Here is a 230,686-nt window from a genome sequence, read left to right on the forward strand (position 1 = left end):
GATTTGTTCCTTGAACTCTTTTGAAAAAGTTCTCCGTTCCTTTTTCATGTTTCCGGTCTCCCTTGGAATAGTTGAACCAAGTGTACATGACCTTAAATTATTTGTCCAATTAATTGTAACCTATCCAATGCATTATTTGACGCGCTAACTGTGAAACATTAGCGTTATATTTAACTACTGTCTCTGCTATATATAAAAACATTGCCTTTTTTATGGACCTCAGGTTGTTTAGCTATATCAAAGTTCTTCATTAGTGTGATATTCTCTAATCTCTTTCTTTTTATTTGACTCCTATACTTTCTGGGAGATACTTTTTCATATCTTGTAAATAATTTTGTAAAATATGTTGCTTCCATCCCAACTTTGTTAGCAATCAGTTCAATAGAATCATGAGTATATTCTAAAAAGGATTTAGCTTGTTCAATTCGGATAATTTGCAGTGCTTGAATAGGCGTTAAATTAAGATTGTCCTTAAATAATTTAATAATATAATTCTTACTGTAACTAAATTTGTTGCTAAGATAATTTAAGGTGATTGGCTGTGAATAATGTTTTTGCATATAATCTAGAATGGTAAACTTTTTATTTGTTGACAGTACTTTTTCTCGCAACTCAAAACTCAGTTTGCGCTTAGTGTTCTCCTGCTTTTTCATATTTTTAATAAACCTTAAAATGAAATATTTTAAATAAGAATCTAACGCCATTAACGATATAGCACAATCAGGTGAGTTTTCATCCAATGAACGTGCTTCTGTTAGTAAATATTTTAATTCATCACCCGATTCCAACTGATATACATCTTTAGTAAGATATTTATTCAGCATGTGAGCTAATGAAGAATCGATAATAAATTTAATATCTACAACTACTGACTCACGAGTGAAAGAAAACTCGTGAGTTTTATTTTTTTTAATAATACAAATCTCATTGGGAAAAAGATGATAAGTTTTCTTGTCAATAATAGTAGTAGCTCTGCCATTTAATAAAAGCTGAAGTTGATAAAAGTTATGTTTGTGTTTATTTACAGTATCTTTGGGATTATATACCTTTCCGCTTATCCAAAGGATTGTCATCTGCAGGTCCCTTAAGTTCCTCGACATTTTTAATAGCCACCCATCGTTTTAATGTGATTAGAGTGATTTTGACCAGGAGTTGTGTGATTTTAGACGATAAATGAAACACGAACCAATGCTATATTATACACGCAGCCAAAACGGTACCGCTTACAGTAAGCGCTTACTCGTATGTGCATCATTAATTTAACACAATGGTTACCGGATTAAAAGTAGAGTATTAAGTTATCCAGCACCCTTTTCTAGACGTAGAAAAGTCAATGCGCATTTGGGTTATTACGAATACCCTCATCGATTTTTTATACCAGGATCGATTTGAAAAATCTCTATAGGAGATGAAATCATGGATAATATTGAAACACAAACCGTTAAAAAGGTTATGTGGCATGTTATACCATACCTATTTATTATCTATTTTGTTGCATTCCTTGATAGAAGCAGTATCACTTATGCTTCAATAGGCGGTATGGATGAGAATTTAGGCCTAACTGCGACAACATACGGTTTTATATCGGGATTTTTCTTTGTAGGTTACTTCTTGTTTGGTATTCCAGGAAACATGATACTTGAAAAAATCGGGGCTCGTAAATGGATGGGATTTATCCTCATTTTCTGGGGGGCTGTTACGGTCATTACTGGATTTGTGAACTCAATACCAGTATTAATCACATTGCGATTCTTGTTAGGTGTCGCAGAAGCTGGGTTATTTCCGGGTATGACGTTGTATATCACTTATTGGATTCAAACAAAAGATAGAGCACTTGCTATTGCTGCTTTTATGATAGCGCCTCCACTGGCAAATTGTATTGGAGCACCTGTTTCAACCTGGATTATTACGCAGGTTCATAATGTTATCGGTTTAGATGGTTGGCGTTGGTTGTTTATCATCGTTGGGTTACCTGCAGTGCTTCTCGGCCTTTTCACATTTATGTATTTGAGTGATAAACCGAAAAATGCGAAATGGTTAAGTAATGAAGAGAAGAATTGGTTAATTGATCAACTTCAGAGTGACTATAAGAAAATTGAGGAAAACAAAGTTGTGAGTGCTCCTTTTAAAGAAGCATTTGCCAATAAAAAAATTTGGAAAATGACCTCAATTAACTTCTTTTATTGCATTGGATTATATGGAATCACCTTTTGGCTTCCCAAGATGGTGCAATCTCTCTCCAATTCTTTTACAACGATGCAGATTGGATTAATCAGTGCCATTCCTTATCTATTGGGTACCATTGCATTAATTATCAATGGTCGTCATTCAGATAAAACGGGTGAAAGGATCTACCATACGGCGTTTGGCGCGATCTTAGGTGGTCTAGGTTTTATTGGATCCGCTTTAACATTTAATATTCCTGTCCTTTCGATTACGATGATTTGTCTTGCGGCTATTGGAATTTATGCTTATTCCGGTCCTTATTGGGCGATTACGACTGCAGTCGATCCAAGAATTGCAGCTGTCGGCTTAGGGATTGTCAATGCCGTTGGAAATTTTGGTGGGTTCTTTGGCCCTTACGCGATTGGCTGGCTCAATGATGCGACTGAGTCTATAACAATAGCCATGTATTTCTTAGCTGCTGTCTTAATTTTGACAGGTCTGATTGTTATCTCTTTAAGAGGGAAAACAACTAAAAATAAACCTGTAATGCATCATCAATCAAATTCTGGGAGGAATTTATAATGGTTAGAAAAATGGAAGTTCCGGATTTACAATTAGTTGACCATGGTGGCAAGGGGACACAATTAGTTGCGGTTATGGAAGACATCGGTAAAATTGATATTCGTCATGCATTAATTCCAAAGCCAAAAAAGAACGAAATTCGTGTTGATGTGAAATGGGTCGGGATCTGCGGTAGTGATCTAGAAGTCTATCGAGGAGCACGTACTCCGGAATTCTTAAGTTACCCAATGCGTCTGGGACATGAAGTTGCCGGTATTATTGATGCGGTTGGTGAAGATGTTGTTGGCCTGCAAGTGGGTGATCATGTTGCATTACGGTATGTATGGGGAGCATTTGCTGAATATATTACATGTGATCCCTTCTCAGCAGTCGTTTTACCAGAAAGCTTTCCATTGATGCATGGTTCTATGATTGAAATATCACCGACGTTGTTGACTGCCGCTGAACGCGGTGACATCTCTCAACATAAAAACGTTTTAATCATGGGCCAAGGTGTTAGTGGCTTGCAATTAACACAAGTCGTGCATCTATATAGTCCGAAGAATTTAGTTGTAACTGATTTGTTTGATGAAAAACTAGAGTTGGCTAAAGAGTTTGGTGCAACACGCACATACAAGATCCCAACACCGGAAACACCAACAATGGATGTTGTCGGAAAGGACTTTCCAGACGGCTTTGATGTTGTCATTCCAGCGTTACTTGAAGGTGATGGCATGACTGATGCGCTCGAATGTGCGACTCAAGATGGACGAATTGTGATGTATGGTTCAATTGGAAAGACAGATAAAACAATGGATTTCTTTAAGATGCACCGCAAGAGGGTCGATATTGTTACAACTGAACCAAAACGTGATATTGATAATCATCGTTTATTTGTTGAAGGGCGTGATCTTGTTTTAAATGGCTTAATTAATACAAAAAAAACCGTGACACAAGTTTTCCCTCTCGAAAAAATTCAAGAAGCATTCGATTTGAGGAACAAACGTCGGGGGGATGTCATCCATGTTATGATCGATTGCGATGTTAAGAAGAAGACAGATGAAAATAATTAAAAAAGAAGGAAATGTTATGAATCCGGATCGATACAACCGATGCTGTTTCTATTGTACCCACAATGAAACCTTACATGAACGGATGATCGAAATTAAACCATTACACGTTTCAACATTTTACTTGAATAGAGATCAGACCCATAGAGGAAGATCGATTGTCGCTTTAAACTGGCACGTGGATGAACTCTTTCAGTTAAGCAATGTTGAGCGAAACGAGTTTGCCGATGATGTTGCTCACGCTGCACAAACACTCGCGAAAGTATTCAGTCCAGATAAAATTAATTATGCCATATACGGTGACAGCGTATCCCATCTCCATGTTCACTTAGTTCCTAAATACAAAACGGATTTTGATTGGGACGATGCATTCGTTAACAATCCATCCGAACCTAAAAAACTGACTGAATATGATTACCAAAATTTGATTCAAGGGATAAAAGCCAACTTGGTATACGAGGAGGATTTAGAATGAGCCACCAAGTTAAAAACAGAGCATTAAAAATGTATGCCGATGCACATATAGCATTGAGCTCAGATGAAATCGAGAATATGGAGTTTGCTGATTTCGGCTTAGGTCGTATTGAAAAAGAGGGTCTTATTTTAGTGGTGTACGAGAATAACGACAGATATTGCTCAAAGGAGATGGTTTTATTGCCTGGAATGACTTGCCCGGAGCATCGCCATCCAGATCATGATGGTCAAATTGGAAAACAAGAAACATTTCGCTGCCGTCAAGGTCAGGTATATCTCTATGTTGAGGGTAAGCCAACCGATAACATTCAGGCCAGTATTCCTGAGGGGAGCAAAGACTATTATACAATTCGCCATGAAATTGTATTGTATCCTGGTGAACAATATACGATCAAACCAAATACGCTGCATTGGTTTCAAGCGGGTGCTGAAGGCGCGATCGTTAGTGAGTTTTCTTCACCAAGTGATGATTCAACGGATATCTTTACAGATCCAAACATCGTAAGATAATAAAGCACGATAGTGAGGGGATCGAGAAAAATCTTGGTCTCCTTTTTTAAAAAAGTGAAGAGGAATTGAATAAAATGGATAAATATGTGCTTGGAATTGACTTAGGAACGAGTGCAGTCAAGATTATTTTAGTCAATCAGTCTGGAAAAATCGTATCAGAAGCATATCATGAATACCCTCTGATTCAATCACAGTCTGGCTTTAGTGAACAGAATCCTGAAGATTGGATTTCCGCAGTCTATTCTGGGATTCAAACGGTTTTAAAAAAAGTAACTATCAAACCTGAAGCAATTGAAGGGTTGAGCTTTTCTGGCCAGATGCATGGACTCGTTTTATTAGATACAGTGAATACAGTTTTAAGGCCGGCTATTTTGTGGAATGATACGAGAACAACAAAGCAAAGTCAGGAAATTTTACAGAAAATGCGTGACTTTATCAGTATCACGAAGAACAAACCGCTCGAAGGGTTCACTTTGCCTAAGATTTTGTGGGTGAAAGAAAATGAACCGGAAACCTTTGCTAAAGTTAAAACCATTCTCCTTCCGAAAGATTATGTACGTTTCAGAATGACAGGAGTACTGAATATTGATTATTCTGATGCTGCCGGTACAGTAATGATGGACGTGGAAAAACACCAATGGAGTCATGCGATTTGTGACTTGTTTGGGATTCCAATGAATATTCTGCCGCCTCTTATTAATGCATCGGATGAAGTAGGTACGATTACGAAGGAAACAGCGGTATTAACAGGATTGTCGCCAAAAGTAAGAGTTTTCGCTGGTGGTGCAGATAACGCATGTGGTGCGATTGGTGCGGGAATCATAAACGAAAATGAAGCGATGTGTAGTATTGGTACATCAGGAATCATTTTGACTTATGAAAAAGGTATGCGAGATTATCACGGAGATATTCATTTCTTTAATCACGCATTAAACAATGCCTATTATTCGATGGGTGTAACGCTTTCAGCTGGCTACAGTCTCAGTTGGTTTAAACGTAATTTTGGCAAAACCCTAACTATGGAAGAATTTGTTACTTTAGCTGAAAAATCACCAGTTGGAGCGAATAGATTGTTGTTTACGCCATACTTGATTGGCGAACGGACACCTTATGCAGATTCAAACATTCGTGGCAGTTTCATCGGTTTAGATGCCATGCAAACCGAAGGAGATTTTATCAGAGCTGTTTTAGAAGGGATTGTTTTTTCTTTGAAAGATATCCTGTCTGTTTACATGTGCTATCAAAAATCAATTGAAACCATTGTGTCCATTGGAGGCGGAGCTAAAAGCAAATTATGGTTACAAATGCAGGCGGATATCTTCAATCGACGTATCATCACCTTAAAAACAGAAAACGGGCCAAGTTATGGTGCTGCAATGATCGCAGCTGTTGGCCTTCACTGGTTCAACAATTTCAAAGAGTGTTTTGATCAATTCATTCAAGTGGGGGATATTTACTTTCCACAAAAAGAAAATGTTGACAAATATAATGAATACTACGGACTGTATCAAGAAGTTTATAAGGATACGAGATCATTAAGTGAAAAATTATTAGAAATTGAAAGAATACCAAGATAATACTGAGCATTCCTTTCAACGTTTTGTAACCTGTCTAATTGTCAGTGAGAATATAGAAGCTATTGAAGAGTCTTAAATAATATTAAATTAGAACTCTTTTAAATGATTTAATGATCATGATTAAACTGTTTGATTAGTAATCTAACGAATAAAAAGGTGGAATAGAAATGAGTCGTTTAAACGTTAAGATTTACGCAGACGGTGCGCATCTGGAGGAAATGCTGGCAGCCTACAAGACGGGATTTGTGAAAGGATTCACGACAAATCCAAGCTTAATGAAAAAAGCCGGAGTCAAGGATTACGTCGCCTTTGCCAAAGAAGTCGTTGAAAAGATTCCGGATTTGCCGCTGTCGTTCGAAGTGTTCGCCGACGATTTCGAAACAATGGAGAAAGAGGCACAAAAGATCCACTCCTTTGGCAAGAACGTCTTCATTAAGATCCCGATTACAAATACGAAGGGCGAATCCTCGATTCCGTTGATCAAAAAGCTGGAGGACAAAGGTTATTCGCTGAACATCACAGCGATTTTGACCATCAAGCAGGTCGAAGAAACCGTCTCGGCGCTGAATCCGGAAGTGGAGAATATTGTCTCCGTTTTTGCCGGACGGATCGCAGATACGGGACGGGATCCAATTCCTTACATGAAAAAAGCTGTGGAAATCTGTGGAACGAAGAAAGGGGCCAATCTCTTGTGGGCAAGCTCGCGTGAACTGTTTAATGTGTACGAAGCTGATCGGCTCGGCGTCGACATCATCACCTGCACACCGGCAATCATTGAGAAGCTGAAAAAAGTCGGCAAAGCGCCTGAGCAGGTGTCACTCGATACAGTCAAAGGCTTTAACAAGGACATCCAGTCGCTTGGCTACACGATTCTGACCGATGATGAAATCGCTGCGAAGTGAAGTGAATGTTTTGATCCTTCGGTTAAAAGGATGCCGGAGATCAGGTACCCGTGTATACGTGTTCCAACATTATTGTAAGCGTTTCCTTCGTGGCGGGTGTTTGTCAGTGAACAAGCGAAAAAGGAGAGATAGAAATGCCAGTATCCATCGATGAACTGTCGATCAACACGATCCGAACTCTGTCAATCGATGCCATTGAAAAAGCCAACTCCGGTCACCCAGGCCTGCCGATGGGGGCGGCACCGATGGCCTATACCCTATGGGCGAAGAAGATGAAACACAATCCGGCCAATCCGAACTGGTTTAACCGCGACCGCTTCGTGTTGTCGGCGGGGCACGGCTCGATGTTGCTGTACAGCCTGCTTCACCTGTTCGGCTACGGGCTGCCGCTGGAGGAGCTGAAACAATTCCGCCAGTGGGGTAGCCGGACGCCGGGCCATCCAGAATACGGCCATACAGCCGGGATCGAGGCCACAACCGGGCCGCTCGGTCAGGGGATCGCGATGGCGGTTGGTATGGCGATGGCCGAAGCCCATCTGGCGGCGACGTACAACCACGACGACTATGAAATCGTGAATCATCATACGTATGCCCTGTGCGGTGATGGCGATCTGATGGAAGGGGTGGCCAGCGAAGCTGCTTCGCTCGCCGGGCGCCTCGCGTTGGGCCGGCTGGTCCTGCTCTACGATTCCAACAAGATCTCACTGGACGGCAGGCTGGACATGTCGTTCAGCGAAAATGTCCGTCAGCGTTTTGACGCTTATGGCTGGCAGACGCTGCTTGTTACGGACGGCAATGACGTCTCAGCGGTCAAAAAAGCGCTTGATGAAGCAGCCGCGGATGAGAATCGTCCGACACTGATCGAGGTATGTACGACAATCGGCTACGGGGCACCCGGCGTCGCCGGAACCAACAAGGTGCATGGCAATCCGCTCGGCGCGGAAGCTGCGGCGGGGGCAAAGAAAGCCTATGGCTGGACATCCGAGCCGTTCACGGTGCCGGAAGATGTGCGCGCACATTTCCAGGAGATCGCTTCAGACGGACAGAAAGCCGAAGACGCCTGGCGTCTCCAGTTCGCTGCCTATGAACAGGCGTATCCGGAGCTGGCAGCGCAGCTGAAACGAGCGATCAACGGCGAGCTGCCCGTTGGCTATGCCGATCAGCTGCCGATCTATGAACCGGGAACGAAGAAAGCGACGAGGGCCACATCCGGCGAGGTTATCAACGGGCTGGCAGGGACGGTGCCGCAGCTGTTCGGCGGGGCGGCGGATCTGTCCTCATCGACGAAAACGACGATCCAATCGAGCGGCGATTTTCTCCCGTCTGATTACAGCGGCCGCAACGTCTGGTTCGGCGTCCGTGAATTTGCGATGTTTGCTGCGGCCAACGGCATGGCGCTGCACGGCGGCGTGATCCCGTTCGGTGCGACCTTCTTCACTTTCTCGGATTACGCGAAACCGGCCATTCGGCTCGCTGCACTGATGGGCATCCCGTCCATCTTTGTGTTCACGCACGACTCGATTGCAGTCGGAGAAGATGGACCGACCCACGAGCCGATTGAGCAGCTCGCCGGTCTGCGGGCGATCCCGAACTTGAACGTGATCCGTCCGGCCGATGGCAATGAAGTGCGCGAAGCGTGGAAGCTGGCGGTGGAGAGCCGCAACCGGCCGACCGTGCTCGTCCTAACCCGGCAGAATGTCGAAACGATTGTAGGCGAAGCACAGGGCGCAGCCGAAGGTATCCGTAAAGGCGGTTATATTGTCAGCGAAACTGCGAGTGGAAGGCCGGAAGCCATCCTGATCGCGACCGGTTCGGAAGTGGCACTCGCCGCGTCCGCTCAAAAACTCCTGCAACAGCAGGGCACGGCGGTGCGTGTAGTCAGCCTGCCGTCCTGGGAGCTGTTCCAGAAGCAGCCGCAGGCTTACCGGGATGCCGTCCTCCCACCGGAAATTACTGCACGGGTCGGCATTGAAATGGCTGCCTCGCTCGGTTGGCATGAGTTCGTCGGGTCTGAAGGTGCGCTGGTCACCATTGACCAGTTTGGAGCATCCGCCCCGAGTGATCAGGTAATCGCAGAATACGGGTTCACACCGGAAAAAGTAGCTGCGATAACGAAGAAACTAGTAAAGGACCTGCATAATATTTAACTCAGTACGATGATGCTTGAGAGTGACAACGGATCAGCTACTGAGAAAGAAGGTGATCCTGAATTGAAAACCGCTATTGGTTGTGATCATACAGGTTTTGAACTGAAACCAGCGATCATCGAACACTTAAAGGAAAGAAGGAAAACTGCACTGGATAAAGGTGCCTTTTCTCATGAGCGGGCTGATTATCCAGTCTATGCGAAAAAAGTGGCGGGTGCAGTTGTCAGTTAAGAAGCAGATCTGAGCATTTTGATCTGTGGAACTGGAATCGGCATATCAATAGCGGCAAATAAAGTGCAGGAAACCATGCTTTTTTTGCAACGAAATTTTTTCAGTAGAAATGGGACGTGAGCATAATCATAGTGCGGGCAAAGGTCACAGATCAAGACGCCATAGGGTGCTCTTTACGAAAAGCAAAGTCATTCAGACCTACGAAAGGAAAGTGGGGCTCTCTGTAAACGGGTACCTATGTCAAGGACACATTAAAAAAGAGATTAAGCGACTAGAAGATGATTCCTATACTGAATGGGAGTCATCTTTTTTAATTTCACTGATAGCGATAATTATTATAGTAACCCATATAGTGAATGGTTTTCGCTCTAGATTCTCCTAAAAAAGCGGTGTCTAAATCTGGTATCCGCATTAGCCTTATCTTTTTAGTCTCAGTTTGAAAAAACGCTGAGACAGTCTTTTTTGCGTGATAAAATAATGAAACAGAGCTGAATAAATTAAGAGGGTTCGATGCCTTTATTTACCATAAAACGAGCAGCCTAAGTTCATAGAGTCAGCTGCTCGTTGTTTGGCATATTCACTTATTGATTATTTTCTTTTTTCATATCTTTACTGTTGACCGATTTCGTGTACTTATAGTTCGTCATTTTTTCATATGCGTGAGCAGCTGTTAAAAGTGTATCTTCTTCTCCATATCTCCCGATCAGCATCATTCCTACAGGCAATCCGTTCGAGTATCCGCATGGAACGTTTAGTGCAGGATGACCAGTAACGTTGAATACACCTGTATTCGTATCTACTCCAAACGATCTTTTGATCTGTTCTTCAAGACGAGCATTCTTTTGGGGCAGCCTTGTCGCTTTGTAAGGAACCGTTGGCATAATTAAAATGTCGTATCTTTGAAAGGCTCGATCATAGTCCATTCTTAATTTTCTGCCTAGATTTTGAGCCTTAGCGTAGTATCTGCCATGGTAGGCTTGCTGCATATATTGTCCGGTTAGGATGGTAATTTTCGCAGCAGCTGATAAGTCATCTGCATGAGCTGCCATACCTTTTGCAAATGAGTCCAGCAACTGAGTTTGGTGATAACCTTTCCAGCTTGTCCCCAGTGCGTTTCCACGAAACATTTGAACGGCAGTCCCTTCAGTATTAATTATGTTTGATAAGTGGATGCCTTCGCGATGCATCGCCACTGAAACATGTTCGACTCTGGCACCTGATTTTTGAAAGGAGTTGGCAGCGTCAAGCACCATTTGATCGACATCTTCTTCAGAAAACGACCAATTGAATCCCTCGGCAACAATTCCTATGTTCATCCCTTCAATGGTATCAGTTAAACGATTTATATAAGATTTTTTTTGAAAGAAATATTGACGTGGATCAAGACCATCCGGACCTGCAATCACTTCTAGAAGCGACGCCAAGTCCTCAGTCTTTCGTGCCATTGGACCCACATGATCTAAGGTGATATCAACGGGGAAAATACCCGTGTAGGGAACTAGTCCCCAAGTTGGTTTAAGTCCAAGAATACCACACCAGGCACTGGGCATTCGGATTGAACCGGTTTGGTCGCAACCGATTGCCATATCTACTTCTCCTGTTGCAACCAAGACTGCACTTCCGCTCGATGATCCGCCAGCCGAGTAGGCGATGTTATAGGGATTAAGAACAGGTCCTGTATCCGAAGTAAAACTACTGCAGTCACAGCAGAAGCTTTCGCAAACGGATTTTCCTAATATTTCACCCGCTTCATCTAGGATGCGAGTAACGATCGTTGCATCAATTTGCGGAATAAAGCCTTCAAGTACTTTAGATCCATTCATCATTGGTACGCCTGCAAGACTAACATTATCTTTCAGAGCGATTTTTTTACCAGCAAGTTTTCCTTGTTTTGCATGGTCGACTTCGGTTTTCCAATACCAAGCATTAAACGGATTTTCCTGTATAGAGGGGCGATACCCTGGAGAGCGTTTATAGTTAACTGGCAGATCCTGATCAATCATCTGATCCACTACTTCATAAGAGCCAAGCATATTTTCTTTAATTAACTGCTGATACGCTCTAATCTCGTCATCCTCCATCGTTAGGTGATACATAGTTAGGATGTTTTTCAACGTTTCTATATTGGGACTTCTCATATTGCCAAACCTCCAGTAACAAAAATAAACCAAGCATGAGTAGCCTGGTTTATTCTTCACAATAATTTGATCAGGAAAGATCATCCGTGATTTCTACGTTTTTACCAAAAATCTTAAGGAAAATCAGGTAAACAATGCCAATAGCAAGCCAAGTAAAACCAAGGGTCTTAGCCAGAGAATCGAGATTCCACCAAACGAAGCCAATAACACAGAATCCGATGAGCGGCATAACTAAGTACTTAAAATATTGTTTGCTCTGTTTCTTTCTTAAATAAAAGTTAATCACTGCGATGTGCAGGATTAGGAAAGAAGATAATGCTCCGAAATTAACAACCGAAGCAAGCTTACCGATCTGTGAGGCAAAGATTGTTGTTACAATCAGCGAAATTACGGCAACTAGAATGGTGCTGATATAAGGTGTTTTATACTTAGGATGTACTTTGGCGAGAACATGTGGCAGTTTTCGATCACGCGCCATGCTGTAGAGAATGCGCGAGATTGCTGTTTGAGCGACAAGCGCATCGGCAATTCCCCATGACACGGCTGTGGCAACGATTGTCACAATTCTGAGCCAGTCTCCACCTGCAATTCCTGCCACTTGGTAAAATGCAGTATCCGGATTTTTGAATGCATGATAGTCTGGGAATATGAGTGCAGCTACCCATGTTTGAATAATAAATAATACACCGACAAGAATTAGCGAGAGTACGGTTGCGCGTCCAACCGCTTTTTTTCCGCCCTTTGATTCTTCTGAGAGTGTTGAGATCGCATCAAAGCCAAGAAAACTCAATACAGCAATGGAAACAGCCCCCATTACGGTAGGTAGTGAAAATTCTGTAGGATTAAATAGTGGTTTGAAACTGAATGTTGCACCATTTACATGTTGTGTAATGGCAGTAATTCCGATGACTATAAAAATAGCCAACACGATAAATTCAAGTATGAGAATTATTTTATTGGTTTTTGCTGTAAAAACAATGCCGCGAATATTAATTAATGTATTTGATCCAATAAAAATGACGAGCCAGACAATAATTGGAATTTGCGGGATAATGTCGGCAAGTGCAACGGCGCTAACGAGATAAAGAAGTGCTGGAATAAAAATATAATCGAGCAGAATAAGCCAGCCCGCGATGAAACCAACATTATCGTTCAGTCCTCTTTGTGCATATGAATACACTGACCCGGCAATGGGGATGGCTTGTGACATTTTCGAATAGCTCAGTGCAGTGAAAAGCATACCGATCATGCCAATGGCATAAGCGAGTGCAACCATACCGTGCGATCCGATTGCAATCTGACCGTAAATTCCGAATGGAGCAATGGGGACCATAAAAATAAGTCCATAAACTAATAAGTCGGTAAATGAAAGCGCACGATTCAATTCTTGTTTGTATTCGCTTTTTCTCTCAATATTTGTTGCCAATATGTTCACCTCTTGTTTTAAATTGTATGAATGTTGTATAAGTCAAGGAACCATCTAGGAACGAAGAAACGAGCCGTACGTTTTGGATCGACAATCTGAGAAACTTGGACATCCCCGATGGCACTCATGAGCATGGTTAAATCGGCAAGAGTGAGATCGACATATTCAGATAAAAGATCAATCATTTTTTCAACGCTCTTTTGTGCAGCTGAATCCAAAGTGCTCTCCGATGCAATGAGAGCGATGCCCTTTTCATTTGATAGCAACGGGGTATCGATTTTCAGGTCATCCCTGACTTCGAAACGAACGGTTGCCGAACCAGCGATTTCTATTCCTGAGACGCCAATTTCACCGTCTCCCATAGCAGCATGCATATCTCCCAAGCCAAATAATGCGCCTTTATGGTAAATCGGGAAGTACAGTGTAGTCTTTTCTGTAATCAGCGTTGTGTCCATATTCCCACCATGTATGCCAGGTGTTCCACAATTAATTGAGCCTTCTGGTGGAGCTACACCAATGACACCAATCATTTTCCGAAAGGGAATCTTGATTTTTTCATTAAAAAGGACTTGGCCGTCCTGAATCGGAGCAATTTTGAACGAAAGTTCGTCTAATCGATGACCCAACGTGCCCAAACCTTTACCGGTTGCCAGAACACCTTTACTTTTTATCGTTATTTTGTCAATATGGACGGCTAAGACTTTGCCCGGCTCTGCACCATCGATATAGAGGGGCCCGGTTGCGGGATTGACTCGCTCCCAATCAATTGAATCGTAATTTGTACTTTCCGACTTCACTTGATCTTCAAAGCAGTCATAGGTTTCAATGATTACTTCTTCATTAGGTTTCACGTGTGCAACTGGCGCATTATCTTTGCTGAACGCATAAATCGGTTTGCCTTTCAGAATTTTTACAGTCATAACTACACCTCCAATCACTTGATACGTTTAGTATAAAAGTGAAAAAGAGCGAGAAGTTGTGATATATTATTCAGATTTTATAAAAATTCATCATTTATGTAATAAAAGCTGACATAACCAAATGATGCATTGCAAACAACCACTGAGAATCAAACAGGACATTATGCTGATCAATAGTGGTGTATGAACGATAATCAAACAAAATCCAGTAAGGAATCCAATGAGCAGGGGAGTCAAGGTCAGCATCGTGATTTTTTTTTTCGATAAGATAAGTAATAAAAAGCAAGGGATGGATACGATACATAAAATGGAAAACAGTTTGATACTGGCGAGCAGTGTGCTGTAGGAAGGGCGCAATGTGAAACATAGAAGCAAAAGGACACTTAATGTTGCCAGATGGACATTTTTAAAAAATGCAATGCCCGGATGTTTCTGTTCAGGCAGTATTAAAAAAGCAGCATCCATGATTGCTTTCATGCTGACCATCAAACTGATTAGCCCAATGGATAAAAGTGCTGAAATTAAGAATGTCATCGCGAGATCTGTGTAATTAGATAATATATGTAAAACACTATTGAATGGGTATGGAGGTATGACTGCGATACTTTGCGTAAAGACTCCGATGAATAATAAAGCAGTCACTAAGCTTGTAAAACAGAAAATTGCATTTCGATAAATGCTTTTTATTCTGTTCGCCTTCATGGAAAAATTGAGGTGCCAAAGAGAAATATTGGTGAGCATATAACCGAGATAGATAAAAATCATGATAAGAAACCACATGATTTGTTCAAGGATGTTTGAGAAAAGCTTCTGATGCAAATGATTTTGTTGAACCGTCCATACTTGATAAACCGTTTTGATCCCGTTGGTAAGATAGATATACAAGAGCAAGCAAGCGACTGTACCAAATGCAAATACAATCAGCACTCTGCTGATTTTCGATATGGCACCATAACCGCCCATTACTGAATAGACATACACAAGGAAAATCAAAGCAATGAGAATCACTATAATAGGAATCTGAAATGCCTCGGAAACGATCAAAGTGATCCAAGTAAGTTCGGAAATAAATGAGAAAAAAGCGATCAATGCCATAACAATGAGCAGACTGTTATAGGCACTCCGAGTACTCCGTTCTTTAAAAAAAGTAAGTGGAGTATGATTTGGATTACTTAAATGATCAGTCATAAGGTGGTGGATCCACTTTTGAAAGTATGTAGTGACTAAAATAAGTACAAAACAAAACCCAATAATCCAAAAAATCATTTGCTTCGAAATCACTTGGAACAAGATAAGAAAAAGATATCCTTTGAGTAAGTGCGATAAAAGAAGCAATGTTCCTTCATTTAAACCAATTTTTTTTCTTGTGATTAGGTAATCTGAAATCGAATTGTTTTTTCTCAAAAATGAAAGTGAAAATATAAGCAGTAAGAGATAAACAAAAAATAGATCATTTATAGTCATTAGAACCCTATCTTTTCTCGTTTGAATTGTGTCGGTGTCATTTGTTCATATTTTTTAAATGAGTTGGTAAAGTAGTTCTGGCTGGAGTATCCAACTGCATCTGAAATGTATTGTAAGGAGTATTCTGGATGCTCAATCATCAAACTTTTTGCCTGATTGATTCTTAATTGTGCTAAGTAATCATTAAATGAAGCATGCAGCTCATCGTTAAATTTTTTGCTCAAATAGTTTGCTGAAACATGAATATATTCTGCTACGTCCTGCAAGTGAATATTTTTAGTATAATTATTTTGTACAAACTTCATGCCTTTTTCTAAAAGCGGAGTTACAGCCGATGTACGGCTTTTCTTTCCTAATGAATCAAGCACTTCATAGAGTTCTTTTTGAATGATTGGTTTGACAATGTAATCGATCGCATTAAGCTTAATCGCTCTTTTGGCATATTCAAAGTCTTGATAAGCCGTGATAATAACAAATTTAATGCCTTTGGATAAAATTTGAAGTTTGTCAGCGAGATCTAATCCGGATTCTCCGCTTAAATGAATATCAAGTAATGCTAAGTGAATCAAATGCGTAGAAGCAATGGAAATCGCTTCGGCACCGTCTTCAGCAGAAAAGACATTCCAGTTTGGATAGCGCTTGTAAATGAGCTGAGTCAGTTGCTCTAGTTCGAGATATTCATCATCCACCATTAAGACATTCATTACTCACCCTCCATTGCCATATACGGCCAAACCACTTGGACAACGGTCTCGTTCTGTTTGTTTTTAGTGATGCTGATATCTGTGTACAGATCGAAAATAAGGCTTAATCGTTTACGAATATTTTCTAGTCCGATACCACTCGACGCATTAATATTCAGTGCAGTGCTTCCGTTGTCAATAACCTTCAGCTGCACCCAGTTCCCGAGCCGTTCAAAATAAATGGACAATTTTTTTTGTCCCTTTTTCTCATCAAGCCCATGCTTAAACGCGTTCTCTACAAGTATCTGCAGTGTATATGGCGGGATACCCGCAGGCATATCAATTGCTTCCACTTTAATTTTGATCTCTAGTTTCTTCCCAAACCTAAGTTTTTGAATACTCAAATAGTTCTTGACGTGTGTGATCTCCTCATTAAATGAAATAAGATCCTCTTTCTCTGTATATTTATATCTCAGATACATTGAGAAACTTTCAATACTTTCGATCAGTTCTTTCTGTCTATTAAGCCGGGCGAGCGAGAGGACAATATTCAGTGTATTAAACATAAAATGAGGCTGAATTTGCCTGCTTAACTGCACCAACTCACTCTCCTGCAAACGATTCTGCAAATGTATCTGCACATTCTCAAGTTCCAAAATATCAATTTCTTTTTCAAAAATAGGGAGAGAGAGCAACAAGAAAAACGAGAGGAAAATAATCAAAACACTCGTAAAAACTAACCCCTCGAATATCGAAAGAATCATAATGCACCTTCACCTACCTTTTTTCTATCATAGCATTTAATAAATTCAAAGAGTAGTTTGAGAATTTGAAAATTAGAGGAGTGTGCGCGCATCGATTTCTTTGTGGGCCTGACGCTGCTGAATGGTCTTCTGTCATCGTTCAAGCAGGCTTTCATCTCAATCCTTTTTCTCCCTTCCTTTTTGTGTTCTGTAATCCAAACAGGATAAACTGAAAATCCTGCATTGGGAGTGACGTGGCAAGCGATTGGCGTAGGAAATCTTGTTCTAGAGATACTTGGATTTTCATTGTTACTCTTATTGTCTGCACGAAAGTTTAATAGTATGATAGAAGTATCAATCATGCCAAGGAGCCGGTGCTTCAGTTGATTGACAGTTGTATACCACATCGGACTACCTCCTGAAATGGTGGTTGTCGTTACCAAGAGATTAAGAAATCTTTCGGCAACTCTTCCGGTTACTTCCAGTATATCTGTGACGGCGATCAAGCCGAGCAACACTGGATAAGGTATCATGGTAGTTTCATTATACTGATGGTTCACGCATATCAATCCACACATGCTGTCGCCGGACACTTGTGTGGGTAGTTTAATATAGGCATCCCGAATTACAGGCCGCGTGGCGTCTGGGGATGCCTATTTTAGTACAATGAAAGGTGGTGGTAGTCATGGAAAAGAACCTGCATCTTTCAAAAAAAAGACGGTTCACACTTCAGATTAGTGGACTTGGGGTGACTTATGTAGACAGAGATCGGCCATATACACAGTTCGATAGTGCCTACCCTTCAGTGGGGAAAGCTCTCGCTGCATTGGAACTGTTTAATGCAGACCCTCAACTAGTAGGTTCGCATCAATTTTTGCCTGTTGTGCTTCGTGAACAAAAGTTCTTGAAAATGTACTACGATAAGGATGCAAAGCAACTGAAGTTTCGGACGAAGGTAAGACCTATAGTAGAAGTGGGACACACAGACTCACTGATCTATTCTTTATATGCTGCTAAGTTAAGTCAAGCGTATGAAGATGGGGTCAATCAGTTAGGCATTGAGCTTGTCGCCACGGCATATCGTCGCGGCATAGGGTCTAATATCGAGGCCAGTAAGGCCGTAATTGATAGCGTCGTTGAAATGAATGACTGCTGGATCATAAAGAGCGACTTTGTGGGGTTCTTCGATCATCTTAACCATCAAGTGTTGAAGCAGGCAGTATCTGATCTTGTTGGAGAAAAGGATGAGACAGGTACTGGGTCAAAATATCAGTTAAAACAGGACTGGTATGCGGTTATTAGGTCATTGACGAAGTATCGTCATATTGCTGCAAGCAACATACCGGATCGAATGTTGGCCTTCGCCAAGGTTCATAAGCGATACGTGTTGCGAGTACGCGAGATCGATAATCAAATCAGAACTGGGGAATTGGTAGTTTCTGCTCAGCATCAGGTTGGAATTCCGCAAGGAACATCGATGAGTGCCGTACTCGCCAATGTCTATATGATTGCATTTGACAAGCAATTGCATAAGCTGACTACTTCTCTAGGAGGTCTGTACCGTCGCTATTCGGACGACTTTGTATTGGTTCTGCCAGGTACTTTATCCACTGAGAAGGTCAAGATGGTTGAACAACAAGTTGCCAATCTGGCACAAATGCATGCACGTTTGGAATTGGAGACAAAAAAGACTAAGATACTGCGATATCAGTCTGCTACCAAGAAGATTGAAAAACTGAGAGAGGACGGTAGCTTATCTGAATCGGTATTTGATTACCTCGGTTTTATCTTCGATGGTCGACATGTATCATTGCGAAGTAGAGGCCTCTTCAAGTTTACATACAAAGCGAGAAGTTCAATTCGAGAGACTGCATATGAGCAAGCCGAAGTAAGAAGAGGAAAAACGAAACTATTCTTACCATATCTTGAGGCGTATTCTCGGACGTTAGGTACGTACTTAGATATGAGAGAGGAAGCTGTATCTTTTCGCGGTTATGCGGCCCGTTCTCAACAGATCTTCGCTGATAACAATGGGGCATATGGAGTTGTGATCGATCGACAGGCACGTAAAGTGGTTGAAAAATTTCAAAAATATTTGCACGATCAGCGCAAATTATACAAACGCTAGCAAAAAAGTGTGGTGTAGTAATCACCGACTCGCGAAAATTCGCATAAAGAAGCCAGTGATCTTAAGACAGTGTATTTATTCAGCATGTGAGCTAATGAAGAATCGATTAGAAATTTAATATCTATAACTACTGACTCACGAGTGAAAGAAAACTCGTGAGTTTTATTTAATACAAATCTCATTGGGAAAAAAATGATAAGTTTTCTTGTCAATTTATCCAAGTTAATCACCGGTTCTAACCGAGATGAATTTACACACAAAAGAGGATTTGACCCAAAAGAAAATAAATTTAGATAATTTTTTATATTGCTATTTACAAGATAATGATCGTTATATATACTATTTATAGTGGTAATGACCAGATGGTGGTGGTTAATTTGCAACAGAGGACAGATTTAAAAGAAACAATCAGCAGATCAAGCGGTGTTCCGCTTTACTTACAACTGATCGATGTCCTTACTCATGATATTGAAAATCATGTATACAAGGCTGGCGATCAACTCCCTTCGGAGAGAGAACTTTGTGATTTATATCAATTAAGCAGAATTACGGTGAGACAGGCTTTGCAAGAGCTGGAAAGGGAGGGAACGATTACAAAAAAGCACGGTAAAGGAACCTTTGTTGCAGAGAAGCCTATTCAGCAAAACTTGGTGAATCTTTACAGTTTCACTGATGAAATGAAGCGGTTAGGGAAGATTCCAAAGACGAAGGTTTTAGATTTTGAAGTTATTCGCTTGAACAGCAGACTTGCTAAAAAGCTAAAGATGGATGCTGGTATTGAAGTTGTTCGTGTTACGCGTCTTAGACTTGCTGATGATCGGCCGCTTATGTATGAAACCACATACTTGCCAAGAACGATCTTTCCGTATCTAACTCGAGAGCAGTTTGAACAAAGATCAATGTATACGATTTTTAGGCAAGATTATGATGTTTATGTTACGAAAGTCGTCGAAAAGTTCACAGCGACTAAAATGCAGAAAAATGAGGCGGCACAATTAACGGAGGCTACTGGGACACCGGCAATTTTGATCAAACGTTATGGTTATGATCATGAACGATTGGTCGAATATACTTCGAGTATTGTGTCGAGTGGGAAATTCTATTATCGAGTTGAAATAACAAATTAATTAAAATTTTTTTGATTTTTAACTGGTTATGACGACATTACCACTTATTTGAAAAGGAGAGTCTTATGTTTAATTACACAGAAGAGAATCTTAGAGAAAAAAAAGCAACATGTACTGTACATGAAATTCTGCAGCAACCAAAGGTTTGGAACAAAATATTCGATTACCTGAAACAAAAAAATCAGAAAATACAAGATTTTCTTGATGCGGTTAAGCAAAAACATGGATCGGCTCGTGTACTCTTCGTTGGCGCAGGCACCTCGGCTTATGTTGGTGATACACTGACTCCGATTGTCAGAAAATATTCATCAAGATATGAACTCAACTTTGAATCGATTGCAACAACGGATATTGTTTGTGATCCTCTAGCCTATCTTAATAAAGAAGAGCCAACGATTATCGTGTCTTTTGCAAGATCCGGAAACAGTCCGGAAAGTGTAGCAGCTGTTGAACTTGCAGAAAAGATCATTGATCATTGCTACTTAATCACAATTACCTGTAATGCTTCAGGAGCATTGGCGAAAAGAATGACAGATGATAAAACTCATTTGTTAATTACTTTGCCGGAAGAATCGAATGATCGTGGTTTTGCGATGACAAGCAGTTTTACCGGTATGCTCTATGCGGCCTATTTGCTTTTTGTGCCTGAGAGCCTTAAAAATGAAGCGGCACATCAAGCGTTAGTGGAAGTGGCCGAAGCCTTTATGAAACAAAGCGAAACAAAAATACCGGAAATTGGGAAATACCCGTTTGAACGTGTCATTTATTTAGGTTCGTCTGCATTGGGGAAATTGACACATGAGGCTGCTTTGAAATGTCTCGAATTAAATGCCGGTAAGCTTGATACGTACTTTGAGAGTTCAATGGGATTTCGCCATGGGCCCAAGTCACTTCAGACCGACCGCACACTGATTATTGTATTTGGTTCCTCCGAAGAATACACAAGAGCTTATGATATTGATATTGTTCAAGAAGTTGCTGCCGAACCGTTGGCAAGTCACCTAATTGTACTGTGTGCAGAAAAGGAATCAACACTCTATACTTCCGCTGATGTACAGATTAACTTTGATCCGAAATCCTATGACAGTGAACTCTTACGCAGCTTGATTTTTATACTCTTTGCGCAAATGTTTGCATTGCATCATTCGCTTGAGCTTGGTATTACACCGGATAACCCAAGTCCGGATGGCAAAGTGAATCGTGTTGTCAAAGGGGTTAAGATTCATACACGAAACAACTAAGCCTAGGGAGGAAAGAACATGGGTACGCCTAATATTTTACTAACACGTATTGATAACCGACTTGTTCATGGACAAGTTGGCGTGACATGGGTAAATTATCTTGGTGCAAATTTATTAATTGTTGCTAACGATGAAGTAGCTCATGATGAAGTCCGCCAAAGTTTAATGGATATGGTCGTCTCTGATACGGTTGGCATGAGATACTTTACATTGCAAAAGACCATTGATATTATCTCAAAAGCCTCACCGCGCCAGAAAATATTTCTCGTGCTGAAAACACCTGAGGATGTGCTTGTTTTAAAGCAGGGCGGTGTTCCCATTAGCTATGTTAATGTTGGCAACATGCATTTTGAAGAAGGTAAAAATCAAATCACGTCTACTGTTTCAGTAGATGATGAGGATATAGCAGCCTTCCATAAACTGAATGAATTAGGTGTGACCTGTGAAATTCAAGGTGTTCCTGGTGAACATGCCAAAAACATTATGGAACTGATTTAAAAAAAGAGGGGGGAACCATATGCTAGTGCAAGCATTATTAATTGCGTTACTTGCAGGATTAGCAGGAATTGATCTTTATGTTGGGCAACTTCATTTTCATCGTCCGATCGTACTCGGCGGCATTGTTGGACTAATTATGGGCGATTTTACAACCGGACTCATAACCGGAGGAACCCTAGAATTAATCTGGATGGGCATGGTTCCTCTGGCTGGCGCGCAACCGCCAAATGTCGTTATTGGCGGCATCATCGGTACTGCGTTTGCGATTCTTACGAAACAAGATCCAAAAACGGCTGTTGGGATTGCCATTCCGTTTGCTATCGCGGTTCAAGGCTTAGTAACACTTCTTTTTACCGTATTTTCTCCAATGATGCAAAAAGTAGATGCTTATGCAAGCAAGGGAGACTACAAGGGTATTGAAAGAATTAATTACCTTGGGGCTACAAATTATTTTCTCGTATCTGCAGTCGTTGCATTCCTGCCAATCTATTTTGGTGCAAACGCAGCAAGCCATATTATTTCAGCACTTCCGCAATGGATCCTTTCTGGACTTTCAGTTGCCGGAGGGATCATGCCGGCGATCGGGTTTGCCATTCTTCTAAAAATCATGTTGAAGAAAGAATATATCATGTTTTTTATCGTCGGTTTTGTCTTGGTTGCTTATTTAAATATGACTACTCTAGCAATTGCTTTAATTGGCTTAGCAATCGCTTTGTATGACTATAATATTCAAAAAAATAAGACAAGTGGATCAAGCAAAATGCAAACGAATGGAGATGAACTGTCTGATGGCATCTAATGAAGCCTTTACTTTTGAAGACCAGAAACCATCATCTTCACTGACCAAGAAGGAATTAAATAAATTGGCTGTTCGTTCGTTAATGATACAGGCATCCTTTAATTATGAGCGCATGCAGGGGGCAGGCTGGCTTTATTCTATTTTGCCTGGTTTACGGAAATTTCATAAAAATGAGCATGACTTTAAGCGTTCACTCCAGGACCACACGGAATTTTTCAATACTCATCCATTTCTTGTTACGTTTATTATGGGTGTGGTACTCGCAATGGAAGAGAAAAAGATGAACCGTGACGCTATTCGTGCAATCAAAATTGCACTCATGGGTCCGTTAGGTGGTATCGGCGATGCTCTATTTTTCCTGACCTTACTCCCAATAACAGCTGGAATTGGTGCATCATTGGCGGTACAAGGAAATATAGCCGGGCCAATTATCTTCCTCTTGACTTTCAACATTATTCATCTTGGCGTTGTATTTGGGTTGATTCATGTTGGCTATAACACTGGCGTAAAAGCTGTTACTAAGTTAAAAGCAGGAATGAAATATATCTCACGTGGCGCTTCCATCGTCGGATTGACAGTTGTAGGCGGTTTGATCGCAGCCTTCGTTAACTTTAAAATTGCGTATGTCTGGTCAATGGGTAAAGCGAGCATTAAGGTTCAGGAAGGTATCCTCGATAAGATTATGCCAGCTATGATTCCGCTCGCATACACACTATTGATGTACTGGCTTCTTAAGAAGGGCTGGTCGCCAATATGGCTGATTGTCATCACCGTGGCTGTTGGATTACTTGGCTCAGTAAGTGGGATTCTATAAGACATAAGATTGAAGGTTAGAAACATGGCTCAGATTTTGATAAGCGGACACGGTAATTTTGCTAGTGGCATGCTTTCCGCAGCTCAACTCATTATCGGAAGGTCCGCTAAGATTGAAGCGGTTGACTTTGTAAACGGTCCTGAGAAGTTAAAAAAGGATCTTGCTGAAACAATAGAACGCCTCAACGATGGATCAGGATTTATCATCTTTACTGATTTATTAGGCGCTACTCCTTTTCAGACCGCGGTTGTCGTTATAAAGGAAACAGGTGTAAAAGCAAGAGTTGTAGGTGGAACAAACCTTTCGATGATTCTAGCAGCAGCAATTAATACAGGGAAAGTGTTAGAAGAAACCTTATCTCTTTCCCTTCAAGAAGGTAAACAATTCATTGATTACTATCGTTATTCAGAGGAAAAAATTCAAAATCGATCTGAATCATCTGAAGAAGGTATTTAACCATGTATTATTTGATTAAGGCAAGGGCCTTTTTGTTGGAGAACCGACAAGAAGAAGAGAAAAACTATCTGGAGGTTATTGACGGAAGGTTTGGGCAGTTGATCGAGACTCCGCAACCAGAAGCTGAAGTAATTGATTTTGGTGATTCAATCATTGCTCCGGGACTTTTCGATACGCATATTCATGGCGTGAATGGTGCCGATGTCATGGATGGAACACAAACCAGCTTTCAGGTGATCTCCGAGGCACTGCTCGGCGTTGGGGTTACTCGCTTTCTACCAACAACGTTGACTTCTTCCGTTGAAGAACTGACACGTGTAGTGAAAAAATTGAGAGTTGCTATTGAGAGTGGCCTAAATGGTGCCAAACCAGAAGGAATTTATCTGGAGGGTCCTTATTTTACACCAGAGCATAAAGGCGCGCAGAATCCAAAATATTTCACAGATCCAAGTCTGGATGATTTTCATGCGTTGCAGCAAGCAAGTGGAAATCATGTGGTAAAAATTGCACTCGCATCTGAAAGAGCTCAGGCGATAAATTTTATTAAAGCGGTATCTAAAGAAAATGTGAAAGTGGCTCTTGGCCATACAAATGCGGACTTTGATACGGCGAACGAGGCCATTCACGCAGGTGCTACAATTTTCGTACATCTATTTAATGGAATGAAGGGGCTTCATCATCGCGACCCGGGTACGGCAGGTGCTTGCCTGCTCAATGAGCAAACCTTTGCGGAGTTAATTTGCGACGGCTATCATGTGTGTGCCGACATGGTGAATTTAACGCATAAGATTAAGAAGGACCACTTGGTGCTGATCACGGATTGCATGAAGGCCGGCCTATTACCTGAGGGCCACTACAACTTGGGTGAATTCCCAGTTATCGTCAAAGACGGCGTCGCACGTACGGAGCATAACGGATCACTTGCTGGAAGTGTACTGAAACTGATCGATGGTGTGAAAAATATTGCTCAATGGGCGAATATCGATTTATTCGAGGCTTGGAAACTAGGTTCAATGTCACCAGCGATCAGTATGGGCGTTCAAGACCGAATCGGCAGTATTGCAGAAGGAAAATGTGCGGATTTTGTCGTGCTTGATAACGAACTGAACGTCACACACGCTGCAGTTGACGGGAAATTGAAGGATCTTCATCATTTATGATTTATCTGTATTAAACGAGTACCTATGTCAAGGACACATTAAAAAAAGAGATTAAGCGACTAGAAGATGATTCCTATACTGAATGGGAGTCATCTTTTTTTAATTTTACTGATAGCGATAATTATTATAGTAAACCATATAGTGAATGGTTTTCGCTCTAGATTCCCCTAAAAAAGCGGTGTCTAAACCCACCGTCTTAAGCGCATTAGCCTTATCTTTTTAGTCTCAGTTTGAAAAAAACACTGAGATAGTCTTTTTTGCGTGATAAAATAATGATTCCTACGCGGGATTAAACTAGGAATCAAGAGAAAACTGATTCGTGAGATTACTAAATTGCTAAAGCATCTAAACTATTAGTTTAGGTGCTTTTTTCTATGTTTTAATGCGGTAGTATTGAGAAACAACATAAGTCAGAAAATTACTCCAATAGAGAATAAAATCATAAAAAAGAATTGATTAAATTTATTAACGGTAGTATATTATTCATTAAGATAATATATTGTGAAATAAAAATTCATATTATGAAATGGGGTAGAATTCATGAAGAAAGTTTTTGCACTATTGATTGTTACCTGCTTGCTGGTGCTCACAGCTTGTGGTGGTAAATCAACAACTTCTTCAGATACAGGTAAGGCTACTGATGGTGGGACGTTGAAAATTGGTTTGTCATCCAATATTGCTTCGCTTGACCCAATCGGTTATACGTCTACATATGAATCAAATGTAATGAGAAGTATTTTTGATACATTGGTGAAATATAACCAAGACAACTCGAAAATTATTCCTTCTCTAGCAAAAAGCTGGTCAGTCTCGAAGGATAATAAAACGTATACGTTTTATTTGCGGACTGATGTTCATTTTCAAAAAGGAAAATATCAAGATGGTAGAGCAATGACTGCTTCTGACGTGAAATATTCTCTTGAACGGTCATTAAATAAGTCAGCGATGAATCGTATTCGTGATATTAAGAAAATTAATGTGATTAACGATCATAAACTTGAAATTCAATTGGAAACCCCTTATGCAGCATTTCTTGCGATGTTGACGGATATGGGTAATGCCATTGTGCCGAAGGAAGAAGTTAAAGGCTGGGGAGATAAATTTGGCATGCACCCAGTTGGGACAGGCGCATTCACATTTGAAAAGTGGTCAGCTGATTCCTACGTTCTCGTAAAGCGTAATACAAATTATTGGGGACCGAAACCGCATTTGGATGCTGTAAAATTCTCGATTATCGGTGATCCAAATACGATGTCGAATTCTCTAGCATCCGGTGATATTGATGTAGCAACGAACTTACAAGGTGCAAGTATTTTGACAGTGAAGAAGAACAAGAATTTGAATTTTGTATCCAATCAAGGGCTGCAAGTTTCTTATCTCTCCTTTAATTTCAAGAGTGGTCCAACGAAAGATTTGAAAGTACGCCAGGCTATAAAGCTCGCGATGGATAAGGATGAATTATTGAAAGGTTCGTTTAAATACGGTGGCGCGAGTGTTGCGGATCTGCCACTTCCACGCGCTTCATGGGGATACGATCAGAAACTAGCTGATCAAAATAAGGAAAAGATGGATATAGCAAAAGCAAAAAGTTTGCTTAAAGAAGCTGGTTATCCAAATGGTTTCACTACTGACGTCTATGTTGTACCGGCTCGAGTTCCAATTGCGACAATTTTTCAATCACAAATGAAAAAGATCGGGGTTAAGGTCAATATCAAGTCTGTCGAATGGGGAACATTCAGCGATACGGCATCTAAAGCGAAAGCGCCAATGTACATCATGAGTTGGTCTTGGTACCCGGACCCAGACTTCTTCCTTTATCAGATGTTTCACTCCAAACAAATTGGTGCACTTGGCAACGGCGGTAGCTACTCAAATAAAAAACTTGATGCTCTGCTTACAAAGGCGACATCAGAAACAACTGATCAAACGAAACGAAAAGAAATCTACGGTCAAGCACTAGAAATCATTAACCATGATATTCCTCATGTGAATCTGTTTGATCAAAATGTTGTATATGGAACGAGCAAAAAAGTTCATGGATTCGAAATCAGTCCGGATGGCTCAATTTCTGTTGCCAACGATCAAGTCAATGCTTGGTTAAGCAAATAATTAACGATTCATCCTGTGCCGGTACGTGTATGTCTGTATCAGCACAAAAATTATATAAGTACTTGTTGGTTGTCGTTCAATAAACCCATGATCAGATGTCTGGGGAGGATTGCATTTCTATGCTTAAATTTATCATTAAGCGACTAATTAATTTAATTCCAACACTGTTAATCGTGGCAGTTATTGTGTTTGTCATTACCAGAATCATACCTGGCGATCCTGCCAGTGTCATGTTAGGGCCTCAGGCGAGTGCTTCAGATATCCATCGTTTAAAAGAGCAATTGGGTTTGAACGATTCTATGATTGTTCAATTTATCCACTACTTAAACGGTTTGATTCACCTTGATCTTGGTGAATCCTTTGCATACAAACAGTCTGTTTTAACGTTAATTATTGAACGTTTTCCCAACACCTTGATCCTGACAATCTGTGCCTTTGCTTTTGCACTCTTGATCAGTATTCCGGCAGGTGTCATTGCGGCGACGCGAAAAGGTTCTTTGCTGGACTATGCGTTCACCGTAACATCTTTATTTGGGATCTCTATTCCTGTTTTTTGGCTAGGATTAATGTTGGTTCTTTTGTTTAGTGTGACACTTGGCTGGCTACCTGCAACCGGAATGGGAGAGGCTGGAGAAAGCATGTGGTCGTTCATCGCTCACTTAATTTTGCCTAGTATCACACTCTCAACCATTCCAATGGCTAACTTCTCACGAATCACACGAGCAAGTATGTTGGAAGTAATGAATCAAGATTATATTACAGCCGCGAAGGCAAAAGGTGTTTCAAGATTTTTTGTCACTATGAAACATGGATTTAAAAATGCATTAACGCCAATTTTAACCGTTGCAGGCATGGAAATATCTTCACTGCTTGGCGGTGCAGTACTAACGGAAACGATTTTCAGTTGGCCGGGTATGGGGCAGCTTGTGGTCGAAGCCATTAATAAAAGAGATTACATTGTGGTTCAAGGAAGCGTCATTTTTTTAGCAGTACTTTATGTACTAATTAATTTAATCGTCGATGTTCTCTATAAAGTTGTTAACCCTAAGATCAGCTATGATCAAAAAGGAGGAGAATGAGATGATTTCTCCTAAAGAACGAGTTTTAACGAAGGGCCTGCGAAAAAAAAGACAGGAGAATCTCTTTTTGAAGCGACTCTTTAACAATAAGTTAGCTGTGGTTGGATTGATCATTGTGTTGTTGTTTTCACTGATTGCTCTCTTTGCACCGCTCATTGTCCATATTGATCCTACGAAAATGAATGTAAATGATGCGCTCCTAGGCCCAGGTGAGGGCGGACATTTATTGGGAACGGATAATTATGGGCGAGACCTATTCAGCAGAATTGTGTATGGTGCGCGTGTTTCATTATTTGTTGGTGTCGGTTCGGTTGTAGTGGGGGGTGCCATTGGCATTTTTTTGGGACTCATTTCCGGTTTCTATGGCGGGATTGTTGACTCTGTGATCATGAGAATTATGGATGGAATGTATGCATTTCCATTTATTTTACTAGCAATTGTGTTGATGACTGCATTAGGCACAGGTTTGGAAAATGTTATTTTGGCTATCGGACTTGCGAATGTGCCTACATTTTCTCGAATTGTTAGAGGACAGGTACTAGCAGTGAAGCAAGAAGAATTTATTGAAGTGACCTGCTCATTGGGGGCCAGGGACTTTAATCTTCTGTTTAAGCATATTTTACCTAATTGCTCTGGTCCAATCATTGTATACGGGACAATGGGTATTGCCGGAGCAATCATCTCAGAAGCAGCATTAAGCTTTCTGGGACTTGGTATTCAGCCTCCAGATCCTTCATGGGGAAACATTCTTCAGGAGGGGCGGGACTATCTCCAAGTATCCCCGCATATTTGTTTGTTTTCTGGATTGGCCATTTTCCTTTCCGTACTCGGTTTCAACGTATTTGGTGACGGTCTAAGGGATGCTCTTGATCCGAAAACAAGAATCTAGGCGGAGAGGAGTTGATTTTAGTGAGTCAATTAACATCACTATTAACGATTAAAGACCTAAAGGTTGAATTTCATACAAATAAGAAAACAATCCATGCAGTGAATGGGATCAGCTTCCATTTAAATAAAGGCGAGGTTATTGGCATTGTTGGAGAATCGGGTTCAGGGAAGAGTGTCACCGCTGCGTCGATCCTGAAACTAATTCCTTCTCCCCCAGGAGAGATCATGGGAGAAATTCTTTATAAAGGCCATGATCTCGTTAAGTACAAAGAAAAGGATATGCGAAAGATTCGGGGCAACGAAATCTCAATGATTTTTCAAGATCCAATGACAAGCTTGAATCCGGCTTACACCGTGGGTAATCAACTCGTTGAAGCCATTCGTCTGCATAAGAAGATCAGTAAAAAAGACGCAATTCGACAAGCTGTTGAACTGCTTCAAGTGGTCGGTATTCATGAGGCAGAAAAACGTCTGAACATGTATCCTCATCAATTCTCAGGGGGCATGAGACAACGAGTGATGATTGCCATTGCGCTTGCCGGGAACCCATCATTACTTATTGCTGATGAACCCACAACCGCATTGGATGTTACGGTCCAATCACAGATTATGAAGCTAATGAAGCAGCTGCAGCTGAAATTTAACGCATCGATTATCTTAATTACTCATGACCTTGGTGTTGTCTGGGAAATGTGCGATAAGGTCATCGTAATGTATGCAGGGCAAGCGCTGGAAGAAGCAAGTGTAAAAGAACTATATGATCATCCCTATCATCCGTATACTTGGGGATTGTTTGATTCCCAAATTATAAGAAAAACGAATACTAAGAAACCGTTACATGTGATTCCTGGAAATCCTCCTGATCTAAGCCAACCAATAAAAGGCTGTCCGTTTGCGGAGCGATGTCCGTATGCTCAAGACATCTGCTTCACGGAGAAGCCAGAGTTGGTTGAAAAAGTTGATGGACATAAAGTAGCTTGTCATTTTCAAACAAAGAGCGAAAGCTTATCCAGAAAAGAGGGATGATCAGAATTGGATGAGAAACTCTTGCAGATACATGATTTAACCAAAGCGTTTAAACTTCCATCTAATAATTTATTTTTCAAAAAAAATAGTTACAACAAAGCGGTCAATCATGTGAGTTTAGATGTATTCAAGGGGGAATCGCTGGGAATTGTCGGTGAATCCGGATGTGGAAAATCAACACTGGCGCGATTGATTACGCAACTCATTCGCCCGACATCCGGTGAGGTTATTTATTCAGGGCAGGATCTGGCTTCATTAAATAAAAAACAACTTCGAATGGCAAGAAAAGATATTCAAATGGTCTTTCAAAATCCGTATGCAACACTTGATCCTAAGAATCAGATTCTCAATTTATTGATGGAACCGCTCGATATTCACCATGTCGGAACAAGAAGAGAACGCGAGCAAAAAGCTTTAGAGATGCTGGTTCGAGTTGGCCTTAAGCCGGAGCATGCGGAGCGCTATCCTCATGAATTTTCTGGTGGGCAAAGACAGCGCATCAACATTGCTAGAGCTCTAATGCTAAAGCCAAAATTAATTATTTGTGATGAGGCTGTATCAGCACTGGATGTGTCGGTTCAAGCTCAAGTGCTCAATTTGCTAAATGAACTGCAAGAAGAATTTGATTTAACCTATATTTTCATTTCGCATGATTTGAATGTGGTGCGTTATTTTTGCGATCGTATTGCTGTGATGTACTTCGGCAACCTCATTGAACTGGCAAGTGCAAATGAAATCTATAATCATCCTAAAAAGGACTATACAAAGAAATTACTGAAGGCGATCCCAAGAGAGTCACCTTATGAAACAAAGACAGGTATTCTTGATTAACCAACAAGGACGGAGGATTGTTAACTAATGAATGGTGAACAGAAGGACCAATTGATTCAAAAGGTACTTGATCGAAAAGATGAATTAATCGAATTATGTTCAAATCTGTTAAAAATAAATAGTGAAAATCCTGAGGGCGATTCTACAGAGATTACAAATTTTATTGATGAGTTTTTGAAAAAAGCGGGATTAGAAACGACCATCTACGAAGCTGCTCCTAAGCGATTCAATTTGATCAGTGAACTAAAAGGAAATGGAAAGAAGAAAATGATCCTTTGCGGCCATACGGATACGGTGCCAGTTGGTGATCGTTCGAAATGGTCGTTCGATCCATTTTCCGGTGTAGTGAAAGACGGATATTTATTAGGCCGCGGTGCGAGTGACATGAAAGGTGGTGTGGCGGGCATTATCTTTGCATTGGCTTTTCTGAAGCAAGAACGGATTACACCTCCGGGAGATTTGATCCTTGCACTGGTTCCTGATGAAGAGTGCGGCGATATCTATGGTGTTCCGTGGTTATTGAAAAATAGGTACTTGGATGCAGATGGGTCCATAATTGCTGAGCCTGCTTCTCCATTGAATCCAACTATTGGTCAAAAGGGCTCATACTGTTTCAAAGTTACTATTTACGGCAAGCCGGGTCATGGAAGTCTATCACCGTTTGCGGGTCGTAGTGCCATTGTTGATGCAATGCAGGCTATTAAAGAAATACAAACAGTGACTGATCTGGAGATCAATATACCTGAAGAACTTCTGCCATTAATTGACCTTTCCAATAAGTTTATTAAGGACGAAGGAATGGATGGATACGATAAGGTATTGAAGAAAATCACCTGCAATGTCGGTACAATCAAAGGCGGTACGGGTACGAATGTGGTTGCTGATAAATGTGAGGTGAAATTTGATTGTCGTCTTCCATTTGGCACGACTCAGGAGGAAGTATATGAGTATGTAAAAACAAAATTAAATGCGCTAGGTATTGAATATAGTATTGAACGTTTTGGTTTTCGCAGTAATGCCAATTATACATCTGCACAGGATCCCATTTGCAAGTCAGTAGTTGATAATATCAGCTATGTGAAGAAGAAAAATGCCTACGGAGTTCTGCAATGGGCATGCAGTGACGCGCGCCATTTCAGAGAATATGGGATTCCGGTCCTTCAATACGGACCGGCAGAAACAGAAACGATTCATGGTTTTGATGAACGCGTTAAGGTTCAGGATGTTGTGGATTGTGCGCTCGTATACATTTTGGCTGCTCTAGATTTTCTCGAAGATTAAAACGGATTGACTTTCATATTATGGGAGGGATCAACCTCTACTATGAGCGGTAAAAGGATTAAAATTAACGATTTGTTTCACTTAGCGTCGGTTTCATCGCCGACCATTTCATTAGATGGTAAAAAATTAGTTTATGTTACAACAATTCTTGATGAACAATCAGATTGTTACCAATCAGATCTTATTTATCGGGATTTGGAGACAGAAACCGAGAAGCGCTTGACGCGAGGTGGGGATCAAAATACATCCCCTTTATGGTCACCGGATGGAACCATGCTGATGTATTTGTCTGATCGTGATGGGTCGAAACAGGTGTATGTACAATCTGTGCCATATGGAAAGCCGAGAAAAGTAACGCAGACTGAGCACGGAATCTCACAGTTTTTCTGGCATCCGGATTCTGAACATATACTTTTCAGTACGAAAATTGATGTGTCACCAAAAAAAGGACAGATAGAAACGGATGTGTCTTCTGCTGATCGTCCCAATGTGCTCCGGATCACGAAAGTGAATTATAAATCCAATGCTGAAGGACTTTTTGAACCGAACTTAGAAGATAGGATTTGTATTCAGTCTATCAAGGAATCTAAATTTAAAATACTCACGGATTATTCAATTGGATACGGTCTTAAGAGGCTAGGGGATATTTCCCCTGATGGACGATATCTTCTGTGTGAAAGACAAATAGAAAAAGAGAACCCTTTCAATCAGGATACCGGTGTTTGGCTAATTGATCTCCAGACTGGTGAGCAAGAATGGGTGACAGAACCGTACAAAACAGGGGTTTTTGGAGAAGCTACATTTTCTCCAGATGGCAATTATATCGCAATGATTGGGAACGCAAAACGCTATGAAACTCCAAATCAGTTCACCGTGTATCTTTTTAATCGAGTTAATAACGAACTTGTGGATTTATTGCCGAATCAGGATATGCAATTAGGAGATTGGGCTGTTGGGGATTTTCAGCAGAACCGCACCACACCATGCCTTCAATGGGGCTTTGACAGCAAGTCCGTCTACTTTACAGCAAGTGTTGAAGGGGGAGTTGATCTTTACCAAGCAACGATTGATGGTGATTTCGAACAGGTCACTGAATTCAGAACCCATATTTTTGAATTCACAGTAAGTCCTATAGCTAATCAAGCGATTATTGGTTTGAGTGCACCGGACGTGCCCAGTGATCTCTATCCATTGAATCTCGGGAAGAAGCAATTAGGCGCTGCTCTTACTCATATGAATCAAGCGCAATTAAGCCAAGGAGAAACAGCAAAGTATGAGCCGATTCATTGCCGAACTCGTGATGGACAGAGTTTAGGTGGCTTTCTTGTGTATCCAATTGATTATGAAGAAGGCGGGAACTATCCATTAGTTTTGAATATACATGGTGGTCCGTATACAATGCATGCTGCGACTTTTTATCATGAAGTTCAGGTCATGGCTGCGTCAGGTTATGCTGTGCTGCTCCTTAATCCACGCGGGAGCTTTGGTTACGGACAGACTTTTGTCAGTCAGGTTACTGGACATTACGGAGAAGGTGACTATCGAGATCTGATGGATGGCTTAGATTTTGTGTTGGATCATTTCTCGTTTATTGACCATTCATCACTGTATGTCACAGGCGGTAGTTATGGTGGGTTCATGACCAACTGGATTGTCTCTCACACCAATCGATTTAAGCGAGCGATCACACAACGATCAATGTCCAACTTTGTAAGTCTCTTTGGTACGAGTGATATCGGCTATCATTTTATCAAAGATGAAATGCACGCAGATATCCATGATGTTGAAACATTATGGAAGAAATCTCCATTAGCTTATGTTCATAATGTTGTAACCCCCATTTTGATTATGCAAAGTGAGCAGGACTATCGTTGCCCAATGGAGCAAGCTGAACAATGGTACACGGCTTTAAAATATGACAGGAAAGAAGCAGAGTTCATTCGTTTTCCGAATTCAACGCATGAAATATCAAGAAGTGGTATTCCATCCTTACGTATAAAACGATTAAAATTAATGATGGAATGGTTTGGTAAATAATGTTATGAATCCTAGCGAATGAGGTGCGGTCATGTTAAAAACGTTGAAGACGGCAATGGAGATCCTAAATAAGTTTACAAGTGACAGACCCTCTTGGACAGCACGTGAACTGGCGGAGGAACTAGACATCCCCCAAGTCAACGTGTATCGAATTCTTGATTCCTTCGAAGTAGGAGAATACCTGTCAAAAAACGAGCTGACCAAGCAATATAGATTAGGCATACGTCTAGTTCAATTAAGTGAAATTGCGAGCAAGAACCAAGATGTTGTCGAGATCCTGCGTCCAGTCATGCGTCACTTAATGAAAGATACGGGAGAGGCTGTGTTTTTAGTTGGCTTAAATGGATTTCAAGGTGTCACTTTGGACTCTATTGCGCCTGAAAACAAAGTAGGTTTTTCAATCGCACTTGATGGTCGAGCTCCGTTATATGCAGGGGCTTCCTATTGGTCTATGCTGGCTTATTTGCCAGATGAAGTGATTAACCGTGTTAAGAAAAGTTCATTTGACCAATTACTCATGCCTTCTTCGCTAACTACGAATGTATTAATGGAAAAATTAACATTTGTACGAAAGAATCATTGGGTTGCAAGTCATGGTCAATTTACTCCGGATATCATTGCTGTTGCGTCTCCTCTATTCTTAAACGGAAAGGTGATTGGCTCACTCACCATAGCAAAGCCAATTTATCGAGTGAAAGAAAATGATGAGTTTATCATCGGAGAAGCAGTACAAAAAGCAGCTGAGAGGATTAATCAATTGATTGATCAATACCAAATAAACTTAGATTACTATATTTATTTTAGAAATAGACATTCAAATGAGCGTAACATGCACCACTGATACAACGTTCGACCGATTTATATAGATTATTTGAATAATGGAGGAATTCTTGTGATACTAAAACAGACCCTATGCGTGATTGATAAATTAGATGATCTACATATAACCGGAGAAAAAGTTGTTGCACTTTTTAATCAATATCCGAATGTGTCTGCTTCTTACGAGAGTGTTCAAGGCGATAAAGGGAGTACAGATTTTGTGAAAATTATTATTCCTGGGAAATCCGGAAAACGTGCATCTGGGAACGCTCCTACGTTTGGCATTATAGGAAGACTTGGTGGCATCGGTGCACGCCCTACACGAATTGGACTAGTGTCTGACGGAGATGGGGCGGTAGCTGCATTATCAGCGGCTATGAAATTAGCAGATATGCAGCTTAAAGGTGATCAGCTTGAAGGCGATGTGATTGTAGCGACACATATTTGCCCGACAGCGCCTACCTTGAAACATGAACCGGTGGATTTTATGGATTCGCCAATTGATATCCAAACCATGAATGAACATGAGGTCTCATCGGAAATGGATGTCATTCTCTCGATTGATACAACCAAAGGCAACCGCATTGTCAATCATAAGGGAATCGCGATCTCACCAACGGTTAAGGAAGGCTACATTCTTCGTGTAAGCGAAGATTTGTTACGTATTCAAGAAATGACAACGGGACAATTACCAGTTACTTTTCCTATTACAAATCAGGACATCACACCATATGGCAATAGCCTGTACCATATGAATTCAATTTTACAACCAGCAGTAGCCACTGTTGCCCCAGTTGTCGGTGTCGCCATTACGGCTCAGTCGATTGTTCCAGGATGTGGAACAGGAGCAAGTCATGAATTTGACATTTCGACTGCAGCTGCATTTGCTATTGAGGTCGCCAAAGAAACAACAAACGGCACCTGTAAATTCTATGATGAAAGTGAATTTGAAAGGATTCAGTCTCTCTATGGATCGATGAGAATCCTTCAAACCCAGGGGAATTCGGTAAGGAGTTGAGTGATGGTGGCTGTATTAGGTATACTGACAATTGGTCAATCTCCGCGCACTGATGTTCAACCAATTCTAGAAGAAATCTTATCCGAACAGATGTTCATTCAAAAAGGAGCATTGGACGAGTTCACAAAAGATTTCATTGAAGAACACTTGGCGCCTTCCGATCCATCTTGTGGGTATGTGTTAACGTCACGATTGAAAGATGGTAACTATGTCTCAATGGACCGCAGGAAGCTACAGCCATTTGTACAAAATAAGATTGATGAATTTGAACGTGAAGGGGTGCAGTATATATTGCTCCTTTGCACCGGTATTTTCAAAAAATTAAAAACAAATACTGCTCAGATTATCGAACCGGATCATATAATTCCACCAATTGTTAAATTGATGCTTGGTAACAAACGTTTAGGGGTCATTGTTCCTTTGAAGGAACAGATTAACAATTTCGATGATAAGTTTACTTGTGCAGGATTAGAACCGATATTCTCGTTCGCTTCACCTTATGTGAAGAATAGAGAAGCATTTCATAAAGCTGGATTAGAACTCAAGGAAAAAACCGACCTCATTTTAATGGACTGTATGGGCTATACTGAAGAAATGAGACAATGGATTGTCGAGGATACCAATAAACCTACCATCCTTTCGAATGCACTAATTGCGAAAGTAATATCCGTATTTATCTAAATGAATGATCAAATAAATAAAGAACGAGAGATGAAGAGTTATGACCGAACAAATGATTAAAGTTTGTCAAAATATCCTAGAAAAGTGTTTGCAATTGCAGGAAAAAGAATCCTTTCTTGTTGTAACAGATGAAACAAAGGAAGAGCTTGCACGATTGATCTATGAGGCAGGCCAGAAAATAGGGGCGGAATCCATGCTTGTACTGATGAAAAATCGTCAGCGCTCTGGTGAGGAACCTCCAGCTGCAATTGCTGCCGCGATGAAAAGCGCTGACGCAGTGGTTTGCATCACAGAATGTTCTCTGACCCATACAAAAGCACGAAAAGAGGCGGTTGCTTCCGGTACTAGGATCGCCACTATGCCAGGTATCTCTAAGGACATGTTTCTAAACGGTGCTATTACAGCCGATTACGATGAGGTTCAGAAGTTGACTTATCAAGTTAAGGATGTACTCGATAAAGGAAGAAAAGTGACTATTAATAAAGATGGCTATACGTTTTCATTTTCCATTGAAGGGAGGGAGAGCATCTCAAGTACGGGTGTTTACGTGAAACCTGGAGAATCGGGCAATCTTCCCTCTGGTGAAGCTTTCATTGCTCCAGTTGAAGGGACTGCAAATGGACAGCTACTTATCGATGGATCTATTGTTGGCATCGGGAAGATAAAATCTCCAATTATACTTACTGTTGAAAAAGGACGATTGGTAGAGGCTGAAGGAGAAAACGCCGATAAACTACTGGAACTTCTTGGAAACGAACTAGGCCGCTCCGTTGGCGAGTTTGGCATTGGCACAAATAAAAGTGCCAGAATTACCGGCAATGTTCTCGAAGACGAAAAAGTATACAAAACCGTGCATATTGCTTTCGGCAGTAACCTGACTTTCGGTGGAATAGTCGAAGCTGGCGTTCATATTGATTGTGTGTTTAATTGTCCGGACGTGATCATAGATGATCACATCATTTTTGAAAAGGGAATTTTCAAAGAGTAATCGACTAGTTCTGTTGGACAGTAGATGTTGTGTGGATTGCTCTATTAAGAAAATTCATATGAATATGCGAAATCCAATTACTGCGCAATTTATGCGTGGTTTTTGGTTTTTTATTCATCATCGTGGGGACTTCCCATTAACGGTCAAGAATTAGTGTACCTTTCATCATAGAGGGTAATTCTCTGTCCGAGACGAAGGTTTATTTTGTCCAATAAGATGGTTCTTTCAAAGTGAATATTCAGTAAAGTGCCGCTTCTGAAACCACGTGGATCAATCTAAAGTGGAATCATTGTCATGGCTTGCGTGTTTGAAGCACAAAAAAATCGACCGGTAGCGTGTGCTGATCCGGTCGATGATTTTTTAAGTATCATTTGCGTTTTCTTAATTCTTCTTTTAAAGGCTGAAGTTTTTTGCGCAGGCACTTTTTCCAGGAGCGGACGGTGTGTTCGGAGACGTGGGCGGCTTCGGCGATTTGTTGGGTGCTCCAATCGTGAAACAGGCTGAGCTTGAGGTACAGCGCTTCACGCGGGGTGAGGTTGGGTAAATGCTCTTCGAGAAGCCGGAGCATTTGCATGTTGAGCGGTTCGGTGGCTTCATCAGGAATGTCGTAGCTGCGATCGCTGTCCATGCAATAGGATTCGCGAGTCGTGTTTTTATAGTGCTTGCGCAGATGATCGGAGAGACGTCCGTTCATCGTTGAAGTTGCGAACGCAATGAACACATTTTCTGGATTCTTTTCGGGTGTGACCTTGGCGATATCGAATTTGAAATTGGCTTCCCAAAAGGCGTTACGCGCGATCTGCAGCGCTTCCTCGTAATCTGCATCACAGAACAAATAGTTCGTGTAGCGATCGGTATTCTGGCGTACGGTTTTTCTGATTTTCGGTTCGTACTTCCACATCAGTCTTTCAAAAGCGTCAGAGGCAGATTCGAATGGGGCAGCAAAATAGTCAGTAAATGGCATAATATGGAGCTCCTTTCGGGGATTAAGTTTTTTATAAAGGATTTGAACGGGGCAAGTGACGGGTGACTGATGTGGTTCGTGATGAATCATGCGCTATGTTTTTTATATAGGGCGCTTAAACGAAAAATGGTGGGAAAAATCTGAAAAAATATGGAGTAGCCCTGCATTTTGTTAAAAGGGAGCGTTGGTGAATGGGGCTGTACATGGTGGAAATGCAAGAAGCATTGCTAGTGATGCTTTCATTTTACGGAATATGGCTTGCTTTTTTACAATAAATAGCAAAAAAGGAAGGATTATTCGCTAAATTCCGAACAAACCGTGAACAGTATTGATTGATGGAGGAACGAATTGCTATACTTAATAAAGTCAGAAAATAATGATAATAACAAGGGGGTTGTTCCAATGATTCCAAAAGGCCTAAACACGAATCATATCTTGCTTGCTGTTGAAGAAATGGACAACGCGCAAGTGGTTCGGCTTCATGAAGATCCGGATCAATATGAAAAGCACCATCTCATGATGAACGGCAAATTCTATCCTTTGGGAGGCATTGTCATGCGGGCCATCTGGTACGCCACCCAAACCGAGTCGCAGCTTGGTGACTACCGGAACAGTGACGAAATCAAAAAGGCTGTTGAATCATTGGGCTTTGTCGTCACCTCTGCGCGCATAATCTATGGAAAAAAGGGAAATCAATACTCCGCCACATCGGCAGCTTACGGCTGGACCCTGTACAGCGATCGACCATTGGAGCTGTAGGGGTGGAGAAGAAAAAACGGCTGAGGACTGCAGACGTATAAATGATCATCTGATTAAGGAGCAGCCTTTTTGTATCAAACACAAATCTCCCAAATAGCGATGTACCGTTTGGGGGATTTGTGTTGTTGTTGCTATGAAATGATTTGGAAGTGCCGGTTAGCGCGTTCCCTGATTCATCGGATAGAAACAGGCAACGTCATGGTGTTCGGCAAGCTGGGTCAATTCAGGATCATGCGTTTTGCAGTAATCTTGTGCAATCGGGCATCTAGGATAGAACGCGCAGCCTGATGAATGAGTGATCAGACTCGGTTGGTCTTCTTTCACAAAGGCCCATGTTCTTGTTTTTGCTGTTTTAGGATCAGGAATCGGGATCACTGAAAGCAGCTTGTTGGTATAAGGATGTGAAGGATGTGTAAAAAAGGATTCGTTGCTTGCTAGTTCCTTCACTTGTCCCAAATAAATAACGGCAATTCGGTCCGCAATATTTTTGACGACGGATAAATCATGAGAGATAAACAGGTACGTGAGATTAAATTCTTTCTGCAAATCTTTCAGCAGGTTGATGATTTGTGCTTGAATCGATACATCCAAGGCGCTGACCGGTTCGTCACAGACAATCAGCTTCGGTTTCAGCGCGATGGCGCGGGCAATGCCGATACGTTGACATTGTCCTCCGGAGAATTCATGGGGCAGGCGATTGGCATATTTCGGATCAATGCCAACGAGATCCATTAATGTCCGGACGTTCTTTTTTATGGCTTCTTTTGGATAGCCAAAAGCTTTTAATGGTGCGGCGATGATTTCGCCGACGCTCATTCTCGGATTAAGGCTTGAGAATGGGTCTTGAAAAATCATCTGCACGTCTTTCCGGAATTTATGCTTTTCGGCATGCGTGTATTGAAAAATGTCCTCTCCCTTAAATAATACGGTTCCGGAGGTTGGTTTCTGCAGGGTCAAGAGTGTTCGTGCCAGCGTGCTTTTCCCGCAGCCGGATTCGCCGACAATGCCGAGCGTTTCGCCTTCTTTAACGGACAGGTTCACGTTGTTTACGGCTTTCGTCTCATCGCTATGATGCTTTAGAAAACCGCGTTTTTTCGTAAACGTGACGTTCAAGTTTTTGACTTGTACGAGTTCACTGCTCACTGGGTTACACCTCCTCAGGCTGCTTCTGTTCAAATCGATGTTTGCTTTCTTCAAACGCTTGCGCGGTTAACAAGCATGCTTTCTTGTGGTGAGCCCCAACAGCGGTCAGTTCAGGCTCCGTTTCCATGCATTGCGGTGTCGCAAACGGACATCTTGGACTGAAATTGCACCCGGCAGGAGGCGACACCAAGTTGGGTGGCTGCCCGGGAATGGACATCAGACGATCATGGCGCGTCAATTTCAAGCTGGGAATGGCGCGCAATAGTGACCATGTATAGGGCATCGCGGTCTGATAGAAGATGTCTTCCGCAGTGCCTTCTTCAACGATTTTTCCCGAGTACATAACTAAAATGCGATCAGCGAGTTTTGCAACAATGCCCAGGTCATGGGTAATGATGATGATCGCCGTCTTGTATTTCAATTGGATTTGTTTTAACAGCCCTAAGATCTGTGCTTGAATCGTTACGTCCAGAGCCGTTGTCGGTTCATCAGCGATCAACAGTTTCGGCTCGCCGGATAATGCCATTGCGATCACAATGCGCTGGCGCATTCCTCCTGATAATTCGTGTGGGTAACTTTTCATACATTGTTGAGGTTGATGAATCCCAACATCTCTGAGCAACTGCAATGCTTGAGCTTCTGCTTGTTTATGAGCGATCTTTTTGTGGCTTTGAATCGCTTCGATCAGCTGTCTGCCCACTTTGAAAATAGGATTTAAGCTTGATAAGGGATCCTGAAAGATCATCGCGAGTTCATTACCGCGAAGCGCGCATAATTCTTTTGTCGATTTTTTTAACAGATCCTTGCCCTCAAATAAAATTTCACCTTGAGGATAAAACACAGGGGGTGAAGGATTTAATTGCATTAATGATTGGGCTAAAACGCTTTTTCCGCTGCCGGATTCGCCAACAATGCCGATTGTTTCACCGCGCTTGATTGAGAAGCTCACATCATCAACGGCTTTTACGAGACCGTTGGATGAATCAATATAGGCTTTTAAATGGTTAACCTCGAGCATTAGATCACCTCCTGCTTTGTCGACTCTGTTTTTGCGCGTTTCAGCTGCGTTTTGCGCTTGAAATGCTGCATGGTTTTAGTCCTGTGCGGATCAAGGAGATCTCTTAATCCGTCTCCGAGAATATTTAACGAAAGCACGGTGATGACGATCGCAATGCCAGGAAAGATACTCAGCCAAGGCGCGATTGTGATATATTCCTGTGCTTCCTGCAGCATGTTTCCCCATGTTGGAATGGACGGACTGATGCCCAGACCTAAAAAGCTTAAGGCTGCTTCTGCTAATATTGCTTTTGCAAACGTAAAGGTTGCCTGCACAATGATCGGAGAACTCACGTTTGGCAACACGTAGCGAAACAAGATCGTGAATGGACCTGTTCCGGTGGTCACAGCCGCCTCAATAAACTGAAGCTGTTTGACTTTCAGTACCGCTGAGCGAATCACGCGCGTCATTTGTGGGAAATTGGCAAAGGTCAGGGCAATGATGATATTGGTCATTGATCCGCCGAGTGCAGCAACAAGAGCGAGCGCCAACAGTAAAGCAGGAAAAGCCATCATCCCATCAATCATGCGCATGATGATAAAATCAACTTTTCTATAGTAGCCGGAAACGAGCCCCACAAGAGTGCCTAAGACGGTCGCAATGAACGCAACGGCCATCCCGATGAAAAAGGAAACCTTGGCTGCAGCAATCGTTCGTGCAAAAACATCGCGCCCAAAGTGATCGGTACCAAACCAATTGTGGGCTGAAATGCCATGTAGGCGCTGCGTGGCTTCGATATGTGTCGGTGAATGCGGCAGCCACCAAGAAGAAGTCACCGACGCCAACAGCAAGACAATCAAAATGCCGGCAGCAATCCAAATTCTTTTTTTCAGCATGCTTTAAGCCCCTTAGTTATATCGAATCCGAGGATCCAATAAAGTATAAATAAGATCAACGAGCAGATTGACCAAGACATAAATCACAGCAATAAACAGAATTACGCCTTGTATGACGGGATAATCGCGTCGATAGATGGAATCAATTAACAATTGACCGATACCTGGAATCGTGAAAATTGTCTCCACGATAACCGTCCCGCCTAATAGTCCGGCAACCATCGTACCGACAACGGTTGTTGTAGGAATCAAGGCATTGACAAATACATGTTTTAAAAGCACGGCGCTTTCACTAAGCCCTTTTGCTCGAGCCGTTTTCGTATAGTTCTGGCCAATTGCTTCCAGCATGCCGTCGCGCAGCATTCTTGCGATCAACCCCGTCTCCACGCAAGCTAAAATAACGGCCGGCAGGAAGAGGTGGTAGAGCCCGTTGAAGAAATTTCTGGAAAGCGGAACATATCCTGCAACCGGGAAAATAGGAAACGTGACCGCAAAAATCAAAACAAGCAGTATGGCCAGCCAAAACGCAGGGATGGAGACGCCGAGTAAAGAAAGCGAAATGAAAATAGGATCTAGTAATGTATTGCGCTTCCAAACAGCGATGACAGCTGTAGGGATCGCAACAAGTAATGTTAAGACAAGTGCAAAGACCGTCAAATTAATGGTTGGTCCGATATGGGAAGCGATGATTCCTTTTACAGATTCAGATGAATACACCGATTGGCCTAAGTCTCCGGTTAAGAGTTTCTTCATCCAATCCAAATATTGAATAGACAAAGGTTCATTGAGCCCCAATTTATTCTCTAATTGATGAATACTTGCGCGGCTGGCGTCTTGTCCCAAAATCAGGGCAGCGGGATTGCCTGGGGTCAAGTGTATGATCAAAAAGACAATCAAGCTGACAATAAATAATATAGGGATTAACGATACGACACGCGTTGCGATATATCTAAGCAAGACTTTTCCTCCTTCATCTGATGGAACGACTCAGACGATGCACGGTCTCATTCACTTGTCTTCCAAGTGTTCCAGAATCGTTCACCTAACCAACTGTCATAGTGCAGCTTGGTGCTTCGCAGATCAAACGATGATTCGTTTGCGATCTTATAGAAAGGCAGTTCGCTGTATACCGTTTCGTTCATTTGTTTCAAAACGGCTTTTCTTTGAACATCTGTGTCCGCCTTTCCCCATTGCGTTAAAAGGGAAGACCATTTTTGGCTTTCATACCAGCCGCTATTATTCGAATTCAGCACCAACATGCCCAATTCACTTGGTGAGAAGCGTGTCGACCAGCCGACGACTTCCAGATCCCAGTTCTTTGGATCTTTCCATTTCGCGAGGAAGGTTGTCCATTCATAAGGCACCAAATTGACTTTAAATCCGACTTCTTCCATTTGCTGCTTGACGATTTCTGCAATCCGTTTGTAGTTATCGTTGTCATTCGAGTAAATGATCGTCAGCGGTTTGCCGTCATAACTTGATTCTTTCAAAAGCCGTTTTGCTTTGGCTTTATTATAGGCAAGGTAACCCGCAGTGCCTTCCTTGGTATAGAGCTGTTTTTGGGAAGGATCGAAAAGGGCGCCGTCCAGCTGATAGAACTTTTGATTTCCGTAAGTTGCTTGCGCAATTGCCTTTTTATTTAACGCTGCATTCAATGCTTGCCGCGCTTTTAGGTCATTGAACGGCGGCTCACTTTTATCGGGGGTCAGCGTCGAATAGCCATTGATATAAGTCACCGGTGCGACTTGTTTGGAATTCTTTAACGTGTCGTAGAGATCTGAAGGAATGCCTTGCGCATAGTCATATAAACCGGTTTTCAAACCATTTTGCCTGACGGTCGTATCTTTGACGATCAAATAGTCGATTTTGTCGAAATAGGCCGTTTTCTTCCCGGTCAGGCCGCCCCAATTTGTTTCTTTGCGTGATGCGTACTTTTTAAACCGTTTTAATTCAATCTTTTGCCCTTTGTCCCATTTTGCGAATTGGTAGGGACCGGTTCCGATGAGCTGCTTTGTATTTAAAGGTTGATCAAGCGCTTGTTTCGCTATTTTTTCAGGAATGATCGCCAATGCAGATTTCGGTGCGCTCATACTTTCGATAAAGGAGGAGTAAGGCGTTTTCAAATCAACACGAAGGGTCTGATCATTTAATTTGCTTACTTTTTTAATATAGCTGTTCGTGATTTGGCCTACAGAAGATACTTTTCTCCATCGGTCCAGCGAAGCAATGACATCATCGGCCGACATCACCGATCCGTCTTGAAACGGGACATGTTTGCGAAGCGTGATGGTGTAGGTTTTCTTATCGCTGCTTACTTTATAACCGGTTGCTAGTAACGGCTTAATCGTGTAATTTTTATCCAAAGCAAAAAGTGTTTCGAAAATATTCCAACCGATATCCCGTGTTGCGGTGGCCGAAGTAAACGACCAATCTAATGTATCGGGTTCTGAAGCATAGGCCACTTTCAAAGTTCCCCCTTTTGTAGGGGCAGAATCCGTTTGATCGGAAGCTTGCGATCCGCAGCCGACGAGAGTAAACACCAGAGTTAATCCAATAATTAAACAAATAAAACGATTCATTCGAAGATGGTTCACAGCAAAATACCTCCATTAAAAATATTAAATTTACCTTTTTACTATGAATTTACATGCAATTCATTCCAAAATGCAATTTTAAAGCGTAGAGCTAAAATCTCGAAACCTATGTAAAATTATTTTGGTAATTTTATAGGTTTACTAGGAAAAACGCCAACCTAACTTGCTTAGCAGTGAGCCATTCCCTCCTTTGTCTTCAGCAAACCCATTCATCCCAAATTAAAGAAATGAAAAAAGCGCTCTCTTAATGGTATAAGAAAACACTTGGTCGGTTTCCTTATCTTTCAGATTTCCCTGCTGGACTTAGCACCTTGTCGCCCTACAACGACGGTTGCTGAAGCTTCATCGGGCCAGTCCCTCAGCTTCTCTTGATAAGAAGTATGTGATTCCTGTATTCAATTGAAAACATTATATATTAATGTGTTTCTTAATTCAATACCTTAGGCGTAGCCTAGTTTTTCTAACAGGATAAGAAAGCATAAGATTTTGCGCCGTCTTTAAACCAATAGACCCGTGTCTTGGCAAGAATCCAAGCGGAGGTACTCTGGCGCCTGCGGGATCGCGCTTAGTTGATGCGTGCCAGCGAGTAACCGAAGCGGCGATTCAGCACCGAAAAGACACGAGACGATCACACATGGCTGGAGATTAAGGAACAAGGTAGCCTAGTTTTTCTAATGAAATTATTTTTCCTTTGTAAATGCTTGATCTATCAACATTTACAAGATTTTTATGTCAGATAATATAACAAAATGTTAAGACATATTAAAATATTATATTGACATTGCAATATTTAGAATATAATATTAAGTCATTGAAAGACATAACGTTATAATACGTATTAATATTATCTCACTATTCAAAATGAGCTGATATAAATCTATCGTTAAAGGAGATGTATTGAGTTGGGGAAAAGGGTATTTAAAATCATTTCAGCATTGTCTTTTACTTTCATTCTGATGTTCTCGCTAGCTGCTTGTGGAAGCAATGGGGACAAGAAGACGAGTTTGGAAAAGATCAAGGCGAGGGGAACACTCGTTGTTGGCCTCAGTGCAGCAACCCCTCCGTATGAATTTCATTACAGCAACAACGGCAAAAATGAGATTAAAGGTGCTGATCTTGAACTGGTGAAGCGCATTGCCAAGCAGATGGATGTCAAATACGAGATTAAGGATATGGATTTTGATGGATTGCTGCCGGCTTTGCAGAGCGGAAAAATAGATATGATCGTTTCTGCAATGAGTCCGACACCGGAACGTGAGAAAGCGGCGGATTTTTCAAAAGTCTACTATAAAAGCACCAATGTGTTTGTTGTAAGGAAAAGTGAATTGAGTAAATACGCGAAGCCTTCTGCGTTGAAAAATGCGACCGTGGCTACGATTAATTCCTCGACTCAGCAGGCGGTTACTCAAAAGTATTTTCCAAAAGCACATTTAAAACTCCTCGGGAAATCGAATGACTTGGCGCTTGCCGTTGCCCATAATAAGGCCGATGCTATGCTCGTTGACGTACCAACCGCTGAGCTGCTCATTCGAGCGAATCCGTCGCTTGCGCAAACAAATTTAAAATACAATGACGATACTGCCGGTGCAGCGATCGCAATGCCGAATCACTCAAGCAAAGATTTTAAGGATGCGGTAAACACTGCGATCACCAAATACAAAGGACAATATGAAAAATGGATTATCGAACAAGTGAAGTATGTTAAGGAATAAACAAGTGATTACACGCGTCAAATCATGAGCCATACGACATTGTCTTTTCAGTATTTATATAATTCCAATAATTGGGATTGGGGTTGGAATTCTTGAATTTCTCTTTTTTGGGATCATACTACAGCTTCTTTTTGCAAGGGGCGTATGTCACTGTATTGCTGGCAATTATTTCAGTGATTGCCGGTACGATTTTAGGAGTCCTATTAACCTTAATGAGACGTTCCAAAATCAAAGTGGTTCGCTGGATCAGTATTGCTTACGTTGAGTTTATCAGAGGGACTCCATTACTTGCGCAAGTGTATCTCGTCTATGTTGGCTTGCCAATGCTCACCCAGCTTAATATTCCCGACTTTACAACGGGGGCTATTGCGCTTACGATCCATGCCTCGGCCTATATTTCGGAAACGATGCGCTCAGGGATTGAAGCGGTGCCCTATGGTCAGTCGGAAGCCGCAAGAAGTCTTGGCATGAACAGCAGAAGGACAATGCTTGACATTATTCTTCCACAAGCTTTTAAAAACATTCTTCCGGCGCTTGGCAACCAGTTCATCGGCAACATTAAAGACTCATCGCTGGTGTCCGTGATCGGGATCGCCGAGCTCATGTATGAGACCACCACGGTGCGCGGGACAACCGCCCTTGGACTTGAACCGATTATCGTGTGCTCCTTGATCTATCTCGTCCTAACCTTAACGTTGACAAGATTGCTCACGTTCGTTGAAAGGAGGTTAAAAAGCAGTGATCACCGTTAAACATTTGTACAAGTCCTTTAACAGTCATGAAGTGCTGAATGATATAAACTGTACGATTCATGACGGCGAAGTGATTGTTATTATCGGTCCGTCCGGATCTGGAAAAAGCACGCTATTACGCTGTCTTAACTTGCTGGAAACACCAACTCAGGGATCGATCATCATTGATGGGCAGGATATTACGGATCGAAAAGTCAACATTGATCAAGTCAGGGAAAAAATGGGCATGGTTTTCCAGCAGTTTAACCTCTTTCCTCATAAAACGGTGATTAAGAATATCTGCCATGCCCCCATCCGTGTTAAGAAAATGAAAAGGGGTGATGCAGAACAGCTGGGCATGGATTTACTAAGTAAAGTTGGATTGAGAGACAAGAAGGATGTTTATCCAATTACCCTCTCCGGCGGCCAGCAGCAGAGAATCGCGATTGCGCGGGCACTGGCGATGCAGCCGACTGCGATGCTGTTTGACGAACCGACATCGGCGTTGGATCCCGAAATGGTAAGCGAGGTTCTGGCCGTTATTAAAGACTTGGCTAAAGAGGGCATGACGATGGTTATTGTCACCCACGAGATGGGGTTTGCCAAAGAAGTTGGTGATCGCATTCTCTTCATGGATGGCGGCCAAATCGTTGAAGAAAATACGCCGGAGCAATTATTTAGCCATCCGCAACATGCACGCACGCAAAATTTTCTGTCTAAAATTCTTCATTAACTAACTGTAATTCTTGGGAGGAATAACCATTGGAACTTAATCAAATCATTCGATCAATTCAGAGCAAGCAAAGTGAAATTAGCAGTGTCTATTTTGTAGGATGCGGAGGATCGAAAGCGGATCTCTATCCGGGCTTCTACTTTCTGAGAAAGAATGCAAAGAAGCTGATTGCCGGCCATTTTACAGCGAATGAATTCAACTATGATACGCCTGCTGCAGTTGGCGAACACAGTATCGTGATTACGTGCTCGCTGGGTGGAACAACTCCGGAGACCGTTAAGGCAACGGGCCTTGCTAAATCACTGGGTGCGCACACGATTGCAGTGACCCATGACCCTCAATCGCCTTTGACGAAAGATGCAGACTATGTGGTCACGCACGGATTTCATGAAAGCTATTCGGCTAAGGTATCAAAACCGACCAAAGTATTGACGCTGGCTGTAGAAATCTTGAATGCTTTCGAAGGGTATAACGCCTACGATCATTTCATCGAAGGTGTAGGAAAAATTTATGATGTGATCGATGAAGCAACCGAATTACTGCTCCCTCAAGCGAAACAATTTGGTGAAGCGTACAAGGATGCTCCGGTCATTTATGTCATGGGCAGCGGAGCGACAGCAGAGGTCGCCTACTCCTTCTCAATTTGTCTGCTGCTTGAGATGCAATGGATCAATTCAAGTTCATTCAATAGTGGCGAGTTCTTCCACGGTCCTTTTGAAATCGTTGAAAAGGATAAACCATTCCTGCTGTTGATGAGCGAGGGCAGCACGCGTCCGATGGATTCACGAGCATTGGAATTCTTAAATCGTTTCGATGCGAAAACAACAGTCATAGACGCAAAGGATTTCGCGTTGCTCAATTATATTGCCGAAGATGTCGTTGATTATTTTAATCCGATTCTGATCGAGGGTGTGCTTCGTATTTTTGCAGAACAATTAGCGATTGCTCGAAATCACCCGCTGTCAAAAAGAAGATATATGTGGAAACTATCCTATTAATCTTTTTGCAAAAACAGAAGTTGACGCAGTTTCACGGGAACTGTACGGATAGACAATAAATTGTATAAGGATCATCGCGTTCCTCATTTCTGATCGGACCGGTGATCTTTTCTATTAAAAAACGGAGTTTGACGACCTGACACAAAAAGAGTGTGATGTGATGAGCTATGCTATCATTATAAAATAGAGTTCATTTCAAACTATTAAACGATTGGAAGTCGGACGATGCTAAACAAAGATAACCTATATCCACTCTATATCCAAGTCAAAAGAAAGATCATTGAGGAGATTCACAATGATACGTATACGGAAGGCTCACGGTTACCCTCTGAAACCGAGTTGTGTGAAAAATACGCGGTCAGTCGCATTACGATCAGACGATCTCTACAGGATATGGTGGAAAGTGGTTACCTCGTTCGCAAACAGGGGAAAGGCACCTTTGTAAAAAGGGGAAAGATCAAGCGAAGCTTAATTTCGCCGGATGGCTATACAGAGTATATGAAAGAGACGGGCCAGAAGCCGGAACGTAAGATCGTTGAGAAAATGATTAAACCGTGTTCTCCGTTTATTGCGAAACGATTAGCGATTCCGCCTGAAAGTGAAATCTTGGAACTTTGCCGCATTCTCTATATTAAAGATGTTCCGCTTGGCTACGAGGTGAATAGCTATCCAATCAGTCGTTTTCATGGTTTGGAAGCGTATATCGATGACCATGTTTCAACCCACGAAGTCTTGCAAGAGAAATATGGCGTAACCTTAAAAAGCACTTATAAGGTGTTGAATGTTTTGCTTGCAAATGAAAAAAACGCGAATTACTTGAATTGTAACGTCAGCACTCCCGTCTACCAGCTGGACAAGACGGCCTTTAACCAATACAACACAGCGATCTATCATTCACTGATGTACTATGATGTCAATCGGGTTAGCTTCGTTATCGAAGATCAGAAAGACGAGTGATTCTGAAAAGAAGCACATGAAGTCGTAAATGGAGGAAGGTTTCAGATGTGCGTTTTTTAGGACTTGGCGATAATGTTGTTGATATTTATGAATCGAGACAGACGATGTATCCCGGCGGCAATGCCTTGAATTTCGCAGTATTCGCGAGAAAGCTTGGCTTTGAATCCGCTTTTCTCGGCGCTTTTGGGACGGATCAGATTGCTGAACATGTCCAGGCATCCGCTAAGGCTTACGAAGTGGACCTCTCTCACTGTCGCATTTATGAAGGCGAGAACGGCTATGCCCGAGTAACGCTCAAAGACGGTGATCGCGTTTTCTTGGGAAGCAATCGCGGCGGCGTCCTAAGCCAATATGGCTTAACGATTTCTAACAAAGATGTGGAATACTTAAAAAGCTTTGATTTGATTCATTGCAATATCAATGGCTTTTCTGATGATGCGCTCCCATTGATTCACCAACTAGGTATTCCGATGTCTTATGATTTCTCCAGTGAATTTACGGAAGAAGATATTAAGCGCGTCGCCAAGTACATTGACATTGCTTGTTTTTCATGCAGTCATTTGACCGAGGACGAACTGAAAGACCTAGCTTCACGCGTTTCCGGTTACGGCTGCGATGGTGTGCTCTGTACCCAGGGCGAAAAGGGCGCATTCTTTTTTACAAAAGGTCAATGCTATCGTCAGCCGGCCCATTACATCAAAGCTCGAGACACCATGGGAGCCGGAGATGCTTTTCTCACTTGCTTCCTCGTTCACTATTATACGGCGCTTGGCAATGCTGCCGGCAAGAATGAAGCGATAAAAAAAGCCCTGGATTTGGCCGCTGACTTCTCAGCGCAACAGTGTCTAGTTGAAGGCTCCTTCGGTATGGGGAAAAAGATTGACATAACTGAGGAATAACAACTGTGAAGGAAGAATTTGAAGCGAAAAGAAGCTGATTGCACAATGCATCAGCTTCTTTTTTCATGACGAACTTTCCTTGCTAGGATTGTTAAACATAACGTTATGATATAGGTAGTATTTTTTTATACAGGTATGGTTAACGGTATGATGATAGAATCAAGCAATAGAGATTCAGCCGTTGATCGGCTGTTTCAGCAGCTTTTCAATATCTTCAGCGATTTTTTCCGGCTTCACTGTGGATGCGTAGCGCTGAACGACTGCCCCGGAACGATCAATCAGGAATTTTGTGAAATTCCATTTGATATTGGAGCTGAGTATGCCGCCCTTCTGTGATTTCAGATAGGTGTAGAGTGGGTCGGCATGTTCGCCATTGACGTTAATCCGAGCAAATCTGGGGAAAGTCGTATGATAGCGCATGGAGCAGAATTGATTAATTTCTTCGTTTGTTCCCGGCGCCTGATGCCCAAACTGATCACAAGGGAAATCAAGAATCTCGAAACCCTCTGGTTGATAGTTCTCATACAGTTTCTGAATCCCTTCGTATTGAGGGGTGAATCCGCATTGTGTCGCCGTATTGACGATCAGCAGTACTTTTCCTTTGTAATTAGCCAATGATACTGAGTTTTCATTCAAATCTTTGACACTAAATTCATAAATACTCATTTTCGATCATCCCTTTATTTGTAAATTAACCGCCAAAGGCATTCAGTGTTCTGCCTCCATGTCCGCAATCGATTTCCTCAGTGCTGCATTTAGATCCTGAATCTTTTTCAGATCGAGTCTGTACTGATCTTCGGTTAGGTCCGTTTGCCGACCGCAGTGTTGCACTGCCTGAAGGATTTCGGATTGTTTTCGTCGTCCAAAATCAGTCAGATGGACGAATAACTGCCTTTTGTCCTCAGGTGACCGCCGGCGTATAAGCCAGCCAGCGGTTTCCAAACGCTTAAGAAGCGGCGTCAGCGTGTTGCTTTCTAAATGCAGTCTTCGTCCGAGTGCATGCAGCATCAGCCCATCCTCTTCCCAAAGCGCCAGCAGAACAACATACTGAGCGTACGTCAGATGAAAGGGCGCGAGTGCGAGTTGATAGAACTTGTTAAACAGGCGATTCGCATTATAAACCGCAAAACAAAGCTGATTATCCAATCTAATGGATTCATTAACCGGAATCGTTACCGCTCCCCCCAGTTATGCAGCTATTTCAATCGTGCACGATTGATTTTAAATTTACTTTAACACAGCCCCTATTTTCCGACAAGTCATCTGCTTATAGTTAGATGATTTTTATTCAATCGGTAGCGCGGATAAGGATGCTTTCTCACATTTCGTTGAATAAAATGGGAAGAAAAAAAGTCATTCCGGCGCATCGATCACGCAGAATGACTTTTTTTATTGATCTACAGTGGCTGTTTGTTAGTGTTGAACGGTTTCTCCGGAGGGAACAACGGCATCTTCTTTTTTGCGAAGCCGCTCGCTGATTTCAGCATAGGAACCTAAGTGCGGTCCTTTAAAATGACTCTTTGCATAGGCAAAGAAGTAGATGGTCAGCAGCAAGAGAACGGAAATAAAGATTTTTCCCGTGGCATAGTGAAGCGTGTAATGGCTTGTTATGGTCACGTCGCTCGGCGAGATTACCATCAGGACAACTAAGAAAATAATCCAAGCACAGGCGATCACACTCACGGGACCGCTCCAACCTTTCAAGTTCCACGGACCGTCATCTTTCGCCGTCCAGGCGCCTTTGCTCTTTGCCCGCAACTTAAGAAAGATGGGAACAAAGTAGGAACCATAGAGACCAATCACACTAAGCGAAGTGATTACAGCGTAAACATTATTGAAAATTGCGGACAGAAAGGCGATCACGGACACCAGCCAGATTGCGTAGTTCGGTGTATAGAATTTTTTGGATACATGGGACCAAATTTTAGAAAACGGCAGCCCTTTATCTCGGCTGAATGCAAAAATCATGCGTGAGGATGAGGTAATTGAAGACAGTCCGCAGAACCACATCGCGATTGTGACCATCCAGAGCATCGCCTGGCCGAACCATCCACCGACCGCTTGTTGAATCGCGACGATAAACGCATTACCGCCGGCTTGAGCAACCGCAGAAGGGTCCTTAATGGACATCGTAACGATGGCGAGAAGAATAAACCCAAAAATTCCTGATATGGCAACGGACAGATAAACACCCCAAGGAGCTCTAACTTTTGGATCAATGGTCTCCTCACTTGTATGCGCAGAAGCATCATACCCGGTAAGTGTCCATTGTGCCTGGAGCAACCCAACAAGAAAAGCGAACCAATAAGGGGTGCTGCCGCTTGTTACGGTTGAGAAATCAGCATTGAAAAGGTAGCCGACATTATGGCGTGGACCAAAAGCAGTCAGCACGCCGATGATGATGAAGACGCCAATAATATGATAAATGGCTGAAAAAGAGTTTAGTTTGGAAACAACATTGATCCCGATGTGATTGAGCGTGGCGTGCATGATGAGAATCACAGCATAGGTGACCAGGGTCTGTCCATGCGTTGGATTGCCGAACAGCAGAGCTGAGGCAAAACCGGCACAGCCAAAATCAATCCCCGCAACAATAGTCACCTGACCGATGATGTTCAGCCATCCCGTAAACCAGCCCCATCTTGGTCCACCCAGAATCGATGCCCAATGATAAATCGCGCCTGATGTTGGAATGGACGATGTCAGTTCTGCCATGGCTGCAGCAATGAATAGAACAAATAGAGTAACCAGCGGCCAGCCGACACCCATGATTGCCGGTCCGCCTTGATTAAATCCATAGCCATAAAGGGTTACGGCTCCGGTAAGGATAGAAATAATTGAGAACGAGACCGCAAAATTTGAAAAGCCGCCCATATCACGTAACAATTCTTGTTTATACCCGAATGACTTAAGATCTTCTGACGGCGCATTTTTCGATCGCGCACGGACGATCGAACGATTAGCCTTAAGTATAATGGCGAACATGACAATGAGAAGAAGAACGTTCACCACAATCCCAAGTAATAGCATAGAAAGGATCTCCTTTATTATGAAATAAATCATGACGGAACAGTCATTGAAATGATGAAATATAATACAAAAAATTCAGAATTTAATACATGCAATCTAGGAGTTCGTTCTTAGATGAAAACCCTCAGTGGTTAAGTCGGGGAAGAAAACGTCGAGATGAGCCATCAATAGTCGTTTTTTTGTCGCATCACCTTACATTGATTTTGAATAAAAACAGGAATAATTGCACCAATCGCAGATAAAAGAGTTAAAATGATCTTAATACGTAAGGAATTATAACATGTAGTAAATCATAGCACATCTTAATCTTTCTGCAACCTATTTGTTCAGGAATTGGGAGAAGGAGGATCGAAAATTGGAATCTGTTGTTTTGAGTGTGGGTATTGACATTGGCACATCCACAACACAATTAATCCTCTCAAGGTTAACCATTCAAAATAAGGCATCTCTCTTTTCGATTCCCAATATCGTCATCGCAAAGAAAGAGATGATTTACCAAAGCGACATTATCTTTACGCCGCTTTCGCAAGGCTATCAAATTGATTATGCAGCGATTGCACGATTTGTTGGTCAACAATACATGTTGGCGGGGGTAAGCAAACAGTCAATCGGAGTGGGTGCCATCATGATCACCGGTGAGACTGCCAGAAAAGAGAATGCTGATCGTGTTGTACAAACGCTGAGTCAAGATGCCGGCGACTTTGTGGTGACAACCGCCGGTCCTGACCTTGAAGGCATTTTAGCGGCTAAAGGATCAGGAGCGGGAAAGGTTTCGTTGGAAAGAAAAGTGCCGATTATAAATCTAGATATTGGTGGCGGAACGACCAATCTTGCTGCTTTGGATGGCGATCAGGTCCTTGACACGGCCTGCTTTGATATTGGCGGCCGATTAATTAAAGTTGATCCAATGACGCTGCAGATCAGCTATATTGCTCCGAAAATTCAGCAGCTCATTCATCAATTAAACCTCAATCTTTTTGAAGGAACCATCCTGAGATCCACAGAACCGCTAAATCCAATTCTTGATGTCTTTGTTCAAGTATTGGAAAACAGCATCGGCATTGGCGAGAGAACCCGTTTTTTTGACTTGCTTGTCACGAATCATTGTTTTACGCGACGTGATACGGATCGGATTCGATCCATTTCCTTTTCCGGCGGTGTGGCCGATTGTATGATGCAATCGGAAAATCGTCAGCCTTTTGTCTATGGGGATATTGGCCTGTTACTGGGAAAGCGGCTGCGGCACTCAAAGATTTATCGATATAAACAGGTTGTGACGCCGCAAGAAACGATTCGAGCTACGGTGGTCGGGGCCGGATCTTATTCGATCACTGTCAGCGGAAGTACGATTGCTTATACGCCGGATGCGCTCCCTGTCCGCAATGTGCCAATGATCAAACTGACGATTGAACCGATGAACGGCAACGCGCTTGGGTTAGCGGATCAAATCAAAAGCGGTCTTGAAATCTTTCGTACCCATGGAGAACTCACAAATGTTGCCCTATATATCGTCGGTTTAAAAAGTCCTTCTTTTAATCAATTACAGCACTGCGCACGAGAAATTGTTTCGGGGGCCCATGCATTGCTTGACCAAAATCTGCCACTGATTGTGATTACGGAAGAAGATATCGCCAAAGCATTGGGGCACAGTTTATTTTACAATCTGCCGCAAAACTATTCTTATATCTGCATTGATCGCATTAATGCTAATCACGGCGATTATATCGATATCGGAACACCTGTGCCACATACGACCGTTTTGCCGGTTAGTGTCAAAACACTTTTATTCAGCAATTAGGGAGGTGCCGCTTTATGATTTTAAAGACGATGCTGGAGGGGCAGCTGTATGCGTTTGATTCGATTAAAGAGGTTTTGGCAAAAGCCAATGAACAAAAATCGGGGGATCAGCTGGCCGGTGTTGCTGCGCAAAGCGCGCAGGAACGTGTCGCGGCGAAAATTGTCCTTGCTCAGCTGACACTCAATGATCTCTTTAACCACCCGGTTGTTCCCTATGACGAGGACGAAGTGACGCGAACCATTATTGATGGTGTGAACACGCGGATCTTTCAATCAATAAAAAGTTGGACGGTCGAAGAACTTCGTGAATGGCTGCTCTCCTATGCGGCAACAGACAGTGAGATCAAACGTCTATCAAGAGGACTAACCGCTGAGATGATTGCCGCTGTCTGTAAGCTAATGACTAATATGGATTTGATCTATGCTGCGAAAAAGATACATATTGAGAAAACGGCAAATACAACCATCGGACGCCCAGGAACCTTTTCTTCACGGCTGCAGCCGAATCACCCGACCGATGATTTAAATGGAATTATGGCTTCAGTCATGGAGGGACTCAGTATGGGTTCCGGTGACGCAGTGATCGGTCTTAATCCCGTAAATGACTCTGTAGAAAGTGTGCGAAACATTTTAAATAAATTCGAAGAGTTCCGAAGCAAGTGGGAGATTCCGACGCAAACTTGTGTGCTTGCGCATATTACAACACAAATGGAAGCCGTCAGGCAAGGTGCTCCTACCGGTTTGATCTTTCAATCCATTGCCGGTTCAGAGAAAGCCAATACGGCATTCGGCATAAATCGCGGCATGCTGGCTGAGGCGCGCCAGCTTGCAGAAGAGCAGGGTCAGGCATGGGGCCCGAATGTCATGTATTTTGAAACCGGCCAAGGCTCTGAATTATCGTCTGACGCGAATTTTGGAGCAGATCAGGTAACGATGGAAGCGCGATGCTATGGTTTTGCTCGTACATTTGATCCGTTTCTTGTCAATACGGTTGTCGGGTTTATTGGTCCGGAATATTTGTATGATGCAAAGCAAGTGCTACGCGCCGGGTTGGAAGATCATTTTATGGGTAAATTGACAGGCCTCTCGATGGGGTGTGATGTTTGCTATACCAACCACATGAAGGCTGATCAAAATGATGCTGAGAATCTCACCGTTCTGCTTGCTTCAGCTGGATGCAATTATATTATGGGTGTCCCGCATGCAGATGATGTGATGCTCAATTATCAATCAACAGGATTTCAAGAGACGGCGACCATCCGTGAATTATTCAATCTGCATCCGATTCGAGAATTCGAAAAATGGATGGAGAAAATCGGCATCGTCGAGAACGGGCGGTTAACGGAACGCGCCGGCGATGCATCTATTTTTCTTGAATGAAAGAATACGAGGATAAGCGGCATTTCTTCAATAAATAGAGTGCGAGACAAGGTTCTAAATGAAAATAAATCGAAGGAGATGAGTTCATGGAAAAAGAGATAAATCAGTCAAGTGAAGGACTAAGTGATATCTCGGAAATTAATTTGAGAGAGCAGCTCTTGGTTCCGAATTCGCATCATTTGGACGGCTACATGAAAATGAAGTCCTTCACTCCGGCAAGGCTCGGACTTTGGCGCTGTGGCCCGAGATATAAAACACAATCAATTTTACGATTCAGAGCGGATCATGCAGCTGCTCAAGATTCGGTTTTTTCTTATGTAGATCCCGACTTAATCAAAAAAATGCATTTTATTGCCATCCAGACACGCTGCTGCTCAAAAGACGAATACCTGACACGTCCGGACTTAGGACGCCGATTTGCAAAAGAATATATAGAAAAAATCAAGAAACGCATCACTAATCATCCGAAAATCCAACTCGTTGTTGGTGACGGGCTAAGTTCTGCCGCGATCGAGGCTAATATAAAGGAAATTATTCCAGCGATCAAGCAAGGGTTGAATTATTATGGCCTCGATTGCGAACAGCATATTTTCGTCACGTATTGCCGGGTTGGCGTGATGGATCAAATTGGTGAAATTACTGATGCTGATGTGGTGTGCATGCTGATCGGCGAGCGGCCGGGATTGGCCACGGCGCAGTCCATGAGTGCCTATATCGCCTATAGGCCAACCATGGGGATGCCGGAAATGAGACGTACGGTCGTGTCGAACATCCATGCACAAGGAATCCCCCCCGTTGAAGCAGGAGCTTATATCAGTGAGCTGCTCTATAAAATGTTGCGTTATAAAAAATCTGGACTTGATTTAAAGGCCGTCGAAAATACGGATTAATTTTTCGTTTATAAGATTGAGAAAAGAGTGAGCAGATTGGCCGATCAAGGGATTCAAATGCTCCAGAGTATGTGGCCCCAGAATTATTTGAATTTTGGTTCTATACACGCTTAAGAAAATCCGCGACAATAGCTACTAGGACAAGCGGGCAGCTGCTTGAAATTGGTACCAGTTATATGGAGGGGATACAGCGATGGACAATATTAAGGGCAAGGTCATCGTCATTACCGGAGCGTCGAGCGGAATTGGCGAAGCAACGGCACGCAAGCTTTCGTTAGAAGGCGGCAAGGTGGTTCTTGGTGCGCGGCGCACCGAACGGCTTGAAAAGCTGGCTGCTGATCTTCGCAAAGCGGGAGGCGAGGTCGCTTTCCAGCAAACGGATGTGACCAACAAAACGGATGTTCAAGCGCTTGTTCAGACAGCCGTTGAAAAATATGGCCATGTAGACGTGCTTTTCAATAATGCCGGTTTGATGCCGCTATCGCCGCTGCGCGATTTGAAAGTGGAGGAATGGGAGCGGATGATTGACGTCAATATTAAAGGGGTGCTCTATGGCATTGCTGCTGTACTGCCTATGATGCGCGAGCAAAAATCAGGGCATATCATTAATACGGATTCGGTCGCAGGTTATGCCGTGAGCCGGGGCGGCTGGGCGGTTTACAGCGGGACCAAATTTGCGGTTCGAGCTATTGCTGAAGGCCTTCGCCTTGAAGAATCGCCGTACAGCGGCATTCGCGTCACGAATGTATCGCCGGGAGCGGTACAAACCGAATTGCCGAGCACCATCACCGATCCCAAGATCAAAAAGCAGGTCGAAGAAAAGGAGAAGTTCCGCGGAATTAAACCAGAAGCCATTGCCACTGCAGTTGCCTATGCAATCAGCCAGTCCGATGAGGTCGCAATCAATGAAGTGATTGTCCGACCGACGGCACAGCAAAACTGACTCGGAAGCATGTTGCAACATCAATTAGTACCAAAACAAACGCAAACCATGGTATGTATGGTATGCGCTTGTTTTAGTGTGTGATCCTCAGATATGCTTTATCAGTTTTCCACAAAATTAGTACTAAGAGCTTTTAAGAATAGGTGGTGTTTATGTATGCAGGATAAAAAAGGGGAGAATGAAAAAATGGCAACCGAACTCGAGACGCGAGAGCATGACTTTACGATTAGTGTCGATGCCATAAGAAAATTAGAGTCAATGACACCAAGACATTTTCCGCAAACAGGTACGAAAAACTTAAACGACATGTCCCCTGAAGAACGTGATTATCATCTTGCACGAATTAGGGAGGTATGGAGTGAGAAATAATGCTGGTTGTCCGTTTATCTTAATTGAGGAAGGGAGGGTTAAAAGCGCCCTCTCTTCTTTTACATGTTTTGATAAGCGTTACAAGATTTTATTCGAATCAATGCATTAAAGACGGATGCGCAGAGTTTTTCAAGAACGCATTTATTTCTCGACAATGATTATCAAATAGCAGGTTTTTTTACACGGATGACCAAGACTTTTCAAATTGCTGTTCATCGTGATCAGAGAAAAGACTTTGCAAGTTTATCTAATTCTAGGAGAAAATCATTAGGAATTCGTAAAGTTAATGATACTTATGTTCTGCATAGTTATTTGATTGCTCAACTTGCTCGTAACTTTTCCGTGCAATCCGATGTATCCGGGAAAATGATTCTGAATCAGGCGCTGCAGTATATTCAGGATGCCTATTATCGGATTGGTGGAATTTGTTGTGCTACGGTAGAATATCATCCAACGTCCAAATTACAGAACTTCTATAGTGAAGCAGGGTTCACATGTATTTCTGAAAACCCAACGACAAAGAATATTTTAGGTGCACTGACACTAATGTGAAGGAATCAGTACTTTAATGCTGAGATTCTGGGACAAGTCAATAATTGAAACTATGGTTAATGGAGAGCGGACGGATGGGCGGAAACCTTGATGCTTCTGAGAGAATTAAAGAGGGTTGGAAATGTGATGAACGATCATAACGGTAGTGAACTTATTTCTATGACTTTAAACGCCGATGATGATAAAGTCGTCCCTTCACAGAGCTGGTCCTGATGCAGAAAGACAAACCGTTATTCAGCAATCCAATGACTTAACAATGAAGATTTATGTCGACACATCATCCTTTGAATTGGGTCAGTGAATGAATTTGCATAAACTATGCCCTCTTTGGGTGACCGATTTAATGATTATAGTCTGTTGGTTCAAAGGGTGTTTTTATGGATATGTCTAAAGTCCTTTGATTTCCTCGTAGCCCATGATTTATTATGTCCTATACTGTGGGTTCACGCCCACTAATTTTGTGCTTGCTTTCCCAGGTAAGGGAATGGCAGGCTTTTTTTCGATCCGTAACGCGTTTGCTTTAGAATTGGCTTCAAGCAATAAGAGCATGCTGGATTGAAAAGATAAACGGTTTTGACGATAGTAATAATAGTGTAGGGTGTAACCTGTGAGGGAGGACCAGTAAGGATGTCGCGAATGAAAGAAATAAAGACTCATCTAAGTCTAAAAGTTTTTTTAGCTATTTTTTTTGTTATTGTTATTATTGTCCCAGATATACTGATTGGGGGTATTATTCACTATACAGTGAAAAACTCCAGCCAGAAACAAATGAATAGTAGTACGGAAAACAGCCTCAAGCTGCTAGATAAAAATTTGACCCAATTCTTTGAGGGCAAAATACAAATGGTCGCAACACTGAGCAAGAAGTTGTCGGAAAATAGTAATCTGCATGATTCACAATTGGTGCTGGGAGCGATTCAAGCTGGTGATCAGGATGAAACGGCATTGTACCTTGCAAATAGAAAAGGCGATTTGACCTTCCTGCCGTCGTCCGTTAAAATTCCAAAAACGCTTGATTCACGCACACGTCCGTGGTACAAGCTTGCGATGAAAAACCCCGGACATCCTGTTATTACGCCCCCTTATCGTTCATCAGATGGGTCTAATGCTATGACGGTAACGATTGCGCAGACTACGAGCGATGAAAAGGCAGTTATTGGTATGGATCTTAAGCTTAGTAAATTGAATACGCTGGTAAATCAAGTGAAGCTGGGTGATTCTGGGTATGCTTTTTTACTTGACGGCGCCAATACATGGGTGGTTAATAAGAACGCCAAAGTAGGAAGCAAAGCTTCAACCGAGTTGGTACATCAATTTGCTAACAAGACAGCTGATTCATTTACCTATCAGGATCAGAATGTCCGCAAAATTATAAATAAGCGCACCGGATGGACAATCGGTGCAAATATCAATCGTCATGAGATTGATCGCATTGTTAATCCACTCACAATCAGTATTGTTCTGATCATTCTCATCAAAGTGATTCTTATCGTTATTTTGGCCGGGTGGCTCAGCAATAGATATTTCCTGAATCCGTTTAAGATTATGGTCCGTCTCTTGGATAAAGTAAGCAATAATGATCTTAGTGAAGAATTAGATACAACGATGCGAACAAATAAGGAATTTACCCAGTTAAGCGATAGCGTGAATAAGATGATTCATTCTTTAAAAAGTGTGATGAAAAATTTAAGCGGCAAATCTGAAACATTGGCTGCATCTTCTGAGGAACTGACTGCCTCTACGGAGGAAAGCAAAGCAACAACAGATGAGATTGCACATTCAATTGAGCAAATTGCTGTAGCTGCTGAACAACAGACTACGGGTATTAAAAAACTGACCCAAAATGCTGAAGAGATTAATCAGTCCATTGCTTCTGTGACCGATCAGACCAATCAGCTGACTCAAAAGTCACAAGCGGTGAGTCAAGTTGTTGAAGAGGGACAAAAGAAAGTTACCTTAACATCCGATCAAATGGGTACGGTCAAACAAACGGTTGCTGGTTTGTCAAAAATGATTAATAAATTGAGTCGGCAGTCTGAAGAAATCGATGGAATCATTCACGTGATTAATGATGTTACCGAACAGACACAGCTGCTGTCTCTAAATGCATCGATTGAAGCTGCACGAGCAGGCGAACAAGGTAAAGGCTTTGCAGTGGTCGCTCATGAAATTCAAAAACTGTCTGCGAAGTCTTCGGGAAATGCCGATAAAATTAGCGCCATTGTCGCAACGATTCAAGAAGACACAAAGCAAGTCGTTCAGTCGATGAAACGAGGTGCTGATGAAGTGGAAAAAGGGATTGGTGCTGTAAAGGATAGTAACCAGTCATTTGAAGAAATCAGAGACTTCGTAAACGAAACAATAAGTGAGATTGAGACAATGTCTAAAAGTATTCAAAAAGTAGCCGATTTTACAAAGCAATCGACCGCATCCTATCAGCCGATTGAATCGTTCGCTGAGCAAACGGCTGCACAAACACAACAAGTATCGGCTGCAACCGAACAACAAGCGGCCTCTATAGAAGATGTAGCGAAAAATTCTACTGAACTAAGCAAGATTGCTGATGAACTCAATCAAATCGCTCAGAGCTTCAAACTGGAAAAGTCTGTTGGACAGGAATTGCAGGATCAATAATCGTTGGAGCCTGTCCTCGACTTGTGTAAACAGCATGCATAACGCAATAAAATGGGAAAGCCTTCCGATGATCACAAAAGGCTTTCCCATTATTGTTGCTTGGCAGCTTAGATAGGTTACACTTGATTCAACGCGTTCCAAAGGAAATAGGTCACGGAATGAGATCAGTTGAAGAGAGCCGCATTCGGAGAAGGGCTCGATAGCTCATTGTCTATGCATTCACCCGTTACCAAATATAACAGCCCTTCAATTCGCTTTTAACTCTTGCGTTTTGTAAAATGGTATCATTGTTTTGGGATCAAGAAGCTTTATTACTGACTCCGGCACATCGGGCAGTTGTGCGGCTAAGGTTTGAATGGGTATGTCCATTTCCAGTGATTGTTTGACCAGCTTGCATGTTTTGCTGTATCCGATATAGGGGGTCAATGCGGTTGCGAGTATGGCGCATTGATTCGCTTCTTTTGCGCATTGCGCACGGTTGGCTTGTATGCCGTTGATGCAGTTGATTCGGAATGTTCGTAATGTTTTTTGTAGCAGCTTAGATGCGCTGATTAGGTTGCGTACGATAATGGGTTCGAATGCATTGAGTTCCAGTTGCCCGGCTTCTGCGGCGAGCGTGTTGGTTGTGTCGAAGCCGATGACTTGGAATGCGACTTGATTGACTAATTCAGGGATGACGGGATTGACTTTGCCGGGCATGATCGATGATCCGGCTTGTTTCTTGGGCAGAAAGAGTTCATTGAAGCCGAATTGCGGGCCGCTGGAGAGCAGGCGAAGGTCGCTGGCCATTTTTGACAGTGTCACCGCTAATAATTTATAGGCATGGGAGAGCTGGACAAACGCATCGACATGCTGGGTTGCGTCGATTAAGTTATCTGCTTGACGGAGCGGCTGACCAAACTGTTTGCTGACTTCGGGAACGATCCGGCCAACGTAGTACTCGGAAGCGTTGACGGTTGTGCCGATAGCGGTTCCGCCAAGATTTAACGTTTTTAACGCATCACGGCTAGACTTGAGTTCATTAAGATTGCGAGCAATTGCCGATGCAAATGCCTGGAATGTGTTGCCGACCGTTGTGGGTAGTGCGTCTTGCAGTTGCGTTCGCCCAAGTTTGACCACGTCTTGCAGCTCGTCTGCTTTTTGTATCAAGCTATCAAGAAATTGATCGATTTCCAAGGCAAGGCGTTTGCTCAGACGCAGCAGGGCAAGCTTGCTTGCCGATGGAAAGACATCGTTCGTTGATTGGCAGCGGTTGATGTCATCATTGGGATGTACAAGGGTGTAGTCGCCTTTCGTTCCGCCAAGCAATTCGATGGCGCGATTGGCGATGACCTCATTAGCATTCATATTCATTGAGGTGCCGGCACTTCCTTGAATGGCGGGCGCAATGAATTCTTGATTAAGTTTTCCTTCAAGGATTTCATCACAAGCGCGGGTAATCGCTGCAGCTTTTTCTTTGCTGAGTGAACCGTCTTCATGGTTGACGATTGCGGCGGCTTTCTTTATCAGGGCAAGTCCATGAATCAGCTCTGAATCAATCGTTTCTGCAGCCACACTGAAATTTTCTTTCGCGCGCAGTGAATGTATGCCATAATAGGCGGATTGCGGGATTTCTTTTGTGCCGAGTGCATCGGTTTCCGTTCTCATAGGGGTGATGATTCCTCCTTGTTTATTGGATACGACTAAGATAATCCGAAATGAATGAAAAGGCGACGGCTTTTGAACAACTCGTTCGATAAAAATTTTTTTCGCCCGGATTCTTAATTAAATAATTTAATGAGTTAAAAAATATAACAAAAATAAACTATGTATGTCATGTAATCTAACAATAATTTTTGCATTCTTTCGGAAGTTGCATATAATGAAAGTCGAATAAGAAGGAGTGACTTATCGGAATGGATTCTATAGATCGGAAGATTATTAACCGGCTCCAGCAAAATGCTCGCGTTTCCCTTAAAGCGCTGGCAAAAGAATGCTACATCTCTCCACCAACCATCTCCGCCCGAATACATCATTTGGAACAATTAGGCATTATCAAAAATTATTATACATTGATTGATTATAAGAAAGCCGGTTACCATATTAAAGCCTTTGTTCATGTCAAAGTCGATCCTAAAGACAAATCGAATTTTTATAAATATATTGAATCGATTCCCAATGTCCTTGAATGTGACTGTGTGTCCGGCGAATTCTCGATGGTAATAAAAGTCATTTTCGAAAGCACGGAACTCCTGGACTCATTTATTAATTTGCTTCAGCGGTTCGGCAAAACGAATACGCAAATTGTTTTTTCAACCCCGGTGGACGTACGCGGCGTGAGTCTGAGCGAGGAAAAGGCGTGAATTCGGGGCAAAAAGTGAAGGTGGGTTAGGGATCGCAAAGGACCATGTGGCCGATGCGGTTCCTTTTTTTATTATAGGTGCTGAATGGCGCTGATTATCACAAAGTTAAACGGCTTAGCCGTACTCCCCAAGTCAATGATTAGAATAAGTCGATTGATATAAATAAAAATATTATGTTCGGTTATCTGACATGTTTGTTTTGTTATGAGGAAAGTATGCTACAATATGAAATGAATATTTCATTATATATTAATAAAGAAATATTTATTTTGTTTTGTGTAGGAATGGAGGGTGAGACAATCAAAAATTGATGCGTTAATTTTTTTATCAAGGAATTTTAATTATGGGAGGGTGTATGCATATGTCAATTGAAGTTCCAGAAGGGCTTGCTGGAAGAACGAAGAAATCGGCTGAATATTTTAAACGGGCCACTCAAGTGATCCCTGGGGGTGTGTCTGCCAATATTAAGTATTTTGCACCGTACCCACTTGCGATGGAAAAAGGTAAAGGCAGCAAGCTGTATGACTTAGATGGGAATGAATATATTGATTATCTGCTCTGTAACGGAGCACTCATCTTTGGCCATGGCAATCAGAAAATCAACAGCGCAGTGACAAAACAGATGCAAGAGTCAGGAACCACTGTTTTTGGGACACCGCACCGTCTGGAAGCGGAAATGGCTGAAACAATCACCACTATATTTCCGAGTATTGAAAAAGTACGTTTTACGAACTCAGGCTCAGAGGCAACACTACTCGCAATTAGACTGGCTATGGCATATTCAGGAAAGAAGAAGCTTGCCAAATTCGAAGGACATTATCACGGAGGGTATGACCGCGTTCTTCTAAGTGTTAATCCAGAACTTGGAGAAGCCGGTGAAGAAGAACATCCACAAGCGGTCCCGGATTCAATGGGTGTTCCCGATTATTACGTCAGAAATACAATTATTCTCCCATTTAATGATATTAAAGCGACAGAATCAATTCTAAGAGCACATTCAGAAGAGATTGCCGGAATTATAATGGAACCGGTGCTCGGCGGCTTTATTCCGGCAGAAGCAGTATTCATGAGCGAACTTCGTAAATTAACGTCGGAACTGAACATTTTGTTAATTATGGATGAGGTTAAAACCGGATTCAGACTGACCATTGGTGGTGCTCAGAATCTTTATGGTGTAGAACCGGATATAACGACCTTGGGAAAAGTCCTTGGAGGAGGATTTCCAGTCGGTGCAGTGGGCGGTAAGAAAGAGATTATTGATCTTTTATCACCCACACATGGCTCAGATATTTTATCAAGCGGAGCTGCCAGCGGTAAAAAAAATAATGTGCTTTTCCACAGTGGAACTTATAATGGGCATCCGGTCATTCTAGCTGCAGGTTTAGCAACCGTTCGTGCTTTGAAACGGCCCGGTGTCATGGATCAGCTTATGATCAATACCCAGCTCTTGAGGGATAAACTAGAAGAGGTATACGCAAAGCATCAAATTCCTATGAAGACGGTCGGAATGGGAAGTATCTTTAACATTGTGCTCACGGAAAGAGCGGTTCAAAACTATCGTGATTTAAAGCATGCCAACATGAATTTGCGCGAAAAAATAGACTATGAACTTTTGAATCTGGGCATTTATACCAAACCGATGACTCGCTATTCGATGTCTTGTGTGCACACGATTGAAGACATTGAACGAACGGCGGCGGCACATGATCAAGCACTGACGTATGTCGAAGAACAAGAAAAATAATTACCCGTTTTTTCTTTTCTTTGCAGATAATCGTTATGGTACACTTACCTATACTAATAAGCGTGGAACGGCTTGACTTGAAACAGGGAGGATTTTAACAGCGATGCCGAGTGTATACCATTATATTGCCGAACAAATGCCGCAAATGAGCAAAGCACAAGAGAAAATTGCCCGTTATATTCTAGAAAATCCGCATACGGTTCCGTTCTTAACCGTTGAAAAGTTAGCAAAGATGGCCCAAGTAGGAGATGCGACCGTTTTCCGATTTGCAAACTATCTAGGTTTTTCCGGATATCCCGAACTTCAGCAGGCGATGCAAGCCTCTGTTCAAGAGCAGCTGACCACATCAGAACGACTGCGTTTGTCTGGAAAAATCTATGATGAAAAGGAGCGCGGTATTCGCGAGGTTTTTCAAGATGACATCAATAATATTAAATCGACGATTGAACATCTTGATATGGATGCCTTTTACAAAACCGCTGATACATTGCTGCAGGCAAAGAGAATTTATATCATTGCCCATCGAAGTGCAGTATCTATCGGTCTCTTCCTTCAATACTATTTGAATATGATGCTCGATAATGTCGAACTTATTCAATCTGTTGAAGGAACCGCAGAAAAGTTAACTGATTTGGGTGAACACGACGCAGTAATTGCTGTTAGTTTTTCTCGGTACACGAATGCAACGATTGATCTGTTTGCATTTGCTAAAAGGACTCAAGCCGTAACGATTGCGATCACCGATAACTTACTTTCACCATTGATTCCATACGCCGATATAGCATTAACAGCGCCGAGCCGTATACCAACGTTTATTGATTCGTTTGTTGCGCCGCTGAGTCTAATTAATGCGTTACTTACATATATCGGAAACGAAAAAAAGGATGTTGTTTTCGACCGCCTTGATTCAATGGAAAAAATATGGAAGCAGTTCAATGTGTTTCATAAATAATCAAACCAAACGTTATTTGAATATGTTTTGGTCATTAAATTATCTGAATTCATTAAATATTTGTGAGATAATGTGACATCTTCAAGCGTTTTGAACAAGGGACATGCTATACTTTTTATGAAATAAATAATTCGTTTTTTAATAATAAAGAAATATATATTTTATAGAAAACCAAATCTATTAACAAAAGGAGAAATCACATGAAAAAAATAGTTATGTATATGTTTGCTGTTTTTTGTCTCTTTGGTTTTATTCTTGCCGGTTGCGGTACGGATAAAGGCGGTTCCAGCAAAGCGGTTTCAAAAAATGGCAAGGATATTGTCGTGGGCCTTGATGGAAACTTTATTTCGCTTGATCCGCAAGATACGAATGATAATCTCTCCTATACTGGTGAAAAAACGATGTTCGAAGGTTTAGTCGGTTTTGATAAAGATATGAAGGTCATTCCTGTTTTAGCCACAAGTTATAAAGCGTCCGACGATGCAAAGACATTTACGTTTAAATTAAGAAAAGATGTGAAATTTCAGGATGGAACGCCATTCAACGCCGAGGCAGTTAAATTTAATTTTGATCGTGTCTCGGATCCAAAGAGTACGTTAAAGCGTCACAGTTTGTTCGCAATCATCAAGGAAACGAAAGTGATTGATGAATACACGGTGCAATTTAAATTATCGGATTCTTTCGGTGCCATGATTAATACATTTGCCCATCCTGCAGGGATGATTGTCAGTCCCACCGCTGTTAAAAAGTATGGAAAGGATTTTATGAAACATCCGGTCGGTACAGGTCCATATAAGTTTAAATCATGGACACAGGGCGGTGACTTGAAGGTAGTAAAAAATACCGATTATTGGAAGAAAGGACAACCGAAACTAAACAGTATTACATTTACCCCAATTCCTGAGGACGGTGCACGGGTAGCCAAACTTCAAACGGGTGAAGCCGATTTGATTTTCCCGGTTCCCCTCGTTCAAGCAAAGAAGCTCGATGGAAAGAATGGAATCGATATTCATATCACCGATTCAATCCGTCAGTTGTATATGTCCATGAATACAATGAAAAAACCGTTTAATGACGTAAAGGTTCGACAGGCGTTAAATTATGCGGTTGATAAAGAGGCCTATCAAAAGGTTGTATTGAATGGAATTGGTTCCGAAATTGATTCAGTAATTGCGCCAAAAGTTCAATTCTATGAAAAACAGACACCGTATGACTATGATTTAAGTAAAGCGAAACAATTGCTGAGGGAAGCGGGTTACCCAAACGGTTTTTCTGCAACAATCTGGAGCGGAAACAGTTCCGAACAGATCAAAGCAATGGAATTCTTGCAGCAGCAATTAGGCAAAATCAACGTGAAATTAAAGGTTGTTCCTATGGAGACCGGAACAATGGCAAATAAGATTTGGAGTGTCAGCAACCCAGATAAAGCGGAAATTGAATTGTATTATGGTGGTTGGTCTCCATCAACGGGGGATGCTGATTGGGCAATTCGTCCGTTGCTCGGTGGTAGTTCACTTCCCCCGGCATCTTACAATACAGCTTATTACAAAGATACAAAAGCCGATGCACTGATTAATCAAGGGTTGCAATCTGCAGATTCGACAATTCGTGGGAAAGCCTATGCAGCGTTGCAAAAAAAGATTTGGAACGATGCACCATGGGTTTATCTAGCAACACAGAAAAATGTCGTTGGCGTGAAATCCTATTTGAAAAATATGTATGTCCTTCCTGATGGCACCATGAATCTTAATAATGGAGAAATTGTTGATTAGACTGCTTCATTGAAAAATGTCGGCGATGCTGACGTTTTTCATACATAAAACTGGTCAAAAGCATCGAATATGGAAATCCATGGATATACTTCAATACTATTGAATGCAAAGAAAACGATAAAGGGGGGATTCAGGTGTCTAGATACATCGTACGAAGAATAGTTCAGTTAATTCCTATTTTGATCATGATTTCACTATTTGTCTTCTTGTTTGTACATCTCATTCCAGGCGACCCAGCACGACTCATTGCTGGTCAGGATGCAACGGCTAAGGATGTTGCGGTGGTTCGACAGAAACTTGGGCTTGATAAACCACTTGCTGTTCAATACGTCATTTATATGGGTCAGCTCTTCCAAGGCGACCTTGGTTTGTCGCTAAAAACGCAGCAACCGGTCATTCAACTTATTTCTGAGCGATTTATGCCAACGTTCTGGCTTAGTCTGTTTAGTCTACTTTGGGCACTTGCGGCTGGCTTAGTCGTTGGTGTTATATCCGCAACGAAGCGAAACAAATGGCAGGATTACTTGGGCATGGTCTTTGCTGTTTCCGGACTGTCATTACCTTCGTTCTGGCTCGGATTAATGCTCATTCAATTATTTGCTGTAGTCCTTGGCCTTGTTCCAACGGGCGGATTGGATTCTTGGACGAGCTATATACTGCCTTCATTTACCCTTGGGACAGGTATTGCGGCCGTGATCGCCCGATTTACGCGATCAGCTTTAATGGATGTACTGAAAGAGGATTACATTCGAACAGGGAAGGCAAAAGGGTTGCCACGGTCCAGAATTGTTTGGGGACATGCCTTAAGAAATGCAATGATTCCGGTTGTAACGATGACCGGCATGCAATTTGGATTTTTATTAGGAGGTTCTGTGGTCGTAGAAACAGTATTCAGTTGGCCGGGATTAGGAAGGCTGCTTATTGATTCAATCTCGTATCGGGATTATACGGTGATCCAGGCCGAGATATTATTATTTTCATTGGAATTTCTTTTAATAAACTTAATAGTGGATATCATCTATGGTTTCTTAAATCCACAAATTCGCTATGATTAAGGGAGGAACGTGCGAGTGGAAAAAATGAATCAAGTAGTTGGTGTTCATCATTCGGTTGCAAAGAATCAGAAATCCCGTTCCTTTTACAGCTTATTTTTTGCAAAACTTAGAAAACAGAAGCTTTCTTTTGCCGCAGGAATCTGTATCTTGGGACTGATTCTTGTCGCAGTCATCGGGCCGTTATTGATTCCCTATAAAATCACAGATGTAGATTATGAGGCGTCTCTGCAAGGGCCGACACTGAAACATTGGCTTGGAACAGATCCATATGGCAGAGACATTTTCAGTCGCATCATTGCTGGCACACGTATTTCACTGTCCGTTGGATTTTTCTCAGTATTGATTGGAGCAGTTATTGGGTCTTTTCTCGGCCTCATTGCCGGTTTTTACGGAAAATGGATTGATAGCATAATCATGAGAATTAGCGATGTGCTGTTTGCATTTCCTGGAATGATCCTTGCGATCGGCATTGTTGCGATCCTTGGTCCTGGTATAAATAATGTTGTAATTGCCGTTTCAGTTTTCAGTGTACCGCATTTTGCCAGAATTGTTCGAAGCTCAACGCTTTCAGCAAGGACAGCTCTGTATGTTGAGGCGGCGCAGTCAATCGGTGCCAAAAATAGACGGTTAATTTTTTATCATATTTTTCCGGAAACACTATCAACGATTATTGTTTACTTTACGATGCGGATTGGAACGGCAATTCTAACCGCAGCGAGTCTCAGTTTTCTTGGGCTTGGTGCACAGCCGCCTTCTCCGGAGTGGGGGGCGATGTTGAGTTCAGGACGCGATTATCTTGAGACTGCCCCGCATATTACTATTTTTCCTGGGCTGGCCATTTTTTTTACGGTGCTTGTATTTAACCTCTTTGGCGACGGACTTCGAGATGTTCTTGATCCTAAGATAAAGGATTGATGGGTGCATTAGATAATGATCCAGGAGGCGAAACAAATGAACGATCCTTTATTAAAAGTAAGTCATTTGCAAACTGCATTTGTTCATGATAATCACGTGTTAAAAGCGGTTAATGATCTATCTTTTTCCATCCGAAAAGGTGAAACGGTCGCGCTTGTTGGCGAATCGGGATGTGGAAAAAGTGTCACATCGCTTTCAATAATGCGCTTGCTGAGCGAAGGAGCTAGAGTCTTGAATGGTTCGATTTGGTTCGATGGAGTCGATTTGCTCACTCTACCCGAAAAAGAGATGAGAGCGATCCGAGGCAATGACATGGCCATGGTCTTTCAAGAGCCAATGACATCACTGAATCCGGTTTATAAGATTGGCAAGCAAATTGAAGAAGCGATTATATATCATAAAAAAGTGTCAAAACATGAAGCACGTACCCGAACGATCGACATACTGAGACAAGTGGGTATTCCTAGGGCAGAAGCCGTTATTCGCGAGTATCCTTACCAGTTGTCCGGCGGAATGCGGCAGCGAGTAATGATCGCGATGGCAATGGTATGCGAACCGAAATTGCTTATTGCCGATGAACCAACTACAGCCCTCGATGTGACCATTCAAGCACAGATTCTTGACCTAATGAAGACGTTAAATCGTGAGAAAGGAACGGCCATCCTGCTGATTACGCATGATTTAGGCGTGGTAGCTGAAATGTGTGAGCGTGTTTTCGTTATGTATTGCGGTAAAATTGTTGAGTCGAATGATGTGAAGGCATTATTTGCCGATGCAAAGCATCCTTATACAAAAGGTTTGCTGAACGCGACCCCAAAACTAGGGCAGCATGTCGATCATCTTGGATCGATTAAGGGCAGTGTACCGAATCTGAACAATTTACCGGAGGGGTGTTTATTTGCTCCTCGATGCCCAAATGTGATGGCTGTATGCCAAGAAAAAGTACCTGAGCTTGAATTAATAGAAGGCGGAGGACTTTGCCGCTGTTTTCTCCATAAAAGAGAATCTGTTTTTCAAGGAGGCGACTTCTAATGAGGGAGCCACTTGTAACGGTTCGTAATCTAAAAAAATACTATCCGATACGCTCGGGATTTCTTGGGCGTAAAAATAAGGCGATCAAAGCAGTTGATAATATTAGTTTTGACTTGAAAAAAGGCGAGACATTTGGGTTAGTTGGCGAATCCGGATGTGGAAAGTCAACAACTGGACGGATGCTTATGATGCTCACGGATCCTACTGAGGGAACAATTACTTTTGAAGGGAAGAATATGCTGAATTTGAAGGGGGAACAGCTCCGTAAAGAACGCCGAAGTTTTCAGATGATTTTTCAAGATCCCTATGCTTCGCTTAATCCGAAAATGACCATACGCGCAATCATTGAAGAACCGTTGATCATTCATGGATTTAAAGAAAAAGAAGAACGTAGTAACCGTGTCGATGAACTGATGAAACTTGTAGGGCTGAATCAAGACCAAGCAGATCGTCACGCGCATGAATTCAGCGGTGGTCAGCGGCAGCGTATTGGGATTGCACGTGCATTAGCGTTAAATCCGCAATTGATCATCGCTGATGAACCTGTGTCTGCTCTTGATGTATCGATTCAAGCACAGATTGTGAATCTCTTGCAGGATCTGCAAAAAAAGCTGGGACTGACGTATTTGTTCATCTCTCATGATCTGAGCATTATTGAACACATCAGTGATCGAATTGCAGTGATGTATTTGGGAAATATTGTTGAGCTGTCCACAAAAACAGATCTTTATGCGCAGCCGCTCCATCCATATACACAAGCACTAATCTCGGCCATTCCCAGACCTGATCCACTAGACAAAAGAGAAAAAATTGTGCTCAAGGGCGACATACCCAGTCCAGAAAACCCACCTGCAGGTTGTCCGTTCCATACGCGCTGTCCTAAGGCACTCGATAAATGTCGTGTTGAAAAACCGATATTAAGCGAAAAACAATCGGAACATTTTGTTGCTTGTCATCTCTATACACAGCCTTGAACGATAATAAACGACTAATATACGGTAAATACTGAATAGACGACTATTCGCTCTTATTTCAATAGAGCGCTTAAATGATCAGAATGCATACAAACGTTCAACGTGCCCACGGGTTCCTTGATCACTGCGAAATGATACGCGCCGGATGTGCGTTTTTCAAGTCTTATCGATATGTAAAAAATTGAGCAGTCATCTCTTCACAGGGATGGCTGCTCAATTGATTTGGTTTTCCATTTGTGACTGAGATGTTCGCGAAAATTTCTATGTGTGATCGCAATCGTAGAAGAAGGTACTGAATGGTTTGTGGGTATGCGTGACGTGGAGGCTGCGGATGCCGGATCCGATGCTTCATCTCGGTCCGGTCTGTTCACGCTTAGTGAACTTGCTTCAAACTTCTGATTTCGCCTTCTTGGGCAATTGAGCGTAACGATAAAGTGGCTAGGATTTCCGCGTGTTCATCCATTTTTCCACTAAGTGTGGTGATGCCTTCGGAGTTCTTAACCACCTGTTCTTGGACGCCATCGACTTTTCGTTCAATGCGATCCAAACGCTTGTCAACACCAGACAGATGTTCATCAATGCGATCCAAACGATCATCAATCCTATCGAACCTTTGGTCAACTTGGACAAGTTTTTGGTTAATCACATCAAACTTGTGATCCATTGCGTCGAACCTTTGGTCAATCACATCGAACTTTTGGTCAACCGTATCGAACTTTTGATTGACTTCTTTAAATCCTTGCCGCATTTCTGTGAGGATTAACTCGAGGTCTTTATTCATACGTTCACGCCTTTCATGGAATTCGTGTCTTTACCCCTATAATTATACAGGGAAGCTTGGGAGTCGTATATATTTTTTGACGAAGATTGTTGGTCTATCACGCGCGGTGACTGTGGGCAGTTTAGCCTTAGGAGACATCCACGATCAATTTCTGATTTAAGGTCACCGTCTCTTAGCCGATTTCACGGGAACGTCTATAAACACGCGACGGTTTTTAAACAGCGACTGAATCATTGATCGCATCAAAATGCACCGGCTGCACGAATCGCGGTTACCAGCAATTTATGATGAGACGATCATGCTTGCATGGCTGCCTGCACCTCTGAAACCGCTGCGGCAAATAAATCGATCGCTTGATCCAGTTCTTCTTCTGTGGTTGTTTCTCCGAAAGATAGGCGCACGAGCTCCCGTGCTTCTTCAGCGGAACGGCCGATTGACCGCAGCGTTGGGGAAGGCTGATGCGCGGTGCTGCTGCAGGCGCTTCCTGTGGCAATCGACAAGCCGCGCTGATTGGCGGCGAGCATGATCTGCTGCCCTTCAATGCCGGGAATGCGTAGGGCAAGAATATGCGGCAGTTGATGATGCGCAGATGCTTCGACAAGAAAAGAAATACCTTTCTTTTGAATGCCGGCAATAAACCGCTGCCTGAGCTCATTGACATGGCAAAGCATCGCCTCAGCATACCGGTAGGCGTCCTCGGATGCTGTAACGAAGGCGGAAATGCCGGGGAGATTGACGGTACCCGGGCTAAGCCCCTGTTTAGGCGCCCCGGGCAGCTGCGGCTGAAAAGCTTCGCGCGGATCCACGTAGCAGAGTCCGACTCCTTTGGGGCCGTAGATTTTATGGGCGGAGGCTGACAAAGCAGTGATGTGCGCTGCTTCGGCATCAATCGGCAATTTTCCATAGGACTGTACGGCATCGCAGTGGAAGGCAATTTTTTTGTTGAACAGCAGCTTACCGATCGCGTTGAGATGATTAATGCTCCCAATTTCATTATTGACATGGTCAACACTGACAAGAATGGTGTCTTCTCTGAGCGCATCTTCAAGTGTTGACGGATCTACTTCACCGTCCGTGCGGCGCTTTAGTTCAGTGACTGAGAAACCTTCCTCACGCAGTTTTTCAAAAGCAAGCACTACGGATGAATGTTGCCCCTGTACATAAATTAAATGATTTCCTTTTTTCCTCCGCGCATGTGCAATGCCAGCAATCGCCAACAAATTGCTATCCGATCCTCCGGAAGTAAAAAAAATGGCGTTTGCTTCGACATGAAGATGACGGGCGATTTGCTTTTGACAAGAAGCGAGCAATCGGTCTGCTGCGTCACCAAAGTCATGAGGGCTGTTGGTGTTGCCGAAACAGTGCTGAGCGACCTCTGTATAAGTTTCAAGGGCTCTTGAAGACATGGGCGTTGTCGCTGCGTAGTCAAGATAAATCATCGTTACTGTGCTCCTTTTATGGTTAAACTTTTATTTTTGGTCCTCAGCGGCTTTGCAACGGTTTTATCTGTTAAAAAATGGTGGGCATCTTTGCACATGTCGCTGTAAAGCATTCCAGCGAAGCAGTATCGTTAGTAAATTTTAACACGAGGTGTTTTTCTACTTGCTGTTAGTTTAATAATGTGACAATATAGTTGTCAAGACAAGTGTAAAGACAGGTGTAAAAATTGAAAACATATCAATCAGATGTCGTTATTATTGGAAGCGGTCTGGCTGCGCTCTACACAGCGGCGAAGCTCATGAAAAAGAAGCGCGTCATTGTCTTGACAAAAAAAGGATGGCAAGCAAGCAATTCCTTTCTAGCTCAAGGCGGGATCGCAGCGGCCTACGCTCCGGATGATGACTGGCATCGGCAGCTAGAAGATGCGATGAGGGCCGGACGCTATCACAATGACGTCAACGAAACGGCTTATCTTGCACGAGAAAGCAAAGTTCAAGTGGATGAACTAATTCGATTGGGCATGAAGTTTGACCGTGATCGAAACGGGACTATTTTACTGGCAAGAGAGGGCGGGCATTCTGCCGCGCGCGTCCTGCACGCGCACGGCGACGCGACCGGTCGCGAGCTTACGAGCTTTGTTAAGCGCTACGTCGAGCAGCAGATCACCATTCACGAACAGACGCAGGTCGTCGAATTGCTGGTGCGAAACGGCCGCTGTGTCGGCGCGCTCGCCAAGGATCCTTCAGGAGAAACGGTGCTTTATCAAGCACAGAACATCGTGCTTGCGACCGGCGGATGCGGACAGCTTTACGCACCGACTTCTGCAGACCCTGCAGTAACCGGTGATGGGCTGGCACTGGCTTATCGGGCAGGTGCTGCGCTCAAAGATATGGAGTTTGTTCAGTTCCATCCGACCTTGCTGATTGAGAACAACCATGTTTATGGGCTGGTTTCAGAGGCGGTTCGCGGCGAGGGTGCGAAGCTGATCGATCAGGATGGTAATCGGCTTCTTGCTGGAAAGCACCCACTCGAAGATCTGGCGCCTCGCGATGTGGTGTCTCGGGTTCTGTTTAAAGCGAAGAAGACCGGTCAGGCCAAAAAGATTTATCTTGATATCTCAATGATTGACCATTTTTCCGACCATTTTCCGACCATCACTGGACTGTGCCGCAAGGCCGGTGTCGATATCGCAAAAGGAAGGATTCCGGTTTCGCCAGGTGCCCATTTTCTTATGGGCGGAATTGAGACGGATCATGAGGGACGCACAACGCTGCCCGGGCTGTATGCCGTTGGCGAGTGTGCATGCACCGGAGTACACGGCGCCAACCGAATTGCCAGTCATTCACTGCTTGAAGCGATTACTTATGCAGGGACAGCCGCTTCCAGTATGATGGACGAGAAAGCGATTCCCGCGGAGCAGGTTGCTGCTGAATCAGGCAGCAGGTCGGTCCCAGCGCTCCCGGCTAAAGCGGAGATCCAGAAGATGATGTTCGCGCATGTTGGGATTTGGCGTACCAAGCAGTCGCTCACCACGGCGATCGATTGGTGCCGTTCTTGGAACATTGACTTTAATCGGTCAGAACGGCTGGACGGTACGAAGGATGAAATGGAGCGATTGAACATGCTGACCGTTGCTTGGCTGATTGCCACCTCAGCATTGGAACGCACCGAAAGCCGCGGCGGACACACACGGATTGATTATCCGGAGGAGATTGAAGATTGGCGGACAAAAAACATCCTGCGCGAGGTGACTTCTGTTGAACAAAATTAAATTACGGCAAGCGCTCGAAGCGTTTTACAACGAGGACATCGGTCATCAGGATCTAACCAGTGAAACGATTTTTGCTTCTGAAGACATGGCGGTCGGTACATTTACTGCGAAAGCGGCGGGGATTGTCTGCGGGTTTCCGGTATTGATCGAAGGGTACAGGCTGCTCGATCCGGAAATTACCCTTCACTTTCACGTCTCCGAAGGCGCTCACGTTCAGGTAGGTGTTGATCTGCTAACGGTCAGCGGTCCGGTGCGCACGCTGCTCAGTGCGGAACGTGTGCTGCTTAATTTGTTGCAGCATATGAGCGGGATTGCAACCATGACGGCTGCGGCAGCGCACCTCATGAAGGGCAGCGGAACGCGAATCTGTGATACGCGAAAGACAACCCCCGGCCTGCGTTTGTTTGAAAAATATGCTGTGAAGATCGGCGGCGGTTATAACCACCGGTTTGGTCTCTATGATGCGGTTATGATCAAGGACAATCATATTGTCCATGCCGGCTCGATCGGCAGCGCAGTACAGAAGGTTCGTGCTGAGCTTGGCCATACCGTAAAAATTGAGGTGGAGACGACATCGCTTGAGACCGTCAGAGCGGCTGTTCAGGCAAAAGCAGACATTATCATGTTTGATAATTGTTCGCCGAGTGAGATTTGCACGTTTGTTCAGGAAGTTCCGGACAATATCGTGACGGAAGTATCCGGCGGCATTGATTTAACGACCTTGAAGGATTATGCCGGATGCGGTGCGGACTATCTTTCACTTGGATGCCTGACGCACTCGGTTAAAGCGCTCGACATCAGCTTTAATCTACACATGGATGACCAATAAAGAAAGGAAAGGAATGAGTGAACAGTGGGTCTGGCAGAAACCTTTTTAAAACAGACGCAAATTCCGGAAGCCTATCGATATGCATCTAAAGATGTATTGACCGAAGAAGGATGGCGACTCAAAGAACAGCTCGGTTCACGGATCTATATTCCCGGCCATCACTATCAGCGTGATGAAGTGATTCAATTTGCGGATGATCGCGGGGATTCACTTCGGCTGGCACAGCTTGCAGCTGCAAAAAAAGAAGCAGACTATATTATTTTTTGCGGGGTTCACTTTATGGCGGAAACCGCCGACATCCTCACGGATCAAAGGCAGAAGGTCATTTTGCCTGATCGCCGCGCAGGCTGCGCGATGGCCGATATGGCGACGATTCATCAGCTTGAGCGCGCGTGGAGCCATCTGCAGACGCAGTTCGGCGATACGATCCTTCCAATGACCTATATCAACTCGACTGCGGAAATCAAAGCGTTTTGCGGTAGGCATGGCGGGGCAACGCTGACTTCATCCAATGCGGGCAAAATGATGCAATGGGCGCTTTCGCAGAAGCAAAGAATTCTCTTTTTGCCCGATCAGCATCTGGGACGTAACACCGGCGTTCAGCTTGGGATTCCGCTGAACGATATGGTGGTCTGGGATCCGGTGCGGGAAAGCTTTGAAGGCGATACAGGCGAGCATACACAGGTTATTCTTTGGAAAGGCTTCTGTACGGTTCATGAGCGATTTACCGCAGGGAACATTGCCGACTGCCGGCGAGAGGATCCGGATGTGCAGATTCTTGTTCATCCCGAATGTGACTATGAGGTTGTAAGTCAGGCAGATTTTGCCGGATCAACCAAATATATTATTGATGTAATTGATCATGCAGCGGCAGGGTCGCATTGGGCGATTGGCACGGAAATGAATCTGGTGAATCGTCTGAAGCACAGTCATCCGCATTTGCACATTCGTTCGCTGAATCCGATGATGTGTGCGTGTCTGACGATGAATCGGATCGATCTGCCGCACTTTGTCTGGTCACTGGCGCAGATTGCAGCAGGCACAGCGGATAATATCATCTCTGTCCCTGATGCGGTTGCGCGCGATGCCGTCTTAGCGCTTGAACGGATGCTTGCACAATCTTGAGTTCGCATTGCATCTCATAGGATCCGGTATTGCTCGTCGTGCGACGGAACACTTTGGAACCTCATTAACAACGAAAGAAGTTTTTGACCTAGCCAAGAAAGACAAAGCATAGCGTGCATTCGTTGATGAAGCGGCGAGCGAGAATGGTTATCCGATTGCCAATTTTTCAATTTTCTAGAATCCGCAGAAAGTGATCATGGGAGGCGGGGACCGTGTCAAAAGCACCTGAAGCAGTGCGCGTCCTATCCGCCAAAACGGGTACACTCGCATTTCCAGCAAAACGCCGGATTACACGGTGCAGTGGCACTCGGATTGATCACAGCGGGGGGTGCGAAGTGAACAGCAATCAATCATATAATGATGAAGACTAGGGGGCAATCTTGGGAAAGCGCTGCCCATGCAAGCAAAAAAAGCGGAGAGAACGTTTTATTTCTCTCCGCTTTTTTTTTGCCGTCAACAAAATCGAGCATGCGTGTTGATCTCCCGCATCAGAAAGTATGGCGTGTGTTCGTTTCTTAGCACGATTTATCAACGAAATGTTTTTAGCTCTCGATGGATAAAACGCCAGTACCGGTCCAAGGCGGCAATATTCTTTTCAGGATTAGCGGTTAGTTCTGAAAAGAGTTCGGGATACTTTTTAAGTTCTTCTATGAGTGCTTGATCCTTTTCCGATGGGTTGTCTGTGTAATTGTAGGCAGAGGAAGCCATCTTTTTGTCGGTTTGTCCAATTAAATAGTCTGTACTTGTATCGAATAGTACCGACAATGCGAGCAGTGCTTCAATCGAAGGTTCGTTCCTTCCCTGCTCGTAGTAGCCGTAAGCGCTTGTACTGATGCGGAGCTTCTTTGCCACATCTTCCTGCTTTAATTGTGCTGCTTCTCTTAATTCCTTTAGACGCTCAGAAAAAGTAGCCAACGGGCAACACTCCTTATTAATGCGTGAATTATACAATAACGAATTGTGAAATAATTAAAATACAACAAAATATCTGAAAATATGTTTACATACAACAAAAAGTTGTTTATAATGTTCCTTGTGAGCAAAGCTTACATAATACAGACTTGGGCATTTTACTAGATGAGAGAGGGTGAAGGGTATTAAGAGAGTGATATAGAGAATTTCTTGTGGGGACTTAATTCTGAATGTTCCGATTAATTATTAGTTAATTCTGGGGAGGATCAACGATTAATGAACAATCGAAAAAAAAGAAAAAGTTTGTCTTTGCTTTTAGTTTTTGTTTTAGTACTCGCGGGCATCTTATCAGGTTGTGGGAAGAGTTCAGGGAGCAATGATGATAGCAAGACAATTAAACTTGGTGTGCTGGAAGATCGTTCGGGAGATTTTTCTTTAGTAGGCATCCAAAAATACCATGCTGCTCAACTTGCTGTTGAGGAAATTAACAAACAAGGCGGTCTGCTCGGCAAGAAAGTACAAATGGTTGCCCCGGATACTCAGTCGGATAATAAACGCTATCAGGAAATGGCGAAGCGACTTATTTTGCAAGACAAAGTCGCAGCAATCATGGGCGCATTTTCGAGCGCCTCTCGTGAAGCGATTCGCCCGATCATGGATCAGAATAAAATGCTTTATTTCTACAACAACCAATATGAGGGCGGCGTTGCCGACAATATGACGTTTAACACCGGCGCGATTCCGGAACATCAAATGGTACCGTTGATTCAATATATGATCAAGAAATTCGGACCGAGGGTGTACACAATTGCAGCGGACTACAACTTCGGTCAAATTTCCGCCCAGTGGGTGAAGAAGACGGTTGAGGCAAATGGTGGGAAGTTGGTCAATGAAGAATTCATTCCGCTTGGTGTGTCTCAGTTCAGCAGTACGATCAGTCGAATTAAGAAAGCGAAACCAGATGTTCTCGTAACCCTTCTTGTCGGTCAGGACCAATCGTCGTTCTATGAACAATGGTCAAAATCCGGAGATAAGAGCATTCCAATGGCATCAACGGTAAACATGGCTCAAGCTTATGAACACAAACGTTTTGCGGCTCCAGCGCTTGCTAACATGTATGTTACCGCAACCTTCATGGAAGAATTAGATCAAAAGTATCCAAGTGCTAAGAAATTCGTGGACAAATTCTATAAAAAATTCCCCAATGATAAGTATGTGGGGATGGAAGCGGAGTCAGAGTATACAGGAATCATGCTTTGGGCAAAAGCAGTGAAGAAAGCGAAATCGACAGATACCGATAAAGTGATTAAAGCATTGGAGTCGGGGATCAGCTATGATGGTCCAGCAGGTCCAGTAACGATTGATCCAAAGACCCATCACGCGATTCGCAATGTGTACCTCGTTCACACGGATGCAAAACAAAAGGTTCATATCGATACGGAATGGAAAGATGTGAAACCGGATTGGCTATCTAAAGAAAAGAATGTTGATCTAACAAAGAAGCAAGAAGCAAAGCAGTATACACCACTTAAGTGAGTGGATGTTGTCTTGACTGATCTTTTAAAAAGCTGCTCAAGTTTTCTTGGGCAGCATGTTTCTAGGAGGATTTTATGGAAGATCTTCTCTATCAATTTATGAATAATTTTGCATTCCTAATCTTATCGGCAATTGGACTTGCGGTGATCTTTGGAATGATGAAGATCATTAATCTTGCGCATGGAGAGTTTATTATGCTCGGCGCCTACATTGCGACATTAGCCACGAAGGCTGGTATACCGCTGTTGCTGTCGATTCTATTAAGTGTGGTCGGAGTCGGTATCTTTGGACTGATTGTCGATCGACTGATTATTAGCAGATTATACGGGCGGACGTTGGACTCAGTTGTGGTTACTTGGGGCGTGAGTCTCGTAATGCAGCAGGGGATTTTGATACTGTTTGGTCCGTCTTTAGAAACTTTATCGACACCTTTGGGATCCATTTCCATTGGCGGAAGCGACTATTCATTGTATCGTATTTTGTTATTTGTTACAGCGATTGTACTGCTGATTCTGCTTTATCTTCTTTTTACAAAAACAACATTTGGCCTGCATTCGCGTGCAGCGATGCAGAATGCAGAGATTGCTCGGAGTATGGGTGTGAACACGAATCGGATCTATTCCTTCACGTTTAGTATCGGTGCGGCGCTCGCGGGATTGACCGGCGCACTTTATGCACCAACGATGGCGGTGTCGCCAACTTTTGGCGGCGGATTCCTGATGCCAAGCTTTGTTACCGTCATTGTCGGTGGGGCAAATCCATTAATTGGTCCGTCACTTTCCGGCGGAGTACTCGGTGTTGTGAGTACCGGACTTGATGCAACATGGGGAACCTTCTTTGGACGACTTGGCTTGCTTGTGGTTGCCATCCTTGTGATTCGTATCATGCCGCTCGGTTTTTCAGGATTGGTTGAGAAATTGTCCGTAAGAAAGAGCAGGGGGTGATGCTCGTGAAACTCAACACGGAAAATATAGTAGCGGTTTTGATTTTCTTGTTCTTTTTTGTTTATCCAGTGCTTGTCGATGCATATAGCGTTATGAATCTTGCTTATTTTCTTTCGATGGTTTTTCTTTCCTTGAGTTTGTCGTTGATCTGGGGTTATTGTGGTATTTTCAGTTTCGGTCAGGCAGTGTTTTTTGGGATCAGTGGCTATTTCTATGCGGTATTTACTTTAAATAGCGGGATAACTACGTTAACGCCGCTAGGGCTCATTTTAGGCGTTTTAATTGGCGGGGTCATTGCCTGGATTCTTGGTTATTTTATGTTTTACGGTGGCGTCAATGATGTATTTGTCGGCTTGATTACGCTTTGTTTGACGCTTGTTCTTGAGACGTTTATGGGACAGACTGCAGGTGACCAGTGGATGATCGGCCAAGTGAATTTAGGTGGATTTAACGGGATTAATAGTATTCCCTCACTTCAAATCGGATCGTTCATTCTAACCGGAAACAGTTTTTACTATTTTGTACTCTTGATTCTTCTTGCCGTATTTATTTTCTTGAAATGGTTCGAGTTCTCAAAGCTTGGTATTGCGGTAGTGGCCATTCGGGAAAATCGTGAACGAACGAAACTCTTGGGTTACAATGTCCCGTTTATCCAATCACTTGTTTTTGCAATGGGTGGCGCACTTGCTTCACTTAGCGGGATTTTCTACGTATTATGGGGCAACTACATTACACCGTCAGCATTTGGATTGGCATCGGCAACAATTCCGGTTGTACTTGTTGCAGCAGGTGGACGGAAGAACGTAACAGCAGCGCTTCTATTTACGGTTTTATACTACTGGTTCTCGCAAACGTTGTCGGCGAGTGGTAGCGAGTATGCGCTTATTATTCTTGGACTTGTGCTCATTGTTGCAATCCTCTTTGTTCCGAAAGGCTTGATAGCCTCCTTGTTTCATGCTGGCGATCAGCTTTTCTTTAGAGAGCATTCGAAATCGCTTCTACGAAAGAAAGGAGTGAAAACGTTGTGAGTAAAGAAGCTGTTCTTTTAGAACTAAGGCATGTTGGCAAATATTTTGGCGGACTGCGTGCTGTTGACGATATCAATATCAAGGTTGAATCGGGTGATCTGCACTGCTTGCTTGGTCCGAACGGTGCAGGAAAAAGTACCATTTTTAAAATGATTATGGGCATATACAAGCCAACGAACGGAAGTGTTTTCTTCAACCAGCGTAATGTGACCCATCTCAAAAGCTGGGACAGAGTTAAGTTAGGCATTAGCATTAAAATGCAGACACCTGGGGTATTTGGTGAATTGACTGTATATGAAAATATGAAAATCGCGGTTCAGCATTTTACACGGCATGCAGAAGTTAAAAGCGAGGTATCGAGACTTCTTGAGCTCCTGATGATCCGAGATTTGAAAGATGAGTTGGTTGATAACTTGTCTCATGGGCAGCAGCAGTGGCTTGAGATCGGCATGGCACTTGCATGCAAGCCCAAGTTACTTCTTCTTGACGAGCCTGCTGCCGGAATGGGACCGGAAGAAACCGATCGGACTGCAGAGCTGATTCGGCAGTTAAACCAGCAAGGGATTACGATTTTGTTCATTGACCATGACATGGCATTCGTCAAGAAATTAGCACGAAATACAACCGTTCTTCATCTCGGAAGAAAGTTTGCGGAGGGGACAGTTGAAGAAATTGAAACTAATCAACAGGTGGTTGACATTTATCTTGGTAAGTCATGAAAGGAGGGTGAAGGCGCATGCTACTCACAGCTGATCGTGTGTTTTCGGGTTATGGCAAAGTAGACATTGTCCGCAGCGTATCGATCACAGTCAATGAAGGAGAGATTGTTTCGATTATTGGAAGAAATGGCGTCGGGAAGAGCACATTCGTGAAAACGGTAATGGGCCTTTTGCCGGCTCATTCTGGAAGCATCCGATTTCAAGAACAGGATGTGACGCGAAGTAAAGCCAATGACCGTGCACGACAGGGTATGGGCTACGTTCCTCAGGGCCATGGGGTTTTCCCTACCTTAACTGTTGAAGAAAATCTTATGATGGGAACACAAATTAATAAGAAGAAACCAAGTATGAATTTGCTGACGATTTATGACTATTTTCCAAAATTGAAGGAACGCAAAAGGCAGAAAGCAGGCACATTAAGCGGTGGAGAACAAGCGGCGCTCGCTATTGGCCGTGCTTTGGCTGGTTATCCAGAATTACTGATCCTTGACGAACCTTCTGAAGGAATTCAGCCGAGTATCATTCATCAAATCTCCGAAATGATCCGTAAGATCAATCGTGAGCTTGGGATTACTATCCTTTTTGTTGAACAGCATATGGGCATGATTCAAGAGCTGTCCGAACGTTGTTACGCCATGGATAAAGGCGTGGTCGTTGGTGAAGTGGGCGGTGAGGATCTGCATAACTATGATCGGTTGAAATCATATTTAACCGTTTAAAAGCAGAGGTGAAGGTAATGTCTGTGGACGTTGCGGCGATTCAGTTTGAACCAACGCTATTTGAAAAAGACCGAAATATAAAAAAACTGATGCTTCTTGTTGAGGAAGCGGCTGAAAATGGAGCAAAAATAATTACAACACCGGAGATGGGGATCACTGGATATTGCTGGTATGATCGCAAAGAGGTTGCCTCCTATGTCGAGGTCGTTCCTGGACCGACGACTCAAGCGTTTTATGAACTAGCAAAACGCTACGATTGTTATATTGTTATTGGTCTGCCAGAGGTCGATACAGCGACTAATTTGTATTACAACACGGCTGTTTTGATTGGCCCGGAAGGTGTGGTAGGCAAACATCGAAAAACACATCTCTATATCTCAGAGCCAAAGTGGGCGGCTTCAGGGAATCTAGGCCATCAAGTATTTCAAACGAAATACGGGAAAATTGGCTTATTAATCTGTATGGATCTCCATTTCATTGAAACCGCTCGTCTAGTGGCGTTAAAGGGTGCTGACGTGATCTGTCATATCAGTAATTGGCTGGCAGAACGTACCCCAGCGCCGTATTGGATTACTCGCGCGTTTGAAAATCACTGCTATTTAATGGAAAGCAACCGCTGGGGTGATGAACGTACGGTTCAATTCAGTGGCGGAAGCTGTGTTATTAATCCCGACGGACATATTCAAAGCGTAGTCGATGCGGGTGATGGGATTGCGTATGGAATGGTCGATGTTCAGTTATCGGAAACAAAGCTGATCAATGAGGAAACAATTTTTGCTGATCGTCGTCCGGAACTGTATCACGCATTGCTGACTGATCCGTATTTATGGAATCCTTTGGACTATTTCGGATTATATGGTCATGATCCTCTGCCTCCTGGAAGGCGCTCAACAGTTGCGGTTGCTCAATTTAACGTGACTGGAAGTAAACAGCAGACCATTGAGGAATTTACTAGATCATCTAAAACTAAAGGTGCTGAATTGCTCGTTTTTCCGGAATTTGCGATGAGCGGATTCTATAGCGATTCAGATTTGGGAGAGGAAGTTCCAGGTCCGCAAACTGATTTTTTGCTGTACTTGTCTCGTAAATATCAAATCTATCTGGTTGCAGGATTGATCGAAAGAGAGGGAGTAAAACTCTTTAATACTGCTGTATTAACCGGTCCAGAAGGGCTTGTTGCCAAGTATCGAAAAATTCATTTGAATCATCGAGATAGAACGTGGGCATCAGCTGGCGACGAGTGGGTTTATGCGGACCTGCCAATCGGCCGTGTTGGACTGCTCATTGGCTATGATGCAGTCATACCTGAATCCGCACGTGTCCTCGCACTAATGGGTTGTGATCTGATTGTGTGTCCCTCGGCGCTTGCCGGAACTGTGACCATAGGACATCCGGGAACAAAGGTAAGGCAGAACTACCCGATCCCTACCGGTGCCGATCCGTGTCATTGGCATCTTCTTCGCGCGCGTGCCGGAGAGAACAACACGTACTTCGCATTTGCAAATCATTTTGATCCGGCACAGGGTTTTTCGGGAAAGAGCGGGGTTTTTGGACCGGATACGTTCCATTTCCCGCGACAGGAGGTAATTATGGTTGATGAAGCAGGCATCGTCCAATCCGAGATTGATACTGGTAATTTGGACAATGTTTATCCAACGAATGTCGTTCGGCGTAAAGATCTGGTCATGATGCGGTTGCCACATTATTATAAGGAGCTGATTCACACGCAAAAGTTATCCCTTTTCACTGATTAATGCTTTTTTATGCTGTTTTAGTAACTTTATGGGACGAACCAAAGATGAGCCATTGATGGGGTTTATAGGATTATTCATGATTACTCTGAGGAGGCTATGAAATTGAAAGAAATCAGACAACCCGGCGCTTACAGCTATGTGTTCAGTAAATATGCAGATCCGGTGGTTACCGTACAACCTGGGGAAACTGTTGCGATTTACACGAAAGATGCATTTGAGGATCGCGTTTCAAAACCAACGGATCGCCCTTCGCAAATTCTTGAAGGCGATCCTAACCCACAAACCGGACCGATATATATTGAGGGTGCTGAACCTGGCGATACATTAGCGGTACATCTTCTCAATATCGAGGCAACACGCGATTATGCGGTCAGTGCGCACAAACCCGGTTTAGGTGGTTTGACACCGACAAGTGCAACGCCAATGCTGGCGGAGCCGATGCCGGAGAAGGTCTATGTTTACAAGATCGCAGATGGGATGGTTACCTACAATGAAAAAATGAGCTATCCGTGGCGTCCATTTATTGGAACGATTGCAACTGCCCCAAGAATTGAAGCGTTATCAGCATTGACGCCATTCACACATGGTGGCAACATGGATACCCCTGAGACTAAACCAGGAAATATTGTATACTTACCGGTCAATGTTCCCGGAGCTTATTTCTACACCGGTGATGTTCATGCAGGACAGGGCGACGGTGAATTATGTGGATTTGCTTTGGAAATTGCAGCGAAAGTTACTTGCCGGTTTGAATTGATTAAAGGCAAATCGATTAATTGGCCCCGCATTGAGAGCGCAAACGAATTGATGGTGATCGGCAGTGCGCGTCCAATGGAAGATGCAGCTCGTATTGCCTATATGGAACTGATTGAATGGATGGCTGAGGACTTTGGGTGGGACAAGTATGATGCTCATCAAGCGCTGTCTCAGATCGGTAGAATGAGTGTTGGCAACATGGTAGATACGTACTATTCACTTGTGGCTAAAATCGATAAAAAGTATTTATGATGCGGTGAGGTTCTTCTCGGTTTAAAGGACAAGCGGCGGAAGACTTTGTTATAGCCATTTTGATGAACAACATGTTGAAAGGGTGGGGGATTTGGATGATCAAAGTTGCAATTGGACAGATCACGCCAAAAACGTGTGATAAACAAGCTAATACTGAAAAAATGGATAAGTGGATACAAGAGGCAGCAAGCGAAGGAGCCAAGTTGGTCGTTTTTCCGGAACTTGTTTTAACTGGATATAATTGTGGCGATCATTTTTTCGATGAAGCAGAATTGATTCCAGGTCCAGCAACCCAACACTTTAGTGAATTGGCTGCTGAATTAGGTATCTATATCATTTGGGGCATGCCTGAGAAGAGTATCGATGGTGTGCTTTACAACGCTGCTGCGCTCGTTGGACCCGAAGGGTTTGTTGGAAAATGGCGTAAGAACACCTTGCCTGGGCACGCCTCAGATACAATCGGTCCGGGTGCATTTCCAGACAGAAAATTTTTCAAGCCGGGTGAACACGCGCCGATCTATCAAACAGCCATTGGCAAAATCGGACTGCTCATCTGTTACGACATCTGGTTCCCAGAACTTGCACGGCTATTGACTCTAAAAGGAGCAGATTTTATTGTCGGCATTTCCGGTTCTCCGGCCCCTGAAAAGGATATTTTTGAACCAATTGTCAAAGCCAGAGCTGCCGAGAACGCAATCAACTTCATTTATACGAATCTGGTCGGAAAAGAAGGAAATACAACCTATTGGGGTGGTGGTTTTGTCGTCAGTGCTGGTGATCCCGAACGCAAAGTTCCCGGAACGCCGATTCTTTGCAAAGCACCTTACACGGGCGAAAGCCTCACCTTTGCAGAAATCGATCCTGAAGCCGCACGAAAAATCCGTCCTGCTTTTCCGGTTATACGCGATCTCACTACGCATATGTATGAAGAACTGGCGGAAGTGCATCGGGTGTTGACTTGATTCGTGGGGAAAATGTTATTGATACTGGACTTAGAAACGTTAAGATAAGAAATTTTAAAGGGTGAAGGGAAACTCTATCTTTAATGTTGACCCCAAAAAGTTGAACAAAATTTTAAGCTATTGCTCGGTAGGTGAAATCCGATATTCAATCGGCCTTTGTCCACCGAGTTTTTCTTTGACCCTAGATTGATTATAAAGTTGATTCGGCCATGCAATGATGATTCGTTACAGTTTCTGTTTTCATGACATGGAAGAAACTCTCCACCTGGGGGCTATAAAGGTATATTCATTCCAGATTATAATAAACTATATGATTTGTTGATAGAGATCAAAAAATAAAGAGGAAGTACACAATTATTTTGAACTACCATAGACTTAGGCAGGTAAATGATTACAATATTAGAAAAGCTGAATCCTCATGAACGACAGTTTAATTGTCGAGGTTAATGCGAAAATCCAGAACCGTTCGATTTAGGTGACACACTCAGGAAGCGCTTGGAGCTTGACTGCAGTTTATTCAGGATCAGCACAGTCATTTTTTTATGTCAAAATGAAGTGACTTATTCTGTGAAAATCCTGGTATCTGTCCAGAAATAATTATTAAGACATGTGAATGACATTAATCACAAAAAATAAGCATATCTTTTTACAAAAATGTAAGCGCATTCTAAAATAGATTTGTTGGGTTTGCGGAAAAAGAATAATAATTGGTATTGTTCTTTCTTCTGCACAATATCATTTATCAGGGGTAGCGTACCGCTCGTTTGCGATATAGTGCTCCCGGTTCCATACAGGAGGTTTTGCGAATATGTCAAAAGGTACAGCAGTAGTCACAGGATCAGGACAAGGCATTGGGAAAGGTATTGCAGAACGTTTGGCAAAGGACGGTTTTGCCGTTGTTCTGGGTGATTTAAATGAAGAGGTATTAAAAGGGACGGTCAAAGAATTTGAGCAGGCAGGCTACCAAGTCGCTTATTTTGTCGGCGATGTCACCAAGCCCGAGGATCAAAAAGCGCTTGTTCATCAAGCGGTAAACACATTCGGCAGTACGGACGTCTTTGTTAATAATGCCGGTGTTGCGCATGTGGGGCCGGTGCTGGAGTTGAAGGAACAAAATCTGGATTTGCTGTTCAAGGTTAATGTATTTGGTACAGTGTACGGGATTCAGGCAGCTGCTGAACAAATGAAGCAGCAGGACAATGGCGGGAAAATTATCAATGCCTGCAGTATTGCCGGCCATCAGAGTTTCCCGATGATGGGGCTTTATTCAGCAACCAAGTTTGCCGTACGCGGCTTTACGCAGGCAGCGGCGAAAGAACTGGCTCAGTTCAACATTAAGGTGAACGCTTATTGTCCAGGGATCGTCGGCACCGGGATGTGGGAGCGCATTGATGACGTCATGACGAACTACCAAGGCATCAAGAAGGGTGAGGCATTTAAGAAAGCGATTGAGAGCATCGCACTGGGGCGGCCTGAGAAACCTGAGGATATTGCCAATTTCGTTTCATTCCTAGCTTCAAGTGATTCCGATTATATTACCGGCCAATCAATTCTGATTGACGGTGGGATTGTGTTTAACTAATAAGTTAAATGTAAGCGCTGTATCGGATTGCTTCAACGTTGCAAGTCGTTCCAAACCCGATTAAAAGACAAAGCGTGATGCTTTCAACCAAGCGCTTGGTAGATAATCATCAATGAGTCATGCACATGCACATCGACCTGTACCATAATGATGCAGGTGTTTTTTTATTTCCCTTCACAATCCCTCGGCTTCAAACCGCAGATGATTTGAAGCAGGACCTGATTCTTCGACGTAACGATGAACTGAAGCTGCACACGCTCATAACAGTCTCGGCTATCCACTCCCGCATATGGTATTTTCCTCTGCCCTCGATGTGATCGGAGCAGCTTCAGCAAGACAAGTGAATTGGGAATGAATCAAAGGACCTATGCACCCGGTACGCTCAAACAAGGTTTCGATCGTGAAGTCATGAGGGGAAAAGCACCTCGGACTAAAGAAGGGGACTAAAGAAGTAATGAACGATTTGAGTGATTTTCACTTGGACTACTAGCAGCGGAGCCGGAGAAATTAAATCGATTGAAAGCAAATAGAGCAGCCGTCGATGTGCTCGGATCGGCTGCTCTATTCATCTAAATGGCAAATCACGTGATTTATTGAATTCCACAGAAAAGAGTGCCGTTTCGTTGTGACTGACGTGGTGTCTTCGAGGTTATCAGATCTAGATTAAAGCCCCTCGATCTGAGAAGGTGCGCGTTGCGGCTTTGAGGATTTATGAGGTCGGCAACGGTGAATTGCCGATTATTATGAAAGGAATAAATAGTGGACAAACAAGATGGTTCGTGGAAAAGTGCATCCTCATCAGAATGCACGGGGGAACTTAACCTCCCTTCGCCCTAATGATACTAAATATTAAAATTAATGGAAATATTTATTTGTAAATTATTTCAATCTAATCCACTCTTGTTCACAATTTGGAAACATAATTAAAAGGACATGGGATAAAAGTACCTAATTAATCCGCGCGTGGTTTTATATCAAGCACGCATGAAGGATAGTGTCGTTCACTAAAACAAAAAATAATCCACCCAGTTTTCGACTCTGTTGTGGATTATTTCTTGTCATTCATGCAGCGTTATGATCGTTTAGCGATTTTATTTTGCTTTTTTCTTACCTTCACTATACACGCTTTTGGAGTAATTAACGCATTTACTCAACTTTCGCACGATCCATTGCTGTAGTTGATGAATGATTAACTTTTGCCACTAGTTCCCTATTCTCAGTTATTTCCCAAACTTTGCATCTTGCAGGGATTCTTCGTACATGGCGATGTATTTATCAGGTCGCCAATCGGTTCCTTGAACGGATGGATTGTCTTTGAAAAGGAACCGGGTTGCGAGTGAGAGATCAATGGTTGCAGTGAAAATTTCCGATTCACAGGCAATTTCATCGGTGAACTTGTGTCCGGCGAAATAGTAGGGTTCCCAAGTCTTTCGGCTTGGTCCGATAATGCTGCTGCCGCCCCAGAATTCATTGTAAAGATCAGTTCCGCCTAAATTGGCTGAGGCAATGTAGATGCCTTCACGAATAACGGCTGCCTCCAAGGTCGATGTACCGAGCGCCTTGCCATGGCATTTCGCGAGCGCTGTGCTGTTAATGTACAATCGGCAGCCTTTGGAAGTATAGTAGCGCATCAGTTCGGGAAAACAATAGGAGTCATAGCAAATGGCGCAGCCAACCGGTCCCCAAGGCGTATCAAGAATAAACGGTTTGTCGCCGCGTTTTGCCCAGTTCGGCTCTGGAGCAGGAAGGTGCATTTTTCGGTAAGCGCCGACCAAACCTTCAGGAGAGAAAATAGCTAAGGAATTATAGAGATTGGCAGGGTTTGCTGCATCTTTTTCCGGCATACCGAAAACAACATAAACCCCATATTGTTGGGTCAACTTTTCGATTTCATCGGTTGCCTCGCCGGGAATCGTTTCAGAAAGTTTAAATTGCATTTTTTCCTCAAGCGGTTTATCTGCTTCATCATCATAGCCGGTCAAGGCCATCTCTGGGAAGACGATAAAGTCGCTGCCGCGTTTTGCGGCGCTCTCGATATACCCTTTAATCCGATTCAAGTTCTTCTCCTTATCTCCCCAGATCGCATTAAATGTGACCACCGATAAATTCATAACGTCCCGATACATGCACAACCGCTCCTTTTTTAACTAAAATCTCAAACAATTAGATTATAGCATAAATAATCAGAAAATTATGTTGATACATACAATTATTTCGCTCGATGTTCTATACAAAGTGAAGAGTCGACGCAGATGATTTTCATACATATTGCAGGTAACAACGCATGAAAAAATTCGGTATGATGGAACCGTTAAATCGTTAGAATTTTTTGTTTGTTAAATAATAGAAGAGGCGGGATTACGTTCGCTTCGAATTAAGGAGTGCCGGTATATGGAATTGAATACAGATGTTCTTCATGCGGAGCAGCGTCGGGATGTTGCTTTTGGGTCGCATGTCAGTCCGTTGTACCAAACGTCAACGTTTGTGCTGCATGACTTTGATGAGGCAGTGCACTTGAATCAGAATATTGATCAGGGGTTTGTGTATAGTCGTTTCGGTAATCCAACGGTGGATGAGTTCGAACGGAAAATTGCTTATCTCGAGCATGCGGAGGCTGCACTAGGTTTGGCTTCGGGGCTTGGTGCGATTTCGACGGCAGTTATGTCGGTGATTAAGGGTGGCGATCATATCATTTTTGGTGATGTGATCTATGGTTGCACCTTTGCTTTGTTTACAAAAGTACTTCCTGATTTTCATGTTGACTATACGATTGTTGATACAACCGACCCAGAAGCAATTGCAGCTGCGATTCGACCGAACACAAAGCTGGTTTATGTTGAGACACCGGCCAATCCAACGCTGAAGATCAGTGACATCCAAGCAATTGCCGATCTTGTCCATCAGCATGAGGGCATTCGATTAATTGTTGACAGCACATTTGCTTCTCCGTATCTCCAGAATCCGCTTGATTTGGGTGCTGATTTGGTTGTACACAGTGCCACGAAATATCTGTGTGGGCATGGAACGGTCACAGCCGGCGTTATTGCGGGAAGCAAGGCATTGATTGATCAAGCGCGGATGCCTTATTTGCAATGCTTTGGTGCGGTGCTCGATCCGTTTGCTGCATGGCAGATCATGCAAGGCATGAAGACGCTGGGGGTGCGCATGGAGCGCCATTGCGAGAATGCAATGAAGGTTGCAAACTTCCTGGAGGGACATCCGATGATTGATCATGTCTACTATCCGGGACTCCCGTCTCATCCGAGCCATGAAACGGCGAAAAAACAAATGCGCGGATTCGGCGGCATGATGAGTGCCGATATCAAAGGCGGGATTGATGCGGTGCGTAAAGTGATGAATGCGACAAAGGTATTCAGCTTAGCGACGAGCCTTGGAAACGTCGACTCTTTGATTCAGCATTCACCTTCCATGAGTCACTTCGACATGACGCCGGAGGAACGCCACCGCGTCAGTATCTATGACGGGCAGGTTCGGCTGTCGGTTGGTATTGAGGATGCCGACGACTTAATTCATGATTTAGACCAGGCACTGAGTAAAATTGATGTTTGTGTAAACTAAAGAAAACTAAAAAAATCGTTAAGGGGAAGCATGGGCTCCCTTTAGCGATTTTTTGTTATGGGCAGCAATCAAACCGTCATCGTCCATAATTTCACGCACAATTGCAGCAGAAACAGATCGTCCGATTTAGAGAGTGATTTTCCGGTTAATCCTTCAATCTTCTGCAGTCGATAGATGAGCGATTGGCGCTGCAGCGACAGTGCGCGAGCGGTTTGACTGACGTTGCCATTGTGATGAATATAGTAGGTCAGCGTGTGCATTAAATCTAATCCGCGCTCTGAATTATAAGCGACGAGTGGACCGATGATTTTCTGAACGATGTCCTTTGCTGCATGATTCTTCGACAGATGTGAAAGAATTTGAAATTCACACGTATCGGTAAAAGTACTGCGCGTGCCGATCCCGTGCCGGCTTCGTCCGGTTTCAAGTGCGATGCATGCGTTTTTATAGCTTGTTGATAGTTCATGAATATTAGCCGGGCGATCACTGATTCCCCAAGAAAAGATTGGGAAATGATAACCATTTCTTTTTTCTTCAAACCGTTCAAGAAAGCCTTCGGTTATTTCTTGGCTGTCGCCTGATGCGCGTAAAAAAATGACGAGATACTTTGAGTGAAAAGCACAGAGACTAGATTCACAGATCTCCTTGGCCGTTTTTGTGGCAAGCTCGGCCAAATCATTCGTGTCTTGTGCCGTTTGTTTGTGGCCACTCTGTTCGGGTTTGCCAACGATGCAACAGTAGTTTTCGGTAGGACTGAACTTTTGCCGTTCAGCACGAGCGACAAAAGAGGGTCCATTCTTCCAGTCTTTACTGATCATTGTCGCGATCAATCGTTCTTTTTCCGTATTGCTTTGATGGATCGCCAATTGCTGTTTTTTAAACCATAATTGCAGAGCAATGATGGCTTGTTCTAGAATGGACGGCGGAATGATCGGCAGTTGAGATGAATCCGAGTCGATCACCAATGCCGCCTTGCTTTGGTTAAGAATTTCAAAGGGATAAATTTGTGCGCGCGATCCCCAAGTCGTGTTCATGACGGATGGTTTGTCCAAGATTAATTGATTGATATGAAGGCTTGGGTGATGAGGATGCCGTTCAGGAGCAGTAGAGAAAATTGTTTCGTTTCTTCGCTGCAAGATATAGATATGTGCTTGTGAGAAGTGCTCCATGACAAGAAGCGCTTCATGGATTGATTTTCCCTCTAGATAGGTGTTGATCATTTCTCGCTGCAGCTTTTTATACTGGTGCATCATAAACTCTTCCCAATGGTTAATGCCGCTTAAAACATTTTTGATGACATCGGAGAACCGAATCTCCCAAGGCAGCTGAATGAGTGGAAAGCCTTTGTTTTGCGCAAAAGCAATCACTTGATGGGGGACTGTTTTGATATGTCGTCCGGTTGCAACGGCGAGTGCTGATGCATGCGATGCATAAATTTCTTGGACGAAGCTTTCGAATGTTTCCGGGGCGCGGTCAAAACCAATCCCTGTGGTTAGGACCAACTCATTTTTTTTGACAAATTTTTCGACGGGCTGCTCAATCACTGACACGGATTCAACGGGACATTGTTTTAGCAAACGCATGCCTGACAAGACTTTAGCTTTTCCCATTAAGGGCTGGGCAAGGACTTGATCAACTGAATAGTACATAAATTTGTCTCCTTTCATTCAGTGAATCGATTCAGCGGGCGGTTCAGACCTGATCGAGATAGGGGCGGATGGCAGATGCATGGGCGTTCAAATCGACATTGCAGCCGCTAATGATGAGCACAACATGGTCGCCTGGGTTGAACGTCAGATAATGATCCAAGACAGCGCCGGTTGAGATCGCGGCGGCACCTTCAACGATGATGTGCTGATGGGCAAACAAATGGGCCATGCCCTTAGCGATGGTCGCTTCGGGAATGAGCAGCGCCTCGTCCAAGTTTTTTTGAATGATCGGGAACGTATAATGATTTTCTTGACCGATTCCGCCGAGAAGACTATCTGCGAGTGTTGGCGACTCATTGACCGTCACCGGATGGTTTGCGTGGAGGCTTTCATACATTGCAGCGCCCTTTTCCATGGATAAACCGATCGTTCGAATATTGGGGCTCGTCTGCTTCATGACAAGACTGATTCCTGACAGCAGGCCACCGCCGGAAAGGCCGGCAATCACGCAGCTCACATCTGGGAGGTCTTCGAGAATTTCCAGGCCGATCGTTCCTTGACCGGCAATGATCTCAGGATGATCAAACGGCGGGATGATAGTCATTCCTTTGTCGCGCTCCAACTGGTAACATGCTGCTTCTGCGTCATCTTGAGACGCACCGGTAAGCTTCAGTTCCGCACCGAGCGATTGGATGAAGTCCGATTTGGATTTGGGCACATGGTTGGAGACACATATCGTCGCTTTCATACCCAGCTGCTGCGCAGCCATCGCAACAGCAATGCCATGGTTTCCGGTAGAAAATGTTGTAACGCCTTGGGCTTTTTGCTTTTCTGATAAATGACACAGCGCATTGATTGCGCCTCTTAATTTAAACGCGCCGCTTAAATGCAGATGTTCATATTTTAAATAGATCTTTGCGCCGGACTTCTGTGACAGCGAAGGAGCGTAAACAAGCGGTGTTTTGTGAACGTAGGGGGTAATCGTTTTTCGCGCTTTCCAAATGTCGTGGACTGTGATTTTCGGTTTAACAAGGGCTTGCATTTCATCGTTCATGATCGCGTCTCCTTAAAATAAAGTGTTTCACTGATTTGTCAGTTAATCTGACATTAATAATTTGAATTATTTTAATGTTTCTATTTTATAGAAGTGTTCGCGCACTGTCCATCGTATAAAGTGACAGAAAGCGGAGGTGAATGTTCTTACACTATTAATAATAGTCGGAAAATACCGAGTTCGATAAGATGATGATATTAAATCAAACGCCCAGCGTTAAAAAATCTAACACGAATGGAAGGGAGAACCATGTTGTCATTTGAGCTAAGCGAATTTAATGAACGATTAAAGAAAACGAAACAGAGCATGCAAGCGAAGGAAATCGATGTTCTCTTGGTCAGTAATCCGGCAAATATGAACTATTTGTCAGGGTATGATGGCTGGTCATTCTACGTACCGCAATTGCTGGTCCTGTTGATTGATGAAGATCAGCCGTTCTGGATCGGACGAGCGCAAGATGCGAATGGTGCTAAAGCAACCACGTGGCTCGATGAAAATCATGTGATTCCGTATCCGGAAGATCATATTCAGACTACCGAAAGACATCCAATGGACTTTGTATGCAGCATTTTGAAGGAGATCGGTCAATCCAAACGTACAATCGGTTTGGAGATGGATGCCTACTATTTCTCAGCACAGAGCTATGTCAAATTAAAAGAAGGACTGCCTGATGCAGCCTTCAAGGATGCAACAAATCTTGTCAATTATGTACGCATCATTAAGTCGGATGCAGAAATTTCTTTTATGAAGAAAGCAGCAAAGATTGTAGAGAAAGCGATGCAAAAAGGGATTGAACAGGTTGCGGTCGGTGCGCGCCAATGTGATGTTGCTGCGGCCATTGTCCATCAGCAGATTGTCGGGACAGAGGAATATGGCGGCGACTATACGGCAATCGTTCCCTTGCTTCCGTCTGGGGAACATACGTCTACACCGCATCTGACCTGGACGGATGAACGCTATGAAACGAATACCCCTGTACTTATTGAAATTGCCGGTGCCTATAAGCATTATCATTCGCCAATGGCGCGCACCGTATATCTTGGTCAGCCTTCAAAAAAGATGATTGATCTGTCCAGCGCCTGCATTGAAGGCATCAATACAACGCTTGCAGCAATCAAGCCGGGGATGACCGGTGAAGAAGTGGAACAGGTTTGGCGCAAGGTCATCCATAAATATGGGTTTGAGAAAGAATCTCGCGCTGGATACTCGGTCGGCTTAAACTATCCGCCGGATTGGGGCGAACATACAGCAAGTTTTCGGCCAGGGGATCAGACCCTACTCAAACCCAATATGACGTTTCATCTCATGCCCGGGATATGGATGGATGATGTTGGCTTCGAATGTACAGAAGCAATTCGCATTACTGAAAACGGCTGTGAGCCATTTGCCGATTTTCCACGGAAACTATTTATAAAACCATAAAGGAGCGGTCGTCGTGTTCTTATTTAATGAGGACGAGATTCGCGGTTGTGTTTGCCTGAATCACTCAGCGATTGAACAAGTGGAGGAAGGATTTACCCAGCTTAGTCAAGGACAGGTCGTGCTGCCGCCGATGATGCGTATCGATATACCGGAACATCATGGCGAGGTTGATGTCAAGACCGCCTATATGAAAGGTCTTGACACCTTTGCAATAAAAGTGTCATCCGGTTTCTTCGATAATAAGGCGCTTGGCCTCCCCAGTTTGAGCGGAATGATGATTCTGCTTCACTCAGTGACCGGCGTTCCTGAGGCAGTGTTGATGGATAACGGATACTTGACCGATATTCGAACGGCATGCGCCGGTGCGATAGCAGCAAAGTATTTAGCTAAGGCGCATGTTGAAATCGCCGGTGTTATTGGTACCGGCGTGCAGGCGCGGCTGCAAATGGAGGCGCTGCACATGATGCGCCCATTTAAACGGCTGCTCGTATATGGACGCAGAGCTGAAGCGGTCGATGCGTACATTGGCGAAATGAGTGCAAAACTCGGAATTGCTTGTGAAGCAGCTCCTGCAGAGGAAGTGGTCAGGCAATCCGATGTGGTGGTGACAACAACGCCGTCACGGGAGCCAATCGTTCAACGCGAATGGCTTCATGAGGGACTGCATCTTACGGCAATGGGCGCGGACACCGAATTGAAACAGGAACTTGACGCAGAAGTGTTCCGCAAGGCAGATCGTATCGTCTGCGATGTGAAAGCGCAGTGCTTGAAATACGGAGAATTGCATCATGCTTCCGATCACGGAGTTTTGCAAAACGAAGATGCACGTATGGTTGAACTCGGCGCGCTAACGGCCAAGGCAGTGCCGGGGCGTGAAAACGATCAGCAGATTACTCTTTGCGATTTAACTGGAACCGGCGTGCAGGATACGGCGATTGCGCGTTATGCTTTTGAGCGTCTAGTGAAAATGAAGACCGTTTAAGTGAAGACAGATTGGATGGCACGAACGGATAAAGAAAGGAGCGATTTTAGTGAATGAGAGAAAAACGGGAGTAGGCACAAAGACCGTTTGGGCCGGCGAAAAGGAGGTGCTCGTTCACCATGCGACCCAAGTGCCGGTGATCGTCAGTGTTGCGTATAATTACGATGACATGGACGAGTGGTACGACGTGGCGATCGGCAATAAGCCGGGACATATCTACGGCCGCAATACCAACCCCACCGTCCAAGCTTTTGAGGATAAGCTGAAAGTACTTGAAGGGGCGGAGGACGCAACCAGCTTTACGACCGGAATGGCGGCAATCAGCAATACCCTCTATACCTTTTTGAAGCCGGGTGATCGGGTGGTTTCCATCAAGGATACTTATGGTGGCACCAATAAAATTTTCACAGAATTTCTTCCTAAAATTGGTGTGGACGTTGCACTGTGCACGACAGGCGATCATGAATCGATCGAGACCGAAGTAGCGAAAGGGTGCACGATTCTCTACCTTGAGACGCCGACGAATCCGACGGTGAAAATCACTGATATTGAAAGAATGGCAAAAGTTGGGCATCAGGCAGGAGCACTGGTTGTCGTTGATAATACATTTGCAACACCGATTCTCCAGCATCCACTTGATCTTGGGGCGGACTTGGTCTTGCACAGTGCGACGAAATTTCTTGGCGGACATGCCGATGCACTAGGCGGAATTGTTTGCGGTGCAAAAACGCTGGTGCGTCAAATCTATCATTATCGAGAAATTAATGGGGCTTCGCTTGATCCGTGGTCGGCCTATCTATTACTTCGCGGGATGAAGACCTTAAAATTGCGTGTGCTGCAGCAAACAAAGAGTGCAATGGCGCTTGCCAAGTACTTGAAGACTCAGCCCGCGGTTGATCATGTGTATTATCCCGGACTTGAATCACATCTGCATCACGACATTGCGACGAAACAAATGGAAGGATACGGCGCAATGCTCAGCTTTTCATTGAAAGACGGTATGGAAGCCGTGAAGACGCTGCTCCCAGCTCTGAAATTTGCTCATCGTGCTGCAAATCTTGGTGCGGTCGAGACAACCTATGGTCCTGCACGAACCACGAGTCATGTTGAATGTAGCGCTGAGGAACGCAAGGCAATGGGGATTCCGGATGGACTGATTCGCATTTCCGTAGGGATTGAAGATACGGAGGATCTTATTGATGACCTCACACAGGCGTTTGAGAAACTGGAGTACTGTCAATCCATGACACGCTAAGGAGTGATTGCATGAATGATCAATGGATCACGGACCATGCAAAGGCCTATTTTCAAAAGACCATCATCTATCGAAGACAGCTGCATCAGCATCCGGAATTGAGCTTTCATGAAGAAAACACCGCTGCATATCTCGAAGCGGAATTAGCTAAAATGCCGGGGATGCGTGTGAAAACGGGGATTGGTTTGGAAACAGCGGTCATTGCGACGATCCGTGGCGGCGATGGACCGACCATCGGTGTTCGTGCCGACATGGATGCACTGCCAATCAGTGAGGCGAATCAATGCCTGTATCGCTCGCAAAATGAAGGGGTGATGCATGCATGTGGGCATGATGCTCACATGGCGATTGCGCTCTCAGTTGCTCATTTAATGAGTGAACGATGGCAGCGCGGCGAACTGACCGGCACGGTGCGTTTTCTCTTCCAGCCCGCTGAAGAGACGACCGACCGTTTTGGAAAGACTGGCGGACACTATTTGGCAGCATCCGGAGTGCTGGATTCGCTTGATGCTTTGTTTGCACTTCATGTGATGCCGGAGTATCCGCTCGGCGTCGTTCTTGTTCCCGACGGGTACTGTACGGCCAATGTTGATGAGTTTACAGCCATTATTAAAGGAAAGGGTGGACACGGCGCTTATCCGCATCTCAGCAATGATCCGATCTGGATGCTCGGCTCTGTGCTGCAGGCGCTTCAAGGTATTGTATCGAGGAAAACGTCACCGCTTGAGCCGGCGGTTGTCAGTGTTTGCCATGTAGCTGCCGGCGACGGGAAAACGAATAATGTCATTCCATCAGAAGCGCGGCTTCAAGGAACCTTCCGCAGTTACTCGCCGGAAGTGCGCGCGCAACTTGTTCAGCAGTTTGAATCGGTGCTTTCGATCGTGAAACCACTCGGCGGCGACTATCAGCTGTTGATCAATCACGGAGAGCCTTCGGTGTATAATCATCAGTCGTTGACGCCAATTATGAAGCGTGCGATTGGCAGACTGCTTCCTGAAGTGTGCATACGACCGGATACATTTGGTCTGGGCGGTGAAGATTTTGCCCATATGGCGGCTCGGGTTCCCTCTGCAATGTTTTTCTTAGGCTGTGCCACAGAAGATGGGGTGAAACGAGATTTGCACGCGCCGATCTTTGATCTTAATGAAAACAGCCTGCTGATCGGTGTGACTGCATTTGCCGGTACGATTCTTGAGTGCTTGCATCATCCGGAACAAATGCCGGATAAAAAACAGACAACTTGCTGAACCATGGGTGCGATGTAGATCTGTTCCTATGAAAAAAATCAGATTATTTTTGCTATTACCTCTATTCCAATTCGAAGGAGCGTGTTCCTATGAAAAAATTAATCATTGTGATACTTGGTGTATTGATGGTCATTGGGCTTGTTGGGTGTGGAAACGCAGATAAGAATTCGTCCGGTGCAAAAGGGGAAACAACCTTTGAGAAGGCAAAAAAAGCAGGACGGATTACGGTAGGATTTGCTAATGAAAAGCCGTATGCCTATGCAACGACCGATGGAAAATTAAAAGGCGAAGCTGTAGAAGTGGCCAAGACAATCTTAAAACGACTCGGGATTAAAGAAGTGGATGGGGTACTGACTCAATTTGGCTCATTAATTCCAGGACTTAAAGCAAAACGTTTTGATATGATCACAGCCGGAATGTACATCACGCCTGAACGAGCCAAAGAAGTTGATTTTGCTAATCCGGACTACAGCATTGCTGAAGCCATTGCGGTCAAAAAAGGCAATCCGAAAAACATCAAAAGTTATGCAGATATTAAGAAAAATAAAAACGCAACGATCGGTGTAATGGGCGGAGCGGCAGAACAAAACTATTTGACTGCTTCAGGTGTAAGTACGCGTCAAATCAAAATTTTCAATGATAATCCGAGTGCGCTGTCTGCGCTTGAATCCGGACGTGTCGATGTGATTACCATGACCGGACCGTCATTAAAAGCGGTGCTTGATGCTTCAAAGTCCAACAAGGTTGAGAAAGTCGAAGATTTCAAGCAGCCTACGATTGACGGTAAGAGTGTGCGAAGCTATGGGGCTAGTGTATTCCGTAAAGGCGATGATGATTTCAAAGAAGCATTTAATAAAGAGTTGGAAAAAATGAAACAGAGCGGCGAATTGCTCAAAATCTTGAAAAAATATGGTTTTACCGAGGATGAACTTCCGGGGGATGCGACGCTAGAAGATGTCCTTAACCATTAATAGCGATCGTCATGATGAAAGCAAGGATGAATGATCGAAAGAGAGAGAACCTTTCTCTCTTTCTGTCGTATTTATTAATCTTTGAAAAGAAGGGCTTGGGTTGACGCATTTTATATCGTTTGAGGATGAGCGATATTCATAGCGACGGTTCGATCATCTTGGCGATGAACTTATAGGAAAATAGGTGCATTGCTCATCCTTGTGAAGACATTCAGCTCAGTTTATTCATTCAAAGCAAGGAGTGAAACATGTGGTCTCAAACATCGCTATCTTTAATAGTCTGCTCAAAGGACTAGCCGTGACGCTGCAGGTTCTGGGTTATTCGGTCATTCTAGCTTTGGGATTATCTTTTATTTTCGGCTTTTTGAGCCTCAGTAAATGGAAAATGGCTAAGATCGTCTCACATCTTTATATTGAAATTTTTCGCGGGACTTCACTGCTCGTGCAATTGTTTTGGCTTTATTTCAGTTTGCCGATTCTAGGGATTCAGCTGCCTGCGATGCTGGTCGGCGTGCTTGGCCTGGGGCTGAACTATGGCGCATACGGTGCGGTCGTGGTGAAAACCTCGATTCAAGCCGTTCCGAAAGGGCAGTTTGAAGCGTCTGTCGCCCTTAACATGTCGCCGTTCCGGCGGATGCGTTCGGTTATACTGCCTCAAGCGTTTCTGATCATGCTGCCGACATTCAGCAATTTGACTATTGAACTATTAAAAGGGACGTCGCTTGTTTCACTGGTTACTTTATCCGACCTCACCTTTCAGGCGATGGCCCTCCGTTCGGCTACAATGGAGACCGTAAAAATTTTTACTATACTGCTCATTCTTTATTTTATTGTTGCCTATCCGATTACGTTGGCGTTTCGTTGGCTTGAGAAAAAATTGTCCGTGGGGAGGGGTTAAGCGATGTGGAGCTGGGATTTTGCATTTTCGATTTTACCGCAACTGTTGCAGGCGATGGTTGTGACGATTGAAGCGACGATTGTCGGTTTTGTGATTGCAGCATTGCTCGGGTTATTATGGACGCTTTGCAAACGTTCGCCTTTTACACCTTTGCGTATTGCCGTCAATGCTTTTGTTGAATTCATTAAGAGTACACCGCTTCTGGTTCAATTGTACTTTATCTTCTTTGTCTTTCCAGCGTTCGGCGTGTCCTTATCCCCTTTTTTGGCGGGTGTGCTCGGCCTTGGACTGCATTACAGTACCTATTTAACGGAGGTATTTCGAACAGGGATCGACGCGATACCGAAAGGACAGTGGGAAGCCGGCTCTGCTTTGAACTTTTCCAGAGTGAAAATATGGACGCAGATCATTATGCCGCAGGCGATTCCGCCGATCATCCCGATGCTGGGCAACTACTTCATTGTTATGTTTAAAGAAACACCGCTGCTGTCGGCAATATCCCTTGTTGAGATGGTACAAACGGCTCAAATGATTGGTTCGGCCTCCTTCCGATATGTCGAGGCGTTTACTGATGTCGGCATTATTTTTCTAGTGCTGAGTTATCCGGCTTCGTTGATTGTGGGGGTAATCAATAAGCGAATCAAGCAGCGTTTCGGTCAGTCCATTTAATGAAAAGGAGGAATGGTTCTCATGAATGAACACGTAGCGGGCGAACCATTAGTTAAATACCGTAATATCGGCAAAAGGTTTGGGGCAACAGAAGTGCTCAGTGACATTAACTTTGATATATATCCGGGCGAGAAGGTCGCCATGATTGGACCGAGCGGATCGGGAAAAACGACGCTTGCCCGCATGCTGATGACTTTGGAAAAACCATCGAAAGGAACGATTGAAGTCGGCGGAGAACTGTTGTGGCACCGCAACGTTAATGGGCGGCTTATGGAAGCTAACGCGAGTCATTTGCGCAAAGTTCGCGGGCAAATTGGCATGGTGTTTCAACACTTTAATCTTTTTCCGCATATGACGATTTTGCGCAACATTATGGAGGCGCAGGTTCATGTACTGGGCAGAACAAAGCAGGAGGCCAAGGAGCAAGCCGTCAAGCTGCTGAAAAAAGTAGGTTTAGCTGACAAATGCAAGGCCTACCCGGCGCAACTATCAGGGGGGCAGCAGCAGCGCGTTGCTATGGCTCGCGCACTTGTCATGAAACCGAAAATCATGCTGTTTGACGAAGTTACATCGGCGCTCGATCCAGAACTCGTTGAGGAAGTATTGGGCGTGATTCGTGAGATCGCTGAAGAAGAGGAGATGGCGATGCTGCTCATCACTCACGAAATGGCGTTCGCACGTGATATTGCTGATCGTGTTGTCTTCATGGCGGATGGTCAGATCGTCGAGCAGGGAGCACCGGAACAACTTTTCAATCAACCGAAACATCAACGGACCATGAACTTTCTCAGCCGTTTTTCCGCGCAATCACAGAGTGTTTAAGGCAACTTTGCATTGGATGGCGCGGATTTCGTTTGGTTCGCTTAGCGCATATAAAGGTTAAAAACCTCCACCTAAGTTCGCAGGTGGATGTTTTGTTAGGGTGAGAAGGTTTATTGTTGTGAAGCCGTTGATACTCAGTACGGAAACGATCGGATAAGAACAGTACGAGGCACGGCGTCTAGGTATCGATTAATTGCACCGATTCATGGCAATAATCAATGAAGAATTGAAATTGATCAATGAGAAGGTGTTCGGGTGATTTATATCTATAATGATTTCGGCGGCACTCACACCACATCACTTGCGGCAGCCTATCATCTGAATTTGATTCCAGATGATCGGAAACTGACCTCCCAAGAAATTCTTGAAGTGCCGTATTTCAATCAATTGAATGCATCGGATATGGGAAAATTCATCTTTCATGGTGTGGATAAGGAAGGAAATGCCGTTTATACGGTTGGGCGCGGTCCGGGAAAGCATGTGCTTCCAGCGATGACTCACTTAGCCGAACTGCTTGCAGAAAAGTATCATGGCGATGAAAAGATTATTTTCTCAAATACATCCCCGACGGTTCCGTTTGCGATGACCATGGGGGGCCTATGTTCGCGCTGGATGCACATCGATTTTATCGGCGTGCCTTTGCTCACGTTCGGCGCAAAGCAGTGCTGGAAAGATCTCATTAAACTGGTTGCCTATACGAAGAAGGCCGGGCGTACCTCGCAAAAGAAAGTCACCGTGCTGGAGAATAAGGGGTTTAAGTAACCCATGAAACGGCACAATGAATTGAATACGTCGACCAACCCCCCTCCTTAAGGTCAGATGAAATCTGATGCTTCAGGAGGGGGGTTTTTATTTTACACGCATTGCGGGGCCCAATCGTGCATAAACTTCTTTGCACTGATTGCGCTTTCTTTGAAAGCACGAAGGTGTATTATTGAGAACGAAAAGGGGAGAGAAAGGGTTGAGTAAAAATGTAAGCGCTAATAAAAAAGAGTTGGTTCTACACTATTTGCTTGATCATGAGGGGTATTTGTCTACTCAAGCGATCACGCAGAAATTCAAAATTTCACCGAGAACTTTGTATTACATTTTTGATGCGATTAATCACGATTTGATGAAACAAGACTTAGAGCCTATTCAAAATGTACGACGTGCTGGCTACTATTTAAAACGAAACACGAAGCTGAAACTTCGAGAGAATCCGCATGCTGATCCAGAGCCAATCATCAATTTTTCAAAAGATGAGCGGTGTATCATTGATCCTTTTCTTTGCTTAATCAGTACGAAGAAAGTGACCGTAGACCAATTGGCCGAGGTGCAGAATGTTTCAAGAAATACCGTACTGTCTGATATTCAATGGGTCAGAAAAAAATTAGAGAAATACAAGCTGACATTAACGAGTACGACGAGTAAAGGATACAACGTTTCTGGAAACGAAGCGGACATTCGATGGTGGTTTTATGAACTGATTGAAAATCATTTGGCATTCTTTAAACAGTTAAAGAAAAATACAACGGCACTCATGGTCGAAGAATTTGTTAAACTCGAGCGGAATGTGACAGTAACGTTTGAATGGATCGAAGATGTTGAACGTTTGACCGGCAAACATTTTTCTGATGATACGCTTCATGTTCTGACTTTTTTTATCCCCTTTGTTATGTCTCGACTTGCAAATGGCAATGTGATGTCTTCTGCTGAATGCTACGAAGCAAATGTTCTTCGGAATGATCCGGAATATCCAATGATCCACCAATTATTTAACCGATACGGCAGAAATGCGGCGCACTATGAAGGGGATGTGTTTTATCTTGAAGCTCTGCTGCTGAGCAGCCAAATCAATTATATCAGTTCGGAATCGAATGACGCGCCGCAACGATTCATTGGCTTAGAAAATGAAGTTGAAGAAGTCTTAAACGCTTTCAATACATTTCGGGTATGCGTTTTGAAAACACAGAGGAATTGAAGAAAAACTTGTATCTGCATCTGCTCGCCTGTTACTACCGCGTGAAGTATGGGGTGAACTATAAAAACAGATGGTTAAAACAAATAAAGAAGAATTACAGTGATGTCTTTTCATTTACTAAGTTTTCGATTGTATCCTTTGCAGATTTCTGCGAGCGCCCAATAAGTGAAGATGAAATTGCGCTGATTTCATTATACTTTGGCGCAGAGATCGACCGATTGAATCGAAATAAAGGAGACACTGCTCCGGCACATAAAGTACTTCTTGTATGCAGCAGCGGGGTTGGAACGGCAAGCATTTTGAAACAGAAACTGCAATCGATGTTTCCATTTGTCAGCTTTGAAGGTCCGATTACGGAACGCGCTTATATGAAGCGGTCGGAAGTAAAGGAAAGTATTGTCATTTCAACGATTTCTCTTCCGATTAAAAATAAAAAAGTGATGCTCGTTCATGCCCTTCCGGATCAACACGATTTAAAAATTTTATCTGATGCGCTTGTTCCATTTGATATGGGGTGCAATCAATTGGTCGCCTCCATATTGGATGTTGTGTGTGACTATGCAAAAGTGACGGACTTCGCTGGATTAGAAGAGGGCCTCATTCAGCTGTTCAGTAATCCGGATCGCGATGCGAAAGGGGGTTATCAGCCAATGTTGAGTGAATTGCTGACGCGCGACACGGTACAAGTGGCTCAAAACCAGGGGATGAACTGGAAGCAAGCCATTCAAAAGAGTGCAGAACCGCTTTTGAAAAAAGGAAAGGTTACGTCGCAATACATTGACGCAATGATTGAAGTCGTTAACCAACATGGCCCGTTTATTAATATTGGCAAAGGGGTGGCGCTTGCTCATGCGCGTCCTGACAAAGGGGTGAATCATCTGAGTATGTCACTGCTTAAATTGGATAAACCGGTGGATTTGGTTGATCAGAATCACCCGGTAACCCTTTTCTTTACTTTAGCGGCTGTGGACAATACGGCACATTTGAAAGCGCTGTCGGAATTAGCTTCGCTTCTTGGCGAAGCGACTACGCTTGAGCAATTATTAAAGGCACAAACAAAAGAAGATCTTTTATCAATTATTGAAGAGGAGGAGAAAAAATGAAAATTGCAGCGGTGTGTGGATCAGGATTGGGTTCGAGCTTCATGATCGAATTAAATATCAAAACCATTTTAAATCAATTGGGGATAAGCGAGGATGTGCTTGAAGTGACGCACTTTGATATGGGGAGCGCAACGTCAGGTTCAGCGGATCATTTCTTTGTCGGTCAAGACTTAGCGGAGGCGGCAGAGAAATTGGGAAAAGAAAAGGTTACTGTACTGAACAGTATTATTGATAAAGCCGAATTAAAGGAAAAAGTGACTCAATTTCTAAAGGATCAGCACCTCTTGCCCTAAACGGTTCGCGCACCTTTGTGCTTATTATCGATGCAAAAATTTATCCAGATCGAGGGGGATTCACCGTGAAAGAGCTGTTAAGTATTTTGATTGATATTGCAAGTGCCCCTGCCTTATTAGTCGCGTTGATCGCTGTTTTAGGTCTTATCTTGCAGAAAAAATCAATCAGTACGATTACACTTGGCGGCATTAAAACGTTTGTCGGCTTTCTCGTTTTAACCGGAGGCGCGGGGATTGTTTTGAATGCATTGACCCCACTTGGTGAGATGTTCCAGCATGCATTTGCTGTACAGGGGGTTGTCCCGAATAATGAAGCCATTGTGGCTCTTGCACTGACGAAATACGGGACGCCGACCGCTTTAATTATGCTCGTCGGAATGATTGCCAATATCCTTATCGCTCGATTTACGCGATTTAAATATATCTATTTGACGGGCCATGCGACGCTGTATATGTCGTGTATGATCGCTGTAATCATGACCGTTTGTGGATTTACAACGGTTCCATTGATTCTTCTTGGCGGCTTGATGCTTGGTATGGCCAATGCACTATCCCCGGCAATTTTGCAACCGTTTATGAAAAAGATTACCGGAACGAATGAGGTTGCGCTTGGACATACCGGCGGTCTTGGCTATTTGATTTCAGCTTTAGTCGGAAAGGCGGTCGGTCACAACGGCAAGTCCACAGAAGATTTAAAAATTCCTAAAGGACTCTCCTTTTTACGTGATTCAACGGTTGCGATCACGATTACCATGGCGATGATCTATGTGATTCTAGCGCTGTTCACCGGGCAATCGTTCATCGAATCAAAATTAAGCACTGGCACCAACTATATTATCTATGCTTTTCAAATGGCCGGAACGTTTGCAGCAGGTGTTTATGTCATTTTGTCAGGAGTTCGTTTAATCTTAGGCGAAATCATTCCGGCGTTTAAAGGGATATCGGAGAAGCTTGTTCCGAATTCAAAACCTGCGCTTGACTGCCCAATTGTTTTTCCCTATGCACCTAATGCGGTGATCATTGGCTTTTTCTCCAGCTTTGTTGGCGGGATTGTCAGTATGTTCATCATGATTGCCCTGCATACCGTCATTATTTTGCCCGGTGTCGTTCCTCATTTTTTCTGCGGCGCTACGGCCGGAGTGTTCGGGAATGCGACCGGCGGCAGGAAAGGGGCAATTCTTGGTTCCTTTGTACACGGTATCCTGATCAGTTTCATGCCGCTCGCATTAATGCCGGTGCTCGGCAATCTTGGGTTTGCCAACTCCAGCTTCTCAGATACGGATTACGGTGCGGTGGGTATTTTCTTAGGAAGCTTAGGATCTATGGGCGGTGTCGCATTGATCACGACGGGCATTCTGGCTGTACTCGCACTGATGTTTGTTTTGAGCTTCTTCAAGAGAAAATCGACGGACTGATACGAAGCAGGGAATCGGTACAATAAAAGTTCTGAAAAAGGTGGCGGAAATTTATGTTTGATGAAACGGATCAGCTGAGTGTCGATGCCATTCGTGCACTAAGTATTGACTGCATTGAGCACGCGAAGTCCGGACATCCGGGCATGCCGCTTGGCGCGGCGCCAATGGCTTATGTGTTGACGAAGCAAATGACTTTTAATCCAACCGACAGCCACTGGTTTAATCGTGATCGCTTTGTCTTGTCGGCGGGTCACGGATCAGCGCTCCTGTACAGCATGCTGCATTTAGCTGGTTTTCAAGTGTCGCTTGACGATCTGAAAAATTACCGAAGCCTGAACAGCAATACTCCAGGACATCCGGAATTTGGCGTGACCGAAGGCGTCGATGCAAGTACCGGACCACTTGGTCAAGGACTGGGCATGGCGGTTGGTATGGCGATGGCGGAGCAACATCTTGCTGCGCGGTATAACCGTCCCAACTTTCCGATCATCGATCATCATACGTTTGTGATTGCCGGTGACGGAGACCTAATGGAAGGCATTTCACATGAAGCGGGTGCATTAGCGGGACATCTTAAATTAAATCGATTAATTGTGCTCTATGATTCGAATGACAATTCATTAGATGGTCCGACAAAAAACACATTTACCGAGCGTATTAAAGAACGCTTTGAAGCATACGGATGGAATTATGACTTCGTTCCCGATGGTAATGATCTTGATGAAATCAATTTAGCTATTGAACGTGCCAAAGCCCAGAAAGAAAAGCCAACCCTTATTGAGATAAAAACGATTATTGGTTATGGTGCGCCAAATGCGGGAACGCATCGCGTACATGGCAACATTCTTGGGCCAAAGGGTGCATTAACGGCAAAGAAAAAGTATGGTTGGCATTACCCTGAATTTTTCATTCCGCAACACGTCTATGCGCGATTTAGCCAGTTTGGTATAACCGGGAAAAAGGCAGAAGAAAAATGGAAGCGCTTATTTTCGGACTATCAAAACCAATACCCACAACTTGCTGAGGAACTTGAAACAGCAATAAAAGGGGATTTGCCAAAAGGCTGGTCTGTAGACCTTCCTGTTTACGATGAAGGTGAAGCAGAGGCGGGAAGGACTACTGTTCATAAACTCATTCAGCACTTTGCTCAGAAGGTACCGTATTTTTGGGGCGGGTCTGCCGACTTGTTTGCGTCCAATAAAACAAATATTGCCGATCAAACGCTTTTTGCGCCAGAAACGCCTGAAGGTCGGAATATTTGGTTCGGTGTACGCGAATTTGGCGAAGCAGCGGCTGTGAATGGCATTGCACTCCATGGGGGAAGCAAAATTTACGCGAGTACCTTTTTCGTTTTCTCAGATTATATGCGCAATGCAATCCGTTTGGCTGCTCTGCAAAAAATTCCGGTAACCTACCTTTTTACCCATGATTCGATCGCATTGGGCCCGGATGGCCCAACCCACCAACCCATTGAGCATTTAGCCAGTTTCAGAGCGATGCCCGGCGTCGTTACTTTAAGACCGGGTGACCCGGTTGAAGCTGTTGAATCTTGGAAACTTGCGATGAGAAGCACCGATCATCCGACAATCCTCGCATTAACACGTCAAGACTTGCCGGTTTTAAGCGGAACAAAGCAGCGGGCACATCGAGGAGTGGCGCGCGGTGCCTATGTTCTTTCCCCTCAAACGGGTACAAAACCGGAGGGCATCTTGATTGCATCAGGTTCTGAATTGGGTTTAGCACTGCGTGCACAGGAACGTCTCGCAAAGTCAGGCACACCTGTTTCTGTTGTCTCAATGCCGAGTATGGAATTGTTTGAGCAGCAGTCCGAGGACTATAAAGAATCGATATTGCCTCGTGAGGTGACCTTGCGTATATCTATTGAAATGGGGTCAACGTTTGGCTGGGATCGCTATGTGGGTTTCGATGGTGCATGCATTGGAATTGATGGTTTTGGAGCAAGCGGAAATGCAGCTGAATTCATGCGGCTCAAAGGCTTTACCGTTGAAAATGTTGTGAGAACCTATCATGCGCTTAAAGAAAAGAGGTCATCGATTTGCCATTTAAAAAAATAGGAATTTATTCAGACGGTGCGGATATAGCCGACATGCGAAAAGTCGCGGTTCATGATTATGTGAAGGGATTTACGACGAATCCGTCCTTGATGAAAAGCGCAGGCGTTACAGATTATCTATCCTTTGCCCGCGACGTAGTCAAGGAATTTCCCAAGCATAGTATTTCATTTGAAGTCTTTGGCAATAGCTTTGAGACGATGAAGCAAGAAGCAAGAGTCATTGCGTCACTTGGCGAAAATGTAGCAGTCAAGATCCCGATCCTGACCCCAGATGAAAAAAGTACTGCTGAATTGATTCACGAACTGTCCGAAGAAGGCATTGCGATCAACGTTACCGCGATTACAACATCACAACAGGTACAAGAAGCCGTAGATGCCTTAACCGAAGGCAAGAAAAATATCATTTCCGTCTTTGCGGGAAGAATTGCGGATACAGGTGTCGATCCTTCGGCATTCGTTCGAGCGAGTCGAAAAATATGCGATACGAAAGATGGTGCCCAGCTCCTTTGGGCAAGCACCCGAGAAGTGCTAAATATTTTTCAGGCTCAGGACCTTGGTTGCGATATCATCACCGTTCCGCCGAGTATCCTATCAAAACTCGGGAATATCGGAAAAAGCGCGAAACAAGTCTCAATCGATACCGTAAAGAACTTTGAAGCAGATATTAAAACGCTCGGGTTTAGTATTCTTGACGATTGAATAACAGGAAAAGAGAAGCGGAGTGGAAACCGATTGTTTCCCACTCCGCTTTTTTAGTGAAGCTGCGAATTATTTTTCTGATTTGCCGTTAGTTTTATAACCGACAATTTTCAATTGTCCTGGGGCGGTGGGTTTCAATTGGTAGGTGGTTTTCAATGTGAAATCTTTATCGACCGCGTTGTCATCGTCATCATAATAGTATTCGTTCCAATCTTCAGTAACGTCAATAGTGAAAGTTTCAGAATCGGCAGCTGATATTTTCGTCACGTCAAAGGAACGAAGTGATTCGCTGATCTCTTTATCTTCAATCGCCGTGAGGTCTTTGAATGTGGATTGGCTAAAAGAAGTTCCGGTTTCGTAATAATCGGTCAGATAGTCGTTATCTTGCTCATTGACTGCGCTTGATAATGCATCATAATAGTCTTGAAAATAAGCGTCAAGTGTATTTTCGTTTTGTTCTCCATTCAGATCATCGCGATTCAGGGAATAGAAACCTTCTTCGGCAGCCGCTTCGAATATGAGATTAATACCGTCTGATTCGGCATCATCGATTGTCGTTGTTTCATCCTCATACTCCTCTGAATAATCATCCGACGATTCATCATCTGAAATGGAAATCGTATTTGATTTAATCGATTTCCCGTTCACTGTGTACGTTGCATAAAAGGATGGCGTGTCTCCCTCTTTGTAAGGTCCTACATTGACCGTTTTATCAGATAGGATTTTACTCGCATCTTTGTCATCAATGAAAAGTTTTGCTCCTGGAAGATTAGTGGAAATTGCAACAAATGTACCTGAAAAATCGATGGCGTTGTCCTCGTTAGACAGCATAGCTGCAGACTGTGATGTATTCATAGACTTGGATTGACCAATGATTGTGTAATAGCCAGGAATGACTCCGCTCAGTGTAATGGTTTCTGAATCATCGCTGTTTGCTTTGGTAGCGATTTTCATCTTACCGATGTTTTTAATGCCAACCTTCATTCCTTTTAAATTGGTGACAACTTTTGGATGGACATTGTTTGTCGTAATTTGATAGTTATCATAGATCAAATATTTCTTGCCTGATTTTTTTAACTGGTAGAGCGCATGACTCCCAGAAGGTTGTTTCCCGGAATGTTTTGCACTGCTTTCCATGGCACTCAGAGATTGTGAATAGATGCTCGGATTTTTATCGAAAAGCTGAAGCATTGCTTTTGCCTGTGCATCGGTAACTTTTGTATTTTCATTGGTGTGGATCATTTGTGCCAGTTGATGTGTTTTGTGATCGCGAACAGCATTGCGAAATGAATCGACGGTGCGCTGTGGGTCGGTGAATACTTTTCCCGTATAGTAAAAACCAATGATCAAAATGATAGCGATAATGACCGGAATGAGAACACTTTTCTTGATGGTAATGGATTTTTTGTCTGATTGTGTTTTATGACGTTTTTCAGGTGAAACCTGCGGAAGCGTTGGTGCAACCGCTCTCGTTGCTGCCGTTTGATCCTGTGCTGATTCTACGGAATGACCACAATGGGTGCAGAATTTTACGCCATCCGGAAGCAGCTGTCCGCATTGAGTACAATGCTTTGCCAAATTGACTAACCTTCTTTCTGTTTTTTAAACTGCTCTAAATTAGCTGTTCAGTAAGGTTGGAAGATTCATAAAGAGATTAACAATGTACGATTTCAGCGCAAAATAAATGATAACGGTGTAGACAACATGGCAGATCAGCGTGAGGTAAAAAGTATCAAGATGCGTTTTCTTGCTGAAGGAGAACATGGTCAAAAAGAACATGACTTGGATGCCGATGGATGCTAAGACTAGAAGAGCTAAGTAGATCTGTAAATTAAGATATGAGATGAAGAATAGTGCAAGTGAGAGTACCATTAGTGGTACGCTTAAGGATCCAAATCGCGCAATAATTGATTGATACGAGACCTCTGCGTGAGCAACTTTTAAGCATAAGAAGATGAGGAGTGCGTAAAAGGCGATACAGATGGCCAGCGTAAGCATCCCCTTAACCATTGCATCGAATCCCAATAGTTGTGCCTTTATTGGTGACACCGATCCAAACAATTCGCTTCCAATCCATCCACCAACGGTATGATAGAGTTGATTAATTGCGTTAACGATAGATATAGGAAGAAAAATACAGAGAAGAGCAAGAGAAAAAATACCATTTTTCAGGTGATCTTCGAAGGCATTTGGCGTTCTCAACGCACCTTTTACATAACTCCAAAAGTTTGCAAAGACGTCCGCGTTAATCGTAATTTCACCTTTTTTCGCTGCAGTCGCCGCCGATTCTTCTTGTGCGGCTTGCTCAGTGGATGCGGGATTAAGCGGGTGTCCGCAATGACCACAAAAAGCTGCATTGTTACCGTTCTCCTTGCCACAATGAACACATTTCATATGTATGCCTTCTTTCGTAGGATAATAGAATGGTCAAACGTTTGCTATTATACCATTATTTGCAGTTATTACAAAAGTTTTACAGAATAAAACGAGTTTTATTAGGATCAGAGAGTAAAAACATTTGTAATCTGAATGTGTTCATTGGTTTTATTTAATGGCAAAAAATCACAAAAAAGGTATTTTATAATGTTCTATTCTATCCCGATTCATAGAATTTGAGTGGTTTTTGTTTTTGAAAGGATCAGCATATTCCCCTGCACACGTCATACCTTTATAGCTAAAGCAGATTTTGAGGTGATCTTATTCTCAGGGGGCGTGTACATGAAGTTCGAGGATTATCGGCCCTATTTGAGTCCTGCATTGGCTAAGGCAACGGATCTGATTATGGAAAGTGGTCAGGGATGCTATTCAACGGATGTGAATGGTGTGCGTTATCTCGACTTTGTTCAGGGAATTGCGGTCAATGCGCTAGGGCATTGTCACCCGAAGGTCGTTGCGGCGATTAAGCAGCAGGCGGAGCAGTTGCTCACGGCCTCATTTAATGTGGTGAATTATCCGTCGACGCTTGAATTGGCGAAACGTTTGGCGGAGGTAACGCCAGGCAAGCTGAATTCGGTGTTTTTTTCCAATGGCGGGGCGGAGGCGATTGATGGCGCTTTGAAACTGGCACGTGCCTACACGAAACGGCCGGCAATGATTGCGTTTGAGGGTTCTTTTCATGGGCGGACGTTCGGGGCGCTGTCGGTGACGGGGTCTAAGGCAAAATACCGAAAAACGTATGAGCCGCTGGTCGGTTCGGTTTATTTTACGCCTTATCCGTCGAAGGATCTGTGTCCAAACGGATTTGATGAGGCGCAGCGGACGAATTTTTGTCTGGATGAATTGGATCATTTGTTTGAGTATCTGGTGAGTCCGGATCAGGTTGCGGCGATCATTATGGAGCCGATTCAAGGGGAAGGCGGGTACGTTGTTCCGTCGAAGGCTTTTGTTCAGGGCATTCGCCAGCGCTGTGATCGCTATGGAATTTTGTTGATTATGGATGAAATTCAGTCGGGATACGGTCGGACTGGAAAAATGTTTGCCGGCGAGCATTTTGATGTGGTTCCCGATATCATGACGGTGGGCAAGGCGATTGCGGGGGGATTGCCGATGAGTGCGGTGATTGCGACGCCGGAGGTTATGGCGGAATGGCATCCGGGGATGCATGGGACGACTTTTGGCGGTAATCCGCTGTGTGCAGCTGCTGCCTTAGCGGTTTTAGATGTATTTAAAGAAGAGCAGCTGCTTGATCACGTCAACGAGATCGGCGGCTATTTGAATGAACAGCTTCAAGAATTACAGAAAAAATATGCCTGTATTTCCGATGTGCGCGGGCTTGGGTTAATGCAGGCAATTGAATTTTCACATGCGGATGGCAGCCCTGCAGGGGACCTGCTGGCGAAGGTGCAGAAGGGGTGCTTAGAGAAGAAACTTCTGACGCTCGGTTGCGGCGTCCATGAAAACGGCATGCGTTTTGCGACACCGCTTAACGTAAAAAAGCAGGAAATCGATCAGGGCATTGCGATTATTGATCAGGTCTTGAGTCAATGGAGTAAAAAATGAGAGAGGATGACCGCCATGAACAAGCAGGTCCTCTACTATAATATTGATGATTCGCTTGACTATGAGCGTCAATTGCTTACGGAATGGAAGATTAATGATCTTGAGCTGATCGAAGTGAAAGATTACGAGAATCGGAAATCATTTGTCGACTATGCGCAGGATGCGGACGGTGTGGTCGTCGAGTATCAGCAAATCACAAAAGGTATTCTAAATCAACTGCCTCATTTGAAGATTGTTGCGTTGCAATCAATCGGTGTTGATAATGTCGATCTTGGCGCAGCGACCAAACGCGGCGTATGCGTGACCAACTGCCCGGGATTCTGCTCCAAAGAAGTTGCACTGCACACCATTGGCATGATCATTGACCTGACGCGGAAGATTACCTATTTTGATCGCACGGTGCGCCAGGGAAAATGGGATCCGCGCCTGGGCTACACGACGCATCGGCTCGAAGGTAAAACGGTTGGCCTTTATTTCTTCGGCAGTATTCCGCGGGCAATGATTCCGATGCTGCAAGCACTGAATGTGCGTATTCTTGCCTATGCGCCAACCAAAACCAAAGAATTTCTGGAAGCCTATGGTGTGGAAAAGGCGGAAACGTTTGATGAACTGCTTACTGAAGCGGATATTGTCTCGCTTCATTGCCCGCTCATGGACACAACCCAGCATTTGATTTCAGAACGGGAACTGAAGCTAATGAAAAAGACTGCTTTTTTGATCAATACCGCCCGCGGCAAGGTCGTTGATGAGGCGGCTTTGATCAAAGCGCTCAAAGGCGGCGATATCCAGGCGGCTGCACTTGATGTGATCGAGGATGAAGATACGGAACAAAGTCGCCTATTTTCTCTTGAGAATACAGTAATAACCCCGCACGCTGCCTTTGTTTCAGAAGACTCCTTTTACGCAGCACGAAAAATGACGCTTGAACAATTGGTTCAGCGCTTGAGTGCAGATCAAAGACCCACGCATCTCGTCAATCCAAACGTTTCTTATTAATGGATGACCCAAAAAACCTTTGAGGGCCGGATCGTTCTCAAAGGTTTTTTAATCACTATAATACCTAGTTGACATATATGATTTATCAATATAGAATAGTTTTAACTCATTGACGAGGGATAGAATCGCTGGCTGCGTGAGGATTAGGAGGGCCAATGGAAACCAAGGAAAGCATCTATTCGAATTTGATCAATCAAACAAAATCGCTATTCCAACAAGAGTTCGATTTGGTAGCGAATATGAAGAATATAGTTTAATAAAGAATTGGTTCTGACGGCATTTCAGCACGATACGTTTCTGCATCAGCCGCAAAAGCATATCAGACGCAATCGGTTGCAAACACTATCAAAAAAACATATAACGGTGTATATGTACCCGCGTTTAAATGATACGATAAATATAAATGAAGCGAATAGGAGTGTTTCATCATGGCAAAAGTTGAAAGTTTCACCCTTGACCATACGAAGGTTCTCGCGCCTTATGTGCGCTTAATTGCCACACAAAAAGGACCGAAAGGCGATGTCATCCAGAATTATGACCTGCGCTTTGTACAGCCGAATGAAAATGCCATTCCAACTGCAGGACTGCACACGATTGAACACATGCTGGCAAGCCTTCTGCGCGATCGGCTTGAAGGCGTCATTGACTGCTCACCGTTTGGCTGCCGCACAGGGTTTCACCTGATTCTTTGGGGCGAACATGATCCGGTTGATGTCGCCAAAGCATTAAAAGGATCGCTTGAATTTATCGCCGGGCCGGCAACATGGGACGATGTTCAAGGTACAACCATTGAGAGTTGCGGCAACTATCGCGATCACTCGCTCTTCTCGGCAAAAGAATGGGCGAAAAAGATCGTTGAAGCCGGAATCAGCTCCGACCCATTTGAACGCAAAGTCGTCACAGAGTCGTTGTAAAACGATTAAGGAAAAGGTCTCAGCGTCATAACTGATGTCGTGATTTGCCACAGACTGGTGGCCAAGGCGTGCGTATGCCGATTGGTACATTTGGTTATAGTGCTAACATCGTTTATTTTTATGAGGGGATGTTTGGCAAAATGGGCAATGACGAGATCATCACGGAACTTGGATCTGAGGCTGTACTTAACTATGAGCGTATCACCGCATTATTCTACTTATTGATGGAGAAAGGGATCATCACGCAAGAAGAATTTGATCAGAAGTTCAAAAAAATTCATGAACACTTTGATGATCATCTCAAAGGGATTTTTGGAGATGAGGTTGATTCAGAGTAAACGTCTTTGACGTCAAAGTGTTCCTCAGGCGGCACTCGGACACTCTTGTCCGGGTGTTTTCGTTTGACAAAAAATCACGGTTGCCTAACACTTAATTTAATAGTAACTTTACCAAGATTCGTGTGGAGGAGGGATCGGATGAACGGTTTAAAACAAGCAATGATCAACATTGCCTTAACCTTTTCGATCCTTTTTGTTCTTTACTTGACGATGATTCCTCATGGTCTAATCGGTACCGGCAACTGGCATGGCGGTCCGGTGCATCATTTCAATGTGAACATGAATCCGCTGCATTTGTTCGATGATTTTCGTTCGGCCTCGATGAAGTACTTTATTATTGATGATCTAGGTAATGTATTGCTTTTTCTCCCGTTCGGTTACATGCTCACGTTAAAGTACCCGTACTTCAAATTCCTGCATCTTGTGTTTATGGGTGCCTTGTTCTCATCGATCATTGAATGCATTCAGCTTTTTCTGCCCAACCGCACCACCGATATTAATGATGTGATCCTGAATACAATCGGAACCGTAGCCGGCTACCTGCTCTTTCGATTTGTTGAAAAGGATGAGGAGAAGCAGCAGGTGAACAAGCGGAGTGATCACTCCGTTTGACTTCGAATGACGCACATGGAGAAAGAGTACTAAGATGGCGGTGGTACTCTTTTCTGTCTTGGAAAGTTGTCTATAGAATGTTTCTTGAGACAACTCTTTTTGAACGATACTATAATAATAATGAAATTATCATGTAGGTGTTTTAGAGACGAGAGGTGCATTTTTGTGGATAAGAAAAAGTCGATTCAATTGATTGAGCGTTTGTCGAATGCGCACGGTATCTCAGGTTTTGAGGACGAGGTTGCCGGCATTTTTACTGATGCGGTCAAGCCGTTCAGTTCGGTCGAGGAAGATCATATGCGCAATGTGTATGCGGCGCGAAATGGAAATAATGGTGCTCGTCCGGTTGTTCAGCTGGATGCGCACAGCGACGAAGTCGGATTTATGGTTCAGGCAGTGAAACCGAATGGCATGCTGCGTTTTGTGACGGTCGGCGGCTGGGTGCGCGCCAATATTCCGGCACACAAGGTGCGCGTGCGCAATCGCGATGGGCAATACATATCGGGGATTATCGCCAGCACACCTCCTCATTTTATGACCGCGGAGGAGCGCAAACGACTACCTGAGGTTTCCGAGATGGTGATCGATGTTGGCGCAACTTCTGCTGAGGAAGCGGTTCGCGATTTCAAAATTGACATTGGGGCACCGGTTGTGCCGGACGTGACGTTCGAGTATAACGAAGCCAAGGGTTTAATGCTGGGCAAGGCGTTTGACAACCGAATCGGTACGGCGGTGATGGCTGAAGTTCTGAAGGAATTGGATGGATCGGATCTTGACATTGATGTTGTAGCCTCGCTTTCTGCACAGGAAGAGGTTGGCGAGCGTGGCGCACAGGTCGCGATGAAGAAGATCAATGCGGATGTTTCAATCGTGTTTGAAGGTGCGCCGGCGGATGATACGGTGATGCCCGAGTATATGATCCAAACCGGGCTCAAACGCGGACCGATGCTGCGTCATTTTGACTCATCGATTATTGTAAATCCGCGTTTTCAAAAGTTCTGCCTTGATCTGGCTTCTGAAAAAAGGATTCCGACGCAACAGTCTGTACGAAGCGGAGGTGGCAATGATGGTGCGGTGATCAATCTGTATCACGGCGCGCCGACCGTTGTGATCAGTGTGCCGGTTCGTTATGCGCATACCTCCTATTGCTTTGTTGCCTATGAGGATTTTGTTTCGGCGGTGAAGTTGACAGTCGACGTGTTGAAAAAGTTAAATGCTGATGTTATTGAACGGTTCTAAACATTTGAGCGTGGGAGCAGACCTGATTTTAGGGTCTGTTTTTTTTTTTTTTTTTAACATGAACTTGCTGAAACTGGGATAAGCAGCATATCTGTAATCAATCAAATTGAGATATGAGTGAGACGCCCGCGGCAAGCAAGCCAAGGAAGACCCCTCAGGAAAATTGCGTGTTCGAGGAGGCTCCCGGATCGCCCTCGGCAAGCAGCTGAAGTGTCGTTCAAACTCAAGATTGATGGATCCAATCCTCGTCCTACGGGAGCAAGGAACGGGCTTAGTCAGGGTTTTCTGATCGCTTCCATTGATCGTAGCGATAGAGATCGATCAGAAGTGAGAGGATCACGGCATCTTCAAAGTGCTTCGGATCAAGTCCGGTGACGCTGTATTCCGGAGAGTGCATGTCTGAGTAATGTGGGTGAACTTTCTTTACATAGCATTGGACATGGGAAATGGATCGATTTATAGTCAAAGTAGATGTGAAAATTTTTAAACAAGTCAGAATAGGCTTTAATACAGGCTGATTACGTTTCTACTTTCGTTCGTTTTTGATTCAATGCTTTACTTCCTAAATGTTTCTTTGGATTGTAAGGGGGAATGAGATGATCACACTTAAGCATTTGTTTATGCTGCCGGAACTTTCAACGATCAAACCGGTCGCCGGAGAAGCGGGCATGTCGCGAACGATCTCCGGGGTCAATGTGATGGAAAGCGACTGTTTATTCGACTTTTTTAAGGCAGGCGAGCTGCTTGTCACGACGGGGATCAACATGGATCATGATGAGGAAAAGCTGATCACCATGGTGAAAAAAACCTATGATCACCAAGCATCCGGCGTGATCTTGAATGTCGGTCCATATATTCCGAGCATTCCCAATGAAGTCATGGATTTTGCAAATAGCCATCGGTTCCCAATTTTCAGTATGCCTTGGAGCTATCGTGTGGCTGATTTCGTGAAAATTACCGTTCAGTTTCTTGCAGCGGCGGAACAGAATCAATCCCGTTTCAGAGATTTGCTGTCAGAGCTGTTGTTCCAATCCGTTCCCGATCGTGCTTATGTGACTGCGGAACTTGAGCAGATCGGCGCGCAGGCGGATCAATCCTTTTCAATCGTGGTCTGTTCGTATGATTCGGATCAATTGCCGGTTGCGCTCGTCTATGGAATAGAGATGGAACTGTCGCGAAAATACCGACTGCTGCAATCGATGCATCGGGAGAATCAATTAATTTATTTGACTGTACAACTGCGCGGATCGGACTTGCCGCTGATGAAGCTGACCGAGGCAATTCGCGCCAAGAAGACAGAGTGGCGCAACCTTTCAATCGGGAGCGGAAGCGAATACCCGGTTATGGAGGCTCAAAGGAGTTACCAGGAAGCGCTGACGGTACTACGTCTGGCTAAACGTCATCCGTATTTGAAGATTTGTGAGTTTAATGATCTAGGTGCCTATCGCATTATTATGGATGTGCGCGATCCACGCATCATTGAGCGCTTTTATCAAAAGTATCTTGGGCAGCTGTACCGTTATGATCAACTGCATGAGACTGATTTTGTTCCATTTCTTCGTGTTTTTCTCGAAGAGGATGGACGCACGGCAACGATTGCTCATAAAAAATTTATTCATCGGAATACAGTCCTTTATAAAGTGAAAAAAATTGAAGCGATTCTTGGAGCAGATCTGGGGCATCCTTTTGTGAAAACGAATTTGCAGTTGGCCTTTATGATTGAAGATCTGATGCGATAATGTGCCTTGCGATTGTGCAAGTGCACATTATTTTTTGGCTGAATGTTCATTGTTTTCTGTTTTTATCGTTATATCATTAAATTATGTTAATTCAGAAAAATGGACTGGAGATGGCGCAATGGAGCACCTTGATGACCAGCAAATTAAAGAAGACGATCGAAACTATGTCTTACATTCATGGTCTAAACAAAAAGACGTCCATCCTAAGATCATTAAAAAAGCGCAAGGAATTTTTTTCTGGGATGAGACAGGAAAAAGGTTTTACGACATGTGTTCACAGCTTGTCTATCTGAATGTGGGCCATAATCATCCGAAGCTGATGGAGGCGTTCAAACACATCGGTGAAATCCCGCTTTCCGCACCGGGGTTTGCGACAGAATCGAAGGCAGAGCTTGCCCACAAGATTATTGAGGTTGCGCCAAAGAACATGGCCAAGGTCTTCTTCGCCAATGGCGGTGCCGACTCGAATGACCACGCGGTAAAAATTGCGCGCATGTACTCGGGACGGTACAAAATCTTCTCACGTTATCGATCCTATCATGGCGCAACCTTTGGTGCCGGTAATTTATCCGGTGAAAATCGTCGTTTCACTGTTGAACCGGGACTTCCTGGATTCATTAAATTTGAGACACCGTACCTTTACCGGGAATCCATTGCTTTTGACAGTGAAGAAGCGGCGGCAGCTTTCTATCTGGATCGTCTCAACAGTCAGATCCTCTATGAAGGGCCGGAATCGATTGCAGCCATTTTCATGGAGTCGATTCCAGGTAGCAACGGCGTACTGATTCCGCCAAAGGGTTATATGGAAGGTGTACGGGAGCTGTGCACGAAATATGGGATCCTGATGATTTGCGACGAGGTCATGGCCGGTTTCGGGCGCACCGGGAAAATGTTTGCGGTTGAACATTTCGGAATTGAACCGGACATGATGACTTTTGCCAAAGGCGTGACCTGCGGCTATAGTCCACTTGGCGGTGTGATTGTCAGCAAGCAGATTGCTGACTATTTCGATGATCATGTGCTGATGACCGGATTGACCTATAGTGGGCACACGGTCTCCACACAAATCGGCTGCGCCACGCTTGATGTGTACAAGGAGGAGCACTTGATTGATCACGCGGCGGCGATGGGCGATGTTCTGGCAGAGCGTCTCGATAAGCTGAAACGTTTTGCATCCGTTGGCGAGGTGCGCTGTATCGGACTGTTCGCGGCAGTTGAACTCGTCAAAGACAAGGAGACAAAAGAACCGCTGATCGCCTATGGGATGGATTTCGGCAGGGATAAAGTCGGACTGATGAAAAAATTCGTCGGCATGCTGATGGCCCAAGGCTTTTACACCTACTCACATGAATCGAGTGTGATGATCGCTCCGCCGCTGATTATTACCGAAGCGGAAATTAATGAAGCGATGGATCGCTTTGAAGCTGCTTTGACTCAGTTTGAAAAAGAGGTTCTGTTCGCAGATTCGAAGTTGATGACGCCTTAATTAAGCGGTTTGCTCATAAAATGCGCCATACGTTTGACCGCAATGAAAAATAATTTTTTTACAGTGAAATGGAGTTCGAGACAACGCGTGTCATTTGAGCCGGTTCAGCAAGGAAAAATTGTTTTACGGAGGCGGGACGCTCGTGCAGGAACAGAAGCTGAAGATTAATGCGGAACGGTTGAAGGAGACAATTGAAAAATTTGCGGATTTTGGGCGCACTGAGAAGAATGGGGTCACGCGACTATCGCTTTCAAATGAGGATATCGGTGCACGGGACTACCTGGTCTCTTGTTGTAAGGAGCTAGGGATGAGTATCAAGGTTGACGATGTTGCAAATGTGTACGCCACAATGGCAGGCAGCGAGGACCGACCTCCGCTGGTGATGGGGTCCCATCTCGACACGGTGAAGAAAGGCGGTCGTTTTGACGGTGTGCTCGGCGTTATTGCCGCACTGGAAGTGGCACGAACGCTGCATGACCACCGCATTCAGCCGAAAATTCCGTTCATGCTCGTTGATTTCACGAATGAAGAAGGTGCACGTTTTGATCCGGCGATGATGTGTTCCGGAATCATCTCCGGAAAATTTGAGAAGGCGCAAATGCTGCAAAGTATGGATTCGCAAGGCATGACTTTTGGAGAGGCATTGGCGGCGAGCGGTTATGAGGGCGATGCGGCCAATCGACTACAGGAAGCGACCGCTTATTTGGAAATGCATATTGAACAGGGGCCGGTGCTCGAGAGCGAAGCACGTTCGATCGGCATTGTTGAGGGCGTTGTCGGTATGGTGAATGACGAGATTGAGGTAACCGGGGCATCAGATCATGCTGGAACGACACCGATGCCCATGCGCAAGGATGCGTTGTTTGCAGCGACCGATGCCATCGTCCTACTGAGGAAGAAGTTGAATGAGCTGGATTCTGATTTGGTTTATACGATGGGACGAATGCTGGTGGCTCCGAATATTCATACCGTGATTCCGAATCGAGTGACGTTCACACTCGAAGCGCGGCACAAAGATATGAATGTTGTGGCACAAGTCGTTCAAGCGATTAAAGAGCTACCAGAAACTTTGGGCGGCTGCACAATTAAGGTTCGAAAATTATGGGGGAGAAAGACCGTTGCCTTTGACCAGACGCTTTGCGACAGGTTGGAACAATCGGCACAAGAGCTGGGTTATACCTATAAAAGAATGTACAGCGGTGCCGGTCATGACGCTCAGTATATAGCCGATTACATTCCTACGGCAATGATTTTCGTTCCAAGCTTGGATGGCAAGAGCCACTGTGAGGAAGAGTTTACGGACTATGAAGATTGCGCAAAGGGGGTGAATGCGGCCCTGGATACAGTGCTTTCCATCCTTAGTCCGGCGTGATTCTTGCAATGATTCTTTTTTTAATAGCTTTCGTGATCAAGAGAGAACAAGGCTTTGAGCTTTGTGATGGTTTTGCCTCTATGAACGAGGTCTTGTGATGGTTCTCCTGCAACTCCAAATTAAATTAGGGAGGAAGACACATGACGAAAACGCAAGTTGAGCAAAACGGTATTGTAACATTGACCAGCGAAGCTGCTGAAACGCTTAAAGACAGTCATCTGTTGAATGAAGATTTGCGCCCGACAACGAAAGAGGAACATCATTGGACGGCATATAACTTTGCTTCACTTTGGATAGGCATGTGTATCTGTATCCCGACGTACACAATGTCGTCCGGACTGATTGCACTGGGGATGAACTGGTGGCAGGCAATCGTCACGATCATTCTCGGAAACTTGATCGTTCTGATTCCAATCTTGCTGAATACGCATGCCGGTACGAAGTTTGGCATCCCTTATCCGGTATTCGCACGTCTTTGGTTCGGATCAAAAGGGGCACATATTCCGGCGATTGCCCGGGCAATCGTTGCCGCGGCTTGGTTCGGTATTAACTGCTGGTACGGTGGTGCGGCGATCGATACGCTGCTTGTCTCAATGACCGGTTGGGAACAGGTCGGCGGGCACTTGTTCATCGCGTTCTTTGCATTCTGGGCTCTGAATGTATTGATCGCCTATCGCGGACCGGAAGCCATCCGTAAAATGGAATTCTGGGCTGCCCCGGTGTTGCTCATTCTCGGTCTTGCCTTGCTGATTTGGGCATTAACTGCTGCCGGCGGCTTTGGGCCAATGCTTTCTGCTCCTTCTAAATTTAATTCAGTCGGCTCGTTCCTAGCCATCTTTTTCCCTGCATTAACCGGGGTCATCGCTTTTTGGGCAACCTTGGCTCTAAACATTCCTGATTTCGGACGCTACGCGAAAAGTCAAAAAGCGCAAGTGGTTGGTCAATCGATTGCACTTCCCGGTACGATGGGACTGTTTGCGTTCATCGGTGTTGGGGTCACCTCGGCTACCGTCGTTATTTTCGGTGAAGCGATCTGGGATCCGGCTGCACTTCTTTCTCATTTTCCTCCATTTGTGATCTTCATCGGTACAATTGGCATTATCCTAGCTGCCTTAACGACCAATGTTGCTGCGAACGTCGTCGCTCCGGCTCGTGCGGCAGAAAATCTTTATCCGAAAAAAATCACCTTTGCCGGCGGTGCCATTTTAACTGGTCTGCTTTCGCTTGTGATGCAGCCATGGTATCTTGTTGGCGATATCGCCAATTACATTTTCGTCTTCCTCAACGGATACGGCGCGCTGCTTGGTCCGATCGATGGAATTGCAATTGCCGATTATTGGTTTGTACGCAAACGTCGTCTTGCATTGAGCGAGTTGTATAAAAGCGACGGTCGATACAGCTATGCTTCCGGCTTTAACATGAAGAGTATTTATGCCTTGCTGATCGGAATCGTGATTCCGGTACTTGGGCTCTTTATCCCGGCACTTTCCTTCCTGTGGCAAAATGCATGGACATTCGGTCTGATCATCTCCGGGTGCGTGTACGGATACCTGATGCGTCAAAGCCCGAGCATGCTCAGCGAGGAAGAGTACGCCTCGATGACGGTGATGATGGATTCAGCAAGTACGTCAAAAAAATTAAGTGGCAATGTAATCAAATCCGATCCGGAAAACGTCTGATTCACGCAATGAATGACGGCTGAATACGAGGAGATGATTGGTTATGGATTCTGCAGCAACGAATGCTTGGAAGATCTTCGATGAAGTGAAGCCCGACATGAAGCCAAAAGAAGTCATGGAGGAAGCGAATCGCTGTTTGTTCTGTTTCGATGCACCGTGTATGAAGGCCTGTCCAACCCATATTGATGTTCCGTTATTCATCAAAAAGATTACAACCGGCAATATGAAAGGGTCGGCGCGTATCATTATGGAAGCGAATCCGGTCGCAGCAACCTGCGCGCGGGTATGTCCAACCGAAGAATTATGCGAAGGTGCTTGCGTGCTCAACGATGCGTCACTACCAATTATGATCGGCGATCTGCAGCGGCATACGATGAACTGGGCGATGAAAAATAATCCGCAATTGTTTGAGGCAGGCGAGCAGAACGGCAAAAGGGTTGCAGTAATCGGTGCCGGTCCGGCCGGGTTGTCTTCGGCTCGGGAACTTGCGCGTTATGGCTATCAAGTAACGGTTTTTGAGAAACAAGCGGAAGCTGGAGGTCTGGATACGTACGGGATCGTTCCCTTTCGGCTTCCCAAGCATGTTGCGCTTTGGGAAGTCGAGCAGATCAAGAAACTCGGCGTGAGCATTCAAACGAATACTGAAGTCGGAAAAGATGTATCGATTCAAGCGGTTCTTGATGGGTTTGATGCAGTTATCCTGGCCATCGGTATGGCTCATGTACCGCCGCTTGGCATTCCCGGAGAAGAACTTGACGGCGTATTTGATGCGATTCAGCTGATTGAACGTGTAAAAAGCGGCCACGTCACGGATCGTTTCTCCGGGAAAAAGGCAGTCGTGATTGGTGCCGGGAATACGGCCATCGACGCAGCGACTTGTCTAAAACGATTGGGTGCGGCTCGCGTGCAAATCGTGTACCGCCGTTCTGAGAAGGAAATGACTGCTTATCCGTTTGAATACCGTTTTGCCAAAGAAGAAGGCATTGAATTTCGCTGGCAAACACAGCCGAAAAGGATTGAAGGCGACGAAAACGGTAACGTTACAAGCGTTGTCTGTGCGCCAATCATGCTCGGCGAAAAAGATGCAAGCGGGCGCCGCCGTCCAATCGAAATTGACAATGCTCCATTTCCCATGAACACCGATGTCGTGGTCAAGGCGATCGGACAAATGCGTGATGTACCATTGATTGAGGCATTTGATTTGGCTCATGATCACGGTGTTGTGGCGGTTGACCCGCTGACTTACCAAACATCGAATCCTAAGGTATATGCTGCCGGTGATGTGATTTTCGGTAATGGAAAAGGCGAAGCGATGGTTGTTGCAGCTGCGGAGCAGGGGAAAAAGACAGCACAAGCGATTCATGAGCAGCTGCTCAGCAAAATTTAAAACTGAGGAGTGAAGGCGATGGCGGATTTGCATATTGATTTTGCAGGCATTAAGTCAAAGAATCCTTTCTGGCTGGCTTCCGGACCACCGACCAACACCGGCTATCAGGTGCAGCGTGCATTTGACGCCGGTTGGGGCGGTGCCGTATGGAAAACACTGGGTGATCCGGTCATCAATGTAACGTCACGATTCTCAGGATTGAATTATGGCGGGCAGCGTGTGGCTGGTTTTAATAATATTGAACTGATTACGGATCGTCCGCTTGAAGTCAATCTGCGCGAGATCAGAGAAACGAAACGTGCCTATCCTGATCATGCAATCATTGCTTCGCTCATGGTTGAGCCAAAACAGGAGAAATGGCATGAGATTGTCAAACGTGTTGAGGATGTTGGTGTTGACGGTCTGGAACTCAATTTCGGCTGTCCGCATGGAATGGCTGAGCGCGGTATGGGTTCTGCCTCAGGGCAGGTTCCGGAATTGGTCGAAAAACAAACCTATTGGACAAAAGAAGCAGCAGAAACACCGGTGATCGTCAAATTAACCCCGAACATTACGGATATTACGGCAACTGCCTATGCGGCTGCTCAAGGCGGAGCCGATGCGATCAGCATGATCAATACCATTAATAGTTTAATGGGCGTTGACCTGGACACATGGAATACAATCCCGAATGTCGCCGGCAAAGGGACACACGGCGGTTATTGCGGACCTGCAGTGAAGCCGATTGCCTTGAGCATGGTTGCCGAGTGTGCGACGCAGCCGGATATTCCGGTACCAATCTCCGGGATCGGCGGGATCGAAAACTGGCAGGATGCCGCAGAATTTATGTTGATGGGTGCATCGAGCGTGCAGGTATGCACGGCTGCCATGCATCATGGCTTCCGTATTGTTGAGGATATGATCGACGGATTGAACAATTATTTGGATGAAAAAGGTCTTGCTTCCGTTTCGGATTTGGTCGGGCGTTCTGTTTCCAAATATAAGAAATGGGGCGACCTCGATTTGAATCACAAAGTGGTTGCCCGTATCAATCAAGACTATTGTATTCATTGCAACAAATGCCACATTGCCTGTGAGGATGCAGCACATCAGTGCATTGAATTTTATACAGAGTCCGACGGTACCCGTGCACTCAAAGTGCGTGAACAGGATTGCGTCGGTTGCAACCTTTGTTCCATTGTCTGTCCGGCAGAAGGCGCGATTGATATGATCGATCAGCCAAGTGACGTTTCGATGACTTGGAACGAACGCCAGCGCCTGATCAGTACGTTTGGAGGTTGAGCAATGCAAGAACACCAGCTTTATTTAGATGAAAAGCAAAAGATTGACACGTTGCTTGAAAATAATTTTTGCATTGTCGGTATCATTGAAAATCTTAGTGGCACATTTGTTGCATTCAAACAGGCTGAGGAGACAGGAAACGCTCCGCAAGCGACGGTGCAGCTTCTGATTCCAGAAACTCGGAAGTATGTGACGAACTTGCTTTTTACCAGTAGACTTGATCAATCCGTATCTTAAGCTGGAAAGATTGTTCCTAATGCAGGTTTTGTGCTGAATTAAATTTTGTTTAAACTGCTTACATTTTTTTTAGTCTGAATTTTTAAAGATCGTTTTCGACTTTCTTTTAAATATGCTTTGTAATTCGTTTTCGAATTGTGGATGGAGGCTGACGCTTATGAAACTTATTGGTGTAGATATTGGTGGTACATTTACCGATGTGATTTACACAGATACGGATACCGGTGTTTCAAAGATTCATAAAACGCCAACGACCACAAACGACCCATCAATTGGCATGGTCAATGGCATTTTAGAACTATGCAGCCGTTACGGGATTGATCGCGGCAGTGTCGATCATGTTTTCCACGGTACGACGATTGCAACCAATGCTGCTCTGGAGCATAAGGGGGCGAAAACGGGACTGATTACGACGGAAGGCTACCGTGATCTTTTGCAGATCGGCCGGCACCAGCGACCAGAAAACTATTCGATCACTCAGGATATTCCGTGGCAGGATCGCTCAATGGTGGCGCGACGCTATCGAAAGACGGTTTCCGAACGGATCGGTGTGCTCGATGGAAAGGCCTATGAAAAAGTGCCACTTGATGAGGAAGCGGTCATCAGCGTTCTTGATGATTTTAAAAAGGAAGGCGTCGAGTCAGTTGTGGTCGGGTTCTTATTCTCTTATTTGAATCCGGATCACGAAGAGCGGGTGAAGGAGATCGTCCAGGAAAAGTTTCCTGATTTTTATATCACGACTTCAGCAGAGATTTCGCCTCAGTTTCGTGAATTTGAACGGTTTGCGACGGCTTCGATGAACGGATTTGTCGGTCCGAAGATGAAAGGGTATATCGAAGCGCTTGAATCACGGCTCGCTGATGCCGGCATCGATTGCGATCTGCTGATTATGACATCAAATGGCGGAGTGGCCAATTCAGCAACAATTTCTGAAAAACCGGTTCTGACCCTATTATCGGGTCCGGCAGCAGGGGTGCTCGGCGGCCAATGGGCAGGAAAATTGTCCAATCATGAACGGCTGATTACCTTTGACGTCGGCGGAACAAGTGCAGACATCGGGATCGTGACCGAGCGCGGATTCTCGGAATCTTCTGCCGGCGATACTGAAATTGCCGGTTACCCGCTACAGGTGCCGATGATTGATATTTATACGATTGGTGCGGGCGGCGGAAGTATCGCTTATGTTGATGCCGGCGGCGCATTTCAGGTTGGCCCGCAAAGTGCCGGATCCTATCCGGGTCCTGCCTGTTACGGACGCGGCGGCGATCTGCCGACCGTGACCGATGCCACGCTCGTGCTTGGCCGTCTCGATCCGGATCACTTCCTGGACGGTGAGATGGAGATTTTCCCGGAAAAGGCGGTTGCTTCGGTTCAGCACCTGGCTTCCGTGCTTGGGCTTGGGCTCTATGAAACTGCTGAGGGCATTTTAACGATCGTGAATAATAATATGGCCAACGCGATCCGATCGCGTACGATTCAGAAAGGCTTTGATCCGCGTGAATTTAGTTTGGCGGCGCTCGGCGGCGGTGGACCGATGTGTTCGATCGAAGTGGCAAAAATTCTCGATATTCCGGAAGTCATCATTCCGCCGTATCCGGGAATTACGTCAGCAACCGGTCTGCTCACGACCGATTTGAAGTATGATGCCGTTCAGACGATTTTTGTGGCGAGCGACAAGGTCGATTTGGCGTATTTGAACGAGCGTTTTACGAATCTTGAAAAAGAAATTACGGCTCAATTGATGGATGCAGGGTTTGAGAAGGAACAAATTTCGCTCCTGCGTTTCTTTGACTGCCGCTATGTCGGGCAGGGCTATGAGCTGCGCATCCCGGTTGCTACAGGGGTAATTAATGAAAGCAACGCGTCGGCTATTTGGAATACGTTCCATGAGGTTCATAAACGTGAGTACGGGCACTCCTTTTTAAATAACCCGGTTGAAATTGTCAACATGCGTGTTACCGGCGTCGGTGAAATGCCGAAGATTGGTGATCCTGATTTTGCTGAAGGAAGCCGTTCGCTTGATGAGGCTCTGGTCAAAGTGGCTCCGGCATGGTTCCGCTCAAACAGCACGTTGAAATCATTTGACACGCCGCACTATATGAAAAGCAAGCTGCCGATCGATGAAGCTTTTGCAGGTCCGTGCATTATTTTGCAAAAGGATACGACATCCGTTATTCCGCCGAACTGCGCGGCAACGATGAGCGCAAACGGAAGCATCATCGTAAAAATAGGGGGCGAAGCGTAATGGTAGATACGAAGAAAGCGATCGACCCGATTACGGCACAAGTTCTAAGCGGTGCACTGAAAAATATTGCGATTGAAATGGGGCACAAGCTCGCGCGTATGTCCTATTCCAGTATCATTCGCGAATCCAATGATTTTGGCTGCGCGCTGCTTGATGAAAACGGACAGCAGCTTTGCGAGTCGGTAAACAGTACACCGCTGCAATCCGGTCCGATTCCCGGCTACCTCCAAGGTATTCGTACGATTATGGCCGAGCGCGGTGATGATTTTAAACCGGGGGATGTTATTCTCCATAATTCTTCTTTTTATGGTGCGACACACCAGCCGGATTGCGGTTTCTTTGTTCCGGTCTATTATAAAGGTGAGTTAGTTGGCTTTTCGTGCTCAACGGCGCATCAACTTGATCTTGGCGCGCTGTCTCCAGGCTCCATCGGGATCATCGATGCAGTGGATTGTTTCGCAGAAGGGCTGCAGTTTAAGGCGATCAAGGTTTATGATGAAGGAAAACCGAATGATACTGTTTGGCAGCTGATTCGTGATAACGTGCGCGCCACTGATATGGTTGTCGGTGATATGGAAGCACAAATTGCAACGTGCCGGATCGGCGCACAACGCTATTTGGAATTGGTCGAAAAGTTCGGACTCGAGACTGTCCGAGCGGCACGCGACTATATGATCGACTATTCGGAGCGGATCCTGAGAAACGAGATTGCGAAAATACCAGACGGCACGTATCATTCGTCCGGCTACATCGACGGATACTTGGATAGTGAGGATCCGAAGCGAAAGGACTTGAAGTTCGAGGTCAACCTGACTGTAGAAGGCGATGACATGATCGTTGACCTGACCGGAACCTCGGATCAGGTCGATGACCGGCCGATCAACATGCCGTTTCCGGGAACTACAGATATGGCGGTGTACCTGACGATCCGAACCATTCTGCTGGATTCGAAGAAATTCGGCTACATTCCGCAAAATGCCGGAATGGTGAAACCGATTAAGATCATCGCGCCGGAAGGAACGCTTGTAAACCCAACTTACCCGGCACCGACGATCTCTCGATTTTGTCCCGGCAATGCACTTGCCGATACGATCATGCATGCACTCGGTCAGGCGGTTCCAAATCAAATTTGCGCCGGCATCGGCAATTTGTACATGGTCGCCTACAGCGGGATGATTGATAAAAGATACTGGGTATACATGGATATTATGGCCGGAAGTTCCGGCGGACGCTTTGGGAAAGACGGTATGGATGCGATCGATGTCTTGTATGCTAATACGCGAAACAATCCGATCGAGGATATCGAATCGCATCAACCGCTGAGTGTGACTCGTTATGAATTCCCGGACAATGCCGCAGCCTCAGGAAAATATCGCGGCGGTGTCGGTCCGATCCGTGACATTGAATTTACCGATGAAGGCGGATTTTCTGTCGAAGGCGAAGGACAAAAATACGCGCCATGGGGTTTTGCCGGCGGCTGTGATGGCACGCCAAGCACGCTGATTTTCCGTGATCGCGCGGGTAAGGAGACGGTACTCCCGTCAAAGGTTCCCTATAAGAAAACCAACCCAGGCGAAACGCTGGAGATCATCGGTCCGTGTGGCGGCGGATACGGTAGCCCGTTCGAACGTGATCCGGAAGCCGTTCTTGGCGATGTGCTTGACGATTATATCACGTCCGAACGTGCCAGAAACGAGTTTGGTGTCGTTATCGAAGACAATAAAATTTTGTGGGACGAAACCGAACTGCTGCGCAGTACTCAAGCATGAACACTGATTCTATTAGGAGCCTTTGGGCGATTGAACCCTTGCAGGGAACAATTGTCCGAAGGCTTTTTCGCAAGAAAAGAAAGTTTGAAGTTTTGACCAGTTTGTACTGGAATAAATTTCGTCTTCAATAAAATCAGCTCCAGACACGTAAGCGCGAGGCGCTTGCGGAGCGATCCTGTTGATCGCAGGCCAGGGGAGACCCGCAGGTAACGGTATGTACGAGGAGGCTCCCAGTTGTCGGGCGGCGAACAGCAGAGGGTCTTTTTGGCACAAGCACTTGCTCAAGAGCTTGAGATCTTACTTATGGATGAACCGATGAATCACCTTGATTTGGCCTATCGGTTTTTGGTCCTTGTTGCCTTTAGAATCACTAGGCACAAAGCATGATTCTTCGATTTGAGTCAATCAGCCTATGCTTTTCAGTGTTTTTTTCCCTTAAGTCAGTGTGTCTCATCACGATAAAAAAGGCAGTTAGTGTGCTTTTTCTCTGGGCTGTGTTTTCATTTTCAATCTTAGTGTTTAAAAATACTAAGGCGTGCACTGGAAAATGTCCGGCAACTTTTCCTGCTGCAATCGAGAATTCTACGGTGAATCAGTGCAACACACAAGGTTGGTATGAAAATTGCTGGATTTAGTGCGGCGGATGAAACCAATCGTGCTCAGATTCGTTGAGATGCATTAGATTTTGTATCCGGAAGGAAGGAGGAGGAACGATTTATTTGTGAAATGATCGACCCACAAAATGAAAACGCTTAACTAAAGGGGAGAAAAACGATTGAAAAAAATACTAACGTCTTGGATTGCTGCGCTGCTCATTCTCGGGATCATTGGATCGGTATTTCCTGCACAGGCGAAGGCAGCAGCTGGCTCCTATCAAGAACCTTACCGCAATCAGTATCATTATTCGGCGAAACAGAATTGGCTGAATGATCCGAACGGGTTGATCAAATACGACGGCGTTTATCATATGTTCTATCAATATAATCCTCAGGGGAATGAGTGGGGAAACATGTCTTGGGGGCATGCAACGAGTACGGATCTTGTTCATTGGAAGGAACAGGATGTCGCCATTCCGGAGAGTGACGAAAATGCATGGGTCGATTTCTGGATGAAGACAAAGGACGATGCAAAACCGGTTCATTATCTTGGCCGCCCGACAACAAATTGGGATGTTTGGAATCCGAACGGTAAGCGCTACATTTTCAGCGGCTCAGTGATTTTGGATAAAGACAATGTCGCAGGCTTTGGAAAAAATACACTGATTGCTTATTATACAAGTACCTATCAGGTTGCCGTTCGCGATGATGATTACAGCAAAGATCAACTTGGCAACTTGCTGGGCATCCGTGAAGTCCAGGAACAGAACATGGCGTACAGTACGGACGGTGGCAAGACATTTAAAAAGTACAACAACCAGAATCCGGTTATTCCGGTAACCCAAGTACCGACCAGTGATGCGGGAAATTTCCGTGATCCGAAAGTTGTTTATGATGAAGCGAATAAGCAATGGGTTATGCCGGTCGTTTCCGGGCAGGAAGTTGATTTGTTTACGTCAACAAACTTGAAGGACTGGACCTTTCAATCGGCGATTAAGCGCGCACATGATGTCGGCAATGGCGTTTGGGAATGCCCGGAACTGATCCCGATGAAGGTCAAAGGCACGAACAAGACAAAATGGGTGCTTTCGCTAAGCGTGCAGCAAGGGGCACCTGCGGGCGGATCCGGAATGCAGTACTTTATCGGCAATTTTGATGGGAAAAAATTCATTCCGGATTCTGATGAAACGATGAAAAATCCACAGTGGCTCGATTTCGGTGAGGATTTCTATGCCGGTGTTACGTTTGGGGAAACGCCTGGACGAACGATCATGCTTGGCTGGATGTCGAATTGGAACTACGTTGGTGAGCAGAAGACCACACCATGGCACGGAGAGATGACCTTGCCGAGAGAATTGACGCTCGTTCGTGACAATAGCGGCTATTCATTGAAACAGGCGCCTGTGAAAGAAGTGAATCAATTAAGCCAAGGGGAAACAGCTTTAGATGTTCGGAAGATTCATGCGCGCGCTCAATCAGAAAAAACGATCGATATCAAAAACTTTTCCGGCACGCAGTATAAAGTCAGCGCTGATTTTTCATGGAAGAAAAATCAAGCACCGAATCGTCTTGGCGTTAAACTCAGAGCTTCGGAAGACGGTTCGAAATACGTTGCAGTTGGCTATGACCCAAGCAGCAAGCAGGTTTATCTTGATCGAACAAAAGACGGCGAATCGATCACAAGACAGAATACCAAGGTGAAGCTGGACGGAAATCCAACCAACATCAAACTGGCGGTTTACGTCGATACGTCTTCGATTGAAGTATTCGTGAACAATGGAGAAAAAGTGCTGACTCAGGTGGTTTATCCGAATCCCGAACAGCCGTCCGATTCAAAAGGGCTGGCATTCTTCGCGGAAAGCGGAAAAGTGACCATTACCCGGGCTGTCGGCGAGCATTTCGAAAGCATCTGGGGCAACAATCCAACAATCAACGCCCCTGATCATCAGACGGTCAGCTATCGATCTGAATTCGATCCGCTCGATGGAGTTCGCGCGCAGGATCCAAAGGATGGCGACTTGACTTCGGCAATCAAGGTATCCGGCGACAAAGTGAATACCAAGAAGCCGGGAACGTATCGCATCACGTATACGGTTTCGAATGTTGCAGGCGTTCAAGCCAAACATCAAACTACGGTTCGCGTAACGCCGCGTGAAAAAAAATAACCTTTTCATCAATCAGGCAGGCTGCTTTACAGCACCTGTCTTTTTTCTGTCTTCAGAGAAAACCAATGTGTTCACGGGCAATGTTCACGGTCGGAAAATTGAGTTAATATAGGAGTAAGTTTACAAGCTTTTCAAACTATTTATGAACAAAGGGATGTCGCAATGAAGAATAATTCACATGCGGCTTGTACGACGGTGCTGGTCGGCAAGGGCGCAACATTAGATGGCTCAACGATGATTGCCAGGAACGGGGACAGCTATGAAGTTCTTGTTCCGAAAAAAGTGGTCGTGCATGAGCATCAAGTACTGGAGAAAGAAGAAAACTACGTATCTCCAAACAACCGCTTTACGATCACATTGCCGAAGGAACGCTTCCGCTATACGGCGATTCCCGATCGCGAGGATCGCTACGTCACATTTGAAGATGCGGGAATCAATGAGAGAAATGTCGGTATGAGTGCAACGGAAAGCATTTACGGCAATCCGCGCGTGCTCGGTTATGACCCGCTTGTGGAAAACGGGATTGCAGAAGATTGCATGGTTACGGTTGTGCTTCCATACATTCATTCGGCGCGCGAAGGTGTGCTGCGTCTCGGAGAAATTGTTGAAACCTATGGTGCGGCCGAATCAAACGGTGTTCTGTTTTCAGATAAGGATGAAGTTTGGTACATGGAAATTGTGACCGGCCATCTGTGGGCAGCGCAGCGGATTCCGGATGATTGTTACGCGGTGGTCGCCAATCAATCGGCGATTCAGGAAATAGATCCTTACGAGAAAGAGCATTTTTTGATGGCGCCGCAGCTGGTTGATTTTATTGAAAAGCATCATTTAAATACGGGGAGCGACACCATCAACTTCCGCAATGTTTTTGGACGGCAGAATGTCTTTGACCGTCATTACAATACCCCTCGTGTCTGGTACGGTCAGAAGTATTTGAATCCGGATAGTGAACAAGATCCGCAATCGAATGAACTCCCGTTTCTGCGCAAAGCTGGTCGGAAAATCGGTGTCGATGACATTGCCTATATTCTGGACTCGCACTATCAGGAAACGGTGTATGATCCGCTCGGCTCCGGTAGCGAAGCAGAGCGTACTTTGTTCCGCGCGATTTCGCTCAACCGGACGCAGGATTCGCATATTTTGCAGATTCGTCCCAATGTGCCGGATGCGTTTGCTGGTATTCAGTGGATTTCGCTTGCCGGAACGTTCAGTCCTTATGTTCCTTTTTACACGAACATCACTTCTGTTCCTGAATCGTATGCGGTGACGCCGCTTAAGCTGTCGCTTTCCTCTGCATACTGGCTCTACAAGACGATTCCGGTGATTGTCGAGCCGCACTACCATGCATTCCTGAAACAGGTGCAGGACTATAAGGAACAGCTTTTCAGCAGTTATCTTGGCACGCTCGAAGCGACCGATGAACAGGCGGGTAAGCTGGATGAGCAGGAAATCACGAAATTCTTGACAAAGGTGACCGGTGAAAATGCGGGCCAAGCGCTTGAAGCCACACGCAAGTTGCTCCAGGATTTGACGATGCAGGCGATGTCACTGTCAAAATTGACCTTCAATATGGATAAAAACTTGTAATGACGCATGTTTTTGCCAATAGATTGATTGTGACGACGAAGGGGTGTCACGCAGGTAACAGCGCGCGAGGAGGCTTCCGGACTGCCCGCGTCCCGCGCCTAGTTGATGCGAGCGGCTGAAGTGGCGTTCAAGCACCAGTTCGATGGATCAAAGCCGCAAGGAAGACCCCGCAGGGATTGTGGTCTGAGCCGAGGAGGCTTCCGGACTGCCCGCGTCCGCGCCTAGTTGATGCGAGCAACCGAAGCGACGATTCAGCACCGAAAAAACGCGAGCCCATCACGCATGGTTGTTAATTAAGGACGAGGCGCCTTTAGCCCGGTTTTTCTAATACTATCAGAAAGTATAAAGATTATAAGGAAGATAGTATAAGTGCAACTAAGGCTCCGCCAGCGCCAGAGGCTTGGCCTCGCCAAGTTTTCTTTAAATTAACGTTTTACAAATAGAGAATGGAGTGATCAAAATGAAAATAGCGGTCATTGGTGCAGGAGCAATGGGACTGCGCTACGGAATCTTGCTTCAGGAAGTCGGCAATGATGTCGATTTTGTGGAACCGTGGGCGCCGAGCTATCAGGCCATTTGCAAACAGGGCGGCGTGCAAGTCTCGCGCGACCATCAGAATCAGCATCTAGTACCGGTCGATGTGTACCGTCCGGATGAATATACGCAAACTCCGGATTTAGTGATTTTATTTACAAAACAGATGCAGTCGGAAGAAGCGATGGTGGCCTGTCGCCATTTTATCGGTGAAAAAACGTATGTGCTGACCAATCAAAACGGAATTGGATCGGTCGATGTCATTCGCCGTTATGTGCCGAATGAACGAATCATTGCCGGAATCGCGCTGATTGCGACAGTGCTTGATGCACCGGGAAAAGTTGATTTCATGGGTGCTAAGGGTGCGGGACATACGCAACTGGTTAATGTGACCGAAAAACCGGATGATTTTACGGATGAAGTGGTTCGCGAATTTGAACGTGCGGGCATGAACCCGACGCTGCAGACCAATTATCTGGGTACTCTGTGGGGCAAGCTGCTGATGAATTCGGTGATTAATACACTGTGCACATTGATGGATATCACGATGGGCGAATATGTCGCTTATTCAGGGGCGGATGATCTTTCGCGTCGATTGATCGATGAAGGCTATGCGGCGGGAGTTGCCGACGGCGTGCGCTTTATGCAGAGTCGCGAAGAAATGCTTCAGATCATCGATCACGAAAGCTCGCAAGTAAATCCGCTGCATCATCCATCGATGTACCAGGATATGGTCAACGGCCGACCGACCGAAGTCGACTACATCAACGGACATATTGTAAAAACAGCGAAAAAACACGGTCTCGAAGCGAAAAGTCATGAAATGCTTGTGAATTTGCTGCATTTGGCGGAAAGTGCCAAACAGTTAAAAATGGCGCATTAATTGCTTGTTTTGCATTAGAAAAATCGGGCACACCTTGTCCGAAATAGAAACTATTCCATAAAAAAAGGTGTCCGGATCGAATCCGGACACCTTTACTATTTGATGAGATTACTGCAGTTTTTTACGCCGCATCAGCTGTACTGCAAAAACAAGGAAGAATACACCCAGACCGATGAACCAAAGGTTGGATTGATCCCCTAGCGCCGGAAGAAAATGATTCAACAAGCTACTTGTCTTTGCTTGTTGGAGATGGGCTGCTTGATCCTTAGCAGCGGTTTTGGTAGCATCGCTGCTCTGTGATGATGCCGCATTTACCGACGTGCCACTGTTTGATTGGTCGACCGGCGAAATCAAGGATGAATCGTCCTTTTTCTGATCAGCAGGCGGATTGACGTTTGAATCGCTTTTGTCCGGATCGGCAGGTGCATCGCTGCTTGAACCATCATTCTCCTGTTTTGGCGGATTCGGAGCTGGAGCCGTCTGATCCGTTTGTCCTGGTGGCAGTGTTCCTGATTCTTCGCCAGAAGCAGGATTTCCGGATGACTGATCACCATCTTTGACTTTAATGGCATTAAGCCGTTTCAGCAATCTGGTTTTGTCTGGGCCATCCGGGAGCGCGTCAACGCGTGTTCGCGCTGCGTCTACATCACGCTGCAATTTGCTTTTCTCTGCTTTGGCAACAGCGGCTTCGGCCTCCGCTTGACTATCCTTTTTTACTGAAAAGAAGGCTGACTCGCTTGTTACCGTTGAATAACCGACGCCGTAAATAAAGAATTTCGTTGCTGTATCGGTTAAGGAATGATAAGAAATCGGGTATTTAAAGCTTCCGTCTGCAGCGACCTTAATTCGGATCGCCTGCTTAAAATCAGCCTTTCCATCTTTTCCGGTTGGCACAACCTGGATGGAGTCGCGTGTTCCGTTGACCGTTCCGTGATAGTCATAGCGCTGTGTCCATGTATTCCATAAATAATCGAGCGCCGGGTCTTTGAGATTGCCTTTGATCCAGAATGCTTTTTCCTTTTTTCCAGTCTCAGGATTGACTTCTGTCGTCAGATCGGATGGTTTGACTGTGTAAGTTCCTGATTTTGTTGCAAGAGACAACGAAGGTTTTTGATCTTTGGAATCTTGATCAATAACTGAGAGTGGAACGAGAAGGTCGGTTCCTGCGTCGTCTGGATCATCGTTGACAAACCAGTAGTCAAGGAGGTAGTCGCCTGCGGGTGCCTGCTTGGTTTCCAAACTGGCAAGATCAAGGTAGGTTCCGTTCCAGGCATCCCCAAGCTTGAGCGCGCCTGTTTTATTTTTTATGGCAAAAATATTGGCGACGCCGAACAATTTTCCGGTATTGGCGTCATAAACGACGATCCATACGCTGTCTTTTGGCGAATTCATCGTCACGTATCCATCAACATTGTCGTTTTCCCATGGATAGTTGGACACATCACCGCTGTCTTTAAGCGTTATATAGCGGTCAAGGTCAGCGGATGCGGCCACCGGCTGTTTGGCAACGGTTGTTGAAAACGGGATTCGGGTAATGTCTGAACCGCTTGTCGCGGTGATAAATCCTTGATAGCTGTTGTAGGCGGTCCCTGAAGGAAGATGCAACGTCAGCTGAATGGAAGCATTTCCACCTGCTGGAACGGTTACTGATTTTGGCAGATCGAGTGTTAAGCCACCATTTCCAGGTGCCCCCACATTTGATCCATTGAACGTCCCTTTTAGTGTGAATGTTTTTGTGCTTGCCCCGCTATTGTGTATCTTAACGGTTTTGCTGATGTCGCGCGCTTTTTGATCAAAGAATGCGCCGAATGCTGCGGAGCCGGTTAAATAAGGAATTTCTTCTTTAGTCCCGGTATTCAGATCCAGAGAGGACGAGGTGTTCTGAACGGTAAATGTTGTTGGATGATTCAATGCTTTATAAGCATCAATACGGCCGGCGCCTGCGTCAAAAACCGACCAGGGTTTGCTGAGCGGATCAGTCGTACTCATCAAATCTGATTTTACTTCTGCTGGAGTCAACGTCTTTCCTTCTGCTTTTGCTTGACTATACAGGAGTGCAGCCACACCGGTGACATGCGGAGCGGCCATTGATGTGCCGTCCATCATCTGATAAGCATAGGTATAATCGTTGGCGTTGTCCGGTGCGTTAATATAGTAAGGCGCTGTCGAGTCAATGGCAACGCCCGGTGCCGTTAGATCAGGTTTAATGTCATAGGTCAAGCCAACCGGACCTCTGGAACTGAAATCGGCAAGGTTGTCTCCGGACTTTTCGACGGTGTGCATGGTGCCGAAGTTCACTTTCAGTATTGGATTTTTCTTTAAGGCAGCGACTAAGGCATCACCTTGGGCTTTGTTCAGGCTGAAGGAGGGAACGTAATGCTTTGATGCGCCGAAACTGTAGTCGAACATGACGTCCGAATTGTTATAAATAATCGCAAACTTTGCACCGTGTTTTTTGGCATTTGCGAGATTATCAACAAAATAGTTGCCGCCTCGCTGAATGAGGGCGATTGAATCTTGCGCTTTCAGTGCCTTATCGTCAAACTGTCCCTCAAGACCTTGGCCGCAATCAACGACCGCGTATTCTTTGCCTTGCAGCGTTGCAACGTCGTCGCCAAGTCCGGTCGCAATGGTGGTCAGGTCAAGTTTGAGATCGCCTGCTGCTCCATTGAAGGCCGGCGTGCTTGTCGGCGAGTCGCTGGCGCCAACGGTGATTGCAAGCGGGGAGGTTCCCGGCGATCCCAATGTCCCTGCGGAGGGTCCGGAATTACCCGCTGAAATAACTGCCGTTTTCCCGGCTAGTGAAAAGTTGTTAATGGCAACAGAATCAGCGCCGTAAGGCTGATTATCCGAAGAGCCAAGGGACAGATTAATGACATCGATTCCATCTGTATAAGCGCGGTCGATTGCAGCGATGATGCCTGAGGACGCGCCGCTGCCATAGGGACCGAGGACACGGTAGATGTGGAGTTCGACATCGGGGGCGATGCCCAGTTCAGATGCAGCAATCGTTCCGGAAACATGCGTGCCGTGTGAGGTGTAGTATTCACTGCCCGTATCAGGATCGATTTCCGGTTCGCCGCTCTTTTTCCAATCATTATACGTTGTTTCCATCGGATCATTATCGTTATCGATGAAATCATAACCGCCGCTGTAGACACCCTTGAGTTCCGGATGATTGTAATCAATCCCTGTATCCAGAACACCGACTTTGGCGCCTTTACCGGTGATCCCAAAATCTTTGCGTGCTTTGTCAACGCCGATTTGCGGACGACTTTGATCCATGTTGGCAGAAACTGCGTCCTCAGCTACCTTTGTTATTTTATCTTCGGGGACGCGGACGATTTGATCTTTCCAAACTTTTTTAACATAAGGAAGCTTTGCGATGCTTTTGATTTTATTTCCGGGTAGTTTAACGGCCATTCCATTAAAGGTTTGCTTAAATTCATAGCCCAGCTGGGTGGAGGAAGCGGCGAAACTTTTCACTTTTGCCGCACTTTGTAATGAAGCTTTAAAATCGGCATGTTCTTTATTAATTGCTTGCAATGCGCTTGTTGCGGTTGAAAAGGATTTCGCTGATTTGAGTGAGGCGGCTGGCTTGTGGGTGGCAAGAGGATCTGTAGTAAATTCAACGATAATCGCTTGTTGTTTGCTGGTGTCGGTATTGAGTCCTTGTTCAATGTCAGCACTCTTTTTCTTGCTTTCGATCGTCTGCTTCAGGTTCTGGAGATCTGCTTTATTCAACTCCATGGGTTTGATCGTATTCACATGGCGCTCTGCATGGGCAGATGATGTTGAGAATGAAAAGACACTCGACAGAACAAGAATAAAAATGAGTAATCCTGCGATCCACTTCGTGTGGCGTGTGCTTAGCATGTAATCCCTCCTGATTAATCGATAAACGCGTTGAAGAAATCTTGCATCTTCTAAAAAAATATGCGTTTATTTCAACAATTAAGAGAATCGTAGCAAAGAAACAATCATTGATAAATCATAAAAAATCATCAGAGAACAACAGAATCTGACAAAACGATCGATCATGCAGCATTGAATGTATCTGTTTTTGCGAAAAGATGGGGATCCATGCCAAAAAATGTAAGAAAAAAATTAGCCCTTTTACTCGGATGCTGGTAGAAATCTACGAAATCGTTCCAATCTATGAAAAGTAATGCTTGTACTCGTCGTTTGTGACAACGTAAAATGATAGAGAAAAAAGTGCTTTGGAGAGAGGGAACCTTTTTGCTGATTTTTATTGATGTGATTTTACCGGTATTTTTCATTTTTTTAAGCGGTTATCTTTTACAGAAAATCTTTAAACTTGATTTGCTCCCGATCTCGACGCTTGCGGTGTATCTGCTGATTCCATTCTTGGTGTTTGATACGTTCTACACGACGCCAATGGATCTCAGTTTCTACTATATTGTGGTGACTTCGGTGATCATTATGGCGGCGCTGATTGCAGCCGGACTGCTGCTTTGCCGGTTCTTTCGTTATGATAAAAGCGAGCGGAATGCGTTCTTGCTTTCGACTATTTTTCCAAACAGCGGCAATTACGGTGTGCCGATTATTTTATTTGCTTTTGGAAAGCAGGGCGTCTCCTATGCGATGCCGTTGATGATTTTTCATGCCATTCTTATGGGCATCGTGGGTATCTATATTGCGGCGAACGGGAAGGGGAGCGTGAAAATGGCGCTGCAGACCGTGCTGAAACAGCCGATGAACTATGCGATTATTCCGGCACTGCTTCTGCAATTCTTTCATATTGAGATCCCGGCCCACTTTCTGCAAAGTATCGAACTTGTCAGCGATGCATCAATTCCAGTCATCATGGTCATCCTCGGGATGCAGTTGGCGAATGTCGATGTACATAAAATAAGTTGGGGACGAATCAGTCTGGCAACGGGCGTACGACTTGTTTTGTCGCCGTTGATTGCTTTTTGGGTGTGCGTGATGTTCCCGATCGATCCGCTTTTGCGGAATGTGATTATTGTGATGGCGGCAATGCCGAGTGCGGCGAATACGACGCTGTATGCGATCCAGTTCAATGCCAAGCCGCAATTTGTTTCCAGCTGTACGCTGATCACGACTGTGACGAGCGCTGTGACCCTTGACATACTGCTCAGCTGGTTTTAAACGGTGTCGTTTGTTTCATCGCTGCATACACTCTTATACAGTCTTATCCGCGGTTTGAGTGCCGTAAAATAGTTATACAATTGAGGTGATTCGGATGCTGAAAGCAGTCCTGTTTGATTTTGACGGAACATTGGCAGATTCGAGAGAAGCATTTCTGACGGCCTATAATAAATTAGCACAACGGCATGGTTTTGCAAGATTGACCCATCCGTTGTTTGAACAATTGAGGGCGCGCTCAATGCGGGAACGTTGCAAGGCGCTGAATGTTCCTTTCCATAAAATTCCTTTCTTGATCGGTGAAATCTCGCGCTACTATCAAGCGTCAATGATGGAGATTCCACTGATGAAAGGTGCACGGGAAATGGTGCGGGATTTACAGGCGGCGGGCTATCGCTTGGCGATTCTCTCTTCGAATGAGGAGAAAAATATCCGCTTTTTCCTGAAGGTTCACGGTTTGGATGGCTTCTCCACAATTATGTGCTCAAGGAAACTGTTTGCTAAGGATCGGCTGATGAATAACTATTTGAAACGTCAGAAGTTAAAGCCGGATCAAGTGGTTTACATTGGTGACGAGGCGCGCGATGTTCTTGCCAGCCAAAAAAGCGGGATTCGGGTGGTCTGGGCAGCGTGGGGCTTTGATGGAGCAGAGAATGTGCGCAAAGCAGGTCCCGATTTTATTGCAGAACGGCCGAGTGATGTACTGCAGCTGATTAGCGAGTTATAAACCGGAACAAGGGGGACATGCAATGAGTATTATGCATTTGCACAACGTTTTTTGTTGTGGACGCCCCTTGTTTTCCAGCGTGGCTGCTCTAAGATGGGAGTAGCATGATGTGAACACGGACAAATGAGGGGGACGCTATGGAGCAATTTTTCTACAAACAGCCAGTACCGGTTGATTTCGGATTTGGCAAGATCAGAAAACTGCCGCAGATTCTGCAGCAGTTCGGTTTTACGCGTGGATTACTGATCAGTGCACCGTCAATGGTGCGTGCAGGGGTCGCACAGCAGCTTATGGAACAGTCGGACGGAAGAATCATCGCTGTTTTTTCCGACATTCAGCCGAATCCTACGGTGCTGAATACGGATGCCTGTGCGACCATACTTCGCGATGAGCAATGTGATTTTGCGATTGCGCTCGGTGGCGGTAGTATTATGGACTGTGCTAAGGCGGCTTGTTTTACAGCAACGACCCCGTACAGTGCAGCCGACTTTTTGTCCGGACAGCGCTCGGTTGATCATGCGGGCATTCCGATGATTGCCGTACCAACAACATCGGGAACGGCGAGTGAAGTGACGACTGCATCGGTATTGACCGATACCGAGCGCGGGGTGAAGGCACTGCTCGGCAGTGATGAGCTGTATCCGGCTTACGCACTTGTTGATCCGCAACTTTCGATGAGCTGCCCGCCTCAGGTAACGGCAGCGAGCGGTTTTGATGTGATCGCTCATGCACTGGAAGCCTACTATGGGAAAAAGCATCAGCCGCTGACCGATTTGGCAGCCGAACGAGCGGCCACGCTTGCCTTTGATGCCCTGCTGACGGCTTATCGCGAACCCAATAACCGAGAAGCACGGGAGAAGATGAGCGAGGCGTCGGTGACTGCCGGCTTTGCTTTCGGACAGACGCAAACAGCGGCCGCACATGCCTGCTCCTATCCGCTGACTCAAGATTTCGGGATTGTGCACGGCGAGGCGTGCGCGTTCACGTTGCCGTCCTTCTGGCGTTTGAACAGTGAAGAAGGTGCGGAAGCAGAACGGCTGCAGGCTTTCAGCAGACGGCTTGGTTTCGCTAGCAGCAATGCGCTTGCCGATCAGATGGATGCGATGAAAAAGGAAATGCAGCTGTGCACGACTTTAGCAGAGGCGGGCATCCTCGAAGAAGCGCTTGATCAATTGGTAAGCAAAAGCTTTGCACCGAACATGCAGAATAACCCGGTGCCGATCACTAAGGCGCGTTTAAAGGCCATTTATCTGCATTTAAAGTGAGCATACATGCAAAAGAACCCCTAAAACTGCAACCGTTTCAGAGGTTCTCTTTTTAAAAATCGATCGCTGCGGCGCTTCGGACCGCAGACAATACCGCCCGTGCCAAAAGCACGGGCGGTATTTGATCTGATCAAACTTTAGTTTGAAAAATATTTTTTGATCGTTGTTTTCAGTTCATTTTCATCGAGAATGATTTGGCTGTTATTTGCTTTAAGCAGATCATCGCGCATCGTTGCGCCGCGGCCTTTAACCTGGCGGTACTTGATCTGTTTTTCAGGCTGAAAGTTGTCCTTTACGCCCAATCCAACACTGACCATGTCTTCAGTCGACATGTTGGTAGCAATCAGGAACTTGGAAAGGGATTGCATCAGCGCCGGCAGCCGGGTGACGTTGGATGGCTGCATGATTTTCTTTGCAATGCCGATCAGCGCCGCCTGTTGAAGCTGTTGCCGTCCGTAGTCGGTTCCCGGCAAGGAATAGCGCTCGTGGCAGAGCTCGGTTACCATTTCACCGTTCAACTTTTGAACGCCGGGGGCAAAGGTTTTGCCTGCGTTTTTCGCGTACCATGGGTGGGTAAGGGTGACTTTAAACGGGACATTCATTTCAATGCCGTCCAGTGCATCGACCATATACTGCAGCCCCCAATAATTGGTCTCGGCATAGTAATGAATCGGGACGCCGGTGAGGTTGGATACGGCGGACACCGCAGTTTCAATGCCTTTTTTGGTTCCATGATTCACTTGGGCAATGTATTGGACACTCGTCAGCTTTGTATGCCCGTAGCCATCCATGTAGACCCGGGTATCACGCGGGATGCTGAGCATGTTGTATGTATGATTGTTTAAATCGGCATGAATCAGCACCATCGAGTCGGTGTGACTGGCCTTTGACCCTTTTCGAGAATCCGAGCCGATCAACAGTACATTGAAGGTTCCGGCTTTTTCTTTATAATTTTTGATCTTGCTCGTGTCACCGGAGCCAACCGTTTTTAAGTGATTGAAATGATTGGCCGGTTTCAGTCGATGTAATTCGTAGAAGCTCAAAGCAGTTCCGGTAACAAGCAGAATCGCAAGGGTCAATAAGATATAGCGCCAAACACGGTGGCGTTTTCTTGATCTTCTGAATGAGCTTCGTGATGGTTGCAAATCCTTTTTCTTTCCCATAGTTTACTCCTTTGGCTCTGGTATTACGCGGGCAGCCCATGATGATGCAGAACAAAATGTGACAAATCCATTCAATTAGTATAGCAAAAAGTGTGCGGTTATTTTCAAAATATGACGATAAAGACAAAGTTTTTTCGACTGACCCGGCATGCGAATTGAGCGGAAAGCGGCACATATTCGCTTAGGCACGGCCATATAATGGAACAAATCGTGCATGATCAAGGGGGCTGGAGAATGGAACTGATTCAAGACCGTGATCGTTTGGAACTTGTCCATGAACAGGGAAATTGGTGCCTGAAGGAAGGGGCGGGCTTTTCACCGGTGCAGCTTGTTGCAGCGGCGACCGCAGCATGCAGTACCTACGTTTTTGAAAATTTGCTGAATATGCGCGAAGTGAGCTATGAAATGAAAAAAGTGGTGCTTGATTATCAGCTTGGCAGCTGCTATCCTAATCCGCTGGCGCGTATTGATGTGCAATTTGTGATGAAGGTGGAAGGACGTGATCGCGAACAGGTTGAACATGTCTTTTATCAAATCGCAGAAAATTGTCCGGTGCTGCAATCGCTGCATCCGCGTATTAAAGTGAATGAGTCGATTTGCTTTGCTTAAAAAATTGTATTTCAAATCCTCTGTTTTTTTCCGATATATAAATCATAGAGAAAAAAGGAGGATTTTATCGAAATATGTCGGAAAAGCAGAAACGCTTGCGTTTAAATCTCAATTTAAAAAGAACATTAATTACTTCTATGATCGTTGTAGCGCTCGTTCCTGCGATTATTGTCGGTGTCGCTTCATTTATCAATGCCAGTCATAAGGTGTCGGAGCAGATTGAACACAGTGCGACGAACAGTGTCAACTTATTAAACCAAAATATTTCTCAAACGATTGACCTAGAGAAAGAACGTTTGGATTATTTAGCGAGCCACATCTCTGCTGTATCCATTAAAAATGGTGAAAATCGTGAAACCATTAATACACTGCTTTCACAGCAACAAGCCGACAGCGGGCTCGCTCAGGCTTATGTAGGGACGAAAAAAGGTCACTACGTGTATACGCCGCAGTCATTGATTAAACCTGACGGATTTGATCCCGTCACACGTCCATGGTTTATCGATGCAATGAAACAACCCCACCATGTTGTCGTTAATGAGCCGTACAATTCGGTGCTTGTCAAAGATTATGTTGTTTCTTTGTCTTCCACGACCACAGATACGCAAGGCGTGGTCGGTATCGATCTAAATCTTGGGGAACTTCAAAAAATAGCCAACTCTGTTCGTGTCGGCGAGAGCGGCTATGCGTTTATCGTGAGTCCCGGCGGAAAAATTGTTGCACACCCAAAACTGAAGCCAGGGACGAAGGTTCCCGACGCTGCATTGCTTAAAAAGATAAAGAAATCAAGCAGCGGCTCTGTGGAAACAAACTACAAAGGGATTGAGAAGAAGGACTTTTATGTCACCAATAAGGATACCGGCTGGGTGATTGTCGGTTCCCTGAACAACAGTGATATTTCAAGAAACACCAACGGTATCTTGATGAATTCAATCCTTATTGGTGCAATCACGGCAATCATTGCTGCCGCATTTGCGTTGATGACGGTCTACTTCATCATCCGACCCATTAAGAATCTGCTTCATGTTGCTAATAAAGTTACGGAGAAGGATCTGACGAATCTCGCTGAAAAAGAAGGATTTGACGAGTTTAAACAATTGGGAACGGGTTTCAATCAGATGATTTCATCTTTAAACAATGTCCTGATACAAGTGGATGACAAGGCGACTGCTGTTGCCTCATCATCTGAAGAATTAACCGCTTCAACAGAGGAAAATCGGGCAACCTCCGATGAAGTTGCGCAAGCGATTCAAGAGATTGCTGCCGGCTCCCAAGAACAGAATCAAAAGGTTGAAGCATCCAAGCAAAGTGTTGCTCGAATCAATAAAGAAACAGAGAAAATAGCTACACAAGCCACAGTCCTTAGCGAACGATCTGTTGATGCCACGGATTCCGTCAACAATGGAAAACACGCGTTGACCCAAGTTGTTCAGCAAATCAAAATCATTCGAACAACGAATGATCAATTTGCTAAAGAGTTGAATGATTTGGAAGGAAAATTGAATCAGATCAGCGACACAAATAATCTGATTAATGATATTGCGGCACAGACCCATCTTCTGTCTCTGAATGCAGCGATTGAAGCGGCTCGAGCTGGGGAACATGGTAAAGGATTTAGTGTGGTAGCAGCTGAAATTCAGAAACTCGCCGTCCAATCTGCAGAATCAACCGCTAAGATTGCTGACGCTGAAGCCTCGATTACTGAAAAAGTACAAGAACTTGTACAGTCGATGAAAACGGGAGCGCAACAAGTGAGCAAGGGAATCGGTATGGCTGATACAGCCACGACGACGTTTGCTGATGTTGAGGAAACGGTTGCTTCAGTATCGAAAGCCGCGCGAGAGATGTCTGACTCTGTTCAGAAAATTTCAGGGTCTTCAGGAGAAATTGTCGAACGAATTGATGCAATTGCTCATTTGTCTGAGACGACCAGCGGCCTTTCCGAAAATGTATCGGCTGCAGCAGAACAGCAATCGGCATCAATGGAAGAAATTGCCCATAACGCAACCAACTTGTCGATACTTGCGGATGAATTAAGACAAGTGGTTGCCCAGTTTGTGATTAACAAAGCATAAAAAGGTCCATTCAAAATGGCACACAATGTGTTGCGTGGCGGAAAGCAATTAAAAAAGTTGATAGAAAGCAAGAAAAGGGTGTCTCAAAAGTCCGTTTTTAACTTTGAGACACCCTTTTTAGCAGGAAAAGAAAGGATAAGATTTTGCCCTGTCTTCAAACCAATAGCCCAGTGTTTTGGCCAAGAGTCAAAGCGGAGGGGCTCTGGCGCCTGCGGGATCGCGGTTAGTTGATGCGTGCCAGCGAGACCCCGCAGATTCTTGCCCTGTCTGAGGCTCGCGGTGCGCCCGCGGCAAGCGAGCAGCTGGAGTGTCGTTTGTGCACAAGGTGATGAACAAAGCCCGAATGGAAGGCGGAAGTAAGGACCGGGCGCTTTTTGCCCGGTTTTTCTTACAGGATAAGAAAGTATATGATTTTGCCCTGTCTTCAAACCAATAGCCCAGTGTCTTGGCCGAGAAACAAAGCGGAGGTGCGAGACGCCTGCGGGAACAGCGTGCCAGCGAGACCCCGCAGATTTCTGGCCTGTCTGAGGAGGCTCGCGGGGCGCCCGCGGCAAGCGAGTAACCGAAGCGGCGATTCAGCGCTGAAAAGACACGAGCCCATCAAACATGGTTGGAGATTAGGGACCGGGCGCTTTTTGCCCGGTTTTTCTTAACCGGTAATACGTTGTACCGCATTAAAAGATTATTTCCAGGGAAATAGTCGCGGAACATCGAATCCTGTCACAGTCTATGAACGAATCAAGGCATTTTAGGTTTGTCAAGCGCGAGAAGACCTTTTGCGGTTTCTTCGGTAGTGATTAGTACATTCAGATGACGCCCATGCAATGCGCCGAGAATACCCGGAATCTTGCCTTGCGATTCTGCAACGCCAATGGTGTAGCGAGTATGGTGCAGCACGTCCAGAGGAATCGAAAGTGTGCGCTTGCTGAGGTGCGTAGCGATTTCTTTACCCGCATCATCAAAGAAATGCGAGCAGAGATCACCAACAATCTGCTTTTCTTTAAAATGCTGGACGGATTCATGCCCATAAAAGGCGCGCCAAGTGGCATGACCGGTGTTTTGAATCGAACCGATACCGACAAGGGCAATGCTGATCTTCTTCCAATAAGCTGAAATTTCATCATAATAATGGGAATGCATCCAATCGTCTCGTGTCGATTCCTTCTCAACAATAGCGGGGACATCGATCATTATGGAGCGGGCATTCAACTTTTCTGCTGCTTTAAAACAAATCGTATTGACATGATAGCGGCTCTCTAATTTGCCGGCGGGCCCGCCAATCATTGGCAGACACAAGAGATCGGCGTACGTCTCGGACGGCTCAAGCGCATCGACCACGGAAGCAAGACCGCTGCCCCATGAAAAACCAATCACATCATGGGCTTGCAAATGGGCCTCAAGAAAGCGGGCCGCTGCTTGGCCAAGTGCGGTTAACGTCACATGGCTCGGCTGCGCCGGATCAACCGGAATAACAATCGACTTTTCGAGCTGAAACTTCTGCTCAAGTTGTTTGGCAAGAGAAAGGTCGTTTAAGTCATAATTGATGGTGATTTTGACAATGCCCTCGTCGCGCATCTTCTTCAGCATCCGGCTGACTGAAGTTCGGTTGACGCCAATTTTCGCAGCAATTTCATTTTGAGTGAGATTCTGTTCGTAGTACATCTGGGCGATTTGAATATATTTCTTTTTCAACGCATCGCGATCCATGGTATTTCCCCCTGATACTGCACAAATGATCAATAGGGTTGTAAATGTGCAAAATAATGGTTCCTATTATAGAGCGAATAAGATAAAATGTAAACGAACAAGGGGATGCCCAACATTCGTCGAATATCTTTTGACGAAGCGGTTGCTTTGACGTACTATTATTTGTGACAACGGTTACATAATACGGTTGCATTTGATTGGGGAGGGAAGCTGTGATGAAAATTTTACCATCAATTCTGTCTGCTCATTTCGCTTATCTTGCAGATGAGGTCCATGATGTGGCACGGGATGTGGATATGATTCATGTGGATGTTATGGATGGACGTTTTGTACCAAATATAACCATGGGGGAAAATGTCGTCGAAGCATTGAAACGTGAATCAAAGGTTGCGCAAGACGTGCATCTTATGGTTGAAGAACCGATTCATTTACTGCCGGATTTTCTGGCGGCAGGGGCAGATATGATCTCCGTGCATGTGGAAGCGTGCAAGCATGTGCATCGCGCCATCCAAATCATTAAAGAGGGTGGTGCTAAGGCAGGGGTTGTGTTAAATCCGGCCACACCTGCCGCCGTATTGGATTCGATATTGCGCGACGTTGACTACGTCCTGATTATGACGGTGGATCCCGGTTTTGGCGGGCAGCGTTTTATTCCGTCAATGCTTCACAAAATTCGTGCGGTTGCCCGAATGATTCAGAAAAAGCAAGTGCCGGTTAAGATTGAGGTCGATGGCGGTATTAACAGCGAAACCTTGCCGCTGTGCCTTGAGGCGGGTGCTGAACTCTTTGTCGCCGGCTCGGCGATCTTTAATGCAGAAGACCGTCATGGGGCAATAGAAACTTTACTGCGAAGCGCGCAGGAAAAATAAAGGATTCGATAGCGTTGAAAAAAATTTCAAATACATGAAGTTGCGCGAGAAGAAGACTATAGTAAGGGATGTGCTGTAATGGTGCAGCTTATGTTTTCAGGAGGCGCGATTCATGGAACGGGTTACGGAATGCTTGGATTTGCTTGAAGACTACATGTCGAGGCATCCGACTATTTATGAAGTTGAGAAGTTGAATTTTCTCGGAGCCGGTGCAAAGGATGTCTATAATTGCACGGCCCCTTTTTGCGATGAAGGTCGCCAGCGGATTGCAGCGCGCGTCGAGTCGCGCGAGAGCGAGGCGGCGCATGTTGGATTCTTTGAACAGACCGCGGAAGGCTGGAGGCTTGTACCGGACTTGCCTCTTTTCCCGCTTCAAGATCCTTTTGTGACACGGATTGACGGTCAACTGCTTTTCGGCGGGGTTTGGGTCAAACGTGCTGCCAATGGCGACAGCCAGTGGCGAACGCTCTTTTATCGAGGCGCATCGATTCGCATGCTAAAGCCGTATTTTGAGGGCCCCATCGGGATGAAGGATTTGCGTCTTGCACAATTGCCGAATGGGCGGATTCTTGTGCTGACACGGCCGCAAGGAAGTAAAGGCGGTCGGGGAAAAATCGGCTATCTGGTTCTTGCTTCACTGAACGCATTGACACTTGATAAAATAGAAGAGGCCCCGCTGCTTGAAGGTCATTTTGCTGAAGCGGAATGGGGCGGCGCCAATGAAGTACATCCACTGAAAAATGGCACCGCCGGCGTGCTTGGTCACATTGCCTACTTTGATGCACAGGGCAATCGCCACTATTATTCGATGGTATTCACGCTCGATCCGCTTACTGGCAGGCATACACCGGTCAAAATAATCGCGGTTCGAAAGGATTTTCTGGACGGGCCGGCAAAGCGCACCGATCTGCGTGATGTGGTGTTCAGCGGCGGCGCAATCCGTCATAGAGAAAGCGGCGTCATGGAACTGTATGCGGGTACCAGCGACGCCGAAGCTCAGCGAATCGTCATTGATGATCCTTTTCTGGATGAGGAGCAAAATGAATAAACCAATCCTTCGATTAACCACGCACCCCCTGAAAGCGGCCGAGCAACTGCTGCTTCAGGGGCTTTTATGATGAAAATGACTATTGACTTATTTTTACAAAACTATGAAAATAAAAATTATAAATAAATTATTATCGCAATAACAATTATTTTGCGAGCGGGCTGAATGATGGATTGCTGCAAAGAGATAAAGGAAGATTTGATATGGGAGTGAGCCCGGTGGCAAAAAGTATTTTCGATGAACCTGTTGAACGAACGAACACGAACAGTGTCAAGTGGGATGGAGCGGCAATGCTTTATGGGCATGCGCATTTATTGCCGATGTGGATTGCCGACATGGATTTTCGCGCGCCAGACTGTATTCTCGATGCGATGAGGCATGTTTTAGATCAAAAAATCTTCGGCTACACGCTGTGTCCAAAATCACTCAAACAAACGGTACGGGATTGGCTGATGCGGCGCTACGCATGGAATGTACCGGATCGTTCGATCATTTTTAATCACAACGTGGTGTCGAGTATTGCCCTTGCCTTGCGCGCCCTGACAAGCGAAGGGGATAAAGTTCTGATTCATCATCCGGTTTATAATCCGTTCTTTGAACAGATTAAGCAGCTCGGACGCGTGCCGCTTGTATCAGCGCTTGAGCTGCACAATCAGCGCTATTCAATGAACTTCGCCGATATGGAACAGAAAATCAAAGAGGAGCAGCCTGCGTGTATACTGATCTGTTCACCGCATAACCCCGGCGGAAGAGTGTGGGATCCTGACGAACTACAAGCGGTTATCGCGCTTGCTGCTGCGTACCATTTGCCGATCATTTCAGACGAGATCCATGCCGATCTGCTGATTCCCGGGCATCAGCATCAACCGATTGCTCAGTTTGCCGGCGAGACGGCCAAGCAAATTGTAACCCTGATGGCGCCGACGAAAACCTTTAACCTGGCGGGAATTGGTCCGTCCTACATTTTGACTTTTGATTCAAAAATTGCAGCGGCGATTAAGCGCGAGCAGAGAGCGATGGTTTATCCGGCGATCAATCCGTTCCAAATTGCGGCAATGACGGCCGCTTATGAGGAGGGCGAGCCGTGGCTGATCGAATTGATGCACTACGTGAAAGGCAACATCGATGACGTGCGTCGCATCCTTTCTCAGCTTGATGGCATCTATTGCATGGAAAACGACGCCACTTATTTAATGTGGATTAACTATGAAGCGCTGCATTTGTCCGAAAAAGAGCTGCAGCAAGCCTTGATTAAACAGGGCGTTGTTTTGCAGATGGGCAGTACCTATGGGCCGTCAGGACGCGGATTTATTCGTATGAATGTGGCCGCGCCGCGTGCGCGTGTTGAAGAAGGCACGCAGAAGGTGCTGCGTGCGTTTCAACATCTCCTTGCTGTCACTCAAAGCAGATCCTCAAACGAACACGATTCATAATCGTTCTGAGTGACGCATAAAGAAACGGTAAAAACAGGGTGAACCTAAAGTTTCAATGTTCCCGAGGCTAGGAGGAGATAGACATCACAGATCAGCTGAACCGGTTGAAGGCCTTCGTTTTCTTTTTAAGTCATGTGTTGGGGGAGGATGCCGAGATCGTGCTTTACGATGTGCGAAATCGTGCACATTCGGTCATTGCAATGAGCGAGACCAATTGGAGCGGTCTTTCGCTCGGGGCGCCTGCCCCCCCATTGATCACGAAGATGCTTCGAAAAGAGAGAGAATCGCACCGATCGTTTCGCACCAATTATGAAGGTCATGCTGAGGATGGAACCGTACTCAGATCGTCTACATATTTTATAAGAGACGAACATCGTGAACTGATTGGTGCACTTGTCATCAATATTGATTTCAGAAAAATGGACGAAGCAATTCATTTTTTAGACGATTTCATGGGATTGGAACACGACGGCTTCACGAACGCCGGCAACGCCGTGGATCGCCTGGGGACATCGATAGAAGACATAGCGATAAACAGCATCAAGGAAATTGTATCCAGCATGCATGTCCCTTCCGAGCGCATGTCGCAAAAGGAGAAGCGCGACGTTGTGGATAAACTCAATAGTCATGGAATTTTCCTGCTCAAAGGGATTGTAAGTATCGTTGCTTCTGAGTTGAAGACATCTGAAGCAACCATCTATCGTTATCTGAGCACGATGAAGAAAAATGAATTGAACGTAAACTTTACGATGCCCTGAGAAGTAAGGCCCATTAATAAGCGAAAAAAGATGAATCGATAAAATAAAAAAGAAGACGCGCAAAAAAAGGAAAAAGAGAGGGGTAGGGCGGTGACAAAACCGATGATTGGAATCAGCAGCGGTTATGTAAAACTCAGTGAATTTTCAGAGGGGGACTACGCACACAAGGATTATATTTCATCACTGATCAAAGCAGGTGCCGTCCCTTTGATCCTGCCGATTGTCCCCGGTCCAAGTGTTGATGCGTATGCGGCGCTTTGCGACGGCTTTGTGCTCAGCGGCGGCTGCGACGTTAACCCGCAATTCTTTGATCAGGATCCGACTCCAGGGTGCGGTGTCTTTGATACGGAGCGTGATCGGGCTGAATTTCAGTTGTTGCAGCAAGCAATGAAACTGGGGAAACCTGTGTTCGGGATCTGTCGCGGATTGCAGGTGATCAATGTCGCGCTCGGCGGCACGCTGATTCAGGATATTGCTGATGAAATTGACCATCCGATTCAGCATACTCAAAAAGTGTCCCGCAAAGAAGGCAGCCATCGTGTACGGATTGCGAAGGATTCCCGTCTCTATCAAGTGCTCGGTGAACATGAAGCGATTGTGGTAAACAGCCTTCACCATCAATCGGTCGCTCGGCTTGGCGATGGGCTGCGTGCGGCAGCGTTCGCCGCAGATGGAGTGGTCGAAGCGGTCGATATCACGGAAAAAGGCTTGATCGGTGTTCAATGGCATCCGGAATCAATGACCGCAGGCGGAAGCGAACTCATGCTTCATCTGTTCGAGTACTTTGTTTCCTTGAGCAAAGAAATGAAACAAGTAAACGCCGAGATTTGATGCGCGCGCCAGCAGCAACGGACTGAGGCGATTATAAAAAATAGAAAAAAGATCGGCGCATTATCTTGTGGATGATGCGCCGATCTCTTTTAATAAATAAACGAAGCGGGGATAAAATTTTGTCATGCAGTCAGACCGAAAACAGGGCATCAAAAGCAGAAGTGCTCGGGTGCTTCAGGAGCGTTCCCGTTGATCGCGAGCCAAAGGAGACCTCGCAGGCCTTACAGGATCAGCCGATGCGGCTCCCGACTGCCCGCGGTTACGTCTTGTTGATGCACGCAAGTAAACCTAAACAGGTAAGCAGATCATGCTTTGGCTTCAATGCGATTTAACTTTTCAAAGGTCTTAACGACGGCTTCGGACAGAATCAAGACTCCGTTGTACATTGCCTCATGGTTGAACGTCATATAAGGGTGATGCAGTCCGGGCTTGAGGTCACAGCCGAGACCGAGCATGGTTGATTTTAGCTCGGGTGTGCGGATCGCGTATTGATGGAAATCATCGCCGCCGCCGGAACGTTTTGCCGGATCGTAATGCTCCTCGCCGAGGACCGTCTTGATCGCTTCTGCCATTATGGCGATGGCTTCCGGGGCAGAGACGGCGGCCGGACTGCCGTGTGATTCTTCGAGGGTCACGGTCGCACCGTAGCTGGCTGCCACCCCTTGAACGATCTGGCGAACTTTCTCCTTGAGCTCTGTCATGATTTTGTTGTTCTGAGCGCGAACGTCCAGACTGAATTCGGCATGTCCGGGGATGATGTTGGTTGCCGAACCGCTATGCAGCGTTGTCATTTTGACGGAGCTTGGCGTCATCGGATTGAGGTGCAGATGACCGAGCGCGTCTACGATTGAGGCAGCGACCTCGATGGCATTTATACCGAGATGCGGCCGTGCACCATGAGCCTCTTCGCCGTCAATGACACCGCGGATGGTGCCGCATGCGCCGTGCAGAATTGCCGGGCGTGCGCGTCCATCCAAGGTTTCTTCAATCGGACGGAGGTGAACACCGTAAAAATAGTCGGTGTCATCCAAGACGCCGCGTTTGCTCAATTCAAGCGCGCCTTGGCCGATCTCTTCTGCCGGCTGGAAGACAAGCCGAATGGTTCCGTTCATTCGATCTGTTTTTTCCTTAAGGATCATCGCTGCGCCAAGCACCATTGCCATATGGGCATCATGGCCGCAGGAGTGATTGGCTTGCAGCTTGCCGTTTACTTCTTGCCAGAGCGCGTCCATATCGGCGCGCAAGGCAACAACCGGTTTTCCGCTGCCGATTTCAGCAATGACGCCCGGGCAGTCTGCGAAAGTGTGCGTCCGATATCCGAGCGCATCCAATTGTTTTTGAATAAATTCGGTGGTTTGAAACTCTTTCATACTCATTTCGGCATGTGTATGCAAATAGTTAAAGAGCGTCATCACTTTTTCTTTGATGGAATCGTCCAAATGTTGGTTCATGAATCGTCCCTGCTTTCATAATTTTCATACTTTATGTAGTATTCTTAACGTAGCATGATCGCTGTTGTTTTTCAACCAGAGAAATGGGGCTTTGTTTTTGGGCTCATCGGCATTTTTTTGCTATATTAATAGATAATTGTTCATTGAATCGATTGATTTGCGGCGGGGAGGCTGACAAGATGCAGATTCTTTTTTGTGTGGGAAAATCCTATGTGGCCATTCACCAGCAGATGGTGGATCGTTTAGAGAAAATGGGTGCTGAGGTTCGTTGTCTGATGTACGATCAGGCGGCGAATAAAGCGGTAGTTAAGGAAGCCATTCGGGATGCTCACGTGTGCATCACAGCCATTGCACCGTGTGACCGCGAAGTGATTGAGGCAGCTCCCCGGCTCCGCTATATTTTAAAAACCGGGACCGGACTCGATAATGTGGCCATTGATGCTGCCACGGAGCGCGAGATTATGGTCAGCAATGCGCCGGGAGAAAATGCAACCTCGGTTGCGGAGCTGGCGTTCGGTCAGCTGATTGCCTTGTCGCGGATGATTCCGATGTTTGATCGTGGCACGAAACAGGGAAAATGGCCGAGCGGTGATGCCTATGAACTCGACGGCAAAACCATTGGCATTATCGGTTTCGGTTCGATCGGGCAAAAGGTCGCGCGCTATGCAGATGCGTTTAACATGCGTGTCATTGCTTATGGAAATTACCAGGATCATGATGCGGCGGCACGGCTGAAGGCAAGGTTCGTTGCTCTGAATCAGCTGCTCCGCGAATCGGATTATGTGGTGATTTCTACAGCCTTGAGCACATCAAACTATCATTTGATTGATCAACAGGCCTTGTCGCGCATGAAACAGACAGCCTTTCTTGTCAATATTTCGCGCGGTGCGCTGATCGATGAGCCGGTATTAATGGATGCTTTGCGCCGGAAACAAATTGCCGGAGCGGCGCTTGATGTATTTGAAAAAGAACCGCCGCGGGCATTGCCGGAGCTGGATAATCTGATTGTTACCCCGCATGTTGCTGGGACGACGCGCGAGAGCATTGCTCGCGTTGCACAGGTCACGGTTGATAATATCGACAAATTTATGCGCGGGGAGCAGCCTAACTTTGTCGTGAATGAAAAAGCACTGAAAAAAGCGTGAACCAGTCATTGATGTTTCCCTGCGTAGAATGAGATTGTGGATGCGTCTGGGCTACTTATTGAAGGCGGCGCCCGCATCGTTTTGTTTCGATTAAATGGCTTAAATTTTCGCTGGCAGGTGCAGGCGCGTTCATGTATGCTAGTTTTATAATGTTTGAATTGCTAGACTTATTTTATAGATGAGGTGAACGGGTGATGGCAAGTAAGGATTCGTTTTTAGAACAGGCACCAAAACAGCTTTTTATCGGTGGTAAATGGCTTGATGCGGAAAGCGGTGCGGTTGATGATGTGGTTAATCCGGCAACCGGGGAAGTCATTGCCCAAGTGGCACGCGGCAGTGTCGCAGATACAGAAAAAGCGATTGAAGCGGCACAAGCTGCTTTTCCGATTTGGGCATCACTGGATGTCGATGAACGCGCGAAAATTTTACGCCGTGCTGCTGATTTGATTACAGAAAAAGCAGATGAGCTGGCGGCGATTTTGACCATTGAACAAGGGAAACCGCTTGCTCAGGCCAAAGGTGAAGTCCTCGGCGGTGCGGAAAGTGTGCGCTGGCATGCTGAAGAACTTCGGCGCGTCTACGGGGAAACAATTCCGGGCCCGAATGGTCACCTTTTCCTCGTTCAAAAGGAACCGCTTGGTGTTGTCGGCGCGATTACGCCATGGAATTTTCCGTCGTCGATGATTACGCGCAAAATTTCGCCGGCACTGGCGGGCGGTAATGCGATTGTGTTGAAGCCGTCACCGGAAACGCCGCTTTCGGCAACGGCATTGATGAAAGTTTTCCAAGAAGCCGGTATTCCGGATGGTACAGTAAACCTTGTGATGGGTGATGCGGCAGCAATCGGCAAAACGCTGACCGAAAGCAACACGGTGCGCAAAATTACGTTTACCGGATCAACCGCAGTAGGTAAACGGTTGTTCGAGCAGTCGGCAGATACATTGAAAAAGGTTTCGTTGGAGCTTGGCGGACATGCGCCGTTTATCGTTTTCGATGATGCCCCGCTGGACAAGGTGGTCAATGATTTGGTTGCTGCAAAATTCCGCAACAATGGGCAAGTGTGCACGTCGCCAAACCGAATTTTCGTTCACGAATCGATCAGGGAAGCGTTCACAGAAAAACTGGTCGAGGCTGTGAAATCCGTCAAAGTTGGCAACGGCTTGGACGAAGGGGTACTCGCCGGACCGCTGATTCGCAAAGATGCGCTTGGCAAAATTCAGCGTCAAGTTGATGACAGCGTCGCAAAGGGAGCGCAGCTCTTAATCGGCGGCAAACGTTTGACCGATGGTGCGTATGCAAACGGCTATTTTTATGCGCCAACCGTTTTAGGCGGCGTCTCAACAAAGATGGCTATTTTCTATCAGGAAACATTTGGTCCGGTGATCCCGCTGATTCCGTTCACAGACACGGACGAAGTGATTCGCATGGCGAACGACACCGACTATGGATTGGCCAGCTATTTCTACACGTTGGATTTGAAACGGATTGCCAAAGTCAGCCAAGGGCTGCAATACGGCATGGTCGGCGTCAACAGCAACACCGTTGCCTTCACGCAAACCCCGTTCGGCGGCGTCAAACATTCCGGATTTGGCAGAGAGAACGGGCATCAAGGGATCGATGACTATGTGAATACGAAATTCGTCAATTTGAATTACGGAATCTGAGAACAAGGTAGATAAAAATCCGAATCGCGCATGTGGCTTCGGATTTTTTTTATGGCAAATTGTGTCGTTACAAGTCGGGTTTCATCGCTAATTTCCGTGGATTCGTTACACTCGCGGCATATGGGATCCCTTTCCTGCATGATTCAGTTTCTCGATGAGCTCGTCCAGATAGCCTTCTGCCCGGAACCGGGCAAGCGCTGTGCGCCGGGCGTTAGCCCCGAGCCGCATTCGTAATTTCGGACTGGCGGCACAGTGCAACAGTGCGCCGGTTAAGCGCCGCTCCATGAATTGATCGGTTGGCAGAACAATACCGGAATCGCTGCCGATTAACTCGGGAATCGCGCCGACATTGGTGGTAATCACCGCTTTGCCCGCAGCCATCGATTCGGCGATGGTAAGCCCGAACGCCTCGTTCCACAGTGACGGCAGCGCGATCATGTCTGCTTGGAGGAGATAGGCCGGCAATTCCTCGTGTGGAATGGCATGCAGCAGCAAGTAGCTGCTGCCGGGCAGCCGGCCTAAGGCATGTTGAATCAGGATTTGGTCTTTTTTACTGGAATAGTCGCCGAGCAGAACTAAATAGAGTGCCGGATTTTTATGCCAGGCGTGGAAGAACGCATGGATTAAATTCGGCACGCCCTTTCCTTGATTGAGCCTGCCATAATAGAGGACGACTTGCCGTTTTTTCGGAAGGCCGCATTGCTGGCGGATCCTTAGCTGCAGTCGCGGATCATTTGCCGGATGAAACAAGCGGGTGTCAATGCGATTGTAGAGAACGTGCACTTTGTCTGCATGCGCTCCTGCCGCTTTTACCCGCTTTTCAATATAACTGCTGACCGACAGCACAAGATCGCAGCGAGCGATGACCGTGCGCGCATAAAAGCAGTCGCAACTCAGCGTATCGTTATGCAGATGCAGAGCAAGCCGCGTCCGGTGGCTAAGATTGCGGCGCAGTTTTGGAATAAAAAGTGGCCGATTTTCAACAATGATCCAGTCGTAGTGCTTTTTCTTCAGCAAATGAATGGTCCGATTTAGAAAAACGTGGGAACAAAAGCGCACATGAAGTTTTACGCAGAGCCGATTTGCAAAGCCGCGCATCCGCCGGAAGGGATCATAAGCCGAAACAAAATGAAACGTTGTATTTTTGAACGCGTGGCTTTGCCGTTCCGCTTGCGCATCTTCAATTGAATACAGATCCAGATGAATGTCGCTTTTTTGTTCATTTTCCTTAACCAGCAGGTCGACCAATGTTTCTACCGCACCGCCGCGGACAGCAGGCAGCGGTTTTTTTTCTGTGCCGATGATTGCAATGTTCACTGTCAGTCCTCCTTAGACAATCGTGAATGCTGCCAGAGCTGCCAAATCATTCGAATCGTATTTTTCTGCAGCACGATCAGCAGGATAAACAGCAGCAGATTAAGGGCGGTAATGCCTGGAAATGCCTGTGCATTGATAAAAGCGCCGGCCAGCAAAAGCAGGAATACAGCATAATGCTTGGCAACAGGAAGCCGAATCCAATACTTTCCGGAAAAATAGGTGCGTGCACTGAAAAAAAATAGAAAAGCGACGGCGGTGGCGATTGCCGCACCTTTTGCACCAAACGGCGGAACGAGCAGAACATCGAGTACCGCGGCCGGGATCAGCGCGGCGAGACTGACCCAGATGTTCAGATCGCTTTTTTTGCTGAAGACGATGCCGAGGCCGGTTGCTTCACTGACGGAATAGATGATCGGCTGCAAGCAGAGAAAGCCGACCAGATATTGGGCTTCGCTGTAGCTGCCGGAAAGAAGCACAACGATCAGGTTTTTGAAAAGAAAAATTGCTGCTGCCAAAAGCGACATCATGAGCAGAATGGCTTCGCCAACCCGCTTAAATGAATCAGCCGGCCGATTTTCGGAATACCAGCGATAGGCGGTGGGGACCCAAAAACTGGTGAATCCACTTTGAACCACATTGAGAACGGCGGCGATTTTCAAGGTCGCTGAAAAAATACCGATTTGATTAAAATCGCTCCAAAACCGAAGGGCCAGCCGGTCGAGTCCGCCAAGCAGGCTGGAAAGTGACGTGGCTACGACAATCGGCAGACCGAACCGCACCATTATTTTTAAGAGGGGGCGGTTCATCGTCACTGTTCTAAAGTCAAGCAGCGCGCGGCAGCGCCAAAACAGCCATAGATCACCAATGATTTGCCCTAATGAGGCAGCGTAGACAACCGTTAGAAAATCACGACGAATGAAAACGATAAAAAATAGGGTTAACAAGAGAACGGCCGCTTTGACGTTGATCGCAAGCAGCGAATACTCAAATGCTTTTTCCTGCATCCGGATCGACAGCATCATAAAGCGTTCGAGAACAATAAAAACCGTCATTAACCCGAAGAGAAGTGTCGGCCAGCGCGCGTCTGCCTGACCAAATAGAAGCAGCGACAGTGGCTGAGGTACAAGCAGTGCGCAAAGGAAAACGATCATTGCCAAAGCAAAAGGCAGGAGCAAGGCATTTTGAAACAGCTGCGTTTTGTCGTCAACTTCATGGTATTCACGCGTATACGCTTGATCGATCCCCAAAAAAAGCAACGTGCCGGCAATGGTTTGGAAAAGCAGAAACATGCTTGCCTTGCCGTATTCCTCTGGGCTGATGAAATAGGTTGTAACCGGAATCGTAACGAATGAAAGCAGCGCGCCGACAACCGGTCCAAGCGAAAAGCCAATTAATTTTTTTATTAGCGAATGCATCTTCGTTCACACGCTTTTCTTCATTTGTTGTTTAGTTTTTCAAAGAATGGTGTATTTCATACAGGGTTTTTGATTTATAAGGTGGTTTGAATCATGTATCATAGACAGAGATAAACTGATACAGGCTGTCACTACCGGTGTGATTCGCATGAAGACATAGGATGGGCGAATTAGGGAAAAACTAGGGGACAATCAATACAGGAGGGAAAAAATGACTAGCCGATTTGCAATTTATGAGGAATTTGACGGCAGCCGGCCGCTGCCGGTGTCGATACGTCTGCCGCAGAAAATCGTTGAAGCGGCTTCGATACGCGATGCGGTCAACGCTTTTTCAATGCGGCATAATCTGGATATCATCCGCTATGAGGAGCTCCCGGAGGACGATGTGCGCGTGCTGTTTCGCCGAACCAATGTGTTTGGACAGCGCGCCGACTTCGGCTATTACTTCCGAAAACTTCAATTCAGCGAATTAATTGAACAACCGTGACGATCCGTTCTACTCTAATCGGAGGGAACGGATTTTCTAATTGTCAGGGGAATGATCAATGATCGATCAAATATGGAAAGCAGGATCAAAGCAAAGCTTCGACCTGCGTTGCTGAGCCTGGAATCATTTTGCCGGTACCGTCCGCAGCAAAACTTAACTAAATTCATCGTTTTCCTTAATATTCCCTTTACGTGCGGCATGCATAATAAGAAGCAATGCATGAAATCTACTTTTCGAGGATATGCTAATCATAGAGGAAAAATGTGGAGGGGACTCAGATGAAAATCGCGGTCATTGGCACAGGTTATGTTGGCTTAGTGACGGGGGTTGCGCTTGCGGAAATTGGGCATACCGTTACGTGTATCGATGTAGATCCGAAGAAGGTCGAGGCGCTGAATCAAGGGGTGCCGACGATCTATGAGCCGGGACTTGGCGAGATGATGCTGAGAAACCAGAAACAGAACCGTTTGTTTTTTACCGACCAGCACAAGTTGGGGTTAGCCGATGCGGCTGTCGTTTACCTCGCGGTTGGCACGCCGCAAAATACGGACGGATCGGCAAACTTAAGCTATGTTGAACGAGCGGCAGTCGAAGTTGCCGAGCAGATCGATCATCCGGTTGTGGTTGTGATCAAGAGTACGGTTCCGGTTGGCACTAATCTGCGCATCAAGCGTCTCATGATGCGGCGCATTCGTCCCGGGGTGTTTATCCGGATCGCGTCGAACCCTGAATTTCTTAGAGAGGGTTCGGCGATTCATGATACGTTCCACGGAGACCGGATGATCATCGGTACTGAAGATGAGGCAACGGCGAGTCTCCTTGCGGAAATTAATGAACCGTTTGGCATTCCGATCGTGAAAACCGATCTGTTCAGCAGTGAAATGATCAAATATGCATCGAATGCATTTCTGGCGACGAAAATTAGTTTTATCAATGAAATTGCTAATCTTTGCGAAAAGCTCGGCGCAAATGTCGAAGAGGTCGCCAAGGGAATGGGGATGGATCATCGGATTGGCAGCGCGTTCTTGCGCGCCGGCATCGGTTACGGCGGTTCTTGCTTCCCGAAAGATACCAATGCGCTGGTACAGCTGGCCGGCAACCATCATCATACGTTTAATTTGCTTAAATCGGTGATTGAAGTGAATAATCAGCAGCACCGCTTGCTCATCGATAAAATACTCGAGCGATTCGGGTCGATCAATGGAAAAAAAGTGGCGGTGCTCGGACTCGCGTTCAAACCGAATACAGACGACCTGCGCGAGTCGCCGGCGCTGGTGATGATTCCGCAGTTGGCAGCACTTGGTGCGGATGTGATCGGCTATGATCCAATTGCCGCAGATCGGGGCACAAAATGGATCAGTGCGCCGGCACGTTATACGAATCATGTTGCTGAAGCGTTGGACGGTGCAGATTTTGCGGTAATCATTACCGACTGGCCGGACATCAAACGAATGGATCCGGAAACGTATGTACGTCTGATGGATCAGCCGATTGTCTTCGACGGCCGTAACTGCTACAGCATCGCGGCTGCTCGGGAAGCAAACTTAGAGTATTACTCGATCGGCCGTCCGAATGTGGTTCCAGAAGTCAGCAAGTAAACGCAATATGTCTGAAGTTGGTGAGTCGTGAATGAAGATTTTATTTTTCGTCGGCGAATTTCCGAAACTCTCGCAAACCTTTATTTTGAATCAAATCACCGGCTTGATTGACGCCGGTCATGAAGTGACAATTCTGGCAAAGAAGAGCGGCGGTGCCAAAGTGCATCCGGATGTTCTGTATTATGATTTGCTTGATCATGTCGTCTATTATGGGGATTCAGCGCAGTCAAATTCGCGCATCCGAAAAGGATGTGCCTTTGTCCGCGCTTTTTGCGCACACGGCATTTCGCGCGTCTTCAATAAAAACGTTCAAGGTCAAGCGCCGCTTCGTGAATTACTGGCCATGCCGAACTTGGTGCTGCTGATCCGCAAACTCAACCAAGTGGATCTTACCGACCATTCGGTCATCATGGCACACTTCGGTCCAAACGGTTTGCTCGCACAGAAATGCATTGAAATGGGGCTGCTGCGTGGAAAACTATTCACTGCTTTTCATGGGTATGATATGTTGCGTTTTGTAAAGCAAAAGGGCAGCGCTGCTTATAACGATTTGTTTCGATCGCCATCAGTGATTCTGCCGATCAGCGAACATTGGCGCCGGCGCTGCATTGCCCTTGGCGCCGAACCATCGAAAACCGTTGTGCATCACATGGGCATTGATCTGCTGCGCTTCGATTGTCATCCCTCGCAGCCGGCCGTGCAGTTATTCTTTGTATCGGCAGCACGGTTGGTTGAAAAAAAGGGTTTGCAATACGCGATTGAGGCGGTGGCTCAATTGGTGAAAAAGGGGTATTCCGTTCGTTATGCGATTGCCGGAGACGGTCCGTTAAAGGACAAGCTTCAGGAACAGATTGAACGGTGCAAAATGACACGACATATCCAGCTTGTCGGCTGGAAAACGCAGGATGAATGGATCAAATTAATGAAGGATGCACAGGTTGTCCTTGCGCCAAGTGTAACGGCAAGTGACGGCGATATGGAAGGTATTCCGGTTCAGTTGATGGAAGCGATGGCGATGGAGAAGCTTGTGGTTGCCACGATACACTCGGGGATTCCCGAACTGATTCAAGATGGAGAAAACGGCTATCTGGTACCGGAACGGGATGCAGCATCGCTTGCACAAGCCTTAGAAAAGGCGATCAAAACACCGGAAAAATGGAAGCGGATCACGCAAAATGCACGGCGAACGATTAAAGAATCATTTAATATACAAAAGCTAAATACAGGGCTGCTTCAGCTGTTTAAAAACAGCCTGGATGAACCACGGCGAAACCCGAAGTAAGAGAAGAGGAAAAAAATGAAAAGCTTTATTAAGCGTCTGCTCGCGTTTTCAATCGGACCGTTTGGTGCAGCATTTATCGGACTGATGACGATTCCGGTAACCACCCATTTTGTTTCACCTGAGGAATACGGAAAAGCGAGCATGTTTCTGCTTGCGTTAACGATGCTGGCTACGTTTCAGTACCTCGGCATCGATCAGGCGTATACACGAGAATTCCATGAGGTGAACGATCGGGAAGCGTTATTCTTGAATGCCCTGCTGCTTCCGCTTTTGTTCGCCTTATTTATTTTGGCGATGATTGCACTGAATCTCAGCACAACCTCGCAACTGCTGTTTGGTGAACCGGATCATGACGCAGCATCGCTGCTGCTCGGTGTATCGCTTGTCCTCCTATGCTTTGAACGTTTCTTGCTGCTGTCGTTACGGATGCAGGAAAAAGCGCTTGCTTATTCGCTTTACACCGTGTTCATTAAGCTTATCGTTCTTGCGGCTACGCTTGTGTTCGTTCTTTTCATCCGCCGCGACTTTCTTGCTGTGGTTTATTCAGCAGCTGTCGGTCAAATTTTCGGTGATCTGCTGATTCTGTTTCGATTGAGGGCGATGTTTCGCCTCCGCCATTTTCGCCCCAATCGCGCGCTTTTGCATCGCATGCTTGTTTTCGGTTTGCCGCTCGTTGTGGCCGCTTCGGCATCTTCTTTGCTCAATTCTGCCGGACAGCTTTCCCTTCGTACATGGAGCAGTTTTTATGCGGTCGGCATGTTTGCCGCCGCGCTTAAGGTTGCCGCCGTTTTGTCTGTGGTGCAGACGGCGTTTACGAGTTTCTGGGTGCCAACCGCGTATCGCTGGCACGCCGAGGGAAAATCGATTGCCGCTTTTCGTATGGTCAGCAGCGGCGTGCTCTTGTTCATGTCGGTGCTTTACTTCGTCGTGCTTCTCTTTAAAGAGCCACTGATGTGCTTACTTTCACCGGATTATCTGCCTGCCGCCGGCTTGATCGGCCTGCTTTGCCTGCAGCCGGTTCTCTATACGCTTAGCGAGACGACAACATTGGGGATCGTCTTCTCAAGAAAAAGCTACTTGAATCTATGGGTCAGCTTCTTGTCTTTGGTTCCTTGTCTGCTGATTAACGCCCTTGCAGTTCCTAAACTCGGCACGATTGGTGCCGGGCTTGCGACCGGAGTCTCCTATGTTTTGTTTTTCATTGCCAGAAGCTGGTTTTCGGCAAAGCATTGGCGAAGTTTTCCACTTTATCGGCACTATGCGGTGATTGCGGTTCTTTTTACAGCCGGCGTTCTCAATAGCATGCATTTGCCATTTATGGTTTTGGCAAATTTGGGCATGCTTTTATTAGTGATCTTCATGCAAAGGCGGGCAATCGTCCTGTTCTATCAAAAGTTTCGGGCGACAAAACGAGAAAATGATTCTTCAACTTTTCCTTCTTAAAGTTGGCTCTGCGGAGGATCATTTAAACCATTCCTTTACACAACCTTAAACGAGTCATCATATTGCCTACATAAAGGTTCACTATAATTGAAACAAGTTCAAAGGCAAGTAGTGATGAACTGGAGAGGTGTTTCATGTGAAGCCGGAAAAAGAAATACGCGCGTGCAGCGGCTATTCAATGGTCAATCGGCCGCAAATTGCACTCCCCGAGGGGATCAAAATGTATCTGCCAATCAAACGAGGCTTTGATCTGCTCGCTAGCTCAGTCGGGATCGTGCTTGCTGCACCGATCATTTTCATTTTCGCCTTATTGATCGTTTTGGAGACGCCGGGATCGCCGTTCTACGTTCAGGAACGCTGCGGAAAGGGTGGAAAACGATTCAAATTGGTCAAGCTTCGTTCGATGAGAAAAGATGCCGAACGCGGCGGTGCAAAATGGGCGGAGGCAGATGATCCGCGCGTTACCCGGGTCGGTCGATTTATTCGGAAAACACGTATTGACGAACTTCCTCAGTTTCTTTCCGTACTCAAAGGGGACATGTCGCTGATCGGTCCGCGTCCGGAGCGACCGGTATTTACCGAGAAATTTGATCGCGAGATTCCGGGATTTAAAAACCGCCTGATGGTGAAACCGGGCCTAACTGGGCTTGCCCAAGTGAGCGGCGGCTATGATTTGTCACCAAAAGAAAAACTCGTTTATGACTTGTACTATGTCCGCAACCTATCGCCAATGCTTGAGATCAGCATTTTGCTGCGCACGGTCAAAGTCCTGTTGACCGGGGACGGAGCCCGCTAACAAACTGGATGACTTTTACGATCAGGAGGGATTTCCATGGAAAAAGTATTGGTAACCGGCGGTGCCGGATTTATTGGCTCACATGTTGTGGAGGTCTTGCTAAAAAAAGGCTATGCCGTTGCCGTTATGGATAACTTTTCTACCGGGCGTCGGGAGAATATTGCCAATCTCCCGGTCGATCTTTATATTTGCGATATCGCCGATCCATCGGTCATTAATGTCGTTAAATCGATTCAACCGGACTATATTGTTCATCTGGCTGCGCAGATCAGCGTGTCGCAATCGGTTGCCGATCCGCTGTTTGATGAACGGACGAATGTAACCGGATCACTGAATATCATGAACGGTGCACGTCTTTCCAATGTGAAAAAAATCGTTTTTGCTTCATCTGCGGCCGTATATGGTAACCCGCTGGAAATTCCGGTCACAACCGAGCATCCGACGCAGCCGGAATCTCCTTACGGATTAACGAAACGAACGGTAGAAAATTATCTACATCTATTCGCAAAATTTTATGATTTACGCTCTAGCATCTTACGTTTCAGTAATGTATACGGTCCGCGTCAGGATGCGGATGGTGAAGGTGGTGTGGTCTCGATCTTTTCCGATCGGATCCAAAAAGGAACGCCGCCGATGATCTATGGCGACGGCGACCAAACGCGTGATTTTATTTTTGTGGAAGATGTGGCCCGTGCCGTTGTTGCCGGCCTCTCCGTTAAAGAAAATCTATGCGTCAATGTCTCATCGCAAACGGCGATCAGTATTAACGATCTGTTTCAGTTGATGAAAGATGTTTCCGGATCAGATCTGGAGGTTTACTATGGGCCGAAGCGCAGCGGCGATATTCGCCACAGCATGCTTTCCAACGAAAAGGCCAAAGAACTGCTGCATTGGAAACCTGAGGTGTCGCTCAAAGATGGGCTGCGGATGACCTTGCGTGCCTTGAAACGGAGAAAACGTGAAGCCGTTTGAGTTTAGCGAAGCCATGAACCGATCGCAGCAATACAATCCGCGAGCGCAGCGGGAGGATCATCGCGCGATTCGTGAACATGTCGTTCTCATTGCGCTGCTGGCGGCTAGTTTGCTGGGTATTTATTGGATTGGAGACACATGGCTGCAGCTTGTGGCCACACTCGGCTGGATTTCAGTTGCGCTGATCGCCGTGCTTTATTTAAAGGAGCATACATCATCATCCGTACTGCTGACAAGCATGATGTATGTCTTCGTTGCCTCAACCTTTTTAAATCAAATCGTGTTTCGCGTAACGATTGGTTTCTTTACGCTTTTTATTTACAGAATCCTTTTAATTGCGAGTGTCGTCGTGTTTCTTGTCTATGTGGTGAAAAGCGGCGGATTGCGCGCGCAATGGGTAAGGACGCCGGTCAAAGGTGTCCTGCTCTTTCTTTGTTTTTGGATGGCCTATGCGCTGGCTTCGCTTACCTGGGCGTGGTCGGTTACGGAGGGCATTAAATATCTGTTCTTGCTCGGCATCGGTATGCTGTTCATTTTTCTTGCGGTGTTTACATTTACGCGCGTGCGCCAGTTGATCGCTTTTCATGCAGTCTGGATGGTGATGAGCGGTTGCTTGATTGTCATCGGGCTTGTCAATCATTTTGCGCGCATTCAGCTGCCGACGTCAACGTTGTTTAATGGGCCGAACTACAAACAGGGCTACCCTACCGCCGTATTCACAAATCAGAACGATTTTGCATTGCTGCTTTCCGTTTCGGTCTTTTTTTATTTAGCGGCGCTTCGAAACGTGAAACAGCCGTTTGCCCGGCTGCTCTGCCTATGCGCTGCCGGACTGTCGATCTGGCTGATTATCCAAACCGAATCGCGTGCTTGTCTGCTGGGGGTTGCGGGCGGGATTGCCTGCTATGCACTCCTCATGCTGCCGAAAAACGGCAGAAAAATAGCCTTGTGGGGCGGTGGCTTGTTCGCAGCTGCAGGTGTACTGCTTCTTTCGGGAAAACTACTGGAGATGCTGCAGCATATCATCCGTGCACCTGCCGTTTATGCGGTTAATGAGAATCCAAGTTCAAATACGGTACGGATGAATCTGTTGCAAAGCGCTTGGCACTATTTAACGGATACGTATGGATTCGGCGTCGGCGCAGGCAATCTTTCGGTTTATCTTGAACAGCAGCCGGTCACGAATACCGATCAAATTTTCGAGGTGCATCATTGGCTTGGTGAGATTACCGGGACATTCGGCTTACTGATCGGCGGCGGTTATCTGGTCATGTATCTTGTCCTCTTTTTCTACTTATATAAAGCACATGCAAAACAAACGGATCAAAAAGCAAGGATGCTTGTGGAAACTGGTTTGACTGCTCAGACGGCCTTTCTCATTTCCAGTATCAGCCCCAGTTCAGTCAGCAATCTGTATTTTCATTGGGTGTTCTTAGGTTTTGTGATTTGCTGCGCAAGCGTCCTTTGCTCAGTTTCAAAGTCGGGAGAGTCGATGAAATGAATCTACTGAAACGGTTTACCACACGCTTAAAACACTATCTATGGCTGGTGCTGGCCCTTCCTGCCGCACTTGCCGTCATCGGTTTTCTCGTACCGGTTGGCGCGATGCCTTCTTCTTATCAAGCGCAAGCAACCGTGCAATTGGGAAGCTATGAAGATCCCATTTTTAACGAGACGAATCCGGTCATCCTAATGCTTACCAACGCGCCATTCTATCAGCAGCAGCTGCCGCAGCTGTGGGCGCAAAATGAACAAGAATTGCTGAGCAAAGTGGAGATTCGCGATTTGAACAATCGTTTGATTCAGCTCCGTTACCGCGCGCCATCAAAGGAAGAGGCAAAGAATGGCGCGCAAGCCATAACGGATGCCTTCCTTAATGCTGATCGGCAGCATTATAACCGGAGGGAAAAATTAATCGATCAAACGCTTTCACAATTAGAAAAGGAAAAGGCGCCGGCAACTGATGCTGCTGCGGGGACGCGATTCGTTTATAAACTGCAAAGCTTAAAATTGACGATGCGACCGGCTCAGCAATTGGAGCAGGTATCAAGCAGCGGAGCGAGTGTCACAACCTTATCTTCGAAGAAACGGGCGGTCCTTGGTGCCGTGATCGGAATGACGCTTGTGCTTCTCGCGGCGGCATTGCCGGAATTTATTCGTAAAAATAACGCGAGGGGAGCTGAATAATGATGGCTGCGGAACACGATGACAACACTCTGATTTCGGTAATCACACCGACGTACTGCGCGGAAAAAACGATTCAGCAAACGATCCAATCGGTACGCGCACAGACTTGGCCGTACTGGGAGCTGATCCTTGTCGATGACGCTTCATCCGATCAGACGTGCGCGATGCTTCGCGAGGCGGCCAAAGAGGATACACGCATTCGCCCCATCTTTTTAGGGGAAAATCATGGTGCGGCCTTTGCTCGGAATACGGCGCTGGATCATGCGAAAGGCCGTTATGTTGCCTTTCTCGACAGCGATGATTGCTGGAAGCCAAGAAAGTTAGAAAATCAATTGCGGTTCATGGAAATGCATCAGTATGCATTTACTTTTACCGGCTATGAATTGATGGATGCAGAAGGGCACTTGCTCAACAAAATCGTATCGGCACCCAAGCGTGTGACTTATAAAAGAATGTTGAAAAATACGATTGTCGGCTGTCTGACGGTGATGATCGATCGAAAGCAGACCGGGACTTTTCATATGCCTGATCTTCGTTCCAGACAGGACTTGGCAACTTGGCTTTCTTTGCTGAAAACAGGACTCGTGGCTTACGGGATGGATGAGGTGCTGGCTGAATATCGAATCAGCGGGAAGACCTCACTGTCAGGGAATAAATGGAAGGCGGCCAAGAAAACCTGGTTTGTCTACCGAAATGTCGAACGCTTGCCGCTGATCCCGTCCTGCTGGTATTTTGTTCATTATGCAGCCCATGCCTTGATGAAGCGAATGATCAGCATCTGACTGGAAAGGAAGACCATGATGAAAGACATACATGTCATTGTTGGTGCAGGGCGATGGAGTCAGGACGGACTGCGCTATCGCCGCCATCGGCTCGCTGAATTTCTTGCGTCTCGTTGTGACACCGAACGCGTAATCTGGCTTTGTCCCGCGCCGCATCGCGAGACGGATCACAAGGTCGGCGCGGGCCAGCGTATCGAGCAGTGGACGGTTACCGATTTATTGCCGCAAAAGGCGTTTCGTTTTTCTCGTTACCTTCCCTTATTTCACCAGCGGCGCCTGAAGCAGCTCGTTCATCGGTTGCAGATTTATCAGGGGCGTTTCCATTTGTATTTGTGGTATACATTTCCGGGCTTTCCAAGCTTGAGCCATTTGCTGCGCTGGGAACGTGTCGTGTATGACCGCAGCGATCTGTGGGCAGCGCCGATCAGCGGCCGACTGTCCCTTGCGCGCCGAATGCGAAGACGCGTGATTGCTCAATCGGAGCATCGAATTGTCACGCGTGCCGATCTGATCTTCTGCACGTCGGATGACTTGCATCACGTCACCGATCAAGAGCTGCCGGTCGCCAAGCAAAGCCGCGTCCGAACGTTTGAGAATGGGGTGGATTACGCGATGTTCGAGGCGGCAGGCAAGCCGACAAAGAATGCGCGAACCGTGCTCGGCTACATTGGCGGGATGAAGCCCAAGTTGGATTTCGCCCTTTTGGATGCCGTTGCCTGCCGTAAACCGGATTGGACGATTCTGCTTGTTGGTCCGGACAGTACCCATGGCGATCCGAATTTCAAACAACTGCTTGCACGTCCGAATGTGACTTGGGTAGACGCAGTACCTGCGGATCAGGTGCCGCATTACATGCAGCAAGTGACGATCGGACTGATGCCGTATAAAGCATCGCCTTATAATCATGCTGTTTTTCCGTTAAAATTGTTTGAATTTCTTGCTTCGGGAAAAGCAGCGGTCGGGATTCATTTGCCTTCGACGAAAAAATATGAACGAGAGGGAAGCTATCTTTGCCTGGATCAATCAGATCCGGAGCTGTTGATTCGTGAGTGTGAACGGCTCACGCGCATCGCCAATGATCCGGTTTATATCCAGCAGCGCAAAGCCGTTGCAAAAGTAAAAGACTGGCCAACCATTTTTGGAACAATGCTTCATCACGTTAAACTTGATTAACAGCGGCGGATTGCCGCTTTTTTGTTTTTGACCTATTCTTCGTATGGACCCTCTATAAGGTTCGCGAAATTCGCTTTAACTTTTGCGAAATTTGCTTTAACTTTTTGGGAATTCGCTTTAACTTTTTGGGAATTCGCTTTAACTTTGGGCGGATTCTTTTTAACTTGGCGGGTCGTTTTTTCTTCACACGTTTTTTTGTATTTCGATCGATGAGATGGATATAAATAATAGAAGAAATTGGTTTTTGCTGTGTATTATTTTTTCTTGACTTGAATCGGGTTGTCTATATAATTAAATTAGATTTTTATGTGTGTGACGATTCGACAATTATCGCCGTAGCGGCTTATTTTTTTCTTGTAGCGAATGCCATCGATTGTGAGTAGAGAACCGGGAAAGGTTGTGGGGATAGGGTTGGAAAACAAACTGAAATTGTACGGCTTCAACAACCTCACGAAGTCACTAAGTTTTAATATTTACGATGTCTGCTATGCGAAGAGTGAACGTGAGCAACGCGATTATATTACCTACATTGATGAACAGTACAATTCAGAGCGGCTGACCCATATTCTTTGCCATGTCACGGAGATGATCGGTGCGCATGTGCTCAATATCAGCAAACAAGACTACGATCCCCAAGGTGCGAGTGTTACCGTACTGATTGCTGAGCAGGAGTTCCCAAAGGATCAAATTGATCGCTCATGCAATCTCGGGCACTATGCGGACACCATTGTCGGCCATCTGGATAAGAGCCATGTAACGGTGCATACCTATCCGGAATTTCATCCGGGCACGGCGATTGCCACGTTCCGCGTTGACATCGATGTGGCCACATGCGGGGAAATCTCCCCATTGAATACACTCAATTACTTGATCGGCAGTTTCGATTCCGACATCATCACGGCGGATTACCGCGTACGCGGGTTTACACGCGATGTCGATGGAAAGAAATTGTTCATGGATCATCCGATAACATCGATTCAAAATTATATCGATGACGAAACACTTGAGAATTATGATGCCGTTGACATTAATGTTTATCAAGCCAATCTTTTCCATACCAAAATGCTTATTAAAGAACTTGATTTACAGAACTATTTGTTTAATCGCGATGTACTTGAAATCCCGCCGAAGGAACGTTTGAAGATCAGCAGCAATCTCCGCAGGGAAATGATTGAGATCTACAGCGGGGCGAATATTTTTTAATTATTGGAGTGCTGCTTATGAATTTATCACAAGAACGCGCGCCTGTCCTTGAGGCGCTGAATCGCTATAAAGCGATGCGGGTCGTGCCTTTTGATGTGCCGGGACACAAACGAGGCAAGGGGAATCGTGAATTAACCGATTTTCTTGGAGAAAAATGCCTGACCGTTGATGTGAATTCAATGAAACCGCTTGATAATCTGTGCCACCCGGTGTCGGTGATCAAAGAAGCAGAAGAACTGGCGGCTGAAGCATTCGGGGCGAAACACGCCTTTTTTATGGTGAACGGAACAACCTCCGCTGTGCAGAGCATGGTGATGAGTGCTTGCAAACGCGGTGAAAAAATGATTATGCCGCGCAACGTGCATCGCAGTGCGATTAATGCGCTGATTCTGAGTGGAGCGATTCCCGTTTACGTCAACCCGGGCGTGAACCACGAACTTGGTATTTCACTTGGCATGTCGGTTGCCGATGTGAAGCAAGCAATTCTGGAAAATCCGGATGCCAAAGCGGTTTTAATCAATAACCCAACCTATTATGGCATTTGCTCAAATTTAAAGGCGATTACGGAACTGGCGCATCAGCACAACATGCTGGTACTTGTTGATGAAGCGCACGGGACGCACTTTTATTTTGGCGAAGGGCTTCCAGCCTCGGCGATGTCGGTCGGCGCCGATATGGCTGCAGTCAGCATGCATAAATCCGGTGGTTCGCTGACGCAGAGCTCGCTCTTGCTTGTTAACGGATTAAGCGAGGGTTATGTCCGTCAGATCATCAATTTGACGCAGACGACAAGCGGCTCCTATCTGCTGATTTCTTCTCTGGACATATCGCGCCGCAATCTCGCCTTGCGCGGCCGCGCGATTTTTGAGAAAGTGGCTCAGATGGCCGAGTACGCGCGTGCAGAAATTAATCAGATCGGCGGGTATTACGCGTACGCCGAGGAACTGATCAACGGCGATTCGATCTATGATTTCGACCGTACGAAATTGTCCGTGCTGACGCGGGATATCGGTCTTGCCGGCATTGAAGTTTATGACCTTCTCCGCGATGAATACGATATCCAAATCGAGTTCGGCGATATCGGCAATATTCTTGCTTATCTTTCAATCGGCGATCGGATCATGGATCTCGAACGGCTCGTGTCGGCCTTGTCGGAGATTAAGCGGCGCTATGCCAAGGATCGGACCGGTATGTTAAGCCAGGAATACATTCGTCCGGAAGTCATTCTTGCCCCTCAAGAGGCCTTTTATGCGGAAAGTGAGTCGACAAGACTTGAGGACAGTCTTGGACGGATCTGCGGCGAATTCGTGATGTGCTATCCGCCGGGGATTCCGATCCTCGCTCCGGGCGAAAAAGTGACGGCCAAGGTACTTGAATATATTCAGTATGCGAAGGAAAAGGGCTGTTTTCTTACCGGTACACAAGACAGTCACGTCAACGCAATCCAGACAGTGAAGGAGTGAACGGCTTGGACTTATGGTTTACAGAGAAACACACAGATAACGTGAAACTGTCGATTAAGGTTGACCGACAAGTGTACAGCGCGCAAAGCGAGTTTCAACGGATCGATATTTTCGATTCGCTTGAATTCGGGCGCTTTTTGACCCTTGACGGGTATATGATGCTGACGGAGAAGGACGAATTCATCTATCATGAAATGATCGTCCATGTGCCGATGGCCGTCTTGCCACAGGTGAAAAAGGTGCTGGTGATCGGCGGGGGAGACGGCGGTGCGGTCCGCGAACTTGTCCGCTATCCGGAAATCCAGCAAATTGATTTAGTTGAAATTGATGCGCAAGTCATTGAAGCATGTAAAAAATATTTGCCGCAAACCGCAGCCAAATTAGATGATCCGCGCGTGATCATTCACGAGGCGGATGGTTTGAAATTTGTTCGTTCAAAAAAGGATGAATACGATTTGATTATTGTCGATTCAACCGATCCTTTTGGTCCTGGTGAAGGCCTTTTTACAAAGGAATTCTATGGAAACTGTTTCAAGGCGCTTACGGCAACCGGGGCAATGGTCAACCAGCATGAAAGCCCATTCTATCCGGTTGACGCGATTGCAATGCAGCGCGCCCATAAGCGGATCGTTGATTCCTTCCCGATCAGTCGTGTCTATCAGGCGCATATTCCAACCTATCCATCTGGCCACTGGCTGTTTGGCTTTGCGTCGAAGCACGGTCATCCGCTTCAGGACTTTGATGCACAAAAATGGAAGGCACGAAACCTGAAAACCCGCTATTATAATGATAAAATTCACGTCGGCGCATTTGCACTGCCGAACTATGTCAAGCGGATGCTTGAAGAAATGGAATAAATGTGTCTGATCCATTATTAATGAGTCCTTGCAGTGGACAGGCTACTTTTAAGGAGGCGTTCGTAAATTGGGTAAAGCATTGATGATCGGCGCAGGCGGCGTCGCAGGGGTTGTAGCACATAAGTGCTGCCAGAATTCAGAGGTATTTGAAGAAATTTGTATCGCAAGCCGTACACTTTCCAAATGTAATGCCCTCAAAGAAAAGTTGGACGGCGGTAAGACAAAAATTACGACCGCACAGGTAGATGCAAATCATGTTCCGGCATTGATTGCATTGATTGAAAAGGTGAACCCGGATATTGTAATCAACGTCGCGCTCCCTTATCAGGATCTAACGATTATGGATGCGTGTCTGGCAACGAAAACAGACTATGTGGATACGGCAAACTACGAGCCGGAAGATACGGCCAAATTCGAATACAAATGGCAATGGGCGTATCGTGACCGCTTCAAAGAAGCCGGCATCACCGCACTACTCGGCAGCGGTTTTGATCCGGGCGTGACCGGTGTATTCTCTGCATATGCTCAGAAACACTACTTTGATGAAATTCATTCAATCGATATTCTCGACGCTAACGCCGGCGACCACGGCTATCCATTTGCGACTAACTTCAATCCGGAAATCAACATTCGTGAAGTAACCGCGAACGGCAGTTACTTTGAAAATGGTCAATTCATTGAAACCGAACCAATGGCGATCAAACGCGTCTATGATTTTCCACAGATCGGACCGAAAGACATCTACTTGCTTCACCATGAGGAAATGGAATCCCTTGCGCAAAACATTAATGGCATTAAAAAGATTCGCTTCTGGATGACCTTTGGTCAAAGCTATCTGACGCATCTTAAAGTTTTGGAAAACGTCGGCATGACTTCCATTGAACCAATCGAATTTGAAGGAAAGAAAATCGTTCCGCTGCAATTCCTGAAAGCCGTTTTACCAGACCCGGCATCACTTGGACCGCGTACAAAGGGCAAAACGAATATCGGCTGCATCTTCCAAGGCGTCAAGGACGGCAAGCCGCGCACCTATTATGTTTATAACGTATGCGATCACCAGGAATGCTACAAAGAAGTCGGTTCTCAGGCGATTTCATATACAACCGGTGTACCGGCGATGATTGGTGCAGCAATGGTGATGACCGGAAAATGGAAACGACCGGGTGTTTACAATATTGAAGAATTCGATCCGGATCCGTTTATGGATGCGTTGAATCAATTTGGTTTGCCGTGGCATGAAGAATTTGCGCCAACGCTAATCGATTAAGGAGCTTGCCAATGGCTATCGATTTTACTGCGGCTCCATCGCCAAGTTACATTGTTGATGAAGATCTGCTTGTGAAAAATCTTGAACGCTTGAAACAACTGCAGGAGCGGACCGGCTGCAAGATCCTGCTTGCACAAAAGGCTTTTTCAATGTTCGCCTTTTACCCACTGATCGGCCGCTACTTGAGCGGGGTTGCATCCAGCTCCTTGTACGAAGCACGGCTCGGCCGTGAAGAGATGGACAAGGAAGTGCATATCTACTCACCCGCTTACGATGAAAAGGACTTCGCTGAAATTCTCGAGGTGAGCGATCACATCGTCTTTAACTCATTCAGCCAGTGGGCGCGCTTTAAAGACCAGGTGAAGCAGGCACCTCGGGTGATTGAATGCGGCATGCGTGTCAACCCCGAATATTCGGAGGTTGAGACCGGACTTTATGATCCCTGCGCGCCATACTCGCGCATGGGCGTTACGGAAACAAATTTTGATCCGGACGCCCTGGAGGGACTTGACGGACTGCATTTCCATACGTTATGTGAGCAGAATTCGGATGCGCTGGAACATACGCTGAAGGTTGTGGAACGCAAGTTTGGCCAATACCTCAAAGGCATGAAGTGGCTCAACTTTGGCGGTGGTCATCACATCACACGCAAGGGTTATGATCTGGAACGGCTCGAACGCTGCATCACATCGGTGCAAGAAAAGTATGCCATTGATGTTTATTTGGAGCCGGGCGAAGCGGTGGCCTTGAATAGCGGCTATCTTGTGGCTAGCGTTCTCGATGTGTTTGAAAATGGAATGCCGATTGCCATTCTGGATACTTCGGCGACCTGTCATATGCCGGATGTACTGGAAATGCCCTATCGGCCTGAGATCCTTGATGCAGGAAAGCCCGGGGAACGTGCCTTTACCTATCGTCTTGGCGGGCCAACTTGCCTGTCCGGCGATGTGATCGGCGACTATTCCTTTGATCAGCCGCTCAAAGTCGGCGACCGTCTTGTCTTCTGTGATATGGCCATCTATTCGATGGTCAAAAACAATACCTTCAACGGCATCGCGCTGCCCTCGCTTGTCAAGTACAGCGAACAAGAGGGGCTGCAGACGATCAAAACGTTTAACTACGAAAATTTTAAAACAAGACTTTCTTAATCGACGAGCTCCTGCCAGTTAAGGCAGGAGCTTTTACACTGGTAAGAAAGTATAGAAAATAAAAGATTTCAGGAAACGAGTGTAGGTGGTTCGGTAGAACACCGCGTCCTGATGCGTGCCAGCGAGACCCCCTGTCTGAGGCGGCTCGCGGTGCGCCCTTGGCAAGCGGAGAAGACACGAACCCATCACACAAGCAGTAATCGTGGAAATCGTAACAGATTCCTCTAAATTCGTAACATTGCAACATTTTTGCCCAGACTATCTCATTTTTGTTCGTATAATTCGAAAACTTTTAGACGATTCAAGCAAACGACTGCCTAAATTGTTTGAATTTTGTTATACTTAATCCATCGAATGCTGTTTTTGGCGGTATTCATTGTGAAAGAAGCGATGCTGGCGGTTTATGGACACAGCATCGCTTCTTATCGAATCGATGCTCCAATACGTTTGTATGCCAGCGTTTTAAAACAACTTATAAACACAACAGATTACAGCTTAAGAGAAGAGGAATTGGCGATGAACGATGAGAAAGCGCTAGCGCTGCTAAAAAAATTATTGAAAATAAATACCACCAATCCGCCGGGAAATGAAGCGGAGGCTGCGGCGCTTATTCAGAAAACCTTTGAGGCGGCGGGGATTCCGAGCGAAGTCATTGTCTATGGTGAAAAGCGGCATCAGCTGATCGCGGAACTAAAAGGCGCGGAGCCTGGCAAGACACTGGCATTTACCGGACATATGGATGTTGTACCGGTCGGAGAGATCGCTTGGGATCATGATCCGTTTGGAGCAGAAGAAGTGGACGGCAAGATCTATGGACGAGGCGCTTCCGATATGAAAAGCGGTCTTGCCGCGATGATCGCAGCACTCATTGCATTGAAAGAAGAGGGGACGCCGTTTAAAGGAACCCTTAAATTTATCGCGACCGTTGGTGAAGAAACGTCATCAATTGGCGCCGAGCAGCTGGTCAAGCGTGGTTATGCAGACGACCTTGATGCGGTGCTGATCGGCGAACCGACGGATAATGAAGTGTCTATTGCTGAGAAAGGCGCTTTGTGGCTGCGCTTAGCTACATATGGAAAAACGGGACATGGTTCAACACCGAGCTGCGGGATTAATGCCAATGAACATATGATTGCGCTTCTCTCGAAATTTCAATCGGAGTTTCGATTCACGTTTGAACCGGATGATTTGCTCAGCGAGCCGACCTCTAGCATTGATGTAATCCGTGGTGGAAACGGTACCAATGTTATTGCCGATAAGTGTACCGTGGAAATTGACATGCGAACGCTGCCCTCGCAAAATCATCAAGCGATCATTGCGTCGATACAAGCGATCATTGATGCCGTCCAAAAAGATATTCCACAATTAAAAACGACGATCGAGATTCTTAACGACATGCACCCGGTTAAAACAGCAAAAGATGATCCTTTTGTGAAACAGCTGGTTCAGGTCGTCGAGGAGGTTCGTGGGAAGACGATTGAACCTTATGGATTTTCGGGGTATACCGATGGCGCTTTTTTTTCACAAGTAAAAAAAGCGTTTCCGATTGCGGTCGTTGGTCCGGGCTACCCGCCGGCTGCTCATCAGCCCAATGAATATGTGGCGCGTCAGCCATTCTTTGACTCCATTCAGATCTATAAGAAAATCGCTGCTGACTTTCTGCGCTGATGGGGGAGAAGCACGATGAACTGGGGCTGTAATCCTCTTGAATTGAGCAGAGTGGGGCGTGAATGTATTGTCTGATCGTCGTCTTGGAATCATTTATACTTTTTCAGCCTTTTCCATATGGGGCTTTCTCACGGTTTATTGGAAATGGCTTGCAGCAATCCCTTCATGGGTAGTGCTTGCGCATCGAATCATTTGGGCTTTTGTATTTATGATGCTTGTCATTGCCTTGCGCAGACGATTTAGATGCTTATGTCTGAAAACGATAGAGCTCATTCATCAACCGAAACAACTGCTCATTGTCTTTGCCGGTTCACTGGCAATCAGCACAAATTGGATGCTCTATGTATGGGCCGTTGGCCATCAGCATGTCTTAGATGCAAGTCTTGGTTTGTTCATGATTCCGCTTGTGAGTATGCTGATCGGGATTCTATTTTTTAAGGAACGGAGTGATGCCTGGGGATGGCTTTCTCTTGCACTTGCTTTTACAGGTGTCCTGCTGGTGACCGTTCATTTTGGCGTCGTCCCGTGGCTTGCGCTGGCTCTTGCAGCAACGTCAGGTATGTACAGCTTTTGTAAAAAAATCATTAAGCTTGATGCATTGATCGGGATGAGCATTGAGACGCTGCTTATCGTTCCGATTGCTGTCGTTGTGCTTACGGTTCATACTTATACAACCTCCGGCCTGCAGACCGCTTTTTCGGGTACAACCGCACTTCTGCTGATCGGTGCCGGAATTCTGACTGCACTTCCCTTAATCTGGTTCGCTGAAGGAGCGAAGCGGATTCCTTTGACAATGATTGGATTCTTCCAATATATGACGCCTTCATCTGCTTTTCTGATTGGGGTGTTTCTTTTTCATGAATCGATGGATCGGATCCAGTTCCTTTCCTTTTTGTTCATTTGGTGCGCCATATGTATCTATGCATGGCGTGAAGTGTCTCGAAATGCGGCAGGGAAACGATCGGCACACGCATCTTTGTAAGCAATGTAACAGCAAATGTGCAGTTGAAAAATAAGTGTGAATCATTTATCATTACAATAATTATTTATTATATTTTTTACGTTTTGAGAAGTAAGGGCGGTGATTTTATTAACGCGGAATTAGACTGTTACAGAGCGTTGGTTGGGTTTCTAAGTGAGGTTCTTGGAGATGATACTGAGATCATTCTTCATGACGTGACTGATCTTGAACATTCGGTGGTCGCGATCGGTAAAACGAATTTAAGCGGTCGCGAGCTCGGCGCTCCAGTGACCAATTTAATGTTGAAGATGTTGAAGGAGGGCCGCGCCAAAAATAAAAGCTATATCACCAATTATGAAGGTGTGGCGAAAGATGGAACGGTACTGCGCTCGTCAACATTCTTCATACGAAACACGAAAGATGATATTATCGGCATGCTCTGTATTAATAGTGACTATCGAAAAATGGAGCGTGTCATTGCCTACTTGAGTCAATTTGTCGGCGTGCAGCGGCCGATCGAAAAGAAGAAAGAAAAGCCGCCGGCCGTCGAACATCTGAGTCCGTCGATTGAGGACTTGGCCAAAGAAAGCATTAAAGAGATTGTCGGTGGGGTAAACATTCCTCCGGAGCGTATGTCTCAGGAGGAACGGATTGCGATTATTGAGAAATTAAACGAGAACGGCATTTTTCTGTTAAAAGGGATTGTCAGCATTGTTGCTCAAGAGTTGTGTACGTCGGAAGCTTCAATTTACCGCTATCTGAGTAAAGTGAAAAAGGTACGGGAATCGTAAAGGGTAAAACAAAGAAGAGGGTATCTCAACGTCGATGACGATGTGATACCCTCTTCTTGATCGCGCTTAACAAGCTTTGTGATTTTGAATGACGGAGACGGTTCCAAAAGGGGCACTGCGCGCATCATCAGTTAGCTTTTGGGATCGATCCTTTTATTACAACGCACGTACTTTTTTAACCATAGCGATGGCAAGATTCGCAAAAAATTTAGCACTAGGAAGAATGGCTTTTTCATCAATGATCAGATCAGGATGATGGAGTCCCGAGGTTCCGGATACACCCATAAAGTAGAAGGCGCCCGGTATCTTTTTCATGTATTCGGCAAAGTCTTCGCCCGCTGTAGACGGTGTCGGTGTGATCACGTTGAGCCCTGAAGCCTTCGCGGTGTCAATGGACCATTCCGCTAGTTTTTCATTGTTAATTGTTGCCGGGCCAAGTTTTGTAAAATGCAGAGTTCCTTTGGCGCCAAGTCCTGCAGCAACGCCTTCAACGACACGTTGCATCTTTGCCGGGATACCATCGCGAACATGCTCTTGGAAGGTACGCACGGTGCCTTCCATTTGAGCGGTTTGCGGCAGCACGTTCCAAGTGTTTCCGGCTTCAAGACGTGTGACGCTGATGACTGCGTTGTTCAGCGGCGAGACATTGCGCGCAACAATGGATTGCAGTGCGGTAATGATATGTGAGGCGACGACAATCGAATCGATCCCTTTTTCAGGTGCCGCTGCATGGGTTCCAATTCCCTCAACATCAATCGTAAATTTATCAACGGCAGCCATGAGCGGCCCGGGTTTGATGCCGATCGTTCCTGTCGGCAGATGCGGCATGTCGTGCATACCGAAAATGGCTTGTACATCATCGAGTACGCCGGTTTCGAGGACCTTGAGCGCACCGCCGCCGTTTTCCTCAGCGGGCTGGAAGATGACCTTGACGGTACCTTCCAACTCTGCTTTGCGTTCATTAAGCAGCAGTGTTGCGCCAAGAATGGATACGGTATGAAAGTCGTGTCCGCAAGCATGCATCTTGCCCGGAACTTTTGAAGCAAAAGGAAGTCCCGTTTCCTCCTGAATGGGCAGCGCGTCAATATCTGTGCGCAGGCAGATGACCGGGCCGGGCTTTGCGCCGCGAATGACGGCCAGCACGCCGGTTTCAAGCGGAAGTTCAAGCGTTTCAACGCCCGCCTCGTTAAGCCAACCTCTCAGCGCCTTCGTTGTTTCATATTCTTCAAACGACAGCTCCGGATGTTCATGCAGCTGACGGCGGCAATCAATCAATTTTTGTTCGAGTTCAGTATCTGTAACGCTATTTGGCAATGTGAAGACTCCTTTTATATGGTTTCACTGATTAGTGAACGAAAGCTAAACGTGCATTTTTAGGTTGCAAACAGAACAGACGGCACGGTATTTTCAACGCCTGAAAAGCCGAGTACTGTTAAGAGCACGGCCTGTGCACCGACATAAGCATCTTTCGGGTCATAATACTCCGCAAGTGTATGCATGCCGCCGCATCTGCCGCCGCCGCTCAAGGTCAGTGCGGGGATGCCATAATGGATCGCGACATTGGAATCGGTGCTCATTGGTTCAAGCTGGGGCTGTAGATTGAAGGAGCGAATTGCCGCAACCGCTGTCTGAACGGCAGGGTCTGTTTTTTTCTGCGTTCCGGCAGGACGTTCGCCGACACGCTCGATTTCTGCCTGAATCAAGTCCGTTTTTTTCCAGCGCGCGTTTTCTTCTTTAACCGCTTGGCGGACGCAGGCCAATGCGTGTTTTTCTAATTCAAGCAGTGCATCTTGGGCGACCGAACGCATGTCGAGCCCCATCTCAGCGTGCTCGGCAATAGAATTGATGGACGTACCGCCGCTCACCGTACCCACTGTGAACGTAGTGACCGGATTTTTTGGTACTGTGAGTTCACTGATTTTGGCAATTGCGCGCCCAAGTGCATGAATCGCGCTTGGGGTACCAAAATTGCCAAAGCTGTGGCCACCGGGGCCTTTGACTACGATTCTGTAGCGATGACTGCCGACTGCGGTTGCCGTGATCCGTTCCGGCGTCCCCGGCTCGATCGAAATAAATCCGCCGATGTCCTTCCTTGTTTGAAACAAGGATTTAACGCCGCGTAAATCGCCAAGGCCTTCTTCGCCGACCGTAGCGACAAACAGGAGCGTGTGCTGCGGTTTAATTTCAGAAGTGATGAGTGCGCGAATCAAGGTGAGCAGCACCGCCAGCCCGCGGCCGTCATCGGCGATCCCCGGCGCATAAACAACGCCGTCTTTCACCATTGGATCAATGGACGTATCTTCCGAGAAAACCGTATCTAAGTGAGCGGAAACAACGATTTTCTGTTCACTAGATTTTCCCGGAAGCAGGCCAAGTACATTTCCTTCTTTATCAGTATAAACGGATTTCAGCCCTAGTGCATGAAAACGCTCCGCCATCCAAGCGGCACGGGCGTTTTCTTTAAATGGCGGCGCGGGTACAGCAGTCAACGCAATTTGCTCAGTGGTTGTGCGGGCATTGTCCTCAGCAAGGAAAGACAATGCTTGCTGCACAGCAGGAACAGCACGTAATTGGCGGATGACTTCACTGGTGTCTGTATTATTCTTTTCGTTCAATGGTGATCTCCCCTTGTTAGTCATACCTTTATCGATGTGCGGAATGGAGCAAGCGAATCATTAAAAATGACAAATTAAGAATACACCGAACCATTAATTTAGACAATTTGTTCTTTTTTGTATTGTTTCATTCGTAATAATTTATTATTATTGTAATAAATTCTATCATGTTTCAACAAATAATTCTCTTGAATTCTAAAAAATGCGGATTAAAAAATTTTTTTAATGTAGAATCCGCATTATATGTGAGAAATTATGACATAAATAACATAAAAATGATTTATTATATTAAGAATTTTTTTGACTATTAGATTTTTGTTGATTATAATTGCGTTATAGATTTTCCGAATTCTGAAAATAGATTATTATTTTTATTGTTGTGCACTGCAGATTATTAAATCAATACAGGGGGTCAGAAAATGAGCGCGTCATGGTCTGATGACTTAGAAAAAGAATACGAAACAATGGTGGAATGGCGCAGATATTTGCACCAACATCCGGAACTCTCAACGCAAGAAGCAGAAACGTCCGCATTTATTTTAGAAAAATTAAAGCGTTTCGGTATTACCGACATTCAAACGCATGTGGGCGGTTTTGGCATTGTCGCCCGCATCCACGGCGAAAAGCCGGGACTGACCGTTGCCCTGCGCGCTGATTTCGATGCACTTCCGATCAACGAAGAAACCGATGTTCCCTATAAATCAAAGGTTCCGAATGTCATGCATGCATGCGGCCACGACGGGCATACCGCGACCCTCCTTGGTACGGCAAAAGTGCTTCAAGCCCATCGCGCAGAACTTGCCGGAGATGTTGTGCTGCTGCACCAGCCGGCAGAGGAATTTCCACCGGGGGGCGCCCAGGCCATGATTAAGGATGGTTGCCTTGAAGAGGTTGATCTGGTGTTCGGAACGCATCTTTGGAGCACCGTTCCCTTTGGCACAATCGGCTACCGCAAAGGCTATTTCATGGCTGCAGCCGACTATTTAAAAATCCATATCCAAGGGAAAGGAGGTCATGGTTCGGCACCGCATCTGTCGATTGACTCGGTCGCTGTTGCTTCGCAGGTCGTCAACCAAATTCAGATGATCGTCAGCCGGGAAGTTGATCCACAGCAGGCGGCAGTTGTAACGATTGGGAAATTTAACGCCGGCGTGGCGCCGAACGTGATTGCCGATACGGCAACGATGGAAGGAACCGTACGAACCTTTGACCCCGCAGTGCGTGAGAAGGTAAAAAAAGAACTCGCCTCTATTGTTGAAAATGTCTGTGCTGCTTACCATGCACAAGGTTCTGTTGATTATCGAGACGGTTATCCTGCGGTCTACAATCATGAAAAAGAAACCGATGTGTTCAAAAAAGTCATGGATCAAACCTTCGGCGAAGGTACAGCCGTCGAATTAGCCCCTCAAATGGGCGGCGAAGATTTCTCAAATTATCTTTTGAAGAAACCGGGCATGTTCTGGTTCTCCGGTGCCGGCAATCCTGAAGTCGGCGCCAGCTACCCGCATCACCACCCGAAGTTCAACTTTGATGAACGGGTGATGCTGGTTGCGGGAAAGGCATTCTTGGCGCTGGTTAACCAGTATTTGTGCAACAGCGATATACCGGAACTTACCGAATTTGCAGCTGCCGGAAAATAATAAGGAGGGACAACGCATTGGGTGAACTCTTAAAGGTAGACAAGATTAAAACTGAATTCCAAACGGATAAAGGCCCGGTTACATCCGTTGACGAAGTGAGCTTTGATTTGAAAGAGGGGGAAACGATTTGCCTTGTTGGCGAGTCCGGCTGCGGGAAATCCGTCACCTCTCTGTCGATCATGCATCTGCTTGATCGAAACGGTTCTGTCACCGAAGGGTCGATTCGTTTCGAAGACAAAGATCTTGCGCACGCAAGCGAGGCGGAAATGCGCAAGATTCGTGGAAATGATATTTCAATGATTTTCCAAGAACCGATGACTTCACTCAATCCTGTGCTTACCATTGGCGATCAGCTTACCGAAGGCATCCGCTTACATATGAACTATTCAAGGGCGGATGCACGCAGCTATGCCATTGAGATGCTGAAAAAAGTCGGTATTCCGCGAGCAGAAGGCATCATTGATGAATATCCGCACAAACTGTCCGGAGGAATGCGGCAGCGTGTAATGATTGCCATGGCGCTCAGTTGTAAACCGAAACTGCTGATTGCCGATGAACCGACAACCGCTCTCGATGTAACGATCCAAGCACAAATCCTTAAGTTAATGAAGAAACTGCGCGAAGAGTCCAACACAGCGATCATTTTGATTACGCATGACCTCGGCGTTGTTGCGGAAATGGCGGATAAGGTCGCGGTTATGTATGCAGGACAGGTCGTTGAGGAAACCGATGTGTATACGTTGTTCGATAATCCCAAACATCCGTATACGCTCGGCTTGATGAAATCAATCCCGCATATTACCAATCCGGATGATATGCGTCTTAATTCCATTCCGGGATCAGTGCCGAGTGCCCGCAACATGCCGAAGGGCTGCCGCTTTTACGATCGCTGCCCGCATGCGATGAAGCGTTGTCTGGCTGAAAAGCCGGAGCTCAAACCGATTGAAGACAAACAGGCTCACAGTATTCGCTGTTTTCTCTATGAAGAGGAAGAAAAGGATTATGAAAAGAAACATGCTGAAAAGCAGCACGCTGAAAAGGAAGTGAGCTCGTGAACATGCCGCTGGATCAGGAAAAGCCATTACTTCAAGTCAGGCATTTGAAAAAGTATTATCCAATTAAAAAGGGCGTTATTTCGCGGACAGTGGGTTACGTCAAGGCTGTTGATGATGTCAGTTTCGATATCTACCCTGGTGAGACGATGGGAATTGTCGGCGAGTCCGGCTGCGGCAAATCCACAACGGGCCGTTCCTTAGTGCGACTGGAAGATCCGACAGCCGGACAAGTCCTCTTTCAGGGCAAAGATTTGGCAACGGTCTCGCAAAAAGAGATGCGTAAGCTGCGCACCGATCTGCAGATCATCTTTCAGGATCCCTATTCTTCATTGAATCCAAGAAAACGCATCGGCGACTTGCTTGCGGAACCGTTGCTCGCACACAAGATGGCAACGAAGGCGGAAGCAGAAAAGAAAGTTAATGAAATCATGGAAATTGTGGGGCTTCCAAAACAATACAAAAACCGTTATCCGCATCAATTTTCCGGTGGTCAGCGCCAGCGTATCGGTATTGCTCGAGCACTGATGCTGAGACCAAAATTGATTATCTGCGACGAACCGGTTTCCGCACTCGATGTGTCGATTCAGGCGCAGGTACTTAACTTGCTTAAGGATCTTCAAAAAAGCTTGAATTTGACTTATGTGTTTATTGCTCATGGTCTTGGCGCCGTGAAGTACATCAGCGATCGAATTACGGTGATGTATTTGGGCAAGGTTATGGAGCTGGCAACGACACGGGAAATTTTCGAGCATCCGAAACATCCGTATACGGAAATTCTGCTGAATGCTTATCCGATACCGAACCCGCATGAGCGTAATCGTACTCAGATGGTCATTGAAGGCGATGTTCCAAGCCCTGCCAATCCGCCGAAGGGCTGCGTGTTCCATACACGTTGTCCTTTCGCAAAGGATATTTGCCGTGAGAAGGCTCCGGGATTAACCGGTAAAGACCATCTTGTTGCTTGTCACTTCCCTATTGATGAAGGAAAAGTTTGAAAGGAGGATTTTAGGTGCTTCAATACATCATACGGCGAATTTTGATCGCCATTCCCGTGCTTTTCGGGGTAACCATACTGAACTTTTTCATTATTAATCTTGCTCCAGGAAATCCGGTCGATATGATGGTCAATCCGTCCGCGACACCTGAACAACTCGCAGCGACAAAACATGCCCTAGGTCTTGATCAGCCGATCTGGGTACAATATTGGAATTGGATTGTTCAACTATTGCATGGCAATCTCGGATTCTCCTATTCAACGCGTGAACCGGTGACACAGATTCTGATGGCTCATGTTGGTCCAACCGTTCTGCTGATGGGCGTTTCACTGATTGTCGGCTATTTGATTGCGATTCCGCTCGGCATTATCTGTGCGCGAAAGCAAAATTCGTGGATTGATTACCTCGTTACCGGTTTTTCATTCTTCGGTATCTCGGTACCGCATTTTTTCTTAGGACTTGGTGTTATTTATGTCTTTGCCAGCAAATTACTCTGGTTCCCAACCGGAAGTATGAACACGCTCGGCGGAGATGGCAGCTTTATCGATACGTTCAATCACCTTGTGCTTCCGGTTCTGGTACTGGCAACTGGGATCGGCGGCAACATGGTTCGCTATGTTCGTTCCAGTATGCTGGATGTGCTGGGCAAAGATTATTTGCGAACCGCTAAAGCAAAGGGATTGTCACAATTTTTGATCACAAATAAACATGCCCTTCGGAATTCCTTAATCCCGATCATCACCGTAATCGGGATTGACATTCCACTCTTGATTGGCGGTGCGATCGTTACCGAGCAGGTCTTCCAATGGCCGGGTCTCGGACTGCTCACCATTCAATCGATTACGTCCCGGGATTATTCGACACTGATGGCGATTAATCTGCTTGCAGCATGTACCGTACTTTTTGCAAACTTGCTGACAGATATCCTTTATGCTGTCGCGGACCCAAGAATACGGTACGACTAAGGAGGATCAGGTCACATGGGGATGAAATTAAATCCGAACAAGAACGTGCCGGAAATGGCCGGTACGGAAACTGGGCAGATGGCCGTTCAGTTCGAAAAAGAAGAAACCTATCTGCATATGGTTATGCGGCGATTTTTAAAGCATCGCCTTGCATGTGTAGGCGTTGTTGTCTTTCTCTTAATCCTGTTAATTGCTCTTTTGGCACCGGTGATCGCGCCTCAAGATCCGGCAAAAATTTTCAATGAATTTGAGGCACCGCCATCTGCAGCACACTGGCTGGGCACCGATCCGGTCGGCCGTGATGTGATGAGTCGACTGATCTTTGGTGCACAAGTCTCGGTCGCTGTTGGTATTGGCGCCGTTGCGATCTATGTTGCCATTGGCATTGTACTCGGTCTGGTTGCCGGTTATTTTGGCGGCTGGGTCGATATGCTCATCATGCGTTTGACCGATGTGTTTATGTCTTTCCCGTATTTTATGGTCATTCTTGTGCTGGTGAGTATCATCGGACCAAGCTTGTTTAACATCACGCTTGTCATTGGTCTTCTTGGTTGGCCGGCCATTGCCCGCTTAGTCAGGGGCAGTGTGCTTTCAATAAAAGAAATGGATTACGTAAAGGCAGGTGTTGCACTCGGCTATTCGACGCCAAAGATTCTTTTTCAGCACATCCTTCCGAATGCACTCGCACCAATCTTAGTAAACGCAACGTTCGGTGTCGCTTCGGCCATCATCATGGAAGCATCCTTAAGCTTCCTTGGGATGGGAGTTCGGCCCCCGGCAGCAAGTTGGGGGAACATGCTTACACAGGCGGAATCGATCACGGTACTTTCCTCACAGCCTTGGCTGTGGATTCCGCCGGGCTTGATGATCTTGCTGGCCGTTCTTTCGGTAAACTTTATCGGTGACGGTCTCCGCGACGCCATTGAGTCGCAGAACGCGAAATAAATTCAGATAAAAAAGGGGATGCAAACAACACAATGAAACGACACAAATCGACGCCAAAACGTATTCTGAATTATATGATTACCTCATTAATGGTGATGTCTCTTCTGCTTCTTGCCGCATGTGGTGGCGGCAGTTCAGGCACATCGGGCGGTAAGACAAAAGACACGATTTACCTTGGTACGGTCAATCCTCCGGGTGGATTTAACCCGATTAATACCGGGGATATTGGCGGTCAGTTCGCGATCCGCGTCATGCTGGATGCTTTCCTTGACATGACCTCACCATTGAAATTCCAGCCAAAATTGGCAACATCGATTGATACATCGGACAATCAGACCTATACAATTAAACTGAATCCGAAGGCAAAGTGGACCGACGGCAAACCGGTAACCGCGGATGACGTTGTGTTTACCTTTAATTTAATTGCAAACCCAAAAACTGAAGTTGCCGTAGGCTCGAACATTTCGACACTGACCGGACTTGACGATAACGGTAAATTAACGGGCGGCGCGAAAACGATCCCGAACTTGAAAAAGATTGACGAACATACGGTTTCCTTCAAAACAAAGAAGCCGGTTGACCCGAACTACATCAAAGAAATGATCGGTACGAAGATTATTACGATGCCGCAACATGTGCTCAAAGATATCGCTCCTGAAGATTTTTCAAAGAGCAAATATGTACAGGCACCGAATGTAACCAACGGACCTTATAAATTTGTTACCTATAACAAGAATACGTACATTCAATACAAAGCAAACAATGACTACTATCTTGGTAAACCAAAAACACCTAAATTCTTTATCAAAATCATGCAGGCACCAAACCTGTTAAGTGAACTTCAATCCGGATCGATTCAAGCGAATACATCCGGCGGTATCGGCAACTTGCCGTTCCAAGATGTTGAAACAGCGAAGAAGCTGAAAAATGTAACAACGGAAATTCATCCGCAGATCGGATTCCAAACGATGCAGTACAACACCAAGACGCTGCCAAATGCAAAAGTCCGTCAAGCACTTGCTTATGCGATTGACCGTCAGCAAATTGTAGACAAACTGCTCAAAGGAAACGGCGAAATTGTCGACGGACCATACACATCACAGAGCCCTTATCTTGATAAGAGCACAAACGTAATCAAGTACGATCCTAAGAAAGCAAAACAAATGCTGAAGGATGCCGGATGGGACTTCAACAAGACGCTGAACTTCGTTGTACCAATCGGAAACAAAGTACGTGAACAATCTGCCGACATCATCGTCCAGAACTTCAAAGCAATCGGCGTTAAAGTTAAAGAAACAACGTATGACTTCCCAACGATCATGCAAAAAGGTAAGGCTGGTGATTTTGACCTGCTCCTGATCGGATTTACATTCAACCTTGACCCGGATGTTTCGGCTCTGTACGGACCAAACGGGGCTTACAACTTCATGAAATACAATAATCCGGAAGCAGTTAAATTGATTGCTCAAGGTAAAGAAGAACCAGACAGTGCAAAACGTAAAACGATTTACAGCAATCTGCAAAAAATCTGGGAGAATGATATGCCGGTCATTACGCTTTATTCCGACCATGAAGTGGTTGTAAAGAGCAAAGATCTTGCATACGGCGGTGCGTCAGCTTATTGGCCAGGTACAGTAGCTAATTTCCAGAAATGGGCTTATAAGAAATAATTCGTTACCATTGAAATGGTCTTTATTTAAACAGCTGCTCACTTTGAGTCAGCTGTTTAAATTTTTTCAGGAAACGCGAGTCTTTCGAGAGGCAAGGATCGAGCAATGCGCGTTCGACGCGAAACTACGATGAGGAAGCGATGAATGATGAGCAACAACATGAGAGAACAATTAAAGCATGCCGTGCATGACCAAGCAAACCAATCGTTAGAGCTTTTGGATCACTATTTAAACCTGCCGTCGGTATCGGCGCAGCATCGAGCCATTCCGGAAACCGTTGCCTTCGTGAGTGATCTGCTGACCGGAATCGGTGCTGAGGTGAAAGTGCTGGATGATCTTGGCGGCAATCCTGTGATTTACGGATTCTTGCCGGCAGGCGATGGCGGCAATACGGCGAAGACGTTGCTTTTCTATGATCACTACGACGTTCAGCCGCCGGATCCGCTCGATGAATGGGATTCTGAACCCTTTGAGGCAACGCTCAAGGAGGGCATTCTCTACGCTCGCGGTACGGCTGATAATAAAGGCACGCTGATGCAGCGTATTGCAGCGATCAAAGCACTTGAGGAAACGAGCGGACTCCCGTGCAACGTTAAGTTTCTTATTGAAGGTGAGGAAGAGATCGGCAGTCCAAGTCTGCCTGTTTATTTGAAAAAGTATGCAGAGCTCTTCCAGTCAGATGCCTGTATTTGGGAATTTGGCAGTACCGATGCCAAAGAACGTGTTCAGCTCTATGCAGGGATTAAGGGATCGGCTTATTATGAATTTCATGCCAAGAGTGCAGCCATTGATCTTCATTCCTCACTGGCTGCGGTTGTGGACAATCCGGCATGGCGGATTGTCCAGGCCCTCAGCAGCATGAAAAATCAGAACAACGACATTACCGTTGAAGGCTTTTACGATGAAATCGAAGCGCCGGATGAAGAACTGATCAAACTTGTCCGCGCCATTCCATTTGAGGAAGAGGCATTGCGGGATACCTATAAGATCACGCGGCCGCTGATTACGGCCGCGCGAGGCGAGGTAGCGCAAGATGCGCTGATGCTTGCGCCAACCTTTACAATCTGCGGGATGGTGAGCGGTTATACCGGTGAAGGTGCGAAAACGGTGCTTCCTAAGGAGGCAAAGGTGAAGATCGATTGCCGGATGGTTCCGGGACAGACCGGGGAGCATTTGCTTGCCTGCTTCAAGCGTCATCTTGCCCGCCATGGATTCTCAGACATTACCGTTGACTTGATTGAATCGCAACGTGCCTACCGTTCAGACATTCATGATCCGTTCTTGAACCTAGTTAAGAAAACAGCCGAAGAGGCATATGAGCATGAAGCCATCATGTATCCCAATTCGGCGGGCACCGGTCCAATGTATGTCTTCAATGAATACCTGCATCTGCCGATTGTGAGCACCGGTGTCGGCTGGGTTCAATCAAAAGCGCATGCACCGAATGAATCGATTCGAATGAATGATTATGTAAACGGCAGTGTGCATATGGCTTATTTACTCACTGACTTTGCAGCCGAATAATTGAATAAAGGAGCATCCATCGTGACATTCATTGACGAAATCAAACGCATCATTAATGAAAAAAGAAGGACGTATCAAGCGCTTAGTGAACAGGTGTGGGACTATGCCGAACTGCACTTCGGCGAAGTCAAGTCGGCGGAATTGCTCAGTCAAGCATTGGCAAACGAAGGCTTCACGGTGACACGCGGAGTCGCAGGATTGAAAACCGGTTTTATCGGCAGTTACGGAAGCGGAAAACCGGTGATCGCCTTTCTCGGTGAATTTGATGCACTTGCCGGTCTCAGTCAGAAGAAAGACCGAACCGTACATGATCCGATTGTAGCGAATGGAAACGGACACGGCTGTGGTCATAATCTGCTCGGGGTCGGATCACTGGCGGCTGCTTTTGCGGCGAAGGAATACATGATCAAACATCAGTTAAAGGGGACGGTGCGTTACTATGGCTGTCCCGCGGAAGAAAGCGGCAACGGTAAAGCTTATATGGCACGGGAAGGTTGTTTTAACGATGTTGATGCAGCGTTTTCCTGGCATCCGCATTCATGCAACGCAGTTCAGCATCTCTCATCCAATGCGGTTATCGAAGCGCGGTTCACGTTCAAAGGCGTGAGCGCTCATGCAGCCGCTTTGCCTGAACTGGGCCGCAGCGCGCTCGACGCCCTTGAGCTGATGAATGTCGGCGTCAATTATTTAAGGGAGCATATGGCAGACAAAGCGCGCATTCACTACGCGGTAACCAATAGCGGCGGCGTTTCGCCAAATGTTGTGCAATCGATTGCTGAGGAGCGATTCCTTGTTCGCTCGCCAAAGCCGGATGAAGTGAAGAAGCTGTTTGAACGCGTCGTCAATGTTGCCAAAGGTGCTGCGCTAATGACGGACACGAAAATGAGCGTCCAAATTGAAGGCGGCTGCTGCAATCTGATTCCCAACACGGCTCTTCACCAAGTCATGGCAGCATTTATGGAAGAAATCGGCTATCCCAAGCTGTCGGTGAAAGATGAAGCCTTTATCAAAGCGATCTATGCGTCACTCGGTGAACCCGAGAAAACCTTTGCAATGAAACAGCTGAATGCACAGCAAAAAGATAAGATTGGCCAAGCGCCGCTTGCAGATTGGGTACACCCTTGCCCAGAACACGATCTGTTTATGGAAGGGTCAACCGATGTTTCGGATGTCAGCTGGAACGTGCCGACCGCACAATGCGTCACGGCAACCTGGGCTTTTGCAACCGTCCCGCATACATGGCAAGTGGTTGCACAGGGCACGCAAGATTATGCGCTGAATGCTGCATTATTCGCAGCTGAAGCGATGGCCTGCACTGCTTTGAAGGCGGTACAAGATCTAGACTTGCTCAAAGAAGCAAAACGAGAATTGAAGGAAAGGCTTGCCGGAGACGTTTATGAATGTCTGATTCCAAGCGACGTCACACCGCCTACCTTCTGATCACACCACTAAAAGGAACGTTTCGCTTTAATTTTGGCGAAGCGTTCCTTTTTTCATGCATGAAAATCTCCTAATCTGCGCAATTTAAGATTGATTATGGACGCAGGAGTACGTTGACATGTTCACCGGAAGGAAAACTGAATTTGGCGAGCATGCCCTCCCGGTTAATGGTCCGTCAAGGAAGGGAGAAATCGTTATGAATCGCAGCAAATGGCGTCATTATCTTGCCATTGAACTAATCATTGTTCTCATGTTCTTGACTTGCGTGATTTCAGGAGTGTTCAGCCTTTTTCCTCCCGGGAAGCAAAGTGAAGCAAATCTTCAGTCTGCTGGTGCAGCACGCCACGCCGAAGGCGCTCAATTGATGCATTCTGTTTTTTTTAACAGACTGGAACCCGTCGCGCAAGAATCTAAGGTTGCGCACAAACTGTTTAAAGGCATTGATTCGATTGATTTTACGTTTGGTGTACTGCCGGACACTCAGTATTACAGCCGTTCGCATCCCGATATTTTCAAGCGGATGAATCGATGGTTTGTTGCCAATCGGGATGCGCTCAAGCTGCGCTATATTTTCCACTTAGGCGATATTGTTAATAATGACGACCAGCCTTATCAATGGAAAACGGCGAACAAAGCCATGAAAATACTCGATGACGCAGAAGTTCCTTATGGTATGATTACCGGAAATCATGATGTGGGTTACAAGAAAGATTATCGGCCGTTTGATCGCTATTTTGGCGAAACGCGTTATCTCTGGAACCCATGGTATGGCGGTTCTTATAAAAATAATCGCGGCCATTTTGATTTAATTAACACCAATGGTCAGAAATACATTATGCTGGGAATGGGCTGGGGGATTGGCGGTCAGGAAATTGCCTGGATGAATCAGGTGCTTCATGCCTATCGCGACCGTATTGCCATTTTATTTGTCCATGACTATCTTGGAAGCTATGGAAAACGAACCGTACAAGGGCAGATGCTGTTTGAAAAAGTGGTCAAGCCGAACCGCAATGTGCGCATGGTAATGAACGGTCACAGTTATGGCGCCGCCCGGCGTGTCGACACGATTGACGACAACCGTGATGGGAAACCGGATCGCAAAGTCATGCAGATCTTATCCGACTATCAATCGGTCAAAGGCGGGCAGGGCTATATTCGGGTAATGGGCTTTGACCTTACCCATGACAAGGTGTATGTCCGCACCTTTTCGCCACAGGTGCACAAGACGCATGCGTTTAAGAAAAACAAAGATAATTTTACCTTCAGATTTGATCTGGATCAGAAGCCGATAAAGAAAACGAACAAAAAGCGAAAATAAGCGAGCACGTATCAAACCGCCGGCTGTTTGCCCTGAAAATACGGGCAACAGACGGTTTTATTTTATGTTCAGCGCAGCGATGGGTTCAAGATCATAACATTGACTTGATTGAAGATGGTCGGGCACCCGGGGATTGCGTTTGTTGCGAGCGACCGAAGCGTTGATGCAAAACCATGAAGACACAGACCAACAGCACACCCTCGAGGTTAAAGCGAAATCCTGAAAAGCTAACGAAAACAACCAGATCCTGTGAAAGTACGTCCTGTGCACAACGCGTGAGCCACCGCATCCCGTACGAAAGCGCGACACGTCTTCGGGATCGCGCCTTGTTGATGCGTGCCAGCGAGCAGCTGAAGTGTTGTTCGTGCATAACGTGAAAGTCCCTGCATTCTGCGGAGGTAGGATCTGGTCAATCCAATTTTTCTAATCTTAACTAAATGTCAAAAAAATCACATCATTTATTAATGTTAAATTCAAAAAAATCGGGTATCATAGAAGTAGAGACAAGAAAGGATGATTTAGATGAAACGAAAAGTGACGTACATGCAGCTCGTGAAGAAGAATAAGGAAGAAATTTTAAGCGATCGTCATGAATTGAATCGGATCGAACGCAAACTGGACGAGCGTCGTGCAGCAACAGTCCCGGTGCGTAACAAAAGTGTCAGGTAAGTTCTGACTATTTTAGAAAGCGGATACATGAAAACAACACAAGCGCCTTAATCGGCCTGTGTTGTTTTGTTTTTTTAATAAAGCTGCATTGCATCGGTTTTATCGGCTGCACGCAACTTTATGTTATTCAACAACTCGAATACCAAACGAAGCAATCAGCGTGGCAGCCTGAAATTGATTAACTTTCAAACCTTTTGCCCGGTTGACGTCAATTCGAAGCGTTTCGAAGTCGCAGTTTGAAAGATCGATCTCTTTTAAAGCAGTTTCGCTAAAGTCGATACCGTCGATACATGAACGGTCAAACTTCATCTTTTTCATCTGAACCTTTTGAAACGAACATTCATTCATCTTGTTTGCTTCAAACCGGACACCGGTGCATTTTGCCTCACTGAAATTAGCGTAAGTCATCAGGCAATCGGTAAATCGTGTGTCTTTGAAGGTTGACTGAATGAAGTTTGTGCCCATAAATTTACAGGATGAAAATGTATCACGATAGAGAATAGCCTTGTGAAAATTAAAATTTGAAAATTCACAATGTGTAAAGGAACAATCTAAAATCTCCGTTTTCGTAAAATCATCAAAGCGAAAAAAGCAGTGATTGAATTGAATACCGCTCAGCAGTTTTCGTTCGCTTGTACTTTCGATCTCGCAGTGATTCAGAACCGAACCTTCCTCTAAGCCCTCAAGCATGACTGTTTTCTTTTCAATGACCATATCCGCATCACCCTCTGTCCCTTATTTGCTTAGAAACAGTGTAGCATAGTTTACGCGCAGAGCGCGAAGCAGCGGAAGCTTTACGGTTTAATAAGAACATGTATAAAAGCACACAATAAGGAATGAAGCACAATATGGTATCTCATGTGATTAAGGAGGTGACTCCATGCATTGAATGCAGTGCATGGGTCTAATTTGAATCCAATACTCGGCATAGTGATTGTCATTGTCCTCGTCTATATCTCCGCCTTTTTTGTCGCAGCGGAATTTGCGATCGTGAAAGTTCGCTCCACACGATTGGATGAATTAATCAAGCAAGGCAACAAGCGTGCTGTGGCAGCCAAAAAGATTGTTAATGACCTTAACGCGTATCTGTCCACCGCTCAGCTGGGCATTACCGTTACGGCTTTGGTTCTTGGCTGGATCGGGGAGCCGGCCGTTGCCCACTTGTTTCATCCGTTGTTTCAACGACTCGGGTTCAACGCAGCCGTGACCACAACATTGTCGGTGATTGTCGGTTTTTTCATTGTGACAATGGTCAGCGTTGTTCTTGGCGAGCTGGCACCGAAAGCAATAGCAATTCAGAAAGCGGAGCAATTGACCCTTTCGCTCGTCTATCCATTGATTTGGGTTCATGCACTTTTTTTCCCGATTATCTGGGTGCTTAACGCTTTGTCAAATGGTGTGATTCGTCTGTTTGGGCTTGAGCCGAATGCCGATCATGAGCAAGCCTTGTCCGAAGGCGAATTGCGCATGACTATTTCCAACAGTTTCAACAGCGGCGAAATTAGCCAAGGCGAACTGCGCTATATGAATCGGATTTTTGATTTTGACGAACGAACGGCGCGAGAAGTGATGGTTCCGAGAAGAGAGATGGTCTGTATTTTTAAGGAGGACCCAATCGATGAGACGCTCGCAATCCTTCATCATGAAAAATATACACGCTTTCCTGTTGTGGATGAAGATAAGGATCATGTCATCGGTATGGTGCATATCAAGGATATTTATATGGACCTTGTCGATAAGAAAATCAACACACTGGACAGTTATATACGGCCAATTCTTACCGTACTTGAGACAACCCCGGTTCGCTCGCTGCTAGAGAGCATGCAAAAAGAACGGATTCACATGGCGGTGCTGATCGATGAGTATGGCGGCACCTCGGGCATGGTGACTGCTGAGGATATCATTGAGGAAATCGTTGGTGAAATTCGCGATGAGTTTGACAAAAACGAAGAGCCGATGATTACTCGTGTCAATGCAAATCAAGCAATTGTCAATGGGAAAGTACTGATATCACAAATCAATCAGCAATTCCAACTCGATCTTCAGGACGATGAGCTCGATACGATTGGCGGCTGGTTGCTTGGCAAAAATCCAAATTTAAGAATCGGTGCAACGGTGAGCTACGACGATACAACGTTTACAGTAGAAGAAATGGACGACTATCAAATCAAAAAAGTCATGGTTAAAAAGCAAAAAAGAAACATGCTAAACAACATTCAGTGAATCTGACAAAATCTAATCGTTTCGATTCATAGAAAAAACTGTTCCGGGCTGCAAACGGAGCTCAGGACAGTTGATCTTGATTTGGATTTTGTAACTTTGACGAGTCACTCAATGACATCCTTTGCAGAAGTGCTTCAATCAAAATCGGTGATCACGGTAACGCCTAGCCCGGCAAAGCTTGTCATATCATGAAAGACTTTGTCAATGCCATTTAGCGATATCGTGTTTTTAACGAGTTTCCCCGGTTGAAGGCGTTTCTTTTCCACCATCTGCAACATGCCCGGGTATTCAGAGATCGGCATGCCAAAAGACCCGGAAAACTGAATTTCACGGCTGACCACTTCGTTTAAAGGAATATCCATCATGCCGCCGTCGCCGAAAGAGGTCATGCCAATTTGGACATGTCTGCCACGTTTGTCTAAGCAGAGGACGGAGTTTAGCATTGTTGCTTGAATGCCCAGGGCATCAATGCCTACCTGGGCACCGCCATGCGTAAGTTCTTTTATTGCCTCCGGTGCATTTTCTCTTTTGCTGTTCACGGTTGCGACTGCACCAACCTTTTTTGCAAATTCCAGCTTGTCCTCAGCAATATCGACCGCAATGACGTTGGCACCAATAGCGGTTGCAATTTGTGTGGCTGAAAGTCCGACGCCTCCGGCACCGAAAATGGCAACCCATTCGCCTGGAGCTACTTTGCCTATGCTTGTTACGCCATGAAATGCGGTCATAAATCGGCAGCCCATTGCACTGGCCTCCAGAAAATCAACACCTTCCGGCAATTTCATCAAATTACGATCTGCATTCGGAATATGTGTGTACTGGGCAAATCCCCCATTATACGTGAAACCAGGCATCACCTGATGATTACAAACATTGGAATGTCCAGCGAGGCAGTGCGGGCAAGTTCCATCCCCTTGAGTAAATGGAACGATGACGCGATCCCCTTTTTTGAAATTCTTAATGTCTTTTCCAACTTCTTCGACGGTGCCGCTCATTTCATGCCCAAGAATATGCGGCAGCGGCGGGATAAATCCATTCCATTCGCCTTCCCAGGCATGCCAGTCACTTCGACAGACACCGGTGGCTTTCAGTTTTAAAATAATGCCGTCCGACGTCAATTCTGGATCAGAGACTTCCTTAACAGCTAACGGTTCTTTAAACTTATCGAGAACAGCTGCTTTCATTAATCGTGCATCTCCTTATTTTACAGATTGGTGTGATATATATCACACCAGCGGAGTTAGTATAACATTTTAGATGAAAATTGTAAACGCTTTCATATTTGGGTTTTCCCCAATTCATTAACGCATCGTCCCGTGATTAGTGGTAAAGGGGTTGTGAACTAAAGCGTTTTACTCCCAACAACCGAATCGAACCCAGTCCATTTCAAAATCTAATTTTTTGGAGCATCCTCCTAAGGGAGGATGTCTAAAAAAACAAAAAACAGCAAGGATCGGTTAAAATCCTTGCCGTTCACATGTTTTAGTATGGAGCATAGCGGGCTCGAACCGCTGACCTCTTCGCTGCCAGCGAAGCGCTCTCCCAGCTGAGCTAATGCCCCGTATACCGTTTCCGTTTTTCCTTGAGCCTGAATTATTCATAGCCTAATTTGCTAACTGGCCAAAACGCTTTCCCCACAAGGAGATAACCCTTTTCGTTTTTTCACCGATTAGGTGAAAAAAGTTAATGAAAAAGGAACCATTCCTTTGTATGATAATAGGTGACTAAACCAAAAACATACAAGGAGGTTCCTCATATGCTCAGTGTAGAGGAAAAGTCGTGTCAATTCAACAGGAAGATCAAAATCAATTTTACCGGTGGCGAACTTTCTTCCGAAAGCGGTCATCTGATTTTTAAAGAATTTGATGAAAAACTCGGTTTCTCAAAAACGCTGACTCACCATCTGGTGCTGAACGATTCGCGCAAAAGTCCGGATTATTCCAATGAGCAACTTTTGCGCCAGAAGATCTATCAGCTGCTGGCTGGTTATTCTGAAGATGATGCAGCGGATTCATTGATTCACGATCCCGTGTTCACTCAGGTTGTTGAATCACCAACACTTGCGTCACAGCCGACACTCTCCCGTTTTTATGATCGCTTTGATCCTAATGCTCTGGATCAGCTTGGCATGGCCAACCAAAAATTACTCGACAAAGTTCACCGCTATCGCAAGAATCCAGCACTGATCCTTGACTTGGATTCCACCCATGTTGATACGTATGGAAAGCAAGAATCCTCGGACTATAACGCGCATTACGGTACGATCGGCTTCCATCCCTTGGTGGCGTTTGATGGGGCAACGGGTGATTTTTTGAAAGCGAAACTGCGTCCTGGAAATCGCTATACATCGCATGGCGTTGTGGACTTTGTCCGGCCGATTCTCGAACACTACAACGAGCACTTTCCAGAAACCACGCCGCTCGTTCGCGCTGACAGCGGTTTTGCCACACCGGACCTCTACGAGGCGTGCGAAACAGAATCCGTCTACTACGTGATTCGGCTGAAGACCAACGCCGTGCTTCAACGGATGGCCGAAGAACTTCACCCGAATGATTCACCAACCGGTAAAACTCAGTGTTACTATGAAGAATTTGATTATCAGGCGAAGTCCTGGGGTAAGCCAAGACGGGTTGCCGTTCAATCCATTCGCCCGGCCAATGAACTTTTCTTTACGCATACCTTTATCGTGACCAATCTGGTTGAATGCTTCTCCCCGAAACAGGTCTTTCAGACTTATCAGAAACGAGGGACGATGGAAAACTACATCAAGGAAGCCAAATCCGGATTCAGTCTGGATCAACTGTCTAGTCACAAATTCGAAATTAACGAAGTCCGATTGATGCTCAGTCTGCTCGCCTACAATTTAACGAACTGGATGCGGACGATGGCATTCCCAAAAAGACAGAAGGCCATGCGAATCGAAACCATCCGAACGCGGATCGTCAAAGTGGCCAGTAAGCTCGTCCGGTCAGGACGATCCCTTTATTTCAAGCTGTCTTCCAGTTTTGTCTATCAGGCATTCTTCTGGAACGTGCTCAACCGGATTCAACAACTTCACATCGAGTAACAAAAAAACACTCAGCTCAAAATTCAAAACGGGTTCATCAGATCAACGGGGGAAGTCTGTCTCAAAATGGCCTTCTTTTACGTGAATGTTCAGAAATTGATCTTCAAGGTCATTTTTCCATTCAAAAAATCAAGTGAAATCAGGTTGGCTGCATCCTGGTGAGCAAAATCCCGAAAAAACGGCAAGCGGTGAATAATTCAGGTTGAGCGTACTTTTTGCAAAAAATATAATACCATTTATGCTGCAGAGCGGTCAAGGGGATTTGAAAAGGAAGGGTCTGTGGCACCGAGAGAGCCTAGAGAAAATGAAGCGTTTAAAATTAAACGGATTTCCATCTATAAAAGTCCTTTTATTGTATAATAGTTGAAAGAACGCTTACATTGGAAGGAAGAACGGCTTATGAAAGCACAGGATAGAGTTTATGAAGCGTTGGTACATGTGGGAAATGATGGCGTTACAGCCGCTCAGCTTGCGAAGAAATTGGAGCTCAGCCGTCCGGTGGTCAGCCATTATTTAAACGGTTTGCTGAAAGAAGAACGTGCGGCCAAAAAAGGAACAAAGCCGGTATATTGGACAGCGATAGCGGAAAGGAAGATGTGGCCTGCACGCCAAGCCGATGCCTTTCAGAATTTTATTGGCTACGACGGCAGCCAAAAGGCGGTCATTGAGCAATGCAGAGCAGCGGTCAACTATCCGCCTGACGGCCTGCCGATCATTATTAACGGCAAAAGCGGCGTCGGCAAAAGCTTTCTTGCCGGTCTGATCTACCGCTATGCATGCGATCAAGGGGTGATTGACGCAGATGCACCGTTTATTATTTTGAACTGTGCGGATTATGCCAACAATCCTGAATTATTGTCGAGTACCTTGTTTGGGCATAAAAAAGGTGCATTCACCGGCGCCGATCAAGATAAAGAAGGTCTGCTCAAACAGGCAGACGGCGGTTATCTGTTTTTTGATGAAATTCACCGGCTTTCTTTTGAAAATCAGGAAAAACTGTTTGTGTTCATGGACAAAGGACATTTCCGGCCTATTGGTGAAAATAAACAGTGGCATACGTCCAAGGTACGATTGATTTTCGCAACAACCGAACAAAATGATGAGGTGCTGCTGGGGACTTTCCGTCGCCGTATTCCGGTTAAAGTGCACCTTCGTTCCTTTAGCGCGCGTCCCTTTTCTGAACGGATGCAGCTCATTGATAACAGCTACCGGCAAGAAGCAAAGAAGCTAGGAAAAGATCTGTTCATCCAAAGTGATGTCGTGAACCAGCTCTGCTTTCAACCAATGGAAGGCAATATTGGGATGCTGCGCAATCTGATCCAGCTAAGCTGCGCGCACGCCTATACCGCAAATCGGGATCAAGAGACGTTGACGATCGAGCAGATCCATCTGCCGGAAGCGGATCAAGGGAAAAACATCCCGCATGTCTTTCATAAAAAATTACCGCCGATGCAGGTGCGTCATGACGGCAAAGAACAAAACGTTTGGAACGATGAATCAAGTGAATTAACGCGGCACATCGATGCGTTTCTACAGGTGCCGGCGCGTGAGCGGAGTCAAAAGGAAGACGATGAGCGTTCGCGTTTAAGTCTGGCCTTCACAAAACTGGTTCAAGCGATTGTACAGTTGAAACAGAACAATGCGCTTTTTCTAGATGACTCAGCGACCGTGCATGCTTTTTTTCATGAAGCGCTTAGGCTTATCTGTGAACGCTATGGCCTTCTTGTATCCAAAGCGAGCAAAGAAGCGATGTACGCTGCTTTTCTCAGTTTGAACGATCTGCAATGCAGCAAAGAACAACTTAAAGAATCCGAGAAGTATCTTGCCCAATCCTTTCCGAAGGCGCATTATGTTGCCGAGAAATTTTCCGAGAAAACGGCAGACATCATGGGGGGGCAGGGCAAGCGGCTTTTGACTCTTTTGAACACCTTGTTCTTCCATCCGGCGATTAAGGAAAACATTCCATTGCATGGGCTGATTGTTGCCCACGGCCGGCAAACAGCAAGCAGTATTCAAGCGGTTGCCAACCAGTTGTGCAAGACGTTCGTGTTTGAAGCGATTGATATGCCGGTATCCACCGATCTGAGCGAGATTATCGAAAAGGTGAAGCACTATTTAGAGCGGCAGGATACGAGCGAAGGGCTGATTCTGCTGGTGGATATGGGCTCGCTGACGCGTCTTTATTCATCAATTAAGAATGAATTGAGCGGCGATTTGCTGGTCATTAACAATCTGACGACGGCGGTCGCACTCGATGTCGGCATGAAAATGGTGCAACACGTTCCTTTCAAGAAAATTGCCGAACAGGCGAACTCAAATTATAAAATTAACGCCCGCTATTTCGAAGGCTTGACGCAAGGTAAAAATATGATTATCTCATGCATGTCCGGAGTGGGAATTTCCAATCAAGTGCGGGAAATTATGGCCCACTTCATTCCACAGGATCGACTGTCGATTTTGACGATGGAGTATAAGGAACTTCGCGACGCGATCGCACGCAATGATCGTTCCTATTTTAAACAAACCCTTTTTATCTTGACGACCTCCGAACTGCCGTCAACCTTGGACGTTCCTAACCTGAATATCTATGAAATTCTTGAGGATAAGGGCAAAGCATATCTGTGGCAGGTGCTCCGTCCGTTTATCAGTCAGCGCCATTTTGATTTGATGCTGCAAGACTTTCTGAAGAACTTTACGATCGAAGGGGTCTCCAACCGTCTCAGTTTCCTTAATCCAAAGGTGATTATTAATGAAGTGGAGCAGGTCATCTCCTTATACGAAAAATATTACGAGATTGCCCTTGACGGCAAAGTGAAACTCAATCTCTACATGCATATTGCCTTGATGATTGAGCGTCTGATTACGACCAAGGACAGCAGAACTCGCGATCCTTTGAATGCACAGTCCGAACAGGAGCAGGAGTTTATGGCAGTGACCAAAGAAATTTTCCATACCATGGAAGCCAAATATAATATCCGCGTAAACGGATACGAGCTTTCCCTGCTTTATGAACTCTTAAAACCATTTATCAATAAAAAATAATTGGATCAGGCGTATGTGTTTAACTTTCCGGTATCGTTGAAGTAAAGTGTTTAAAAAAAGAGTATTGAAAACGGTCTTAAACTGTTAAAATGTCGTTTTTTGACGTATTTTAGCGTTCTAGGCCTTTTTTTAATGCGCTTACAATGTGTTTAAAAAAGTTGGCACGAAACTTGCTTGGTAAAAAGAGAAGGCGAGGTGGAAAGCAATGAAAAAAATATTGGTTGCTTCTCATGGACAACTGGCTGACGGTGTAAAGAGCAGCTTGTCAATCTTAGTTGGAAATACTGATTCAATTCGTTTTATAAATGCGTATGTCACTAAAGAGGACATTGATGAATCACTGAATACTTTTTTTTCAAGCGTGTCTGAAGATGATGAGGTGATCATCTTTACCGATTTACTCGGCGGCAGCGTCAATCAGAAAGTAACCCTGCGCGCGCAAAAGCATCATGCATTCATTATTGCAGGATTCAACCTGCCGATCATTCTCGAAGTTTTGTTTCTGCCGGAACCGATTACAAAAGAGACGTTGAATCAAAAAATTGAGACGTGCCGGCAGGCGATGGTGCTTGTCGAACCGGAAAAACTTGCGACAAATGAGGATTCAGAAGAAGATTTTCTAGACTAAAACATTAAATGGAGGGTTTCATTATGATCGTAGCATTACGTGTAGATGAACGCTTAATTCATGGACAAATTGCGATGACTTGGTCAAAGGAATTGAAAATTAAAGGAATTGTTGTACCAAACGATGAGGCTGCCGGCAATGAAATGCAGAAAATGGCATTGAAAATGGCGGTACCAAGCGGCATTAAAGTACTGATCAAACCGGTAGATGACGCGATTAAAGTCCTCAACAATCCGAAAGCAGCCAATATGCGCATGCTGGTGATTGTTAAAACAATCAAGGATGCAGTAAGGGTCGTTGAAAAGGTACCAAACATCGAATACGTGAACATTGGCAATGTCGGCAAAGCGGTAAACGGTAAAAAGACAGAACTCAGCAGCTTCGTTCTTTTGACTGATGAAGAACTGGAAAATTTGAAAAAACTCGTTGAACTTGAACCAAAAACCGCACTGCAGGTCGTTCCGTCGGCTGAGAAAAAGCTGGCAAAAGACCTCTTGGCATCCGTGAAAAAATAACAGAGAAATGTGGTGTGAATGATGCTCTATGAAGCGTTTATTGTTTCCTTAATCGTTTTAGTAACTGTCGGTGGCGCGGAATTGCTTGGCATGACCATGCTCAACCGACCGATCGTGATTGGCCCGCTCGTTGGGCTTGCGCTGGGGGATATTCAAACCGGTGTCCTGATTGGCGCGTCACTTGAAGCAGTATTCATGGGGGTTGTCAATATCGGCGGCGCTAGTGCAGCCGAACCGGGCCTTGCAACGGCCGTTGGTACAGCCTTTGCAATTAATTTAGGTGGCGGTGCAGGTGTCGCCTTACCGCTTGCAATTCCTATCGGTATTCTCGGCCTGCAAGTGAAAACGCTTTTATATGTAGGCGTGATCGGTTTCTTTGCGCCGGTATTTGATCGGTTGGCCGCTGAAGGCAAGGAGCGGAAGATTGTACTGCTGCATTATGGGGCATGGCTGTTGCAATGGGGAATTTACGCACTGCTTCCCTTTATCGGCATTCTTGCCGGATCTGATGCAATTAATGCCTTTGTGAAAGCAATCCCAAAAGTGATCATGAATGGTCTGAACATCTGTGGCGGTCTGCTCCCGGCAGTCGGAATGGCAATGCTGCTTAAGCTGCTCTGGGACAAGAAAATCTATGCATTCTTTTTCCTTGGTTTTGTCATGGTTGCCTATCTGAAACTGCCGCTTGTCGCACTGGCCGTGCTCGGCGCCATTATTGCGGTAACAATTGCGCAACGCGACTACCAGCTCAGCCAATTGACTAAGAAAGTGAACGCAGCCCCTGCTGCTGCGGCTCCTGCAGGACCAGCAGGCAATGTGGATGCGGAAGAGGAGGATTTCTTCGATGAGTAAACTAACGAATGTCTCCAAAGAAGAGAAAAAAATGCTGCGTAAAACGTTCTGGCGTGCGTTTACCTTGTTCTCAGCGGTAACGCCGGCAAAACAGGGCGCTTCAGGTTTCTGCTACTCGATGATGCCGTTTATTGACCATTTTTATAAAAATGCGGAAGAGAAGAAGGCGGCACTGGTTCGCCATATGGCTTACTTCAACACAACGATTCCGATGTCGACCTTTATTATGGGCATCGCCGCGTCAATGGAAAAAGAGAACAGCAAGAATAAAGATTTTGACGCAAATTCAATTAACGCGATCAAATCAAGTCTGATGGGGCCTCTAGCGGGCATTGGCGATTCCTTTTTCTGGGGCGTATTGCGCGTAATTGCTGCCGGCATCGCAGTCAGCATGGGCCAATCCGGCAATATTCTTGCACCAATCGTATTTCTACTGATTTTCAACATACCAACGATTCTTGTACGCTATTATGGAACGTTTCTTGGCTACACACTGGGTTCAACGTACATTGAGAAGATTTATCAAAGCGGTCTGATTCATATTTTGACCAAAGCTGCCAGCATTGTCGGACTGATCATGGTTGGCGGGATGACGAGTCAAATGGTCAAATTTTCAACAACGCTTTCGATGAGTATGAAAGGGGAGTCGGTGCTGAAGCTGCAAAGCATGCTTGACCAGATCTTTGTCGGTATTGTTCCGCTTGGCATCACGCTGCTCTGCTTCTACCTGCTTAATAAAAAAGTCAGCATCAACTACCTGATCTTCGGCGTTATTGGATTAAGCATCCTGCTCTCGGTTCTTCACATCGCTTGATGGGACCTGAGCACTGCATGAAAGGAGCAAAACAATGAGTGAATGGTGGAAAGACGCAGTCATCTATCAAATCTATCCGCGTAGTTATAATGACAGCAACGGCGATGGCTGGGGTGATTTAAACGGGATTATTGAGAAACTTGATTATTTAAAAGTGCTTGGGGTCGACGCACTTTGGATCAGCCCGGTTTATGATTCGCCGCAGGACGACAATGGCTATGACATTCGCGACTATCGAAAAATCTATGACCGGTTTGGTTCGAATGACGATATGGAGCGGCTGATTCACGAGGCACATCAGCGCGGGATTAAGATCATCATGGATCTGGTCGCTAATCATACCTCCGACGAACATTACTGGTTCCAAGAAAGCAGGAAATCGAAGGCCAATCCGTACAGCGATTATTATATTTGGAAAGATCCGAAGCCGGATGGCAGCCCTCCGAACAATTGGGGTTCGCATTTTGGCGGCTCCGCCTGGGAATATGCGCCGGAACGCGATCAATATTATCTGCACTTTTACACGAGAAAGCAGCCGGACTTGAACTGGGAAAATGAGACGGTGCGCCAGGAAATCTATGATCTGATGCAATTCTGGGTCGATAAAGGGGTCGACGGATGGCGGATGGATGTCATCGCTGAAATCTCGAAATACACTGATTTTCCGGATTATCCACCGCAGCCTGGAAAAGCGTTCATCGTTGGATCGATGCATCAAAACGGACCGCGCCTTCATGAATTTATTCAAGAGATGAATCGCAAGGTACTCGCGCCAAATGAGAGTATGACCGTTGGCGAAGCGCCGGGATCGAACGCCGAACTTGCCAAACTGTTTACCGATCCAGAGCGCCATGAACTGAATATGATCTTCACCTTTGAGCATGTCGAACTCGACCGTGTGCCGAATTCGCCCAATCGAAAATGGGCACTGCGTCCGTTCCAATTCACAGAATTGAAACGCGTCCTCTCCGAATGGCAGGATACGCTGCGTGGCTGCGGCTGGAATGCGCTTTATTTTGAAAATCACGACCGGCCGCGGATTATTTCACGATGGGGCAACGATACGAATTATCGTAAAGAATGCGCCAAAGCGTTTGCAACGGTGCTGCACGGCATGCAGGGCACACCTTATGTGTATCAAGGCGAAGAGATCGGTATGGTGAATAGCCATTATGATCTGGATGAATACGATGACGTAGAAATCAAGAATGCCTATAAAGCGTACGTTTTGAAAAATAAATCGATCTCCGAAGCAGCATTCAAAAAAGCGGTTTGGCAGGTGGGCCGCGACAATGCCCGCACACCAATGCAGTGGAACGCCGGCCATGAAGCCGGATTCACCAGCGGAGAAGCGTGGCTCAAGGTCAACCCGCGTTATCCGGAAATCAATGTTGAAGAAGCGCTCAGCGATCCGAATTCTATTTTCTACTATTACAAGAAGCTGATTGAGCTCCGTCATAAGGAAGCGATCTTAAGCGAAGGAACCTACCAGTTATTCTTGGCGGATGACCCGCATCTGTTCGTCTATGAACGCACTTACGGTGACGAAAAATGGCTGATTGTCGCCAACTTCTCAGAAGAAACGGTTGAAACGGACGAGCTGAAGCCGTTTCTCTATGATCGATGGGATCGTGTGATCAGCAACTATGCAACCGTTGATCCGCATCAGCCATTGCGGCCCTATGAAGCATTTATTATTCGCAAAACAATCTAAACTGAAGCATTTCCTCATACTTGATTCTTATCGGTCAAGTATGTTTTTTTATAAACAAAGCATCTGCATGCTCGGAAGGTTCAACTTTCGTTCGCATGACCAGCTGTCGCCGGAACAGAAGTTCACAAGATTATTTTTCTGGATGTACTGAAACGTGATCTTTTCCGTACATAGCCAGGGCTGAGTCAATAAAAAAGCGGATGTTTTCAGTGAGTCTTTTGCCTTTATGCCAGGCGAGATACGTGGAAATTGATTCTGGGGCGGCTTGCCAATTGAGTTTGGCGAGCAGGCCTTTTTCGATCTCTGCGCGAACGGTGATCTCCGGTAAAAAAGCAAGGCCGATTCCAGCAATGGCGCACTGTTTGATCGCTTCGACGGTGACGAACTCCATGATGGTTCCCGCAATAATTTGCTGTTTAGCCAAGGCGTCCTCCAATAGAACGCGATAAGAACAACCTTTCGATGTTAATAAAAAGGTTTGACCGTTCAAGTCGTTTGCTGAAATCGCCGAAACGTTTCCAAGCATTGTTTCAGGGGCAGCAACGAGAACCATTGGTTCGTCGATCAAGTCTTTCTCAATAATTAATGAGGCTGAATGATGTGTTCCCATCATCCAGCCTAAATCAATACTGCCGTCCATAATTCCTTCACAAACCTCAGCATCGAAGTTGACCGGCTTGACAATTAATTCTGCTTTTGGATGGTGACGTGTATATTTTTTCAGAAGCTGCGGCAGACGGTAGGTGCACTGGCTTTCGGTCACACCGATCGTTAAGGTAGGGGGGATATCGGTAAGCTTTGCTTCTGCTTCACGCGTGAGCTGCACAATTTGATCCGCATAGTCTTTAAACTGGAGCCCTGATTCCGTCAATTTGATTTTTTTTCCTAGCCGTTCAAATAAAGCATGTCCCAGTTCGCGTTCCAATGCTTGAATCTGTGCGGTAACGCTGGATTGAGCAAAGTGAAGCTGACGCGCGGTTCGCGTGAAATTAAGCGTTTCTGCAGCGATTTTAAAAGTCAGAATTTGTTTTGTGTCCATGAAAAATCCCCCCATATCGAAAAATTCGATTGAATAGAACAGAATAATCGTCTTTCACGATTTATGATTTCATTCTAAGATGAGTAGGTGATAAAAACAAGAAGGAGCGTCAAAAAATATGAAAACGATTCGTCTGCCGCAAGCGATTGCACTTTATATAGGAGCAGTGCTCGGAGCAGGCATTCTGCTCGTGCCCGGGCTCGCGGCACAGATTGCCGGTCCGGCATCACTGGTTGACTGGGCGCTGCTTCTGATTCTGGTTCTGCCGCTTGCCTTTTGCATGGCTAACTTGGCTCAGAAATATCCACATTCGGGGGGTGTTTCTTATTTTGCCGGACGGGCGTTTGGGCCACATGCAGGCCAAATCGTCGGCTGGTTCTTCCTGATGTCGGTTCCGATCGGCGCACCGGTGACTGCTTTAACCGGCGCAGCCTATTTAAGTGAGGCATTGAAATGGTCGGATTCGGCAATCGAAGGACTGGCTGTCGGTATTCTGCTTATCGCGTTAATGCTCAATTACCGAGGCATGCGTGTTGCCGGGAAGGTACAGGTGGCGGTGATCGCAACGATTCTCATTACTTTAGGAATCGTCTTGGCAGGCGCATTGCCCCATCTACGAATGAGCCATTTTCAACCGTTCATGCCGAGGGGTCTGTGGAGCATTGGTCGAGCGTCAACGCTGCTGTTTTGGTGTTTCATCGGCTGGGAAGCAATCGCGAGCTATACGTCTGAGTTTGTTCACCCGGAAAAAGACGTGCACCGCGCGACGCTGATCGCCGCCCTTATTTTAGGAGGACTTTACTTTATGACGGCTTTTGTAGTTGTCGGTACCGGCAGTGATCGCGCGAAGGGGCAGGCAGCGCTGGTTACCGTTTCTGAGCAAGCATTTGGGCAAGGTGGAGCGGTGATTATCGGCATCGCCAGTTTGCTGATCTGCTTGGCGACAGTCATTGCGTATATTGGCTCTGCAGCACGAATGGCCTGCGCGATGGCTTCGGATGGAACTGCGCCGCGCTGGCTCGGGAAACAATCGCATAAGTATCAGACACCTGTCGGCGGTTTGCTTTTTTTAGCGCTCTGTTTTCTTGTTGTGATGACCGCCTATTCCGGCGGATTGATCTCATTACAGAAACTGATCCAGCTGCCGAACGCAACCTTTTTGCTGAACTACATGGGCGGATGTGCGGCAGGCGTGGTTCTGTTCAAAAAAGAGAAGAAGAAAATGCTGATCAGTCTGATTGCATTCATTGCGACGCTCGTAATGTTCTTTTTTGTCGGCTCAGCGATTCTTTATCCGCTCGCGATCTGCGCGTTGCTTGCAGGGCAAAAGATGATTCGCATGTTCTCGAGAAATCATTCGTGAACTACTCGTCCATAAATGACCGAGCTTCTGGGAACACCGCTGACTTACTTATCCAACACTAAGTCTTCAATGCAGAGGTTACGGCTGTTGACCAAGGCGCGTCCCGCACCGCAGACTCTATAGAGTCAAAGCTGTTTGTGGCTATGCCGCCAGAATATTCTTCGCGGCATTAATATCGCGGTCGTGATATGCGTGGCATTGTGGGCACGTCCACTCGCGGACATCTAGTTCGTGTTTGCCGTCATCATAGCCACACAGTGAACAGCGTTGAGAGGTTTTGTACGGCGAGACGGCAACGACTTGCTTTCCATACCATGTCGCTTTGTATTCCAACATCAGCCGTAATTCACGCCATGATTGATTAGCAATTGCCCGCGCTAAGTTGTGATTACGCATCAGACCCTTGGTTTTCAGATCTTCCAGCTTAATCACGTCATAGTGCCTAATGAGTTTGGCACTAATCTTTTGCAAGTAGTCGCGACGCTGATTAGCGACTTTCTCGCTGTACTTCGCCACCATCATTTTTGCTTTCATGTAGTTCTTGAAGTCAGTCAGCTGGCGTGGCACTGCCACTTTGAAGTGCTTGTCCCAAGCCATTTCTTTCTCTGCTTGGCGACGGCGGCGGGCAAGTCGTTTCTCCCAGTAATGTTTTTTTCGAGAGAGCGCCTTATCAAAACGTTTGGTTCCGTACCTCGTGCCGTCACTCGTAATCACTAGGTCAGCGATACCCACGTCGATACCAACGGAAGCACTCGTCTTAGACCATTGCGCAATCTCAATATCAGCAGTAACCAGAACGTAATACTTGCCTATACGGCTACGAACCACAGTCGCGGTCTTAACTTTGCCGTCCGGTAACTGTCCCGCACGACAGGAAATTTGTCCCAGCTTAGGCAAACGAAAATGCTTGTTGTCTATTAGGACGATGTTGCCATTGACCGCATTTGATCGATAAGCCGGTCGAGCAAAGCGTTTTGCCTTGAATTTTGGGTAGCCAGCATGTTCCTTGAATAGCTTCTGAAATGCGAGATGTAGGTTGTGACTGACTGCCAGTAGGCTTGTCGCATCAGCTTCTTTCAGCCACGGGTACTGTTTCTTGAGTGGCTTGATCAGGTAGTTCATACCAAATTCGTTGATGTACTTACCGCCATTGTCGTGGCGTTGAATCTGCATGTTAAGCAACTCATTCCACACGAACCGGCACGCGCCAAAATTGCTTTCAATTTGTTGGCGTTGTTTGGCATTGGGATAGAGACGGAGCTTAAACGTCTTCATGGTCATTGAGTCTCACCTCCTTTACGCGCTGGTCATCAATATATTTGGCTAAAGCCGCCTGATTTGTTGTGCCGATGCTTTCAACATAGTAACTGGGAGACCAAAGGTGCCGTCCTTCATGTTTCCAGTAGCTCTTTTGAAGTTCTGGACACGCAACAAACAGCTGACGTGCCGAAATTCCTTTGAGCCACCGCACGATATTGGTCACCGATAACTTGGGTGGCGCACTTACCAGTAAGTGAATATGGTCATCCTTGCCAATCTCCATGTGGTCAATACTAAAGCCATAGCGTTCTGCGACTTCATACAAGATTCGCTTGAGCGTAACTTCGACGTTTCCTTTCAAAACACGGTTACGGTATTTAGTTCCCCAGATGAGATGGTAGTTCAAATTGTAGACCGAGGTTCTACCATATGTTAATCTATTAGTGTCTTTCATATTAATAATTATAGCATATAGTCAAATACCATGTGTGACATGTTTACGGTAAAAATATAGGGGCAATTCATCACGTCCTTAAAAGAACATGTTTCCTCGCCCCAATTCAAAAAAAGTTAATGAAAAAAATTTAAACTAGCTCTTTGCTTGAGAGGAAGCAATGGATTAGTGTCGAACGAATTGGATGAGAAAGTGATGTACTTAGGTCTCCACTTGGGCAATACCTGTAAAATGACGTGTGCGCAGCAGCTTCAGAATAACACCGATGAACTTTAATTTAATTACCATATACAAGAAACAAGAGCGCGCTGGCCTTACTGCCGCCGCTCTTGTTTCTATTCGATTATTACGCGGCAGTTTTTCTAATTGACAGCGTACCAATCATCCTATATAGTTAATTACATAAGTAACTAACCGATTAGGTGGTGAACCCATGCATGAGCCAATGAATGATGGTCGGCCCATTTTCGTGCAGATTGCCGAACACATTGAGAATGAAATACTTGAAGGCTCACTTGCAGAATTGGGCCAAGTGCCTTCAACCAATCAATTTGCCGCGTTTTATAAAATCAATCCAGCGACGGCAGCCAAGGGCGTGAATGTGCTGGTGAATGAAGGGATTCTTTTTAAAAAAAGAGGAATTGGTATGTTTGTTGCCGAGCATGCGCGCGAAAAACTGATTGAGAAACGGAAAAGAACCTTTTTTAAGGATTATGTGGCTGCCATGCTGCGCGAAGCAGAGAAACTGGACATAACAAAAGAGGCGCTGATTCACATGATTGAAGACGGACAATAATGATTGAATCAAAGGAGGCTATTATGACAGCTGAAATTAAAGCGGATCATGTGTCGCTGCGATTAGGAAAACAGAATGTTTTATCGGACCTCTCCTTTCAATTAAAAGGAGATAAGATCTACGGATTGCTTGGCCGAAACGGAGCTGGAAAGACCTCGCTGTTGTCACTGCTCGCCTCGTTCCGTGAACCAACCGAAGGAACGATTCTGATTAATGGCGAGATCCCGTTTGAAAATGATCGAGTGATGAGCAGGGTTAACTTCGTCTATGGAAGAGATCAGAGCAGTGAGACGGAAAAAGTAAAGGGAATGCTTGAATTTGCCGAACGTTATCGTCCAAATTGGGATGGCACGTATGCATTAAAACTTGTGAAACGGTTTAAATTGCCGATGGATCAAAAGGTCAACGCGCTGTCTAAAGGAAAACAGTCTGCGCTGGACGTGGTGATCGGACTCGCTTCGCGAACGCCGGTCACGATTTTTGATGAGGCCTACCTTGGCATGGATGCGCCGTCGCGATCCATATTCTATGAGGAACTGATCAAGGATTATGCCGAACACCCGCGCTGCATGATTCTGTCGACGCATTTGATTTCGGAAGTCGCTTCACTCATGGAAGAAGTGATGATTATTGATCGGGGAACACTGATCCTCCATGAATCGGTCGATTCACTCATGGCGCACGGACTCAGCGTGACCGGACCTGTGGAACAGGTGGATGCGTTAACGCGTGATCTTCACGTGCTGAAGGAACAACAATTGGGAAGAACAAAATCGGTAATGATTTACGGGCAGCTGGAAAGCGCACGGCGATCAGAATTTGAAGCAGCAGGACTTGAGCTTGGCCCGATCAGTTTGCAGGAACTGTTTATCTATTTAACGGAACATGAGGGGGAGGAAGCATGAGTGGATTCATGAATCGTGTCAGCCGGAAAGTCGCGATGGATGTTTTTTTGATGTTGTCGACTTGGGTGGCTTGGTGTCTGCCTTTTTATATCATTTTTTTCATTATCGCGCATTTTGTACCGCAAGTTCAGATTGATCTTAACTTTTTTGACGGCACAATACTGTCAGCAAAAATTTACATGCTGGTTGAGGGAATCATCCTTGCGCTTTCGTTACCCGTCGCCTACATCAGAAATGGAGTAACCAGGAAGAATATGTTCAAGGGCGTGTTTATTGGTATGTCCTGCATGGTGGGGGCTTTGTCAATAGTGGTACAAATTCTGTATGGTCTTACAATTTGGATCTTCGGCAATGCATTTGGTCAGTCCAATGATTTATCACAGATTTATCATAATCAGTTTCTAACTCTGTTGCTTATCTTTTTCTTGCTTTGCGTGATCTACTTTGCAATCGGATGGTTAATCGGCCTAGCATTCTCCCGGTACGGCTTCTTCCCAGGTATGTTTTCCATTGCCCTAAGCATTGTGCTGGTCGGTTTATCCGAATTTTTCTGGAATTCCTATATGAAGCTTCCTCGGCAGTTGGATTTACTTATGAGATGGCTGACTGATACACAGATTTTATTCGTTACAGGGCTTGTCGGCAGCGTAGCAATTCTCGTCCTGCTCATTGTTTTGCTTCGCGTGATTGTTGGGCGTATGCCGATCAAGCCGTAACAGCGCAAAGTATTGAATCGTGATTTGAAGGTTGTGTACTTGGGACTAATTTTATTCCGTGAAAGTTGCATAGCTGCTCTCTCTATTTACTAGATCATGTAAAAAAAAGCCTCTCCTTAATTTTTTCAAGGAGGGGCTTGAATTAGTGAGCAGTCGTTTGCTTCAATTGCCTCACATCATGCAAATAAGCGATTCTTAAACAAACATACATCACAAAATAATCGAAGAACAGGCTAGCGGCGATTCCATAAATTCCGAGATGGAGCGGGAATGCCAATAAGGCCATGATCACGAGCGCGGCTGCGTGGACAACCAAAGTCGCGATCAGGACGTAGGTGCCTTTTCCAATGGATTGCATGGCCGCTTTGTAAACTTCAAACCAAGGACTGAACAGGTTGGCTAGCCACAGAAGTAAGAAAATAGCCGTTGAAAAACCGATCAAGCTTGGGTCATTCGTGATAAACCCGGCAATTGGTGCTCGAAGCAGATAAAAAATGATTCCGGTCAATGAAAAGAGGACCATTGTCAGTACAGAGGCCGTTTTCGGATAACCCTTCAAATCATTTAGTCGATGCGCGCCGCTGCTTTCACCGACGAGTGTAAGCAGCGCGCTACTGTACATGAATGCCGGGATCAAGCCAATTTGGAGCAATTGCCCGATCAGCAGATAGCTCGAAAGGACAAGCGTCCCCAAGTGGGCAAGAATCGCATTGATTACGATAACAAAAAGGCTACCTTGCAGCAACTCTTGCCCCATCAAAGGTAGGCTTTGGCGAATGATCAGTCGCACTTTATTTGGCCGAGACTGAAGTGCCAATCGGATGTCTTTTCTCAGCAGCCAGCAATACGCGAGTACATCCATGGTCAAGGTGATTGTACTGGAAAGCGCGGCACCGGCGATACCGAGCTGAGGAAAGCCGAACTTTCCAAAGATGAGCAGGTAATTCAAGCCTGTGTGGAGCAAGGTAGTCGTTGTAGAAATGATTAAGATCCATTGCGTCCGTTTTTTGATTTTTAAGCAGTTTGTCAGTGTGAAAATTAATAATTGAAGCAGCATGTAGCCACTCATCAGCGAAAGATAAGACGTTCCTTCATGAAGTGTGGTGCCGGAAAAATCGTACACTGTCTGCAAAAGCACTTGTCCAAATGAAAAGCAGAGTATGCCGAAAAGCATGCCAAACAGCAGATCAATCAGGAGTGAAGAGGATAGTGTGGTCAGATACTTGTCTTCACGGTGTTCACCCATTGCCCTCGAACCTAAAATGTTTAAAACAATCGCAATGGCACCGAAAATTCCTGCTACTGTGTACAGAAAATTACCGACTGCACCGACCGAGGCATAGGCGGACACAGAGAGGTGCCCGACCATCGCCTGATCAATGAATTCTATCGATAAGCCGAAAATCGAATTGGCGATTAATGGAACCGCCAATTGATTGAGCGGCTTGATATGCGCTTTTAATGTTTCGTTCATCTAGAGGACTCCGTTCTTTTATGAATTCCCATCAGCTTCCGTAACCGATGGGAAAACATACTGTGCGACGTCCATGCGAATCACCTCCTTACTATCAATTCCTTTTTAGTTTAGTTGTTGCTTGAAAAAAATTCCACAAGATTTCTCACACACTGAGAATCAAAAAAGCCAATCCATCTTTGAACGGATTGGCAAAACAAACCGCTGCTTTTTTACAAAAAATTCAACTTTTGCTATGCTTGTTTGGATAATAGAGAGAATCCGTTTAAACCGATTTATTCCTGGGATAGAAAAGAGGATGCGTGTTTGTGAGAAAGGAAGACATGATCCGTTTTGTTCGGCGCACCATGCCGAAGCTAACCATTGATACAAGTGAGATAAAAACAAATGGCTGGGATAATGACATTCTGATTGTCAACAAGCAGCAGGTTTTCCGCTTTCCGAAAACAGATCAGATCCGAGATCAGATTAAGGGCGAATGCGTGCTATTGAGACAGCTCGAGCAAAAGAAACCTGCACTGCAAATTCCGAGGTACAAACTGATTTATGAAGGTAAAACCCTCAGAGCAATTACCTATCCATTCATGAGTGGAGAATCCTTAAATGAACACCCTGTTGATTTAAGGAGGAATCCTGAAAATGCTCAATTACTTGGCGATTTTCTGATGAAACTGCATCAAATCGCGGGTGGTTTTTTGCCTACTCGGCATACGTTTTGCTATTGGCAAGTGTTACTTGAATCGCTTAGAAAAAAGGTGTTCTCGGCGTTGCGTGATGAGGAGTGTCAGGCAATTGAGGATGTGTTCACTCGTTTTTTGAACAGATATACGGCGTTTTCTAAGACAAAGGCAGTGATTCATGGCGATCTTTCCGCTTCAAATATTCTTTTTGATCAGAAGACGAATCGAATCAGCGGGATTATTGATTTTACAGACGCTCAAATCGGTGATCCGGCCTTTGATTTTGCGGGTATCTATTGGAATTATGGTCCGGAGTATACGAAAGAAGTGCTTTCTTTCTATCAGATAGATGAGTCGATAGATGAAATGTTCGATCGCTTAAGCACATTTTATGGACTACAGCCGGTATTCCATGAGTTGCTCCATTCTGTCGAGAATAATGAGCCGATTGACCATACGCAGCTCAAGAGATTTATGGAACTAAAACAAATGATTTCCTGATTCATGTCTACCAAATTATGCGAGAATAAGATCATGATAAGAACGGCTTAAGAGCGGCGCACACCTTTTGTTTCTCTGCTTCCTGTCTGTGCAGACGAACGAGACGGAGGAGGTGCGATTCTTTTTTCATGAGTACTTATGGCTGTCATTGGCATTCTGAGTTTGCTTTTTGTAGGCGGCTCATTCCTGCTGAACCTGCTTGATCATATCTCTAAGGAAAAGAAATAATCCGCTGACTATAGTCAATGGGAGGAACGGGATAAGTATAAATGAAGGAAGGTCAAACAACTTGCTTAGGTGATTGCTGCCATACATTGAATCAATGGAATCTGAATTACTTATAAGGCACAGTTTCTTTCCGCTTCTCTTTAATTTAGAAAGTACATAAAGAATCCTAGAATCTACATTAGTAAAAGCCTGTTTCATTCTATTCTTTCGTAGCTATAAAATTTCATCAATTGAATGGTCATCAGCGGAGATATATATTTTATTAATAATGTGCTGAATAATTGCTTGTGGGTTTTTACTTTTCCAGTTGCCCTTTGGAAATATAATTCATCATTCTCAGCATACGTTTCCAATCGCTGATTGAGAGCCCCAATACATCATTTTCATTCTTTGAACTTAGATAGTGGGGTGCGACTAGAGTAAAGAATAAATCAAAGATGATTTTTAAGAATAGTGTTTTAAGAGGTATTTCTATCTGCAGCTTGATAATAAACTTTTTCTTTGGAGGATTGAATGTTTATCAGGTCTTAATCGCCCAAAAAGATGGGAGGATTTAATGTGTGGATTAATCATTTTCATTAATGTGGGGGGTCAAGCAGTACCGATTGGAAGCACCTGTTCAAGGAAAGTTCTCGATCATTGTTAATCATTGTTTGTCTTTAATAAATTCTTTTGGTGTATAGCAAGAGAAAGGGGCATTTTCCAAATCAAATAATCCGCTTCTTTTGTCGTCACTACTAATATAATCGGCATTGCCAGCGTAGGCTAGTTCAACAAACATTTGATCATCAGGGTCTCTAATAACTGGAAGTTCATCCACGGTAATCAATTTTGTACTGACAGACTTCCCATATAAAAACATGTCTACTGCTGAATGCAAAATATCCTCAATATCTTCATTCGTAAATTGATATTCATGGCTTATTTTCTTCAAAATATATAATAATTCACCTATAGTATTGTGGGAAAATAAAAATCTTCCAAAGTCATCAATATGATCAATTAAGTATGAACTTGCTTCGTCACCATCAAAAAAGTAGTGAATAAAGACATTTGTATCGACTATAATTTTATATTTCATTTTTCTTCTTTGTTTTTATTCTCCGAGAACATATCAGCAAATGTCAAACCTTTTTCTTCCATATTTTTCCTGAAACTCTCTTAATCTATTAATTATTTATCATAATCTGACTATTTTTAGCCAATACTGCTAATCAAACTGCAAGAGGGAAGTATCCATCTTGAATGGGTTTGCGGCCCATTCATGTTATTGATGACTGCCTTGAATGGGTTAAGGCGATCCTTTTATCCCTATGAGAAAGGATTGAAGGCCATTTATGTCGAATTGTGAGGTAAGTTCAGTTGAAGAGGATGATGCCTACTGATTTCAAAAAAATTATTCTGCCCCTTACGATTGCTTTCCGATTACGCCTTACTCAGCCACTTGCCGACGAATCATCGAGCACGAAAGTTGATCGAACATGATGCTGCCAAGCTTTATGCAGGATGGAGAGGGGAACAAAATCTTGCCTATTTCCTTGATGGTATTTCTGATCCGACAATTCGCATTTTTTATGATCTCCATTTAAAACAGTGTCAGATTGATGTTCTGCTGATTACCCCCACGTTTCTTTCCGTTGTTGAAGTCAAAAATTATTCCGGAACACTCTATTTTCCCAATGATTTTGGTCAAATGATTCGAACGATCGGTGGTCGAAGGGAAGGGTTTGCAAATCCAATTTTACAAGCCAAACGTCACCGCATGCATGTGCAAGAATGGCTCACTGAACATCATTTCCCAAACATTCCAATCGAAAATAATGTTGTCATTGCTCATCCGAGTACGATTGTGGACCGTGCTGATCAGATGGTTAAAGAACATGTTTTTCATGCGGAAAAAATGCCACTCAAGCTACAGCACATGATCAAAAAGTATCAAGACAGCCCGAATTACTCCAGATTTTTACCACAAATTGAGGAAGTACTACTAAGTGATCCTAGTGATACCTTTCCCAATGTTCTTCAGAAATTTAACATCCCATCAGCGGATCTTCAGCGCGGAGTTTTATGCGAAGCCTGTCACCATTTTTCCATGCAGCGCATCTTTGCAAACTGGCAATGTATACGTTGTGGTCACCGATCGAAAAACGCACATCAATCGATGATTCTTCACTATTTTTTGCTTTTTGGCACTACCATGACCAATAAACAATGTCGTGATTTTTTGAAAATTGACAATACAAAACTGACGATTGATCTACTCAATAAAATGGGGCTGAAACGAGAAGGAATCGGAAGAGGCAGAGGACAATATTATCTGTCCCCATCTCATGAAACTTTCGATCAATTGCTAAGACAAGGAGTAACTGATAAAATATGGAAATGAATAATCCGTCAAGGATCGATCGAACATTGTATAGGATAATGCGGAATTACACGAAAAATAAAAGTCGTATCAAATGGATTCAAAATCGTATCAAACTCAGGAAAAGTCGTATCAAAGAATCGAAGTTGTATCAAACGGAACCAAAATCGTATCAAACTCAGGAAAAGTAGTATCAAAGAATCGAAGTTGTATCAAACGGAACCAAAATCGTATCAAACCCAGGGAAAGTCGTATCAAACCACAGCAAAGTCGTATCACATCAATCACAGGTGCTCTTGCATCTCTCCACTGAACTGCCTATAATAGCTTTAACGAATAAAGACATGCGATGATGAGAAGAAGTAGGCGGAAGAATTCTCCAAAGAGAGCTTCGTATTGGTGAGAGAAGCAGAATTCCAAGCGGAACAATGGCCTCTGAGCATCCGCACCGATCCGTGCCATGACACGGTTAGGCTGCGGACGGGTGGAACCCGGTTAACAAAACCCGAGTATCGAGCAGACGCTCCGTACTTGCTGAGATCAGTGATGCGAATCGCTGGTGAATTAAGGTGGTAACACGCAGACAATAGTCCTCGTCCTTATACATGGTTCTTCATGTATGAGGGTGGGGACTTTTTTGTTTACAAAAAAAGGAGTGAGTCAAGAATGGCAGTACTCATCGCAGGCGCTTGGCCGTATGCAAATGGAGATCTTCACCTTGGGCATTTATCGAGTTTGATTCCTGGTGATTGTTTGGCGCGTTATTTCAGGCAAAAAGGAGAAAAGGTGCTCTATGTCTCGGGGAGCGATTGCAATGGCACGCCGATCACGATTCGTGCCAAACAGGAGGGGGTATCAGCAAAAACGATTGCGGATCGTTATCATGAAGCTTTTCAGCGATGTTTCGATCAATTAGGGTTTACGTACGACTGCTACACGCGAACGGATACGCCGCTGCATCATGAAGTCGTCCAGGACATTTTCAGCACATTATATGACAACGGATACATTTATCACAAAAAAACGAAGCAAATGTACTGCAGTCACTGTGCCCAGTTTTTGCCGGACCGCTATGTCGAGGGCGCTTGTCCGCATTGCGGGGCGCATGCACGCGGCGATCAGTGCGATGCGTGTTCGACGATTCTTGATCCGGTTGATCTGCTTGATGCAACGTGTAAGCTGTGCGGGCATAAACCGGAGCTTCGCGAGGTTGAGCATCTGTACTTCGCGCTCAGTACATTTCAGCCGCAACTGGAACAACTGTACGCGCGGGCAAAAAAGAATTATGATTGGCGGGAAAACGCGCTCAATTTGACGCGTCGCTATCTGGACGAGGGGCTTCAGGATCGGGCGGTCACTCGTGATTTGCCAATCGGCGTTACCGTCCCGATTAAGGGCTTTGAAGACAAAAAAGTTTATGTGTGGATTGAAGCGGTATCCGGTTATTACTCAGCAAGTGTCCGCTGGGCGAAGGAACATCATCAGGACATCTCCGAATTTTGGAATGAACAAACGGTTTCTTACTACGTTCAAGGGAAAGACAACGTACCATTTCACACGATTATTTGGCCGGCCATTCTACTCGGCATTGGCAAAAAAGCGCTACCGACACATCTAGTTTCTAATGAATATGTGACACTAGAGCGCAAGAAGCTGTCCACAAGTCGAAACTGGGCGGTATGGGCACCCGATATTCTTGAACACTATGATCCGGACAGTATCCGTTACTTTTTGTTGATCAATGCACCGGAAACACATGACGCCGATTTTTCTTGGAAGGCGTTTATCGAAAGTCACAACGGCGAACTGCTCGGCGCCTATGGTAACTTTGTCAACCGGACGCTCAAATTCATTGAAAAGCTGCCTGATTTTAAAGTGGATGTTCGTCCGGTTGACGCGCATGTCGAACAAGAAACGCAAGCGCTCTACACGCAAATCGGCCAATTAATCGAATCGGCGCATTTGAAAGCGGCACTCGGCGAGCTCTTTACGTGGATTCGCAGCTTGAATAAATATTTTGATGAACAAAAACCGTGGCAGACAATCACGACCGATCCAGCGGCGGCTTACAAGACATTGAAGACCTGTTTGTTCAGTATCGCCAATTTAGCTCAGCTTATGGCCCCATTTCTACCCTATTCAAGTCGAAAACTGGAAAAGGCACTGCACCTCAACGGGCTAAAATGGGAAGCGATTCATTGCTCGGGAAAACTTCCGGAGCATCTTGAACCCTTGTTTGAACGCATTGATCCAGTTCAGATCCAAGTAGAACGTGAGCGGCTCGCGCAGCAGACCGTGTAAGAAAAACATCGCAACGCCATAACCCTCCCATGAAACCTCATTGGGGGTTATTTTTTTTGCAGGTAAAGAAACATTCATGACCCGCTTGGGGGGCGCGGGACACCGCCGGAATGAAAATACCCTTGAGATAAAGCGTCTAACTTGTATTTACGTACAAAAGTATGTGATTTTACCCCGTCTTCAAACCAATAGACCCGTGTTTTGGCCAAGAATCAAAGCGCAGATGCTCTGGCGCCTGCGGGATCGCGCGTTGTTGATGCGTGCCAGCGAGACCCCGCAGAGTCTTGCCTGTCTGAGGAGGCTTGCGGTGCGCCCGCGGCAAGCGAGCAATCGTTGCCGGTCTTATACAATATGTAGACAGTATAATGTGAGTCGCAATAAAGCAGGAGACAGAAGAGAAGAAATTACAATTATTATTGACAAATGATCTACTTAGTGAAACTATATAGTGGTAGTTAGTAATACTGCATACCTGTCCTATTAAATAGTGAAGAAGGGATTATGCTGGAAAACTTAACGGAAATGCTGAAAGGTGTGCTTGAAGGCTGTGTCCTCGAAATGATAAGTCGCGGAGAAACCTACGGCTATGAAATTACGCGTCGGCTGAATACCCTTGGTTTTACCGATGTTGTGGAAGGGACGGTCTACACCATCTTGGTGCGGCTTGAGAAAAATGGACTCGTGGATATGGAGAAAAAACCATCCGATATAGGTCCCCCGCGCAAGTTTTTCGTGCTCAACGCCGCGGGTCATGAACAGCTGCGGAAGTTCTGGGAAAAATGGGCGTTCGTATCATCAAAAATGAATGAATTAAAGGAGAAAAAATAATGAATTTTTGGGAAAAGGTCACCGGAAGCGACATGACTAAAGAAATGAAGGATTTTGAAGCGCGAGCGAACAAACTGCCTGATGATTACCAAGTGGCATGGGAACAAATTAAGGCCAACCTTTGGTCGCACTCAGATTTCACCGGTCGCAACCTGATGCCAATTCTTGACGGAGTGCTTGGCTTTCTTGAAGAAACGTCAGCAGACGGTCAGAGCATTCAAGCGGTTTTGGATGATGATATCAAAGGCTTCTGTTCAGCACTGACCGGTGAAGAAGGTGCGAAGTCTTTCCGCGATAAGTGGCGCAAGCAACTCAACGATACTATCGCTAAAAAATTGGGTAAATAGGAGGATAAAAAAATGAGAATACAAGCGCTCATCGAAGCTAAAAAGGAGTGGCGGGCACACATAGCGCGTGTCAAAGCACTCCCGAAAGATTATCAGATTGTTTATAAAGAGATTCAAAAATATCTCTTTAAGGTCGGCCCTGTTGAACTAGCCCACGGAATTGGTCTGCTTTCTGGAATTGTTGATCTTTTTGAAGAGGGCGCCTCTTTAGGAAAAGGTGTACTCGAAGTGACAGGCAGTGATGTAGCAGCTTTTTGCGATGATCTTATCAAAAATTCAAAGACTTACGCTGACAGCTGTCAAGAATCCGTTAATCAAGAAATCAGCAAGGCGATGAAAAAGATTACAGATAAAAAGTAAAAAGGACGATATCAGATGGAAAAAGCAATCCAAGTGAAAGAGCTTAAAAAGTCCTATCAGCAGCACCAGGTTCTGAAAAACGTAAATTTTGATGTGGAAAAAGGCAGTATTTTCGCCCTGCTTGGCTCCAATGGTGCGGGCAAGACAACGCTTGTCAAAATACTTGCCACGCTTCTCAAACCGGATGGGGGGAGCGCCGCCGTTAACGGTTTCGAAGTTACGGCACAGCCTGAACATGTGCGGCAGTCGATCAGCCTGACCGGACAATTCGCCGCCGTGGATGAAATTTTGACCGGACGTGAAAATCTGATCATGATCGCCAAACTGCGCCATCTAAAAAATTCGCATCAGGTGGCTGATGATTTGCTGAAGCGCTTCGGTTTGGTCGATGCCGCCGATCGTAGAGCCTCTACCTACTCGGGCGGCATGCGCCGCAGACTCGACATTGCCATGAGCCTAATTGGAAAACCGCGACTTATCTTTCTCGATGAGCCAACCACCGGGCTGGACCCCGAGGCACGCATCGAAGTTTGGAACGTTGTCAGGGAACTTGCAAACAGTGGTACAACGGTATTTCTGACCACACAATATTTAGAGGAAGCTGAGCAGCTTGCGGATCATATTGCTATTCTGCATGAGGGAAGGATTATTGCGAGCGGCACACTTGAGGAACTGAAAAAACGATTCCCGCCCGCAAAGGTGGAATATATTGAAAAACAGCCGAGCTTGGAAGAAATATTCCTCGCAATCATCAGCAAAAAGGAGGCAAAATAAATGGAGACTGTAAAGAACCATTTTCTCAGCGACATGGGGATCATGCTCGGACGGTCGATGCGACATATCATCCGCAGCATGGACACCATCATCACGGTGACAATCATGCCAATCGCATTTATGCTGCTGTTCGTCTATGTATTCGGCGGCGCCATCAAAACCGGTACGGACAACTATGTGAATTATCTGCTGCCCGGCATCTTGTTGATCGCAATTGCGACCGGGATCTCTTATACGGCCTATCGTCTGTTTATGGATATGCAAAGAGGCATTTTCGAACGGTTCAACTCCATGCCGATTGCACGTTCGGCAGCACTCTGGGGGCATGTGCTGACCTCGCTGGTATCCAACGCTATTTCTGTGATCATCATCATTCTTGTCGCGCTCGTTTTGGGCTTTCGCTCATCGGCGGGAATTCTTTCATGGCTTACCGTTGCCGGTATACTCGCATTGTTTACGCTGGCTTTAACCTGGATCGCGGTGATTGCCGGGCTATCCGCAAAATCGGTAGATGGCGCAAGTGCATTTTCTTATCCGATTATTTTCCTGCCATTTATTAGCTCAGCGTTTGTGCCCACCGAATCAATGCCATCGGTTGTTCGCGCTTTCGCTGAGAAACAACCGGTTACCGCTATCGTGGATGCTATCCGTGCGCTATTGTCCAGGCAACCGATTGGCACTGAGATTTGGATTGCACTCACATGGTGCTTCGTTATTCTTATTATTGCCTATTCTTTCGCAATGCTGGTTTATAAACGAAAAGCATCATAGTTAATAACAGCACTTATTGACGACTATGTGTCACGCTACCATCTGCATCCAAGCTGGAATTTAAGCGACTCGATGGGTGTAGAGGTATTGTCTGTTCCTATTGCCCTATTCCCAATTGAATGTCAGTACAAAAAATGGATTCCGATTGAAACAAACATCATCGATCTTAAATAATAGTGTAGACAGAGCAATGTGAGCCATGCTACAAAAATGGCAAACGCATTTCATCTTGCACGAAGTCCATTGACATGCCGGGGGATGAAGGAATCGATTTACTATGTGTTCAGAGCACGAACAATGGAGGGCCGAGATGAAAAAATTTTCGACTGAACGTCCGTCTTCAAGCGACTTTTATCACTTATATCAAACAACCGGGTGGAATGCGGATCTGACGTATGGTAAGGAACAGCTCAATCAAGCAATACGTAATAGCTGGTATACGTTGAGTGTCTATGAAGACGAACAGCTCATCGGATTCGGACGGATCATATCCGATGGGGTGTGTCAAGCGTTTCTTTGTGATCTGATCGTTTTGCCGGAACAGAGAAATAATGGGATTGGCAGTGAACTTGTTGAACGACTCCTCGCCCATTGTAAGGCTCAGGGGATGCGCTGGGTTCAATTGTCCTGTGCGAAGGGCAAACAGACCTTCTACGAACGGTTTGGATTCAGAGCACGTCCGCATGATGCGCCGGGCATGCAACGGTTTCTGGATCAATAAAAGGAAAACTAGAAACGCAGACGCACGATAAAAAATTTGAGAAGCAAGGGAGATGGCTGTATGAAGCGATCAAAAAAATGGCTGTTCTTTTTCTACTTCTCTAATCTGCTCTTAAGCAGCTTATTTGGGTTTGGACTGCTTGCTTCATTGAGTATTCATTTTACAAAGGTAGGGCAGGTAGCGCAGCCTCCCTATCTCTATTATGCTGTGCTGATCGCTGGTTTTCTTTATGTCCTTAGCGTGATCTTATATGCCTTAAAAATTAAATTTTATCGTTTGATTCCAATCATTATTGCTATCGCTCTTCTCTGCCCGCTGTTTGAAACCATAATTTTTATTGCTTTATCATATTTTAAAGACGTGATGTAAAAAGAGAGGGGATCATCGAGCGCTCCTCGTGATGAAACG

General features: G+C 45.4%; 198 protein-coding genes, 1 tRNA gene, 2 pseudogenes and 1 riboswitch. Of the genes and pseudogenes, 159 read left to right on the forward strand and 42 right to left on the reverse strand.

The genetic code is table 11. From position 1 onward, the window contains the following. Positions 1 to 170: 170 nt before the first annotated feature. Positions 171 to 1,073 carry a helix-turn-helix domain-containing protein gene (locus K7399_RS00005; protein ID WP_164875460.1) on the reverse strand — a complete coding sequence of 301 codons (903 nt, stop codon included), beginning with the start codon at positions 1,071 to 1,073 and terminating at the stop codon, positions 171 to 173. A 343-nt stretch (positions 1,074 to 1,416) separates the two neighbouring features. Between K7399_RS00005 and K7399_RS00010 the strand changes: the two genes are divergently transcribed. From K7399_RS00010 to K7399_RS00045, 8 genes and pseudogenes are all read left to right on the forward strand, one after another. Continuing rightward, positions 1,417 to 2,748 carry an MFS transporter gene (locus K7399_RS00010; RefSeq protein ID WP_128166095.1) on the forward strand — a complete coding sequence of 444 codons (1,332 nt, stop codon included), beginning with the start codon at positions 1,417 to 1,419 and terminating at the stop codon, positions 2,746 to 2,748. Further along, complete coding sequence (locus K7399_RS00015; protein ID WP_128166096.1) at positions 2,748 to 3,800, forward strand: zinc-dependent alcohol dehydrogenase; 1,053 nt, start codon at positions 2,748 to 2,750, stop codon at positions 3,798 to 3,800. The genes K7399_RS00010 and K7399_RS00015 overlap by 1 nt, the downstream gene beginning before the upstream one ends. Beyond that, positions 3,787 to 4,272: an HIT family protein gene (locus K7399_RS00020; protein ID WP_223362434.1), complete on the forward strand. Its 486-nt coding sequence runs from the start codon at positions 3,787 to 3,789 to the stop codon at positions 4,270 to 4,272. Before K7399_RS00015 ends, K7399_RS00020 begins: the two co-directional genes overlap by 14 nt. Further along, a complete protein-coding gene (locus K7399_RS00025) occupies positions 4,269 to 4,781 on the forward strand; it encodes a D-lyxose/D-mannose family sugar isomerase (protein ID WP_128166098.1) in 513 nt (170 codons plus the stop codon). Before K7399_RS00020 ends, K7399_RS00025 begins: the two co-directional genes overlap by 4 nt. A gap of 74 nt (positions 4,782 to 4,855) precedes the next feature. Beyond that, entirely contained in the window at positions 4,856 to 6,358 is a 1,503-nt protein-coding gene (xylB, locus tag K7399_RS00030) for a xylulokinase (RefSeq protein WP_128166099.1), read from the forward strand. 167 nt (positions 6,359 to 6,525) lie between these two features. Next, positions 6,526 to 7,260 (forward strand): transaldolase, encoded by a 735-nt coding sequence (locus tag K7399_RS00035; protein WP_128166100.1) that lies wholly within the window; start codon positions 6,526 to 6,528, stop codon positions 7,258 to 7,260. 134 nt (positions 7,261 to 7,394) lie between these two features. Continuing rightward, positions 7,395 to 9,407: a transketolase gene (gene tkt / locus K7399_RS00040; protein WP_128166101.1), complete on the forward strand. Its 2,013-nt coding sequence runs from the start codon at positions 7,395 to 7,397 to the stop codon at positions 9,405 to 9,407. A gap of 63 nt (positions 9,408 to 9,470) precedes the next feature. Then, positions 9,471 to 9,758, forward strand: a pseudogene (locus tag K7399_RS00045) (RpiB/LacA/LacB family sugar-phosphate isomerase). A 461-nt stretch (positions 9,759 to 10,219) separates the two neighbouring features. Here K7399_RS00045 and K7399_RS00050 read toward each other — a convergent pair. The 7 genes from K7399_RS00050 to K7399_RS00080 form a co-directional block, all read right to left on the reverse strand. Next, on the reverse strand, positions 10,220 to 11,860 hold the full coding sequence (locus K7399_RS00050; protein ID WP_223362435.1) for an amidase: 1,641 nt from the start codon (positions 11,858 to 11,860) through the stop codon (positions 10,220 to 10,222). After that, positions 11,847 to 13,202 carry an APC family permease gene (locus K7399_RS00055; RefSeq protein ID WP_307722998.1) on the reverse strand — a complete coding sequence of 452 codons (1,356 nt, stop codon included), beginning with the start codon at positions 13,200 to 13,202 and terminating at the stop codon, positions 11,847 to 11,849. Before K7399_RS00055 ends, K7399_RS00050 begins: the two co-directional genes overlap by 14 nt. A 17-nt stretch (positions 13,203 to 13,219) precedes the next feature. After that, the gene (locus tag K7399_RS00060; RefSeq protein ID WP_128166103.1) at positions 13,220 to 14,122 is read right to left on the reverse strand and encodes an acetamidase/formamidase family protein; all 903 of its coding nucleotides are present in this window, start codon (positions 14,120 to 14,122) and stop codon (positions 13,220 to 13,222) included. A gap of 90 nt (positions 14,123 to 14,212) precedes the next feature. Then, a complete protein-coding gene (locus tag K7399_RS00065) occupies positions 14,213 to 15,310 on the reverse strand; it encodes a hypothetical protein (protein ID WP_128166104.1) in 1,098 nt (365 codons plus the stop codon). Positions 15,311 to 15,585: 275 nt separating this feature from the next. Then, a complete protein-coding gene (locus K7399_RS00070) occupies positions 15,586 to 16,290 on the reverse strand; it encodes a response regulator transcription factor (RefSeq protein WP_128166105.1) in 705 nt (234 codons plus the stop codon). After that, positions 16,290 to 17,033, reverse strand: a complete 744-nt coding sequence (locus K7399_RS00075) for a sensor histidine kinase (protein ID WP_128166106.1) — start codon at positions 17,031 to 17,033, stop codon at positions 16,290 to 16,292. The genes K7399_RS00070 and K7399_RS00075 overlap by 1 nt, the downstream gene beginning before the upstream one ends. After that, complete coding sequence (locus tag K7399_RS00080) at positions 17,030 to 17,572, reverse strand: hypothetical protein (RefSeq protein WP_128166107.1); 543 nt, start codon at positions 17,570 to 17,572, stop codon at positions 17,030 to 17,032. The genes K7399_RS00075 and K7399_RS00080 overlap by 4 nt, the downstream gene beginning before the upstream one ends. Positions 17,573 to 17,697: 125 nt before the next feature. On the opposite strand from K7399_RS00080, the gene K7399_RS00085 reads away from it, so the two are divergent. The 19 genes from K7399_RS00085 (at position 17,698) to K7399_RS00175 (ending at position 37,992) form a co-directional block, all read left to right on the forward strand. Further along, positions 17,698 to 19,140, forward strand: a complete 1,443-nt coding sequence (locus K7399_RS00085) for a reverse transcriptase domain-containing protein (RefSeq protein ID WP_206612220.1) — start codon at positions 17,698 to 17,700, stop codon at positions 19,138 to 19,140. A 377-nt stretch (positions 19,141 to 19,517) separates the two neighbouring features. Further along, positions 19,518 to 20,267 carry a GntR family transcriptional regulator gene (locus tag K7399_RS00090; RefSeq protein ID WP_223362437.1) on the forward strand — a complete coding sequence of 250 codons (750 nt, stop codon included), beginning with the start codon at positions 19,518 to 19,520 and terminating at the stop codon, positions 20,265 to 20,267. Between the two features lie 65 nt (positions 20,268 to 20,332). Beyond that, positions 20,333 to 21,508: an SIS domain-containing protein gene (locus K7399_RS00095; protein WP_128166108.1), complete on the forward strand. Its 1,176-nt coding sequence runs from the start codon at positions 20,333 to 20,335 to the stop codon at positions 21,506 to 21,508. An 18-nt stretch (positions 21,509 to 21,526) separates the two neighbouring features. After that, positions 21,527 to 22,006 carry a PTS N-acetylgalactosamine transporter subunit IIB gene (agaV, locus tag K7399_RS00100; RefSeq protein WP_128166110.1) on the forward strand — a complete coding sequence of 160 codons (480 nt, stop codon included), beginning with the start codon at positions 21,527 to 21,529 and terminating at the stop codon, positions 22,004 to 22,006. Positions 22,007 to 22,025: 19 nt separating this feature from the next. After that, a complete protein-coding gene (gene agaW / locus K7399_RS00105) occupies positions 22,026 to 22,805 on the forward strand; it encodes a PTS N-acetylgalactosamine transporter subunit IIC (RefSeq protein WP_128166112.1) in 780 nt (259 codons plus the stop codon). After that, a complete protein-coding gene (locus K7399_RS00110) occupies positions 22,795 to 23,619 on the forward strand; it encodes a PTS system mannose/fructose/sorbose family transporter subunit IID (protein WP_128166114.1) in 825 nt (274 codons plus the stop codon). The genes agaW and K7399_RS00110 overlap by 11 nt, the downstream gene beginning before the upstream one ends. A 24-nt stretch (positions 23,620 to 23,643) precedes the next feature. After that, on the forward strand, positions 23,644 to 24,075 hold the full coding sequence (locus K7399_RS00115; protein WP_128166116.1) for a PTS sugar transporter subunit IIA: 432 nt from the start codon (positions 23,644 to 23,646) through the stop codon (positions 24,073 to 24,075). A 2-nt stretch (positions 24,076 to 24,077) separates the two neighbouring features. Continuing rightward, on the forward strand, positions 24,078 to 25,235 hold the full coding sequence (nagA, locus tag K7399_RS00120) for an N-acetylglucosamine-6-phosphate deacetylase (RefSeq protein WP_128166118.1): 1,158 nt from the start codon (positions 24,078 to 24,080) through the stop codon (positions 25,233 to 25,235). Positions 25,236 to 25,775: 540 nt separating this feature from the next. After that, positions 25,776 to 27,344, forward strand: coding sequence for an ABC transporter substrate-binding protein (locus tag K7399_RS00125; RefSeq protein WP_128166120.1), 1,569 nt, complete (start codon positions 25,776 to 25,778; stop codon positions 27,342 to 27,344). A 119-nt stretch (positions 27,345 to 27,463) separates the two neighbouring features. Continuing rightward, positions 27,464 to 28,423 (forward strand): ABC transporter permease, encoded by a 960-nt coding sequence (locus tag K7399_RS00130; RefSeq protein ID WP_128166122.1) that lies wholly within the window; start codon positions 27,464 to 27,466, stop codon positions 28,421 to 28,423. A gap of 1 nt (position 28,424) precedes the next feature. Next, positions 28,425 to 29,312, forward strand: a complete 888-nt coding sequence (locus K7399_RS00135; RefSeq protein WP_128166124.1) for an ABC transporter permease — start codon at positions 28,425 to 28,427, stop codon at positions 29,310 to 29,312. A gap of 20 nt (positions 29,313 to 29,332) precedes the next feature. Continuing rightward, on the forward strand, positions 29,333 to 30,337 hold the full coding sequence (locus tag K7399_RS00140; RefSeq protein ID WP_223362438.1) for an ABC transporter ATP-binding protein: 1,005 nt from the start codon (positions 29,333 to 29,335) through the stop codon (positions 30,335 to 30,337). Positions 30,338 to 30,343: 6 nt separating this feature from the next. Continuing rightward, positions 30,344 to 31,168 (forward strand): ABC transporter ATP-binding protein, encoded by an 825-nt coding sequence (locus K7399_RS00145; RefSeq protein ID WP_128166126.1) that lies wholly within the window; start codon positions 30,344 to 30,346, stop codon positions 31,166 to 31,168. 27 nt (positions 31,169 to 31,195) lie between these two features. Beyond that, on the forward strand, positions 31,196 to 32,449 hold the full coding sequence (locus K7399_RS00150) for a M20 family metallopeptidase (RefSeq protein ID WP_128166128.1): 1,254 nt from the start codon (positions 31,196 to 31,198) through the stop codon (positions 32,447 to 32,449). Positions 32,450 to 32,491: 42 nt separating this feature from the next. After that, a complete protein-coding gene (locus K7399_RS00155; protein ID WP_128166130.1) occupies positions 32,492 to 34,486 on the forward strand; it encodes a S9 family peptidase in 1,995 nt (664 codons plus the stop codon). Between the two features lie 31 nt (positions 34,487 to 34,517). Continuing rightward, the gene (locus tag K7399_RS00160; protein ID WP_128166132.1) at positions 34,518 to 35,327 is read left to right on the forward strand and encodes an IclR family transcriptional regulator; all 810 of its coding nucleotides are present in this window, start codon (positions 34,518 to 34,520) and stop codon (positions 35,325 to 35,327) included. Positions 35,328 to 35,378: 51 nt separating this feature from the next. Next, on the forward strand, positions 35,379 to 36,323 hold the full coding sequence (locus K7399_RS00165; RefSeq protein ID WP_128166134.1) for a DUF1177 domain-containing protein: 945 nt from the start codon (positions 35,379 to 35,381) through the stop codon (positions 36,321 to 36,323). 3 nt (positions 36,324 to 36,326) lie between these two features. Then, positions 36,327 to 37,004: an AroM family protein gene (locus tag K7399_RS00170; protein ID WP_128166136.1), complete on the forward strand. Its 678-nt coding sequence runs from the start codon at positions 36,327 to 36,329 to the stop codon at positions 37,002 to 37,004. A 40-nt stretch (positions 37,005 to 37,044) separates the two neighbouring features. Next, positions 37,045 to 37,992 (forward strand): aminopeptidase, encoded by a 948-nt coding sequence (locus K7399_RS00175; RefSeq protein ID WP_128166138.1) that lies wholly within the window; start codon positions 37,045 to 37,047, stop codon positions 37,990 to 37,992. A gap of 367 nt (positions 37,993 to 38,359) precedes the next feature. On the opposite strand, the gene K7399_RS00180 is transcribed toward K7399_RS00175, so the two are convergent. Beyond that, on the reverse strand, positions 38,360 to 38,956 hold the full coding sequence (locus K7399_RS00180) for a sigma-70 family RNA polymerase sigma factor (protein ID WP_164875463.1): 597 nt from the start codon (positions 38,954 to 38,956) through the stop codon (positions 38,360 to 38,362). A 402-nt stretch (positions 38,957 to 39,358) separates the two neighbouring features. Here K7399_RS00180 and K7399_RS00185 point away from each other — a divergent pair, with 402 nt between their 5' ends. Then, positions 39,359 to 39,715, forward strand: a complete 357-nt coding sequence (locus K7399_RS00185) for a hypothetical protein (RefSeq protein WP_128166142.1) — start codon at positions 39,359 to 39,361, stop codon at positions 39,713 to 39,715. Positions 39,716 to 39,871: 156 nt separating this feature from the next. On the opposite strand, the gene K7399_RS00190 is transcribed toward K7399_RS00185, so the two are convergent. From K7399_RS00190 to K7399_RS00210, 5 genes are read right to left on the reverse strand one after another with little or no spacing between them, the layout of a single operon-like run. After that, positions 39,872 to 40,858 carry an ABC transporter ATP-binding protein gene (locus tag K7399_RS00190; RefSeq protein WP_028984285.1) on the reverse strand — a complete coding sequence of 329 codons (987 nt, stop codon included), beginning with the start codon at positions 40,856 to 40,858 and terminating at the stop codon, positions 39,872 to 39,874. 4 nt (positions 40,859 to 40,862) lie between these two features. Beyond that, positions 40,863 to 41,876 carry an ABC transporter ATP-binding protein gene (locus K7399_RS00195; protein ID WP_128166144.1) on the reverse strand — a complete coding sequence of 338 codons (1,014 nt, stop codon included), beginning with the start codon at positions 41,874 to 41,876 and terminating at the stop codon, positions 40,863 to 40,865. After that, positions 41,876 to 42,751 (reverse strand): ABC transporter permease, encoded by an 876-nt coding sequence (locus K7399_RS00200; RefSeq protein ID WP_051575350.1) that lies wholly within the window; start codon positions 42,749 to 42,751, stop codon positions 41,876 to 41,878. Before K7399_RS00200 ends, K7399_RS00195 begins: the two co-directional genes overlap by 1 nt. Before the next feature lie 12 nt (positions 42,752 to 42,763). After that, positions 42,764 to 43,708: an ABC transporter permease gene (locus K7399_RS00205; RefSeq protein WP_128166146.1), complete on the reverse strand. Its 945-nt coding sequence runs from the start codon at positions 43,706 to 43,708 to the stop codon at positions 42,764 to 42,766. Between the two features lie 47 nt (positions 43,709 to 43,755). Next, positions 43,756 to 45,345 carry an ABC transporter substrate-binding protein gene (locus K7399_RS00210; protein WP_128166148.1) on the reverse strand — a complete coding sequence of 530 codons (1,590 nt, stop codon included), beginning with the start codon at positions 45,343 to 45,345 and terminating at the stop codon, positions 43,756 to 43,758. A 274-nt stretch (positions 45,346 to 45,619) separates the two neighbouring features. Next, positions 45,620 to 45,723, reverse strand: a riboswitch (SAM riboswitch). Positions 45,724 to 46,247: 524 nt separating this feature from the next. Here K7399_RS00210 and K7399_RS00215 point away from each other — a divergent pair. The 6 genes from K7399_RS00215 to K7399_RS00240 all read left to right on the forward strand — a co-directional run bounded on the left by K7399_RS00215 (position 46,248) and on the right by K7399_RS00240 (position 51,375). Further along, positions 46,248 to 47,057 carry a transporter substrate-binding domain-containing protein gene (locus K7399_RS00215; RefSeq protein WP_128166150.1) on the forward strand — a complete coding sequence of 270 codons (810 nt, stop codon included), beginning with the start codon at positions 46,248 to 46,250 and terminating at the stop codon, positions 47,055 to 47,057. A gap of 92 nt (positions 47,058 to 47,149) precedes the next feature. After that, positions 47,150 to 47,809 carry an amino acid ABC transporter permease gene (locus tag K7399_RS00220; RefSeq protein ID WP_028984281.1) on the forward strand — a complete coding sequence of 220 codons (660 nt, stop codon included), beginning with the start codon at positions 47,150 to 47,152 and terminating at the stop codon, positions 47,807 to 47,809. After that, positions 47,796 to 48,521, forward strand: a complete 726-nt coding sequence (locus tag K7399_RS00225) for an amino acid ABC transporter ATP-binding protein (RefSeq protein ID WP_028984280.1) — start codon at positions 47,796 to 47,798, stop codon at positions 48,519 to 48,521. The genes K7399_RS00220 and K7399_RS00225 overlap by 14 nt, the downstream gene beginning before the upstream one ends. A gap of 29 nt (positions 48,522 to 48,550) precedes the next feature. Further along, positions 48,551 to 49,519 (forward strand): SIS domain-containing protein, encoded by a 969-nt coding sequence (locus tag K7399_RS00230; protein ID WP_128166152.1) that lies wholly within the window; start codon positions 48,551 to 48,553, stop codon positions 49,517 to 49,519. A gap of 225 nt (positions 49,520 to 49,744) precedes the next feature. After that, entirely contained in the window at positions 49,745 to 50,476 is a 732-nt protein-coding gene (locus K7399_RS00235) for a UTRA domain-containing protein (RefSeq protein ID WP_028984278.1), read from the forward strand. Between the two features lie 47 nt (positions 50,477 to 50,523). Beyond that, complete coding sequence (locus K7399_RS00240; RefSeq protein WP_028984277.1) at positions 50,524 to 51,375, forward strand: PfkB family carbohydrate kinase; 852 nt, start codon at positions 50,524 to 50,526, stop codon at positions 51,373 to 51,375. 174 nt (positions 51,376 to 51,549) lie between these two features. Here K7399_RS00240 and K7399_RS00245 read toward each other — a convergent pair whose 3' ends face one another. The 3 genes from K7399_RS00245 to K7399_RS00255 form a co-directional block, all read right to left on the reverse strand. Beyond that, positions 51,550 to 52,041 carry a glutathione peroxidase gene (locus K7399_RS00245; RefSeq protein WP_028984270.1) on the reverse strand — a complete coding sequence of 164 codons (492 nt, stop codon included), beginning with the start codon at positions 52,039 to 52,041 and terminating at the stop codon, positions 51,550 to 51,552. Between the two features lie 42 nt (positions 52,042 to 52,083). Then, positions 52,084 to 52,521 (reverse strand): MarR family winged helix-turn-helix transcriptional regulator, encoded by a 438-nt coding sequence (locus tag K7399_RS00250; protein ID WP_223362439.1) that lies wholly within the window; start codon positions 52,519 to 52,521, stop codon positions 52,084 to 52,086. A 267-nt stretch (positions 52,522 to 52,788) separates the two neighbouring features. After that, complete coding sequence (locus tag K7399_RS00255; RefSeq protein ID WP_128166154.1) at positions 52,789 to 54,405, reverse strand: amino acid permease; 1,617 nt, start codon at positions 54,403 to 54,405, stop codon at positions 52,789 to 52,791. 355 nt (positions 54,406 to 54,760) lie between these two features. Between K7399_RS00255 and K7399_RS00260 the strand changes: the two genes are divergently transcribed. From K7399_RS00260 to K7399_RS00290, 7 genes are all read left to right on the forward strand, one after another. Then, positions 54,761 to 56,203 (forward strand): ethanolamine ammonia-lyase reactivating factor EutA, encoded by a 1,443-nt coding sequence (locus K7399_RS00260; protein WP_223362440.1) that lies wholly within the window; start codon positions 54,761 to 54,763, stop codon positions 56,201 to 56,203. Positions 56,204 to 56,217: 14 nt separating this feature from the next. Continuing rightward, positions 56,218 to 57,582, forward strand: a complete 1,365-nt coding sequence (locus tag K7399_RS00265) for an ethanolamine ammonia-lyase subunit EutB (RefSeq protein ID WP_028977584.1) — start codon at positions 56,218 to 56,220, stop codon at positions 57,580 to 57,582. Positions 57,583 to 57,668: 86 nt separating this feature from the next. Then, the gene (eutC, locus tag K7399_RS00270) at positions 57,669 to 58,472 is read left to right on the forward strand and encodes an ethanolamine ammonia-lyase subunit EutC (RefSeq protein WP_128166158.1); all 804 of its coding nucleotides are present in this window, start codon (positions 57,669 to 57,671) and stop codon (positions 58,470 to 58,472) included. Between the two features lie 193 nt (positions 58,473 to 58,665). Further along, positions 58,666 to 59,415 carry an SDR family oxidoreductase gene (locus K7399_RS00275; protein ID WP_128166160.1) on the forward strand — a complete coding sequence of 250 codons (750 nt, stop codon included), beginning with the start codon at positions 58,666 to 58,668 and terminating at the stop codon, positions 59,413 to 59,415. A gap of 156 nt (positions 59,416 to 59,571) precedes the next feature. Continuing rightward, entirely contained in the window at positions 59,572 to 59,784 is a 213-nt protein-coding gene (locus K7399_RS00280) for a hypothetical protein (protein ID WP_028984264.1), read from the forward strand. A 186-nt stretch (positions 59,785 to 59,970) separates the two neighbouring features. Beyond that, the gene (locus tag K7399_RS00285) at positions 59,971 to 60,336 is read left to right on the forward strand and encodes a hypothetical protein (RefSeq protein ID WP_028984263.1); all 366 of its coding nucleotides are present in this window, start codon (positions 59,971 to 59,973) and stop codon (positions 60,334 to 60,336) included. A gap of 627 nt (positions 60,337 to 60,963) precedes the next feature. Further along, positions 60,964 to 62,970: a methyl-accepting chemotaxis protein gene (locus tag K7399_RS00290; RefSeq protein ID WP_028984262.1), complete on the forward strand. Its 2,007-nt coding sequence runs from the start codon at positions 60,964 to 60,966 to the stop codon at positions 62,968 to 62,970. Between the two features lie 246 nt (positions 62,971 to 63,216). On the opposite strand, the gene K7399_RS00295 is transcribed toward K7399_RS00290, so the two are convergent. Beyond that, positions 63,217 to 64,617 carry an aspartate ammonia-lyase gene (locus K7399_RS00295; protein ID WP_128166162.1) on the reverse strand — a complete coding sequence of 467 codons (1,401 nt, stop codon included), beginning with the start codon at positions 64,615 to 64,617 and terminating at the stop codon, positions 63,217 to 63,219. Between the two features lie 248 nt (positions 64,618 to 64,865). Between K7399_RS00295 and K7399_RS00300 the strand changes: the two genes are divergently transcribed. The 8 genes from K7399_RS00300 to K7399_RS00335 all read left to right on the forward strand — a co-directional run bounded on the left by K7399_RS00300 (position 64,866) and on the right by K7399_RS00335 (position 73,756). Continuing rightward, a complete protein-coding gene (locus K7399_RS00300) occupies positions 64,866 to 65,312 on the forward strand; it encodes an Lrp/AsnC family transcriptional regulator (protein WP_128166164.1) in 447 nt (148 codons plus the stop codon). A 361-nt stretch (positions 65,313 to 65,673) separates the two neighbouring features. Continuing rightward, on the forward strand, positions 65,674 to 67,056 hold the full coding sequence (locus K7399_RS00305) for an aspartate aminotransferase family protein (RefSeq protein WP_128166166.1): 1,383 nt from the start codon (positions 65,674 to 65,676) through the stop codon (positions 67,054 to 67,056). A gap of 103 nt (positions 67,057 to 67,159) precedes the next feature. Continuing rightward, entirely contained in the window at positions 67,160 to 68,008 is an 849-nt protein-coding gene (locus K7399_RS00310) for a MurR/RpiR family transcriptional regulator (protein WP_128166168.1), read from the forward strand. Positions 68,009 to 68,208: 200 nt separating this feature from the next. Continuing rightward, positions 68,209 to 69,780: a glutathione ABC transporter substrate-binding protein gene (locus K7399_RS00315; protein ID WP_128166170.1), complete on the forward strand. Its 1,572-nt coding sequence runs from the start codon at positions 68,209 to 68,211 to the stop codon at positions 69,778 to 69,780. A 134-nt stretch (positions 69,781 to 69,914) separates the two neighbouring features. Continuing rightward, a complete protein-coding gene (nikB, locus tag K7399_RS00320; RefSeq protein ID WP_128166172.1) occupies positions 69,915 to 70,835 on the forward strand; it encodes a nickel ABC transporter permease in 921 nt (306 codons plus the stop codon). A gap of 24 nt (positions 70,836 to 70,859) precedes the next feature. Further along, positions 70,860 to 71,750 carry a nickel transporter permease gene (gene nikC / locus K7399_RS00325; RefSeq protein WP_128167288.1) on the forward strand — a complete coding sequence of 297 codons (891 nt, stop codon included), beginning with the start codon at positions 70,860 to 70,862 and terminating at the stop codon, positions 71,748 to 71,750. A 36-nt stretch (positions 71,751 to 71,786) separates the two neighbouring features. Further along, entirely contained in the window at positions 71,787 to 72,782 is a 996-nt protein-coding gene (locus K7399_RS00330; RefSeq protein WP_128166174.1) for an ABC transporter ATP-binding protein, read from the forward strand. Continuing rightward, positions 72,782 to 73,756 (forward strand): ABC transporter ATP-binding protein, encoded by a 975-nt coding sequence (locus K7399_RS00335; RefSeq protein ID WP_128166176.1) that lies wholly within the window; start codon positions 72,782 to 72,784, stop codon positions 73,754 to 73,756. The genes K7399_RS00330 and K7399_RS00335 overlap by 1 nt, the downstream gene beginning before the upstream one ends. Before the next feature lie 373 nt (positions 73,757 to 74,129). Here the strand turns inward: K7399_RS00335 and K7399_RS00340 are convergent, their stop codons facing one another. Together K7399_RS00340 and K7399_RS00345 are read right to left on the reverse strand one after the other, a co-directional pair. After that, positions 74,130 to 74,537, reverse strand: coding sequence for a coiled-coil domain-containing protein (locus tag K7399_RS00340; protein WP_128166178.1), 408 nt, complete (start codon positions 74,535 to 74,537; stop codon positions 74,130 to 74,132). 296 nt (positions 74,538 to 74,833) lie between these two features. Beyond that, positions 74,834 to 75,976 carry a cysteine desulfurase family protein gene (locus K7399_RS00345; protein WP_128166180.1) on the reverse strand — a complete coding sequence of 381 codons (1,143 nt, stop codon included), beginning with the start codon at positions 75,974 to 75,976 and terminating at the stop codon, positions 74,834 to 74,836. 227 nt (positions 75,977 to 76,203) lie between these two features. Here K7399_RS00345 and nadB point away from each other — a divergent pair, with 227 nt between their 5' ends. From nadB to K7399_RS00365, 4 genes are all read left to right on the forward strand, one after another. Next, a complete protein-coding gene (nadB, locus tag K7399_RS00350) occupies positions 76,204 to 77,748 on the forward strand; it encodes an L-aspartate oxidase (protein ID WP_128166182.1) in 1,545 nt (514 codons plus the stop codon). Continuing rightward, positions 77,735 to 78,577, forward strand: a complete 843-nt coding sequence (nadC, locus tag K7399_RS00355) for a carboxylating nicotinate-nucleotide diphosphorylase (RefSeq protein WP_128166184.1) — start codon at positions 77,735 to 77,737, stop codon at positions 78,575 to 78,577. Before nadB ends, nadC begins: the two co-directional genes overlap by 14 nt. A gap of 24 nt (positions 78,578 to 78,601) precedes the next feature. Further along, positions 78,602 to 79,702, forward strand: a complete 1,101-nt coding sequence (gene nadA, locus K7399_RS00360) for a quinolinate synthase NadA (RefSeq protein WP_128166186.1) — start codon at positions 78,602 to 78,604, stop codon at positions 79,700 to 79,702. 212 nt (positions 79,703 to 79,914) lie between these two features. Beyond that, positions 79,915 to 80,073, forward strand: coding sequence for a hypothetical protein (locus tag K7399_RS00365; RefSeq protein ID WP_164875464.1), 159 nt, complete (start codon positions 79,915 to 79,917; stop codon positions 80,071 to 80,073). A 157-nt stretch (positions 80,074 to 80,230) separates the two neighbouring features. On the opposite strand, the gene K7399_RS00370 is transcribed toward K7399_RS00365, so the two are convergent. Continuing rightward, entirely contained in the window at positions 80,231 to 80,617 is a 387-nt protein-coding gene (locus K7399_RS00370) for a helix-turn-helix domain-containing protein (RefSeq protein ID WP_164875465.1), read from the reverse strand. Between the two features lie 273 nt (positions 80,618 to 80,890). Here K7399_RS00370 and K7399_RS00375 point away from each other — a divergent pair, with 273 nt between their 5' ends. The 9 genes from K7399_RS00375 to K7399_RS00415 all read left to right on the forward strand — a co-directional run bounded on the left by K7399_RS00375 (position 80,891) and on the right by K7399_RS00415 (position 90,866). After that, on the forward strand, positions 80,891 to 82,150 hold the full coding sequence (locus K7399_RS00375) for an urea ABC transporter substrate-binding protein (protein WP_081791697.1): 1,260 nt from the start codon (positions 80,891 to 80,893) through the stop codon (positions 82,148 to 82,150). 74 nt (positions 82,151 to 82,224) lie between these two features. Continuing rightward, the gene (locus tag K7399_RS00380; protein WP_028975766.1) at positions 82,225 to 83,094 is read left to right on the forward strand and encodes an ABC transporter permease subunit; all 870 of its coding nucleotides are present in this window, start codon (positions 82,225 to 82,227) and stop codon (positions 83,092 to 83,094) included. After that, positions 83,094 to 84,122, forward strand: a complete 1,029-nt coding sequence (locus K7399_RS00385) for an ABC transporter permease subunit (protein ID WP_128166190.1) — start codon at positions 83,094 to 83,096, stop codon at positions 84,120 to 84,122. Before K7399_RS00380 ends, K7399_RS00385 begins: the two co-directional genes overlap by 1 nt. Beyond that, on the forward strand, positions 84,119 to 84,841 hold the full coding sequence (locus K7399_RS00390; protein ID WP_028975768.1) for an ABC transporter ATP-binding protein: 723 nt from the start codon (positions 84,119 to 84,121) through the stop codon (positions 84,839 to 84,841). The genes K7399_RS00385 and K7399_RS00390 overlap by 4 nt, the downstream gene beginning before the upstream one ends. Before the next feature lie 17 nt (positions 84,842 to 84,858). Beyond that, positions 84,859 to 85,560, forward strand: coding sequence for an ABC transporter ATP-binding protein (locus tag K7399_RS00395; protein ID WP_128166192.1), 702 nt, complete (start codon positions 84,859 to 84,861; stop codon positions 85,558 to 85,560). Between the two features lie 17 nt (positions 85,561 to 85,577). After that, entirely contained in the window at positions 85,578 to 87,314 is a 1,737-nt protein-coding gene (locus tag K7399_RS00400) for a nitrilase-related carbon-nitrogen hydrolase (protein WP_128166194.1), read from the forward strand. 102 nt (positions 87,315 to 87,416) lie between these two features. Then, positions 87,417 to 88,322: an acetamidase/formamidase family protein gene (locus K7399_RS00405; RefSeq protein ID WP_197737493.1), complete on the forward strand. Its 906-nt coding sequence runs from the start codon at positions 87,417 to 87,419 to the stop codon at positions 88,320 to 88,322. Positions 88,323 to 88,417: 95 nt separating this feature from the next. Beyond that, positions 88,418 to 89,284, forward strand: a complete 867-nt coding sequence (locus K7399_RS00410; RefSeq protein ID WP_164875466.1) for a carbon-nitrogen hydrolase family protein — start codon at positions 88,418 to 88,420, stop codon at positions 89,282 to 89,284. A gap of 808 nt (positions 89,285 to 90,092) precedes the next feature. Beyond that, the gene (locus K7399_RS00415; protein ID WP_028975773.1) at positions 90,093 to 90,866 is read left to right on the forward strand and encodes an acetoin reductase; all 774 of its coding nucleotides are present in this window, start codon (positions 90,093 to 90,095) and stop codon (positions 90,864 to 90,866) included. Between the two features lie 1,220 nt (positions 90,867 to 92,086). Here the strand turns inward: K7399_RS00415 and K7399_RS00420 are convergent. Further along, complete coding sequence (locus tag K7399_RS00420) at positions 92,087 to 92,992, reverse strand: carbon-nitrogen hydrolase family protein (RefSeq protein WP_128166198.1); 906 nt, start codon at positions 92,990 to 92,992, stop codon at positions 92,087 to 92,089. A gap of 265 nt (positions 92,993 to 93,257) precedes the next feature. Between K7399_RS00420 and K7399_RS00425 the strand changes: the two genes are divergently transcribed. Beyond that, entirely contained in the window at positions 93,258 to 94,445 is a 1,188-nt protein-coding gene (locus K7399_RS00425; protein WP_051577751.1) for a trans-sulfuration enzyme family protein, read from the forward strand. Positions 94,446 to 94,513: 68 nt separating this feature from the next. Here K7399_RS00425 and K7399_RS00430 read toward each other — a convergent pair whose 3' ends face one another. Together K7399_RS00430 and eutB are read right to left on the reverse strand one after the other, a co-directional pair. After that, the gene (locus K7399_RS00430; protein WP_164875467.1) at positions 94,514 to 96,094 is read right to left on the reverse strand and encodes a PucR family transcriptional regulator; all 1,581 of its coding nucleotides are present in this window, start codon (positions 96,092 to 96,094) and stop codon (positions 94,514 to 94,516) included. Positions 96,095 to 96,137: 43 nt separating this feature from the next. After that, positions 96,138 to 97,148, reverse strand: a complete 1,011-nt coding sequence (eutB, locus tag K7399_RS00435; protein WP_128166202.1) for a hydroxyectoine utilization dehydratase EutB — start codon at positions 97,146 to 97,148, stop codon at positions 96,138 to 96,140. 252 nt (positions 97,149 to 97,400) lie between these two features. On the opposite strand from eutB, the gene K7399_RS00440 reads away from it, so the two are divergent. The 15 genes from K7399_RS00440 to K7399_RS00510 all read left to right on the forward strand — a co-directional run bounded on the left by K7399_RS00440 (position 97,401) and on the right by K7399_RS00510 (position 112,961). After that, positions 97,401 to 98,570 carry a M24 family metallopeptidase gene (locus K7399_RS00440; protein WP_028975779.1) on the forward strand — a complete coding sequence of 390 codons (1,170 nt, stop codon included), beginning with the start codon at positions 97,401 to 97,403 and terminating at the stop codon, positions 98,568 to 98,570. 13 nt (positions 98,571 to 98,583) lie between these two features. Beyond that, entirely contained in the window at positions 98,584 to 99,552 is a 969-nt protein-coding gene (locus tag K7399_RS00445) for a cyclodeaminase (RefSeq protein ID WP_128166204.1), read from the forward strand. A gap of 49 nt (positions 99,553 to 99,601) precedes the next feature. After that, positions 99,602 to 100,807 carry a cystathionine gamma-synthase family protein gene (locus K7399_RS00450; protein ID WP_223362441.1) on the forward strand — a complete coding sequence of 402 codons (1,206 nt, stop codon included), beginning with the start codon at positions 99,602 to 99,604 and terminating at the stop codon, positions 100,805 to 100,807. A gap of 11 nt (positions 100,808 to 100,818) precedes the next feature. Beyond that, positions 100,819 to 102,054 carry a M20 metallopeptidase family protein gene (locus K7399_RS00455; RefSeq protein ID WP_081791700.1) on the forward strand — a complete coding sequence of 412 codons (1,236 nt, stop codon included), beginning with the start codon at positions 100,819 to 100,821 and terminating at the stop codon, positions 102,052 to 102,054. 89 nt (positions 102,055 to 102,143) lie between these two features. Further along, a complete protein-coding gene (ehuB, locus tag K7399_RS00460; protein ID WP_223362442.1) occupies positions 102,144 to 103,025 on the forward strand; it encodes an ectoine/hydroxyectoine ABC transporter substrate-binding protein EhuB in 882 nt (293 codons plus the stop codon). A 250-nt stretch (positions 103,026 to 103,275) separates the two neighbouring features. After that, complete coding sequence (ehuC, locus tag K7399_RS00465) at positions 103,276 to 103,923, forward strand: ectoine/hydroxyectoine ABC transporter permease subunit EhuC (RefSeq protein ID WP_051577756.1); 648 nt, start codon at positions 103,276 to 103,278, stop codon at positions 103,921 to 103,923. A gap of 3 nt (positions 103,924 to 103,926) precedes the next feature. Next, complete coding sequence (gene ehuD, locus K7399_RS00470) at positions 103,927 to 104,592, forward strand: ectoine/hydroxyectoine ABC transporter permease subunit EhuD (RefSeq protein WP_028975784.1); 666 nt, start codon at positions 103,927 to 103,929, stop codon at positions 104,590 to 104,592. 21 nt (positions 104,593 to 104,613) lie between these two features. Further along, positions 104,614 to 105,414 (forward strand): ectoine/hydroxyectoine ABC transporter ATP-binding protein EhuA, encoded by an 801-nt coding sequence (gene ehuA, locus K7399_RS00475; protein WP_201770035.1) that lies wholly within the window; start codon positions 104,614 to 104,616, stop codon positions 105,412 to 105,414. A gap of 255 nt (positions 105,415 to 105,669) precedes the next feature. Beyond that, positions 105,670 to 106,176 (forward strand): DUF3189 family protein, encoded by a 507-nt coding sequence (locus K7399_RS00480; protein ID WP_028975786.1) that lies wholly within the window; start codon positions 105,670 to 105,672, stop codon positions 106,174 to 106,176. Between the two features lie 199 nt (positions 106,177 to 106,375). Further along, positions 106,376 to 107,377 (forward strand): BglG family transcription antiterminator, encoded by a 1,002-nt coding sequence (locus tag K7399_RS00485; RefSeq protein ID WP_028975787.1) that lies wholly within the window; start codon positions 106,376 to 106,378, stop codon positions 107,375 to 107,377. After that, positions 107,374 to 108,480: a BglG family transcription antiterminator gene (locus tag K7399_RS00490; protein ID WP_236628049.1), complete on the forward strand. Its 1,107-nt coding sequence runs from the start codon at positions 107,374 to 107,376 to the stop codon at positions 108,478 to 108,480. The genes K7399_RS00485 and K7399_RS00490 overlap by 4 nt, the downstream gene beginning before the upstream one ends. Beyond that, positions 108,477 to 108,773 (forward strand): PTS sugar transporter subunit IIB, encoded by a 297-nt coding sequence (locus tag K7399_RS00495; RefSeq protein ID WP_028975789.1) that lies wholly within the window; start codon positions 108,477 to 108,479, stop codon positions 108,771 to 108,773. The genes K7399_RS00490 and K7399_RS00495 overlap by 4 nt, the downstream gene beginning before the upstream one ends. Positions 108,774 to 108,838: 65 nt before the next feature. After that, on the forward strand, positions 108,839 to 110,188 hold the full coding sequence (locus tag K7399_RS00500; protein ID WP_037562681.1) for a PTS ascorbate transporter subunit IIC: 1,350 nt from the start codon (positions 108,839 to 108,841) through the stop codon (positions 110,186 to 110,188). Between the two features lie 53 nt (positions 110,189 to 110,241). After that, complete coding sequence (tkt, locus tag K7399_RS00505) at positions 110,242 to 112,263, forward strand: transketolase (RefSeq protein WP_051577757.1); 2,022 nt, start codon at positions 110,242 to 110,244, stop codon at positions 112,261 to 112,263. Next, entirely contained in the window at positions 112,245 to 112,961 is a 717-nt protein-coding gene (locus K7399_RS00510) for a transaldolase (RefSeq protein WP_201770036.1), read from the forward strand. Before tkt (K7399_RS00505) ends, K7399_RS00510 begins: the two co-directional genes overlap by 19 nt. A gap of 69 nt (positions 112,962 to 113,030) precedes the next feature. On the opposite strand, the gene K7399_RS00515 is transcribed toward K7399_RS00510, so the two are convergent. Beyond that, entirely contained in the window at positions 113,031 to 114,539 is a 1,509-nt protein-coding gene (locus K7399_RS00515; RefSeq protein WP_028984238.1) for a zinc ribbon domain-containing protein, read from the reverse strand. Positions 114,540 to 114,578: 39 nt separating this feature from the next. Continuing rightward, positions 114,579 to 115,355, reverse strand: coding sequence for a zinc ribbon domain-containing protein (locus K7399_RS00520; RefSeq protein ID WP_028975793.1), 777 nt, complete (start codon positions 115,353 to 115,355; stop codon positions 114,579 to 114,581). 324 nt (positions 115,356 to 115,679) lie between these two features. Between K7399_RS00520 and K7399_RS00525 the strand changes: the two genes are divergently transcribed. The 19 genes and pseudogenes from K7399_RS00525 (at position 115,680) to K7399_RS00615 (ending at position 140,019) form a co-directional block, all read left to right on the forward strand. Continuing rightward, complete coding sequence (locus K7399_RS00525) at positions 115,680 to 116,960, forward strand: aspartate aminotransferase family protein (RefSeq protein ID WP_028975794.1); 1,281 nt, start codon at positions 115,680 to 115,682, stop codon at positions 116,958 to 116,960. A gap of 15 nt (positions 116,961 to 116,975) precedes the next feature. Beyond that, positions 116,976 to 117,956: a C-terminal binding protein gene (locus tag K7399_RS00530; protein WP_028975795.1), complete on the forward strand. Its 981-nt coding sequence runs from the start codon at positions 116,976 to 116,978 to the stop codon at positions 117,954 to 117,956. A gap of 428 nt (positions 117,957 to 118,384) precedes the next feature. Then, complete coding sequence (locus K7399_RS00535; RefSeq protein WP_028975796.1) at positions 118,385 to 118,870, forward strand: S-ribosylhomocysteine lyase; 486 nt, start codon at positions 118,385 to 118,387, stop codon at positions 118,868 to 118,870. A 44-nt stretch (positions 118,871 to 118,914) separates the two neighbouring features. Then, positions 118,915 to 119,208, forward strand: coding sequence for a hypothetical protein (locus K7399_RS00540; RefSeq protein WP_223362443.1), 294 nt, complete (start codon positions 118,915 to 118,917; stop codon positions 119,206 to 119,208). Positions 119,209 to 119,346: 138 nt separating this feature from the next. After that, a complete protein-coding gene (locus tag K7399_RS00545) occupies positions 119,347 to 119,820 on the forward strand; it encodes a VanZ family protein (RefSeq protein ID WP_051577759.1) in 474 nt (157 codons plus the stop codon). 165 nt (positions 119,821 to 119,985) lie between these two features. Next, positions 119,986 to 121,059 (forward strand): M42 family metallopeptidase, encoded by a 1,074-nt coding sequence (locus tag K7399_RS00550; protein ID WP_028975798.1) that lies wholly within the window; start codon positions 119,986 to 119,988, stop codon positions 121,057 to 121,059. 596 nt (positions 121,060 to 121,655) lie between these two features. Continuing rightward, positions 121,656 to 122,798 carry a PucR family transcriptional regulator gene (locus K7399_RS00555; protein ID WP_164875468.1) on the forward strand — a complete coding sequence of 381 codons (1,143 nt, stop codon included), beginning with the start codon at positions 121,656 to 121,658 and terminating at the stop codon, positions 122,796 to 122,798. Between the two features lie 118 nt (positions 122,799 to 122,916). Further along, the gene (locus K7399_RS00560; protein ID WP_028975799.1) at positions 122,917 to 124,284 is read left to right on the forward strand and encodes an aminotransferase class III-fold pyridoxal phosphate-dependent enzyme; all 1,368 of its coding nucleotides are present in this window, start codon (positions 122,917 to 122,919) and stop codon (positions 124,282 to 124,284) included. Between the two features lie 142 nt (positions 124,285 to 124,426). Then, positions 124,427 to 125,656 (forward strand): Zn-dependent hydrolase, encoded by a 1,230-nt coding sequence (locus K7399_RS00565; RefSeq protein ID WP_028975800.1) that lies wholly within the window; start codon positions 124,427 to 124,429, stop codon positions 125,654 to 125,656. Positions 125,657 to 125,796: 140 nt separating this feature from the next. After that, the gene (locus K7399_RS00570) at positions 125,797 to 127,335 is read left to right on the forward strand and encodes an NCS1 family nucleobase:cation symporter-1 (RefSeq protein WP_028975801.1); all 1,539 of its coding nucleotides are present in this window, start codon (positions 125,797 to 125,799) and stop codon (positions 127,333 to 127,335) included. Positions 127,336 to 127,378: 43 nt separating this feature from the next. Next, positions 127,379 to 128,722, forward strand: a complete 1,344-nt coding sequence (locus K7399_RS00575; protein WP_028975802.1) for an NAD(P)-dependent oxidoreductase — start codon at positions 127,379 to 127,381, stop codon at positions 128,720 to 128,722. An 18-nt stretch (positions 128,723 to 128,740) separates the two neighbouring features. Then, a complete protein-coding gene (gene preA / locus K7399_RS00580; RefSeq protein ID WP_028975803.1) occupies positions 128,741 to 130,003 on the forward strand; it encodes an NAD-dependent dihydropyrimidine dehydrogenase subunit PreA in 1,263 nt (420 codons plus the stop codon). Positions 130,004 to 130,006: 3 nt separating this feature from the next. Continuing rightward, complete coding sequence (locus K7399_RS00585; protein ID WP_028975804.1) at positions 130,007 to 130,240, forward strand: hypothetical protein; 234 nt, start codon at positions 130,007 to 130,009, stop codon at positions 130,238 to 130,240. Positions 130,241 to 130,397: 157 nt separating this feature from the next. Beyond that, positions 130,398 to 132,485, forward strand: a complete 2,088-nt coding sequence (locus K7399_RS00590; protein WP_028975805.1) for a hydantoinase/oxoprolinase family protein — start codon at positions 130,398 to 130,400, stop codon at positions 132,483 to 132,485. Further along, the gene (locus tag K7399_RS00595; RefSeq protein WP_028975806.1) at positions 132,485 to 134,254 is read left to right on the forward strand and encodes a hydantoinase B/oxoprolinase family protein; all 1,770 of its coding nucleotides are present in this window, start codon (positions 132,485 to 132,487) and stop codon (positions 134,252 to 134,254) included. The genes K7399_RS00590 and K7399_RS00595 overlap by 1 nt, the downstream gene beginning before the upstream one ends. Positions 134,255 to 134,485: 231 nt before the next feature. Further along, positions 134,486 to 134,596, forward strand: a pseudogene (locus K7399_RS00600) (ATP-binding cassette domain-containing protein); the annotation flags it as partial. Positions 134,597 to 135,029: 433 nt separating this feature from the next. Further along, positions 135,030 to 137,015, forward strand: a complete 1,986-nt coding sequence (locus K7399_RS00605; RefSeq protein ID WP_051577763.1) for a GH32 C-terminal domain-containing protein — start codon at positions 135,030 to 135,032, stop codon at positions 137,013 to 137,015. Between the two features lie 162 nt (positions 137,016 to 137,177). Continuing rightward, positions 137,178 to 138,602: a C69 family dipeptidase gene (locus K7399_RS00610; protein ID WP_028975807.1), complete on the forward strand. Its 1,425-nt coding sequence runs from the start codon at positions 137,178 to 137,180 to the stop codon at positions 138,600 to 138,602. Positions 138,603 to 139,062: 460 nt separating this feature from the next. Beyond that, the gene (locus tag K7399_RS00615) at positions 139,063 to 140,019 is read left to right on the forward strand and encodes a ketopantoate reductase family protein (protein ID WP_028975808.1); all 957 of its coding nucleotides are present in this window, start codon (positions 139,063 to 139,065) and stop codon (positions 140,017 to 140,019) included. A gap of 108 nt (positions 140,020 to 140,127) precedes the next feature. Here K7399_RS00615 and K7399_RS00620 read toward each other — a convergent pair whose 3' ends face one another. Then, entirely contained in the window at positions 140,128 to 143,895 is a 3,768-nt protein-coding gene (locus tag K7399_RS00620; RefSeq protein ID WP_128166220.1) for a S8 family serine peptidase, read from the reverse strand. A gap of 363 nt (positions 143,896 to 144,258) precedes the next feature. On the opposite strand from K7399_RS00620, the gene K7399_RS00625 reads away from it, so the two are divergent. From K7399_RS00625 to K7399_RS00635, 3 genes are all read left to right on the forward strand, one after another. After that, entirely contained in the window at positions 144,259 to 145,152 is an 894-nt protein-coding gene (locus K7399_RS00625) for an AEC family transporter (RefSeq protein ID WP_037562682.1), read from the forward strand. A gap of 94 nt (positions 145,153 to 145,246) precedes the next feature. Next, positions 145,247 to 145,876, forward strand: coding sequence for an HAD-IA family hydrolase (locus K7399_RS00630; protein WP_028975810.1), 630 nt, complete (start codon positions 145,247 to 145,249; stop codon positions 145,874 to 145,876). A 137-nt stretch (positions 145,877 to 146,013) separates the two neighbouring features. Continuing rightward, entirely contained in the window at positions 146,014 to 147,141 is a 1,128-nt protein-coding gene (locus K7399_RS00635) for an iron-containing alcohol dehydrogenase family protein (RefSeq protein WP_028975811.1), read from the forward strand. A 137-nt stretch (positions 147,142 to 147,278) separates the two neighbouring features. Here K7399_RS00635 and K7399_RS00640 read toward each other — a convergent pair whose 3' ends face one another. Then, complete coding sequence (locus K7399_RS00640; RefSeq protein WP_139691630.1) at positions 147,279 to 148,304, reverse strand: LCP family protein; 1,026 nt, start codon at positions 148,302 to 148,304, stop codon at positions 147,279 to 147,281. Between the two features lie 234 nt (positions 148,305 to 148,538). Between K7399_RS00640 and K7399_RS00645 the strand changes: the two genes are divergently transcribed. Further along, on the forward strand, positions 148,539 to 148,913 hold the full coding sequence (locus tag K7399_RS00645; protein WP_028975813.1) for an OsmC family protein: 375 nt from the start codon (positions 148,539 to 148,541) through the stop codon (positions 148,911 to 148,913). A gap of 74 nt (positions 148,914 to 148,987) precedes the next feature. Continuing rightward, the gene (locus tag K7399_RS00650) at positions 148,988 to 150,988 is read left to right on the forward strand and encodes a methyl-accepting chemotaxis protein (RefSeq protein ID WP_028975814.1); all 2,001 of its coding nucleotides are present in this window, start codon (positions 148,988 to 148,990) and stop codon (positions 150,986 to 150,988) included. Positions 150,989 to 151,726: 738 nt separating this feature from the next. On the opposite strand, the gene K7399_RS00655 is transcribed toward K7399_RS00650, so the two are convergent. After that, complete coding sequence (locus tag K7399_RS00655) at positions 151,727 to 152,695, reverse strand: sugar-binding transcriptional regulator (RefSeq protein ID WP_028977092.1); 969 nt, start codon at positions 152,693 to 152,695, stop codon at positions 151,727 to 151,729. A 212-nt stretch (positions 152,696 to 152,907) separates the two neighbouring features. On the opposite strand from K7399_RS00655, the gene rpe reads away from it, so the two are divergent. The 5 genes from rpe (at position 152,908) to K7399_RS00680 (ending at position 157,634) form a co-directional block, all read left to right on the forward strand. Beyond that, positions 152,908 to 153,564 (forward strand): ribulose-phosphate 3-epimerase, encoded by a 657-nt coding sequence (gene rpe / locus K7399_RS00660; RefSeq protein WP_028977091.1) that lies wholly within the window; start codon positions 152,908 to 152,910, stop codon positions 153,562 to 153,564. A gap of 112 nt (positions 153,565 to 153,676) precedes the next feature. Then, positions 153,677 to 154,612 carry a DUF1861 family protein gene (locus tag K7399_RS00665; RefSeq protein WP_028977090.1) on the forward strand — a complete coding sequence of 312 codons (936 nt, stop codon included), beginning with the start codon at positions 153,677 to 153,679 and terminating at the stop codon, positions 154,610 to 154,612. Between the two features lie 218 nt (positions 154,613 to 154,830). Further along, on the forward strand, positions 154,831 to 156,045 hold the full coding sequence (locus K7399_RS00670; protein ID WP_223362444.1) for a MalY/PatB family protein: 1,215 nt from the start codon (positions 154,831 to 154,833) through the stop codon (positions 156,043 to 156,045). 104 nt (positions 156,046 to 156,149) lie between these two features. After that, positions 156,150 to 156,803: a helix-turn-helix transcriptional regulator gene (locus K7399_RS00675; RefSeq protein WP_051577928.1), complete on the forward strand. Its 654-nt coding sequence runs from the start codon at positions 156,150 to 156,152 to the stop codon at positions 156,801 to 156,803. A gap of 90 nt (positions 156,804 to 156,893) precedes the next feature. Continuing rightward, positions 156,894 to 157,634, forward strand: a complete 741-nt coding sequence (locus tag K7399_RS00680) for a gamma-glutamyl-gamma-aminobutyrate hydrolase family protein (protein ID WP_223362445.1) — start codon at positions 156,894 to 156,896, stop codon at positions 157,632 to 157,634. A gap of 305 nt (positions 157,635 to 157,939) precedes the next feature. Here the strand turns inward: K7399_RS00680 and K7399_RS00685 are convergent, their stop codons facing one another. Then, complete coding sequence (locus tag K7399_RS00685; protein ID WP_128166230.1) at positions 157,940 to 159,085, reverse strand: M20 peptidase aminoacylase family protein; 1,146 nt, start codon at positions 159,083 to 159,085, stop codon at positions 157,940 to 157,942. A 179-nt stretch (positions 159,086 to 159,264) separates the two neighbouring features. Here K7399_RS00685 and K7399_RS00690 point away from each other — a divergent pair, with 179 nt between their 5' ends. After that, entirely contained in the window at positions 159,265 to 160,230 is a 966-nt protein-coding gene (locus K7399_RS00690) for a 2-hydroxyacid dehydrogenase (RefSeq protein WP_128166232.1), read from the forward strand. Positions 160,231 to 160,424: 194 nt separating this feature from the next. Continuing rightward, complete coding sequence (locus K7399_RS00695; protein WP_128167293.1) at positions 160,425 to 161,894, forward strand: NAD-dependent succinate-semialdehyde dehydrogenase; 1,470 nt, start codon at positions 160,425 to 160,427, stop codon at positions 161,892 to 161,894. A 105-nt stretch (positions 161,895 to 161,999) separates the two neighbouring features. On the opposite strand, the gene K7399_RS00700 is transcribed toward K7399_RS00695, so the two are convergent. After that, positions 162,000 to 163,211 (reverse strand): glycosyltransferase family 4 protein, encoded by a 1,212-nt coding sequence (locus K7399_RS00700; RefSeq protein WP_128166234.1) that lies wholly within the window; start codon positions 163,209 to 163,211, stop codon positions 162,000 to 162,002. A gap of 2 nt (positions 163,212 to 163,213) precedes the next feature. Beyond that, the gene (locus K7399_RS00705; protein ID WP_128166236.1) at positions 163,214 to 164,626 is read right to left on the reverse strand and encodes a lipopolysaccharide biosynthesis protein; all 1,413 of its coding nucleotides are present in this window, start codon (positions 164,624 to 164,626) and stop codon (positions 163,214 to 163,216) included. Between the two features lie 211 nt (positions 164,627 to 164,837). Here K7399_RS00705 and K7399_RS00710 point away from each other — a divergent pair, with 211 nt between their 5' ends. The 18 genes from K7399_RS00710 to K7399_RS00795 all read left to right on the forward strand — a co-directional run bounded on the left by K7399_RS00710 (position 164,838) and on the right by K7399_RS00795 (position 184,704). Further along, complete coding sequence (locus tag K7399_RS00710; protein WP_028983733.1) at positions 164,838 to 165,113, forward strand: hypothetical protein; 276 nt, start codon at positions 164,838 to 164,840, stop codon at positions 165,111 to 165,113. 278 nt (positions 165,114 to 165,391) lie between these two features. Beyond that, a complete protein-coding gene (locus K7399_RS00715) occupies positions 165,392 to 166,711 on the forward strand; it encodes a UDP-glucose dehydrogenase family protein (RefSeq protein ID WP_128166238.1) in 1,320 nt (439 codons plus the stop codon). 31 nt (positions 166,712 to 166,742) lie between these two features. Beyond that, a complete protein-coding gene (locus tag K7399_RS00720; protein WP_128166240.1) occupies positions 166,743 to 167,993 on the forward strand; it encodes a glycosyltransferase in 1,251 nt (416 codons plus the stop codon). A 15-nt stretch (positions 167,994 to 168,008) separates the two neighbouring features. Then, a complete protein-coding gene (locus K7399_RS00725; protein ID WP_051575246.1) occupies positions 168,009 to 169,436 on the forward strand; it encodes a lipopolysaccharide biosynthesis protein in 1,428 nt (475 codons plus the stop codon). Between the two features lie 136 nt (positions 169,437 to 169,572). Beyond that, positions 169,573 to 170,232: a sugar transferase gene (locus K7399_RS00730; protein ID WP_037563407.1), complete on the forward strand. Its 660-nt coding sequence runs from the start codon at positions 169,573 to 169,575 to the stop codon at positions 170,230 to 170,232. 36 nt (positions 170,233 to 170,268) lie between these two features. After that, entirely contained in the window at positions 170,269 to 171,204 is a 936-nt protein-coding gene (locus tag K7399_RS00735; protein WP_028983730.1) for a GDP-mannose 4,6-dehydratase, read from the forward strand. After that, on the forward strand, positions 171,191 to 172,705 hold the full coding sequence (tuaE, locus tag K7399_RS00740) for a teichuronic acid biosynthesis protein TuaE (protein WP_128166242.1): 1,515 nt from the start codon (positions 171,191 to 171,193) through the stop codon (positions 172,703 to 172,705). The genes K7399_RS00735 and tuaE overlap by 14 nt, the downstream gene beginning before the upstream one ends. Next, positions 172,702 to 173,391 (forward strand): hypothetical protein, encoded by a 690-nt coding sequence (locus K7399_RS00745; protein ID WP_028983728.1) that lies wholly within the window; start codon positions 172,702 to 172,704, stop codon positions 173,389 to 173,391. The genes tuaE and K7399_RS00745 overlap by 4 nt, the downstream gene beginning before the upstream one ends. Then, a complete protein-coding gene (gene tuaG, locus K7399_RS00750) occupies positions 173,391 to 174,173 on the forward strand; it encodes a teichuronic acid biosynthesis protein TuaG (RefSeq protein ID WP_028983727.1) in 783 nt (260 codons plus the stop codon). Before K7399_RS00745 ends, tuaG begins: the two co-directional genes overlap by 1 nt. Positions 174,174 to 174,188: 15 nt before the next feature. Then, the gene (tuaH, locus tag K7399_RS00755) at positions 174,189 to 175,346 is read left to right on the forward strand and encodes a teichuronic acid biosynthesis protein TuaH (RefSeq protein WP_223362446.1); all 1,158 of its coding nucleotides are present in this window, start codon (positions 174,189 to 174,191) and stop codon (positions 175,344 to 175,346) included. A 411-nt stretch (positions 175,347 to 175,757) separates the two neighbouring features. Then, positions 175,758 to 176,549 (forward strand): adenosylmethionine decarboxylase, encoded by a 792-nt coding sequence (gene speD, locus K7399_RS00760; RefSeq protein WP_197021210.1) that lies wholly within the window; start codon positions 175,758 to 175,760, stop codon positions 176,547 to 176,549. A 17-nt stretch (positions 176,550 to 176,566) separates the two neighbouring features. Continuing rightward, on the forward strand, positions 176,567 to 178,012 hold the full coding sequence (locus tag K7399_RS00765; protein ID WP_028977073.1) for an aminotransferase class I/II-fold pyridoxal phosphate-dependent enzyme: 1,446 nt from the start codon (positions 176,567 to 176,569) through the stop codon (positions 178,010 to 178,012). 5 nt (positions 178,013 to 178,017) lie between these two features. Beyond that, positions 178,018 to 178,869, forward strand: a complete 852-nt coding sequence (gene speE / locus K7399_RS00770) for a polyamine aminopropyltransferase (RefSeq protein WP_128166244.1) — start codon at positions 178,018 to 178,020, stop codon at positions 178,867 to 178,869. Between the two features lie 67 nt (positions 178,870 to 178,936). After that, positions 178,937 to 180,136, forward strand: coding sequence for a saccharopine dehydrogenase family protein (locus K7399_RS00775; RefSeq protein ID WP_028977071.1), 1,200 nt, complete (start codon positions 178,937 to 178,939; stop codon positions 180,134 to 180,136). An 11-nt stretch (positions 180,137 to 180,147) separates the two neighbouring features. After that, complete coding sequence (gene nspC / locus K7399_RS00780) at positions 180,148 to 181,284, forward strand: carboxynorspermidine decarboxylase (protein ID WP_128166246.1); 1,137 nt, start codon at positions 180,148 to 180,150, stop codon at positions 181,282 to 181,284. A gap of 378 nt (positions 181,285 to 181,662) precedes the next feature. Next, complete coding sequence (locus K7399_RS00785; RefSeq protein WP_223362447.1) at positions 181,663 to 182,952, forward strand: ArgE/DapE family deacylase; 1,290 nt, start codon at positions 181,663 to 181,665, stop codon at positions 182,950 to 182,952. Between the two features lie 58 nt (positions 182,953 to 183,010). Further along, complete coding sequence (gene rarD, locus K7399_RS00790; RefSeq protein WP_028977067.1) at positions 183,011 to 183,934, forward strand: EamA family transporter RarD; 924 nt, start codon at positions 183,011 to 183,013, stop codon at positions 183,932 to 183,934. Positions 183,935 to 183,951: 17 nt separating this feature from the next. Beyond that, positions 183,952 to 184,704: a helix-turn-helix transcriptional regulator gene (locus tag K7399_RS00795; RefSeq protein WP_223362448.1), complete on the forward strand. Its 753-nt coding sequence runs from the start codon at positions 183,952 to 183,954 to the stop codon at positions 184,702 to 184,704. Between the two features lie 156 nt (positions 184,705 to 184,860). Here K7399_RS00795 and K7399_RS00800 read toward each other — a convergent pair whose 3' ends face one another. Then, a complete protein-coding gene (locus K7399_RS00800) occupies positions 184,861 to 186,018 on the reverse strand; it encodes an amidohydrolase (RefSeq protein ID WP_028977065.1) in 1,158 nt (385 codons plus the stop codon). Between the two features lie 59 nt (positions 186,019 to 186,077). Further along, positions 186,078 to 187,319: a M20/M25/M40 family metallo-hydrolase gene (locus tag K7399_RS00805; protein ID WP_128166248.1), complete on the reverse strand. Its 1,242-nt coding sequence runs from the start codon at positions 187,317 to 187,319 to the stop codon at positions 186,078 to 186,080. Between the two features lie 419 nt (positions 187,320 to 187,738). On the opposite strand from K7399_RS00805, the gene K7399_RS00810 reads away from it, so the two are divergent. From K7399_RS00810 to K7399_RS00855, 10 genes are all read left to right on the forward strand, one after another. Continuing rightward, the gene (locus K7399_RS00810; protein ID WP_128166250.1) at positions 187,739 to 188,959 is read left to right on the forward strand and encodes a M20 metallopeptidase family protein; all 1,221 of its coding nucleotides are present in this window, start codon (positions 187,739 to 187,741) and stop codon (positions 188,957 to 188,959) included. Positions 188,960 to 188,976: 17 nt separating this feature from the next. Continuing rightward, positions 188,977 to 190,014, forward strand: coding sequence for an ABC transporter ATP-binding protein (locus K7399_RS00815; protein ID WP_028983720.1), 1,038 nt, complete (start codon positions 188,977 to 188,979; stop codon positions 190,012 to 190,014). Between the two features lie 2 nt (positions 190,015 to 190,016). Then, positions 190,017 to 191,009 carry an ABC transporter ATP-binding protein gene (locus K7399_RS00820; protein ID WP_037563414.1) on the forward strand — a complete coding sequence of 331 codons (993 nt, stop codon included), beginning with the start codon at positions 190,017 to 190,019 and terminating at the stop codon, positions 191,007 to 191,009. 14 nt (positions 191,010 to 191,023) lie between these two features. Then, entirely contained in the window at positions 191,024 to 191,974 is a 951-nt protein-coding gene (locus K7399_RS00825; protein WP_028977061.1) for an ABC transporter permease, read from the forward strand. Positions 191,975 to 191,989: 15 nt separating this feature from the next. Beyond that, positions 191,990 to 192,919, forward strand: a complete 930-nt coding sequence (opp4C, locus tag K7399_RS00830) for an oligopeptide ABC transporter permease (protein ID WP_028977060.1) — start codon at positions 191,990 to 191,992, stop codon at positions 192,917 to 192,919. A 32-nt stretch (positions 192,920 to 192,951) separates the two neighbouring features. After that, on the forward strand, positions 192,952 to 194,589 hold the full coding sequence (locus tag K7399_RS00835) for an ABC transporter substrate-binding protein (RefSeq protein ID WP_028983718.1): 1,638 nt from the start codon (positions 192,952 to 192,954) through the stop codon (positions 194,587 to 194,589). Between the two features lie 147 nt (positions 194,590 to 194,736). Continuing rightward, the gene (locus K7399_RS00840; RefSeq protein ID WP_028977058.1) at positions 194,737 to 196,113 is read left to right on the forward strand and encodes a M20/M25/M40 family metallo-hydrolase; all 1,377 of its coding nucleotides are present in this window, start codon (positions 194,737 to 194,739) and stop codon (positions 196,111 to 196,113) included. 21 nt (positions 196,114 to 196,134) lie between these two features. Further along, the gene (locus K7399_RS00845) at positions 196,135 to 197,553 is read left to right on the forward strand and encodes an amidohydrolase (protein ID WP_028977057.1); all 1,419 of its coding nucleotides are present in this window, start codon (positions 196,135 to 196,137) and stop codon (positions 197,551 to 197,553) included. Between the two features lie 118 nt (positions 197,554 to 197,671). Further along, positions 197,672 to 198,871, forward strand: coding sequence for a metallophosphoesterase (locus K7399_RS00850; protein WP_051575242.1), 1,200 nt, complete (start codon positions 197,672 to 197,674; stop codon positions 198,869 to 198,871). Positions 198,872 to 199,393: 522 nt separating this feature from the next. Beyond that, the gene (locus K7399_RS00855) at positions 199,394 to 199,540 is read left to right on the forward strand and encodes an FbpB family small basic protein (protein ID WP_081788014.1); all 147 of its coding nucleotides are present in this window, start codon (positions 199,394 to 199,396) and stop codon (positions 199,538 to 199,540) included. Positions 199,541 to 199,663: 123 nt separating this feature from the next. Here K7399_RS00855 and K7399_RS00860 read toward each other — a convergent pair whose 3' ends face one another. Continuing rightward, positions 199,664 to 200,254, reverse strand: coding sequence for a pentapeptide repeat-containing protein (locus K7399_RS00860; RefSeq protein WP_051575241.1), 591 nt, complete (start codon positions 200,252 to 200,254; stop codon positions 199,664 to 199,666). 171 nt (positions 200,255 to 200,425) lie between these two features. Here K7399_RS00860 and K7399_RS00865 point away from each other — a divergent pair, with 171 nt between their 5' ends. Next, on the forward strand, positions 200,426 to 201,763 hold the full coding sequence (locus K7399_RS00865; RefSeq protein WP_081791718.1) for a hemolysin family protein: 1,338 nt from the start codon (positions 200,426 to 200,428) through the stop codon (positions 201,761 to 201,763). A 134-nt stretch (positions 201,764 to 201,897) separates the two neighbouring features. Here K7399_RS00865 and K7399_RS00870 read toward each other — a convergent pair whose 3' ends face one another. Together K7399_RS00870 and K7399_RS00875 are read right to left on the reverse strand one after the other, a co-directional pair. Further along, positions 201,898 to 202,947, reverse strand: coding sequence for a zinc-dependent alcohol dehydrogenase family protein (locus tag K7399_RS00870; RefSeq protein ID WP_128166252.1), 1,050 nt, complete (start codon positions 202,945 to 202,947; stop codon positions 201,898 to 201,900). Positions 202,948 to 203,251: 304 nt separating this feature from the next. Continuing rightward, positions 203,252 to 203,324 (reverse strand) — tRNA-Ala (locus K7399_RS00875). A 195-nt stretch (positions 203,325 to 203,519) separates the two neighbouring features. On the opposite strand from K7399_RS00875, the gene K7399_RS00880 reads away from it, so the two are divergent. The 7 genes from K7399_RS00880 (at position 203,520) to K7399_RS00910 (ending at position 212,395) form a co-directional block, all read left to right on the forward strand. After that, the gene (locus K7399_RS00880) at positions 203,520 to 204,830 is read left to right on the forward strand and encodes an IS1380 family transposase (protein WP_223362449.1); all 1,311 of its coding nucleotides are present in this window, start codon (positions 203,520 to 203,522) and stop codon (positions 204,828 to 204,830) included. Between the two features lie 399 nt (positions 204,831 to 205,229). Further along, on the forward strand, positions 205,230 to 207,872 hold the full coding sequence (locus K7399_RS00885) for a sigma 54-interacting transcriptional regulator (protein ID WP_128166254.1): 2,643 nt from the start codon (positions 205,230 to 205,232) through the stop codon (positions 207,870 to 207,872). A gap of 205 nt (positions 207,873 to 208,077) precedes the next feature. Then, on the forward strand, positions 208,078 to 208,500 hold the full coding sequence (locus tag K7399_RS00890) for a PTS sugar transporter subunit IIA (protein WP_028983713.1): 423 nt from the start codon (positions 208,078 to 208,080) through the stop codon (positions 208,498 to 208,500). A gap of 23 nt (positions 208,501 to 208,523) precedes the next feature. Then, on the forward strand, positions 208,524 to 209,015 hold the full coding sequence (locus K7399_RS00895) for a PTS sugar transporter subunit IIB (protein WP_128166256.1): 492 nt from the start codon (positions 208,524 to 208,526) through the stop codon (positions 209,013 to 209,015). Between the two features lie 18 nt (positions 209,016 to 209,033). After that, positions 209,034 to 209,867: a PTS mannose/fructose/sorbose/N-acetylgalactosamine transporter subunit IIC gene (locus K7399_RS00900; protein ID WP_197021209.1), complete on the forward strand. Its 834-nt coding sequence runs from the start codon at positions 209,034 to 209,036 to the stop codon at positions 209,865 to 209,867. Next, entirely contained in the window at positions 209,860 to 210,681 is an 822-nt protein-coding gene (locus tag K7399_RS00905; protein WP_028983710.1) for a PTS system mannose/fructose/sorbose family transporter subunit IID, read from the forward strand. The genes K7399_RS00900 and K7399_RS00905 overlap by 8 nt, the downstream gene beginning before the upstream one ends. A 34-nt stretch (positions 210,682 to 210,715) precedes the next feature. Next, positions 210,716 to 212,395: a glycoside hydrolase family 13 protein gene (locus K7399_RS00910; RefSeq protein ID WP_128166258.1), complete on the forward strand. Its 1,680-nt coding sequence runs from the start codon at positions 210,716 to 210,718 to the stop codon at positions 212,393 to 212,395. Between the two features lie 130 nt (positions 212,396 to 212,525). On the opposite strand, the gene K7399_RS00915 is transcribed toward K7399_RS00910, so the two are convergent. Continuing rightward, positions 212,526 to 213,434 (reverse strand): LysR family transcriptional regulator, encoded by a 909-nt coding sequence (locus tag K7399_RS00915; protein ID WP_164875470.1) that lies wholly within the window; start codon positions 213,432 to 213,434, stop codon positions 212,526 to 212,528. A gap of 118 nt (positions 213,435 to 213,552) precedes the next feature. On the opposite strand from K7399_RS00915, the gene K7399_RS00920 reads away from it, so the two are divergent. Then, positions 213,553 to 214,797: an APC family permease gene (locus K7399_RS00920; protein ID WP_128166262.1), complete on the forward strand. Its 1,245-nt coding sequence runs from the start codon at positions 213,553 to 213,555 to the stop codon at positions 214,795 to 214,797. A gap of 141 nt (positions 214,798 to 214,938) precedes the next feature. On the opposite strand, the gene K7399_RS00925 is transcribed toward K7399_RS00920, so the two are convergent. Both K7399_RS00925 and tnpA read right to left on the reverse strand, forming a co-directional pair. After that, a complete protein-coding gene (locus K7399_RS00925) occupies positions 214,939 to 216,078 on the reverse strand; it encodes an RNA-guided endonuclease TnpB family protein (protein WP_128166264.1) in 1,140 nt (379 codons plus the stop codon). Continuing rightward, positions 216,059 to 216,511, reverse strand: coding sequence for an IS200/IS605 family transposase (gene tnpA, locus K7399_RS00930; RefSeq protein WP_128166266.1), 453 nt, complete (start codon positions 216,509 to 216,511; stop codon positions 216,059 to 216,061). Before tnpA ends, K7399_RS00925 begins: the two co-directional genes overlap by 20 nt. A 433-nt stretch (positions 216,512 to 216,944) precedes the next feature. On the opposite strand from tnpA, the gene K7399_RS00935 reads away from it, so the two are divergent. The 3 genes from K7399_RS00935 to K7399_RS00945 are packed head-to-tail and all read left to right on the forward strand — an operon-like array spanning position 216,945 to position 218,928. Beyond that, the gene (locus tag K7399_RS00935; protein WP_128166268.1) at positions 216,945 to 217,307 is read left to right on the forward strand and encodes a GntR family transcriptional regulator; all 363 of its coding nucleotides are present in this window, start codon (positions 216,945 to 216,947) and stop codon (positions 217,305 to 217,307) included. Positions 217,308 to 217,330: 23 nt separating this feature from the next. Continuing rightward, positions 217,331 to 218,212 (forward strand): ATP-binding cassette domain-containing protein, encoded by an 882-nt coding sequence (locus tag K7399_RS00940; protein WP_128166270.1) that lies wholly within the window; start codon positions 217,331 to 217,333, stop codon positions 218,210 to 218,212. After that, on the forward strand, positions 218,209 to 218,928 hold the full coding sequence (locus tag K7399_RS00945) for a hypothetical protein (RefSeq protein WP_028983705.1): 720 nt from the start codon (positions 218,209 to 218,211) through the stop codon (positions 218,926 to 218,928). The genes K7399_RS00940 and K7399_RS00945 overlap by 4 nt, the downstream gene beginning before the upstream one ends. Before the next feature lie 142 nt (positions 218,929 to 219,070). On the opposite strand, the gene K7399_RS00950 is transcribed toward K7399_RS00945, so the two are convergent. Then, the gene (locus K7399_RS00950; RefSeq protein WP_128166272.1) at positions 219,071 to 220,402 is read right to left on the reverse strand and encodes an MATE family efflux transporter; all 1,332 of its coding nucleotides are present in this window, start codon (positions 220,400 to 220,402) and stop codon (positions 219,071 to 219,073) included. Positions 220,403 to 220,710: 308 nt separating this feature from the next. Between K7399_RS00950 and K7399_RS00955 the strand changes: the two genes are divergently transcribed. Beyond that, positions 220,711 to 221,583: a phosphotransferase family protein gene (locus tag K7399_RS00955; protein WP_128166274.1), complete on the forward strand. Its 873-nt coding sequence runs from the start codon at positions 220,711 to 220,713 to the stop codon at positions 221,581 to 221,583. 874 nt (positions 221,584 to 222,457) lie between these two features. Here K7399_RS00955 and K7399_RS00960 read toward each other — a convergent pair. Further along, positions 222,458 to 222,892 (reverse strand): putative toxin-antitoxin system toxin component, PIN family, encoded by a 435-nt coding sequence (locus tag K7399_RS00960; RefSeq protein WP_128166276.1) that lies wholly within the window; start codon positions 222,890 to 222,892, stop codon positions 222,458 to 222,460. Between the two features lie 390 nt (positions 222,893 to 223,282). Between K7399_RS00960 and K7399_RS00965 the strand changes: the two genes are divergently transcribed. From K7399_RS00965 to K7399_RS01005, 9 genes are all read left to right on the forward strand, one after another. Then, positions 223,283 to 224,197 carry a nuclease-related domain-containing protein gene (locus tag K7399_RS00965; protein WP_176557831.1) on the forward strand — a complete coding sequence of 305 codons (915 nt, stop codon included), beginning with the start codon at positions 223,283 to 223,285 and terminating at the stop codon, positions 224,195 to 224,197. Between the two features lie 594 nt (positions 224,198 to 224,791). Next, positions 224,792 to 226,477: a methionine--tRNA ligase gene (gene metG / locus K7399_RS00970; RefSeq protein WP_338061690.1), complete on the forward strand. Its 1,686-nt coding sequence runs from the start codon at positions 224,792 to 224,794 to the stop codon at positions 226,475 to 226,477. 501 nt (positions 226,478 to 226,978) lie between these two features. Beyond that, positions 226,979 to 227,305 (forward strand): PadR family transcriptional regulator, encoded by a 327-nt coding sequence (locus K7399_RS00975; RefSeq protein WP_128166285.1) that lies wholly within the window; start codon positions 226,979 to 226,981, stop codon positions 227,303 to 227,305. After that, positions 227,305 to 227,652, forward strand: a complete 348-nt coding sequence (locus K7399_RS00980) for a DUF1048 domain-containing protein (protein ID WP_128166287.1) — start codon at positions 227,305 to 227,307, stop codon at positions 227,650 to 227,652. The genes K7399_RS00975 and K7399_RS00980 overlap by 1 nt, the downstream gene beginning before the upstream one ends. 12 nt (positions 227,653 to 227,664) lie before the next feature. Further along, positions 227,665 to 228,012: a DUF1048 domain-containing protein gene (locus tag K7399_RS00985; protein WP_128166289.1), complete on the forward strand. Its 348-nt coding sequence runs from the start codon at positions 227,665 to 227,667 to the stop codon at positions 228,010 to 228,012. Between the two features lie 15 nt (positions 228,013 to 228,027). Then, positions 228,028 to 228,786, forward strand: coding sequence for an ABC transporter ATP-binding protein (locus tag K7399_RS00990; protein ID WP_128166291.1), 759 nt, complete (start codon positions 228,028 to 228,030; stop codon positions 228,784 to 228,786). After that, entirely contained in the window at positions 228,787 to 229,557 is a 771-nt protein-coding gene (locus tag K7399_RS00995; RefSeq protein ID WP_028983698.1) for an ABC transporter permease, read from the forward strand. Positions 229,558 to 229,867: 310 nt separating this feature from the next. Next, positions 229,868 to 230,278, forward strand: a complete 411-nt coding sequence (locus tag K7399_RS01000) for a GNAT family N-acetyltransferase (protein WP_028983697.1) — start codon at positions 229,868 to 229,870, stop codon at positions 230,276 to 230,278. A gap of 60 nt (positions 230,279 to 230,338) precedes the next feature. Continuing rightward, positions 230,339 to 230,647 carry a hypothetical protein gene (locus K7399_RS01005; RefSeq protein WP_028983696.1) on the forward strand — a complete coding sequence of 103 codons (309 nt, stop codon included), beginning with the start codon at positions 230,339 to 230,341 and terminating at the stop codon, positions 230,645 to 230,647. Positions 230,648 to 230,686: the final 39 nt, after the last annotated feature.

The organism is Sporolactobacillus terrae, assembly GCF_019930545.1.
Lineage (GTDB): Bacteria > Bacillota > Bacilli > Bacillales > Sporolactobacillaceae > Sporolactobacillus > Sporolactobacillus terrae.

What these genes read in the sequence shown, in the direction of transcription:
- K7399_RS00820 (WP_037563414.1), top strand. Translation starts at nt 190,017, where the DNA reads ATGCCGCTGGATCAGGAAAAGCCATTACTTCAAGTCAGGCATTTGAAA.
- K7399_RS00890 (WP_028983713.1), top strand. Translation starts at nt 208,078, where the DNA reads ATGAAAAAAATATTGGTTGCTTCTCATGGACAACTGGCTGACGGTGTA.
- K7399_RS00305 (WP_128166166.1), top strand. Translation starts at nt 65,674, where the DNA reads ATGTCAATTGAAGTTCCAGAAGGGCTTGCTGGAAGAACGAAGAAATCG.
- K7399_RS00840 (WP_028977058.1), top strand. Translation starts at nt 194,737, where the DNA reads ATGAGCAACAACATGAGAGAACAATTAAAGCATGCCGTGCATGACCAA.
- K7399_RS00295 (WP_128166162.1), bottom strand. Translation starts at nt 64,617, where the DNA reads ATGAGAACGGAAACCGATGCACTCGGCACAAAAGAAATCCCGCAATCC.
- tuaG (WP_028983727.1), top strand. Translation starts at nt 173,391, where the DNA reads ATGATGGCTGCGGAACACGATGACAACACTCTGATTTCGGTAATCACA.
- ehuB (WP_223362442.1), top strand. Translation starts at nt 102,144, where the DNA reads ATGAAAAAATTAATCATTGTGATACTTGGTGTATTGATGGTCATTGGG.
- K7399_RS00430 (WP_164875467.1), bottom strand. Translation starts at nt 96,094, where the DNA reads ATGTACTATTCAGTTGATCAAGTCCTTGCCCAGCCCTTAATGGGAAAA.
- K7399_RS00940 (WP_128166270.1), top strand. Translation starts at nt 217,331, where the DNA reads ATGACAGCTGAAATTAAAGCGGATCATGTGTCGCTGCGATTAGGAAAA.
- K7399_RS00850 (WP_051575242.1), top strand. Translation starts at nt 197,672, where the DNA reads ATGTTCACCGGAAGGAAAACTGAATTTGGCGAGCATGCCCTCCCGGTT.
- K7399_RS00555 (WP_164875468.1), top strand. Translation starts at nt 121,656, where the DNA reads ATGATCACACTTAAGCATTTGTTTATGCTGCCGGAACTTTCAACGATC.
- K7399_RS00720 (WP_128166240.1), top strand. Translation starts at nt 166,743, where the DNA reads ATGAAGATTTTATTTTTCGTCGGCGAATTTCCGAAACTCTCGCAAACC.
- K7399_RS00330 (WP_128166174.1), top strand. Translation starts at nt 71,787, where the DNA reads ATGAACGATCCTTTATTAAAAGTAAGTCATTTGCAAACTGCATTTGTT.
- K7399_RS00925 (WP_128166264.1), bottom strand. Translation starts at nt 216,078, where the DNA reads ATGACCATGAAGACGTTTAAGCTCCGTCTCTATCCCAATGCCAAACAA.
- K7399_RS00310 (WP_128166168.1), top strand. Translation starts at nt 67,160, where the DNA reads ATGCCGAGTGTATACCATTATATTGCCGAACAAATGCCGCAAATGAGC.
- K7399_RS00715 (WP_128166238.1), top strand. Translation starts at nt 165,392, where the DNA reads ATGAAAATCGCGGTCATTGGCACAGGTTATGTTGGCTTAGTGACGGGG.
- K7399_RS00035 (WP_128166100.1), top strand. Translation starts at nt 6,526, where the DNA reads ATGAGTCGTTTAAACGTTAAGATTTACGCAGACGGTGCGCATCTGGAG.
- K7399_RS00075 (WP_128166106.1), bottom strand. Translation starts at nt 17,033, where the DNA reads ATGATTCTTTCGATATTCGAGGGGTTAGTTTTTACGAGTGTTTTGATT.
- tkt (WP_051577757.1), top strand. Translation starts at nt 110,242, where the DNA reads ATGTTTGATGAAACGGATCAGCTGAGTGTCGATGCCATTCGTGCACTA.
- K7399_RS00655 (WP_028977092.1), bottom strand. Translation starts at nt 152,695, where the DNA reads ATGGATCGCGATGCGTTGAAAAAGAAATATATTCAAATCGCCCAGATG.
- K7399_RS00005 (WP_164875460.1), bottom strand. Translation starts at nt 1,073, where the DNA reads ATGACAATCCTTTGGATAAGCGGAAAGGTATATAATCCCAAAGATACT.
- K7399_RS00185 (WP_128166142.1), top strand. Translation starts at nt 39,359, where the DNA reads ATGATTCCAAAAGGCCTAAACACGAATCATATCTTGCTTGCTGTTGAA.
- K7399_RS00570 (WP_028975801.1), top strand. Translation starts at nt 125,797, where the DNA reads ATGACGAAAACGCAAGTTGAGCAAAACGGTATTGTAACATTGACCAGC.
- K7399_RS00130 (WP_128166122.1), top strand. Translation starts at nt 27,464, where the DNA reads ATGCTTAAATTTATCATTAAGCGACTAATTAATTTAATTCCAACACTG.
- K7399_RS00860 (WP_051575241.1), bottom strand. Translation starts at nt 200,254, where the DNA reads ATGGTCATTGAAAAGAAAACAGTCATGCTTGAGGGCTTAGAGGAAGGT.
- K7399_RS00995 (WP_028983698.1), top strand. Translation starts at nt 228,787, where the DNA reads ATGGAGACTGTAAAGAACCATTTTCTCAGCGACATGGGGATCATGCTC.
- K7399_RS00880 (WP_223362449.1), top strand. Translation starts at nt 203,520, where the DNA reads ATGCTCAGTGTAGAGGAAAAGTCGTGTCAATTCAACAGGAAGATCAAA.
- K7399_RS00590 (WP_028975805.1), top strand. Translation starts at nt 130,398, where the DNA reads ATGAAACTTATTGGTGTAGATATTGGTGGTACATTTACCGATGTGATT.
- K7399_RS00705 (WP_128166236.1), bottom strand. Translation starts at nt 164,626, where the DNA reads ATGCATTCGCTAATAAAAAAATTAATTGGCTTTTCGCTTGGACCGGTT.
- tuaH (WP_223362446.1), top strand. Translation starts at nt 174,189, where the DNA reads ATGATGAAAGACATACATGTCATTGTTGGTGCAGGGCGATGGAGTCAG.
- K7399_RS00155 (WP_128166130.1), top strand. Translation starts at nt 32,492, where the DNA reads ATGAGCGGTAAAAGGATTAAAATTAACGATTTGTTTCACTTAGCGTCG.
- K7399_RS00200 (WP_051575350.1), bottom strand. Translation starts at nt 42,751, where the DNA reads ATGCTGAAAAAAAGAATTTGGATTGCTGCCGGCATTTTGATTGTCTTG.
- K7399_RS00380 (WP_028975766.1), top strand. Translation starts at nt 82,225, where the DNA reads ATGGAAGATCTTCTCTATCAATTTATGAATAATTTTGCATTCCTAATC.
- ehuD (WP_028975784.1), top strand. Translation starts at nt 103,927, where the DNA reads ATGTGGAGCTGGGATTTTGCATTTTCGATTTTACCGCAACTGTTGCAG.
- K7399_RS00735 (WP_028983730.1), top strand. Translation starts at nt 170,269, where the DNA reads ATGGAAAAAGTATTGGTAACCGGCGGTGCCGGATTTATTGGCTCACAT.
- K7399_RS00585 (WP_028975804.1), top strand. Translation starts at nt 130,007, where the DNA reads ATGCAAGAACACCAGCTTTATTTAGATGAAAAGCAAAAGATTGACACG.
- K7399_RS00685 (WP_128166230.1), bottom strand. Translation starts at nt 159,085, where the DNA reads ATGAACCAACATTTGGACGATTCCATCAAAGAAAAAGTGATGACGCTC.
- K7399_RS00315 (WP_128166170.1), top strand. Translation starts at nt 68,209, where the DNA reads ATGAAAAAAATAGTTATGTATATGTTTGCTGTTTTTTGTCTCTTTGGT.
- K7399_RS00910 (WP_128166258.1), top strand. Translation starts at nt 210,716, where the DNA reads ATGAGTGAATGGTGGAAAGACGCAGTCATCTATCAAATCTATCCGCGT.
- K7399_RS00765 (WP_028977073.1), top strand. Translation starts at nt 176,567, where the DNA reads ATGAATTTATCACAAGAACGCGCGCCTGTCCTTGAGGCGCTGAATCGC.
- K7399_RS00595 (WP_028975806.1), top strand. Translation starts at nt 132,485, where the DNA reads ATGGTAGATACGAAGAAAGCGATCGACCCGATTACGGCACAAGTTCTA.
- eutB (WP_128166202.1), bottom strand. Translation starts at nt 97,148, where the DNA reads ATGAACGATGAAATGCAAGCCCTTGTTAAACCGAAAATCACAGTCCAC.
- K7399_RS00745 (WP_028983728.1), top strand. Translation starts at nt 172,702, where the DNA reads ATGAATCTACTGAAACGGTTTACCACACGCTTAAAACACTATCTATGG.
- K7399_RS00300 (WP_128166164.1), top strand. Translation starts at nt 64,866, where the DNA reads ATGGATTCTATAGATCGGAAGATTATTAACCGGCTCCAGCAAAATGCT.
- K7399_RS00065 (WP_128166104.1), bottom strand. Translation starts at nt 15,310, where the DNA reads ATGACTGATCATTTAAGTAATCCAAATCATACTCCACTTACTTTTTTT.
- K7399_RS00615 (WP_028975808.1), top strand. Translation starts at nt 139,063, where the DNA reads ATGAAAATAGCGGTCATTGGTGCAGGAGCAATGGGACTGCGCTACGGA.
- K7399_RS00415 (WP_028975773.1), top strand. Translation starts at nt 90,093, where the DNA reads ATGTCAAAAGGTACAGCAGTAGTCACAGGATCAGGACAAGGCATTGGG.
- K7399_RS00520 (WP_028975793.1), bottom strand. Translation starts at nt 115,355, where the DNA reads ATGAAATGTGTTCATTGTGGCAAGGAGAACGGTAACAATGCAGCTTTT.
- K7399_RS00610 (WP_028975807.1), top strand. Translation starts at nt 137,178, where the DNA reads ATGAAGAATAATTCACATGCGGCTTGTACGACGGTGCTGGTCGGCAAG.
- K7399_RS00835 (WP_028983718.1), top strand. Translation starts at nt 192,952, where the DNA reads ATGAAACGACACAAATCGACGCCAAAACGTATTCTGAATTATATGATT.
- K7399_RS00640 (WP_139691630.1), bottom strand. Translation starts at nt 148,304, where the DNA reads ATGGGAAAGAAAAAGGATTTGCAACCATCACGAAGCTCATTCAGAAGA.
- K7399_RS00895 (WP_128166256.1), top strand. Translation starts at nt 208,524, where the DNA reads ATGATCGTAGCATTACGTGTAGATGAACGCTTAATTCATGGACAAATT.
- K7399_RS00180 (WP_164875463.1), bottom strand. Translation starts at nt 38,956, where the DNA reads ATGCCATTTACTGACTATTTTGCTGCCCCATTCGAATCTGCCTCTGAC.
- K7399_RS00025 (WP_128166098.1), top strand. Translation starts at nt 4,269, where the DNA reads ATGAGCCACCAAGTTAAAAACAGAGCATTAAAAATGTATGCCGATGCA.
- ehuA (WP_201770035.1), top strand. Translation starts at nt 104,614, where the DNA reads ATGAATGAACACGTAGCGGGCGAACCATTAGTTAAATACCGTAATATC.
- K7399_RS00050 (WP_223362435.1), bottom strand. Translation starts at nt 11,860, where the DNA reads ATGATCTTTCCTGATCAAATTATTGTGAAGAATAAACCAGGCTACTCA.
- K7399_RS00455 (WP_081791700.1), top strand. Translation starts at nt 100,819, where the DNA reads ATGAATGATCAATGGATCACGGACCATGCAAAGGCCTATTTTCAAAAG.
- K7399_RS00095 (WP_128166108.1), top strand. Translation starts at nt 20,333, where the DNA reads ATGTTTAATTACACAGAAGAGAATCTTAGAGAAAAAAAAGCAACATGT.
- K7399_RS00620 (WP_128166220.1), bottom strand. Translation starts at nt 143,895, where the DNA reads ATGCTAAGCACACGCCACACGAAGTGGATCGCAGGATTACTCATTTTT.
- nagA (WP_128166118.1), top strand. Translation starts at nt 24,078, where the DNA reads ATGTATTATTTGATTAAGGCAAGGGCCTTTTTGTTGGAGAACCGACAA.
- K7399_RS00495 (WP_028975789.1), top strand. Translation starts at nt 108,477, where the DNA reads ATGAAAATTGCAGCGGTGTGTGGATCAGGATTGGGTTCGAGCTTCATG.
- K7399_RS00395 (WP_128166192.1), top strand. Translation starts at nt 84,859, where the DNA reads ATGCTACTCACAGCTGATCGTGTGTTTTCGGGTTATGGCAAAGTAGAC.
- K7399_RS00110 (WP_128166114.1), top strand. Translation starts at nt 22,795, where the DNA reads ATGGCATCTAATGAAGCCTTTACTTTTGAAGACCAGAAACCATCATCT.
- K7399_RS00980 (WP_128166287.1), top strand. Translation starts at nt 227,305, where the DNA reads ATGAATTTTTGGGAAAAGGTCACCGGAAGCGACATGACTAAAGAAATG.
- K7399_RS00975 (WP_128166285.1), top strand. Translation starts at nt 226,979, where the DNA reads ATGCTGGAAAACTTAACGGAAATGCTGAAAGGTGTGCTTGAAGGCTGT.
- nspC (WP_128166246.1), top strand. Translation starts at nt 180,148, where the DNA reads ATGGCTATCGATTTTACTGCGGCTCCATCGCCAAGTTACATTGTTGAT.
- K7399_RS00375 (WP_081791697.1), top strand. Translation starts at nt 80,891, where the DNA reads ATGAACAATCGAAAAAAAAGAAAAAGTTTGTCTTTGCTTTTAGTTTTT.
- K7399_RS00255 (WP_128166154.1), bottom strand. Translation starts at nt 54,405, where the DNA reads ATGCTATTACTTGGGATTGTGGTGAACGTTCTTCTTCTCATTGTCATG.
- K7399_RS00945 (WP_028983705.1), top strand. Translation starts at nt 218,209, where the DNA reads ATGAGTGGATTCATGAATCGTGTCAGCCGGAAAGTCGCGATGGATGTT.
- K7399_RS00290 (WP_028984262.1), top strand. Translation starts at nt 60,964, where the DNA reads ATGTCGCGAATGAAAGAAATAAAGACTCATCTAAGTCTAAAAGTTTTT.
- tnpA (WP_128166266.1), bottom strand. Translation starts at nt 216,511, where the DNA reads ATGAAAGACACTAATAGATTAACATATGGTAGAACCTCGGTCTACAAT.
- K7399_RS00905 (WP_028983710.1), top strand. Translation starts at nt 209,860, where the DNA reads ATGAGTAAACTAACGAATGTCTCCAAAGAAGAGAAAAAAATGCTGCGT.
- K7399_RS00175 (WP_128166138.1), top strand. Translation starts at nt 37,045, where the DNA reads ATGACCGAACAAATGATTAAAGTTTGTCAAAATATCCTAGAAAAGTGT.
- metG (WP_338061690.1), top strand. Translation starts at nt 224,792, where the DNA reads ATGTATGAGGGTGGGGACTTTTTTGTTTACAAAAAAAGGAGTGAGTCA.
- K7399_RS00950 (WP_128166272.1), bottom strand. Translation starts at nt 220,402, where the DNA reads ATGAACGAAACATTAAAAGCGCATATCAAGCCGCTCAATCAATTGGCG.
- K7399_RS00855 (WP_081788014.1), top strand. Translation starts at nt 199,394, where the DNA reads ATGAAACGAAAAGTGACGTACATGCAGCTCGTGAAGAAGAATAAGGAA.
- K7399_RS00645 (WP_028975813.1), top strand. Translation starts at nt 148,539, where the DNA reads ATGGAACTGATTCAAGACCGTGATCGTTTGGAACTTGTCCATGAACAG.
- K7399_RS00870 (WP_128166252.1), bottom strand. Translation starts at nt 202,947, where the DNA reads ATGAAAGCAGCTGTTCTCGATAAGTTTAAAGAACCGTTAGCTGTTAAG.
- K7399_RS00285 (WP_028984263.1), top strand. Translation starts at nt 59,971, where the DNA reads ATGACCAAGACTTTTCAAATTGCTGTTCATCGTGATCAGAGAAAAGAC.
- K7399_RS00160 (WP_128166132.1), top strand. Translation starts at nt 34,518, where the DNA reads ATGTTAAAAACGTTGAAGACGGCAATGGAGATCCTAAATAAGTTTACA.
- K7399_RS00990 (WP_128166291.1), top strand. Translation starts at nt 228,028, where the DNA reads ATGGAAAAAGCAATCCAAGTGAAAGAGCTTAAAAAGTCCTATCAGCAG.
- K7399_RS00125 (WP_128166120.1), top strand. Translation starts at nt 25,776, where the DNA reads ATGAAGAAAGTTTTTGCACTATTGATTGTTACCTGCTTGCTGGTGCTC.
- K7399_RS01000 (WP_028983697.1), top strand. Translation starts at nt 229,868, where the DNA reads ATGAAAAAATTTTCGACTGAACGTCCGTCTTCAAGCGACTTTTATCAC.
- K7399_RS00545 (WP_051577759.1), top strand. Translation starts at nt 119,347, where the DNA reads ATGAACGGTTTAAAACAAGCAATGATCAACATTGCCTTAACCTTTTCG.
- K7399_RS00195 (WP_128166144.1), bottom strand. Translation starts at nt 41,876, where the DNA reads ATGCTCGAGGTTAACCATTTAAAAGCCTATATTGATTCATCCAACGGT.
- agaW (WP_128166112.1), top strand. Translation starts at nt 22,026, where the DNA reads ATGCTAGTGCAAGCATTATTAATTGCGTTACTTGCAGGATTAGCAGGA.
- nikC (WP_128167288.1), top strand. Translation starts at nt 70,860, where the DNA reads ATGAATCAAGTAGTTGGTGTTCATCATTCGGTTGCAAAGAATCAGAAA.
- K7399_RS00530 (WP_028975795.1), top strand. Translation starts at nt 116,976, where the DNA reads ATGAACAAGCAGGTCCTCTACTATAATATTGATGATTCGCTTGACTAT.
- K7399_RS00410 (WP_164875466.1), top strand. Translation starts at nt 88,418, where the DNA reads ATGATCAAAGTTGCAATTGGACAGATCACGCCAAAAACGTGTGATAAA.
- xylB (WP_128166099.1), top strand. Translation starts at nt 4,856, where the DNA reads ATGGATAAATATGTGCTTGGAATTGACTTAGGAACGAGTGCAGTCAAG.
- K7399_RS00280 (WP_028984264.1), top strand. Translation starts at nt 59,572, where the DNA reads ATGCAGGATAAAAAAGGGGAGAATGAAAAAATGGCAACCGAACTCGAG.
- K7399_RS00560 (WP_028975799.1), top strand. Translation starts at nt 122,917, where the DNA reads ATGGAGCACCTTGATGACCAGCAAATTAAAGAAGACGATCGAAACTAT.
- agaV (WP_128166110.1), top strand. Translation starts at nt 21,527, where the DNA reads ATGGGTACGCCTAATATTTTACTAACACGTATTGATAACCGACTTGTT.
- K7399_RS00810 (WP_128166250.1), top strand. Translation starts at nt 187,739, where the DNA reads ATGAGCGCGTCATGGTCTGATGACTTAGAAAAAGAATACGAAACAATG.
- K7399_RS00900 (WP_197021209.1), top strand. Translation starts at nt 209,034, where the DNA reads ATGATGCTCTATGAAGCGTTTATTGTTTCCTTAATCGTTTTAGTAACT.
- K7399_RS00575 (WP_028975802.1), top strand. Translation starts at nt 127,379, where the DNA reads ATGGATTCTGCAGCAACGAATGCTTGGAAGATCTTCGATGAAGTGAAG.
- K7399_RS00385 (WP_128166190.1), top strand. Translation starts at nt 83,094, where the DNA reads ATGCTCGTGAAACTCAACACGGAAAATATAGTAGCGGTTTTGATTTTC.
- K7399_RS00060 (WP_128166103.1), bottom strand. Translation starts at nt 14,122, where the DNA reads ATGACTGTAAAAATTCTGAAAGGCAAACCGATTTATGCGTTCAGCAAA.
- K7399_RS00235 (WP_028984278.1), top strand. Translation starts at nt 49,745, where the DNA reads ATGCTAAACAAAGATAACCTATATCCACTCTATATCCAAGTCAAAAGA.
- K7399_RS00985 (WP_128166289.1), top strand. Translation starts at nt 227,665, where the DNA reads ATGAGAATACAAGCGCTCATCGAAGCTAAAAAGGAGTGGCGGGCACAC.
- K7399_RS00245 (WP_028984270.1), bottom strand. Translation starts at nt 52,041, where the DNA reads ATGAGTATTTATGAATTTAGTGTCAAAGATTTGAATGAAAACTCAGTA.
- K7399_RS00400 (WP_128166194.1), top strand. Translation starts at nt 85,578, where the DNA reads ATGTCTGTGGACGTTGCGGCGATTCAGTTTGAACCAACGCTATTTGAA.
- K7399_RS00020 (WP_223362434.1), top strand. Translation starts at nt 3,787, where the DNA reads ATGAAAATAATTAAAAAAGAAGGAAATGTTATGAATCCGGATCGATAC.
- K7399_RS00150 (WP_128166128.1), top strand. Translation starts at nt 31,196, where the DNA reads ATGAATGGTGAACAGAAGGACCAATTGATTCAAAAGGTACTTGATCGA.
- eutC (WP_128166158.1), top strand. Translation starts at nt 57,669, where the DNA reads ATGGAAAAAGAGATAAATCAGTCAAGTGAAGGACTAAGTGATATCTCG.
- K7399_RS00690 (WP_128166232.1), top strand. Translation starts at nt 159,265, where the DNA reads ATGCAGATTCTTTTTTGTGTGGGAAAATCCTATGTGGCCATTCACCAG.
- K7399_RS00960 (WP_128166276.1), bottom strand. Translation starts at nt 222,892, where the DNA reads ATGAAATATAAAATTATAGTCGATACAAATGTCTTTATTCACTACTTT.
- K7399_RS00275 (WP_128166160.1), top strand. Translation starts at nt 58,666, where the DNA reads ATGGACAATATTAAGGGCAAGGTCATCGTCATTACCGGAGCGTCGAGC.
- K7399_RS00015 (WP_128166096.1), top strand. Translation starts at nt 2,748, where the DNA reads ATGGTTAGAAAAATGGAAGTTCCGGATTTACAATTAGTTGACCATGGT.
- K7399_RS00935 (WP_128166268.1), top strand. Translation starts at nt 216,945, where the DNA reads ATGCATGAGCCAATGAATGATGGTCGGCCCATTTTCGTGCAGATTGCC.
- K7399_RS00725 (WP_051575246.1), top strand. Translation starts at nt 168,009, where the DNA reads ATGAAAAGCTTTATTAAGCGTCTGCTCGCGTTTTCAATCGGACCGTTT.
- K7399_RS00525 (WP_028975794.1), top strand. Translation starts at nt 115,680, where the DNA reads ATGAAGTTCGAGGATTATCGGCCCTATTTGAGTCCTGCATTGGCTAAG.
- K7399_RS00665 (WP_028977090.1), top strand. Translation starts at nt 153,677, where the DNA reads ATGGAACGGGTTACGGAATGCTTGGATTTGCTTGAAGACTACATGTCG.
- K7399_RS00010 (WP_128166095.1), top strand. Translation starts at nt 1,417, where the DNA reads ATGGATAATATTGAAACACAAACCGTTAAAAAGGTTATGTGGCATGTT.
- K7399_RS01005 (WP_028983696.1), top strand. Translation starts at nt 230,339, where the DNA reads ATGAAGCGATCAAAAAAATGGCTGTTCTTTTTCTACTTCTCTAATCTG.
- K7399_RS00915 (WP_164875470.1), bottom strand. Translation starts at nt 213,434, where the DNA reads ATGGACACAAAACAAATTCTGACTTTTAAAATCGCTGCAGAAACGCTT.
- K7399_RS00425 (WP_051577751.1), top strand. Translation starts at nt 93,258, where the DNA reads ATGGAATTGAATACAGATGTTCTTCATGCGGAGCAGCGTCGGGATGTT.
- K7399_RS00710 (WP_028983733.1), top strand. Translation starts at nt 164,838, where the DNA reads ATGACTAGCCGATTTGCAATTTATGAGGAATTTGACGGCAGCCGGCCG.
- K7399_RS00070 (WP_128166105.1), bottom strand. Translation starts at nt 16,290, where the DNA reads ATGAATGTCTTAATGGTGGATGATGAATATCTCGAACTAGAGCAACTG.
- K7399_RS00535 (WP_028975796.1), top strand. Translation starts at nt 118,385, where the DNA reads ATGGCAAAAGTTGAAAGTTTCACCCTTGACCATACGAAGGTTCTCGCG.
- K7399_RS00115 (WP_128166116.1), top strand. Translation starts at nt 23,644, where the DNA reads ATGGCTCAGATTTTGATAAGCGGACACGGTAATTTTGCTAGTGGCATG.
- K7399_RS00630 (WP_028975810.1), top strand. Translation starts at nt 145,247, where the DNA reads ATGCTGAAAGCAGTCCTGTTTGATTTTGACGGAACATTGGCAGATTCG.
- K7399_RS00265 (WP_028977584.1), top strand. Translation starts at nt 56,218, where the DNA reads ATGATTTTAAAGACGATGCTGGAGGGGCAGCTGTATGCGTTTGATTCG.
- K7399_RS00650 (WP_028975814.1), top strand. Translation starts at nt 148,988, where the DNA reads ATGTCGGAAAAGCAGAAACGCTTGCGTTTAAATCTCAATTTAAAAAGA.
- K7399_RS00170 (WP_128166136.1), top strand. Translation starts at nt 36,327, where the DNA reads ATGGTGGCTGTATTAGGTATACTGACAATTGGTCAATCTCCGCGCACT.
- K7399_RS00340 (WP_128166178.1), bottom strand. Translation starts at nt 74,537, where the DNA reads ATGAATAAAGACCTCGAGTTAATCCTCACAGAAATGCGGCAAGGATTT.
- K7399_RS00135 (WP_128166124.1), top strand. Translation starts at nt 28,425, where the DNA reads ATGATTTCTCCTAAAGAACGAGTTTTAACGAAGGGCCTGCGAAAAAAA.
- tkt (WP_128166101.1), top strand. Translation starts at nt 7,395, where the DNA reads ATGCCAGTATCCATCGATGAACTGTCGATCAACACGATCCGAACTCTG.
- preA (WP_028975803.1), top strand. Translation starts at nt 128,741, where the DNA reads ATGGCGGATTTGCATATTGATTTTGCAGGCATTAAGTCAAAGAATCCT.
- K7399_RS00635 (WP_028975811.1), top strand. Translation starts at nt 146,014, where the DNA reads ATGGAGCAATTTTTCTACAAACAGCCAGTACCGGTTGATTTCGGATTT.
- K7399_RS00420 (WP_128166198.1), bottom strand. Translation starts at nt 92,992, where the DNA reads ATGTATCGGGACGTTATGAATTTATCGGTGGTCACATTTAATGCGATC.
- opp4C (WP_028977060.1), top strand. Translation starts at nt 191,990, where the DNA reads ATGGGGATGAAATTAAATCCGAACAAGAACGTGCCGGAAATGGCCGGT.
- K7399_RS00335 (WP_128166176.1), top strand. Translation starts at nt 72,782, where the DNA reads ATGAGGGAGCCACTTGTAACGGTTCGTAATCTAAAAAAATACTATCCG.
- K7399_RS00345 (WP_128166180.1), bottom strand. Translation starts at nt 75,976, where the DNA reads ATGATTTATCTTGACTACGCAGCGACAACGCCCATGTCTTCAAGAGCC.
- K7399_RS00695 (WP_128167293.1), top strand. Translation starts at nt 160,425, where the DNA reads ATGGCAAGTAAGGATTCGTTTTTAGAACAGGCACCAAAACAGCTTTTT.
- K7399_RS00885 (WP_128166254.1), top strand. Translation starts at nt 205,230, where the DNA reads ATGAAAGCACAGGATAGAGTTTATGAAGCGTTGGTACATGTGGGAAAT.
- K7399_RS00085 (WP_206612220.1), top strand. Translation starts at nt 17,698, where the DNA reads ATGGAAAAGAACCTGCATCTTTCAAAAAAAAGACGGTTCACACTTCAG.
- K7399_RS00920 (WP_128166262.1), top strand. Translation starts at nt 213,553, where the DNA reads ATGAAAACGATTCGTCTGCCGCAAGCGATTGCACTTTATATAGGAGCA.